This window comes from Micromonospora sp. NPDC050187, from assembly GCF_044459745.1.
Lineage (GTDB): Bacteria > Actinomycetota > Actinomycetes > Mycobacteriales > Micromonosporaceae > Micromonospora.
The window spans coordinates 169,769-400,454 of record NZ_JBITJH010000004.1 but is presented as its reverse complement, the minus strand read 5'-3'; the positions used below and the strand labels follow the sequence as shown (position 1 = coordinate 400,454).

185 protein-coding genes, 4 pseudogenes and 1 riboswitch (2 of these 190 cut by a window edge) are annotated in these 230,686 nt (G+C 72.3%); of the genes and pseudogenes, 81 read left to right on the top strand and 108 right to left on the bottom strand.

The window, feature by feature from the left end; all coding sequences use genetic code 11:
* The 10 genes from araA to chvE form a co-directional block, all read right to left on the bottom strand.
* Positions 1–1,411: the 5' portion of an L-arabinose isomerase gene (gene araA, locus ACIBJE_RS09565; protein ID WP_396745546.1), read on the bottom strand. The gene continues 95 nt to the left of window position 1, outside the view; only the first 1,411 of its 1,506 coding nucleotides appear in the window; it begins with the start codon at positions 1,409–1,411; the stop codon falls past the left edge of the window.
* 28 nt (positions 1,412–1,439) lie between these two features.
* Positions 1,440–2,432, bottom strand: a complete 993-nt coding sequence (gene yjfF, locus ACIBJE_RS09560) for a galactofuranose ABC transporter, permease protein YjfF (protein WP_396745543.1) — start codon at positions 2,430–2,432, stop codon at positions 1,440–1,442.
* Complete coding sequence (locus tag ACIBJE_RS09555; protein ID WP_396745540.1) at positions 2,429–3,502, bottom strand: ABC transporter permease; 1,074 nt, start codon at positions 3,500–3,502, stop codon at positions 2,429–2,431. Before ACIBJE_RS09555 ends, yjfF begins: the two co-directional genes overlap by 4 nt.
* Positions 3,499–5,043 carry a sugar ABC transporter ATP-binding protein gene (locus ACIBJE_RS09550; RefSeq protein ID WP_396745537.1) on the bottom strand — a complete coding sequence of 515 codons (1,545 nt, stop codon included), beginning with the start codon at positions 5,041–5,043 and terminating at the stop codon, positions 3,499–3,501. The genes ACIBJE_RS09555 and ACIBJE_RS09550 overlap by 4 nt, the downstream gene beginning before the upstream one ends.
* A gap of 48 nt (positions 5,044–5,091) precedes the next feature.
* Entirely contained in the window at positions 5,092–6,093 is a 1,002-nt protein-coding gene (locus ACIBJE_RS09545) for an ABC transporter substrate-binding protein (protein ID WP_396745534.1), read from the bottom strand.
* A gap of 131 nt (positions 6,094–6,224) precedes the next feature.
* Positions 6,225–6,905 (bottom strand): L-ribulose-5-phosphate 4-epimerase, encoded by a 681-nt coding sequence (locus tag ACIBJE_RS09540; RefSeq protein ID WP_396745531.1) that lies wholly within the window; start codon positions 6,903–6,905, stop codon positions 6,225–6,227.
* Positions 6,902–8,596, bottom strand: a complete 1,695-nt coding sequence (gene araB, locus ACIBJE_RS09535) for a ribulokinase (protein ID WP_396745528.1) — start codon at positions 8,594–8,596, stop codon at positions 6,902–6,904. The genes ACIBJE_RS09540 and araB overlap by 4 nt, the downstream gene beginning before the upstream one ends.
* A 233-nt stretch (positions 8,597–8,829) precedes the next feature.
* On the bottom strand, positions 8,830–10,080 hold the full coding sequence (gene mmsB / locus ACIBJE_RS09530; protein ID WP_396745525.1) for a multiple monosaccharide ABC transporter permease: 1,251 nt from the start codon (positions 10,078–10,080) through the stop codon (positions 8,830–8,832).
* Positions 10,077–11,615 carry a multiple monosaccharide ABC transporter ATP-binding protein gene (mmsA, locus tag ACIBJE_RS09525; RefSeq protein WP_396745522.1) on the bottom strand — a complete coding sequence of 513 codons (1,539 nt, stop codon included), beginning with the start codon at positions 11,613–11,615 and terminating at the stop codon, positions 10,077–10,079. The genes mmsB and mmsA overlap by 4 nt, the downstream gene beginning before the upstream one ends.
* 96 nt (positions 11,616–11,711) lie before the next feature.
* Positions 11,712–12,854 (bottom strand): multiple monosaccharide ABC transporter substrate-binding protein, encoded by a 1,143-nt coding sequence (chvE, locus tag ACIBJE_RS09520; protein WP_396745519.1) that lies wholly within the window; start codon positions 12,852–12,854, stop codon positions 11,712–11,714.
* A 506-nt stretch (positions 12,855–13,360) separates the two neighbouring features.
* On the opposite strand from chvE, the gene ACIBJE_RS09515 reads away from it, so the two are divergent.
* The 3 genes from ACIBJE_RS09515 (at position 13,361) to ACIBJE_RS09505 (ending at position 17,066) form a co-directional block, all read left to right on the top strand.
* A complete protein-coding gene (locus ACIBJE_RS09515; protein ID WP_396745516.1) occupies positions 13,361–14,128 on the top strand; it encodes a hypothetical protein in 768 nt (255 codons plus the stop codon).
* A 225-nt stretch (positions 14,129–14,353) separates the two neighbouring features.
* Positions 14,354–15,370, top strand: coding sequence for a LacI family DNA-binding transcriptional regulator (locus ACIBJE_RS09510; RefSeq protein WP_396745513.1), 1,017 nt, complete (start codon positions 14,354–14,356; stop codon positions 15,368–15,370).
* 241 nt (positions 15,371–15,611) lie between these two features.
* Complete coding sequence (locus tag ACIBJE_RS09505; RefSeq protein ID WP_396745510.1) at positions 15,612–17,066, top strand: cellulase family glycosylhydrolase; 1,455 nt, start codon at positions 15,612–15,614, stop codon at positions 17,064–17,066.
* A gap of 62 nt (positions 17,067–17,128) precedes the next feature.
* Here the strand turns inward: ACIBJE_RS09505 and ACIBJE_RS09500 are convergent, their stop codons facing one another.
* From ACIBJE_RS09500 to ACIBJE_RS09470, 7 genes are all read right to left on the bottom strand, one after another.
* Positions 17,129–17,497, bottom strand: a complete 369-nt coding sequence (locus ACIBJE_RS09500) for a DUF4180 domain-containing protein (RefSeq protein ID WP_396745507.1) — start codon at positions 17,495–17,497, stop codon at positions 17,129–17,131.
* Positions 17,490–17,939 carry a helix-turn-helix domain-containing protein gene (locus ACIBJE_RS09495; protein WP_396745504.1) on the bottom strand — a complete coding sequence of 150 codons (450 nt, stop codon included), beginning with the start codon at positions 17,937–17,939 and terminating at the stop codon, positions 17,490–17,492. The genes ACIBJE_RS09500 and ACIBJE_RS09495 overlap by 8 nt, the downstream gene beginning before the upstream one ends.
* Positions 17,940–17,997: 58 nt before the next feature.
* The gene (helR, locus tag ACIBJE_RS09490; protein ID WP_396745627.1) at positions 17,998–20,142 is read right to left on the bottom strand and encodes an RNA polymerase recycling motor ATPase HelR; all 2,145 of its coding nucleotides are present in this window, start codon (positions 20,140–20,142) and stop codon (positions 17,998–18,000) included.
* A gap of 780 nt (positions 20,143–20,922) precedes the next feature.
* Entirely contained in the window at positions 20,923–22,185 is a 1,263-nt protein-coding gene (locus ACIBJE_RS09485; protein ID WP_396745501.1) for a family 16 glycosylhydrolase, read from the bottom strand.
* A gap of 307 nt (positions 22,186–22,492) precedes the next feature.
* The gene (locus ACIBJE_RS09480) at positions 22,493–24,028 is read right to left on the bottom strand and encodes a bifunctional 3-(3-hydroxy-phenyl)propionate/3-hydroxycinnamic acid hydroxylase (protein WP_396745498.1); all 1,536 of its coding nucleotides are present in this window, start codon (positions 24,026–24,028) and stop codon (positions 22,493–22,495) included.
* Between the two features lie 255 nt (positions 24,029–24,283).
* Positions 24,284–26,092 carry a LamG-like jellyroll fold domain-containing protein gene (locus ACIBJE_RS09475; RefSeq protein WP_396745495.1) on the bottom strand — a complete coding sequence of 603 codons (1,809 nt, stop codon included), beginning with the start codon at positions 26,090–26,092 and terminating at the stop codon, positions 24,284–24,286.
* Between the two features lie 165 nt (positions 26,093–26,257).
* The gene (locus ACIBJE_RS09470; RefSeq protein WP_396745492.1) at positions 26,258–28,684 is read right to left on the bottom strand and encodes a carbohydrate-binding module family 20 domain-containing protein; all 2,427 of its coding nucleotides are present in this window, start codon (positions 28,682–28,684) and stop codon (positions 26,258–26,260) included.
* A gap of 449 nt (positions 28,685–29,133) precedes the next feature.
* On the opposite strand from ACIBJE_RS09470, the gene ACIBJE_RS09465 reads away from it, so the two are divergent.
* From ACIBJE_RS09465 to ACIBJE_RS09455, 3 genes are all read left to right on the top strand, one after another.
* The gene (locus tag ACIBJE_RS09465) at positions 29,134–30,066 is read left to right on the top strand and encodes an STM4015 family protein (RefSeq protein WP_396745489.1); all 933 of its coding nucleotides are present in this window, start codon (positions 29,134–29,136) and stop codon (positions 30,064–30,066) included.
* A 6-nt stretch (positions 30,067–30,072) separates the two neighbouring features.
* Positions 30,073–31,020, top strand: a complete 948-nt coding sequence (locus tag ACIBJE_RS09460; protein WP_396745486.1) for an STM4015 family protein — start codon at positions 30,073–30,075, stop codon at positions 31,018–31,020.
* Positions 31,021–31,086: 66 nt separating this feature from the next.
* Positions 31,087–31,326: a hypothetical protein gene (locus ACIBJE_RS09455; protein WP_145832906.1), complete on the top strand. Its 240-nt coding sequence runs from the start codon at positions 31,087–31,089 to the stop codon at positions 31,324–31,326.
* A gap of 85 nt (positions 31,327–31,411) precedes the next feature.
* Here the strand turns inward: ACIBJE_RS09455 and rocD are convergent, their stop codons facing one another.
* The 7 genes from rocD to ACIBJE_RS09420 all read right to left on the bottom strand — a co-directional run bounded on the left by rocD (position 31,412) and on the right by ACIBJE_RS09420 (position 39,312).
* Positions 31,412–32,686, bottom strand: coding sequence for an ornithine--oxo-acid transaminase (gene rocD, locus ACIBJE_RS09450; RefSeq protein WP_396745483.1), 1,275 nt, complete (start codon positions 32,684–32,686; stop codon positions 31,412–31,414).
* Positions 32,683–33,492 (bottom strand): dimethylargininase, encoded by an 810-nt coding sequence (ddaH, locus tag ACIBJE_RS09445; protein ID WP_396745480.1) that lies wholly within the window; start codon positions 33,490–33,492, stop codon positions 32,683–32,685. Before ddaH ends, rocD begins: the two co-directional genes overlap by 4 nt.
* Positions 33,489–35,003, bottom strand: coding sequence for an argininosuccinate lyase (gene argH / locus ACIBJE_RS09440; protein WP_396745477.1), 1,515 nt, complete (start codon positions 35,001–35,003; stop codon positions 33,489–33,491). The genes ddaH and argH overlap by 4 nt, the downstream gene beginning before the upstream one ends.
* Complete coding sequence (locus ACIBJE_RS09435) at positions 35,000–35,902, bottom strand: arginase family protein (RefSeq protein ID WP_396745475.1); 903 nt, start codon at positions 35,900–35,902, stop codon at positions 35,000–35,002. The genes argH and ACIBJE_RS09435 overlap by 4 nt, the downstream gene beginning before the upstream one ends.
* 39 nt (positions 35,903–35,941) lie before the next feature.
* A complete protein-coding gene (locus ACIBJE_RS09430; RefSeq protein WP_377660902.1) occupies positions 35,942–36,712 on the bottom strand; it encodes an amino acid ABC transporter ATP-binding protein in 771 nt (256 codons plus the stop codon).
* Complete coding sequence (locus tag ACIBJE_RS09425) at positions 36,709–37,626, bottom strand: amino acid ABC transporter permease (RefSeq protein WP_396745472.1); 918 nt, start codon at positions 37,624–37,626, stop codon at positions 36,709–36,711. Before ACIBJE_RS09425 ends, ACIBJE_RS09430 begins: the two co-directional genes overlap by 4 nt.
* Positions 37,627–37,749: 123 nt before the next feature.
* A complete protein-coding gene (locus ACIBJE_RS09420; RefSeq protein ID WP_396745469.1) occupies positions 37,750–39,312 on the bottom strand; it encodes a PucR family transcriptional regulator in 1,563 nt (520 codons plus the stop codon).
* Positions 39,313–39,515: 203 nt separating this feature from the next.
* Between ACIBJE_RS09420 and ACIBJE_RS09415 the strand changes: the two genes are divergently transcribed.
* Genes ACIBJE_RS09415 through ACIBJE_RS09400 form a run of 4 tightly spaced genes read left to right on the top strand, consistent with a single transcriptional unit; the run spans position 39,516 to position 43,713 of the window.
* A complete protein-coding gene (locus tag ACIBJE_RS09415; protein WP_396745466.1) occupies positions 39,516–40,412 on the top strand; it encodes an ABC transporter substrate-binding protein in 897 nt (298 codons plus the stop codon).
* Between the two features lie 2 nt (positions 40,413–40,414).
* Complete coding sequence (locus ACIBJE_RS09410; RefSeq protein ID WP_396745463.1) at positions 40,415–41,641, top strand: amidohydrolase family protein; 1,227 nt, start codon at positions 40,415–40,417, stop codon at positions 41,639–41,641.
* Positions 41,641–42,633: a zinc-binding dehydrogenase gene (locus ACIBJE_RS09405; protein WP_396745460.1), complete on the top strand. Its 993-nt coding sequence runs from the start codon at positions 41,641–41,643 to the stop codon at positions 42,631–42,633. The genes ACIBJE_RS09410 and ACIBJE_RS09405 overlap by 1 nt, the downstream gene beginning before the upstream one ends.
* 39 nt (positions 42,634–42,672) lie before the next feature.
* Positions 42,673–43,713: an LLM class flavin-dependent oxidoreductase gene (locus ACIBJE_RS09400; protein ID WP_396745457.1), complete on the top strand. Its 1,041-nt coding sequence runs from the start codon at positions 42,673–42,675 to the stop codon at positions 43,711–43,713.
* A gap of 63 nt (positions 43,714–43,776) precedes the next feature.
* Here ACIBJE_RS09400 and ACIBJE_RS09395 read toward each other — a convergent pair whose 3' ends face one another.
* Positions 43,777–44,442 (bottom strand): SMI1/KNR4 family protein, encoded by a 666-nt coding sequence (locus tag ACIBJE_RS09395; RefSeq protein WP_396745454.1) that lies wholly within the window; start codon positions 44,440–44,442, stop codon positions 43,777–43,779.
* A gap of 146 nt (positions 44,443–44,588) precedes the next feature.
* On the opposite strand from ACIBJE_RS09395, the gene ACIBJE_RS09390 reads away from it, so the two are divergent.
* The 4 genes from ACIBJE_RS09390 (at position 44,589) to ACIBJE_RS09375 (ending at position 52,655) form a co-directional block, all read left to right on the top strand.
* Positions 44,589–45,911, top strand: coding sequence for an SWIM zinc finger family protein (locus ACIBJE_RS09390; protein ID WP_396745451.1), 1,323 nt, complete (start codon positions 44,589–44,591; stop codon positions 45,909–45,911).
* Entirely contained in the window at positions 45,908–48,493 is a 2,586-nt protein-coding gene (locus ACIBJE_RS09385; protein WP_396745448.1) for a DUF6493 family protein, read from the top strand. Before ACIBJE_RS09390 ends, ACIBJE_RS09385 begins: the two co-directional genes overlap by 4 nt.
* A 223-nt stretch (positions 48,494–48,716) precedes the next feature.
* Positions 48,717–51,155 carry a M14 family metallopeptidase gene (locus ACIBJE_RS09380; RefSeq protein WP_396745445.1) on the top strand — a complete coding sequence of 813 codons (2,439 nt, stop codon included), beginning with the start codon at positions 48,717–48,719 and terminating at the stop codon, positions 51,153–51,155.
* A 204-nt stretch (positions 51,156–51,359) separates the two neighbouring features.
* The gene (locus tag ACIBJE_RS09375; RefSeq protein WP_396745443.1) at positions 51,360–52,655 is read left to right on the top strand and encodes a PHB depolymerase family esterase; all 1,296 of its coding nucleotides are present in this window, start codon (positions 51,360–51,362) and stop codon (positions 52,653–52,655) included.
* 72 nt (positions 52,656–52,727) lie between these two features.
* Here the strand turns inward: ACIBJE_RS09375 and ACIBJE_RS09370 are convergent, their stop codons facing one another.
* Both ACIBJE_RS09370 and ACIBJE_RS09365 read right to left on the bottom strand, forming a co-directional pair.
* On the bottom strand, positions 52,728–54,149 hold the full coding sequence (locus ACIBJE_RS09370; RefSeq protein ID WP_396745440.1) for an endo-1,4-beta-xylanase: 1,422 nt from the start codon (positions 54,147–54,149) through the stop codon (positions 52,728–52,730).
* A gap of 318 nt (positions 54,150–54,467) precedes the next feature.
* On the bottom strand, positions 54,468–55,505 hold the full coding sequence (locus ACIBJE_RS09365; RefSeq protein ID WP_396745437.1) for an acetylxylan esterase: 1,038 nt from the start codon (positions 55,503–55,505) through the stop codon (positions 54,468–54,470).
* 354 nt (positions 55,506–55,859) lie between these two features.
* On the opposite strand from ACIBJE_RS09365, the gene ACIBJE_RS09360 reads away from it, so the two are divergent.
* The 9 genes from ACIBJE_RS09360 (at position 55,860) to ACIBJE_RS09320 (ending at position 67,752) form a co-directional block, all read left to right on the top strand.
* Positions 55,860–58,319: a glycoside hydrolase family 3 N-terminal domain-containing protein gene (locus ACIBJE_RS09360; RefSeq protein WP_396745434.1), complete on the top strand. Its 2,460-nt coding sequence runs from the start codon at positions 55,860–55,862 to the stop codon at positions 58,317–58,319.
* Positions 58,320–58,329: 10 nt separating this feature from the next.
* Complete coding sequence (locus ACIBJE_RS09355; protein ID WP_396745431.1) at positions 58,330–59,346, top strand: ABC transporter permease; 1,017 nt, start codon at positions 58,330–58,332, stop codon at positions 59,344–59,346.
* The gene (locus ACIBJE_RS09350) at positions 59,343–60,266 is read left to right on the top strand and encodes a carbohydrate ABC transporter permease (protein ID WP_396745428.1); all 924 of its coding nucleotides are present in this window, start codon (positions 59,343–59,345) and stop codon (positions 60,264–60,266) included. Before ACIBJE_RS09355 ends, ACIBJE_RS09350 begins: the two co-directional genes overlap by 4 nt.
* Before the next feature lie 45 nt (positions 60,267–60,311).
* Positions 60,312–61,949: an extracellular solute-binding protein gene (locus ACIBJE_RS09345; protein ID WP_396745425.1), complete on the top strand. Its 1,638-nt coding sequence runs from the start codon at positions 60,312–60,314 to the stop codon at positions 61,947–61,949.
* 105 nt (positions 61,950–62,054) lie between these two features.
* Entirely contained in the window at positions 62,055–63,641 is a 1,587-nt protein-coding gene (locus ACIBJE_RS09340) for a xylan 1,4-beta-xylosidase (protein ID WP_396745422.1), read from the top strand.
* The gene (locus ACIBJE_RS09335; RefSeq protein ID WP_396745419.1) at positions 63,638–64,327 is read left to right on the top strand and encodes a DUF624 domain-containing protein; all 690 of its coding nucleotides are present in this window, start codon (positions 63,638–63,640) and stop codon (positions 64,325–64,327) included. Before ACIBJE_RS09340 ends, ACIBJE_RS09335 begins: the two co-directional genes overlap by 4 nt.
* The gene (locus tag ACIBJE_RS09330) at positions 64,324–65,079 is read left to right on the top strand and encodes a beta-galactosidase (protein WP_396745416.1); all 756 of its coding nucleotides are present in this window, start codon (positions 64,324–64,326) and stop codon (positions 65,077–65,079) included. Before ACIBJE_RS09335 ends, ACIBJE_RS09330 begins: the two co-directional genes overlap by 4 nt.
* A complete protein-coding gene (locus tag ACIBJE_RS09325) occupies positions 65,076–67,256 on the top strand; it encodes an alpha-glucuronidase (protein ID WP_396745413.1) in 2,181 nt (726 codons plus the stop codon). The genes ACIBJE_RS09330 and ACIBJE_RS09325 overlap by 4 nt, the downstream gene beginning before the upstream one ends.
* 22 nt (positions 67,257–67,278) lie before the next feature.
* Positions 67,279–67,752 carry a molybdenum cofactor biosysynthesis protein gene (locus ACIBJE_RS09320; RefSeq protein WP_396745624.1) on the top strand — a complete coding sequence of 158 codons (474 nt, stop codon included), beginning with the start codon at positions 67,279–67,281 and terminating at the stop codon, positions 67,750–67,752.
* A gap of 33 nt (positions 67,753–67,785) precedes the next feature.
* On the opposite strand, the pseudogene kdpB reads toward ACIBJE_RS09320, so the two are convergent.
* The 3 genes and pseudogenes from kdpB to kdpF form a co-directional block, all read right to left on the bottom strand.
* A pseudogene (kdpB, locus tag ACIBJE_RS09315) lies at positions 67,786–69,831 on the bottom strand (potassium-transporting ATPase subunit KdpB); the annotation flags it as partial.
* Between the two features lie 50 nt (positions 69,832–69,881).
* Positions 69,882–71,537, bottom strand: coding sequence for a potassium-transporting ATPase subunit KdpA (kdpA, locus tag ACIBJE_RS09310; RefSeq protein ID WP_396745410.1), 1,656 nt, complete (start codon positions 71,535–71,537; stop codon positions 69,882–69,884).
* A complete protein-coding gene (gene kdpF, locus ACIBJE_RS09305; RefSeq protein WP_396745407.1) occupies positions 71,534–71,626 on the bottom strand; it encodes a K(+)-transporting ATPase subunit F in 93 nt (30 codons plus the stop codon). Before kdpF ends, kdpA begins: the two co-directional genes overlap by 4 nt.
* Before the next feature lie 369 nt (positions 71,627–71,995).
* Between kdpF and ACIBJE_RS09300 the strand changes: the two genes are divergently transcribed.
* On the top strand, positions 71,996–72,547 hold the full coding sequence (locus tag ACIBJE_RS09300) for a dihydrofolate reductase family protein (protein WP_396745404.1): 552 nt from the start codon (positions 71,996–71,998) through the stop codon (positions 72,545–72,547).
* Here ACIBJE_RS09300 and ACIBJE_RS09295 read toward each other — a convergent pair.
* The gene (locus ACIBJE_RS09295; RefSeq protein WP_396745401.1) at positions 72,537–75,629 is read right to left on the bottom strand and encodes a BTAD domain-containing putative transcriptional regulator; all 3,093 of its coding nucleotides are present in this window, start codon (positions 75,627–75,629) and stop codon (positions 72,537–72,539) included. The genes ACIBJE_RS09300 and ACIBJE_RS09295 overlap by 11 nt on opposite strands.
* Positions 75,630–75,698: 69 nt before the next feature.
* Between ACIBJE_RS09295 and ACIBJE_RS09290 the strand changes: the two genes are divergently transcribed.
* Positions 75,699–76,487: an alpha/beta fold hydrolase gene (locus ACIBJE_RS09290; protein WP_396745398.1), complete on the top strand. Its 789-nt coding sequence runs from the start codon at positions 75,699–75,701 to the stop codon at positions 76,485–76,487.
* Positions 76,488–76,541: 54 nt separating this feature from the next.
* Here the strand turns inward: ACIBJE_RS09290 and ACIBJE_RS09285 are convergent, their stop codons facing one another.
* Positions 76,542–77,198: a class I SAM-dependent methyltransferase gene (locus tag ACIBJE_RS09285; RefSeq protein WP_396745395.1), complete on the bottom strand. Its 657-nt coding sequence runs from the start codon at positions 77,196–77,198 to the stop codon at positions 76,542–76,544.
* Between the two features lie 198 nt (positions 77,199–77,396).
* Between ACIBJE_RS09285 and ACIBJE_RS09280 the strand changes: the two genes are divergently transcribed.
* Both ACIBJE_RS09280 and ACIBJE_RS09275 read left to right on the top strand, forming a co-directional pair.
* Positions 77,397–78,497: an L-dopachrome tautomerase-related protein gene (locus tag ACIBJE_RS09280; protein ID WP_396745392.1), complete on the top strand. Its 1,101-nt coding sequence runs from the start codon at positions 77,397–77,399 to the stop codon at positions 78,495–78,497.
* A 149-nt stretch (positions 78,498–78,646) separates the two neighbouring features.
* Positions 78,647–79,492 carry an N-acetylmuramoyl-L-alanine amidase gene (locus ACIBJE_RS09275; RefSeq protein ID WP_396745389.1) on the top strand — a complete coding sequence of 282 codons (846 nt, stop codon included), beginning with the start codon at positions 78,647–78,649 and terminating at the stop codon, positions 79,490–79,492.
* Between the two features lie 50 nt (positions 79,493–79,542).
* Here ACIBJE_RS09275 and ACIBJE_RS09270 read toward each other — a convergent pair whose 3' ends face one another.
* From ACIBJE_RS09270 to ACIBJE_RS09245, 6 genes are all read right to left on the bottom strand, one after another.
* Positions 79,543–80,772 carry an AI-2E family transporter gene (locus ACIBJE_RS09270; protein WP_396745386.1) on the bottom strand — a complete coding sequence of 410 codons (1,230 nt, stop codon included), beginning with the start codon at positions 80,770–80,772 and terminating at the stop codon, positions 79,543–79,545.
* A 208-nt stretch (positions 80,773–80,980) separates the two neighbouring features.
* On the bottom strand, positions 80,981–82,537 hold the full coding sequence (gene betC / locus ACIBJE_RS09265; protein WP_396745383.1) for a choline-sulfatase: 1,557 nt from the start codon (positions 82,535–82,537) through the stop codon (positions 80,981–80,983).
* A gap of 32 nt (positions 82,538–82,569) precedes the next feature.
* On the bottom strand, positions 82,570–83,574 hold the full coding sequence (locus ACIBJE_RS09260) for an ABC transporter substrate-binding protein (protein ID WP_396745380.1): 1,005 nt from the start codon (positions 83,572–83,574) through the stop codon (positions 82,570–82,572).
* Complete coding sequence (locus tag ACIBJE_RS09255) at positions 83,571–84,377, bottom strand: ABC transporter ATP-binding protein (RefSeq protein ID WP_396745377.1); 807 nt, start codon at positions 84,375–84,377, stop codon at positions 83,571–83,573. Before ACIBJE_RS09255 ends, ACIBJE_RS09260 begins: the two co-directional genes overlap by 4 nt.
* Complete coding sequence (locus ACIBJE_RS09250) at positions 84,374–85,243, bottom strand: ABC transporter permease (RefSeq protein ID WP_396745374.1); 870 nt, start codon at positions 85,241–85,243, stop codon at positions 84,374–84,376. Before ACIBJE_RS09250 ends, ACIBJE_RS09255 begins: the two co-directional genes overlap by 4 nt.
* 33 nt (positions 85,244–85,276) lie before the next feature.
* Complete coding sequence (locus ACIBJE_RS09245; RefSeq protein WP_396745371.1) at positions 85,277–86,776, bottom strand: FGGY-family carbohydrate kinase; 1,500 nt, start codon at positions 86,774–86,776, stop codon at positions 85,277–85,279.
* 190 nt (positions 86,777–86,966) lie between these two features.
* Between ACIBJE_RS09245 and ACIBJE_RS09240 the strand changes: the two genes are divergently transcribed.
* From ACIBJE_RS09240 to ACIBJE_RS09225, 4 genes are read left to right on the top strand one after another with little or no spacing between them, the layout of a single operon-like run.
* Positions 86,967–87,800, top strand: coding sequence for a GntR family transcriptional regulator (locus ACIBJE_RS09240; protein WP_396745368.1), 834 nt, complete (start codon positions 86,967–86,969; stop codon positions 87,798–87,800).
* A 1-nt stretch (position 87,801) separates the two neighbouring features.
* The gene (locus ACIBJE_RS09235; RefSeq protein ID WP_396745365.1) at positions 87,802–88,893 is read left to right on the top strand and encodes a formylglycine-generating enzyme family protein; all 1,092 of its coding nucleotides are present in this window, start codon (positions 87,802–87,804) and stop codon (positions 88,891–88,893) included.
* A gap of 9 nt (positions 88,894–88,902) precedes the next feature.
* Positions 88,903–89,256, top strand: a complete 354-nt coding sequence (locus ACIBJE_RS09230; RefSeq protein WP_396745362.1) for a YidH family protein — start codon at positions 88,903–88,905, stop codon at positions 89,254–89,256.
* Positions 89,253–89,555 (top strand): DUF202 domain-containing protein, encoded by a 303-nt coding sequence (locus tag ACIBJE_RS09225; RefSeq protein WP_396745359.1) that lies wholly within the window; start codon positions 89,253–89,255, stop codon positions 89,553–89,555. The genes ACIBJE_RS09230 and ACIBJE_RS09225 overlap by 4 nt, the downstream gene beginning before the upstream one ends.
* A gap of 132 nt (positions 89,556–89,687) precedes the next feature.
* On the opposite strand, the gene ACIBJE_RS09220 is transcribed toward ACIBJE_RS09225, so the two are convergent.
* The 8 genes from ACIBJE_RS09220 to ACIBJE_RS09185 form a co-directional block, all read right to left on the bottom strand.
* Entirely contained in the window at positions 89,688–92,984 is a 3,297-nt protein-coding gene (locus ACIBJE_RS09220; RefSeq protein WP_396745356.1) for a discoidin domain-containing protein, read from the bottom strand.
* Positions 92,985–93,019: 35 nt separating this feature from the next.
* Positions 93,020–94,459 carry a glycoside hydrolase family 43 protein gene (locus tag ACIBJE_RS09215; protein ID WP_396745353.1) on the bottom strand — a complete coding sequence of 480 codons (1,440 nt, stop codon included), beginning with the start codon at positions 94,457–94,459 and terminating at the stop codon, positions 93,020–93,022.
* A gap of 9 nt (positions 94,460–94,468) precedes the next feature.
* On the bottom strand, positions 94,469–97,015 hold the full coding sequence (locus tag ACIBJE_RS09210; protein WP_396745350.1) for a beta-L-arabinofuranosidase domain-containing protein: 2,547 nt from the start codon (positions 97,013–97,015) through the stop codon (positions 94,469–94,471).
* Between the two features lie 71 nt (positions 97,016–97,086).
* The gene (locus ACIBJE_RS09205) at positions 97,087–98,388 is read right to left on the bottom strand and encodes a cellulose-binding protein (protein WP_396745347.1); all 1,302 of its coding nucleotides are present in this window, start codon (positions 98,386–98,388) and stop codon (positions 97,087–97,089) included.
* An 81-nt stretch (positions 98,389–98,469) separates the two neighbouring features.
* Positions 98,470–99,279, bottom strand: a complete 810-nt coding sequence (locus tag ACIBJE_RS09200) for a carbohydrate ABC transporter permease (protein ID WP_396745344.1) — start codon at positions 99,277–99,279, stop codon at positions 98,470–98,472.
* Between the two features lie 13 nt (positions 99,280–99,292).
* The gene (locus tag ACIBJE_RS09195) at positions 99,293–100,258 is read right to left on the bottom strand and encodes a carbohydrate ABC transporter permease (protein ID WP_396745341.1); all 966 of its coding nucleotides are present in this window, start codon (positions 100,256–100,258) and stop codon (positions 99,293–99,295) included.
* A 74-nt stretch (positions 100,259–100,332) separates the two neighbouring features.
* Entirely contained in the window at positions 100,333–101,616 is a 1,284-nt protein-coding gene (locus ACIBJE_RS09190) for an ABC transporter substrate-binding protein (RefSeq protein WP_396745338.1), read from the bottom strand.
* 63 nt (positions 101,617–101,679) lie between these two features.
* A complete protein-coding gene (locus ACIBJE_RS09185) occupies positions 101,680–103,587 on the bottom strand; it encodes a glycoside hydrolase family 127 protein (protein WP_396745335.1) in 1,908 nt (635 codons plus the stop codon).
* A gap of 209 nt (positions 103,588–103,796) precedes the next feature.
* Between ACIBJE_RS09185 and ACIBJE_RS09180 the strand changes: the two genes are divergently transcribed.
* Together ACIBJE_RS09180 and ACIBJE_RS09175 are read left to right on the top strand one after the other, a co-directional pair.
* On the top strand, positions 103,797–104,801 hold the full coding sequence (locus ACIBJE_RS09180; RefSeq protein WP_396745332.1) for a LacI family DNA-binding transcriptional regulator: 1,005 nt from the start codon (positions 103,797–103,799) through the stop codon (positions 104,799–104,801).
* 71 nt (positions 104,802–104,872) lie between these two features.
* On the top strand, positions 104,873–106,018 hold the full coding sequence (locus tag ACIBJE_RS09175) for a glutathione-independent formaldehyde dehydrogenase (protein ID WP_396745329.1): 1,146 nt from the start codon (positions 104,873–104,875) through the stop codon (positions 106,016–106,018).
* A 33-nt stretch (positions 106,019–106,051) separates the two neighbouring features.
* Here the strand turns inward: ACIBJE_RS09175 and ACIBJE_RS09170 are convergent, their stop codons facing one another.
* Positions 106,052–106,735: a DUF2470 domain-containing protein gene (locus ACIBJE_RS09170; protein WP_396745326.1), complete on the bottom strand. Its 684-nt coding sequence runs from the start codon at positions 106,733–106,735 to the stop codon at positions 106,052–106,054.
* Between the two features lie 45 nt (positions 106,736–106,780).
* Here ACIBJE_RS09170 and rpsD point away from each other — a divergent pair, with 45 nt between their 5' ends.
* Positions 106,781–107,389, top strand: coding sequence for a 30S ribosomal protein S4 (gene rpsD, locus ACIBJE_RS09165; RefSeq protein WP_396745621.1), 609 nt, complete (start codon positions 106,781–106,783; stop codon positions 107,387–107,389).
* Here the strand turns inward: rpsD and surE are convergent.
* From surE to ACIBJE_RS09150, 3 genes are all read right to left on the bottom strand, one after another.
* Positions 107,377–108,258 carry a 5'/3'-nucleotidase SurE gene (gene surE, locus ACIBJE_RS09160; protein ID WP_396745323.1) on the bottom strand — a complete coding sequence of 294 codons (882 nt, stop codon included), beginning with the start codon at positions 108,256–108,258 and terminating at the stop codon, positions 107,377–107,379. The two genes, rpsD and surE, sit on opposite strands and share 13 nt — an antisense overlap.
* A gap of 12 nt (positions 108,259–108,270) precedes the next feature.
* Complete coding sequence (locus ACIBJE_RS09155) at positions 108,271–109,200, bottom strand: 1-phosphofructokinase family hexose kinase (protein WP_396745320.1); 930 nt, start codon at positions 109,198–109,200, stop codon at positions 108,271–108,273.
* Between the two features lie 109 nt (positions 109,201–109,309).
* Entirely contained in the window at positions 109,310–110,602 is a 1,293-nt protein-coding gene (locus tag ACIBJE_RS09150; protein ID WP_396745317.1) for an MFS transporter, read from the bottom strand.
* 85 nt (positions 110,603–110,687) lie between these two features.
* Here ACIBJE_RS09150 and ACIBJE_RS09145 point away from each other — a divergent pair, with 85 nt between their 5' ends.
* Positions 110,688–111,437 carry an ABC transporter permease gene (locus ACIBJE_RS09145; RefSeq protein ID WP_396745314.1) on the top strand — a complete coding sequence of 250 codons (750 nt, stop codon included), beginning with the start codon at positions 110,688–110,690 and terminating at the stop codon, positions 111,435–111,437.
* Positions 111,438–111,527: 90 nt separating this feature from the next.
* Here the strand turns inward: ACIBJE_RS09145 and ACIBJE_RS09140 are convergent, their stop codons facing one another.
* From ACIBJE_RS09140 to ACIBJE_RS09110, 7 genes are all read right to left on the bottom strand, one after another.
* Positions 111,528–115,811: a discoidin domain-containing protein gene (locus ACIBJE_RS09140; RefSeq protein WP_396745311.1), complete on the bottom strand. Its 4,284-nt coding sequence runs from the start codon at positions 115,809–115,811 to the stop codon at positions 111,528–111,530.
* A 95-nt stretch (positions 115,812–115,906) separates the two neighbouring features.
* Complete coding sequence (locus ACIBJE_RS09135) at positions 115,907–118,774, bottom strand: discoidin domain-containing protein (RefSeq protein WP_396745308.1); 2,868 nt, start codon at positions 118,772–118,774, stop codon at positions 115,907–115,909.
* Positions 118,775–118,920: 146 nt separating this feature from the next.
* Positions 118,921–120,570: a glycoside hydrolase family 13 protein gene (locus tag ACIBJE_RS09130; RefSeq protein ID WP_396745305.1), complete on the bottom strand. Its 1,650-nt coding sequence runs from the start codon at positions 120,568–120,570 to the stop codon at positions 118,921–118,923.
* A gap of 30 nt (positions 120,571–120,600) precedes the next feature.
* A complete protein-coding gene (locus ACIBJE_RS09125; RefSeq protein ID WP_396745302.1) occupies positions 120,601–121,488 on the bottom strand; it encodes a carbohydrate ABC transporter permease in 888 nt (295 codons plus the stop codon).
* 8 nt (positions 121,489–121,496) lie between these two features.
* On the bottom strand, positions 121,497–122,459 hold the full coding sequence (locus ACIBJE_RS09120; RefSeq protein ID WP_396745299.1) for a carbohydrate ABC transporter permease: 963 nt from the start codon (positions 122,457–122,459) through the stop codon (positions 121,497–121,499).
* Between the two features lie 82 nt (positions 122,460–122,541).
* The gene (locus ACIBJE_RS09115) at positions 122,542–123,921 is read right to left on the bottom strand and encodes an ABC transporter substrate-binding protein (protein WP_396745296.1); all 1,380 of its coding nucleotides are present in this window, start codon (positions 123,919–123,921) and stop codon (positions 122,542–122,544) included.
* 513 nt (positions 123,922–124,434) lie between these two features.
* Positions 124,435–125,436, bottom strand: coding sequence for a LacI family DNA-binding transcriptional regulator (locus ACIBJE_RS09110; RefSeq protein WP_396745293.1), 1,002 nt, complete (start codon positions 125,434–125,436; stop codon positions 124,435–124,437).
* Between the two features lie 325 nt (positions 125,437–125,761).
* Between ACIBJE_RS09110 and ACIBJE_RS09105 the strand changes: the two genes are divergently transcribed.
* From ACIBJE_RS09105 to ACIBJE_RS09095, 3 genes are all read left to right on the top strand, one after another.
* Positions 125,762–127,804, top strand: coding sequence for a glycosyl hydrolase family 28-related protein (locus ACIBJE_RS09105; RefSeq protein ID WP_396745290.1), 2,043 nt, complete (start codon positions 125,762–125,764; stop codon positions 127,802–127,804).
* Positions 127,805–128,132: 328 nt separating this feature from the next.
* Complete coding sequence (locus ACIBJE_RS09100) at positions 128,133–131,498, top strand: CARDB domain-containing protein (RefSeq protein ID WP_396745287.1); 3,366 nt, start codon at positions 128,133–128,135, stop codon at positions 131,496–131,498.
* 139 nt (positions 131,499–131,637) lie between these two features.
* Positions 131,638–133,752: a discoidin domain-containing protein gene (locus ACIBJE_RS09095; RefSeq protein WP_396745284.1), complete on the top strand. Its 2,115-nt coding sequence runs from the start codon at positions 131,638–131,640 to the stop codon at positions 133,750–133,752.
* Between the two features lie 82 nt (positions 133,753–133,834).
* On the opposite strand, the gene ACIBJE_RS09090 is transcribed toward ACIBJE_RS09095, so the two are convergent.
* The 4 genes from ACIBJE_RS09090 to ACIBJE_RS09075 all read right to left on the bottom strand — a co-directional run bounded on the left by ACIBJE_RS09090 (position 133,835) and on the right by ACIBJE_RS09075 (position 137,180).
* Entirely contained in the window at positions 133,835–134,734 is a 900-nt protein-coding gene (locus tag ACIBJE_RS09090; RefSeq protein WP_396745282.1) for a pentapeptide repeat-containing protein, read from the bottom strand.
* A 43-nt stretch (positions 134,735–134,777) separates the two neighbouring features.
* Complete coding sequence (locus ACIBJE_RS09085; RefSeq protein ID WP_396745280.1) at positions 134,778–135,533, bottom strand: nucleotidyltransferase domain-containing protein; 756 nt, start codon at positions 135,531–135,533, stop codon at positions 134,778–134,780.
* Positions 135,530–136,204 (bottom strand): DUF5701 family protein, encoded by a 675-nt coding sequence (locus ACIBJE_RS09080; RefSeq protein WP_396745277.1) that lies wholly within the window; start codon positions 136,202–136,204, stop codon positions 135,530–135,532. The genes ACIBJE_RS09085 and ACIBJE_RS09080 overlap by 4 nt, the downstream gene beginning before the upstream one ends.
* A gap of 82 nt (positions 136,205–136,286) precedes the next feature.
* Positions 136,287–137,180: a virginiamycin B lyase gene (locus ACIBJE_RS09075; protein ID WP_396745274.1), complete on the bottom strand. Its 894-nt coding sequence runs from the start codon at positions 137,178–137,180 to the stop codon at positions 136,287–136,289.
* 113 nt (positions 137,181–137,293) lie between these two features.
* Between ACIBJE_RS09075 and ACIBJE_RS09070 the strand changes: the two genes are divergently transcribed.
* Positions 137,294–137,938: a TetR family transcriptional regulator gene (locus ACIBJE_RS09070; RefSeq protein WP_396745272.1), complete on the top strand. Its 645-nt coding sequence runs from the start codon at positions 137,294–137,296 to the stop codon at positions 137,936–137,938.
* Positions 137,939–137,969: 31 nt separating this feature from the next.
* On the opposite strand, the gene ACIBJE_RS09065 is transcribed toward ACIBJE_RS09070, so the two are convergent.
* The 6 genes from ACIBJE_RS09065 to ACIBJE_RS09040 all read right to left on the bottom strand — a co-directional run bounded on the left by ACIBJE_RS09065 (position 137,970) and on the right by ACIBJE_RS09040 (position 142,894).
* On the bottom strand, positions 137,970–138,320 hold the full coding sequence (locus ACIBJE_RS09065; protein WP_396745618.1) for a hypothetical protein: 351 nt from the start codon (positions 138,318–138,320) through the stop codon (positions 137,970–137,972).
* 20 nt (positions 138,321–138,340) lie between these two features.
* Positions 138,341–139,051 (bottom strand): CbiX/SirB N-terminal domain-containing protein, encoded by a 711-nt coding sequence (locus ACIBJE_RS09060; protein WP_396745269.1) that lies wholly within the window; start codon positions 139,049–139,051, stop codon positions 138,341–138,343.
* On the bottom strand, positions 139,048–139,815 hold the full coding sequence (locus ACIBJE_RS09055; RefSeq protein WP_396745266.1) for an ABC transporter ATP-binding protein: 768 nt from the start codon (positions 139,813–139,815) through the stop codon (positions 139,048–139,050). Before ACIBJE_RS09055 ends, ACIBJE_RS09060 begins: the two co-directional genes overlap by 4 nt.
* A complete protein-coding gene (locus ACIBJE_RS09050) occupies positions 139,815–140,861 on the bottom strand; it encodes a FecCD family ABC transporter permease (RefSeq protein WP_396745263.1) in 1,047 nt (348 codons plus the stop codon). Before ACIBJE_RS09050 ends, ACIBJE_RS09055 begins: the two co-directional genes overlap by 1 nt.
* 20 nt (positions 140,862–140,881) lie before the next feature.
* On the bottom strand, positions 140,882–141,898 hold the full coding sequence (locus ACIBJE_RS09045) for an ABC transporter substrate-binding protein (protein WP_396745260.1): 1,017 nt from the start codon (positions 141,896–141,898) through the stop codon (positions 140,882–140,884).
* A 29-nt stretch (positions 141,899–141,927) separates the two neighbouring features.
* Positions 141,928–142,112, bottom strand: a riboswitch (cobalamin riboswitch).
* A 176-nt stretch (positions 142,113–142,288) separates the two neighbouring features.
* Positions 142,289–142,894: a TetR/AcrR family transcriptional regulator gene (locus ACIBJE_RS09040; RefSeq protein WP_396745257.1), complete on the bottom strand. Its 606-nt coding sequence runs from the start codon at positions 142,892–142,894 to the stop codon at positions 142,289–142,291.
* Between the two features lie 86 nt (positions 142,895–142,980).
* Here ACIBJE_RS09040 and ACIBJE_RS09035 point away from each other — a divergent pair, with 86 nt between their 5' ends.
* Entirely contained in the window at positions 142,981–143,850 is an 870-nt protein-coding gene (locus ACIBJE_RS09035; protein WP_396745254.1) for an FAD-dependent monooxygenase, read from the top strand.
* 50 nt (positions 143,851–143,900) lie between these two features.
* Here the strand turns inward: ACIBJE_RS09035 and ACIBJE_RS09030 are convergent, their stop codons facing one another.
* The 3 genes from ACIBJE_RS09030 to ACIBJE_RS09020 are packed head-to-tail and all read right to left on the bottom strand — an operon-like array spanning position 143,901 to position 147,039.
* Complete coding sequence (locus tag ACIBJE_RS09030; RefSeq protein ID WP_396745615.1) at positions 143,901–144,725, bottom strand: sugar phosphate isomerase/epimerase family protein; 825 nt, start codon at positions 144,723–144,725, stop codon at positions 143,901–143,903.
* A gap of 14 nt (positions 144,726–144,739) precedes the next feature.
* Entirely contained in the window at positions 144,740–145,891 is a 1,152-nt protein-coding gene (locus tag ACIBJE_RS09025; RefSeq protein WP_396745251.1) for a dihydrodipicolinate synthase family protein, read from the bottom strand.
* Positions 145,888–147,039: a Gfo/Idh/MocA family protein gene (locus ACIBJE_RS09020; RefSeq protein WP_396745248.1), complete on the bottom strand. Its 1,152-nt coding sequence runs from the start codon at positions 147,037–147,039 to the stop codon at positions 145,888–145,890. Before ACIBJE_RS09020 ends, ACIBJE_RS09025 begins: the two co-directional genes overlap by 4 nt.
* 194 nt (positions 147,040–147,233) lie before the next feature.
* Here ACIBJE_RS09020 and ACIBJE_RS09015 point away from each other — a divergent pair, with 194 nt between their 5' ends.
* A complete protein-coding gene (locus ACIBJE_RS09015) occupies positions 147,234–148,250 on the top strand; it encodes a LacI family DNA-binding transcriptional regulator (RefSeq protein ID WP_396745246.1) in 1,017 nt (338 codons plus the stop codon).
* An 8-nt stretch (positions 148,251–148,258) separates the two neighbouring features.
* On the opposite strand, the gene ACIBJE_RS09010 is transcribed toward ACIBJE_RS09015, so the two are convergent.
* The 8 genes from ACIBJE_RS09010 to ACIBJE_RS08975 are packed head-to-tail and all read right to left on the bottom strand — an operon-like array spanning position 148,259 to position 155,760.
* Positions 148,259–148,861 carry a bifunctional 4-hydroxy-2-oxoglutarate aldolase/2-dehydro-3-deoxy-phosphogluconate aldolase gene (locus ACIBJE_RS09010; protein ID WP_396745243.1) on the bottom strand — a complete coding sequence of 201 codons (603 nt, stop codon included), beginning with the start codon at positions 148,859–148,861 and terminating at the stop codon, positions 148,259–148,261.
* A 2-nt stretch (positions 148,862–148,863) separates the two neighbouring features.
* Positions 148,864–149,853, bottom strand: a complete 990-nt coding sequence (locus ACIBJE_RS09005) for a sugar kinase (RefSeq protein WP_396745240.1) — start codon at positions 149,851–149,853, stop codon at positions 148,864–148,866.
* Entirely contained in the window at positions 149,850–150,782 is a 933-nt protein-coding gene (locus ACIBJE_RS09000; protein ID WP_396745237.1) for a PmoA family protein, read from the bottom strand. Before ACIBJE_RS09000 ends, ACIBJE_RS09005 begins: the two co-directional genes overlap by 4 nt.
* Positions 150,779–151,390: a hypothetical protein gene (locus ACIBJE_RS08995; protein WP_396745234.1), complete on the bottom strand. Its 612-nt coding sequence runs from the start codon at positions 151,388–151,390 to the stop codon at positions 150,779–150,781. Before ACIBJE_RS08995 ends, ACIBJE_RS09000 begins: the two co-directional genes overlap by 4 nt.
* Positions 151,391–151,394: 4 nt before the next feature.
* On the bottom strand, positions 151,395–152,273 hold the full coding sequence (locus ACIBJE_RS08990; protein WP_396745231.1) for a carbohydrate ABC transporter permease: 879 nt from the start codon (positions 152,271–152,273) through the stop codon (positions 151,395–151,397).
* Positions 152,270–153,253: a carbohydrate ABC transporter permease gene (locus ACIBJE_RS08985; protein WP_396745228.1), complete on the bottom strand. Its 984-nt coding sequence runs from the start codon at positions 153,251–153,253 to the stop codon at positions 152,270–152,272. The genes ACIBJE_RS08990 and ACIBJE_RS08985 overlap by 4 nt, the downstream gene beginning before the upstream one ends.
* Positions 153,254–153,281: 28 nt before the next feature.
* Positions 153,282–154,622, bottom strand: coding sequence for an ABC transporter substrate-binding protein (locus ACIBJE_RS08980; protein WP_396745225.1), 1,341 nt, complete (start codon positions 154,620–154,622; stop codon positions 153,282–153,284).
* 19 nt (positions 154,623–154,641) lie between these two features.
* A complete protein-coding gene (locus ACIBJE_RS08975) occupies positions 154,642–155,760 on the bottom strand; it encodes a LacI family DNA-binding transcriptional regulator (protein ID WP_396745222.1) in 1,119 nt (372 codons plus the stop codon).
* A gap of 242 nt (positions 155,761–156,002) precedes the next feature.
* Between ACIBJE_RS08975 and ACIBJE_RS08970 the strand changes: the two genes are divergently transcribed.
* The 8 genes from ACIBJE_RS08970 to ACIBJE_RS08935 all read left to right on the top strand — a co-directional run bounded on the left by ACIBJE_RS08970 (position 156,003) and on the right by ACIBJE_RS08935 (position 168,804).
* Positions 156,003–157,331 carry a Gfo/Idh/MocA family protein gene (locus ACIBJE_RS08970; RefSeq protein WP_396745612.1) on the top strand — a complete coding sequence of 443 codons (1,329 nt, stop codon included), beginning with the start codon at positions 156,003–156,005 and terminating at the stop codon, positions 157,329–157,331.
* A gap of 32 nt (positions 157,332–157,363) precedes the next feature.
* The gene (gene uxaC, locus ACIBJE_RS08965; protein ID WP_396745219.1) at positions 157,364–158,791 is read left to right on the top strand and encodes a glucuronate isomerase; all 1,428 of its coding nucleotides are present in this window, start codon (positions 157,364–157,366) and stop codon (positions 158,789–158,791) included.
* Positions 158,788–160,092: an enolase C-terminal domain-like protein gene (locus tag ACIBJE_RS08960; protein WP_396745216.1), complete on the top strand. Its 1,305-nt coding sequence runs from the start codon at positions 158,788–158,790 to the stop codon at positions 160,090–160,092. Before uxaC ends, ACIBJE_RS08960 begins: the two co-directional genes overlap by 4 nt.
* Entirely contained in the window at positions 160,089–161,573 is a 1,485-nt protein-coding gene (locus ACIBJE_RS08955) for a mannitol dehydrogenase family protein (RefSeq protein ID WP_396745213.1), read from the top strand. The genes ACIBJE_RS08960 and ACIBJE_RS08955 overlap by 4 nt, the downstream gene beginning before the upstream one ends.
* Complete coding sequence (locus tag ACIBJE_RS08950; RefSeq protein WP_396745210.1) at positions 161,570–162,778, top strand: Gfo/Idh/MocA family protein; 1,209 nt, start codon at positions 161,570–161,572, stop codon at positions 162,776–162,778. Before ACIBJE_RS08955 ends, ACIBJE_RS08950 begins: the two co-directional genes overlap by 4 nt.
* A 253-nt stretch (positions 162,779–163,031) precedes the next feature.
* A complete protein-coding gene (locus ACIBJE_RS08945) occupies positions 163,032–164,384 on the top strand; it encodes a polysaccharide lyase family 1 protein (protein ID WP_396745207.1) in 1,353 nt (450 codons plus the stop codon).
* A 119-nt stretch (positions 164,385–164,503) separates the two neighbouring features.
* A complete protein-coding gene (locus ACIBJE_RS08940) occupies positions 164,504–166,129 on the top strand; it encodes a family 16 glycoside hydrolase (RefSeq protein WP_396745204.1) in 1,626 nt (541 codons plus the stop codon).
* A 146-nt stretch (positions 166,130–166,275) separates the two neighbouring features.
* Positions 166,276–168,804 carry a polysaccharide lyase family 1 protein gene (locus tag ACIBJE_RS08935; RefSeq protein WP_396745201.1) on the top strand — a complete coding sequence of 843 codons (2,529 nt, stop codon included), beginning with the start codon at positions 166,276–166,278 and terminating at the stop codon, positions 168,802–168,804.
* A gap of 439 nt (positions 168,805–169,243) precedes the next feature.
* On the opposite strand, the pseudogene ACIBJE_RS08930 reads toward ACIBJE_RS08935, so the two are convergent.
* From ACIBJE_RS08930 to ACIBJE_RS08920, 3 genes and pseudogenes are all read right to left on the bottom strand, one after another.
* Positions 169,244–169,390: pseudogene (locus ACIBJE_RS08930) on the bottom strand (helix-turn-helix domain-containing protein); the annotation flags it as partial.
* A 219-nt stretch (positions 169,391–169,609) separates the two neighbouring features.
* A complete protein-coding gene (locus tag ACIBJE_RS08925; protein ID WP_396745198.1) occupies positions 169,610–170,284 on the bottom strand; it encodes a cytidylate kinase family protein in 675 nt (224 codons plus the stop codon).
* A gap of 164 nt (positions 170,285–170,448) precedes the next feature.
* Positions 170,449–170,643 carry a hypothetical protein gene (locus ACIBJE_RS08920; RefSeq protein WP_396745195.1) on the bottom strand — a complete coding sequence of 65 codons (195 nt, stop codon included), beginning with the start codon at positions 170,641–170,643 and terminating at the stop codon, positions 170,449–170,451.
* A 277-nt stretch (positions 170,644–170,920) separates the two neighbouring features.
* Here ACIBJE_RS08920 and ACIBJE_RS08915 point away from each other — a divergent pair, with 277 nt between their 5' ends.
* On the top strand, positions 170,921–171,652 hold the full coding sequence (locus tag ACIBJE_RS08915) for an HD domain-containing protein (RefSeq protein ID WP_396745192.1): 732 nt from the start codon (positions 170,921–170,923) through the stop codon (positions 171,650–171,652).
* A gap of 55 nt (positions 171,653–171,707) precedes the next feature.
* Here ACIBJE_RS08915 and ACIBJE_RS08910 read toward each other — a convergent pair whose 3' ends face one another.
* Both ACIBJE_RS08910 and ACIBJE_RS08905 read right to left on the bottom strand, forming a co-directional pair.
* A complete protein-coding gene (locus ACIBJE_RS08910) occupies positions 171,708–173,333 on the bottom strand; it encodes an ABC transporter permease (protein ID WP_396745189.1) in 1,626 nt (541 codons plus the stop codon).
* The gene (locus ACIBJE_RS08905; protein ID WP_396745186.1) at positions 173,330–174,247 is read right to left on the bottom strand and encodes an ATP-binding cassette domain-containing protein; all 918 of its coding nucleotides are present in this window, start codon (positions 174,245–174,247) and stop codon (positions 173,330–173,332) included. Before ACIBJE_RS08905 ends, ACIBJE_RS08910 begins: the two co-directional genes overlap by 4 nt.
* Positions 174,248–174,356: 109 nt before the next feature.
* On the opposite strand from ACIBJE_RS08905, the gene ACIBJE_RS08900 reads away from it, so the two are divergent.
* Positions 174,357–175,076 carry a TetR family transcriptional regulator gene (locus tag ACIBJE_RS08900; RefSeq protein ID WP_396745183.1) on the top strand — a complete coding sequence of 240 codons (720 nt, stop codon included), beginning with the start codon at positions 174,357–174,359 and terminating at the stop codon, positions 175,074–175,076.
* A 31-nt stretch (positions 175,077–175,107) separates the two neighbouring features.
* On the opposite strand, the gene ACIBJE_RS08895 is transcribed toward ACIBJE_RS08900, so the two are convergent.
* The 4 genes from ACIBJE_RS08895 to ACIBJE_RS08880 all read right to left on the bottom strand — a co-directional run bounded on the left by ACIBJE_RS08895 (position 175,108) and on the right by ACIBJE_RS08880 (position 179,063).
* Positions 175,108–175,488 carry a nuclear transport factor 2 family protein gene (locus ACIBJE_RS08895; protein WP_396745180.1) on the bottom strand — a complete coding sequence of 127 codons (381 nt, stop codon included), beginning with the start codon at positions 175,486–175,488 and terminating at the stop codon, positions 175,108–175,110.
* 135 nt (positions 175,489–175,623) lie between these two features.
* Complete coding sequence (locus tag ACIBJE_RS08890; RefSeq protein ID WP_396745177.1) at positions 175,624–175,950, bottom strand: hypothetical protein; 327 nt, start codon at positions 175,948–175,950, stop codon at positions 175,624–175,626.
* A complete protein-coding gene (locus ACIBJE_RS08885; RefSeq protein WP_396745174.1) occupies positions 175,877–178,135 on the bottom strand; it encodes an EAL domain-containing protein in 2,259 nt (752 codons plus the stop codon). The genes ACIBJE_RS08890 and ACIBJE_RS08885 overlap by 74 nt, the downstream gene beginning before the upstream one ends.
* A 364-nt stretch (positions 178,136–178,499) precedes the next feature.
* Positions 178,500–179,063 carry an NADPH-dependent FMN reductase gene (locus ACIBJE_RS08880; protein ID WP_396745171.1) on the bottom strand — a complete coding sequence of 188 codons (564 nt, stop codon included), beginning with the start codon at positions 179,061–179,063 and terminating at the stop codon, positions 178,500–178,502.
* A gap of 108 nt (positions 179,064–179,171) precedes the next feature.
* Between ACIBJE_RS08880 and ACIBJE_RS08875 the strand changes: the two genes are divergently transcribed.
* On the top strand, positions 179,172–179,702 hold the full coding sequence (locus ACIBJE_RS08875) for a MarR family winged helix-turn-helix transcriptional regulator (RefSeq protein WP_396745168.1): 531 nt from the start codon (positions 179,172–179,174) through the stop codon (positions 179,700–179,702).
* Here the strand turns inward: ACIBJE_RS08875 and ACIBJE_RS08870 are convergent.
* The 5 genes from ACIBJE_RS08870 to ACIBJE_RS08850 are packed head-to-tail and all read right to left on the bottom strand — an operon-like array spanning position 179,690 to position 186,650.
* A complete protein-coding gene (locus tag ACIBJE_RS08870) occupies positions 179,690–180,559 on the bottom strand; it encodes a carbohydrate ABC transporter permease (protein WP_396745609.1) in 870 nt (289 codons plus the stop codon). The two genes, ACIBJE_RS08875 and ACIBJE_RS08870, sit on opposite strands and share 13 nt — an antisense overlap.
* Before the next feature lie 35 nt (positions 180,560–180,594).
* Positions 180,595–181,644 (bottom strand): ABC transporter ATP-binding protein, encoded by a 1,050-nt coding sequence (locus tag ACIBJE_RS08865; RefSeq protein ID WP_396745165.1) that lies wholly within the window; start codon positions 181,642–181,644, stop codon positions 180,595–180,597.
* Positions 181,641–182,966: an ABC transporter substrate-binding protein gene (locus tag ACIBJE_RS08860; protein ID WP_396745162.1), complete on the bottom strand. Its 1,326-nt coding sequence runs from the start codon at positions 182,964–182,966 to the stop codon at positions 181,641–181,643. The genes ACIBJE_RS08865 and ACIBJE_RS08860 overlap by 4 nt, the downstream gene beginning before the upstream one ends.
* Positions 182,963–183,814: a carbohydrate ABC transporter permease gene (locus tag ACIBJE_RS08855; RefSeq protein WP_088984622.1), complete on the bottom strand. Its 852-nt coding sequence runs from the start codon at positions 183,812–183,814 to the stop codon at positions 182,963–182,965. The genes ACIBJE_RS08860 and ACIBJE_RS08855 overlap by 4 nt, the downstream gene beginning before the upstream one ends.
* Positions 183,815–183,842: 28 nt before the next feature.
* Positions 183,843–186,650, bottom strand: coding sequence for an exo-alpha-sialidase (locus ACIBJE_RS08850; protein ID WP_396745159.1), 2,808 nt, complete (start codon positions 186,648–186,650; stop codon positions 183,843–183,845).
* 189 nt (positions 186,651–186,839) lie between these two features.
* Here ACIBJE_RS08850 and ACIBJE_RS08845 point away from each other — a divergent pair, with 189 nt between their 5' ends.
* From ACIBJE_RS08845 to ACIBJE_RS08835, 3 genes are all read left to right on the top strand, one after another.
* Entirely contained in the window at positions 186,840–187,649 is an 810-nt protein-coding gene (locus ACIBJE_RS08845; protein WP_396745157.1) for an SDR family oxidoreductase, read from the top strand.
* A 441-nt stretch (positions 187,650–188,090) separates the two neighbouring features.
* Positions 188,091–188,375: a hypothetical protein gene (locus ACIBJE_RS08840; protein ID WP_396745154.1), complete on the top strand. Its 285-nt coding sequence runs from the start codon at positions 188,091–188,093 to the stop codon at positions 188,373–188,375.
* Between the two features lie 125 nt (positions 188,376–188,500).
* Positions 188,501–188,731 carry a hypothetical protein gene (locus ACIBJE_RS08835; protein ID WP_396745152.1) on the top strand — a complete coding sequence of 77 codons (231 nt, stop codon included), beginning with the start codon at positions 188,501–188,503 and terminating at the stop codon, positions 188,729–188,731.
* A gap of 31 nt (positions 188,732–188,762) precedes the next feature.
* Here the strand turns inward: ACIBJE_RS08835 and rnhA are convergent, their stop codons facing one another.
* Positions 188,763–189,260: a ribonuclease HI gene (gene rnhA / locus ACIBJE_RS08830; protein ID WP_396745149.1), complete on the bottom strand. Its 498-nt coding sequence runs from the start codon at positions 189,258–189,260 to the stop codon at positions 188,763–188,765.
* Between the two features lie 170 nt (positions 189,261–189,430).
* Between rnhA and ACIBJE_RS08825 the strand changes: the two genes are divergently transcribed.
* Positions 189,431–189,850 (top strand): YchJ family protein, encoded by a 420-nt coding sequence (locus ACIBJE_RS08825; RefSeq protein WP_396745146.1) that lies wholly within the window; start codon positions 189,431–189,433, stop codon positions 189,848–189,850.
* A 37-nt stretch (positions 189,851–189,887) separates the two neighbouring features.
* Here the strand turns inward: ACIBJE_RS08825 and ACIBJE_RS08820 are convergent.
* Positions 189,888–190,490: pseudogene (locus ACIBJE_RS08820) on the bottom strand (SPFH domain-containing protein); the annotation flags it as partial.
* 164 nt (positions 190,491–190,654) lie between these two features.
* Positions 190,655–190,921, bottom strand: coding sequence for a helix-turn-helix domain-containing protein (locus ACIBJE_RS08815; RefSeq protein WP_396745143.1), 267 nt, complete (start codon positions 190,919–190,921; stop codon positions 190,655–190,657).
* Between the two features lie 74 nt (positions 190,922–190,995).
* Between ACIBJE_RS08815 and map the strand changes: the two genes are divergently transcribed.
* Positions 190,996–191,814 carry a type I methionyl aminopeptidase gene (map, locus tag ACIBJE_RS08810; RefSeq protein WP_396745140.1) on the top strand — a complete coding sequence of 273 codons (819 nt, stop codon included), beginning with the start codon at positions 190,996–190,998 and terminating at the stop codon, positions 191,812–191,814.
* A gap of 319 nt (positions 191,815–192,133) precedes the next feature.
* Positions 192,134–192,445: a hypothetical protein gene (locus ACIBJE_RS08805; protein WP_396745137.1), complete on the top strand. Its 312-nt coding sequence runs from the start codon at positions 192,134–192,136 to the stop codon at positions 192,443–192,445.
* Positions 192,446–192,601: 156 nt separating this feature from the next.
* Here the strand turns inward: ACIBJE_RS08805 and aztD are convergent, their stop codons facing one another.
* The 4 genes from aztD to aztB all read right to left on the bottom strand — a co-directional run bounded on the left by aztD (position 192,602) and on the right by aztB (position 196,838).
* The gene (aztD, locus tag ACIBJE_RS08800) at positions 192,602–193,783 is read right to left on the bottom strand and encodes a zinc metallochaperone AztD (protein WP_396745134.1); all 1,182 of its coding nucleotides are present in this window, start codon (positions 193,781–193,783) and stop codon (positions 192,602–192,604) included.
* A gap of 78 nt (positions 193,784–193,861) precedes the next feature.
* Positions 193,862–194,776 (bottom strand): zinc ABC transporter substrate-binding protein AztC, encoded by a 915-nt coding sequence (gene aztC, locus ACIBJE_RS08795; RefSeq protein ID WP_396745131.1) that lies wholly within the window; start codon positions 194,774–194,776, stop codon positions 193,862–193,864.
* Positions 194,773–195,963 (bottom strand): hypothetical protein, encoded by a 1,191-nt coding sequence (locus ACIBJE_RS08790; RefSeq protein ID WP_396745128.1) that lies wholly within the window; start codon positions 195,961–195,963, stop codon positions 194,773–194,775. The genes aztC and ACIBJE_RS08790 overlap by 4 nt, the downstream gene beginning before the upstream one ends.
* A complete protein-coding gene (gene aztB, locus ACIBJE_RS08785; protein ID WP_396745606.1) occupies positions 195,960–196,838 on the bottom strand; it encodes a zinc ABC transporter permease AztB in 879 nt (292 codons plus the stop codon). Before aztB ends, ACIBJE_RS08790 begins: the two co-directional genes overlap by 4 nt.
* A 51-nt stretch (positions 196,839–196,889) precedes the next feature.
* On the opposite strand from aztB, the gene aztA reads away from it, so the two are divergent.
* The 7 genes from aztA to ACIBJE_RS08750 all read left to right on the top strand — a co-directional run bounded on the left by aztA (position 196,890) and on the right by ACIBJE_RS08750 (position 205,809).
* Entirely contained in the window at positions 196,890–197,606 is a 717-nt protein-coding gene (aztA, locus tag ACIBJE_RS08780; RefSeq protein ID WP_396745125.1) for a zinc ABC transporter ATP-binding protein AztA, read from the top strand.
* Between the two features lie 154 nt (positions 197,607–197,760).
* Positions 197,761–198,894 (top strand): N-acetylmuramoyl-L-alanine amidase, encoded by a 1,134-nt coding sequence (locus tag ACIBJE_RS08775; protein ID WP_396745123.1) that lies wholly within the window; start codon positions 197,761–197,763, stop codon positions 198,892–198,894.
* Between the two features lie 197 nt (positions 198,895–199,091).
* A complete protein-coding gene (locus ACIBJE_RS08770) occupies positions 199,092–200,246 on the top strand; it encodes an endonuclease domain-containing protein (protein WP_396745120.1) in 1,155 nt (384 codons plus the stop codon).
* Positions 200,233–200,988: a hypothetical protein gene (locus ACIBJE_RS08765; protein ID WP_396745117.1), complete on the top strand. Its 756-nt coding sequence runs from the start codon at positions 200,233–200,235 to the stop codon at positions 200,986–200,988. The genes ACIBJE_RS08770 and ACIBJE_RS08765 overlap by 14 nt, the downstream gene beginning before the upstream one ends.
* The gene (locus ACIBJE_RS08760; RefSeq protein WP_396745115.1) at positions 200,985–204,356 is read left to right on the top strand and encodes a helicase HerA domain-containing protein; all 3,372 of its coding nucleotides are present in this window, start codon (positions 200,985–200,987) and stop codon (positions 204,354–204,356) included. The genes ACIBJE_RS08765 and ACIBJE_RS08760 overlap by 4 nt, the downstream gene beginning before the upstream one ends.
* A 131-nt stretch (positions 204,357–204,487) precedes the next feature.
* Positions 204,488–205,378: a helix-turn-helix domain-containing protein gene (locus tag ACIBJE_RS08755; protein ID WP_396745112.1), complete on the top strand. Its 891-nt coding sequence runs from the start codon at positions 204,488–204,490 to the stop codon at positions 205,376–205,378.
* Between the two features lie 86 nt (positions 205,379–205,464).
* Entirely contained in the window at positions 205,465–205,809 is a 345-nt protein-coding gene (locus ACIBJE_RS08750) for a hypothetical protein (protein WP_396745109.1), read from the top strand.
* Between the two features lie 125 nt (positions 205,810–205,934).
* Here the strand turns inward: ACIBJE_RS08750 and ACIBJE_RS08745 are convergent, their stop codons facing one another.
* Positions 205,935–206,798, bottom strand: coding sequence for a GNAT family N-acetyltransferase (locus ACIBJE_RS08745; protein ID WP_396745106.1), 864 nt, complete (start codon positions 206,796–206,798; stop codon positions 205,935–205,937).
* 28 nt (positions 206,799–206,826) lie between these two features.
* Here ACIBJE_RS08745 and ACIBJE_RS08740 point away from each other — a divergent pair.
* Positions 206,827–206,967: pseudogene (locus tag ACIBJE_RS08740) on the top strand (pentapeptide repeat-containing protein); the annotation flags it as partial.
* Positions 206,968–207,180: 213 nt separating this feature from the next.
* On the opposite strand, the gene ACIBJE_RS08735 reads toward ACIBJE_RS08740, so the two are convergent.
* Together ACIBJE_RS08735 and ACIBJE_RS08730 are read right to left on the bottom strand one after the other, a co-directional pair.
* Entirely contained in the window at positions 207,181–207,609 is a 429-nt protein-coding gene (locus ACIBJE_RS08735; RefSeq protein ID WP_396745103.1) for a hypothetical protein, read from the bottom strand.
* The gene (locus tag ACIBJE_RS08730) at positions 207,599–207,790 is read right to left on the bottom strand and encodes a helix-turn-helix transcriptional regulator (protein ID WP_396745100.1); all 192 of its coding nucleotides are present in this window, start codon (positions 207,788–207,790) and stop codon (positions 207,599–207,601) included. The genes ACIBJE_RS08735 and ACIBJE_RS08730 overlap by 11 nt, the downstream gene beginning before the upstream one ends.
* Before the next feature lie 184 nt (positions 207,791–207,974).
* Between ACIBJE_RS08730 and ACIBJE_RS08725 the strand changes: the two genes are divergently transcribed.
* The 3 genes from ACIBJE_RS08725 (at position 207,975) to ACIBJE_RS08715 (ending at position 209,799) form a co-directional block, all read left to right on the top strand.
* Positions 207,975–208,532, top strand: a complete 558-nt coding sequence (locus tag ACIBJE_RS08725) for a hypothetical protein (RefSeq protein WP_396745097.1) — start codon at positions 207,975–207,977, stop codon at positions 208,530–208,532.
* 207 nt (positions 208,533–208,739) lie between these two features.
* Positions 208,740–209,621: a helix-turn-helix domain-containing protein gene (locus ACIBJE_RS08720; RefSeq protein ID WP_396745094.1), complete on the top strand. Its 882-nt coding sequence runs from the start codon at positions 208,740–208,742 to the stop codon at positions 209,619–209,621.
* Positions 209,614–209,799 (top strand): DUF397 domain-containing protein, encoded by a 186-nt coding sequence (locus tag ACIBJE_RS08715; RefSeq protein WP_396745091.1) that lies wholly within the window; start codon positions 209,614–209,616, stop codon positions 209,797–209,799. The genes ACIBJE_RS08720 and ACIBJE_RS08715 overlap by 8 nt, the downstream gene beginning before the upstream one ends.
* Positions 209,800–209,839: 40 nt before the next feature.
* Here the strand turns inward: ACIBJE_RS08715 and ACIBJE_RS08710 are convergent, their stop codons facing one another.
* The 3 genes from ACIBJE_RS08710 to ACIBJE_RS08700 form a co-directional block, all read right to left on the bottom strand.
* Positions 209,840–210,943 carry a winged helix DNA-binding domain-containing protein gene (locus ACIBJE_RS08710; RefSeq protein ID WP_396745088.1) on the bottom strand — a complete coding sequence of 368 codons (1,104 nt, stop codon included), beginning with the start codon at positions 210,941–210,943 and terminating at the stop codon, positions 209,840–209,842.
* Positions 210,944–211,069: 126 nt separating this feature from the next.
* On the bottom strand, positions 211,070–211,687 hold the full coding sequence (locus ACIBJE_RS08705) for an STAS domain-containing protein (RefSeq protein WP_396745085.1): 618 nt from the start codon (positions 211,685–211,687) through the stop codon (positions 211,070–211,072).
* 61 nt (positions 211,688–211,748) lie between these two features.
* Entirely contained in the window at positions 211,749–212,216 is a 468-nt protein-coding gene (locus tag ACIBJE_RS08700) for an STAS domain-containing protein (RefSeq protein ID WP_396745082.1), read from the bottom strand.
* Positions 212,217–212,382: 166 nt separating this feature from the next.
* Between ACIBJE_RS08700 and ACIBJE_RS08695 the strand changes: the two genes are divergently transcribed.
* From ACIBJE_RS08695 to ACIBJE_RS08685, 3 genes are read left to right on the top strand one after another with little or no spacing between them, the layout of a single operon-like run.
* Positions 212,383–213,066, top strand: coding sequence for a response regulator transcription factor (locus tag ACIBJE_RS08695; RefSeq protein ID WP_396745079.1), 684 nt, complete (start codon positions 212,383–212,385; stop codon positions 213,064–213,066).
* Entirely contained in the window at positions 213,063–214,412 is a 1,350-nt protein-coding gene (locus ACIBJE_RS08690; RefSeq protein ID WP_396745076.1) for a sensor histidine kinase, read from the top strand. Before ACIBJE_RS08695 ends, ACIBJE_RS08690 begins: the two co-directional genes overlap by 4 nt.
* Entirely contained in the window at positions 214,406–214,987 is a 582-nt protein-coding gene (locus ACIBJE_RS08685) for a GerMN domain-containing protein (RefSeq protein ID WP_396745073.1), read from the top strand. Before ACIBJE_RS08690 ends, ACIBJE_RS08685 begins: the two co-directional genes overlap by 7 nt.
* 40 nt (positions 214,988–215,027) lie before the next feature.
* On the opposite strand, the gene htpG is transcribed toward ACIBJE_RS08685, so the two are convergent.
* Positions 215,028–216,941, bottom strand: a complete 1,914-nt coding sequence (htpG, locus tag ACIBJE_RS08680; protein ID WP_396745070.1) for a molecular chaperone HtpG — start codon at positions 216,939–216,941, stop codon at positions 215,028–215,030.
* Between the two features lie 185 nt (positions 216,942–217,126).
* Here htpG and ACIBJE_RS08675 point away from each other — a divergent pair, with 185 nt between their 5' ends.
* The 9 genes from ACIBJE_RS08675 to ACIBJE_RS08635 all read left to right on the top strand — a co-directional run bounded on the left by ACIBJE_RS08675 (position 217,127) and on the right by ACIBJE_RS08635 (position 228,272).
* Positions 217,127–218,062, top strand: coding sequence for an STM4015 family protein (locus ACIBJE_RS08675; RefSeq protein ID WP_396745067.1), 936 nt, complete (start codon positions 217,127–217,129; stop codon positions 218,060–218,062).
* Positions 218,063–218,066: 4 nt separating this feature from the next.
* Positions 218,067–219,221, top strand: a complete 1,155-nt coding sequence (locus tag ACIBJE_RS08670; protein WP_396745064.1) for an STM4014 family protein — start codon at positions 218,067–218,069, stop codon at positions 219,219–219,221.
* Positions 219,209–220,012: an STM4013/SEN3800 family hydrolase gene (locus tag ACIBJE_RS08665; RefSeq protein WP_396745061.1), complete on the top strand. Its 804-nt coding sequence runs from the start codon at positions 219,209–219,211 to the stop codon at positions 220,010–220,012. The genes ACIBJE_RS08670 and ACIBJE_RS08665 overlap by 13 nt, the downstream gene beginning before the upstream one ends.
* Positions 220,009–221,316 carry an STM4012 family radical SAM protein gene (locus ACIBJE_RS08660; protein ID WP_396745058.1) on the top strand — a complete coding sequence of 436 codons (1,308 nt, stop codon included), beginning with the start codon at positions 220,009–220,011 and terminating at the stop codon, positions 221,314–221,316. The genes ACIBJE_RS08665 and ACIBJE_RS08660 overlap by 4 nt, the downstream gene beginning before the upstream one ends.
* A complete protein-coding gene (locus tag ACIBJE_RS08655; protein WP_396745055.1) occupies positions 221,313–222,173 on the top strand; it encodes an STM4011 family radical SAM protein in 861 nt (286 codons plus the stop codon). The genes ACIBJE_RS08660 and ACIBJE_RS08655 overlap by 4 nt, the downstream gene beginning before the upstream one ends.
* A gap of 224 nt (positions 222,174–222,397) precedes the next feature.
* Positions 222,398–224,020 carry a serine/threonine-protein kinase gene (locus ACIBJE_RS08650; protein WP_396745052.1) on the top strand — a complete coding sequence of 541 codons (1,623 nt, stop codon included), beginning with the start codon at positions 222,398–222,400 and terminating at the stop codon, positions 224,018–224,020.
* Between the two features lie 71 nt (positions 224,021–224,091).
* Complete coding sequence (locus ACIBJE_RS08645; protein WP_396745049.1) at positions 224,092–225,738, top strand: hypothetical protein; 1,647 nt, start codon at positions 224,092–224,094, stop codon at positions 225,736–225,738.
* Positions 225,739–225,954: 216 nt separating this feature from the next.
* A complete protein-coding gene (locus ACIBJE_RS08640) occupies positions 225,955–227,178 on the top strand; it encodes a multidrug effflux MFS transporter (RefSeq protein ID WP_396745603.1) in 1,224 nt (407 codons plus the stop codon).
* 173 nt (positions 227,179–227,351) lie between these two features.
* Positions 227,352–228,272, top strand: a complete 921-nt coding sequence (locus ACIBJE_RS08635) for a 5'-3' exonuclease H3TH domain-containing protein (protein ID WP_396745046.1) — start codon at positions 227,352–227,354, stop codon at positions 228,270–228,272.
* A 162-nt stretch (positions 228,273–228,434) separates the two neighbouring features.
* Here ACIBJE_RS08635 and ACIBJE_RS08630 read toward each other — a convergent pair whose 3' ends face one another.
* Together ACIBJE_RS08630 and ACIBJE_RS08625 are read right to left on the bottom strand one after the other, a co-directional pair.
* Entirely contained in the window at positions 228,435–229,331 is an 897-nt protein-coding gene (locus ACIBJE_RS08630) for an MHYT domain-containing protein (protein ID WP_396745043.1), read from the bottom strand.
* Positions 229,332–229,496: 165 nt separating this feature from the next.
* A protein-coding gene (locus ACIBJE_RS08625) for a DEAD/DEAH box helicase (protein ID WP_396745040.1) crosses the window boundary here: on the bottom strand, positions 229,497–230,686 show its 3' end. Its footprint extends 1,594 nt past the window's final position; 1,190 of the gene's 2,784 nt are visible here — the last part of the coding sequence; its start codon lies beyond the right edge, outside the window; it ends in the stop codon at positions 229,497–229,499.

The window sequence follows — 230,686 nt, the reverse complement described above, 5'->3', positions numbered from 1 at the left end:
CGGTGCCGGCCATCTCCGCCAGGTCGTGCAGTTCCTCGACCCCGACGGCCTGGGACAGGACCGTGTGGTGCGGCGCGCCGGCAGTGAGCCAGGCCTCCGCCGAGGCGGCCAGGTCCGGCCGGGGTCGCCACACCGCGCGGGCCACCGGCAGCCTCGGCAGTGGCTCCGGCGGCGCGACCACGTCGATCTCGTTGGCGACCAGCCGGAACCGCTCCCCCATGTCTGCCAGGCCGAGCACCACCGCCGGGCCGGGCCGGGCGTCGAAGACCAGCCGGACCGGGTCCTCCCGGCCGCCGATGCCCAGCGGATGGATCTCCACGCTCGGCGTGCCGGCGGCGATGCTCGGGCAGACCTCCAGCATGTGCGCGCCGAGGACGACCTCCCGACCGGGCGTGAGGTCGTAGGTGTAGTCCTCCATGAAGGACGTGCCGCCGTCCGTGCCGACCGACATCGCCTTGAGCGTGTGCACCAGGACGGAGGTCTTCCAGTCCCCCTCGCCGCCGAAGCCGTAGCCGTCGGCCATCAGCCGCTGCACCGCGATGCCGGGCAGTTGGCGCAGGCCGCCGAGATCCTCGAAGTTGGTGGTGAAGGCCCGGAACCCGCCGGTGCCGAGGAAGTCCCGCAGGCCGGCCTCGATCCGGGCCGCGTAGCGCAGCGACTCGTGCCGGTCGCCGCCGGGCCGCAGCCCCGGGACCAGCCGGTAGCGGTCGTCGTACTCCGTGACGAGGGCGTCGACGCGCGCGTCGGGCACCGCGTCGACGGACGCCACCAGGTCGTTGACGCCGTACGTGTTGACCGAGACGCCGAAGCGCAGCTCCGCCTCGACCTTGTCCCCCTCGGTCACCGCCACGTCGCGCATGTTGTCGCCGAAGCGGGCCAGCCGCAGCGAGCGCATCGCCGCGTACCCGATGGCGGCCCGGGTCCACGCGCCGATCCGGGCGCCCACGCGCGGGTCGCTGACGTGCCCGGCGACCGTCTTGCGGGCCACTCCGAGGCGGGTCTGCACGTACCCGAACTCCCGGTCGCCGTGGGCGGCCTGGTTGAGGTTCATGAAGTCCATGTCGATCTCGGACCAGGGCAGCGCCACGTTGGCCTGGGTGTGCAGGTGCAGCAGCGGGGTGCGCAGCGCGTCCAGGCCGGAGATCCACATCTTGGCCGGGGAGAACGTGTGCATCCAGGCGATCACCCCGACCGCGCCCCGCACGGCGGCGTCACGGCAGACCGCCAGGATGTCGGCGCTGGACGTGAGCACCGGTTTCCAGACCACCCGGGCGGGAATGGCCGGGTCGGCGTCGAGCCACGCGGCGATCCGGCGGGACTGGTCGGCGACCTGGCGCAGGGTGTCCGGGCCGTACAGGCCCTGACTGCCGGTGAGGAACCAGACCTCGGCGACGGGGGACGGATCGGTCATCAGGTTGCCCTCCGATGAGCTGGTCGGGTCATTTCTTGCGGATGCCGACGAGGCGTTGGAGCAGGATGAACGCGAACAGCAGGCCACCAATCACGATCTTGGTCCACCAGGAGCTGAGGCTGCCGTCGAAGGTGATCAGGGTCTGGATCACGCCGAGCACCAGGACACCGAGGACGGTGCCGAACACGTAGCCGGAGCCGCCGGTGAGCAGGGTGCCGCCGATGACGACCGCGGCGATGACGTCCAGTTCCATGCCGACGGCGATCAGCGGGGCCCCGGAGAGGGTGTAGAAGGAGAGCAGGATGCCGCCGATCGCCGAGCAGAGCCCGCTGATCGTGTAGACCGCGATCTTCGTACGCCCGACCGGCAGGCCCATCAGCAGCGCCGACTGCGGGTTGCCGCCGACGGCGTACACGTTGCGCCCGAGCCGGGTGTACGCCAGCGTGTACGCCGCCACCAGCACCACGGCGAGGGTGGCCAGGACGCTGTACGTCACGAAGTTCCCGCCGATCCGGATGCGCTCCTGGGCCGCGCCGGTCCAGAAGCCGTCCGTGATCGGGACGGACGTCGCGCTGATCCAGGTGCACATGCCCCGGGCGAAGAACATCCCGGCCAGCGTGACGATGAACGGCTGGATGTCGAAGAAGTGGATGACACAGCCCATCGCGAACCCGAGGGCGGGACCGATCAGCAGGGCGATCAGCAGCACCAGCGCCGCGGGCAGACCGGCCTGGAGCAGGGACGCCGACACCATGGCGGTCATCGCCACCACCGAGCCGACCGACAGGTCGATGCCACCGGTGAGGATCACGAAGGTCATGCCGACCGCGACCACGAGCAGGAAGCCGTTGTCGATGAAGATGTTGAAGACGACCTGGACGCCGGAGAAGGCGCGGTACTGCGAGACGCCGATGCCGTACATGACCAGCAGCAGGGCCAGTGTCGCCAGCACCGGCACGTGCCGCTGCGGCACCCGCCACCGGGACCGGCCGGCACGGGCCGCCAGTTGGTTCGTGCTCATGCCGGCACCTGCTCCCTCTGCGTCTCGGCGGTGACCGCCGGGGGCACCGGTGGGCGGGACGACCGGCGGCGGAACCTCGCCCGGAACGCCGGGGCCTGGATGAGGCAGACCGCGATCACCACCACCGCCTTGAACAGCAGGGCGGTCTGCGGGTCGATGTTCATGGCGTACACGGAGGTGGTCAGGGTCTGGATGATCAGCGCGCCGACGATCGTGCCGCCGAGGTGGAACCGGCCGCCGGTCAAGGCGGTGCCGCCGATGACCACGGCCAGGATCGCGTCGAGTTCGACCCAGAGCCCGGCAGCGTTGCCGTCGGCGCTGGAGACGTTCGCGGTCATCATGAAACCGGCGACGGCCGCGCAGGCTGCGCTCACCACGTACACCAGGAAGGTGATCCGGCGGGACCGGACACCGGCCAGGCGACTGGCCTCGGCGTTGCCGCCCACCGCCTCGATGATCATGCCGAGGGCGCTGCGCCGGGTCAGCGCCGCCACCAGCAGGGCCACCGCGAGGGCGATCACGATGGCGAACGGCAGGCCCAGCAGGTGCCCCACCCCGATCGTCCGGTACGGCTCGCTGTTGACGGTGACGATCTGCCCCTTGGTGATCAGCTGGGCCAGGCCGCGACCGGCGACCATGAGGATCAGCGTTGCGATGATCGGTTGGATGCCGATCACGGCGACCAGCACGCCGTTCCACGCGCCGAGCAGCAGGGCGACGCCGAAGGCCAGTGCCAGCGCGGTGAACACCCCGCCCAGGCTGTTCTGGTCGGGCTGCCGGCTGATGTGGAGGCAGGCCACCGCGCCGCTGACCGCCACCACCGAGCCCACCGACAGGTCGATCCCGCCGGTGGCGACGACCAGGGACATGCCCAGCGCGACCAGGATGAGCGGGGCGCTGAGCCGGACGATGTCGATCAGGCTGCCGTACAGGTGACCGTCCTTGAGTTCGACGGCCAGGAAGCTGGGCCGGTAGGCGGTGTTGGCCGCCAGCAGCACCAGGAGGACCACGATCGGCCAGAACAGCCGGTGACCGGTGACCGGTGCGAGACGGGTCCGTACGGTGCTCATGCCGTCACCGGTCCTTCCTCTGGTGCGCCACTGGCGATGGCCCGCATGACACGGTCGGCGTCGAGGCTGTCGTCGTTGGCGATCTGGACGACCATCTGCCGGTCGCGCATCACCGCCACCCGGTGACTGAGCCGCAGCACCTCCTCCAACTCGGCGGAGATGAACAGCACCGCCATCCCGCCGTCGGACAGCCGGGCCACCAGGCGCTGGATCTCGGTCTTCGCGCCGATGTCGATGCCCCGGGTCGGCTCGTCCAGGATGAGCAGCCGGGGCTCGGTGATCAGCCACCGGGCGAGCAGGACCTTCTGCTGGTTGCCGCCGGAGAGGTTGCGCACCGGCATCTCCGGGTCGGCCGGTCGGATACTCAGCGCCTCGATCCAACGCCGCACCAGCTCGTCCTGCCGGCGGCGCGGGACGGGTCGCAGCCAGCCCCGGGCCGCCTGCATGGCCAGGATGATGTTCTCCCGCACCGACAGCTCGCCGACCAGCCCCTCGGTGCGGCGGTTCTCCGAGCAGAAGGCGATGCCCCGGTCGATCGCGGCGACCGGGTTGCGGATGGTCACCGGGCTGCCGTCGACGGCGAGCCGCCCCCGGTCGGCCCGGTCCGCGCCGAAGAACAGCCGGGCCACCTCGGTACGCCCGGACCCGAGCAGCCCGGCCAGCCCGACCACCTCGCCCCGGTGGATGGCGAGGCTGAACGGCGCGACCGATCCGGACCGGCCCAGATCGGTCGCCGCCACCACCGGGATGCCCTGCCCGGCGGCGGCCGGGTCCCGGCCGGACTGCTCGTCGAGGCGCTCCAGCACGTCGAGTTCCTTGCCGATCATCTTCTCGACCAGGGCGAGCTGGGGCAGGTCGGCGGTGGCGTACTCGCCGACGAGCCGGCCGTTGCGCAGCACCGTGATCCGGTCGGCGATGCCGTACACCTGGTCGAGGAAGTGGGTGACGAACAGGATCGCGATGCCCTCGTCGCGCAGTTGGCGCATGATGCGCAGCAGGTGCGCCACCTCGTCGGCGTCCAGGCTGGAGGTGGGCTCGTCGAGGATCAGCACCCGGGCGTCGACGTCGACCGCCCGGGCGATCGCCACCATCTGCTGCACCGCGAGCGAGTAGCTGCCGAGCAGCGCGGTGACGTCGATGTCCAGGTCGAGGCGGGCGAGCAGGGCCCGCGCCCGGCGGCGCACCTCACGCCAGTTCACCGCCCCGAAGCGGCGGGGTTCCCGGCCGATGAAGATGTTCTCCGCCACCGACAGGTTGGTGCAGAGGTTGACCTCCTGGTAGACGGTGCTCACCCCGGCCGCGGTGGCCTGCATCGGGCCGGTGAAGGACACCGGCCGGCCGCCGAGGGTGACGGTGCCGCCGTCGGTGCCGTACACGCCGGTGAGCACCTTGATCAGGGTCGACTTGCCGGCCCCGTTCTCGCCCATCAGGGCGTGGACCTCACCGGGGAACAGGCGGAAGTCGACATCCTCGAGGGCGCGCACTCCCGGGAAGGACTTGCTGATCGCGGTCATCGTCAGGACCGGATGACTCTCCGCCATCCCACCAGACCTTTCGTGTTCGCTGCCGGTAACGGCCGCCCCGGCCGGTCAGTACTTCCGGTTCGGCAGCGCCGCCTTGGCCTGCTCCTGGGTGAAGGTGGTCTCCTCGGTCTCCACCCGCACCGGCACCTCCTCGCCCGCGTGCACCTTCTTGACCATCTCCATGAGCTGGTCGCCCAGCAGCGGGCTGCACTCGGCGATGAAGTTGAACTTGCCGTCGGCCAGCGCCTGCATGCCGTCCCTGACCGCGTCGATGGTGATGATGGTGATGTCCTTGCCCGGCACCTTGCCGGCCGCCGTGATCGCCTCCAGGGCGCCCAGGCCCATGTCGTCGTTGTGCGCGAACAGCACGTCGATCCTTGGGTTGGCCTTCAGGAACTGCTCCATGACCTGCTTGCCGCCGGCCCGGGTGAAGTCGCCGCTCTGCGAGGCAATGATCTTGAGGTTGGGGTTGGCGGCGATCGCCTCGGCGAAGCCCTTCTTCCGGTCGTTGGCCGGGGCCGAGCCGGTGGTGCCCTGCAACTCGACGATGTGCACCGGGCTGGTGGCGCTCTTCGTCTGCTCCACCAGCCACTCGCCGGAGAGCCGGCCCTCCTTCACGAAGTCCGAGCCGATGAAGGATTTGTAGAGGCTCTTGTCGGCCGAGTCGACGCTGCGGTCGGTGAGGATCACCGGGATGTCGGCGTCCCTGGCCTCCTTGAGCACGGTGTCCCAGCCGGACTCCACCACCGGGGAGAAGGCGATCACGTCGACCTTCTGCTGGATGAAGTTGCGGATCGCCTTGATCTGGTTCTCCTGCTTCTGCTGGGCGTCGTCGAACTTCAGCTCGATCCCGGCCGCCGCGGCGGACTCCTTGATGGAGGTGGTGTTCGCGGTACGCCAGCCGCTCTCCGCGCCGACCTGGGAGAAGCCGAGGACGATCGTGCCGCCGCCACCGGCGTCGTCCCCGGTGTCGCTGTTGGCACAGGCGGCCAGCGAGGTGGCCAGCAGGCCGGCGGCCAGGACGGCGCCGAACCCGCGCCGCGTGATCATCGTGCCGGTCGTCATCATGGATCGACTCCTTCGGGGGTGAGGTGGGGTAGCTGCCAGGAGGCGCCGGGGCGATCCGCTGCCGGGCCCGCGACAAGGTGCGGTGGACCTGCCGACCCGACGGGAGGACCGGCACGGTGGGGACGGGTGCGTCACGGGTTCGGGCGGCTCGTTCCGGGCTGCCCGTACACGTTCTGGTAGCGGTCGTAGAGCGCGTCGATGTCCGCGCGCGCCATCGGCGCCGGCTCGCCGAGCGCCCGGGTCAGGTGCGCGGTGCGCGCCACGTCCTCGCACATCACCGCCGCCTTGACCGCCGCGCGGGCGTCGCGGCCGATGGTGAACACGCCGTGGTTGCGCATCAGCACCGCCGGGGAACGGTGTCCGGAGAGGGTGGCCACGATGCCCTTGCCGATGTCGTCCCCACCGATCAGGGCGAACGGACCGACCGGGATCTCCCCGCCGAACTCGTCGGCCTGCGCGGTGAGGTGGCACGGGATCGCCTCGCCGCGCGCCGCCCAGGCGGTGGCGTAGCCGCTGTGGGTGTGCACGACCCCGCCGACCTCGGACATCGCCCGGTAGACGTAGGCGTGCGCGGCGGTGTCGCTCGACGGCGACAGGTCACCGTCGACCACGACGCCGTCCAGGTCGCACACGATCATGTTGTCCGGCCGGAGGTCGTCGTAGGAGACCCCGCTGGGCTTGATGACCATCAGGTCCCGCCCCGGCACCCGGGCCGAGACGTTGCCGGCCGTCCAGGCCACCAGGCCGTACCGGACCAACTCGCCGTGCAGGGCCGCGACCTGCGCACGCACTCGTGCGACCTCGGCGCTCATGCCACCACCTCCACGGGAGCTGCGGCCACGTCGGCCGAGGGGTCCGCCGCCCGGCGGGCGGCGTTGCGGATGGCGCGCAGGCGCAGCAGCATGTCGTCCGCGCCCCGGCCGAAGTGGTCGTGCAGCCGCCGGTACTCGGCGTACAGGCCGTCGTAGGCGCGGGCCCGCTCCGGGTCGGGCCGGTAGACGTCCCGGTCGACCCGGCCCATCGCCGTCGAGGCGGCCGGCACGTCGGGGTACGCCCCGGCGGCCACCGCCGCGTGGATCGCCGAGCCCAGCGCCGGCCCCTGGGCGGAGCCGATGATGCCCAACGGCCGCTTCGTGACGTCGGCGTAGATCTGCATGAGCAGGCTGTTGGTGGTGAGGCCACCGGCGACGATCAGCTCGTCGACCGGCACCCCCGCCTCGGCGAACGCCTCGATGATCATGCGGGTGCCGTACGCGGTCGACTCCAGCAGCGCGCGGTAGACGTCCGGCGGCCGGGTCGCCAGGGTGAGCCCCACGACCACGCCGCTGAGATCGTGGTTGACCAGCAGGGAACGGTTGCCGTTCCACCAGTCCAGCGCGACCAGGCCGTGCGCGCCGACCGGCTGCGCCGCGGCGGCCTCGGTCAGCGCCTCGTGCGAGGCGAACCCGGCGGGCGCGGCGTGCGCGACGAACCAGCCGAAGATGTCCCCGACCCCGCTCTGCCCGGCCTCGTAACCCCAGGAGCCGGCGCTGATCCCGCCGTTGACGACACCGCACATGCCGGCCACCTCGGCCAACTCGGTCCCGTTCACCACGTGGCAGGTCGAGGTGCCCATGATGGCGACCAGCCGGCCCGGTTCGAGGGCCTGTGCGGCGGCGGCGGTGACGTGCGCGTCGACGTTGCCGACCGCGACGGCGACCCCCTCGGGCAGGCCGGTCCAGGCCGCTGCCCGGGCGGTCAGCCCGCCGGCCCGGGTGCCCAGCGGGGCCAGCGGGCCGTCCAGCTTGGCGACGAAGTCGGCGAAGTCCGGATGCAGTGCGGCCAGGTACTCCCGGGACGGGTACCGGCCGTCCTGGTGGATGCCCTTGTAGCCGGCGGTGCAGACGTTGCGGGTCTCGACGCCGCACAACTGCCAGACGATCCAGTCGGCCGCCTCGATCCACCGCTGTGCCCGGTGGTAGACCTCCGGGTCCTCCTCCAGCAGTTGCAGGCCCTTGGCGTACTGCCACTCGGCGGAGATCCGGCCGCCGTAGCGGCCGATCCACGGCTCGCCGCGTTCGTGGGCCAGGGCGTTGATCCGGTCCGCCTGGGGCTGGGCGGCGTGGTGCTTCCACAGCTTCACCCAGGCGTGCGGCCGGGTCCGCAGCTCGGGCAGCTCGCACAGCGGGGTGCCGTCGGCCAGAGTGGGCAGCACGGTGCAGGCGGTGAAGTCGATGCCGACCCCGACCACCCGGGCCGGGTCGACACCGCTGGCGGCGAGCGCGGCGGGTACCGCGTGCCGCAGCACGTCGCGGTAGTCGTCCGGGTCCTGGAGGGCCCAGTCCGCCGGAAGCGCCCGTCCGTCGACGGCCAGCGCCGTGTCCATGACGCCATGGCGGTACCCGTGCACCGCCGTGCCCAGCTCGGCGCCGTCGCCGACCCGCACCACCAGCGCCCGACCCGAGAGCGTGCCGTAGTCGACGCCGACGACGTACCGGTCACCCGGACCAACCGAAACGGTCATCCCATCCTCCGCTCAAACTTCCGGGAACAGTGTTAGCGCTCACATAGAGGTTCGTCAAGATGGTCGACGGCTGGAACTTCGGTCGACGCGAAGCAGATCCGGAAACTGCGACCACCGGCCCCTCAGGCCACCCCACCCGGCCGGCCGACGGCACGTACGGGTGGTCGCAGCGCCGGTGTGCACGTTCACAGCGATCACGTCACGGTGCCGTCGGCGCGCGGGTGGGGACGGACCTAGCGGGCCGCGCCGGCCCGCCGCTTGTTGTAGACGTCGAAGGCGACCGCGACGAGCAGGACCAGGCCCTTCACCACGGACTGCATCGACTGGTCGACGCCCATGAGCTGCATGCCGTTGCTCATCACCGCCATGATGAGGCCGCCGACCATGGCCCCCACGACGGTGCCGACACCACCGGTGACGGCCGCGCCGCCGATGAACGCGGCGGCGATGGCGTCCAGCTCGAACATGGTGCCGGCGGCGGGCTGCGCGCCGTTGGACCGGGAGGAGTAGATGACTCCGGCCACGGCTGCCAGGAAGCCCATGTTGACGAAGACCCAGAAGTTGACGACCCGCACCTTCACCCCCGACAGTTGCGCCGCGGGGAGGTTGCCGCCGATCGCGTAGACCTGGCGGCCGAAGACGGTACGGCGGGTCAGCAGGCCGTAGGCGAGGACGAGGACCGCGAGGATGATCAGGACGATCGGCAGCCCCCGCGCGTGCGCCAGTTGCCAGGCGAAGGCCATGATGACGGCTCCCACCAGCAGCACCCGGGCGACGAACAACGGGAACGACTCGACCGGTTGCTGGTAGCGGATGCGCGCCACCCGGGTGCGGAATCCGCCCACCGCGAACCCGCCCACCGCGACGACGCCGATGAGCAGGGTGAACGCGTCGTAGCCCTGCCCGCCCATCAGCCCGTTGAGGAAGCCCGCCGCGATGCGCTGGTATTCGGCCGGGAACGGCGACAACGAGACGTTGTCGAGCACCCGGAGGGTGAGCCCACGGAACAGGAGCATGCCGGCCAGGGTCACGATGAAGGCCGGGATACCGGCATAGGCCACCCAGAAGCCGTGCCAGGCGCCGACCGCGGCACCGACGGCCAGCGCGGCCACGGCACCGAGCCACCACGGCAGGCCCTGCTGGATGACGAGCACGGCGGAGACCGCCCCGGTGAGCGCGACCACCGAGCCCACCGACAGGTCGATGTGCCCGCCGATGATCAGGATGACCATGCCGATCGCGAGCACCAGGATGTAGGAGTACTGGAGGACGATGTTCGTGAGGTTGCCCGGACTCAGCGAGACGCCGTCGGTCAGGACCGCGAAGAGCGCGACGATGACGACGAGGGCGACGACGATGCCGCTCTGGCGGAGGTTCCTCATGATCAGCGTCCGGGGGTCGCTGATGCCGGTGTGCAGCGCGAGGGCGGGCGCGCTGCCGGTGGAGGTGCGGTCCGGGGTCGGGGTGGACGTGCTGCCGGTCATCCGATGGGTTCCCTGTCCTCTGCCATGAGCTGCATGAGCTTCTCCTGGGTCGCCTCGGCCACCGGCACCTCGCCGGTGATCCGGCCGGCCGAGAGCGTGTAGATGCGGTCGCACATCCCGAGCAGCTCGGGCAGCTCGGAGGAGATCACGATGACCGCCTTCCCGCCGGCCACGAGCCGGTTGACGATCGTGTAGATCTCGTACTTCGCCCCGACGTCGATGCCGCGCGTCGGTTCGTCGAGGATCAGCACGTCCGGATCGGTGAACAGCCACTTCGACAGGACGACCTTCTGCTGGTTGCCGCCGGAGAGCCCACCGACCACGGCCATCACGCTGGGTGCCCTGATGTTCAGGTCGCGCCGGCTCTCCTCGGCGACCCTGATCTCCTCGTTGTCGTTCATCCAGCCGAGGCGGGAGAGCCTGCCGAGCGCCGCCGCCGAGACGTTGCGGCGCACGTCGTCGATGAGGTTGAGCCCGAACCGCTTGCGGTCCTCCGTGGCGTACGCGATGCCGTTCCCGATCGCCTCCGCCACGGTGCGGGCCCGGATCTCCCGGCCGCGCAGGAACAGCCGGCCGGTGATGTCCCGCCCGTACGACCGACCGAACACGCTCATCGCCAGCTCGGTCCGCCCGGCCCCCATGAGGCCGGCGACCCCGACCACCTCGCCGGCCCGGACGCTCAGGTTGGCGTGGTCGACGACCAGCCGGTCCTGGGTGGGGTGCCGCACCGTCCAGTCCTCGATCCGCAGCACCTCCTCAGCCGGCGACGACACCCGCGTCGGGTAGAAGCTGGTCAGCTCGCGGCCCACCATGGCGCGGATGACGCGGTCCTGGGTCACCGCACCGGAGCGCACGTCGAACCGCTCGACGGTGCGTCCGTCGCGGAGGACGGTGATCGAGTCGGCGATCGCGGTGACCTCGTTGAGCTTGTGCGAGATCAGGATGCAGGTGATGCCCCGCTCGCGGAGCTGCCGCAGCAGGTCGAGCAGGTGCGCCGAGTCGACGTCGTTGAGGGCGGCGGTCGGCTCGTCCAGGATGAGCAGCCGCACCTCCTTGGCCAGCGCCTTGGCGATCTCCACGAGCTGCTGTTTGCCGACACCGAGCTGGACGATCGGCGTGACGGGGTTCTCCGGCAGCCCGACGGACGCCAGCAGGGCCGCCGCCTCGGCGTTGGTCCGGTTCCAGTCGATGAGGCCGCCCCGACCACGGCGCTCGTTGCCGAGGAAGATGTTCTCCGCGATGGACAGGTGCGGCACCAGGGCCAGCTCCTGGTGAATGATGACGATGCCCAGCGCCTCGCTGTCGCGGATGCCGCGCAGGTGCACCGGACGGCCGTCGAAGACGATCTCACCGTCGTAGCTGCCGGCCGGGTGCACGCCCGACAGCACCTTCATCAGGGTGGACTTGCCGGCGCCGTTCTCGCCGCAGACGGCGTGGATCTCGCCGTGCCGCACCGCGAGCGAGACGTCCCGGAGCGCCACCACACCCGGGAACGTCTTCGTGATGTGCCGCATGTCGAGGATGGTGTCGAGCATGGTCATCCTCCTGCTCGGTCGGGATCGACGTCCCGGTGCGCCCGGGACCGGCCGCACGTCGGGCCCGGCCGGCGGCACCGGGCCCGGAGCGCGGGGTCAGCCCTTCGCGCGCCCGGAGGCGACCTCCTCGGCCGTCCAGTAGCCGGAGTCGACGAGGGCCGGCGTGATGTCGTCCTTGTAGACGGTCTGCACCGGCAGGAGGTAAGCCGGCACGACCTTGACCCCGTTGTCGTACGTCGTGGTGTCGTTGGCCTGTGGCTTGCTGTCCTTCAGGAACGCCTCCGCCGCGACCACCGCCTGCTCGGCCAGCAGCCGGGTGTCCTTGAAGATGGTGGAGTCCTGCACCCCGTCGTTGATCAGCTTGACCGAGGCGATCTCCGCGTCCTGGCCGGTGACCACCGGCATCGTCCGGCCCGAGCTGCCGTATCCGGCGTTCTGCAACGCGGTGATGATGCCCCGGGACAGTCCGTCGTACGGCGACAGCACCCCGTCCACCCGCGCCCCGTCGTGGTAACTCGACGTGAGCAGGTCCTCCATGCGCTTCTGCGCGGTCTCCTGCTGCCAGCGCAGGATCGCCACCTGCTCGATCTTCGTCTGACCCGACGCCACCCGCAGCGTGCCCCGGTCCAGGAACGGCTTGAGCGTGTCCATCGCCCCGTCGAAGAAGAAGTGCGCATTGTTGTCGTCGAGCGAACCGGCGAACAGCTCGATGGTGAACGGGCCGGCCGCGGTTCCCTTCCCGCCGTCCTCGCCCTGGAGGCCGAGACCCACCAGCAGCGCGGTGGCCTGGGCGACGCCGACCTTGTAGTTGTCGAAGCTGACATAGAAGTCGACGTTGGGGCTGTCCCGGATCAACCGGTCGTACGCGATGACCGGGATCTTCGCCTCGGCCGCCGCCTGCAACTGCCCGCTGAGCGCCGTGCCGTCGATCGCCGCGACGACCAGTACGTCCGCGCCCTGGGTGATCATCTGGTCGATCTGCTGGGACTGGGTCGGGATGTCGTCCCCCGCGTACTGGAGATCGACCTTGTACCCCTTGGCCGTCAGCTTCTCCTTCACGGCGTTGCCGTCGGCGATCCACCGCTCGGAGGTCTGGGTCGGCATCGAGACCCCGATGGTCAGATCGGTGGGCTGTCTGCCGGCGGTGTCACCGCCGCCGACCGCGCCCTCACCGCTACAGGCCGCCATGCCGAGGGCCAGCACTGCTCCGCCGAGAGCCACCACGAACCTTCTGCGCACCAGCTTCCCTCCCAGGACCTCGGGCCGCCGGCCGAGGCGGCTGCATTCCGATCAGTGTTAGCGCTAACATCGTCGGCGGTCAACACGTCGGCCGAAATACGGTGGTCACGGTCGCGTAACGGAACCGCGCCAAGGGTCAACACCGGGCCAGCGCGACGCCCATGCCGGGATCCCCGCCATCCAGCCACGCGCCGCCGAGGCCAGACAGCCGCAAACCCGCCACCTCCCGTCGCACCCAGGCCCCCACATGGCAAGGGACGGCGCCGGCGCAGGTCGCGATCCGGCAGCAATTTACCCATTTCCGCCATTTCCGTACCGATAACAAGATTCGCATTTATAATGCTTCCTCGTTATTGACCACCAGAAGCGTTTCACCATTGCGATCATCAATGAATCGCACCTAGGATTTGGTCGGCCCACATAAGGAATCCACGCAGCCGTCGACGACGATGTTGATTGCGTTCCCCACGCACCGTAACGGTGCCCGGATCTTCCAGGAGAAACGCATGACGGAAGAAATGTCGGTGAGTCGTCGAAAAGGGCTTGCCGCCCTGGGCCTGACCCTCGGCATGGCCCTGCTGGGCACGGCGGTGGTGCCCTCAGCGCATGCTGCGGGGAGCACGGCATTGGAAAGCCGGGACACCGCCGGTCCCGCCGGAACGCCGTACAGCGTCACGATCGTCAACAAGTCCGCGATCGACGACGAGAACGCCATCGTGTTCCAGCAGCAGCCGAACCAGCCGTCGGACGTCCACTCCCTGGCGTGGCTGTCGAAGATGTGCCACGCGGGCACCAGCGTCACGTTCTCGTGGACCATCGACTACAACTTCGTCTGGGGCCAGACGGGCACACTCAAGCCCGGCGTCAACTACGACGCAGGCCAGGTCATTTCCGCCGACCTCGAGAACGGGAACACGGTTCCCCTCTCGTACGTCGACGGCGGATTCGAATTCGGCAAGCCGACCTCAGGGGCCGGCAGCGGATCACTGGACATCAGCCAGGACGGATCAGTCCCCGGTTCGGGCTCGCCGGACCAGGGCAGTGTGGGCATCGGAATGTCGGGTGCGGGGACGTTCGTGGTCCCGACCCAGTCGGACACCGGCGCCGGATTCGCGATCACCCCGACCTACTATCTGGCCTTCGGCAGTTACAAGCCCGGCACGGTCGTCTCCGAGAGCATTCTGACCAGTCCCACCCCCCTGGTTTTCCCGGACGGCGAAACCGACGCCACCGCCGTCTTCGACGGCAAGAACTGGACGATCACCTTCGACTGACCGCACGACCGGACCGGGCCCTGCCGCAGGGCCGGCGGGACCAGGCGCTTCGCTGATGACGGAACTCCCGGTGGCCCGGGGACCTGAGGTCCCCCACCACCGGGAGTTCCTCTCGTGTGCGCCATCCCTCGTCCGACGCCACCCGCCGCGCCGACCAGCAGGGCACCGGTGAGCGTCGAAAGTTTCGGGATATGCTGCGGCCGGACCGACCGGTGAGGAGATGCCGTGGATCAGCAACGGGCGACGCTGGCCGAGATCGCGCAGGCCGCAGGCGTGTCGATCCCCACCGTCTCCAAGGTCCTCAACGGCCGTCCGGACGTCGCGGCGGCCACCCGGCAGAAGGTGCAGACCCTGATCGACGAACGCGGGTACACCGTCCGTCGCACCAGCCGACCGGCGCGTCGGGCCGGCCTGATCGACCTGGTCCTGCGGGACCTGGGCAACCCGTGGGCCATGCAGATCATCGACGGGGTGGAGGAACTGGCCTACCGGGCCGGGTTCGGGGTGATCGTCTCGGCGGTGCACGGACGCCACCGCAACCGCCCCGACCGCCGGTGGACCGAGCAGCTCGCCGCCCGCCGCTGCGACGGGGTGCTGCTGGTCCTCTCCGACATCTCCCTCAGCCAACGTGACCAACTCGACGAGCTGGGCATCCCGGTGGTCATCATCGACCCGGCCGGGCACCCGCCGGCCGACATCCCCAGCGTCGGCGCGACCAACTGGGCGGGCGGACTCACCGCCACCGAACACCTGGTCGCCCTGGGCCACGAGCGCGTCGCGGTGATCGGGGGTCCGCCGACCGTGCCGTGCAGCCGCGCCCGGGTCGACGGCTACCGGGCGGCCATGAACGCCGCCGGACACCGGGTGCCCGCCGGCTACGTCCGCACCGGCGACTTCACCGCGCCCTCCGGCTACCGGGAGACCAACGCCCTGCTCGACCTGACCCGGCCACCCACCGCCATCTTCGCCTGCGCCGACGAGATGGCCATGGGCGCGTACGAGGCCCTCTACGAGCGGGGGCTGCGGGTGCCGGACGACATGAGCATCGTCGGCTTCGACGACCTCGACGCCGCCCGGTGGGCCGTGCCGCCGCTGACCACCGTCCGCCAGCCGCTGACCGAGATGGCCGCGATGGCCACCCGGATGCTGCTCAGCCTGGTCGACGGCGAGGAGCTGGGCAGCCACCGGCTCGAACTCGCCACGCCGCTGGTGGTCCGGCACAGCACTCGACAGCTGACCTGATCCCCGGACTTCGACACATGCACATGTTGCACGGAGGTTACGGACCCCCGTACGCTGCCGTGGGAGCGCTCCCGCAACCGGGACGGTGCCGTCGTCCACGGTCGTGACGGTGAGCGCCGTCCGGGCCGGCGGGACGGGTGTGGGCAACCCGCGACGCCTCGTCAGCACCGTGTCGCGCGCCGGAGACCCGGACCGGCGACTCGACGCCATCCCCACCCCCGAACAGAATGAGACGGTTCCGATGACAGACATCCCACGTCCGTTCCGGCGACAGTTGGCCGTGGCCGGCGCGATCGGTGCGCTGGCCATGGGCGCGACCGCGGTCCTGCCGACCGAGGACGCCGTCGCCGCCGCCGGCTGCGAGGTCACCTACACGACCACCAACTGGACCGGCGGGTTCACCGCCTCCATCACCATCAGGAACCTCGGGGACGCGATCAACGGCTGGACCCTCGGCTTCAGCTTCCCCGACGCGGGCCAGCGGGTCGGACAGGGCTGGTCGGCGACATACAGCCAGACCGGCCCGGCGGTGACCGCGCGGAACATGAGCTACAACAGCGTGCTGGCCGGCGGGGCCAGCACGAACATCGGCTTCAACGGCACCTGGAGCGGCAGCAACCCGGCACCGACGTCGTTCACCCTCAACGGCACGGTCTGCAACGGCTCCACGCCCCCGACCACACCGCCCCCGACCACACCGCCCCCGACCACCCCACCGCCGACCACGCCCCCGCCCACCACTCCCCCGCCGGGTGGACAGACGCCGGTGGCTGTCAACGGCCAGCTGCGGGTCTGCGGAGCCAACCTCTGCAACCAGTACGGCAAGCCGATCCAGCTGCGCGGGATGAGCACGCACGGCATCCAGTGGTTCCCGCACTGCTACAACGACGCGTCCCTGGACGCGCTCGCCAAGGACTGGCTCGCGGACCTGTTCCGGATCTCCATGTACGTGCAGGAGGACGGCTACGAGACCGACCCGGCCGGGTTCACCAGCCGGGTCAACAACCTGGTCGAGGAGGCCACCGAGCGCGGCATGTACGCGCTGATCGACTTCCACACCCTCACCCCGGGCGACCCGATGTACAACCTGGAGCGGGCCAAGACGTTCTTCGCCGCCGTCTCCGCCCGGCACGCGAACAAGAACAACGTGATCTACGAGATCACCAACGAACCGAACGGCGTGAGCTGGTCGACCATCAAGAACTACGCCGAGCAGGTCATCCCGGTCATCCGGGCGAACGACCCGGACGCGGTGATCGTCGTCGGCACCCGGGCCTGGTCCTCGCTGGGCGTCTCGGAGGGCGGCAACTCCACCGAGATCATCAACAACCCGGTGAACGCGAGCAACGTCATGTACGCGTTCCACTTCTACGCCGCCTCGCACCGGGACGCCTACCGGGCCGAACTGGAGCGGGCCGCCGCCCGACTGCCGATGTTCGTCACCGAGTTCGGCACCGTCGACTACACCGGTGACGGCGGGGTCGACCTGGCCAGCAGCACCGCCTGGCTGGACCTGCTGGACCGGTTGAAGATCAGTTACGCCAACTGGACCTACTCCGACAAGGCCGAGGGCAGCGCTGCGTTCCGGCCGGGCACCTGCTACGGCGACACGTACGCCGGCACGGCGGTGCTGACCGAGTCCGGCACCTTCATGCGCAACCGCATCCGCACCCCGGACAACTTCCCCACCAGCTGATCCCGACCAGCGAGGAGGCGACGGCGTCCCGGCCCTCGGGGTCGGGACGCCGTCGCGGAGGGTCAGACCGTGGCGCGCAACCGGGCGTCGAGCGCCTCGAGGTCGGGCAGGAACCAGACGTGGTCGCCCCGGTTCGACTCGTGGACCAGGGCGCGCAGCGCGGAACTGGCGGCGAGGTGCCGGGAGATGTCGCCGATCACCACCAGCCGCAGCCGGTAGTTGACGAACTTCTGCATGACCTCGCCGGCGAAACGGGTGCCCAGGGAGAAGAATTCCGCGTCGAGCCGGCTGGCCGGGACGGCCACCACCTCAGCACCGAGGAAGGCCGCACCGACCAGGTCCAACGCGTCCTGCGTGGTGGCCACCGGCGGACCGTCCGGGTCGCAGACCAGCACTCCCACGCCGGCCCGGTCCTGCACCACGTCAGGCATCGTCGGCCTCCCCGGCGAGCAGGCCGTTGTCCCCGTCGAGCAACGCCTCGACCAGGTGCAGCACATCGGCGGTGGCAGCGGCACCCCCGAGTATCACGATCTTCATGCGGTTCCGTTCCTCGTCGTGGACGGTCTGGATGCGCAGGGGCCGAGCGGGATCCCGAACGGTGTTCGCTCCGGCCAGGAGAAAGGTGCCGAGCCGGTCGGCGGCCGCCCGGTCCACGCCGTCGACCTGCACGATGCTCGACACCTCCACCGCCCCCGCTCCTGGCGGCTGCGCCGGTCGCCCGGTCAGCGCGGCGAGGTCGGCCCCGGCGATCCGGTACTGCTTGCCGATTCGGACCGCCCGCAGCCGGCCGCTGCGGATGTAGCCGCGCACCGTGCGTACGTGCAGGCCGAGTCGCTCGGCCACCTGCTCGACCGAATACATCTCTACACTCATCACTCCCTAACCTACCCCATGGGGGACCCGATGAGGAAGTTTACGGTCTTGGCAGGCGTCAGGAACTGGTGAGGATGACGAGTTGCCGGGTCGCTCGGGTCATCGCGACATAGCGGTCGACCGCTCCCTCGATGCCGCCACCGAATGCCTCCGGATCGACGAGGACGACCAGGTCGAACTCGAGCCCCTTCGACAGCTCCGGGGTGAGCGACCGGACGCGGGACGTCGCCCGGAAGGTGGGATCGCCGATGACGCAGGCGGTCCCGTCGGCGTGCGCGGCCAGCCAGGCGTCGAGGATCGAGCCCAGATCCGCAACAGATCCGTGCACGACGGGGACGTCGCCGCTGCGGATGGAGGTCGGCACGTTGGCGTCCGGGAGCACGGCCCGGATGACCGGCTCGGCCTCCGCCATGATCTCTTTCGGCGTCCGGTAGTTGATGTCGAGGGAGGCCACGTTGATCTGGTCGAGGCCGATCCGGTCGAGTCGTTCCTGCCACGACTCCGTGAACCCGTGCCGGGCCTGGGCGCGGTCCCCGACGATGGTGAGGCTGCCGGACGGGCACCGCAGCAGCACCATCTGCCACTCCGCGTCGGTCAGTTCCTGAGCCTCGTCCACGACGATGTGCGCGAACGGCCCGGCGAGCAGGTCCGGGTCGGTGCCGGGCAACGCGGTCTCGTCCACCAGGGCGTCCTGGAAATCCTCGCCACGAAGCATCGTCACCAGGCCCACACCGTATTCGTCGTCGACGGCCTCGATCAGGTCGTCCACGACCCTGGTCATGCGCTCGCGTTCGGCGGCGACAGCGGCGTCGTGCCGTCGCTGACGTCGGGATGCCTCCGGGTCCCCGAGCCGCCGCCGTGCTGCGTCGAGGAGCGGCAGGTCGGACACCGTCCAGGCCTGAGCGTCCCCGCGCTGCAGCTTCCGGACGTCGTCGGGGCTGAGCCAGGGAGCGCACCTTCGCAGGTAGGCGGGTACCGTCCACAGGTCTCCGACGACCTCAGCCGCGTCGAGCAGCGGCCATGCGCGGTTGAACGCCGTACGCAGCTCCGTGTTCCGCAGCAGTGACCTGCGGAGCTGGTCAGCCGGTTCGTCGCCGTCGTGCTTGTCGATCAGGATCGTGAGCAGTTCCGCCCAGATCTGCTCGCGCGCCTCGTTGTGCGGGCTGCCGGGGTCCGGTGAGTCGAACGCCTCGGCCCAGTCGTCGGCGCTCAGCCAGACGTCGGACCAGTCGGTCGTGACCGTCATCCCCTTGGCGGGCGGCTCCTCGTAGAACCTGACGGCCGCCTCGATCGCCCTCACCAGGTTCGCGGACGACTTCAGGAGAGCCACGTCCGGGTCGGTCTCGATCGCCGCCGTGGCTCCCTCGGCGACGAGGTCCCGCAGGGTACAGGTCTGCACATCCTCCTCGCCGAGGCTGGGGAGAACGTCGGCGACGTAGGCCAGATAGGGCTGATGCGGACCGACGAACAGCACGCCGCCCCGGCGGTGACCGAGGCGGGGATCGGAGTAGAGAAGGTAGGCCGTGCGGTGCAGGGCGACGACCGTCTTCCCCGTACCCGGACCGCCGTCGACGACGAGAGCGCCACGGGATCCCGCGCGGATGATGGCGTCCTGGTCGGCCTGGATGGTGCCGAGCACGTCCCGCATCCGGGCCGCCCGGTGACCGCCCAGGCTGGCAATGAAGGCGGACTGGTCGTCGAGCGCCGCGTGCCCGTCGAACCCGTCCGGGGTGAACACCTCGTCCCAGTAGTCGCTGATCCGGCCACGGGTCCATCGGTACCTGCGGCGGCTTGCCAGACCCATCGGGTTGGCGTGGGTCGCTCCGAAGAACGGCGCCGCCGCCGGAGAGCGCCAGTCGAGCAGCAGCCGGCGACCCGCGCCGTCGGTGAGACCGAGCCGTCCGACGTACCCGCGCTCGGAGTTGTCCGCGCTGACCATGCGCCCGAGGCACAGGTCAAGACCGAAGCGACGCAGGGCGCGCAGACGAGTGGTCAGCCGGTGGATTTCCATGTCCCGGTCCAACGCCCCCTGGCCTATGCCGCCCGGCGCCCTGCGTTCGGCTTCGAGGCGTCCGGACAGATCGGCGATCAACTGCTCGAGGCTCTCCGCGACGACCGCGAAGAACTGCTCGTCGTCGGCGACCAGTGTCGGGTCGGCCTTGGCGGTGAGATGGTCGGGAAGGTCAAACGCGCTGGTGGTCAGCGGGGTCACGGCATCAGCTCCGATCGTGTTCCGGGCCCTGGCTCGACGTCCCCGCGCGACCCTTACGTCGACGACAACGCGTACTTACCGACTCCCGTTCTTCGCAGGTTCGGGCTCCGGCCGGCGATTCTGCGGCACGACCCGGGTCTTGCCGCAAGCCCCCCGGTGCGTTATACGTTGAGAGTGGCAAGGGAGTGACTCCTCGTTTTCCCCTTGTCGTCCAGGTGGACGGACGCTGTGCGGAACGCAGGCTCTCCGCGCGCCCGTCGCGTGCCGACGAGCCCACACGAGGGCACGTCGGATCGGCTGCGCCGGCGGGCACGGCCCACAGCGAAGCTCATGATCCGCGAGTCGGGCTCGGGGCTGCTGTCCGGTGGATCTCGGATCGGCTGGTCCGGCGGAGGCTCGGGGCGGGGCGCAGCCAGGTGTGAGGACGCCGGTCCCTGGCGATTCGGCGGGTGACCGCCAGTCACTCCTGGTCACGCCGCGTGTCCGGGGTCGGAGTGTTGGTGGATTCTCACGGTGGGTGACCGGGTGCTGGCTGGCCGACACCCCCGCGCGCCCTTTGCTCTGCACCCGAATGCGCGACACCACTGCCGAGCAGGAACCACGGCGCTGCGACGAGCTTCGGGGTGGGGAACTGCTGCTCACCGAGTGTGCCTGGCGCGTTCAGGGGTGGCGAGATGACGTCTCCGAGCGTCACGGCACGGTCCCCTAGCGCGCGGAGGCGCTGGTCCGGCCGGCCGGAACCGTACGTCGGCCGGCCGGAGCCAGGGATCGTCAGTACCGGGTCCACTTCTGGTTGGGCGTGCCCGCGCAGTCCCAGAGCTGGAGCTTGCCGCCGTTGGCGGTCACGTTGTCCCGGACGTCCACGCACCGGTTGGCGCTGAGGTTGACCAGGTCACCGGTGGCGCTGAGGGTGAACCGTTGGGCCGGGTTGCCGTTACAGGTGACCAGGTTGACCTCGGTGCCGTTGGCGGTGCCGGCCCAGGCCGGGTCCATGCACTTGCCCATCGCCCGGACGGTGCCGTCGGTGGCGAACGTCCACTGCTGCGCGGCGGTGGTGTTGCAGTCCCAGATCTGGAGCTTGGCGCCGTCGACCGGGTTGGCGCTGGGGATGTCGATGCAGCGTCCGCTCCCCGCGCCCCGGAGCCGGGTGGTGCCCGGGGGCGGGTTACCCCCGGAGGTGTAGCCGTTGACCCGGACGTAGTCGACCAGCATCTGCTGCGGGAACCGGGTGGTGCCGTCCGGGTAGCCGGGCCAGTTGCCGCCGACCGCCACGTTGAGGATCATGAAGAACGGGTGGTCGAAGACCCAGCGGTTGCCGCCGAGCCGGCTCGGGTCGACCCGGTGGAACTCCACCCCGTCGAGATACCAGATGATCGAGTTGGGTTCCCAGTCCACCCGGTAGGTGTGGAAGCCGTCGGCCAGCGGGGCACCGATGGTCCGGCTACCGGTGATGCCGCCACCGCCGGAGTAGCCCGGCCCGTGGATGGTGCCGTACACGGTGTTCGGCTCCCGGCCGATGTTCTCCATGATGTCGATCTCGCCCGAGTTCGGCCAGCCCACGCTGCCGAAGTCGTTGCCGAGCATCCAGAACGCCGGCCAGATGCCCTGACCCCGGGGGATCTTGATGCGAGCCTCGAAGCGACCGTACGCCTGGGTGAACGTCGCGGCGGTCAACAGCCGGGCCGAGGTGTACTCGCACCGCCCGTAGTGGCACTGGTAGTTGTTCGGGTTCTCCCGGCGGGCGGTGATGACCAGGTTGCCCTGGCCGTCGTGCACCGCGTTGCTGGTGCTGTTGGTGTAGTACTGCAATTCGTTGTTGCCCCACCCGTGGCCACCGATGTCGAATCGCCATTTGCTCTGGTCGACGGGCGTCCCGGCCGAGGCGTTGAACTCGTCCTGCCAGGTGATGCCGCCGATCGCGGCCTGCGCGGGTTCGTCATCGGCGGGCAGGACGGGGGCTGCGGTGAACCCCACCACCGCAGCGAGGACGAGCGCGAGTGGGCGGACCCGCGGGGGAAGTCGGAATCGGGGCACGGGGATCTCCTTCGCGTGGGGGAACGGTCCAGGCGGCGGCGTGCCATCGGCCGCCGCCCGGCGCGGTGTCGGGTCGGGCGACGCCGGGTGCGCCCACGGCTGGCAGCGGACACCGGTGGTGCCGCTCCCACCCGGCGGACGAGAGAGCGCTCTCTAGCGAAGCATGTCGATGGTTTACGTTTTTGTCAACACTGTTGCCAATTAGGCCGAACGGCCGACGAAGCGCAGGTCGCGCCAGGGATCGCGGCCACGGCACACGGTCCTGCCGTCCCCTCCCGCCGACCGGGAGGGACGACAGGGACAGGCGTCAGGAGGTGACCGGCGGCAGGTCGGCGCAACGAACGGAGGGAGCCCGCTCCACCAGGGCGGACACGTCGTTCCCCGAGGTCATCACCGTCCGGTCGGGTCGGACGAGAGCCGCGCCGACCCCGGCCCGCCGCAGCCAGCGCCCGAGGACCGAGGCCGGATCCACCGGCACCGGCACCACGCCGTGACGCCGCGCCGCCCCGGCCGCCTCCGCCGGTAGCGCCCGGACGGTCACCACCGCGAAGCAGGGACCGACCACGTCGTCGAACCGGCGGCCGTCACCGAGGAGCGCGTTCGGGCAGAGCCGGCCGTGCAGGCTGCGCGGCGACGCGCGACGCTGGCGCAGGGCCGACCGTGGCAGTGGCGGCGTCGCGCTGTCGAGGACCTTCGCCCGGAAGCCGGGCAGGTAGGCCAGGCGCGGAGCGACCACCCGGCGGAGCAGGTTGCCGACCTCACCTCCCTCGGTCATCGCACGGCCGATCACCGTGGCCAGCCGGATCAGCGAGGTGACGTGCGGCCGCCGCTCCGCCTCGTAGCTGTCCAGCACGCTCTCCGGCAGGCTGCCGGCGAGGACGGCGGCGAGCTTCCAGGTCAGGTTGGCCGCGTCACGCAGGCCGGCGCCCATGCCCTGGCCGATGAAGGGCGGAGTGAGGTGAGCCGCGTCGCCGAGGATGAGGACGGGCCCGGCCCGCCAGCGGTCGGCGACCTGGGCGCGGAAGGTGTACTCGGCGCAGCGGGTCACGGTCAGCGCGGTGAACGGCACCTCCCCGGTCCAGGGCCGGACGAGCCGGTGCAGGGTCTCCGGCGCGGAGAGGCCGGCCGCCGTCTCACCGGGCAGCAGGCGGAACTCCCACCGGTACCGCCGCCGGCCCACCCGCATGTACGTCGCGGCGCGCTGTGGGTCGCAGACCTGGTGCACGCCCTCCCACGCGTCGAACTCGGCGTCGGTGTCGACGTCGACCACCAGCCACCGCTGGGCGAAGCCGAGGTCGCGCATGGTGGAGCCGATCAGCGGCCGGACGGTGCTGTTGGCACCGTCGCAGCCGAGCACGTACCGCGCGGAGAGCGTCTCCCCCGCCCCCGACGCACGGTCGACGAGACGCACGCGCACCGGTCGGTCGCCGTCGCGGTCGACGCCGGTGACCTCGACGTCACCACGGAGGGTGACCAGCGGCTCCTCGGCCAGCCGGCGGCGCAGCAGTCGTTCCAGCTCCGGCTGGTCGAACATGTTCGCCTGGGGATGGCCGTGGACGCCGGCCGCCGTACCCCGGTGGAACTCGGCGAGGACCCGGTGGTCGGGAGCGAGCAACCGCAGCCCCTCGGCCGGCCGGGAGATGGCGGCGAACTGCTCGTGCGCCCCGACCCGGTGCAGGATCCGGTAGACCTCGTCGTCGAGGTGCACGGCACGGGGCCGGGGATAGACGTCCGCCCACCGGTCGAGGAGCATGGACCGGACGCCGTGCCCGGCGAGCAGCAGCGCGGCGGTCACACCGGTGGGGCCGGCCCCGACGATGACGACGGGCACCGTCGCGCTCACCGTCCCGCACCGTCCGTCGTGGAGGCCCCGGGACGGGTGGGGACGCGTCGGTGGCGGGGGTCGGCCATCGGCTCTCCTCGGCTGAAGAATCAGGCTCCGGCTGACCACCGTAGAGGGCCCGGCCCGTTGTCGGGGGGCACCCCGCGCGGCCCGGCGGCACCCGTACGGCCGGTCCGGCGTCGAGCCGACCGCCCGTACCCGAGGTCGGGGGCGCTGCCGGCGGCGGAGGAGCCGGCAGCGCCGTGCGGGGTGCGGTCAGAGCCGGGCGCCCACGTCCGCGCCGTTGGCCGGATGCAGGAAGGTCGACCTCGGGATGGACCCGTCCGCCGACCGGGGGCCGGTGATGGTGGCGGGATCGGTGCTCACGAAGCTCCAGGTGCCACCGATGTTCCACGAGTTGTTCGACCCGGTGGAGTTGCCCAGCGACACGTTCGTGGTGTTGTCGACCGAGAGGTTCCGGTTGACCGTGGAGGTCGAGCGGGAGACGTCGAAGCCGGCCTTGCCGTTGTCCCACGCGGTGTTCCGCTCGAACACCAGCGAGCCCGGGTTGCCGTTGTCGATGAACCCACCGGCCGAGTTGCCCCAGGCCATGCTGTTGCGGGTGACGTGGTCGACGGCCGGACGGGGGTCGTTGCCGCCGCCGTTCTTGAAGCCGTTGCCGTCACCGGTGTAGTCGGGCAGGTTCCAGTAGTTGTAGCCGTTGTCGTAGGCGACGCTGTTCTCGATCAGGATGGGCGAGAGGAACAGCCACGCGTCGAAGCCGTCGTCGGCGTTGCGCCAGAGCCGGGCGCCCCGGACCACGTTGCCGGTGCCGGAGCCCTCCTTGATCGCCAGCCCGTCCGCGCTCTCGCCGTTCTTGCGCGGGTCGCGGTTGCCGTAGCTGTCCAGGTCGATGATCTGGTTGCCGGACGACGAGCCCTGGATGTGCAGGCCCGACTCGTAGTTGTCCCGGGTGACCAGCCGCTCGTACCGGCCGTTGTTGGTGTCGACGCCGAAGATGCCGTACGGACCGTTGATGATCTCCAGGCCGACGAACCGCCACCAGTCGCCCTCGACGTGCAGCGCCCCCCGGTCGGGGCGGGGGATGGAGGAACCCACGGCACCCGGGGTGTACGGCATGTTCTCGCCGTCGATGATCACGCGCTCGCCGTTGTGGTTGGTGAGGGTGATCGGCTGCGCAGCGGTGCCGTCCTTGAGGATCTTGATGGTGACGCTCGGGGCATAGGTGCCGCCCCGGACCGCGATGGTGCCGCCGGGCTGCACGAGGTCGTGGGCGCGCTGGATGGTGCGCAGCGGCTGGGCCAGGGTGCCCGGGTCGGCGTCGTCGCCGTTCGTCGCGACGAACAGGGTGCCCGACGGCGGCGGTGCCGTGGTCGGCGGCGGCGTGGTCGGTGGAGCGCTGGTGGGCGGGGTGGTCGGCGGCGGGGTGGTCGGCGGGGTGCCGCCGCCGGTGCTGACCACCACGTCGTCGAAGGTCGCCGACGCGTACGCGGTCTGCAGGCCGATCCGGCCGGCGCTGGACAGCGCGCTGGTGCCCTGGCCGATCACCGTCCCGTCCACGCTGCCCCGGACGGTGGTGCCGGCGACCTCGACGGAGAGGGTGTACCAGGTCCCCGGGGCGACCGTACGGGAGGCGTCGGCGAGCACGGTCACCGAGTTGCCGCTGACCGCCTGCAACTGCACCCGGTTGCCGGGCAGCAGGGCGAGCCGGTAGTACACGGTCGATCCGCTCGCGCGGGCCAGCAGGCCGACGTGGCCGTTCGTGCCGAGGCTGAGCGGCTTCACCCGGGCCTGCACGGTGTACCCGGTCCAGCCGGTGCTGCCGGCGAAGAGTCGGGCGTTCTCGCTGCCGGCATTGGACTGCCGGGCGGCCGGGGACCCGTCGGTGACGACGGCCCAGCTGCCGCCGGACTTGGACCAGCCGCCGGTGTCGCCGTCGGAGAAGTCGTCGCTGAACACGGTGGCGGCGGAGGCGGTCGCGGCGAGCCCGACCACGAACGCGGCGGCGGGGGCGAGCACCGCCGACAGGAGGAGGGCCAGCCGACGCTGGCGGGACGGACGCATGTGGACGTACCTCCGGGGGACGGTGACGGAGGATGAAAGCGCTTTCCCCGCAGACGGTACGAACCCGCATTCAATCCTGTCAACCTCTTGCGGGACGCGCTCCCACCGACACCCGGCAGGCCGGCCCCGTCTCGGGGGCCGGCCGTCGTGCGGTGCGGTGGCGCGTCAGCGCCAGGTGTCGGTGCGGGTGACGGTGCCACCGGACGAGGTGCTGAAGCTGCGGTTGCCGCCGCCCTCCCAGGTCACCGTACCGTCGGCGTTCTTCTTGAGGTACTTGTACTCCACCGCGGTGTTCGGCGGGAGGTTCACCGTGGCCCCCCACACCGGGTAGGCGGCCGAGGAGAGCCGGACCGCGTTGGCCGGGTTCCACGCGCCCAGCGCCGCGACGTTGCCCACGACGTAGACGTTCTGGCCCCAGGCGGTGGTGGCGGTGGCCTGGAAGGAGGTGGCGACCGTCGAGGTGCCGGTGTCCCCCCGGAACGTCTCGGTCACCGTGACGCTGCCGGCCGCCGGGGTGACCAGGCTCCGGTTGGCGCCGGATTCCCAGGTCGCCGTGCCGGAGCTGGTCTTCTTGACGAACTTGAACTCCACCGTGCTGGACTTCGGCAGCTGCACCACGCCCCGGAAGACGCCGCCCTCGGCGGTCAGCTCGACCGCCGAGGCCGGGGCCCAGGAGCCGAGTGCGGGGACGCTGCCCACCAGATAGACACCCTGGCCGGCGGTGGTGGACGCGGTGACGGTGAAGGTGGCCTCGACGGTGTCGACGACCGGTCCGGGGACGTACGTGTCGGTCCGGGTCGCGGTGCCGCTGGCCGGGGTGGTGAAGCTACGGTCGGCCGCCTCCTGCCCCACCACCGTGGACCCGTTCCGGACCAGGTACCGGTAGGAGATCGCGGTGCCGGCCGGCAGCGCGACGGTGGTGGTCCAGGTGCTGCCGTCGCCGGTCAGGGCGACGGAGTTGGCCGTGTTGCCACCGCCGAGCGCGGCGGTGTTGCCGACCAGGTGCAGCGTCTGTCCGGCCTCGAGGGAGGCGGTGGCGGTGAACGTGGTGTTGACGGTGACCCCCGGGGTGGGCCGGGCGTTCACGTGGATGGCGACCGCGTTGTTGGCCGGGATGTTCACGGTGGCCCGTCCACCGGAGACGGTGACCCGGGTGCCGGTGCAGCCGGAACCACCGACCCCGCCGGAAATGACGTCGCAGTACTCGCCGTCGGCGAGGCCGGTGACGAACTGCGCGCTGGTGGCGGTGCCGGAGTCGTTGATACCGATCCAGGCGCGGTCACCCCGGTGGAAGCCGATGACGTTGTTGTTGACGGTGGTGAAGTCGGAGACGGTCTTGACCGACCGCGCCGCGTTGGCCCAGCCGACCATGCCCTTGATCCCGGTGGTCTGGCTCAGGCAGTTCCAGGCGCTGCCACAGACGGTGTCGGTGACGTACCCGTTGCCGTTGTGCGGCGGGGACTGGTTGCGGTTGTTCCAGGAGAAGCTGTCGTAGACCGACGGCTTGCCGTGCGGGTAGGCCAGCGCGAAGTAGTTGGCCAGGACGTAGTCGGTGCCGTTCTTGTAGGACAGGACGACCCCGTCACGCTCCAGGTCGTGGTTGGTGACCATGGCGAAGACGTTCGCGCTCGGCGCGTCCAGGTTCCAGTTGGGGATGTTCGCCAGCGCGGACACCGAGCCCTGGAAGGCGGCCCGGATCCCCTTGGCGTACGCGAAGTCCAGGACGTCCCCGTTGCCGATGAACGCCCGCGCCTTGAGCGCGTCGTTGCTGGCGCCGTCGAAGATCTCCTGGGCCACGTACGGACGCCGGTTCTCCGCGACCGTGTTGTCGAGCTTGCCCAGGATGGCCGCGAAGTCGTCCTTCTTGACATGCTTGACCGCGTCCACCCGGAAACCGTCGACGCCGAGGCCGATCAGGTCGTTGAGGTAGGCGGCGATCTTGTTGCGGACGCTCTCCTTCTCGGTGTAGAGGTCGGAGAGGGAGAGCAGCTCGCAGCTGGTGACCTGGGCCTCGTTGTTCCAGTCGTTGATTCCCCCGTTGGTCGGGCAGTTGTCGCCCGGGCGGTGGAAGTCGCCGTTGCCGTAGGGCACGGCGGGGTAGCTGTAGCCGGAGAACTGGGTGCCGGCGTACCCGACGCTGCCCGCCGGGTTGTTCGTGCCGGCCATGTGGTTGACCACCGCATCCACGTACACCCGCACCCCGGCGGCGTGGCAGGCGGTGACCATGGCGGCGAACTGCTGCCGGTTGCCGAACCGGCTCTCCAGCTTGTACGAGACCGGCTGGTAGACCTCGTACCACGGGTGCACGCCGTCGCTGCTGTTCGGCAGGCTGACCGACTCCTGCGGCGGGGCGACCTGGACGGCGCCGTACCCGGCCGGGCCGAGGTGGTTGGTGCAGGCCGCGGCGACCGACGGCCAGTTCCACTCCCAGAGGTTCGCGGTGACCTCACTGTCGTTCAGGGTGACAGCCGCCCGCGCGGGGGTCGCGGGCACGGTCGCCAGGACCACCGGAGTGGCGGCGGAGACGACGAGCGCGGCGGTGAGCAGGACACGGCCGGCGGGGCCGCGCAGGGGTGATCTCAGACGTTCCATGGCACGAGGACCTTCTTCCGGGGTCGAAGAGGTGCTGGCGAGAGTGGACGGCCGTCCGTGTAGCAGAACGATGAAGGATCGATGAAAGCTTTGCAAGACCTTGCGGGCAAGTTTTCGCAACCTGCCCGCAACATGCCCGCCACATTGGAGGCAGCCGGTCCGCAGTTCGTACGGGACTTACGCGAGCGAGCCGCTTTACGCCGGCAGACCACCGTCCCGACGCCTGGGAGAGTGATTGACGTGTGACGAGCCAGCGGCGTAGCGTCCGCGCAAGATGTTCCATCGTCTTGCACCGCTTTGCGAGCCGTACGGGGCCTGGATGCGCTGCCCGCCGGACGCGGCGACGGGACGGGCGGCACCGGCGAGCGGAGGGGGCCACCACTGATCACGTTGTCGGTCGGGGCTGTTAGCGTCGCGCCGCTGGCCTACCCGTCCGACCGGAGGTTGTCGTGATCAGCTCGCATGCGTCGTCGTTCGCCGGGTTACCGGTGCGGCTCTTCACCCCCGGGGAGCCCCTGCCGGAGGATCCGTCGGCGGTGGCCTGGAGGCTGGAGGTCGAGGAGTTCGAGGCCGAGCCCGAGGAGTTCGCCGACCTGGTGGCGACGTTCCGGGCGACGGTGCCCGCCGAGGCCGTCCGGGCGGTGGTGGTCGGTGAGTGGGGCAGCGCGTACGAGCGGGCGCTGCCGGTCGAGCTGCTGGTGGACGCGGCGACCGAGTGGACCGGGCTGCGCGCGATCTTCCTCGCCGACCTGGTCTTCGAACAGTGTGAGATCTCCTGGCTGACGCTGACCGACATCACCCCCCTGCTGACCGCCTACCCGGCCCTGGAGACGCTCTGGGTGCGCGGCGGCAAGGAGCTCATGCTGAGCCCGGTGCGGCACGACGGGCTGCGGGAGCTGCGTTTCGAGTCCGGCGGGCTGCCCGGCCCGCTGGTCCAGGCGGTGGGCGAGTCCCAGCTGCCGGCACTGGAACGGCTGGTGTTCTGGCTCGGCCGCACCGACTACGGCGCGAGCACCGGCCGGGAGGAACTCGCCCCGGTGCTGGCCGGCGCCGGGCTGCCGGCGCTGCGCCACCTGGGGCTGTGCAACAGCGAGATCGCCAACGCGGTCGCCCGGATGGTCGCCGACGCTCCGATCGTCGCCCGGCTGGAGGTGCTCGACCTGTCGATGGGGGTGCTCACCGACGACGGCCTGGACGCGCTGCTGGCCGGCCAGTCGTTGACCCACCTGCGTCGGCTCGACCTGGCGCACCACTTCCTGTCCGACGAGGCGCAGCAGCGCGTGGTGGCCGCGCTTCCCGGTGTCGACGTCGACCTCTCGGACGCCCAGAAGGTCGAGGTCTACAGCGGCCGCGAGTACCGCTTCACCGCCGTCGGGGAGTGACCGGCGATGACCTTCGTCAACCACGCGCAGTCCTTCGCCGGCCGGCCGGTGGTCGACTTTCTCCTGGACGAGCCACTGCCGACCCTGGACACCCCGGTGTCCTGGCGGTTCTCCCACAACGAGTTCGACACCTCCGCCGGGTACACCCCGTCCGAGCCGTTCCGCGGCGCGTTCGACGAGTTCCTCGCGAAGGTCGGGCCGTCGGTGGAGTCGCTGGTCATCGGCCCCTGGGGGTACGCGGCGTTCAATGTCGCCCCGATCTCGCAGCTCTGCGCTGCGGCACCCCGGCTGCCGGCGCTGCGGGCGCTGTTCCTCGGCGACATGACCTCCGAGGAGTGCGAGGTCTCGTGGATGCGGGTCGGTGACGTCAGCCCGCTGCTCGCGGCGTACCCGGAGCTGGAGGTGCTGCGGGTCCGGGGCGGTAAGGATCTCGCCTTTGCGCCGGTGAAGCACGAGCGGCTGCGCGAGCTGGCGGTGGAGACCGGCGGGCTGTCCCCGGCGTTCACCCGGGCGGTGCTCGACTCGGAGCTGCCCGCCCTGACCGACCTGGAGCTGTGGCTCGGCACCCCTGACTACGGCGGTACCACGGACGTGACGGACCTGGCCCCGTTGCTGGCCGGCGAGCGCTTCCCGGCGCTGCGCCGCCTCGGGCTGCGCAACGCCGAGATCGCCGACGACCTGGCCGAGGCGCTGTCGACCGCGACGGTGGTGCCCCGGCTGGAACGCCTCGACCTGTCGCTGGGCACGCTCGGCGAGCGGGGTGCCGCCGCACTGCTGGCCGGTCAGCCGCTGACCCACCTGACCGAACTCGACCTGCACCACCACTACCTGGATGTGGAGACGGCCGCCGCGCTGGTCGCCGCCCTGCCCGGGGTGCGGGTGGACGTGTCCGACCCACGGGAGGACGAGGAGGACGACGGGGAGAGCTACCGGTACACCGCCGTCGGGGAGTGACCCGTGCCGGTTCGGGACGGCCCGGCCTGGGTAGCACCAGGGCAACCGGACGCCGAGGAGGACCTGATGAGCGACCCGAGGTACGCGGCACTACCACTGGCCGCCACCGGCCTGCGGAACGAGGACGACGGCAGCGGTCCTGAGCCGACCGACGCGATCGTCGGCGCGGACGACGCGGCGGCCGACGCCGCCCGGGCCGGCGCCGACGTCGACCTGACCGGGGCGAACCGGGACGGTGATGGGGTTCCGGTCGGCGCGGCCGACGCCGACGCCGACCGGGAGCGCGCCGCCCGGCAGACCGACTGACCACCGTTCGACCGACCGACCGACCACCATTCGGGAACCCGGCCGCCGCCCCGCCCGGGGGGGGGGGGCGGCGGCCGTCGTGCCGTCAGCCTCCGGCGCTCACCGGCCCCGGCCGGGCGGCGGTCGCGCGGCAGGTCGCCAGCACCTCCCGCAGCTGGTCCAGCGCCCACCGGAGGTCGTCGTCGGTGGCGACCAGCGGGGGTGCCATCCGGATGGTGGAACCATGGGTGTCCTTGACCAGCACGCCCCGCCCGGCCAGCGCGGCGCAGATGTGCCGCCCGGTGGCCAGGGCCGGGTCGATGTCGATGCCGGCCCACGCGCCCGCGCTGCGCACGGCGGTGACGCCGTCGCCGATCATGGCGTCGAGCCCCTCCCGCAGGACGGCGCCGAGGCGGCGGGCCCGGGCCTGGTACTCGCCGGTGCCGAGCAGGTCCACCACGGCCTCACCGACCGCCGCCGCCAGCGGGTTGCCGCCGAAGGTGCTGCCGTGTTCACCCGGCTGGAGCAGACCGAGGACGGCCCGGTCGGCGAGCACGGCGGAGAGCGGGACGATGCCACCGCCGAGCGCCTTGCCGAGCAGGTACACGTCCGGGCGGACGCCGGCCCGCTCGCAGGCGAACGTCGTGCCCGTCCGCCCCAGCCCCGACTGGATCTCGTCGGCGACAAACAGCGCCTGCCGCTCGGTGCAGATCCGGCGGACCCCGGCGAGGTAGCCGTCGGCGGGAACGACCACACCGGCCTCGCCCTGCACCGGTTCGATGAGCACGGCGGCGGTGTGCTCGTCGACGACGGCCTCCAGGGCCGGGAGGTCGTCGTACGGCACGACGGTGAAGCCGGGGGTGAACGGGCCGAACCCGGCCCGGGCCTGCGGGTCGGTGGAGAAACTGACGATCGTGGTGGTCCGGCCGTGGAAGTTGCCGGCGGCCACGACGATGGTCGCCCGGTCGGCGGGGACACCCTTGACCTCGTACGCCCAGCGGCGGGCGACCTTGACCCCGGTCTCCACCGCCTCCGCGCCGGTGTTCATCGGCAGGACCAGGTCCATTCCGGCCAGCGCGGCGAGTTTGGCGGCGAACGGGCCGAGCCGGTCGTTGTGGAAGGCGCGGCTGGTCAGGGTCACCTTGGCCAACTGTTCCCGGGCGGCGGCGAGCAGCCTCGGGTGACCGTGGCCGAAGTTCAGCGCCGAGTATCCGGCCAGCAGGTCGAGGTAGCGATGACCGTCGACGTCGGTGACCCAGGCTCCTGCGGCCTCGGCGACGACGACCGGCAGTGGGTGGTAGTTGTGGGCGAGGACCGCCTCCTCCCGGCTGATCGCGGCGCGGGTGCGGGTCCGGTCGGCGGCCTCGGTTCGGATGCTCATCGGCGGATCTCCAGGGTGCAGCACTTGGCCCCGCCGCCGGCCTTGGCCAGCTCGGACAGGTCGACCGGGACGGGCCGGTAGCCCCGGGCGGCGAGTTGGGCGATCAGGTCGGTGGCGGCCTGCGCGACCACCACGTTTGCCCCGTCGCTGACGGAGTTCAGCCCGAGGGCGAGCGCGTCGGCCTCGGTGGCCAGCAGGGCGTCGGGGAACAGGTGCGCCAGGGCCCGTCGGCTGCCCGGGGAGAACGCCGCCGGGTAGTAGGCGACGGTGTCGTCGTCGAGGACGAACAGCGCGGTGTCCAGGTGGTAGAAGCGCGGGTCGGTCAGGCACAGCGACACCACCGGCCGGCCGAGGAACTCCTGCGCCTCGCCGTGCGCGGCCGGTTCGGTGCGGAAGCCGCTGGCGGCGAGCACCAGGTCCCGGGTGACCGCGAAGTCGCCCTCCCCCTCGTTGACGTGCTCGGGCGGTCGGACGCTGGGGAACCCCGCCGCGGTGAACCAGGCCCGGTAGGCGGGGGCCTCGGGCGCCCGTTCGACGTTGCGGTACCGGGCGCCGTAGACCAGGGAGTCGAGCACCAGGCCGCAGTTGGCGGCGAAGACCATGTCGACCAGACCGGGCACCGGGTCGACCAGGTGCACGGTGTGGCCGAGCTGGCGGTACGTCTCGCACAGCCGCGTCCACTGGGCGGTCGCGCGGGCCCGGTCGACCGGCACCGCCGGGTCCATCCAGGGGTTGATCGAGTAGGTGACGTCGAAGTGGGCCGGCGGGCACATGAGGTACTCACGCCGGGTGGCGGTGCGAATCATCGTGGGTCGTCCCGGGTGAGGATGTCGTCGACGGCCGCCTCCAGGGCCGCCTCGGCGCGGGCGACCCGCTGCCGCAGGTCGCCGACGTGCTGCCGGTCGGCGGCGAGCCGCTCGGCGAAACGGGCCGCCTCCCGTCGGACCGCCGCCGGTGCCGGGCCGCCGTAGAGGGTCCGCCGGACCACGAACGCGTGCGGGTCCATCGCCTCGGCGAACTGCTCCGGGGTCAGGCCGCTGTCGCGGCCGAGCACCTGCCGGGCCGCGTCGTCGAGCAGGGCGGGGGTGGCCGCCGGGGCGGTCACCCCGCGCTCGATGCCGAGCCGGACGAACACACCGACGACCTGGTGGGCGTGCCGCCAGTCGAGCCCGGTGTGCCGGACCAGGGCGGTGGCGACGTCGGTCACCTGGGCCCAGTGCGCACCCGCCTGGGCGGCCAACCGGTTCCGGTCGACGCGCAGGTCGGCGAGGATCCCGGCGCAGTCGCGGAGCTTGCCGGAGATCGACCCGCACATCGACCAGAGCGCCTGCTGCGAGTAGCGGCGTTCGAGGATCGGGAAGCCGGTCGGGCCGCGTTCGGCGGTGATCACCCCGACCAGGGCCGCCAGGGCCTGGGTGGCGACCGACTTGACGTCCTCCAGGGCGTCGGGGTTCTTCTTCTGCGGCATGATGCTGCTCGTGCCGCAGTACCGGTCGGGCAGTTCCACGTAGCCGAACTCGGAGGTCGACCACAGGTAGAGGTCGTCGGCGAGCCGGGCCAGGGTGGCACCGGTGGTGGCGAGCAACGCCGCCGTCTCCATCTCCAGGTCGTGACTGAGGATCGCGTCCATGGTGTGCGGCAACGGGGCGTCGAAGCCGAGCAGGTCGGCGACCCGGTGCCGGTCGACCGGCAGGTCGCTGCCGGTGAGGATGGCGGCCCCGGCCGGTGAGAGGTTGAGCCGGCCGTACAGCCCGAACAGCCGTTCGGTGTCCCGGGCGAAGGCCTGCTCGAACATGGTCGCCCAGTGCGCGAACGTGGTCGGTTGGGCGTGCTGGCCGTGGGTGTAGCCGGGCATCACCGTGTCGGTGTGCGCCTCGGCCAGGTCGAGCAGGACGCCCCGCAGGCCGGTCAGGGCGGGCAGGAGCGCGTGCAGGTGCCAGCGGATCGTCATCCGGCGGGCCACCTCGATCAGGTCGCCGGAGCTGCGGCCGAGGTGGATCCGGCCGCCGGTGTCCGGACCGAGGGTGGCGGTGAGGTACTGCTCGCCGGAGTGCATCCCGCCACCGGCGGCGATCCGGGTCTCGGCGACACCCCGGACGTCCATCTCCCGCAGGGCGGCGACGATGGCCCGGCCGGTGGCCGGGTCGAGCAGGCCCTGTTCGGTGAGCATCACCGCGTGGGCCTTGTCGAAGGCGTGGATCGCCGGCAGGGAGTCGCCGAGCAGTTCCGTGCGGTGGCTGCGCAGGTGCGGCAGCTGTTCCTCGGTCAACCGGACGCCGGTGGCCCGGAAACCCTGGTGGTCGTGGTCGGTGGTCATCGACGGGCTCCTCCGGCGCCGAAGACGGCGAAGTGGAACAACAGGTACGCGGTGAGCGTGGCGGTGGTCGACGTGGGGTGGTCGGTGAGCGGGTTGACCTCGGTGACGGCGAACGCGTCGCAGTGCGGGGCGAGCAGCCGGACGGCCTCCAGCGCCTCGCCGGAGGTGAGGCCGCCCGGTTCGTGCGCGCCGGCTCCGGGGGCGAACGCCGGGTCGATCGCGTCGATGTCGAAGGAGAGGAAGAGGTGGTCGGCGCCGGAGACCCGGTCGAGGATCTGCTCGACGGCGGAGACCGGGCCGAGCGCCTGGAACTCCCGGGCGGTGATGTGGGGCAGTCCGGACGTGCGCTTGAAGGTCGCCGAGGACGGGAAGTTGAAGTGTCGGACGGCGACCTGGATGCAGTCGTCGGCGTTGATCCGGTCGAGTTCCAGGCTGCGGCGCATGCCGCTGGACTGGCTGACCCGGCCCTGGTACCGGTTGTGGTCCATCAGGTCGAGGTGGGCGTCGAAGTGGATGACCCCGACCCGTCCGGGCAGGGCCTCGTGCACACCCCGGGCGCAGGGGAAGAGAACCGAGTCGTCGCCGCCGATGACGATCGGCGACCGGCCCTCCCGCAGCGAGGCCGCCACGGCGGCGGAACAGGCGTCGAGGGTGGCGTGGATGTCGTGGCCGACGACGTCCACGTCGCCCCGGTCGCGCAGCAGGTCGTCGCCGACCTCGTGCACCGAGTCGCTGTCCAGGGAGTAGATGGCACCGTTCTCGATGCGCTGGGTGATCCAGCCCAGTGCCTCGCGGACCCGGGCGGGCGCATAGCGCGAACCCGGCCAACCCAGGGTGGAGCCCCCGTCGAAGGGGACCCCCCACAGGTCGAACGTCCGCGGCTGGTGACGACGTGGCATTCCTGACCTCTCGCTGTGCGACGACGGTGGTTGGTGGGTTCAGCCGAGGACACGGGAGACGAACTCCCGGGTCCGGGGGTGCTGGGGGGCGCCGAGCACGTCGGCCGGGGAGCCGCTCTCCACGACGACACCGTCGTCCATGAAGACGAGCGTGTCGCCGACCTCGCGGGCGAAGCCGATCTCGTGGGTGACGACGACCATGGTCATGCCGTCGGCGGCGAGGGTCTTCATCACGTCGAGCACCTCGCCGACCAGTTCCGGGTCGAGGGCGGAGGTGGGCTCGTCGAAGAGCATGAGGTACGGCTGCATGGCCAGCGCCCGGGCGATCGCGACCCGCTGCTGCTGTCCGCCGCTGAGCTGTGCCGGGTACGCGTCGTACTTGTCGCTGAGACCCACCCGGTCGAGCAGCCGACGGGCGGCGGCGGTGGCGTCGGCGCGGTTGTGCCGCAGGGCGCGCAGCGGCCCCTCCACCACGTTGCCGAGCGCCGTCATGTGCGGGAAGAGGTTGAACCGCTGGAAGACCATGCCGATCCCGCGCCGCTGTCGGGCGATCTCCCGCTCGTTCAGCTCGTACAGCCGGCCCTGGCGCACCCGGTGGCCGACCAGCTCGTCGCGGACCCACAGCTCGCCGTCGTCGATGCGTTCGAGTTGGTTGACGCAGCGCAGGAAGGTGCTCTTGCCCGACCCGGACGGCCCCATCACGCAGAGCACCTCCCCGGCGTGCACGGTCAGGGACACCCCCCGCAGCACGTGGACCGGTCCGAACGACTTGTGGATCCCGATGGCCTGGACGACGGGTGTGCCGGTCACGCCGGGTTCTCCTTCTCTCGGCGCGCGAGGGCGCGAACGGCCCGGCGGGTGGTGTGCTGGAAGCCCCGGCCGAACCGTCGTTCGACGAAGTGTTGGATCACGCTGAGCACCGAAACGACCACCAGGTACCAGATCGCCGCCACGATGAGCAGTTCGATGACCCGGTTGTTGGCGTAGTAGATGAACTCGGCGCTCTCCAGGATCTCGCCGTAGGTGATCACCGCAGCGAGCGAGGACATCTTCAGGGTGCTGATGAACTCGTTGCCCAGCGGCGGCACGATCACCCGCATCGCCTGGGGCAGGACCACCCGGCGGCGGATCTGCCCCGGGGTGAGACTGAGCGCCTGGGCGGCCTCGATCTGGCCCCGGTCGACCGCCAGGATGCCGGCGCGGACGAGTTCGGCGGTATAGGCGCTCATGTTGATGCCCAGCCCGAGCAGGGCCGCCACGAACGGCGTCATCACGTCGATGGTGCGGGCCTGGAAGCTGCCGAAGCCGATGGTCGGGAAGACCAGCGCCAGGTTGTACCAGATCAGCAGTTGCAGCAGCACCGGCACGCCCCGGAACAGCCAGACGTAGCCGAAGGCGACGGTCCGGGTCACCGGGTTGGCCGACATCCGCATCACCGCGACCACGACGCCGAGGACGATGGCCACCGCCATCGAGCAGAGCGTGATCACGATGGTGTTGCCCAGTCCGTGCAGGATCGCCCCGGCGGTCAGGTACCGGCCGACCACCGGCCACTCGATGCTGCCCTGGGCGAAGGCCCGGGCGAGCAGCGCGAGCAGGGCGAGCACCAGCGCCGCCGAGACCCAGCGGCCGTGATGCCGTAGCGGCACCCGGGGCAGGCCGGCGAGTTGTCCCGGTCCCGGTGCCGGCGAGGTGGCGGTTCCACCCCGGTCCGTGCTGGTCATGGTGCCTCCCGTCGGTGCTTTCGCCGAGTCTCACCGGCGACGACGGGGGTGCGGTACCTGACAGGAGGTCCAATGAGACCGCCCTGACCAGGACTTTCTGTCCTACCGAGTGCCGGGTCGGCGCTACGTCCGGTCGGGTGTCGGGCGGGTGTCGTCCGGGTCGGCGGCGCCGTCGGCGAGTAGGGCGAGCCACAGCTCCATGCGTTCGTAGGCGGAGGCGAGGTCACGGCCGGTGATCCGCTCGATGCGCTCGACCCGGGCCCGCAGGGTGTGCCGGTGGATGCCGAGTTCGGCGGCGGTCTCGTTCCAGTGCCCGTTGTGCGCGAGGAACGCGCGCAGGGTGGCCAGCAGGGTCCCGTCCCGACCACCGTCGTGCTGCTGGAGCGGGCCGAGCACCCGGCGGACGAAGCCCGCGAGCGCCTGGGGTGACTGGGCGTGGAACAGCATCTGGAGGGCTTCCAGATCGTCGAAGCGGGTCACCGCCCGCCGTTCGGCCTGGCCGACCTCGGCGGCGTGACTGGCCGCGCGGTGCGAGTGCGTGACGCGTTCGACGGGCACCACGTCGCCCAGGCCGAGCGCGACGGTGGGCCGGACCGAGGCCAGTCGGGCGAGGGCGCGGGCGGTGCGGTCCGAGCCGTCGGTGAGCACGGTGACCCGGGCCTGCCGGCCGGTGGTCTGGACCACCACCGCGCCGGGCAGGTTGGCCTCGCTCATCAGCTCGTTCACCCGGTCGCCCAGCGGGTCGCCCCGGCTCGCGTCGCAGAGGTACGTGGCGACCCGCAGGGCGGTGGCGTCGAGGTCCCAGCCGGTGACGTGCTGGTGGGCCACCGTCGGCGCGATCGCGCCACGGAGCAGTTGGAGCAGGGTGTCGGCGCGCAACCGGCGCAGTTGCCGGCTGGCCGCCTGCGAACGTTCCATCTCCAGCGACAGCAGGGCCACCCCGCCGGCCAGCACCATCCGGCTGTAGTCGCTGGCCCGACCCGGCACGCCGGCGACCAGGAAGCCGCGCATCCGGCCCCGGGCGCCGAGGGTGTGGATCGCGATGGACTCGCGCGGGGTGACCACCGCGCTGCTCGCCCGGATGCCCCGTTCCCGGGTGCGCATGAGGTCCGGGAGCAGGGCGGGCAGCCGCTCGCCGGCCTCCGGCGGCCAGGCCCGGACGACGGTGGCCGCCGTGTCGGTGAGCACCGCCCAGCCGTCGACCGCCCGGGAGATCGCGGTGACGATGCCGCCCCGTCCGGACTCCAACGCGGCGGCGGTCAGCGTCTGCTGGGCGTCGAAGGCGCGGGCGATGGTGTCGTAGCGCTCGGCGGCGAGCAGGTTGGACACGCCCTCGGAGATCGCCACGTAGGGCGCGTCGACCGGGATCTCCAGCACGGGCAGGCCGCGTTCCTCGGCGGCGGCCCGCAGGGGTCCGGGGACGTCGGGGTGGTCGAGGCCGACCCCGAAGCCGAGTCCGGCCAGCCCGGCGTCGGCGAGCCGGTGCAGGTACGGCCCGAACTCCTCCGGGTCGGTGATCCGCATACCGGTGGTGAGCAGGAGTTCCCCACCGCGCAGCCACGGCGTCGGGTCCACCGTCTCGCTGACGTGCACCCAGCGCACCTCGTTGCCCACACCGGTGCCGCCGGCCACCATCCGCAGCCGCAGTTCCGGCAGTGCGAGAACCTGCGCGACGGTCACCGCCATCGGACCCCACCCCCTGTCGTCGATCATGTATGGACGGCCTGTCTTCGACATGAAGTACAGTCCGACCTGCGGCGACGTGACAATAGGTCGCCTTCCGACAGCCGCGCGGTCGCTTGAAGACTGGGGCAACGCCAGCCGATCACCGGCGGCGGTCAGGCGGGGTGTGGGGTGCGCCATCACCCGCGAACCCGGAGGAGACAGGTGTGAAGAAGTCAGCCACATGGGTGAGCGTGGCGGTCGCGGCGGCGCTCCTCGCCGGTTGCGGCGGCACGGACGAGCCGGCGGCCAGCAGGGCGTCGGACAACCCGCTCAACGCGATGCTCCCCGAGTCGGTCCGCAGCGCCGGTCGGCTCAACGTCGGCAACAGCCCGGTCTATCCCCCGATGTCCTACCTGCCGGAGGGCACCGAGGACCGCGAGAAGCGGCAGGGCTTCGACGTCGACCTGGCCCGGGCCATCGGCGAGAAGCTCGGCGTCACCGTCACGTTCGTCACCCAGGAGTACGAGCAGTACATCCCGTCCCTGGCCACCGGCCGGGTCGACCTGGTGCAGTCCGCCATGCAGGACCTGGAGTCCCGCCGCGACACGGTCGACTTCGTCGACTACTACACCACCGGCCCTCAACTGTTCACGCGTGCCGACCGGGCCGGCCAGTTCCCGACCGAGGCCGACGTCTGCGGGCACAAGGTGGCGGTGGACAGCGGCGACACCGGATACCGGGCGGCGCTCACCGACTTCAACACCCGGGTCTGCGCCGCCGCCGGCAAGCCGCCGGTCCAGGAGCTGACCACCAACGGCACGGCCGACGCGCTGTTGCAGTTGCAGCAGGGTCGCGCCGACGTGAGCATCCGGGGCGCGGAGTCCATCCGGTACGTCACGAAGGAGCAGGAACCGGGCAAGTACACGCTGATCGGCAAGCCAATCGCGGAGATCCCGGTCGGCATCGGCGTCAGCAAGAAGCAGACGCAGCTGCGCGACGCGGTGGTGGCGGCGCTCAAGGCGCTGATCGAGGACGGCACCTACGCCACGATCGGCGAGAAGTGGGGCCTGTCGGACATCCTGCGTCCGGCGGTGACCGTCAACGGCCAGCCGGCGGCCTGACCATGACCGTCACCGTCCTGCGCGGCGGCACCGTGTTCACCCCGCAGCGGGCCGGCACCGCCGACGTGGTCGTCGGTGGACGGGACGTCCTCGCCGTGACGGCGGCGGGTGATCCCCCGTCCGGCGGCCCACCGACCGGGTCGCCGGACGCGGTGGTCCACGACTGCACCGGCCTGCTGGTGGTGCCCGGGCTGGTCGACGGGCACCTGCACATCGTCGGCGGGGGCGGCGGCTCGGGATACCACTCCCGGATCCCGGAACTGCCGGCCGACGTGATCGTCGAGGCCGGCACCACCACCTGCGTCGGGATGCCCGGCGTCGACCCGGTCAGCAAGGGCCCGGAGGCGCTGCTCGCCCGGGCGTACGCCCTGCCGGTCGCCGGCCCACGCGCCTGGGTGATGGCCGGCGGGTTCCACTGGCCGCCGCCCACCCTGACCGGGTCCCTGCTGCGGGACCTCTACCTGCTGCCGCACCTGGTCGGCGTCAAGGTGGCCCTGTACGAGCACAAGGCCACCTGCCCGGACCTCGCCGAGCTCACCCGGCTGCTGCGGGAGCTGGAGTGGGCGGCCGGGGCCACCGGCCGGGCGGCCCTGCTGCACGTGCACCTCGGCACCGCGGGCGGCGACCCGGACCTGCTCCCCCGCGCTCTGGACGCCTCCGGAGCGGACCCGCGCCGGCTCCAGGTCACCCATGCCAACTACGGTCCCCGGACACTCGACCTGGCCGCCCGGATCGGTGCCGCCGGCTCCTGGGTCGACGTCAACCCGCTGATCAACCCGGATCGCATCGCCGGTGCGGTGGCTCCGGTCGACGCGGTCGCCGAACTGCTCGACCGGGGGGTGCCGGCCGACCGGCTCACTCTCAGCAGTGACGGGAACGCCTCGGTGCCCCGGACGCGGCCCGACGGCACCCGGGAGGACTTCGCCTACCGGGTGGAGCTGCTGCCCACCGTCCGCGCGCTGGTCGACACCGGCACCCTCGACCTGCCCGACGCCCTGGCCCTGGTGACCCGCAACCCCGCCGCCGCGCTCCACCTGGCCGGTGCCGGCACGCTGCGGCCCGGCGTACCGGCCGACATCGTCGTGCTCGACCCGGAGCTGCGGGTCCGCCGGGTGTTCCGGGACGGCACCGAACTGGTCCGGGACGGCCGGGCGGTCACCCCTGCCCCGTTCCGGCCGTCGCCGGGCGGGGTCGCCGCCGGCGCGGGCCCGGACACCGGGAGCCGCTGATGCGACACGTGCTCTTCCAGGACCCGGGACCGGCGACGCCCGCCGGGCCGCCGGTGCCGGTCTGGGTCGACGCCGCCACCCCGACGCCCGGCCCCGGCCAGGTGCTGATCGAGGTGCACGCGGCCGGGCTCAACCGCGCCGACCTGCTGCAACGCGACGCCGACTACCGGCCGCCGGCGGGCGAGTCGGCGGTACCCGGGCTGGAGTGCGCCGGTCGGATCGTCGCACTGGGCAGCGGGGTCACCGACCTGCGGGTCGGTGACCGGGTCTGCGCTCTGCTCGGCAGCGGCGGGTACGCCACCCACGTCGTCGCGCCGCGGGCCCAGGTGTTGCCGGTGCCCGACGGGTGGAGCATGACGGAGGCCGCCGCGCTGCCGGAGGCCCTGGCCACCGCCTGGTGGAACCTGCGGATGCTCGGCGGTCTGCGCCCGGGCGACCGGGTGCTGGTGCACGCGGCCAACTCCGGCGTGGGCACCATGGCCGTCCGCCTGGCCCGGGTGCTCGGAGCGAGCGTCGCCGGCACGGTCCGCACCGCCGAGCTGGCCGAACGGGTACGGGCCCTCGGTGCCGATCCGGTCGTCGTGTCCACGAGGGCCGACGCGGAGCGGACCCTGCGCGAGCGGGCCCCGGAGGGTTTCGACATCGTGCTCGACCTGGTCGGCGCGGCGGTCGCCGAACTCACCCTGGCCGGGTTGCGCACCGGAGGCCGGTGGCTCTGTGTCGGCGTACTCAGCGGCGACGAGGTCAGCCTCAGCCTGCGCACCGTGATCCGGCGTCGGCTCGTACTGACCGGCGGGTCACTGCGTAGCCTGCCCGCCGCCGAGAAGGCCGCCATCCTCGCCGACCTACGGCGGTCCCGGCCATGGGCGGCACCGGACGGGGTCCGCCCGGTGCTCGCCGCCGCGTACCCGGCGGCCGGGGTCACCGCCGCCCTGGAACACCTGGAACGCGGTGGCCTGCTCGGCAAGATCGTGCTCGACCTCACCCGCTGACCCCGCTCCCCGATCCGCCCCAGCCTTTCTGGAGTTGCCGTGACCCCGACCGCACCCACCCCGAGTCCCGCCACCGAACGCGTCGGACTGGCGCTCGGCTACGACCCGGCGGTGTCCGTCCGGCAGATGGCCGGCTCGGCCGCCGCCGCCGAGCGGGCCGGTTTCGACACCGCCTTCTTCTCCGAGACGCTGTTCACCAACCGCGACTCGGTCAGCGCCCTCGCCGCTTTCGGGCTGGCCACCGAGCGGGTCACCCTCGGCACCACCCAGGTGGTCCGGCTGCGCAGCCCGCTGGTGATGGCGCAGACGGCGGCCACCCTCGACGAGCTGAGCGGCGGACGACTCGTCCTGGTGGTCGGGGCGTTCACCGCCAAGCACGCCGCCCGCAACGGCCGGCCGTTGACCGACCCGGTCACCACCCTCCGGGAGTACGTCGAGTCGATCCGGGCGCTGCTCACCGGGGAACGGGTCACCTACCGGGGCGAGGTGGTGCAGCTCGACGACGTGGCCCTGAACTTCACCCCGCTCCGGCCGGACATCCCGATCTGGATCGCCGCCGCCAGCCGCCGGGGGCTGGTCAACGCGGCGGCGCTCGGCGACGGCGTGCTGCTGGATGCCGGGACGTCCCCGGAGTACTCGGCCAACGCGGTCGAGCTGCTCCGGCGCAGCTGCGAGAAGATCGACCGGGACCCGACCGAGCTGACCGTGGCGCAGCTGGTCAACACCTCCATCGAGGACGACCGGGAGACCGCCGTCGCCGCGATCCGCTGGGAGGTGGCGACCAAGTTCACCTATGCGTCCACGCCGAAGGCCAAGATGTCGGTGGGCGAGCCGACCATCGACCCGGACGACCTGCCCCGGTTCGCCGACGCCTTCGCCCGGGGCGGCAAGGCCGCGCTCCAGGAGATCCTGCCCGAGCGGTACGTCACCTCGCTGACCGCCACCGGCACCGCCGACGACGTGCGGGCCCGGATCGCCGCGTACCGGCAGGCCGGAGTCACCCTGCCACTGGTCCGCCCGGCCGCGCCGCACCAGCTCGACCGGCTGCTGCGCACCTTCGGCCGACCCGAGGCGGGGTGACCGGCGCGGAGCCGACCGGTCCCGGTGCGGGACACGTCGCCGAGCAGCACCGGCCGGGCCGGCTCAGCCGGCGACCGGCGTGCGGCAGGAGTCCAGCCAGCGCCGGTACCAGCGGGCGAAGTCCAGCGGCACGCCGTCCTCGTCGCGCAGCGGCCGGAACCCACCCCCGTCGGCGCTGTCGTCGGCCCACATCTGCCCACGTGCCGGTCCGCTGACCACCAGCGCCTCCCGCAGGGCGCACCCGAGGTGGCACAGGTAGAGCAGGCCGACGGAGTGGGCGTCGTCGTAGACCACCGAGTCGTACAACTCCTGGTAGGCGTCCTCGGCGGACTCCAACGCCTCGGGCGAGTCGAAGTCGTCCTCGTCCGGCTGCGGCGGGAGGTCGTCGGCCGGGTTGAACGCCTCGGTGTGCGCGAAGGGCTGGTCGAGGGTGTCCAGGTCGGTCAGGTCGGCGCCGTCGCCCTCCCACTGCCACCGTCGGTCGACCCGGCGCGGCGGGAAGAGCCCGTACGCCGGGCCGGCTCCACCCCGGCCCGCCGTCACCAGGAACGACCGGTACTCGGCCGGCAGTTCCAGCCGCAGTTGTCCCTCCAACTCGGCCAGTTCCGCGCCGGACAGCGGGGGTTCGAGGACGAAACCGTGGCTGCCGGCGCCGAAGACCTCCCCGGCCCGCGGGTCGGCGGCCAGTTGGGCGAGGCGGGGCGGTACGTCGGACCAGTCGACAGTCATGGCGCGCACCGTACCGGCGACCACCGACAGCGACCGTCGGCCCACCCGTACGCCGGCACGGGCCCGCCGACGGGCCGCGGTGACCTGCGGCCCGGTCCGACCCGGCCGTGCGGACGTGTCGGTGGTCACCCGTACGGTGTGCGACCGTGAACGCGCTTCAGACGTACCGCTACCTCCGACCGTCCGCCCTGAGCGACGGTGACCTGGCACTGCAGACCAGCGGCGGCCCCTCGGCCAACCCCCGGTTCTTCGTCGGCTTCCTCACCGCGCCCCGGGCCGCCGCGTCCGGGCTGCTGGCGGTCGCCGAGGTCGCCCGGACCCGCTACCACCAGCCGGTCAACCCGGCGAGCCTGGACCCGGTGGTCACCGGCAGCCGGGACCGGCTGCGGTTCGAGTCCTTCTCCGGCTGCTGCGGGGTGTACGCGCGCCTCGACGTCTCCCCCATCGGCTTCGACGGCGACGTCGTCGAGCACGGCACCACCAACGTGGACGTGAACGCACCGCTGCGGGAGGCGCTGGCCCGGGTCGGTGGCCTCGACCCGCTGCACCTGTCGGTCGGCCCGGACGACCTCACCGTGTCGACGATGGACGGTCCGGTGGTGGAGAAGAAGGTGCCGCTGCCGTCCCGCTGGCTGCGCGGCTTCGCCGAGGTGCACGTGCTGGCCGCCGAGATGACCCTGCGCGCCGAGGTCCCGGCGACCGAGGCGGCGGCGTTCCTGCGTCGGCTGCCGTCCGCCGGCGACCGGTCGGTGCTCTGGGCGGTGCCGGCCGGCCGGACGCTGCGGCTGACCTCCCGCCCCGGTCCGGGAGCGGTCTGCCTGGCCGGGGCCGGTCGGTTGGCCGCGCTGCGCGGGCTGCTGCGCTTCGCCACGACGCTGCGGGTGTACGGGCCGGCGGTGGGTGCCGGGTCACCGGCGGCGGCGAGCGTCTGGGAGTTGGACACCGGCGGAATGCGGTTGTCGCTGACCCTGTCGCCGGAGCCGTACCGGGGGTTCTCCGGCGAGGGCGGCGTCCTGGCGTCCCTGGCCTCCGACGACGTCACCGACGACGCCGCGCTGGTCAGCGCGCTGCTGTCCTGGGATCCGACGATCGACGTGCCGACGATGGCCGCCCAGGCGGGCCTGACCGACGAGCGGGTCCGGGCGGCCCTGGTGCAGTTGGGCACCGCCGGCCGGGTCGGGTACGACGTGGCCGAGCAGGCGTACTTCCACCGGGTGCTGCCGTACGACGCCGGCCGGGCCGAGCGGGACAATCCCCGTCTGGTCGGGGCGCGGGCGCTGGTGGAGGCCGGGGCGGTCGGCCGGGACGGGGACGTCGCCACGGTCAGCCACGGCACCGAGGTCTACCGGGTCCGCCGCCTCCCCGACGGCGGGTACACCTGCACCTGCCGCTGGTGGAGCCGGCACCGGGGCGAACGGGGACCGTGCAAGCACGCGCTCGCCGTGTCCATGGTGGAGGTGCCGGCGTGACCGACGGGCGCTTCGACTACCTGAACACCGGCGGCGTCCGGGCCGCGAAGGTGGCCGTCACCGGACTCACCGACGAGCAGCGCCGCGACATGGCGAAGGCCCTGCTGGTCCACATCCGCAAACAGGAGAACCCCTGGTTCTGGGACGCGCGGGCCACCGCGCTGGCGGTCGTGGCGGTGGGCTGCCTGCCCAGCGCCGCCCAGACCGCCCAACTGCTCGGCCGGCGGTCGGTCTCGCTGCGCGCGGTGCAGGCCAAGCTGGTGGTCGAGGTGGCGCGGGAGCGGGGCGTGACCTGGCTGGCCGACCTGGCGTACCGCCTGGCGGACAAGTTGCCGCGCACCGACCCGGACGACGGGTGGGAGTTCATCGCCGCCCTGCTCGCCGCCGAGCAGGCCCCGCCGCCGACCGGGGATCTCTTCGTCACCGGATGGGTTCGGCACCTGAGCTGGCCGCAGGAGCAGCGGCAGCGGGGCGTCCCGCTGCCGGAACGGCTGGCCGCCGACCCGTTCCTCGACGCCCTGCTGCCCCGGCTCTTCGAGGTCGACGGCATCGGCGTGAACATGTCGTTCGACGCCCTCTGGACACGGGAGAAGGACGACCCGGAGACCCGGGAGAAGATGGCCCTGCCCCGGGCGCTGGCAGCGCTCGCCGGCACCGGCCGGCTGGACCGGGCGGTCCTGCTCGACGGGTGCCTCAGCCGACTGCTGCGCGACGACCGGCCGGCGGCGCTGCGCGCCTTCACCGCCCTGCTCGACCTGCTCGCCCCGACCGGGACGGAGGTCGCCGACCGGGCCGCCGGCTATCTGCGGCTGCTCGCGGACGCCCCGGCGCCGGTCGCGACGATGGCCCAGAAGGCGCTGCGGCAGTGGGACGGCGCCGAGATCGCCGACGTGCTCGACGCGTCCCGGGCGGTGCTGGCCCGGCCGGACAAGGCCCTGGTGAAGGCCCAGCTGAGCTGGCTCGACCGGCTCGCCCGCCGGCTGCCGGACCGGGCCGCCGAGATCGCCGAGGTGCTCGCGGAGGCGCTCGACCACCCCGCCGCCGACATCCGGGACCGGGTCGCCACGCTGACCGCCCGGCACGGCCACGCGCCCGCACCGGCGGTGGCCACCGTCGCCGGGGACGAGCTGCCGCCGCCGGCCGGACCGCCGGCCGCACCACCGCCGATCACCGACCCGGACGAACTGGCCGAGGAGGTCGGGGTCCTGCTGGACGGCAGGACGGAGGCGCTGGCACTGGACCGGGTGCTCGACGGGGTGGTCCGCCTGGCCGGCGTCGACCGGCCCGCCCTGCGCCGGGCGCTGGTCCCGGTGCTGGACCGGCACCGGCACAGCATGTACGAACACCGGTGGGACCCGTGCTGCCTCTGCGAGCTGGTCGGCGGCGTGCTGTACACAGCGGTCGAGCCGGCGCGGGCCGCCGACCGGCGTGGCCGGTGGCAGGCGCTGACGGCCGCGGTCGGTCGGACGCCCGAGCCGGACCTGCAGAACCCCGCACCGGCCCGGGTGCCCGCCCCGCACCGGCTGTGGCGGGCCCGGATCGCCGAGGTCGGCATGCGGATCGGCGAGTCCGCCTACCCGGGGCTGCTCGCCATGCCGACCTCGGCCACCGGGGCGGTGGACCCGATGGCCCTCTACGAGCGGATCGCCCGCCTCGGCTCGGCCGGCCCGTGGCGGTGGGACCTCACCCAGGCGTTGCTGCGGCTGCCCCCCGGGTCCGACGAGCCGCTCGCCGCGAAGGCGCGGGCGCTGCGCAGCCCGGCCGGTGACCGGCTCGCCACCTGGCTGCGCGACGGTGGACTGCCCGATCCGGTCGCCGAGGTCCTCACCGTGCCCCGCCGGGAACGCCGCAAGCCCGCCAACCGCTGGGCGACCGACTGGGAGTACGACCAGTTGCCCGAGCGGCGCCGGCAGGTGCGGCTCACCCCGCCCGAGGGGTACGCCGACCGGTTCGGGCTGCTCACCGTGCCGCCCGCGCCCCTCGGCGGCAACCAGGGCGACCGGGCGGCGTTCTGGGCGTCGGTGCTGCCCTGGCATCCGAATGTGGTGGCGGCGCACGCGCTGCCCGAGGTCGCCAGCGCCGCCGACCAGGACGTCCGGGGAGCCACGGCGGTCCTGCCGGTGCTCGCCGAGAGCGGCGGCGCGGGTGGTCCCGCCCTCGACCTGGCCCTGGCGTACGGCCTGGGGGCCCGGCACGAGGCCGACCGGATCGCCGCTCTCGACGCCCTCCTGCTGCTCGCCGCCGCCGGCACCCTGGACGCCCCGGCTGTCGGCGGGCACCTCGGCACGCTGGTCACCGACGGCAACGTGCTGCCCACCCGGGCGGTGTCCCCGCTGCGGGACGCGGCCACCGCCGGTGCCCCGCTGAGCACCTGGCGGCTGCTCGCCGCCGCCCTGCCGGCGCTGCTCGCCGCGCCGACCGCGCCCCGGGGCACCCCGGACCTGCTGAGCCTGGCGGCCGAGACGGCCGCCCGCACCGGTGTGCGGATCGAGGTGCCGGGGCTGGCCGAGGTCGCCGGCCGGGGCGGGTCGAGCCGACTGGTCCGCGAGGCGCGACGGCTGGCCGAGGCGCTCGACCGGTAACCGGCGACGACGGGCCGCCCGGCGCACGGGCGGCCCTCCCTCGGCCGACGCCCCTTCCATTGACATGAGTCACCGCGTTGACCAGGATGGGCGCACCGATCGTCCACCCCCGACCGGTTCCGGGACCGGCGGCGTGCCGCCTCTCCCGCTGTCCACCGCCGGGTCCGCCCGTACCGGCTGCGCCGGCTCGCCCGCTCCCGTCCAACGCGAAAGGCGGCGACAGATGCCCCGACCCGTTTCCTCCTCCCGGCGACGACGGCTCTCCGTGGCGACCGCCGCCGGTGCCGCCCTGCTGATGCTGGCCAGCCCGGCCACGGCGGTCACCGGTGCCCCGACCGACGGCTCGCGTGCCGCCGCACCCGTCCCCCTCGACCGCCCCGCCGACGAGCAGGCGTCCGTGGTGGAGGTGTTCCTCGCCGACCAGGCCGCGCTGGACGAACTGGTCGCCACCGGCGTCGACCTCGACCACCACGTCACCCGCACCGGGACCGGGATCGTGGTGCACGCCGTGGTGACCCCGACCGAGACCGCGGCGCTACGGCGGATGGGGTACCGGATCGGCGCGACCCTGCACGACCCGGCCGACTCCGCGCAGCGGATCGCCGAACGGGAGGCGACGATCGCCGGGCACCGGGCCGACAACCGCCGGTTCTCGGCGACCCTCGCCCCGTCGGCGACCGCGTCGGACGTCCGGATCATCCGCGCCGACTACTACACCTCCGGCACCGACCAGGTCCTGTCGGTCGAGGCGAAGTGGGGCCAGGGGCAGACGGCCACCGGCGCGCTGACCGTGGCCCGGGACAGCGGCCCCGGGACGGAGATCGGCTCCGGCGGCACCCAGACCATCTCCCGGTTCGTCGACGCCGGGGTGTACCTGTACCACCGGGGCGCGGCCCCGGTCACCGCCCGACCGCACCGGATCCAGGTGACCAGTCCGACCGGGGACGTGGCGGTAGCCGAGGTCACCGAGTGGCTGCCGATCCCGGACGACGACCCGGAGGGGCCGGGCTACCAGAAGGACTTCGTCACCAGCTACCTGACTCCGACAGAGCTGTACGCGCGGATCCGGCAGCTCGCCGCCGACCACCCGAGGCTGGCCGAGGTGGTCGAGCTGCCGTACAAGACGAACGGGTACCGCCGCAAGGCGCAGGTGGTGCTGGGCGGCACCGCCGCCGACCGGGTCGCGGTCGACTCGCTCGCCTGGGGCCACCAGGGCGGCAACGACATCTCCGTGGAGCTGGCCGACCCGGGTGCCGCCGACCGGCCGCTCACCGTGACCGTCACCGGCCCGGCGGTCCGGGTCGAGCTGGCCACCGACGCCGCCGGGGCGGTCACCAGCACCGCCGCCGAGGTGGTCGCGGCGCTCAACGCGCGGGCCGGCACGCTGGTCCGGGCCTACACCTACCGGGGTGACGCCGGGGCCGGAGTCGTCGCCCCGGTCGCCCGGACGCCGCTGACCGACAACCTGAAGGCGCCGGCGAGCGTGTCCCGCGACCCGCACCCGGTGTACGCGATCCGGATCGGCAAGCACCGGGACGGCTCCCGCACCGGCGTCCTCGCGTACGCCCAGGAACACGCCCGCGAGTGGGTGCCCCCGTTGGTGACCATCGAGACCGCCGAACGGCTGCTGCGCAACTACGCGCACGACCGGCAGACCCGGCAGTTGCTGGACACCCTGGACATCTGGATCGCCCCGTCGATCAACCCGGACGGCGGGCACTACTCGTTCTACGACTTCGCCTCGCAGCGCAAGAGCATGACCAACCACTGCCCGGCCGGGGACGCGGCCGACGCCCTGGCCCGCAACTCCTGGGGCGTGGACAACAACCGCAACTACACCGAGTACAGCCTCTTCGACGGGTACGCGGGCGCGTCGTCGAGCTGCACCAGCGGCAGCTACGCCGGGCCGTCCGAGCTGTCCGAGCCGGAGAACCGGAACCTGGACTGGCTGGCCCGGCGCGGGAACATCAGGTTCTCGATGAACCTGCACTCCTCCGGCAACTACTTCATGTGGCCGCCCGGGGCGTACTCGCTGCCGGACCGGGTCTCCGCGCCGCGTCCGACGCTGGCCGAGGAGTCGTTCTTCTGGGGCGCCTCGTCGCGGATCCTCACCGCCATCAAGCGGCACCGGAACCTGGCGGTCACCCCGGCGCGGACCGGCCCGATCTCCGACGTGCTCTACTCGGCGGCCGGCAACTCCGGCGACATGCTCTGGTACCGGTACGGCATCTACGCCTGGAACTTCGAGGTCGGCAGCAGCTTCCAGCCGGCCTGGGACGAGGCGCACGAGCAGACCCTGGAGTACGCCAACGGCCTGGTCGAGCTGATGCGGGTGGCCCGCGACTTCGACAAGGACCGCAGCCGGCCGGAGAGCACGATGACGGTGACGCCGAACGACACCCCGGGCATGGTGAGCGTGCGGTTCGAGGTCAGCGAGCCGGCGGCGGTGTTCTACACCCTCGACGGCGGGCGACCGACCTACGCGTCCACCCTGTACGCCTCGGCGGGCATCCGGGAGGGGGCGGAGACGCTGACCGTACCGGCCGGCGCTCGGGTCCACTGGTTCTCGGTGGACGCGGCCGGCAACGTGGAGGGCAACTACCGGCCGGACGGCCACGGTCGTAACTTCAACAAGGACCGGGCGGTGCTGCCCCCGGGCTGACCCGGGTGACCGGGCGAGGGTGCGGGGCGGCGGCCGACCTGGCCGTCGCCCCGCACCCGTCTCGGGATCAGGGTCGCCGGCTTGCCCGCCACACCGACAGCCATCCATACTGACAAATGTTCCTGAGCCGGACGTGATCGGGCACCGGGCAGTTCCCGATCGGAACCTCCCCGCCATCCCTGATGCTCAGGAGGAACCTGTCCCATGACAGCCAGACTCAAGCTGCTGGGGGCTGCCCTGGTGGCCGTCGCGATCACCGTGTTGGCCGCCGCGACGGTCCCCGCGCCCGCGTCCGCCGCGGCACTGACCGAGGTGACCGGCTTCGGCCCCAACCCCAGCAACCTGCGCATGTACCTGTACGTCCCGGACCGCGTCGCGCCCCGGCCCGCCCTGGTGGTCGCGGTCCACTACTGCACCGGCAGCGGACCGGCGATGCACTCCGGCACCCAGTACGCCGCGCTCGCCGACCGGTACGGCTACATCGTGGTGTACCCGTCGGTGACCCGCAGCAGCAAGTGCTTCGACGTGTCGTCCCCCCAGGCGCTGCGGCGCGGCGGCGGCAGCGACCCGGTGGGCATCATGTCCATGGTCGACCACGTCCGGCAGCGGTACGACGTCGACCCGGCCCGGATTTTCGCCACCGGCATCTCCTCCGGGGCGATGATGACCAACGTCCTGCTCGGCCTCTACCCCGACGTGTTCAGCGCCGGTGCGGCCTTCTCCGGCGTACCGTTCGGCTGCTTCGCCACCACGGACGGGTCGGAGTGGAACAGCCAGTGCGCCAACGGCCAGGTCATCCGGACGCCCCAGCAGTGGGGGGACCTGGTCCGCGACGCCCACCCCGGATACACCGGTCCGCGTCCGAGGATGCAGACCTGGCACGGCACCAACGACGAGACCCTGCGGTACCCCAACTTCGGTGAACAGATCAAGCAGTGGACCAACCTGCACGGGTTGAGCCAGACGCCCACGTACACCGACAGCCCGCAGCCCGGCTACACCCGCACCCGCTACGGCGGGTCCGGTCCGACCGCCCCGGTCGAGGCGATCAGCATGCAGGGCGTGTCGCACAACCTGCCGGTCGACGCCGCGCAGGCGATCCGCTTCTTCGGCATCGACACCACGCCACCGACCAGCGCACCGCCGACCACGCCGCCACCGAGCACGCCCCCGCCCGGTCCGGGGACCTGCCGGATCGGCTACACGGTCAGCGCCTGGAACACCGGCCTGACCGCGTCGGTCACCATCACCAACACCGGCGGCACCGCGGTCGACGGCTGGAACCTGACCTTCCCGCTGCCCGCCGGGCAGACCCTGACCAGCGGGTGGAACGCCACGTACGCGCCGTCGAGCGGGACGGTCACCGCCCGCAACGTCGCCTACAACGCCACGATCGCCCCGAACGCCTCGGTCAGCATCGGTTTCCAGGCCACCCACACCGGCGGCACCGGAGCACCCACCTCGTTCGCCCTCAACGGCTCCACCTGCTCCACCGGCTGAGCCGACACGACAGCGGCGGGACACCATCCGGTGTCCCGCCGCCGAGTGGCCGGACGGGCAGACCGCGCCGGGTCAGCCCGCCGTGCAGGTGGGAGTGCCGGTCGGACCGGTACCGGTGCCCTGGAACCCGAACTCGGTGCTGGCACCGGGGCCCAGCCGACCGTTGAAGTCGACGTTGCGGAAGGTCAGCGCGCCGGTGCTGCCGCTGCCCCGCGCGTTCCAGGTGTTGGTGACCGCGCTGCCGGACGGCAGGGTGAGGCCGACGGTCCAGCCGTTGAGGCCGGCGGCCCCGGCGGTGACCCGGACCGTGGCCACGAAACCGCCGGTCCACGAGTTGAGCGACACCGTGGCGGCGCACGCCCCGACGGGCGGCGGGGTGGTCGGCGGAGGCGTGGTCGGGGGCGGGGTGGTCGGCGGGGGCGTGGTCGGCGGCGGGGTGGTGCCGCCGCCGTTCAGGGCGTTCAGGGTCGAGGTGTACGCCGCCTTCTTGTTGCCGTTGCCGTCGAACAGCAACGGGGTGCCGCTGGCCCGCCAGGAGTCGGTGTCCCGGATGCCCCAGACGGTGATGCCGGTGCACCGCGCCACGGCCAGGCAGGCCCGGACCACCCGGTCGTAGTTGTCGGCCTGGGCCTGCCCCGAGCCCTCGATGTCCAACTCGGTGATCTGCACGTCGACACCGAGCGCGGCGAAGCTCGACAGCGTCGTCTGGTAGTTGGCCGGCACCGGTGACTGGGGGTTGAAGTGGGACTGGAGGCCGACGCAGTCGATCGGTACGCCCCGGGCCTTGAAGTCCCGGACCATGGTGTAGACCGCCTGCGTCTTGGCGTGCGTCCAGTCGTCGGTGTTGTAGTCGTTGTAGCAGAGCTTGGCGGTCGGGTCGGCGGCCCGCGCGGTCCGGAACGCCACCTCGATCCAGTCGTTGCCGGTGCGCTGGAGGTTGGAGTCGCGGCGCGCTCCGCTGCCGCCGTCGGCGAACGCCTCGTTCACCACGTCCCAGGAGTGGATCTTGCCCCGGTAGTAGCTGGCCACCTGGGTGATGTGGTTGACCATCGCCGACCGCAACGCGGTCCCGCTCATGTTCTGCGCCCAGCCGGGCTGCTGCGAGTGCCAGGCCAGGGCGTGCCCGCGCACCATCATCCCGTTGGCCCGCGCGTGGTTGACGATCCGGTCGGCGTTGGCGAAGGCGAACTGGCCCTGCGACGGTTCGGTCGCGTCCCACTTCATCTCGTTCTCCGCGGTGACGGAGTTGAACTCGCGGTTGAGGATGCCGACGTAGACGGAGTCGGAGAGCTTGTTCGCGGCCACCGCGGTGCCGAAGTAGCGGCCCGACTCGCCGGCCGCCGTGGCGAGGGTGGTCCCGGCACTGGCGCTGGAGGACGCCACGACCACCGTGGTGGCGACGAGGGCGACTCCCAGCGCGGCCGACAACCACGCCACGCGGCTTCGTGGTCCGGCCGCCGGACGCCCGCTGTCGCGGGCGAACAGGTCGTTCATGACAGCTGCCTTTCGCTGAGCTGCACGGATGGGGAAGGTCGCCTCGACCACTGCCCCACCACGGCGGCCGGCTCGGCGTCGGCGTGGTCGCCCGGAAGCCACGTCGACCGGTTCGGCTGCTCGACCACCATGGGTTGATCGAAGCTCCTGCATCCGCAGAGTATCGAAACAATCCCGAAACCTCAACGGTCAAGCAGACGCCTGCCACCGCCGCCAACGCCCGCCAGACGACGCGCCGGAATGGCGACGCCCCGCACGAGCAGGGCATCTGGCGAGTACGCGCATGGCGCGAGGATGAGCACCAGCCGCCGGCATCGATCAGAATTTTTCCGATAGTTTCGGTTGTCGTGGGGGTGTCTCGCCAGCGGTGGCGAACTGCGCGGCGAGCCAGCTGAGCTGGTGACGCTGCTGCACGGCCTCGCCCCCCTCGTGCTGGTTGAACGGGTAGACGTGAATCTCGCGGGCCGGCGGGGTGGGCCGGCCGTTGCCGGCACCGTACTGGTTGTAGGCGGCGAAGCCGGTGCTCGGCGGGCAGACGGTGTCCCGCAGCCCGATTCCGAACTGCGCGGGTGCGACCGCCCGGCGGGCGAAGGCCACCCCGTCGACGTAGGACAGGGTCCGCCGGACCGCATCCTCGGCTCCCCGGTTCGCGGCCAGGTAGCCGACGATCTCCCCGTACGGCGAGGCGTCGGTCAGCTCGACGGCCCGTTGGACGTGACAGAGGAAGGGTGCCGTGGTGAGCACGGCGGCCAAGTCGCCGACGAGCCCGGCCACCGCGAGGGCGAGCCCACCGCCCTGGCTGTTCCCGGCGACGACGACCCGGCTGGGGTCCACCCCGGGCAGCGCCCGGACGGCTTGGACCGCGCGGACCGCGTCGGTGATCAGCCGACGGTAGTAGTAGTCCCCGGGCGCCAGGATGCCCCAGGTCACCGGCCACGGGCCGCCGGGTGCTCCGGCGCGGGGGTCCGGAGTGTCGCCGGCACCGTAGCGGCCGGACTGACCCCGGGAGTCCATCAGCAGGTGGGCGTAGCCGGCGACCGGCCACATCAGCCGTTCGTGCGGCAGGCTCCGGCCGCGGCCGTAGCCGAGGTACTCCACCACGGCGGGCAGCGGATGGTCGACGCCGGCCGGGCGGGTGTACCAGGCCCGGACCGGGTCGCCCCCGAACCCGGCGAAGGTGACGTCCCAGGTGTCGACCAGGCGCAGGTCCGTCGGTTCGGCACGGACGTCGACGAGCACCGGGACGGCCGCCGCCTCCCGCAGGGTGCTCTGCCAGAACGTGTCGAAGTCGTCCGGCTCGGCCACCACCGGCGTATAACTCCGCAACTCGTCGAGGGGAAGGTCGAACAGGGGCATGGCGCCCTCCCGGGGGCCGGGGCTGGACGGGTGGGCCGGAGTCGGAATCCAGCCGACAAACCGCCGATCAGCATCCGAAAATTTCGGCCCACCTTACCAGTCGAGCAGCGCTATGCGGAGACCGTCATCTATTCTCTGAGCAGCCCGTTCGAGCGGCAGAGCGGGCGTCACGGGCGCTTATCGTCGCTCCTGAACAGCCCGTTCCGAGCCTTGACAGGCCCGGCCGGCGCCCTTAGGTTGCCCGACACGAGCACCGAATCGGTTTCCGAAACTTTTCGAAGTCTGGCGCGGCGGCCACGTGCGGCGATCGACCCCACCGGGGCGATCCGTCGGCACCGACCGGAGGGATGTGGCATGGAGAGTCTGTTGCCCGTCGACGAAAGCCCGGTGTCCCCCGACGCCGGTCGGTGGCGGGACCGGACCCTGTCCCCCGCCGAACGGGCCGACGCGCTCATCCCGTTGATGACCCTGGAGGAGAAGATCGCCCAGCTCGTCGGCGTCTGGGTGGGCGCGGACGCCTCCGGGGAGGGGGTCGCCCCGCACCAGGCCGACCTGGTCGACGGCGGGTTGTCGTGGGACACCGTCATCCGTCACGGACTCGGTCAGCTCACCCGGCCGTTCGGCACCGCGCCGGTCGACCCGGTCCAGGGGGCACGCTCCCTGGCCACGGCCCAGGCGCGCATCGCGGCAGCCAGCCGGTTCGGGATCCCGGCCCAGGTGCACGAGGAATGCCTGACCGGCTTCGCCGCCTGGCGTGCGACCGTCTACCCCGCGCCGCTGAGCTGGGGCGCGTCCTTCGACCCGGAACTGGTCGAGGAGATGGCACACCGGATCGGCCGGTCCATGCGCGCCGCCGGGGTCCACCAGGGTCTCGCCCCGGTGCTGGACGTGACCCGCGACTACCGGTGGGGCCGCACCGAGGAGACCATTGGCGAGGACCCGTACCTGGTCGGGACCGCCGGCGCGGCGTACGTCCGGGGCCTGGAGTCCGCCGGGGTGGTCGCCACCTGCAAGCACTTCGCCGGCTACTCGGCGTCCCGGGGCGGACGCAACCTGGCCCCGGTGTCGATGGGCCGCCGGGAACTGGCCGACGTCATCCTGCCGCCGTTCGAGATGGCGCTGCGGCTGGGCGGCGCCCGCTCGGTGATGCACTCCTACACCGAGATCGACGGGGTGCCCGTCGCCGCCGACGAACACCTGTTGACCCGGGTACTCCGCGACGAGTGGGGGTTCACCGGCACGGTCGTGGCGGACTACTTCGCCGTCCGTTTCCTGGAGACCCTGCACGGCGTGGCCGCCGGACCGGCGGACGCCGCCCGGCTCGCCCTGCGCGCCGGCATCGACGTCGAACTGCCCACCGTGGACGCCTTCGGCGCTCCGCTGGTGACGGCGGTCCGCTCCGGTGCGGTCGAGGAGGCACTCGTCGACCGCGCGCTGCGCCGGGTGCTCGTGCAGAAGATCGAACTCGGCCTGCTGGACGAGGAGTGGCAGCCGTCCCCGGACGGCCTCGACGGCCTCGTGTTCGACGACGAGGCCGACCGGGACGTCGCCCTGCGCCTGGCCCGCGAGTCGGTCGTCCTGCTGCGCAACGACGACGGGCTGCTGCCGCTGGCCCCCGGGCGACGCGTCGCGCTCGTCGGTCCGGTCGCCGACGACCCGATGGCCCTGCTCGGCTGCTACTCGTTCCCGCTGCACGTGGGGGTGCGGCATCCCGGGCACGACGTGGGCGTGGACATCCCCTCGCTGCGCGACGCCCTCGCCCGGCTGCACCCGAACCTCACCCACGTGCCCGGCTGCGCGGTCACCGGCGAGGACGCCTCGGGCATTGCCGCCGCGGTCGCCGCCGCCACCGAGGCGGACGTGTGCGTGCTGGCCGTCGGGGACCGTGCCGGCATGTTCGGCCGGGGCACCTCTGGCGAGGGCTGCGACGCGGTCGACCTGCGGCTGCCCGGCGTGCAGGGCGACCTGGTCCGCGCCGTGCTCGCCACCGGCACCCCGGTGGTCCTGGTGCTGCTCACCGGACGGCCGTACGCCCTCGGCCCCGAATTCGACCGGGCCGCCGCCGTCGTGCAGGCGTTCTTCCCCGGCCAGCGGGGGGCGCAGGCGGTGGCCGAGGTGCTCACCGGCGCGGTGAACCCGTCCGGGCGGCTGCCGGTCAGTGTGCCCCGGGACGCGGGCGGACTGCCGGGCACCTACCTCTCCCCCGTCCTGGGCCGACGCTCCGAGGTGTCCTCGGTCGATCCCACCCCGGCCTTCCCGTTCGGCCACGGCCTCGGCTACACCAGCTTCGACTGGAGCGACCCGACCGTCCGGGACTCCGCCAGCGGGCCGGAGACCGGCGGTACCGGTCCGGGGACCGGAGACGGCCGGCCGGGGACCAAAGACGGCCGGCCGGAGACCGGGATCCTCCGGCCGGTCGACTGGGCGGTCGACGGCGAGGTCCGCGTCGGGGTCACCGTCCGCAACACCGGTACGCGCCCCGGCACCGAGGTCGTCCAGCTCTACCTGCACGACCCGGTCGCGCAGACCACCCGGCCGGTGGTCCGCCTGGTCGGCTACGTCCGGGTGCCGCTGGAACCGGGCGCGGCGGCACGGGTCGTCTTCGAGGTGCCCGCGGACGTCACGTCCTTCACCGGCGTGCACGGGCGACGCGTCGTCGAGCCCGGCGACGTGGAGCTTCGGCTCGCCCGGTCCAGCGCCGAGGTGGTCGCCGCCCTGCCACTGCGTCTGGTGGGTGCCGAACGCGAGGTCGGCCACCGGCGTCGACTGGTGTCGACACCGTACGTCGAACCCGTCCTCCCGCAGCACGCCTAGGGGGTCGACGATGCCCACCCCCGGCACGCTGCGCCCGCCACCGGACCGGGGTCGCACCGTGCCGCCCGGCGTCCTTGACCGAGCCGTCCGCGACCGAGGCGGTGCCGTCCGCCGTCGCCGGACCCGCCACGGTTGGCGGCGGGCACTGCGCCGGGACTGGCAGCTCTACTCCCTGGCCGTTCTGCCGCTGCTGTTCTTCCTGGTCTTCCGGTATCTGCCGATGGCCGGGAACGTGATCGCCTTCCGGCGCTTCGAGCCCGGCGGCAGCATCTTCGGCGAACGGTGGGTCGGCCTGCGGTACGTCCGGATGTTCCTCGGCGACCCCACGTTCTGGGAGGTGTTCACCAACACCCTGGTCCTGGGCACGCTGACCCTGCTGTTCTGCTTTCCGCTGCCGATCGTGCTGGCCCTGCTGCTCAACGAGGTCCGGACCCGTCGGCTCAAGCGGTTCGTCCAGTCGGTGTCCTACCTGCCGCACTTCCTGTCCATCGTGATCGTGGCGGCGATGGTGATGCAGCTGCTCTCGGTGGACGGCACGGTGAACCAGGTCGTCGGCGCGTTCGGCGGCGAGGAGGTGCCGTTCCTGCAACGGCCGGAGTGGTTCTGGACCATCTACGTCTCCTCCGAGGTCTGGCAGACCGTCGGCTGGGGCACGATCCTCTACCTCGCCGCGCTGACCACGATCGACGACGACCTCTACGAGGCGGCCCGGATCGACGGCGCGAACCGGTGGCGGCAGACCTGGCACGTCACCCTGCCCGGCATCCGGCCGACCATGGTGACCCTGCTGATCCTCAACATCGGCACGTTCATGGCGGTCGGGTTCGAGAAGATCCTGCTGCTGTACAACCCGTTGACCTACCCGACGGCCGACGTCATCTCCACGTACCTGTACCGGATGGGCTTCGAGTCCAGCAACTTCAGCTACGCCGCCGCGATCGGGCTGTTCGAGGCCCTGATCGGGCTGGTCCTGGTCCTGACGGCGAACACGATCTCCCGCCGCACGGTCGGGACGAGCCTGTGGTGACCGTGGACGCCGGGACGGACCGGCAGCGGGCCCGCCGGCCGCGGGGACCCCGGCCGACCCGGGGGTACCGGGTGTTCCAGGCGGTCAACGCGATCGTCCTGACCGGCGTCGTGATCGTGACGCTGTACCCGTTCGTCACCATCGTCGCCCGGTCGCTCAGCGACGAGGCGTACATCATCGCGGGAAAGGTGAACCTCATCCCGCGCGGGTTCGACCTGACCTCGTACAAGCTGGTGACCTCCGATCCGCTGTTCTGGACGAACTACCGCAACACCGTGGTCTACACGGTCGTCGCCACGGCCATCTCGATCGTGCTGACCACCTGCTACGCGTACGTGCTGTCGAAGAGGGACCTCCGGGGCCGGGGCGCGCTGGTCGGCGTCGCGGTGTTCACCATGTTCTTCTCCGGCGGGCTGATCCCCAACTACGTGCTGATCACCAGCCTGGGCCTGAAGAACACCATCTGGGCGGTGGTGGTGCCCAACGCGATCAACGTGTTCAACCTGCTGGTGATGAAGGCGTTCTTCGAGAGCCTGCCGACCGAGTTGGAGGAGGCCGCCGCCGTCGACGGACTGGACACGTACGGCATCCTGCTGCGGATCGTGCTGCCGCTGTCGAAGGCGATCATCGCCACCATGGTGCTGTTCTACGCGGTGTCCTTCTGGAACTCGTGGTTCACCGCGTTTCTCTACCTGGACCAGCAGGAGATGTTCCCGGTCACGGTGTACCTGCGCAACCTGATCGTCGGGGCCACCGGCGCGGGGTCGGCCGGCGGGGTCGCCGACGCCGACGCGGTCCAGGCCGCCGCCACCCTCCAGTCCGTCACCATCGTGCTCACCACGCTGCCGATCCTGCTGGTCTACCCCTTCGTCCAGCGGTACTTCGTGTCCGGGGTCATGCTCGGCGCGGTCAAGGGCTGACCGGCTCCACCCACCCCACCACCACCCGAACCGAAAGGACGAGCCATGGTCCACAGAACATGGCGCCGCGCGGCGATGGTCGCGGCCGGTCTGCTCACGCTCAGCCTCGCCGCCTGCTCCGAGGACTCTCCCGAGGCGAAGGACCTCACCGGGAACCGGGCCGGCGCGATGGCCGAATACGGCGTCGGCGACCAGTTCAAGGCCACCGCGCCGGTCTCCTTCTCCGTCCTCTACAACAACCACCCGAACTACCCGCTCAAGAAGGAGTGGCTGTTCTGGTCGGAGCTGGTCAAGCGGACCAACGTCACGCTCGAACCGGTCGCCGTGCCGCTGAGCGACTACGAGCAGAAGCGCAGCCTGCTGATCGGCGCGGGGGACGCGCCGATGATCATCCCGAAGACGTACCACCCGCAGGAGAACGCCTTCGTTTCCTCCGGCGCGATCCTCCCGGTCAGTGACTACCTGGACCTGATGCCCCACTTCAAGGACCGGGTCGCCACGTGGAACCTGCAACCGGAGATCGACTCGCTACGGCAGTCGGACGGCAAGTTCTACCTGCTGCCCGGCCTGCGCGAGAAGCCCATCCAGGACTACTCGCTGGCGGTGCGGGCCGACATCCTCGACCAACTCGGCCTGGCCGTGCCGAAGACCTGGGACGAGCTGCACGGCGTGCTCAAGGCGATGAAGTCGCGCTACCCGGACACGTACCCGTTCTCCGACCGGTGGAGCAAGCCGACCCCGGGCGGCGCCCTGCTGAACATTCTCGGCAGTTCCTACGGCACCCAGGCCGGCTGGAACTATCAGCACGCCACCTGGGACCCGGTGACGAGGACGTTCGCCTACACCGGCGGCAGCGAGCAGTACAAACAGATGCTCCAGTACCTCAACAAGCTGGTCACCGAGGGGCTGCTCGACCCGGAGAGCTTCACCCAGAGCGACGACGCCGCCCGGCAGAAGCTCGCCAACGGCAAGTCGTTCGTCATCAGCGCGAACGCGCAGACCCTGGTCAACGACAACCGGCCGGACCTGGCGAAGACCCAGCCGAACGCCCGGCTGGTGAAGATTCCACTGCCGGTCGGCCCGGCCGGGGAGATCAACCCGGAGACCCGCATGGAGAGCGGCATCATGATCTCCAAGAAGGCCCGGGAGAGCGAGCACTTCGTGGCGATGATGCAGTTCGTCGACTGGCTCTGGTACTCCGACGCCGGCCAGGAATTCGCCCGGTGGGGCGTCGAGGGGACGACGTACACGAAGGACGCCGCCGGCAAGCCGACGCTCACGCCGGACGTGAACGTCGTCGGACTCAATCCGACGGCCGCCAAGCACCTCCAGAAGGACTTCGGCTTCTACAACGGCGTGTTCGCCGCCTACGGCGGTAGCACCGACCTGATGCGGTCCTTCTTCTCGCCCGAGGAGCAGGAGTTCCAGAAGGTGATGGACACCCGGCAGCCGAAGGCGGTGGCACCGCCGTACCCGTTCACCGACGAGGAACGGGAGCAGGTGTCGCTCTGGGAGACGCCGTTGAAGGACCACGTCACCCAGAACACGCTCAAGTTCGTCCTCGGGCAGCGGCCCCTCACCGAGTGGGACGCGTACGTCGCCGAACTGCGGGCGAAGAACGCCGAGCAGTACATCGACCTGGTCAACAAGGCCCACGACCGCTATCAGAAGGACAACGGCTGATTCCCGGTCGGGCCCGGGACAGCGGGCCCGACCGTGCCGCCGGCCCGGCGCGGTGCCGCTCCGCACCGGGCGGGCCGGCGGCACGGTACGCAGGAGAGGACGACGATGCGGATCCGGATCCCCGACCAGCCCACCGGCCGGCTCGGCGACGCGTGGCGTGCCTGCGTGGGCACCGGCCGGTTCGAACTGGCCTTGCGGCGCGACTACCAGGACTCGCTCGCCCTCATCCAGCGGGAGATCGGCTTCCGGCACATCCGGGGGCACGGCCTGCTCAGCGACGGCGTCGGCGTGCACCGCCGGTACGCGTACCAGGGCGGGCGGGGTGTCCGGTACGCCTTCACCTACGTCGACCAGGTCGTCGACGCGTACCTGGAGCTGGGGATCCGGCCCTTCGTGGAGCTGGGGTTCATGCCGTCGGAGCTGGCCTCCGGCGACCAGACGGTGTTCTGGTGGCGCGGCAACGTCACCCCGCCGGGGTCCTGGACCGAGTGGGCCGACCTGGTCCGGACCACCGTCGCGCACCTGGTCGACCGGTACGGCGTCGAGGAGGTGCGCCGCTGGCCGATCGAGGTGTGGAACGAGCCCAACCTGACCGCGTTCTGGGCCGGCGCCGACCGGAACGCCTACCACCGGCTGTACGAGGTGACCGCGCACGCGGTCAAGGAGGTGGACGCCGACCTCCAGGTCGGCGGACCGGCCATATCACCCGGCGCGGACGAGTGGCTGCTGCCGTTCGCCGAGTTCGTGACCGCCCGCTCGGTGCCGGTCGACTTCGTCAGCCGGCACGCCTACACCTCCGGCCCGGCGCAGCACGTGCCGTTCGGCACCCACCAGACCCTCGCCCCGGCGGCCAGCCTGCTCGAGCAGTTCGCCGCGCCCCGGCAGCACCTGGCGGGCACCCCGCTGGCCCACCTGCCGGTGCACATCACCGAGTTCAACTCCTCCTACCGGCCGGACAACCCGATCCACGACACCGCCTTCCACGCCGCGTACCTCGCACCGGTGGTGGCTGCCGGCGGCGACCTGGTCGACTCGTTCTCCTACTGGACGTTCAGCGACGTGTTCGAGGAAGAGGGGGTGCCGACCGCGCTGTTCCACGGCGGTTTCGGCCTGCTCACCCACCGGCAGGTCAGGAAACCGACCTACCACCTGTACGCGTTCATGGCGCGCCTCGGCGACCAGGTCCTGGCCCGTGGCACCGACCACCTGGTCACCCGGGACGCCACCGGGCGGGTCGCCGTGCTCGCCTGGGCACCGGTGGACGTCACCGGACGGGAGCCGGTCGACCGGCACGGCCTGGCGCTGTCGGTGCCGCTCGCCGCGCCCGGCGTGACGTCGGCGTTCGTGCTGCGCTCGTCGGTGAGCGAGGAGAGCGGCAACGCCCGGCGGGCCTGGTGCGAGCTGGGCCGGCCCCGGTCACCGCGGCCCCGCCAGCTCGACGTGCTGAGGGAGGCCGCCGAGCCGGCCCGTACCCACCGGAGTCTGCCGGTCGTCGACGGCCGGGTCGCGCTCGACCTCACCCTCGCCCGGCACGAGGTGACCCTGGTCGAGGTGTCTCCGGTCCGCGACGAGACCCCACCCTGGTGGGACGAGGGCCGCCTGCTCGGCCTGCCCGGCCGCGCCGGGGGCGGCGCCGACCCGCACCCGGGCGACCCGGGTGGCGGCCGGACCGACCGGGGGGATCGGCCGTGAACGACACCGCGGCCACCCGGCGACAGTTCGGCGACGGTCCCCTCTCCCGGGTCGCGGCGCTGGTCTACACCCTGCTGGTGGTCGAGGCGCTGCTGGTGCTCACCACCCTGCCGGGGCTGGTCGGGCTGGTGCTGCTCGCCCGGGACGTCAGCAACCTGCCGCTGGCGGCGATCTGCGCGATCCCGCTCGGCCCGGCCGTCGCCGCCGCGCTGTACGCGCTGCGACACCAGCGCCCGGACCTGACCGACCTGCGGCCCGCCGCCGTGTTCTGGCGGGGCTGGCGGGCCAACCTCGGGCCGGTGCTGCGGGTCTGGCTCCCGCTGCTGCTGTGGCTGACCGTCGTCGCGGTCAACCTCGCCCACCTCACCGCCGTCGGCCTTCCCGGCTGGTGGGCGGTGCTGCTGGTCGCCGTCGCCGTGGCGGCGCTCCTGGTCGGGACCAACGCGCTGGTGATCACCTCGGTGTTCACGTTCCGGACCCGGGACGTCGTCCGCCTCGCGGTGCACTTCCTCGTCCGGACCCCGGGCGTCACGCTCGGCCACGCCTGCCTGCTGGCGCTGGCGGCCGGGATCACCGCGGTCGCCTCGGAGGCGGTGCTCGCGCTGCTGGGCGCGGTGTTCGTCGGCGCGCTCGGCTGGACCAGCGGCCCGATGATCGACACGATCGGGAAGGAGTTCACGGCATGACCCTGCCCCGCACCGCGAAGGTGCCCTTCGGAGGGGACTACAACCCGGAGCAGTGGCCGGAGGACGTGTGGAAGCAGGACTACCAGCTCTTCGACCTGGCCCGGATCGACACCGTCACGCTCGGCGTCTTCGACTGGGCGCTGACCCAGCCCGCGCCGGACGTCTACGACTTCACGGTGCTGGACCGGATCGTCGGGCGGGCCGTCACCGAGGGACGGATGATCTGTCTGGCCACCGGCACCGGCGCGCACCCGGCGTGGCTGGCCCGCGCCCACCCGGAGGTGTGCCGTACCGACTTCGAGGGCCGCCGGCACCGGTACGGGCAGCGGCACAACTCCTGCCCCAGCTCTCCGGTGTTCCGTCGGCTCTCCGCCGAACTGGCCCGTCGGGTGGCCCGGCGCTACGCCGGCAACCCGGCGGTGGTGGCCTGGCACGTCGGCAACGAGTACGGCGGGGCCTGCTACTGCGACCTGTGCGCGGCGGCGTTCCGGCGGTGGCTGCGCCACCGGTACGGCAGTCTGGACACGCTCAACGCCGCCTGCCCGTACGCGGACGTGCCGGATCTGGAGTCGACGGTCCGCGTCACGCCGGACGGCACACGGCTGCGGTTCCTGCTCAACCACGCCGCCGGGCCCGTCGAGGTGACCGCCCGCGCCGGTGGCGTGGACCTGCTGACCGGAGACCGGGTTCCCGGTAACGGGGCGGTGCGGCTGCCGGCGTACGGCATCGTGGTGCTGAAGGAGGAGCGGTGAGCGACGTCGCGCCGACAGTCCACCCCGCCTGGCTGCCGGCGGAGGCGTTCGGGCCGCTCGGTCGCCGGCACACGATGGCGCACGGCACGGGGTTGCTGGTCGACACCGTGGTCGGCGAGGTCGCGCGGGCCTGCGCGCGCTACGGCGGCACGGTCCGACACACCCCAGCGGGCGACCCGGCCGCTCCGGCCCCCCACCCGACCACCGTGCCGTCGCCTCCCGACAGGACGCCCGCACCGCCGGTGGCCGAACCGGACGGGGACGTCGACCTGCTGCTGGCACTGCGGGACGCCCCCACCCTGCCGGCCTGGGCACGCCGGCTGGCCGCCGGGGCCGCCACCCCTCTCGGCGACGAGGGCTTTCTGCTGGCCGGCGCGGGCGAGCGCACGCTGCTGCTCGCCGACGCGCCGGCCGGTCTGCTGTACGGGCTGTTCCACCTGGTCCGCCTCGGCCGGGCCGCGTTCGACGCCCGCCCGGTCGAGTGCCACCGTCCGGCGCTGGCGCTGCGCATGCTCGACCATTGGGACAACGTCGACGTGCACCCGGTGACGGGGCAGGTGGAGCGCGGCTACGCGGGCGGTTCGATCTTCTGGCGGGACGGCGCCGCCCGGGGCGACCTGGCCCGGGTACGGGAGTACGGGCGACTGCTGGCCGCCTGCGGGGTCAACGCGGTCGCGGTGAACAACGTCAACGTGCACGCCACCGAGGCTCGGTTGCTCACCGAGCGGCTCGGGGACGTGGCCGCCATCGCCGACGTGCTGCGCCCGTACGGGGTGCGGGTGCACCTGTCGGTCACCTTCGCCGCCCCGGTCGTCCTCGGCGGCCTGCCCAACGCCGACCCGCTGGACGCGGCGGTCCGCGCCTGGTGGGCCGACGCCACCCGGCGGGTGTACGACCGCATCCCGGACTTCGGCGGCTACCTGGTGAAGGCCGACTCGGAGGGGCAGCCCGGCCCGTTCACCTACGGACGTGACCATGCCGACGGGGCGAACCTGCTGGCCGCGACGTTGGCCCCGTTCGGCGGGGTGGTGCACTGGCGGGCGTTCGTCTACGACCACCGGCAGGACTGGCGGGACCGGTCCACCGACCGGGCCCGCGCCGCCTTCGACCACTTCGCCCCGCTGGACGGACGGTTCCGGGAGAACGTCGTTCTCCAGGTGAAGCACGGCCCGATCGACTTCCAGGTCCGCGAGCCGGTCTCCCCGGTGCTCGCCGCCATGCCGGCCACCCGGCTGGCGGTGGAGGTGCAGGTGACCCAGGAGTACACCGGCCAGCAGCGGCACGTCTGCTACCTCGGCCCGTGGTGGAGCGAGATCCTGGGCTTCGCGCCGTGGGGGCCGGACGGGCCGACCGTGGCCGACGTGGCCGCCGGCACCGCACGCACCCGCGACGGCCGGACCGGCGAGGCGGGCGGGAGCCGGGGCCAGACGCCGGGCGGGGGCCTGGTGGGCGTCTCCAACGTCGGTGCCGACCCGTTCTGGACCGGACATCCGCTGGCCCAGGCCAACCTGTACGCCTTCGGCCGGCTCGCCTGGGACCCCGGCCTCGACCCGGTCGCCGTCCTGGACGAGTGGATCGGGCTCACCTTCCCGCCGTCCACGACCGGTGAGCCGGGGTTGGTGCGACGGACCCTGCACGCCGTGCTGGACGGTTCCTGGTGGACCTACGAGCGGTACACCGCGCCGCTGGGTGTGGGCTTCATGGTCCGCCCGGGGCACCACTACGGCCCGGACGTCGACGGGTACGAGTACACCCCGTGGGGCACGTACCACTTCGCCGACCGGGACGGCGTCGGCGTGGACCGGACCCGCGCCACCGGCACCGGCTTCACCGGCCAGTTCCCACGGCCCTGGTCGGAGCGGTACGAGGACCTCGACCGCTGCCCGGACGAGCTGCTGCTCTTCTTCCACCACGTGCCGTACGGACACAGGCTGCGCAGCGGTCGCACCGTCATCCAGCACATCTACGACACGCACTTCGCCGGGGTGGAGCAGGTGGAGGCGATGCGCGGGCAGTGGCGGCGGCTGGCCGGGCTGGTCGACCCGGCGCTGTACGCCCGGGTGAGTGAACGTCTCGACGAGCAGCGGCGCTGCGCGGCGGAGTGGCGGGACCAGATCAACAGCTACTTCTTCCGCAAGTCCGGGGTGCCGGACGAGCACGGCCGGCGGATCTGGTGACCCGCTCCGTAGAATCCCCGCCGTGCCCGAGATCGTCCAACTGCTGGCCTCGCCGGTACACCGTTACGTGGGTCGGCCGGCTGACGGCCCGGCACCGGCCACCCCCGACGAGATCGTCGAGGAGGTCCGGCTCCGGGCCGGGCTCGGCATCGTCGGCGACCGTTACTTCGGCCGGCCCGCCCACCGCGACGCGAGCGTCACCCTGATCGCGCGGGAGTCCCTGCCGCCCGGTGCCGATCTGGTGCAGGTCCGGCGCAACATCCTGACCGCCGGCCTCGCCGTGGACGAGCTGGTCGGGTCCGTGCTGGTCCTCGACTCGGGCCAGGGGCCGGTCAGCCTGCGGGTCAACCGCGCCGCCCACCCGTGCGCCTGGATGGACGCCACCATCGGCCCCGGGGCCTGGAAGGCGTTGCGCCGCCGGGGCGGCGTCCGCTGCACCCCGCTGACCGACGGCACATTGCGCGTGGGTCCGGTCGAGGTCACCGTCGTCGGCTGAACTCCGCCCCGTGCGGGCCGCACCCCCGGCCGGCGCGCTGGCCGGGCGGTAGCGGACGCCGCGCAGGGCGAGCGGGATCAGCGCGACGATGACCACCGCGTTGAACACCACCGCGGACAGGATCGCCGAGGACGGGCTGGACAGCCGCATGACGTTGAGCGTGTCCAGACCGGGGTAGATGCCGGCGAACATGGCTGGGACGATCGCGAAGTACTTCGCCACGTCGTTGGCGACGGAGAAGGTCGTCAACGCGCCCCGGGTGATCAACAACTGCTTGCCGATCTCCACGATCTCGATGAGTTTGGTCGGGTCGGAGTCGAGGTCGACCATGTTGCCGGCCTCCTTGGCCGCCGAGGTGCCGGTGTTCATCGCCACCCCGACGTCGGCCTGGGCCAGGGCCGGCGCGTCGTTGGTGCCGTCGCCGGTCATCGCGACCAGCCGGCCGCCGGCCTGCTCCCGCCGGATCAGGGCGAGCTTGTCCTCCGGGGTGGCCTCGGCGAGAACGTCGTCCACGCCGGCCTCGTCGGCGATGGCCTTCGCCGTCCGGGGGTTGTCCCCGGTGACCATCACGGTGCGGATGCCCATCCGGCGCATCTCGTCGAACCGTTCCCGCATGCCGGCCTTGACCACGTCCCTGAGGTGGATGACGCCGAGCGCCCGAGCCGGTCGCCCGTCGACGTGCTCGGCCACCACCAGCGGGGTGCCGCCGATCGCGCTGATCTCGTCGACGATCCGCGAGACCTGCTCGGTGGAGCGACCGCCGTGCTCACCCACCCACGCCAGCACGGCCGTGGCGGCGCCCTTGCGGATCCGGCGCGCCCCGCCGTCACTCGTCGCGGCCAGGTCGACGCCGCTCATCCGGGTCCGCGCGGTGAACGGCACGAAGGTGGCGTGCGGGATCGGGCCGGACTCGCGCTCGCCGAACCCGAAGTCGTTGCTGGCGAGCACGACGACCGAGCGACCCTCCGGGGTCTCGTCGGCGAGGCTGGACAGTCGCGCGGCGTCGGCGACGGTTCCCGCGTCCACCCCCTCCACCGGCCGGAACCCGGCGGCCTGCCGGTTGCCGAGGGTGATGGTGCCGGTCTTGTCCAGCAGCAGGGTGTTCACGTCGCCGGCCGCCTCGACCGCCCGGCCGCTCATCGCGAGCACGTTGCGCTGCACGAGCCGGTCCATGCCGGCGATGCCGATCGCCGACAGCAGCGCGCCGATGGTGGTCGGGATCAGGCAGACCAGCAGGGACACCAGCACGATCCCGCTGATCCCGGCGTCGGTGACCGCCGGGGTGTCCGGGGCGGCGCCCTGGTAGCCCTTGGCGAAGACCGCCATCGGCTGGAGGGTGACCACGGCCAGCAGGAAGACGACGGTGAGCGCGGCCAGCAGGATGTTCAGCGCGATCTCGTTCGGCGTCTTCTGCCGGTCGGCCCCCTCGACCAGGGCGATCATCCGGTCGACGAAGCTCTCCCCCGGCCGCTGGGTGATCCGTACGACGATCCGGTCGGAGAGCACCCGGGTGCCGCCGGTGACCGCGCTACGGTCCCCACCGGACTCCCGGATCACCGGCGCGGACTCACCGGTGATGGCGGACTCGTCGACGCTGGCGATCCCCTCGACCACGTCGCCGTCGCCGGGGACGACACCACCGGCCTCGACCAGCACGACGTCACCCTGACGCAGCTCGGACGCGGGGACGGTCTCCTCGCCGTACCGGTCCGCCGCCCCCGGCGTCCAGCCGACCAGACGGACGGCGACGGTGTCCCGCCGGGCCCGGCGCAGGGTGGCGGCCTGGGCCCTGCCCCGGCCCTCGGCGACCGCCTCGGCGAGGGTGGCGAAGAGCACGGTCAGCCACAGCCAGCCGGTGATGGCGACGGCGAACACCGAGGGGTCGGCCACCGCGAGGACGGTGGTGGACCCCGCGCCGATCTCGACGATCAGCATCACCGGGTTGCGCCACAGGGTGCGCGGGTCGAGCTTGCGCGGCGCGTCGGGCAGCGACCGGAGCAGTTGCCGGGGATCGAGCAGGCCACCGCCGACCCGGTCGCCCCGGGTCGTCGGGGAGACGGCGGTCGCCGGCTCGGGCATGCCGGGCGCGGCCGGCGGCAGGGTGGTCATCTCTGCGCCTCCCATGGTGGTCACAGCCCCTCCGCGAGCGGGCCGAGCGCGAGCGCGGGCAGGAAGGTCAGCGCGACCAGGAGCACCGTGACGCCGACCACCATCCCGACGAAGAGGGGCCGGTGGGTGGGCAGGGTGCCCACGGAGGCCGGCGTGGGTTGCTGGCGGGCCAGCGAGCCGGCCAGGGCGAGCACGAGGACGGTCGGCAGGAACCGGCCGAGCAGCATGCACAGGCCCAGCGCGGTGTTCCACCAGGGCGTGTTCACGGTGAGGCCGGCGAACGCCGACCCGTTGTTGTTGCCGGCCGAGGTGAACGCGTAGAGCACCTCGGACAGCCCGTGCGGGCCGACGTTGAGGGCCGTGACGTGGTTGCCGGTGGCGAAGGCCGCCGCTGTGCCTGTCAGCACCAGCGCGGGGGTGACCAGGAAGTACAGCGACGCGAGAGTGATCTCCCGCGCGCCGATCCGCTTGCCCACGTACTCCGGGGTGCGGCCGACCATCAGACCGGCCACGAACACGGTGGTCACCGCCAGGACGAGCATGCCGTACAGGCCGGCGCCGACCCGGCCGGGGGCGACCTCGCCGAGCATCATGTTGACCAGCGGCATCATCCCGCCGAGCGCGGTGTACGAGTCGTGGAACGAGTTCACCGCGCCGGTCGAGGTGACCGTGGTCGCCGCGGCGAAGGGCGCCGAGTCCGACACCCCGAACCGGACCTCCTTGCCCTCCAGCGCCGCGCCGACCGCCTGCGGGACGGTGCCGTCGCCGGTCAGCTCGAAGACGTTGGTCAGAACGACGCTCGCCACCGCCAGGACCGCCATCACCGCGGTGATCGCGTACCCCTGCCGGAGCTGGCCGACCATCCGGCCGAAGACCCGGGGCAGGCTGAACGGGATCAGCAGGACCAGGAGGACCTGGAGCCAGTTCGTCCAGGTGGTCGGGTTCTCGAACGGGTGGGCGCTGTTGACGTTGTAGAAGCCGCCGCCGTTGGTGCCGAGCTGTTTGATCGCCTCCTGGCCGGCCACCGGACCGCCGGGAACGGTCTGTCCGCCGCCGGTCAGGGTGGTGACCTCGGTGCCGGCGGAGAGGTTCTGCACCACTCCCCCGGCCATCAGGGCGAGCGCCCCGAGCACCGAGATCGGCAGCAGGATCCGCAACGTGATTCGGATCAGGTCGACCCAGAAGTTGCCCAGCTCGCCGCTGCGACTGCGGGCGAAGCCCCGGGCCAGGGCGACCGCGACCGCGATGCCGACCGCCGCCGAGACGAAGTTCTGCACCGCCAGCCCGGCCATCTGCACCAGGTGACCCATGGTCGACTCGCCCGCGTACCACTGCCAGTTGGTGTTGGTCACGAAGGACACCGCCGTGTTCCAGGCACCGTGCGGGACCACCGGGTCGAAGCCCAGCGACAGCCACAGGTGCTGCTGGAGGCGCTGGAACCCGTACAGGAAGAGCACGGAGACGGCGGAGAAGGCGAGCACGCTGCGGGCGTACACGCCCCAGGACTGCTCCGCCGCCGGGTCCACCCCGACGAGCCGGAAGACGCCCCGCTCGACACGGGACGAACGGCGGCCGGAGACGACCGCGTACAGGTGGTCGCCGAGCGGTCGGTGCACGGCGACCAGCGCCGCCACCAGCGATCCGACGAACAGTGCACCGGCTGTCGTCGCGGTCATCGGAAACGCTCCGGGAACAGCAGGGCGACCACCAGGAACACGGCCAGGCCGGTCGCCAGGACCAGACCGACGGCGTCGACCGCGCTCACCGCTTCTCCACGCCTCGGACCACGAGGGTGAGCGCCGCGAACAGCGCCACCGTCACCACCACGAACACCAGGTCGGACACGGCTGGCTCCTCACCAGGGACGGCACCGGCGACCGCCGGTGCGGTCGCGCCGAGCCATCACAACGCCCCACGCGCCGCATGGACAGGGTCCATAACGCGACCATGACGGCAGCCCCGCGTTTCTTGACGCGTCCTTCACGCCGCCGGGCGATGGAGGTGAGCCCGGTCACCGGGACGGGTGCCCGGTCGCAAGGCCGACGAAGGCACACCTGAAGCGAACCGTAAGCGGGCCCTGGCAGTGTTCCGGGTGTCAGCGAGACACCGGACGCGAAACCAGGAGAGACACCCGATGCGCAGGATCATCACCTCGACCTACATCACCCTCGACGGCGTCATCGACAACCCGGCGTGGACCATGCCGTACTTCGACGACGAGGCCGCCGCCTTCGCCGGGGCGCAGACCGACGCCGCGGACGCGCTGCTGATGGGTCGCCACACCTACGACGGCTTCGCCGCCGCCTGGCCGAACATGGACGAGAGCGACCCGACCACCGGCGCCGCCTACTTCAACAACGTCAAGAAGTACGTCGCCTCGACCACCCTCACCGACCCGGAGTGGAAGAACACCGAGGTCCTGAAGGGCGACCTGGTGGAGGAGGTCACCAAGCTCAAGGCCGCCGAGGGCCGGGACATCCTGATGTACGGCTACGGCGTGGTCACCCACGCCCTGCTCAAGGCGGGGCTGGTCGACGAGGTCCGGTTCTGGATCCACCCCGTGTTCCAGGGCGGCCCCTCGGTCAGCTCCCCGCTGGCCGACGCGCAGACCACCCTCACCCTGGTCGACACGTTGGTCACCAAGAGCGGCGTGGTCATCGCCTCGTACCAGCCGGTCACCCGGTAGCGACGGACGTCCCGACCAGGGCCCGGGCCTGCCCCGGGCCCAGGTCGTGTCCGGCCCGGTACACCGCCGTGAACCCCTCCTCGCCCAGCGCCGCGACGCACCGAGCGGTGACCCGGTCGACCTCGGCCCGCTCCGCCGGGGACGCCGCGACCGCCACCGCCGCCCGGGCGGCCGCCGCCGCCCCGAGGATCCGTGCCGCCACCTCCGGCTCCGGCGCGGCCGACGCCAGCCCCTCCAGCGCGCCGGCCGCGTCGAGCGGCGCACCGATCAGCGTGGCGACGTCGAACGCCCGCGCGTGCAGCGCGAGCGCCCGCGCCGGGTCCTCGTCCGCGACGGCGTACCCCAGTTCGCCGAGGACCAGGGGCAGGAACAGGGCGTCGTCACCGCCCGCCTCGACCAGCCGCTCCAGGTGCCTGACGGCGACGTCCCGCCGGCCGTCGCGGCGGGCGGCGACCCCGAGACCCAGCTCGGCGAAGACCTCCGCGGCGGGGGAAGCCTGCCCGACGGCCAGCCGGTAGGCGCGGTCGGCCAGCTCCCACGCCTGCCCGTGGTCGCCGTTCTGCACCGCGATCCAGGCCAGCCAGGACAGCTTGCCGCCGACCTCGGGCCACAACGCCAGTTCCTCGGCCCACCCCAGGCCCGCCCGGTGCAGCGCGACGGCCCGCTCGTAGTCGCCGGTCAGCTCGGCCAGGCCACCCAGCCAGTCGGTGGCCTGCGACCGGCCCCACGCGTCGCCCAGCTCCGCGAAGAGCTCCCCGGCGCGGGTGGCCTCCCGGTCCAGTGCGACCAGGTCGCTGGCGACGTGGGCGAGCTTGGCGCGGGTCACCCGGACGGCCGCCTCGACCCACGGTTCGTCGCCGGCCGACCACGCCCGGTCGAGGAGGGAGGACGCCGTGGCCAGGTCGCTGCAATCGACCAGCGCGGCGGCCACGAACCAGGTCGCCCGCCCGTCGGCGTGTCCGGCCAGGGCCGCCTCGATCTCCGCCGGCATGACCGGCTCGCCCTGCAACAGGGCGAACCCCACCCGCCACACCGCAGCCGCCGCGGCCACCTCGCCGTCGGCGTGAGGGCCGTGGCCGTGGCCGTCGGCACCTCCGGCACCGTCGACGGTCAGCGCGCGGCGCGCCTCGGTGAACCGTCCGCGCAGGAACCAGTACCAGGTGAGCGCGGTAGCCAGGCGCAGGCCGCCGCCGTGGTCGAGCGCGGCCCGCAGGTTGGCGGCCTCGGCGTCGAGCCGGGCCAACCACTCCCGTTGCCCGGTGCCGCGCAGCAGCGGGTCGGCGTGCTCGGCCAGCCGGGTGTAGTAGGCCGCGTGGCGGGCCCGGACGGCGTCGGCGTCGGCGAGCCGGTCCAGGCAGAAGGCGGCCACCGACTCCAGCAGCCGGTAACGCGGCCGGCCGCCGGAGGCGTCGCGCACCACCAACGACCGGTCCACCAGCTGGGTCAGCACGTCGATGTCGGCGCCGCAGACCTCCTCGGCGGCGTCCAGGGTGCAGCCGTCCCGGTGCACCGCGAGCCGGGCGAGCACCGCGCGCTCCTGTTCGGCGAGCAGGTCCCAGCTCCACTCGATCACCGCGGTCAGCGTGCGCTGCCGGGCCGGCAGGTCTCGCTGCCCGCCGCGCAGCAGCCCGAAGCGGTCGTCCAGGCGTGCCACCACCTCGTCCACGCCGAGCGCCCGCACCCGGGTGGCGGCCAGTTCCAGGGCCAACGGCAGCCCGTCGAGCCGGCGGCACAGCCGCGCGACGGCCGGCCCGGTCCGCTCGTCGAGCCGGAACCCGCGCTGCTGCGCGGCGACCCGGGCCGCGAACAGCCGCGCCGCGGCCGACCGCCGGACCGCGTCGAGGTCCCGCTCGTCGGCGGGTACCGGCAGCGGAGGCACCTCCCACAGCAGCTCCCCGGCCAGCCGGAGCGGCTCCCGGCTGGTGGCCAGCACGTGCACGTCGGTCGCCTCGCGCAGCAGACGGGCGACGAGCGCGGCGGCCGGTTCGACCACGTGCTCGCAGTTGTCCAGCACGAGCAGCGCCCGCCGGTGTCGCAGGACGGTGACCAACCGGTCCTCGGGGGCCGCCCCGGCGCCCGTGACCTCCCGGACGTCGAGGACGGCCAGCACCAGTCCGGCCACGGCGGTGTCGCCGGGTCGCAGGGCGGCCAGCTCGACCAGGTGTACGCCGTCGGGGAACGACTGCCCGGCGGCGACCTCGGTCGCCAGCCGGGTCTTGCCGACCCCGCCCGGTCCGACCAGCGTGACCAGCCGCCGCGCGGGCACCAGCTCGCGCAGTTCGGTCAGCGCCTCGGCCCGACCGACCAGCTCGTCGAGGCGGGCCGGCAGGCTGTTGCGGACCAGCGCGGTCGGCGGCGGTGCGCTGAGCCCGGCGTCCTGCTCCAGGATCCGCCGGTGCAGGGCGACCAGCTCCGGTCCCGGATCGAGGCCCAGCTCGTCGGCGAGACGCCGGCGCAGGTCGGCGTAGCTGGCCAGCGCCTCGGACTGCCGGCCGGCCGCGTACAGGGCGCGCAGGTGCAGCGCGCGCAGCCCCTCCCGCAGCGGGTGCGTGGCCACCATCTCGGCCAGGTCGGCCGCGACGAGGGCGTGTTCGCCCCGGGCCAGTCGGGCCGCTGCCAGTTTCTCCCGTACCACCAGGTGGGCCTCGGTGAGGCGGGCGGCCTCGGCCCGGACCCACTCCTCGTCGGCGACGTCGGCATACGGTTCGCCGCGCCACAACCGGAGGGCCTCGGTCAGGCTCGCCACGTCGTCGGCCGTGGCGAGCGCGGTGAACCGGTCGACGTCGACGGCGTCGGTGCGCAGCAGGTATCCCGGGGGCCGGGACTCGATCAGATCCCGCGCGCCGGGTTCGGCGTCGTCGAGCGCCCGGCGCAGCTGCGAGACACGCACCTGGAGGGCTCCGGCGGGTTTGGCGGGCGGGGCGCCGCCCCACAGGTCGTCGACCAGCCGGTCGGCCGAGACGACCTGGTTGCGGTTGGCGACGAGATCGGCGAGGAGGACACGGACCTTCGCGCCCGGGATGGTGACGGGCTCGCCGGTGTCGGTGCTGACGGCGAGCGGTCCGAGGACCCCGAATCGCATGCGCGCCACCCTACAAGGCGGTAAGCGGGTCGGAAGAAAGCCGTAAGGGACGTCGCGCACGGTGGTGTCATGAGCCACGCGCCCGTCAACGGCCTGTCCCTGTACTACGAGTCGCACGGCACCGGCGACGGGCGGCCGGTCGTGCTGCTGCACGGCGCCCTGTCCGGCATCGACACCTCGTTCGGGTCGATCCTGCCGCTGCTGGCACGGACCCGCCGGGTGGTGGCCGTCGAACTGCAGGCCCACGGCCGCACCTCCGACGCGGACCGGCCGCTGACCGTCGAGGGTCTGGCGGGGGACGTCGTGGCTCTCCTGGACCATCTGGGCGTCGGGACCGCCGACGTGGTCGGGTGGGGCATGGGAGCGGCGGTGGCGTTGCGGATCGGCACCCACCACGCGTCCCGGGTCGGCCGGCTCGTGCTGGCGTCGGTGAGTTTCGACCGCGAGGGCGTGCATCCGGGCCTGCTCGACGGCATCGGGGACCTGCGGCCCGAGCACCTGCACGGATCCGAGTTCCACGAGGAGTACCTGCGTACCGCCGCCGACCCGGACGGCTGGCCCGTGCTGGTCGCGAAGGTGCAGCGTCTCGACGCCGAACCGCCGCGATGGCCGGCGTCGGCGATCCGGGCGTTGACCGCCCCGACGATGATCGTGCTCGGCGACGCCGACATCGTCCGGCCGGAGCACGCGGTGGAGATGTTCCGGCTGCTCGGCGGCGGCGTGGCCGGTGACCTCACCGGACTTCCGCCGTGCCGGCTGGCGGTCCTGCCCGGCACCACCCACACCGCGATCCCGCACCGGGCGGAGTGGCTGGTCCCCATGGTCGAGGAGTTCCTCGACGACGAGGGCGGACGCTAGCACCACCGTGTCCCGCCGCCGACCGGAACACCGGCCGGCGGCGGGACGTACGGGTCAAGGCCGGCGGCGGGCCCGGAGGACCGCGTCGCGGGAGGTGCCCCCGTGCCCGTGCGGGCCACCGGCGGCCGACCGGGTGCGGGTGCCGGCGACGAGGACGTCCCAGTCGGGGCCGAGACCCGCCGCCATCTCCTCGGCGGTGACCTGCGCCTCCGCCGCCCTCGGGGGCTGACCGGGGTGGTGCGGGTCCGACGGGTGGTGGCCGACGACCAGCAGGGTGCCGTTCGGCGCGACCGACGCCGCCAGCCGGCGCACCAGCGTCCCGGTCGACGCGGTCGAGTGCACGTAGTGCGAGCAGACCAGGTCGAACCCGTCCCCCGGTGGGGTCCAGGTGGTCAGGTCGGCCCGCACCCAGTCGATCCGGTCCGCGACGTCGGCACCGAGGTTCTCGGCGTGTTCCCGCCCGCGCCGCAGCGCGGTGGCGGCGAGGTCCACGGCCGTCACCCGCCAGCCGCGCGAGGCGAGCCAGACGGCGTCGGCACCCTCGCCGCAACCGGCGTCCAGTGCCGTGCCGGGCGCGAGGTCCCCCACCTCGGCCACCAGGTGCGCGGTGGGCTGCCGGACGCCGTGCGCGGCGCGACCGTCGTAGTGCTCCTCCCAGTAATCCCCGTCGAAGTCCACGTGCATGACGCTCCCTCCATCGTTCACCGGCATCGACCGCACCGCTGCGGCAACCATGCGCGAGACCCCTCGATGCCGCAAACTTCGTTGCCGATCCGGCAAACTCCGGGCCATGGCCGGGCGACCGGGCCGCCGGCCGGGTCGCAGCCACCACGACGTTTGCCAACCGGACCAGCGGGAAGAACGCCGCACACACGGGACGCCCCGTACCGCACAGGCAGGAGTAGTCGGATGAACGGCCCGACGGGCGGCGAAGCGGTCGGCAGGCTCGAACTCGTGCACACCTTCACCGGGCCGATGCCGACCGGCGTCGGCGTGTCGGCCGGCGGTCGGATCTTCGTCAACTTCCCGAAGTGGGGTGACGAGGTACCCGCCACGGTGGTGGAACTGCGGGACGGGCGAGAGGTGCCCTTCCCCGACCAGGAGTGGAACGACCCGGCGGGCGACGACGACACCGGCGCGTTCGTCTCGGTACAGAGCGTCGTGGTCGACCCGGCCGACCGCCTCTGGGTGCTCGACACCGGCAGCCCGATGTTCCGACCCACCCGACCCGGTGGCCCGAAACTCGTCCGCGTCGACCTGGACACCGACACCGTCGCCCAGGTGGTCAGCCTCCCCGCCGACGTGGCGCTGCCCTCGACGTACCTCAACGACGTCCGGTTCGACCTGCGGCGCGGAGAAGCCGGGCTCGCCTACGTGACCGACTCCGCCGACTCCGGCCCGAACGGGATCATCGTGGTCGACCTGGCCTCCGGGACGTCCTGGCGGCGGCTGCACGACCACCCCTCCACCCGCGCCGAGCCGCTGGCCACGTTCCGGCCGGTGGTGGAGGGACGGCCGTTCCTGGAGCGGCCGGCGGACGGGCCGCCGAAGCCGGTGGCGATGGGCTCCGACGGCATCGCGATCTCCGCCGACGGGTCCCGGCTGTACTACTGCCCGCTCGCCTCGCGCCGCTGGTACAGCGTCGCCACCGATGCCCTCGCCGACCGGTCGCGCAGCGACGACCGGGTCGCCGCCACGGTCATGGACGAGGGCGACAAGGGCGGCGGCTCCGACGGCCTGGAGACCGACGACGCCGGCCGGTTCTACCTCACCTCGTACGAGCACAACGCCGTGCTGCGCCGGCTGCCGGACGGCGGGTTCGAGACCCTGGTGCACGACCCCCGCCTGCTCTGGCCGGACACCCTGTCCGTCGCCGCCGACGGGCACCTCTACGTCACCGCGAACCAGCTGCACCGACAGGCGCGGTACCAGGGTGGCGAGGACCGGCGTCGCCGGCCGTACGCCCTGTTCCGGGTCCCCATCGACGCCGGACCGGTCCGGCTGCGCTGAGCCGGCCACGGGGGAATCCTTCACTCCGGACGAACAGCTTGTAGACAAGCTTCGTTGCCTGGCCCTATCGTCACCCCATCGAGATTCATTGAACTATGTCGATGGGAGACCCGATGCGACTCCGGCGATGGGCGAGCTTATCCCTGGCCTTGGTCGTCCTGCAGGGCGCCGTCCTCGGCGCCGCCCCGGCCGCGCACGCGGCCGTGCCCGCGCCGTCCCCGGACGCCGCGACGGACCACGTCATCCTGAGCACCGACTACGGACCGGCGGCCTGGGTGCCGGCCAGCACGAGCAACTACACGGTGGCCACCCGGCCCACCGGCCAGCCCATCACCCACGTCGTCATCCACGTGACCCAGGGCTCGTACACCAGCGCGATCAACTGGTTCCAGAACCCGGCGTCCAAGGTCAGCGCGCACTACACGTTCCGCTCCTCCGACGGCGCGGTCACCCAGTCCGTGCGGGAGAAGGACATCGCCTGGCACGCCGGCAACTGGACCTACAACACCCAGTCGATCGGCATCGAACACGAGGGCTGGGTCGACAACCCGGCCTGGTTCACCGACGCGATGTACCGCGCGTCCGCCGCGCTCACCCGGAACCTCGCGAACAAGTACGGCATCCCCAAGACCCGCAGCAACATCATCGCGCACAAGGAGGTGCCCGGGGCCACCCACACCGACCCCGGCCCGCACTGGAACTGGACCTACTACATGCAGTTGGTGAACGGCGTCACCGGCATCGGCTCCGGCACCGTGCACAGCGGCACCGCCGTGCTCAACGTGCGCTCCGGGCCCGGCACCGGTCACGCCGTCGTCGGCTCGCTGAGCGGGGGCGCGGCGGTGAGCGTCTACTGCCAGGCCACCGGCACCGCCGTCACCGGCCCCTACGGCACCTCCAGCATCTGGCACCGGATCGGCACCAACCGCTACGTCTCCGACGCCTACCTGTACACCGGGCACGACGGCTACATCCCGAACGTGCCGCGCTGCTAGTCACGACCCCGTCCGGCCCGCCGCGTCACGCGTGCGGGCCGGACGTCCGCCTACCCGTGGTCGTCCACCCCGCGCGCCGGACCCGGCTCCACCGGTGGCGCACCCGCCGGGTCGGCGGCGGCCGGGCGATGGTTGTCGAGGTGGTCGCGGGCGTACCGGTAGGCCACCGCCACGATCGCGGCGACCGGCACCGCCAGGAAGGCACCGGTGATCCCGGCCAGGCTGCTGCCGGCGGCCACGGCGAGGATGACCACCGCCGGATGCAGGCTCAGCCCGCGCCCCTGGAGCAGCGGTTGCAGGACGTTGCCCTCCACCTGCTGCACCGCCACCACGATGCCGAGGATGATCAACGCGGTGGTCGGGCCCTGGTCGACCAGCGCGATCAGGACGGCGAACGCCCCGGCGACGAACGCCCCGATGATGGGAATGAAGGCGGCGAAGAAGGTCAGCACCGCCAGCGGCAGGACCAGCGGCACCCCGAAGGCCCACAGGCCGATGCCGATGAAGAAGGCGTCGATGAAACCGACCAGCGCCTGCTGCCGGATGAACTCCGACAGCGTCCGCCAGCTCCGCTCCGACAACTGCGCGACGTGCACCGCCGCGCGCGGGCCGGTCTGCGCCGCCAGCCACGGCACCCAGCGGGGGCCGTCCTTGAGGAAGAAGAAGCACAGCACCAGGGCCAGCACGGCGTTGACCACGCCGGACCCCACGGAGGTGGCCCAGGTCAGCACGTAGCCGGCGATGTTCTGGGCGTTGGACTGCAGGGCGCTGAAGACGTTGTCGATCGTCTCGCCGATCTGGTCCTCGCCGAGGTTGAGCGGCGGGCCGGTGAGCCACTGGCGTACCTGCTCGAGTCCGGCCGTCGCCTGGTCGGTGAGATCGCCGATCTGACCCACCACCGGCGGCACCACGAGGATGCCGAGCGCCGTCAGCAGGGCGAGGAAGGCCAGCAGGACCGTCGCCGCGGCCAGGGCGGGCGGCCACCGGTGCGCGCGCAGGAACCGCACGGTCGGCCAGAGCACCGTGGTGAGGAGCAGGCCGAGCACCACCGGGAAGAGAACGACCCAGAGCCGGCCCAGCACGTAACCGAGTCCGACCAGCGCGGCGGCGATGACGAGCAGTTGCGCCGCGACGATCGCCACCCGGCGGACCGCGGCCCGCACCCGGGGGCCACGCCGGGGTGACGGTGCCGGTACGGGTGACACCGCCGCAGGGGCGCCCGTACCGCTCGTCGGGGTGTCGGCCGCAGGCTCGCGCGGGCCGTCTTCTTCCTGGCTCAACTCTGCCTCCACCATGTGTCGCCCTGCCGAACCCTAGTCGTGGCGGGCAATCACGGCGACGGCAAGGCCCCTGCCCGGGCCGCCGCTGCGGCACGGCACCCGGCGCGCAGGAGAGCCCGGGGTCCACGTCCGCGAACCCCGGCGGCTGCGGGACCGGGGCGCGTGGGGCGCGGTCGGGGGCCGGCACCGGCCACCCGCCGCACCACGGTCAGAACCCGCAGAGCGGATCCCACGGGTCGTCGTCGGTGCCCCGGATCCACCGGTGCCCCGCGTCGACCGGCGGTTCGTACGCCCACGAGGTGTGCGCGCCGTGCGCCAGCGCCTCGGTGAGGAAGGCGCGGACGCGCTGGCTGGTCACGATGTCCCGTTCGGCGGCGACCGGGTCCCAGTCGTTCAGGACCGACTGCCGCAGACCGGCCCGCACCTCGGCGTACCCGGGGTCGGCCGCCCGGTTGTCGAGTTCCCGTGGGTCCTTCTCCAGGTCGTAGAGCTGATCCGGCAGCCCGTGGGCGTAGACCAGCTTGTGCCGGCCGCTGACCACCGCCCGGACCGGGAGCAGCGTGCCCTCCGCCGAGTTCTCGACGACGACGTCGCGGTGGGGGTGCTCCGTCCCGTCGTCACCGGCGAGCATGCCGGTGAGGCTGTCGCCCGCGAACCGCCCGGTCACCCACTCCGGCAGCGTGGCCCCGGCCAGGTCGGCGAAGGTGGGATGGAGGTCGACCAGGGAGGCGGGCGTGCCGATCCGGCGGCCGGACGCCACCTGCGGCCCGGCGAACAGCAGCGGGACACGCACCGACCACTCCCGCAGGGTGCGCTTGAAGTACATGCCGTGCTCGCCGAGCTGGTCGCCGTGGTCGCTGGTGAAGACGACGACGGTGTCGTCGAGGAGGCCGAACCGCTCCAGTTCCGCGACGAACGAGCCGACCACGTCGTCGATGTAGCTCGTCATCGCGTAGTAGCCCCGCCGGGCGAGACGCACCGCCTCGTCGTCGATCTCCGCCCGGTCCACGCCGTGGAACGCGTTGACCCAGCGGTCCAGCGGGTGCGGCTCGACGCCGTCCGGCACCGGCTCGGGCAGGGTGATCCGCCGGCCCTCGTACCGGTTCCAGTACTCCGGCGGGGCCACGTACGGGTCGTGCGGCTGGGTGAAGGAGGCCACCATCAGCCAGGGCTCGCCCGCCCGCTCGCCGGTGTCGAGCGCCAGTTCCCGGATGCGGCGCAGGGCGGTGAACCGCACCTCCTCGTCGTAGTGCATCTGGTAGGTCCACGGCAGCGGGCCGGAGGAACGCAGGATGTCGACGTACTCCCGGCCACCGTTCTGTTGCTCGCCGGAGAGCCGGGGCGGGTCGCCCTGCTCCTCCCACGGCCGGGTCCAGGTGAGGTCGGGCGGGAAGATGTCGGTGGTCAACCGCTCCTCGAAGCCGTGCAACTGGTCGGGGCCGACGAAGTGCATCTTGCCGGAGAGGATCGTCCGGTACCCGGCCCGCCGCAGCGAGTGCGCGAACGTCGGCACCGAGGCGGGGAACTCCTCGGCGTTGTCGTTCGAGGGCACCCCGCTGGGCAGCCGACCGGTCATCATGGCGGCTCGGGACGGCACGCACAACGGCGCGTTGCAGTAGGCGTTCTCGAAGACGGTGCCCCGTTCCGCGAGCGCGTCCAGGTTCGGGGTGAGGACGTCCTCGTTGCCGTACGGGCCGGTGGCGAACGCGCTGAGCTGGTCGGCCATGAGCAGCAGGATGTTCGGGCGGCTGCCTGCGGTGGTCACGCTTGCTCCCTGTGCGGGGTCGGGTGGTCGGGTCACTTGGTGGCGTCGGTGAACACCGAGGTGTCGAGGAAGGTGTCGGGCTCGACGTAGGTCGGCAGCGCGCCGATGTCCACGAAGACCCGTTCCATCCGGCCGATCCAGTCGGCGGCGGTGCCGTCGGCGTAGTAACCGGTCCACTCGGCGTTGGGGAAGCTCCTGGCCTGCTGGTAGATCTGCGTGCAGACCTCCGCCGTCATGACGTCGGAGAGTCGTGGACAGGCGGCCTTCAGCGCCCCGGCCTGGTCGGTGACGATGTCGTCGTTGGCCTTCAGCCAGGCTTTCGTGACCTTGACGAGAGCGTCCCGGTGCTCGGCGTGGAAGCGGTTGTTGGCGACCCAGCCGCCCGCGATCGCGGCGTCCGGGTGGAACTGGTCCGAGGTGGCGATCTGCCGGGCCTCGGGGAGGCGCTGCCTGACCTGGCCGTCGAACGGGGCCCAGAGGGCCGCGGCGGGCACGCCACCGGTCACGAACGTGTTGGCGACGGCCGGCATCTCCAGGTTGACCAGTTGGACGTCGTCCAGGGAGAGGCCGTTGCGGGTCAGCGCCACGTGCAGGAGCAGATGGGCGGCGGTGCCGGTGGTGGTGGCCACCTTCTTGCCGCGCAGGTCCGCCACCGAGGTGATCCCGGAGTCCGGTGCGGCCCAGATCTGCTGGATGTTCGCCTCGAGGTTGTTGAGCAGGAACACCTTGCCTTGGCCCCGGGCCGGGAAGTTCGCGATCACGGCGCCCATCACCCCGACGTCGACGCTGCCGCCGGTGAGCGCGTTGGACAGCGAGATGCCGGTCTGGAAGGGCACCGCCTCGACGTCGAGCCCCTGCTCGGCGAAGTAGCCGCGTTCCTGGGCGAGCAGGAGGTGCATGCCCGGCGCGGGGCCGGCGATGTAGCCGACCTTGATCTTCTGCGCGGACCCGGCGTCGCCGTCGTCGTCCGATCCGCACGCGGTGCCCACCATGACCAGCGCGAGGCTGGCCAGCACCGCCACCATCCGGCGTCTCATCGATCGTCTCCCTGGGGTGAGGTGTGCGCTTCGCGCAGCATCGTCTCGATGCGGCGGCGCAGCGCGATGAAGTCGGGACTGGTCTTGAGCTCGTGGGTCCGGTCGCCGTGCCAGGGCACGTCGACGATGTCCCGCACCCGGGCGGGACGGGCGGACATCACCACCACCCGGTCGGCGAGGAAGATCGCTTCCTCCACCTGGTGGGTGACGAAGAGGACGGTGCGGCGTTCCTTCTGGTTGATCTCCAGGAGGGCCTCCTGCATCGTCTCCCGGGTCTGCGCGTCGAGCGCGGCGAACGGCTCGTCCATGAGCAGGATCTCCGGGTCCACCGCGTAGGCACGGGCCAGCGCGACCCGTTGCCGCATGCCACCGGAGAGCGTCTTGGGCAGGGCGTCCGCGAAGGCGGTCAACCCCATCAGCTCCAGGTACCGGTCGCCGATCTCCCGCCGCTGCGCCGCCGTCCGGCGGCGGGCGCGCAGTCGCATGCCGAACTCGATGTTGCGACGGACGGTGAGCCACGGGAAGATCGCGTACTCCTGGAACACCACGCAGCGCGACGGCCCCGGGCCGGTGACCGGGGCCCCGTTCACCCGGATCACGCCGGTGTCCGTGTCGACGAATCCGGCCACGGTGTTCAGCAGGGTGGTCTTGCCGGAGCCGCTCGGGCCGACCACCGCCACGAACTCCCCCTCGGCGACGTCGAACCGCACGTCGTCGAGGACGGTGACCGCCGCCGTACCCCGCCCGAACCGCTTGCTGATCCCGGCGACGGAGAGACCGCCGCCACTTCCCGGTCCGCTCATCGGTTCCCCCTGTCCTGCCACCGCACCAGGCGGGCGGACGCCAGCCGGAGGGCGGCGTCCATCAGCAACGCGCACAGACCGATCAGGATGATCCCGGCGTACACCCGCGGAATGTCGAGGAAGTTGCCCGCGTTCTGGATGACCGCTCCCAGCCCGTCCTGCGCGGCCACCAGCTCGGCGGCGACCAGCGAGGCCCAGCCGATGCCCAGCGAGACCCGGGCGGCGGTGAGGATGTGCGGAACGGAGAACGGCAGCACGACCCGGGTCAGCACCTCGATCCGGTTCGCGCCGAGGGTCTGGGCGGCCCGGACGTACTTGTCCTCGATCCCGGCGATGCCCTCGAAGACGATCACGACGGTCGCGAAGAAGGCGGCGTACATCAGGATGATGCCCCGGGCGAGTTCGCCGATCCCGAAGTAGACGATCACCAGGGGGACGAGGGCGATCGGGGGCAACGCCCGGAAGAAGTTGACCAGCGGGTTGAGCACCGCCCGGGCGATCGGGAACCAGCCCAGCAGGAAGCCGACCGGCACGCCGGCGGCGATGCCGACCGACACCCAGACGACGACCCGGCGGCTGCTGATCAGGATGTCGTCGGCGAGGCCGTTGCCCAGACCGGTCCAGATGACCTCGAAGACCTGACCGGGAGTCGGCAGCAGGTCGCCGCCCACCACACCGGTCACGGCCATCACCTGCCAGAGCAGGACCACGCCGAGGAAACCCGTCAGGCCCAGCGCCGCGTTCCGCAGGGCCGCCAGCCACCGTCGGGGTACCCGGCGGGACGGTGCGCCGGGCGGCGCGCCCGGTTCCTTCGCTCCGACGCCGGCGGCTGCCGCTCGCCGGTCGGAGGCCAACACTTCCGGCATCTGATCTCCTGTCGTGGGGGTGGGTGGGGGCGTTCAGGCCGGTGGCGCCGGGACGGCGCGCTGGGCCCCGGCCAGCCGGTGCATCAGCTCCCGGTTGGCGGGGTAGGCCGCCCGGTAGACGGCGTGGGCATCGTCGTACAGCGGCCGGAGGGCGGGCCGGGGCGAGACGACGTGGCCGGTTCGCGCCCACGTGTCGTCCGGGTCGACCAGGCCGACCGCCTGGGCCGCGAGCAGGGCGTCGCCGTAGCACGCGCCGATGCTGGTGGTGGTCACCTCCTGCGGCTGACCGGTGATGTCGGAGACCACCTGCGCCCACAGGCCGCCCCGGGTGCCGCCACCGACCGCCACCAGGCGGCCCGGCGGCGCACCGGCCGCCGCGAAGGTCTCCAGGTGGTGGCGGACGGCGTGACCGGTCGCCTCGAGCGCGGCCCGGTAGAGGTGCGCGCGGGTGTGCCGCAAGGTCAGGCCGAGGAGGACGCCCCGGGCGTCGGGGTCGAACAGCGGGGTGCGTTCCCCCGCGAGGTACGGCAGCATCACGAGGCCGTCGGCACCGGGTGCGGCCTGCGCCGCCTCCGCGACGAGGACCTCATACCGGTCCTCCCCGACGATCCGCCGCAGCCAGTCGGTCACCGCGCCCGCCGCGGCCGTGCCACCGGCCAGGCACGCGCTGCCGGGGGTGATCCCCCGGGTCGCCCAGAGCCGTCCGTGCGTCACGATGCGGTCGGTGACCTGGAGGATGAACATGGTGGTGCCGTACATCAGCATGGTGTCGCCCGGCCGGCGGACCCCGACGCTGTGCGCCTCGGCCCACGCGTCGACGGTGCCCGCCACCACCGGTGTGCCGGCCGGGAGCCCGGTCTCGGCCGCCGCGGCGGCGGTGCTCCGGCCGACCACCTCACCGGGCCACACCAGCCGGGGCAGGTCGAGGCCGGGCGCGACCAGGTCCGCCCACTCGCCGTGCCAGCGCTGGGCGCGCAGGTCGTACAGGGGTTGGCACTGGCTCGCGGAGTGGTGGTCGAGCACGTACTCACCGGTGAGCCGGGCGACGGCGAACGAGCTGGCCATCAGGAACCGCCGGGTGGCGGCCCAGGTGCGCGGTTCGTGGTGGCGGAGCCAGTACAGTTTCGGGCCCGCCGCCTGGCTGGTCAGCGGTGCGCCACCCACCGCGACGACCCGGTCCTCGCCGAGGAGGGCGGTCAGCTCGGCGGCCTCGGCGGTGGCCCGGGTGTCGACGCCGTACAGGATGGCCGGCCGCAACGGGCGATAGCGGTCGTCGGTGACCAGCACGCACGGCCCGATCCCGCTGACACAGACCGCAGCCACCCGGCCCGGTGAGTCCGCGAGGAGCCGCCGGGACAGCTCGGCGACCGCGCCCCACCAGTCCCGTTCCGGATCGTGTTCGACCCAGCCGGGCCGGGGCATGGCCGGCTGGTGCGCACGGACCGCGGTGGCCAGGACCTCACCGTCGGGGCGGGTCAGCACGGCCTTCGCGCTGGAGGTACCGATGTCGATACCCAGCAGTACGTCGCCCATCGTTCGACCTCCCGCGCCGCCCGGACCTGCGGAAACCGTGTTTCCGGCTCGTTAAGTCCGATCAAGTTGTCGGTAAGGTATGACCATCCATCAGACCTGTCAAGCCTTGACGTGCGACAGAAAGCCAGGCCAGGCTTGCGGCAGCGCAACAGCCCTCTATAAGGTATGACCAATTGACGAGAGGGGTGCCATGGGAATCCAGTCGGCGGGCACGGACCCGACGGTCCGGCCGAGTCGGGTCGACGAGGCAGAGCGGGTCCTCCGCGCGTTGATCGCGGAGTACCAGCGCACCGGCGTGACCCGGCTTCCTACCGAGAACCGGCTGTGCGAGCTGGTCGGCGCGTCCCGGACGACGTTGCGCGACGCGTTGAGCCGGCTCGAGGCGGCCGGCGAGGTCGTCCGGCGGCGACGGGTGGGCACCCTGATCACCTCGCCGGCCCGGGCGGTCCACTCGGGATCGCTCGCCTACCCCGTCGACCTGATCCTGTCCCTCTCGGACTTCCTCGCCGAGGCCGGCGCCAACTTCGCGGTACGCGCGGTCAACATCCTGCGGGAGACCGCCGACCCCGACGACGTGGCCCTGCTCGGCCTGGCGCCCGGTGAGGCCGTCTACCGCGCGATCCGGCTCTACGAGGTCGAGGGGCAGGCCGCCGCCCGGCTGGAGCACCGGCTTCCCGCGACGGTCGGCGGCCAGCAGATCCGGATCAACGCGCTGACCGACGGGATCACGACCTTCCTCCAGGAGACCGAGAACATCCGGTTGACCCGGAGCGATCACACGATCACCGCCGAGGCGGCCACGCCCGCCCTGGCGAGCGAACTGGACACCGTGGTCGGGGCGCCGCTGCTCGTCATCGACTGCCAGCTCTACGCGTCCGGGCCGCACGCCGTGGCCACCGGGCGGCTGGTCTTCCGTCCCGACGTCCTCTGCCTGACCGCGTCCGCCGACCCGGCCACGTCGGCCTCCCGCCAGGCCGGCACGTTCGGCGTGACGGCCGTCGCCCGGTCCGGCGACGAGAGCTGACATGCGATCCACCCACCCCGACCACGGGTCGCCGGCAGCCCGGCGGCCGGCGGGCGACCACGCCCCGGCCGGTCGGCCCGCCCCGACCGCGCCGCCGGAGGTGTCCGCGTGCTGCGGGCCGAGCCGCCCGCCCGCCGACGGTGACACGGGCACCGTCCCCGCCGCGTCGCACGGCCGGCCGTCGGCGCGAGGCCCGGCACGCGACCGGCGGGCGGCCGTCCGGGGCATGGTGCACGTCCCGGGTGGTCCCTTCCGGATGGGCAGCGAGGATCCGGACACGTTCGCCACGGACGGCGAGGGCCCGGTCCGCGAGGTGCACGTGAGCGGCTTCCACATCGACCCGAAGGCGGTCAGCAACGCCCAGTACGCCGCCTTCGTCCGGGCGACCGGGTACGTCACCGAGGCGGAGCGGTTCGGCTGGTCGTACGTCTTCCACCTGCTCGTCGCGGACGCCGCCGGCCCCGCCGTCATGCCCGGACGCATCCCCGGGGCGCCCTGGTGGCTGCCGGTGCGCGGGGCGTCCTGGCGGTGCCCGGAGGGGCCGGGTTCACGGATCGGCGACCGGCAGAACCATCCCGTCGTGCACGTGTCCTGGAACGACGCGACCGCCTACGCGCACTGGGCCGGGAAACGACTGCCCACCGAGGCCGAGTGGGAGAAGGCCGCCCGTGGCGGCCTGGACCAGGCCCGGTACCCGTGGGGCGACGAGCTCACGCCCCGGGGCGCGCACCGCTGCAACATCTGGCAGGGCGAGTTCCCCTCGGTCAACACCGGGGCTGACGGTTACCTCGCCACGGCGCCGACGGACGCCTTCCGGCCGAACGCCTTCGGGCTCCACAACACCTCGGGCAACGTCTGGGAGTGGTGCGCGGACCGGTTCAGCGTCGACTGGCACCGCCCCGACCGCCCGGAGACCCGATGCGACCCGCAGGGTCCGCCGGCCGGCCCGGGGCGGGTCCTGCGCGGTGGTTCGTACCTGTGCCACGACTCGTACTGCAACCGGTACCGGGTCGCCGGCCGGACGGTGAACACGCCGGACAGCACCACCGGCCACGCCGGCTTCCGCTGCGCCGCCGACGGGACCGACCGGTGACGGACCGCCGTGCGGCGTGAACCGGCCTGGTACCGGGAGGGCAGCGAACCGGACTACCGGTTCACGCTCGCCAACGAACGCACGTTCCTGGCCTGGGTGCGCACCGCATTGGCGCTGCTCGCCGGAGCGGTCGCGGTGGTCCACGTCCTTCCCGCCGCCGTGCCCGGCGTCCGCACCGCCGTGGCGGTGCTCCTCGCCGCCACGGCCACCGTCCTGCCGTGGGCGGCCTACCAGCGGTGGACGCGCGTCCAACGGGCCATGCGCCTGGGCCGGGACCTGCCCTTCACCCGGTCGCTCGCCCTGATGGCCGTTCTCCTCGGCGCGCTGGGTGCCGGTGTCGTCGTCCTGGTGCTCAGCGCGTGACCGGCCGCGACCACGGGCTCCAGCGGGAACGCACCGCCCTGGCCTGGCGACGCACCTGCGCGGTCGCCCTGGTCGACGCCGTCCTCCTGGGACGCCTCGCCCCGAACCTGCCACTTCCCCAGATCGTCGTCGGATCGGGGTCGATGTTGGCCCTGGCCGTCACCGCCGCCTGGTGGTACCGACGGCGGGCCCACCGGTCCCCCGACATGCCGCCGCCGGCGTTGATGGGGCTGGTCGCCATCCTCGTCACGGTGGCCGCCCTCACCGTCGTCGTCGGGCTGGCCCCGGTCGGCTCGTAGCGTCCGGCCGCCCGCGCCCCACTCACTCAGCCCAGGCCGCCGGGACGGCCCGGAGCGGCGGTCCGCTCCGGGCCTCCCTCCGGCCGGGTCGCCCCCACCCCCGCAGGGCCGACCCGGGCGTACCGGGGCGGGTCAGCCGAAGACCTGCGCCTCCAGCAGGCCGACGGAGGCCGCGCCGCTGGAGAGCAGGACGCGCAGCCGGGTCGTGGTGACCGGGGTGAACCCGACCTCGTTGTACCGGTCGGCGGCAACCGGGTGGCCGCCGGCGGCGGTCACGTCGGCCCAGGCGGCGCCGGTCCAGTACTGCACCTTCCACGACGCGGGCAGCCGCACGCCGCCACCGTCGTCGAAGAAGTAGACCCGGGCCGACCGGACGGTCTGCGCGGACGCCCATGCCAGTTCGGCCCACTGCTCCCCCGTCTCGGGCCAGGTCCCCCACCGGGGGTTGCCGGTGTCGTTCGACGAGGGCGGGTCGACGCCGTCGTTGATCGCGGTCACGCTCTCCCAGGGCGAGGTGTACGACGCCGACGCGGTCGCCGTCCGGGCCAGGTTCGTCCCCGGATCCGGGACGCCACCGCCGCCCCGCTGGTAGACCTGCACCTCCGTCAGCCCGGTGCGGAAGCCGGCGGCGTGGGTCAGCTGCACCCGCAGCCGCGACGTGGTCACCGGGGTGAAGCGGACCCGGTTGTAGTTGGACCGGACGGTGCCGGGGTTCCGCACCTGGCCCGGCGCGGTGACCCAGGTGCCGCCGTCGAGGTACTGCACGGTGTACGAGCTGGGCGGACGGTACCGGTTGGTGGCCCGGTCGTTGCGGAAGTAGAGCCACACGTCGTCCACGGTGCGGCTCTGCCCGAGGTTCACCTCGTACCAGTCGGTGGCGTTCGGTGAGCCGTGGCTGCCCCAGATCGGCTCGTTGATCGGGAAGCCGTCCACCGCCGCCTGCGTCGACGTGCCCGACGCGGTGTACGACGCGGAGGTGGCCGCGCCCCGGGCCAGGTTGGGCAGGGTGGCGGTCAGGTCGGCGCCGGCCTTGGCGAAGATGTCCACCATCCGGTCACCGGTGTGGGCCACCGCCTGCGGCGCGCGCAGCCCGGGAACCGTCGTGCGGTGGGTGGCGGTGCCGCCCTCGGGCAGCTCGACCGTGCCGGTGGCCGGGTCGTAGACCACCCGGGTCAGCCGGTCGACGGTGACCGCCCGGACGCCGTCGAGGTAGATCGAGTAGCCCTGCGGCACGCCCGGGTAGCGGGTGACGCCGTCGGCCGGGTCGTCCCAGACGATGCTCAGGTCCATGTTGCGGTACCGCAGGTTGTTCACCGCGACGTGCGACCAGCCGATGTCGATGGGGTCGAGTTCCACCCGCGCGTCGGTGCGCGGGCGCAGCCCGGCCACGTCCTCGATCACCGTCCAGTTGCTGCTGCCGAGGATGTTGTGGTGGATCCAGGACCGGTAGGCGATGGTCTTCGTGGTCGCGTTCCAGTCGGCCCAGAACTCGTTGGCGTCCGGCCACTGGGTGTTCCCGCCGACGTACTGCGCCCAGGCGTTCCAGTAGAGCAGCTTCTTGTAGTGCTCGGCGGTCATCCACTGGTTGGGGTAGTTGCGCAGCACCGAGGAGTAGAGGCGGAACTGCACGGTGGAGTTGATGGTGGAGAAGTTGTTGCTGCCCGGCTTGCCGGCCGCCGCGGCGGCGGCCTTGTCCCGCTGGTTGGCGGTGAAGAACGGGAAGACCGGGTACTCGGCCGGGTCGTCGAAGAGCCGCAGCGCCTGCCGGTACTGCTCGGTGTTCGGCATCAGCCCCACCGCGTACGGGTAGTAGTTGTTGATCTCCTTCCAGGGCACATGGGTGTTGGTCGCGACGTGCTTGTGCTCCAGCAACTGCCGGGACGGGTTCCACAGCGTGGTGAGCACGCCGGAGCGGATCCGCTCGGCCAACGCCTGCATCTCGGCCGCCTTGGCGGTGTTCCCGACCACCGCGTACGCCTGCTGCGCGGCGACCGCTCCGCTGTAGACATACGCGGTCTCGGCCCGGTCGAGGTTGCCGTCGCGCCAGTGGAACGAGACCGCGTCGGCGTCGTTGCCGGTCATCGCGCCCCAGTCGTACTCGATGACGCCGTTGCCGTTGGTGTCGTAGGTGGCGAGCTGCCCCTTGACGTCGCCCTCGGCGTAGCGGGCCAGGTGACCGGCGATGACCGGCTGCCCACCGTGGATCTGGTAGCTGCGCCAGGCTGCCTCGGCGATGTACTGGGTGTACGAGTTCGACCAGTTCTCCGGGTCACCGGGGTTGTCCATGAACCGGCCGCCCTTGGAAGTCTGCCCCACCGACAGCCACGGCCCGTATGAGTAGACCGGGTTGCGCAGGTACTTCAGGTCGTCGATGTGCATGGGTTGGGTGAGCGCGATGGCGTTGTTGTAGCCGGTGACGCCCTCGATGGAGACCGGAAACTGGAAGTCCTGCCCCGGGATGTCGACGTCGAGGTAGTTGTAGCGCATCAGCCACCAGCGGTAGTAGACGTTCTTCTTGATGGCCGGGTCGGGCACGTCGACGTACGGGACGTTCTCCGCCCACCAGCGGTTGTAGTCGCGCACGTGGGTGGCGAAGGCGGTCGCCGGGGTGTACGCCCGGTACGTCTGATACTCGGTCAGCGACTCGGGGATCTCGGTGGTGACGAAGCCCATCACCACCTTGGTGGTGACGCTCTGCCCGGGGGCGAGGGTCACCGACCGGTTGAGCCCGCCGCTGCTGACCGTGAAGCCGTCCCCGGCCAGCCGGGGGTGGATCGTGGTGAGGTTGTTCTTCACCTGCCGGCTGCCGGTGAGTTCGCCGCCGGTGCCGCTGGTCGCGTACGGCGAGGTGGCCCGGAGCTGGAGCGTGGTGGCGGCGCCGCCGGTGTTGGTCAAGGTCAGGTTGGTGACCGCGACGTTCTGGTGGGTGATGAACTTGCTCAGGTCGACCCGGACCCCGCCGCTGGTGTAGACGCCCTTCCAGTGGCTCGGCGACTGCCACCGGCTGCCCACCTGTTCGGTGAAGGTCCCCGGGGTGATCGCCACGGCGTAGGCGTTCTGGCTGCTGATGTTGTCCCAGTAGGCGGCGTTGCCGCCGAAGCCGATCACGGCCGGGTTGTGGGTGTTCATGTAGAACCCCCGGCCCCGGGTCATCAGCCAGGGGCCGGCCGGGTCGTTGCCGGGGCGGGCGAGCAGCCGGTCCATCCAGAAGTCGGTGCCGCCGGCCTCGGCGTCGTAGATGGCCTTCATCATGTTGCCGTTGCTGTAGCCGACCGGCGGCGCGGGCACCGCCGGGCCGGAGAAGGTGGGGTAGCCGATGGTCTGGGCGGCGCGGGCGGGGGCGACGGGGACGGTCAGCGCGCCGACGGTGAGCACGGCGGCCAGCGCCAGTGCGGTCGGCGCCCGACCTCGGGTGACGGTGCGGAACACGGGGACACCTCCAGGGACGGGGTGGAGGGGGACGGTCAGGGCTGGTAGGCGAGCCACTCCAGCAGGCCGGTGGAGAGACCGGACCGGGCGGTGACGGTCAGCCGCAGCCGGGTGGTGCTGACGGTGCCGAAGGTGGTGACGTTGTAGGTGTTCCCGGCGACCGGGCAGGACGACTGTCCCGGCACCGGCACGTAGCCGCTGCCGTTCCAGTACTGGACCTGACAGGAGGCGGGCAGGTCGATGCCCTGGTCGTCGTCGAACCAGTAGGTGGCGATCCGGTTGACCTGACGGGCCGAGGGCCAGGTGTACTCGACCCACTGGGTGCCCTGCTGCGGCCAGTTGCCGTACGCCAGGTTGCTGCGGTCGGCCGAGTTGGCCGGTACGCCGCCGTTGTTGAGCGCGGCGACGCTCTCCCACGGGGAGACGTACGAGGTGGTGGCGGTGGCCGAGGGGGCCAGGTTGGTGCCGGCCGGCGGTCCCGGCGTGCCGCCGCCGGGGTTGGGCGGCGGGCCGGTGGTGGTCTGGACGACCTTGCGCATGGTGCCGTCGGCGTTGAAGTGCAGCAGGTCCACCGCGACCGAGCGGCGGAAGTTGCCGCCGCCGGGGGCGTCGGCGTTGTGGTAGACGATGTACCACTGGCCGTTGAACTGGACCACCCCGGCGTGGTTGGTGGTCGAGGAGACCCGGTCGAGCACGACGCCCCGGTGGGTCCACGGGCCGAGCGGGCTGGTCGCGGTGGCGTAGCGCTGGCAGGCGTAGGCCGAGTCGGTGACGCAGCCGTTCGTGTCGTTGGCGGCGTACATCAGGTAGTAGAGCCCGTTGCGCTTGAACATCCAGGGGGCTTCCCAGAAGTTCGTCAGCCCCTGCGGGGTGACCACCGGCCCGTCCAGCTCGATCATGTTCGGCTTGAGCTTCGCCGCGCGGACCCCCCAGTAGCCGCCCCAGTAGAGGTACGCCTGACCGTCGTCGTCGGTGAACACGGTGGGGTCGATGTTCAGGCCGGAGGAGTTGGGGGTGCTGTCGCTGACCAGCGGGCCGCCCTTGGCGTCGGTGAACGGGCCGAGTGGGCTGTCGCCCACCGCCACGCCGATGTCCATCCAGCCGGGGCCGCGCCCGTTGACCGAGGTGTACCAGTAGTACCGGCCGTTGCGGGGTTCGACCTCGCTGGCCCAGGCGTCCGCGCCGGCCCAGGGAAACGTGCCGACGCCGGCCCGCGCCCCGTGGTCGGTCCAGGTCGCCGCGTCGGTGGAGGAGAGCACCCGCCACTCGCGCATGACGAAGTTGTTGGTGCCGGTGGGCGCCTCGTCGCGGCCGGCGTAGACGTACATCGTGTTCCCGACCACCAGTGGGGCCGGGTCGGCGGTGTAGACGTGGGTGACGATCGGGTTGGCGGCGGGCGCGGGCGGGGCGGGCACGGTCACGGCGAGCGCCACGAGGGCGGCGGCGGTGACGGCGGAACGCCATCGTCCGGACACGGGTTCCTCCTACTGGCCGGTGGAGTGCAGGTCGGCCACCTCGGCGGCGGTCAGCGCGCGGCCGTACACGCGGAAGCTGTCGACCGCCGCGTCGAGGTGGGGGTCGGTGCCGTACTGCGACCGGCCGATCCAGTTCTGGGCGGTCGCGCCGAGCCCGGCGGGGCGGAGCGTCAGCGCCGGGTTGCGGGCCACCTCGACGCCGTTGACGTAGAGCACGCCCAGGTCGCCGGTCTGGGTGACCGCGACGTGGGTCCACGCGCCCACCGGCAGCGCGGCCGGCGCGTCGATGCGCTGTTCCGCGCCGGCCCCGCCGGTGGTGATCGCGAACCGCGCGGTCCCGGTGCCGCTGCGCGGGGTGAGGAAGAGGTACGTGCCGGTGCCGGAGCCGAAGTCGAAGATCCGCGTCCAGGTGCCGGCGGTGTCGATCCGGACCCAGGTGGCGACGGAGAACGCGGTCGCTCCGGCGAGAAGCCCGCCGGGCAGGACGACGTGCCCGGCGAGACCGTCGAGGTTGGCCCCGCCGCCCGTCCGGCCGCTGGTCCAGCCGGCCCCACCGGCGAGCGTGGCGGTCCGGCCGTTGCCGGTGGCGTCGGCGACGCTGGTGCCGCCGCCCTCGTCGAAGCGGTAGTGCGCCACGAACGGGGGCGGCGGCGGGACGTCGTCGACCCGCCAGTACACGGTGTAGCGCTGCCCGTGGATCTGGTGGAACGGCAGCAGGGTCACTGGTCCGGTGCTGGCGGTGGCCGTGTAGCGCAGCAGGCCGGCGGGACGGAGGCTGGCCGGGTCGAGGGTGGGCAGCGCGGTGAGGTTGGTCGTGCCGTACTGCCCGGCCAGCACGATCGGGCCGACCCGGACGGCCTGGACGGCGGCGTTGTCCGGGGTGGGTTCGCGGGTCAGCGCCATCGGCAGGGTGACGTCGACGGTGTCGCCGGAGGCCCAGGTACGGGTGATCCGGGCGTAGCCGCCCGCCGCCACCGGCGGCTGCGGCACGCCGTTGAGGCGTACCTGTGCGCCGGTGGCCCAGGCGGGTATCCGGATCCGCAGGTCGATCGCCCCGGACCCGGTGACGGTCAGCCGGGTGCTGCCCGCCTCCGGGAAGGTGGTCTCCTGCCGGACGGTGAGGCCCCGGCCGGGCCAGGTGAGCGTGGCGGCGACGAAGAGGTTGACCCAGAGCGTGTCGCCGGAGTGGAAGTAGATGCTGTCCTGGAGCTTGGTGTTGGTCTCCATGCCGGTGCCGTGGCAGCAGGTGAAGTTGTCGTAGTCGTTGCTGTAGGTCTTCAGGCCACCGGCCCGCAGCGGCACGAAGTAGCAGTGGAACCCGTGCGCGGAGTTCGGGTTCTGCGCGCCCAGCAGGTGGTTGTAGAGGGCACGTTCGTGGTAGTCCACCAGCTCGACCCGGGTCGGGTCGGTGCGGAAGAGCTGCCGGGTGAGCTTGAGCATGTTGTACGTGTTGCAGCACTCGCAGGTGGAGTCGGAGAGTTCGCTGGCGATCCGGTTCGGGGCCTTGAAGTACTCGCCGTTGGAGTTGCCGCCGATGACGTAGCTGTGCCGGCCGACGACGATGTCCCAGAAGTTGCGGGCGATGTCCCGGTACCGGGTGACGCCGGTGGCGTGGTATTCGCGGATCGCGCCGAGCACCTTCGGGATCTGGGTGTTGGCGTGGTAGTTGACCAGCGCGTCGGTGTTGGCCGCCAGCGGGTCGAAGATCTCCGCGTGGTCGAAGTACTGGGCGGTGGTGAGGTGCTCGGGGTCCCCGGTCAGCTGGTAGAGGTTGGTCAGTACCTCGTTCATGCCACCGAACTCGGTGTCCAGCATGTTCTGCCGTTGGGCGTGGGTCAGCCGGCTGTTGCGCAGCCGCACCCACGCGGCCTTGCGGATCAGCACGGCCAGCGCCTGGGCGTTGCCGGCGAGCAGGTGCATGTCGAGCAGGCCAGCCATGATCTTGTGCAGGGTGTAGTAGGGCGCCCAGACCTGCTGGCGGGCCTCGACCCGGTCGATGAAGCTCTCCGGGTACGCCGACAGGTAGCCGGCGTTGAACCCGGCCGTGGTGGCCCGGTCCTGGCAGGCGGCGAGGGCCGCGACCAGGTAGTCGCCCTTGTCCTTGAAGGCGGTCTCCCCGGTGCTGGCGTACGCCTGGGCCAGCGCGGTGAGCAGGTGGCCGGTGGAGTGGCCGCGCAGTTCGGTGCCCGGTGACTCCCACCCGCCGCAGGGGGTGGCGGTCGAGGGCAGACCGACCGTGCGGCGGAACATGTGCAGCAGCCGGTCGGGGTCGAGGAACCGCAGGTAGGCGTGGGTACGGGCGGTGTTGGCCTGGAACGGCCCGGGGTGGAGGGTCACGGCCCCCAGCGGGAAGGGGTGGGCCGCGACGCCGGTGTCCGGCCGGGCGGTGGGAGCCGGTGCGGAACCGGCGGCAGGGGTCGGAGCCGGTGCGGAGCCGGCGGCGGGGGCGGCGGGTCGGGCGGTCGCCGGGCCGGCGGCGGACGCCGTCACGGCGGTCGCCGCCGTGGCCGCGCCGGCCGCCAGGACGGCACGCCGGGACAGGGGTGGACGGGACATGCGCGTCACCTCTTCAGCGGTACGGGTGGTGGGCCGGCCCGTCGGGCGCAAACGCCCGGCGGGCCGGTGGTTCAGAGGCCGTAGCGGCTCTTCAGGTGCCGCCACCAGTCGCGGAACATCCACGCGTCGAACTCGGTGATGGCACTGGCGGAGCCGGCCTTCATCAGGAACCCGCCGACACCGCTCGGCGACCAGTCGTAGAAGTCGTCGAGGCCGAAGGTGTGGCCGATCTCGTGCAGCAGGATCGTCATGTTCTCGGCGTTGATGTTGTTGACGAAGTACTCGCTGCCCATCCGCTGGCCCCAGTCACCGCCCGCGCCGCCGCCCATCCCGGCGGTCAGCCAGAGCGACTGGTCGTAGTGGCGGGCCGCGCCGCCGGGACAGTTGGGGTACTGGCCGTTCTGGTTGAAGAAGCGCCCGCACCCCTCGGCGCACTGCGGGGCGTTCTCCCGGATGTCGTTCACGTAGATGTCGACGGAGGTGTCCGACCACTGCAACTGGGCCCGGTCGCGCACCGCCCAGCCGACCACCTTGATCGGCACGCTGGCGTACGGCCAGTTGTTGTGGCCGACCATCACGTCCATCCACTTCTTGTACTGGCGGGCCAGGGTGGCGTGGATCTGGTCGCGCAGCGCGGCGGAGACGCTGGCCGGGGAGTCCCAGCGGACGCAGAAGTTCAGGCTGCCCCGGTTGGCGAAGACCTGGTCCCAGCCGTAGTTGCGGAAGCCGTACAGGTTGGGATAGGTCGCCTCCTGGTGGGCCCAGACCTCGCCCAGCGGGGTGACCAGGTTGCCCGGCGGGTTCCAGCCGGTCGGCGGGTTACCACCGGGCGGGTTGGCGTGCGCCTTGATCTCCAGCAGCCCGACCGAGCCGGCGCCGCTGTCGAGCAGCACCCGCAGCCGGCTGGTGCTGACCGCGGTGAAGGTCACCAGGTTGTAGCGGTTAGCCGCCACCGGATACCCGGAGGCACCCGCCACGTCCTGGTAGGAACTGCCGTTCCAGGACTGCACCCGCCACGCGGCAGGCAGCCGGACCCCGCCGTTGTCGTCGAAGAAGTAGACCTCGACCGCGCGGATCGTCTGGTCCGCGGTCCAGGTGAGCTGCGCCCACTGCTGGCCCTGGTTGGGCCAGGTTCCCCAGCGCGGGTTGGCCGCGTCGTTGGACGATGTCGGGTCGATCCCGTCCCGGATCGCCGCGACGCTCTCCCACGGCGAGGTGTACGACGCGCTCGGCGTCGCCGTCCAGGCCAGGTTGTCCCCGGGGGCCGCCTGGGCGGCCCCACCTCCGGTCGTCCCGACGGCGACGAGGCTGAGGCCGGCGGCCATCAGCCCGGCCGCCACGGGTGCGACGAATCGTCTCCAGAACTGTCCCATCTGGTCTCCTTGATCGAAGTTTGTCGATTTATTTGTCCCGGACCCGCCCAGGTCCCGCGGCCCATCGCGGGTGGTCCGGGATCAGCCCTTCACCGCACCGGAGGCGAACCCCCGGACATAGCTGCGCTGGAGGAACGCGAAGAGGAGCAGGCACGGCACGGCCATGAAGACCACGCCGGCCTCCAGCGCCGCGTAGTCGATCGAGCCGTGGCTCGCCGTGCGCATGTTGACCACCGCCAGCGTGGCGGTGAACCGGTCGGTGGAGTTGAGCAGGATCAACGGCGCGAAGAACTCGCTCCACGAGGTGAGGAACGCGAACAGCGCCACCGTGACCAGCCCCGGACGGACCGCCGGGAGCAGGACCCGGAGCAGCACGCCCACGCTGCCCGCCCCGTCGACCTGGGCGGACTCCTCCAGCTCCCGGGGCACGGCCTCGAACGAGTTGCGCATCATGAAGACGGAGAACGGCAGCTGGAACATGATCAGCACCAGGCTCAGCCCGACCAGCGAGTCCTCCAGGCCGATCCAGCCGAGCAGCACGTAGAGCGCGATCAGGATGGTCGCGTACGGCACCATCAGGATCGCCAGGGTGAGCAGGAAGAGCAGGTCCCGCCCGGGGAACCGGAAACGCCCGAACGCGTAGCCGCCAAGCGTCGCGACCAGCAGCGTGCCGCCGACCGTCAACGCGCTGACCGTCACGCTGTTGACCAGGTGGTACGGGCGGATGCCGTGGTCCGAGGTGAACAACCGGTCGTAGTTCTCCAGACCGAACCCGGTGCCGGTGCGCACCGACGCCCACCCGCTCCACAACAGCGGGAACAGGAACAGGATCGCCAGCGCCGCGCCGGTGACGGGGAATCCCCACCGCGAGGCCGTCCGGGAACCGGTCATGGTCGTGCGCCCCTCACTGGGAACGTCGGCGCAGCGCGCCGAGCTGGACGACATTGACGACGAGGAGGACGGCGAGCAGCACCACCGAGATGCCCGCCGCCGAACCGAGGTCGAGGCGGACGAACGCCTCGCGGTAGATCACCATCACCAGCGAGGTGGTGCTGTTGTCCGGCCCGCCCCGGGTGAGGATCCAGAACTGGTCGAACGCGAGCAGCGAGCCGGTCACCATCAGGGTGAGCACCAGCGCGACGGACGGCCGCAGCAGCGGCAGCGTGATCCGCCGGAAGGTCTGCCAGCGGGACGCGCCGTCGAGCCGGGCCGCCTCGTAGACCTCCAGCGGGATCGCCTGCAACCCGGTCAGCAGGATCAGCATGTTGAACCCCGCGAACCGCCACAGCACCAGCAGCACCGTCGAGCCGAGCGCCGAGCCGGCGCTGCCGCTGGTCAGGGAGACGTGCCCGTCGACCACCCCGAGCCACCGGAGCAGGTCGGTGACCGGGCCGATCTCGTCGCTGAGCAGACCCAGGAACAGCAGGGAGGCACTGGCGAAGCCGACCGCCATCGGCAGGACCACCGCGGCGCGGAGGAAGCCCACCCCGCGTCGGCGCTGTTGCAGCAGCAGGGCCAGTCCGAGCGCGACCGCGAACAGCAGCACCGTCATGATCAGCGTGTACCGCAGGGTGAACCAGGCCGCCGACCGGATCAGCTCGTCGTCGGCGACTTCGGTGTAGTTGTCCGGGGCGTTGCGGATCGGCGTGCCGAGCAGCGGCCACCGGTGCAGCGACATCCAGCCGACCAGGACCAGCGGGACGAGGAAGAACATCCCGACCACGAGTGCCGTCGGCGTGGCGTAGGCGATGCCGGTCAGGGCCTGCCGCCGCGAGCGCGACCACCCACGGCGCGACCGGCCACCGGGGCGGGACGTGGTGGCCCCCGGCCGGTCGGCGGCGGTCGACGGGGGCAGCACCGTGGTGGGCATCTGTTCCTCCGGTCCGGGGAGGGCGGACCCGCGACGCCGGACGAGCACGCCGACGGTCGGGACCGCGGGGCGGGTCAGCCCTGCTGGAGTGATCTGGTGATGGCCGTGTTGCCCTCGGCGAGCGCGCGGGGGGCGTCCCCGAACAACGCGCCACGGACGGTACGGAGCCAGGGGCTCTGCGGGTCGTTGAACGAGGCGTTGAAGTTCTCCGCGTACGGCGTGCGCCCCCTGGCAACCAGCCCGTTGATCAGCGTGAGCCGCGGGTCGGTCGCGGAGTACCGGTTCACCGCCAGGTCGGTGCGGGTGGGCACCCCCTTGTTCTTCGCGACCACCTCGACCTGCGCCTCCTCGGACATGGTCCAGGCCAGGAAGTCCCAGGCCTGGGCGGCCCGGTCACTGGTGGCGCCGATGCCGATCGCGTCCCCGCCGACGAAGGTCGACTCACCGCCGGTCAGGCCGGGGATCGGCGCGACCCCCATCGACACCCCCTTGGACTCGATCATGCCGAGCCACACCGAGGGACCGGGGGCGATGCCGACCCGGCCGGCCTGGAGCGCGCCGAGCCACGTCGGGCCGGCCTCGTCCCGGGAGGCGGGCGCGGCGACCCCCTCCTCGTAGAGGGAGCGGTAGAGCGCGAACACGTCGGCCATCTCCGGGGAGTCGATCCGGGCCGTCCGCCCCTCGGCGTCCAGGACCTCGCCGCCGGCCGCCCAGACCGACGGCCAGAACGTGAACTCCACACAGCCGCCGCAGTTGCCGCCGAAGTAGGTGCCGTGCACGTCACCACCGAGCCGGTCGATGGCCCGGGCGTGTTCGGCGAACTCCCGCAGCGAGGTCGGCGGTCGCTCCGGGTCGAGTCCGGCCCGCCGGTAGAGGTCCTTGTTGTAGAGCATCACCGACATGTCGATGGTGTGCGGGACCGCGTAGTTGCGGTCCTTCCAGGTGCCGGCGCGCACGTGGGCCGGAGCCACCCGGTCCCGTACGTCGAGCCCGGCGAACCGGTCGGTGAGATCGGTCCAGAGCCCCTGCGCGGCGTACTGCGCGGCGAACACCACGTCGGCGGCGAACAGGTCGGGCAGCGCCCGGGCACCGGCCGCCGAGGCCAGCTTCGCCGGGTACTCCTCGTTGGGGTACGCGGTCACCCGCACCTTGTTCCGGTGCGTGGCGTTGTACGCCTCGGCGTACGCCCGGGAGACCGACTCGGTGGCCGCCCTGGTCCAGAGGGTCAACGTGGCACCGTCGTCGACCCCGGCCGGGCCGGTGGCCGACGGTGGGTCGTCGCCGCCGCAGGCCGCCACGGCCGTCGCCACGATCGCCGCCGTCAGCACGGCGACAACTCGAAGACCTCGCGGTCCCATCGGTCTCTCCTTCCGCCGGAAGCGGGATAGCCGAACACGTCCGAGGGCGGCCGGGCCGCCGGTTCAGGTCACCGGCAACCAGACCCGCATGGTCGCCGGGCCGCGCCGGGCCCACCGGTGGTACGGCAGCAGTCGAAGCTCAGCCAGCGGCTCGTCCCGCCTCGGCGGGGACTCCGGCCCGTACGGCCAGGTCCCCTCCCCCACGGTGGTGAACCGGGCCCGGACGCGTACCCCGCCGTCGGCGTCGACCGGGACGCTCCCCGGATCGACCCGCAGGGTGTCGAGGTCCTCGTCGGCGAGCGCCTCGGCGCAGAACACCACCGGCCCGCGTTCCACGGCCAGACAGCCGCGTACCGCGTCGATGCGGGGGTCGGGGTGGGTGAACCGGGGTCGGACCGGCAGTTCCAGCCGGACCTCGTCGCCGACGGCGAAGACGTGCCGCACCGTGACCGGGCCGGGCGGGGCCGGGCGGCGGCCGGTCGGGGTGACCAGCACCGCCCCGGTGGCCCACTCCGGCACCCGCAGGGTGAGCGGGAAGCCGCCGCCGTCGGTCGCGGTCACCCGCACGGTCACCACCCCGTCGTCGGGGTAGCCGGTACGCATCCGCAGCGCCACCCGCCGGCCGTCCGGCAGCCGGGTGTCGACGTCGGCGTCGGCGTACTGGTGGATCCGAAGCCCCTCGTCGTCGGCGGTGACCAGGTAGGTCGCGAGGCTAGCGAGCAGCCTGGCGACGTTGGGCAGGCAGCAGGACACCTCGAACCAGGGGGCGCGCGGGCCGCCGCCGAAGCCGAGCTGCTGCTCGTCGGTCGGCACGTCCACCGTCCGGGTGCGCTGGTGCAGGGTGTTGGCGTAGAAGAAGGCCCGCCCGTCGTCGCCGACCGCCGTGGCGACCACGTTGTAGAGGATGCGTTCGATCACGTCGGCGTACCGGCTGGCACCGGTGGCCAGCAACAGTCGCCAGGCGAGCATGATCGCGGCGACCCCGGCGCAGGTCTCCGAGTAGGACCGGTCGGGTGGGAGGACGAAGTCGTCGCCGAACGCCTCGTCCATGTGCCGCGAGCCCATCCCGCCGGTGAGGTGGGTCCGCCGGGCCAGCGTCCGGTCGAACTGGGCGGCGACCGCCGCGAGCAGTTCCCGGTCGCCGGTCTCGACCGCCACGTCCACCGCCCCGGACGCCAGGTAGAGAGCGCGGACCGCGTGCCCGCGCAACACGGTGGCCTGCCGCACCGGGACGTCGTCGCTGTAGTACGACCAGCCGAAGTGGTGCTGGGGCAGGCTCTGGTGCCCGCGTCGCCGCACGAACAGGCCGGCCTGGTCGAGATAGCGCTGCTCGCCGGTGAGCCGGGCCAGCTCGACCAGGGCCGGCTCGATGTTCGGATGGCCGCAGATGCCCCACGTCCCGTCCGGGCCGAACGTGTCGCAGACATGGTCGGCGGCGCGGCGGGCGATGTCGAGCAGTGGCCCGTCGCTCCCGGTCCGGGTCCGCGCGACGGCGGCCTGGAGCAGGTGGCCGGTGCAGTACAGCTCGTGGCCGGAGGCGAGGTCGCTGTAGCGGGGCCGCTGGCCCGGACCGCCGAAGGCGGTGCCCAGGTACCCGTCGGGGGCCTGGGCGGCGGCGATCAGCTCGGTCAGCTCGGTGACCTCCCGGTCGCGCTCGGTCGAGGCGGTGCGACCCACCTCCCAGGACATCGCCTCGACGAGCTTGTAGACCTCCGAGTCGGAGAACTCCCGCCCCCGCCGGTCGACCTCGCCGGCACCGGCCCGGGCGGCGGTGAAGTTGCCGGTCCAGCCGAGCTTGTCCATCCAGGACCGTCCGTGGTCGAGGGTCGCCCCACCGTTGACCCGCTGCCGGGTAGCCCAGAAGCCGTCCACCACACGCGCCTCGCCGAGGCCGAGGGGCCGCAGCGCACCGCGCGACGGCACCACGGGACGGCCGCCGGTGGGATCGGTACCGGGCGAAGCCTTCGTCATTTGCCCCTCCGCCAGCTCGTGAGTGACCGGGGTCACCGGGGGTGTTGAGGCTACGATGGACTACGAAAAGCTTTTCGGCAATACATCTTTGTCTATGGATCACTATCTCGACTGCTGGTGTTTCCGGATGTCGGGCACTACTGTCCTCTGACCGGGCTGGTCGAAATGCAGTCGAAAGGATTTCGGTGGGCAGACAGCGATCCCGATCGGTGACCCTCAGCGACGTGGCCCGACTCGCCGGCGTCTCGGTCGCCACCGCCTCCAAGGCGCTCAACGCGCGCGCCGAGGTCGCGCCGGCCACCCGGCAACGGGTGCTCCAGGCCGCCGACGAGTTGTCGTTCCAGCCGAACGTGCTGGCCCGCGGTCTGATCTCGGGCCGCACCCGCACCATCGGGCTGCTCACCGACGAACTCGGCGGCCGGTTCTCCATCCCGATCCTGCTCGGCGCGGAGAACGCCCTCGGCAACGAGCAGATGTCGGTGCTGCTCTGCGACGCCCGGGGAGACGCGATCCGGCGTCGGCACTACATCCGCGCGCTGCTGGCCCGGCAGGTCGACGGGTTCATCATCCTCGGCGACAGCAACGACGTGCGCCCGTCCCTCACCCGGGACATCCCGGTCCCGGTGGTCTACGTGTACGGCGAGTCGAGCGATCCCGGGGACCTGTCGGTGCTCGCCGACGACGAGGGCGGCGCACGACTCGCCGCCGAGCACCTGGTCGCGCTGCGCCGCCGCCGGATCGCGCATATCACCGGGCCGGAGAGCTACCGGGCCGCCCGGGACCGGTTCACCGGGCTGTGCGCGGTGCTGGCCGAGCACGGCCTCCCGCTGGCCGGGGGCCGGCCGTGGTACGGCGAGTGGACCCAGCGCTGGGGACGGCACGCCGCCCGGACACTGCTCGCCACCCATCCCGAGGTGGACGCGATCTTCTGCGGCAGCGACCAGATCGCCGCCGGGGTGACCCACTCCGTCCTCGCACTCGGCCGGTCCGTCCCCGACGACGTCGCGATCGTCGGCTACGACAACTGGGAGGTGTTCGCCGCCGACTGCCACCCCCCGCTGACCACCGTCGACCTCAACCTCGAACAGCTCGGTGCCACGGCGGTGACGCACCTGTTCGCCGCCCTCGACGGGCGGCTGGAGCCGGGGGTGATCCGGCAACCGTGCCGGCTGGTGGTCCGCGAGTCCACCGGCCCCCTCCCGGTCCGGGGCTGACCACCGGCGGGACGTTTGCCCCGGCCGACGACGGGAAGGCCGACCCGAGCCGTCGGAGGGAGATGACGTCGATGAAGGCCGTGGTCTACCAGGGTCCCCGCACCGTCCGGGTCGAGGAGGTGCCGGACCCGAGGATCGAGGCACCCACCGACGCGATCGTCCGGATCACCACCACCAACATCTGCGGTTCGGACCTGCACATGTACGAGGGCCGCACGTCCGTGGCGGAGGGCACGATCCTCGGCCACGAGAACATGGGCGTGGTGCAGGAGGTCGGCAACGCCGTCGACCGGATCCGGGTCGGCGACCGGGTCTCCGTGCCGTTCAACATCGCCTGCGGCACCTGCCGCAACTGCCTGCACGGCTGGACCAGCTTCTGCCTGCGCACCAACCCGATCGAGGGAATCGACGGCGCGGCCTACGGCTATGCGAACATGGGCCCGTACCACGGGGGTCAGGCCGACTACCTGCGGGTGCCGTACGCCGACGTCAACCTGCTGCACCTGCCGCCCGGCACCGAGCACGAGAACGACTTCACCATGCTGTCGGACATCTTCCCCACCGGCTGGCACGGCACCGAACTCGCCGGCCAGCGTCCCGGCGACACGGTGGCCGTCTTCGGTGCCGGTCCGATCGGTCTGATGGCCGCCCACAGCGCGCTGATCCGGGGTGCCGCCCGGGTGTTCGTGGTCGACAAGGAACCCGACCGGCTCGCCCTGGCCGAGAAGATCGGCGGCATCCCGGTGAACTTCGCCGAGGGTGACCCGGTGGCGCAGATCATGGACGCCACCGACGGAGCCGGCGCGGACTGCGGGGTCGAGGCCGTCGGCTACCAGGCCCACGACCCGTCCGGCGAGGAACACCCGGAACTGGTGCTGGACAACCTGGTCAACTGCGTCCGCTCCACCGGGGGCATCGGCGTGGTCGGGGTGTACGTGCCGCAGGATCCGCGCAGCCCCGACCAGCGCGGACGGGAGGGGCGCATCGGCTGGCAGTACGGCACGTTCTTCAGCAAGGGCCAGCACATGGGCACCGGCCAGTGCCCGGTCATGCGGTACAACCGCCAGCTCCGGGACCTGATCATCAACGGTCGGGCGAACCCGTCCTTCCTGGTCTCCCACGAACTGCCGCTGGACGAGGCCGCCGACGGGTACGAACGGTTCGACCGGCGGGAGGCGGGCTGGACCAAGGTGCTGCTGCACCCCGACGGTTCCTGAGCCCCCGCCCGGCCGGCGCGAGACCAGCCGGGGTCAGCGGGATCCGCAGCGGGCCAGCAGCCGGGCGATCTCCGCCGGCACCTGGTCCGGGCCGCGCAGCGACCTGCTGAAGGGCAACCGGACGTCGCGGTGGCCGGTCGCGGACTCCAGGCGGAGGACGAGCCCGCACCGGTCCAGCCGGAGCGGGTGGATGCGTCGGGCCTCCCGTCGCAGGGCGGCCGGAACCAGCCGGGCCAGGGTCCACACGGTCTGCTGGTGCTGGTCGCCCAGCCGCCGCAGCAGGTCCGCCTCGTCGGCGGCGAGTGGATCGGGCCGCGCGGCGGCGAGGTCCTCCGGGGCGACCGGAGCGTCGCCGTCGGCGTCGACCAACTCGGCGGTGACCAGGTCGAGGCGGGCGACCACGTCGACGGCACCGGCATCCACCACGGTCAGCCAGCCGGCCAGTGTCGCCCGGGACCGGACCCGGTCGCGCATCGGGACCGGGGCGAGGCCGGTGACCTCGACCTGCGCGGCGACCTCGCCGGCGGCGAGGAGGTGCCGGGCGATGCGACTGTCGGCGGGCAGCGCCAGGCGGAGCCGGCCGTCCTGGTCGACGGTGTGCCGGCCGGCCAGGTCGGCGCGGTGGTCGGGGGTCCGCAGGGTCAGCGACTCCGTGCCGGCCAGCAGGGTGCGCAGCCGTTCGGCGGCCCGGTCGGCCACCACCGTCTTGCCCGCCACGTCGCCTCCAAGTTAGGTTAGGCTTACCTTACACGAGAGGTGACGATGAACCAGTCCCGTCCCAAGATCAAGCGGTCCCGGCGTCTCGGCATTCCCCTGACCCCCAAGTGCGTCCGGTACTTCGAGCGCCGGCCGTTCCCGCCCGGCGTCCACGGCCGGGCCCGGAGCAAGGATTCCGACTACAAGGTCCGGCTCCTGGAGAAGCAGCGGCTCAAGGCGCAGTACGACGTCGCCGAGGGCCAGCTGCGCCGGGCGTTCGAACGCGCCCTGCGCCAGCCGGGCAAGACCGGTGAGGAGTTGGTGGTCGACCTGGAGACCCGGCTCGACGCGCTCGTCCTGCGCGCCGGCTTCGCCCGCACCATCTACCAGGCCCGCCAGGCCGTCACCCATCGACACGTGACCGTGAACGGCCGCCGGGTGGACCGGCCGTCGGCACGCCTGCGCCCCGGCGACCGGTTCGCCGTCGAGGAGAGAAGCCGCGCCAAGACCCCGTTCGTCGTCGCCGCCTCGGGCGCGCACGCCCCGCAGCGGCCGGCTCCGTACCTCGACGTCGACCTGTCCGGCCTGACCGCGCGGCTGACCCGCCTGCCCGCCCGCGCCGAGGTGCCGGTGATCTGCGACGAACAACTCGTGGTCGAGCACTACTCCCGCTGACCGCACGGCTGTCCCGGCCGGCCCGCACCGCTCGGTGCGGGCCGCCAGCCGGTCGGCACCGTCACCTCGGGGGCGTACCCCGGAGGCCCGACGGCGGTGACGGCGGCGTATCCCTCCGCCAGCCAGGCGAGGTCGGAGCCGGGAACCGGGTCGGCACGGTTCTCCTCGATGGTCGTCCGGACGTGGTCCCGGCCGCTCTCGACGATCGTCATCTGGACCTGCCCGAACGGGGCGAGGGTGGCCTGCCGCAGCCCGGCGACCCCCGCCACCGGCACGTCCGGCACGTTCAGGTTGAGCACCGTGCCCGGATCGGCTCCGACCAGCCAGGGCAGCAGCCACCCGGTCAGCTCCGCGGCCGTGGCCCAGTTGCGGGCCTCGTCGTCGACCGTGTCCAGCACGGCGATCGCGGCACCGCCGCTGCCGGCGCTCGCCACGGCCGGGTAGAGCACGTCGAGGGAGACCGCCATGGCCCGGGCACCGTGGTTGGCGGCGGTGAGCGCCGCGCCGACCGTGCCGGAGTGCAGGAGCGCGTGGCCGGCGTTGGCACCCCGGTTGATCCCGGACAGCACCACGTCCGGCGGCGGACCGAACGCACCCAGCCCGGCCAGTACGGCGATGTAGGCCGGCGAGGCGGCGACGGCGTACGCCGGGACACCGGCCAGACCGGCCAGACCGGTCCCGGTGAGCACCACCCGTCCGTCGTCGGTCACCGCCGACAGGGCGGCACCCATCCCGCTCGCCTCCTCGCTCGGGGCCGCCACGACCACGTCCAGGCCTCGTTCGTACGCCGCCCGGGCGAGCCAGCGCAGCCCCGGCGCACGGATGCCGTCGTCGTTGGTCACCAGGACCCGCGTCCGGCGGTCGTCCACGGCCGCCCTCCCCTACCTGTCGTCCAGCGGCACGAGCCGCACCCGGCCGACGAGTTCGTGGACCGCCTCGGCCCGGCCGGTGCCGAGCCCGTGCCGGGTGACGTTGAGCGCCCCGGCGGCGGCACCGGTCCGCACCGCCTCCTCGAGGTTCCCGCCCCGGGCGAGCACCGCCGCGATGCCGGCGGTCATCGAGTCACCGGCGCCCCGGTGGTCGGCCAGTTGCAGCCGGGGGACGTGCACCTCCACCGCGCCGTGGCCGTCGAGCAGCCCCAGGCTGGGCTCGCCGGCCCGGCTGATCAGCACCGACGCCGCGCCCTGCTCCTGGAGGCGACGCCCGGCGGCCAGCAGCGACTCCACGCCGTCGTCCTCGGCCAGACCGTCGTCCAGCAGCTCCTCGTGGCTGACCTTCAGCAGCGCCACGCCGCCCTCGACGACAGCGGTGAGGTACGCCCCGGACAGGTCGGCGACCACCACCGCGTCGTTCGCGGTGAGGTCGGCGGCGAGCCGCCGGTAGATGTCCGGGTCGACCACCGACGGGTCGGCCGGACCGCTGAGCACGCTGACCGGGGCGCGCAGCCCCTCGGTGAGGGTGACGGTGTACAACTCGTCGATGTCGTGGCGGACCATCGGCGCACCGGCGAACTCGGCGATCTCGGCCCGCGAGCCGTCGCGCCGGTCGTGGACGTACCAGCCGCTGCCGGACTGCCGGAACACCGACCGGACCGTCACGTCCTCGTCGGTGAGCAGCTTGTGCAGCGCGTCGCCGACCTCGCCGCCGAGCGCCACGCAGAGGGTGACCGGAACGCCCAGGGAGGCGATCATCCGCGCCTGCCACACGCCCTGCCCGCCGGGGTGCAGGTGCAGCTCGACCGCGTCGGCCTGCTGTTCGATGGTCACGGTCAACAACGGCGCCGGCGCGAACACCATCACACGCTCATCCATGGGGCCCCTGTACCCCGACCCTGGCGCGCTGACGCGTGTCGCGGCCCGGCCCGCCCCGGCGTGTCGCACCGGGACGTCCGGCCCGCCGGACCGACGAGGGCGGCCGGGCTCACGCCACGACCGTCCGGCCCTTCTCCGGGACCGCCACCGCCGGAGCGTCGTCGGGGACGGTGTCCGGCCGGATCCGGCCGTGGAACCGCCGCTGGTGCCGCAGCCCGGCGACGACCCCGGCGGCGACCAGCACCACGGAGGCCACCGCGACCGCCGGGTAGCCCACCCGGTCAGCTCCGGCCAGGCCGATCGAGGCGGCGAGGAACGAGCAGATCAACCCGAACGACGACAGCACGGTGAAGTCGGTGCCACCGGTGCCCGGCCGGGAGTAGTCCATGTTCACCGTGTAGAGCACCACGTTGAGAACGGTGTACGCGGCCATGAAGCAGCCCAGCGCGGCGACCGTGCCGGCGAGCGGCGCGTGGCCGTTGAGCAGCGGCAGCAGCAGGACGGTGGAGACGGCCAGGGCCACGCCCCCGACGACGAGCACACCGCTGCGGCCGAACCGGCCGATCCCGGCTCCGGCCAGCAGGCCAGCCAGGATCGCCGGCACGCTGATCACCACACCGGTCACCAGGCCGACCCGCTCCAGGCTCCAGCCCGCGTCGACCAGCGCCGGCGTGACCAGCGCGTACGCCGCACCGGCGCCCACGTAGACCAGCGGCACCACGACGAAGGTCCACCACCGGCAGCCGGGTTGGCCGAACGTCGACAGCAGCGCCCGGTACGCCTGGCCGGTGCGGGCCACCCGGTCGGTGCGGGGCGGCTCGCGGAACCGCCACACCACCACCAGGCCGACGGCGGTCAGCACGGCCAGCAGCAGGATCGCCGGGACCCAGCCGAATCGGTCGTAGACGATCACGCAGGCCCCGCCGCCGAGCAGGTTGCCGAGGTAGCTCGCGGCGACCTGGATCCCGTTGCCGGTGCCCCGGGTGCGTGCGGAGAGCAGCCGGACGGCGACGGCGTCGGCCGCGACGTCCTGGGTGGCGGAGAGCAGCACGTACGCCGCGCAGATCGCGACGACCGGGCCGAGCTGCTGGGCGGGACGGGTGAACGGCAGCAGGGCCAGCAGCGACAGCACCAGACCGCCCTGGAGCACCAGCAGCCAGGACCGGTAGTGGCCGTGGCGGCGGGAGCCGTACCGGTCCAGGATTGGGGCCCAGAGGAACTTGACCGGCCAGATCAGACCGACGATGTTCAACAGCGCCAGGGTCTCCAGCGAGGTGCCGCCGTCGCGGAGGATCGCGGTCAGGCCGATGGTGATGAAACCGATGCCCAGGTACTGGGTGACGTAGAGCGCCGTGAGCGTGCCCAGCCGGCCCGACGCGGATCGGTCCCGTACGTGTTCCACTCGTCCTCCCGGTCAAATTAGTTAGGCGAGGGTAACCTAACTCGACCGACCTGGGTATCCACGCCGGGCCCGGTGTCGGGTAGGCATGGACCGCATGACGTCGACGATGCTGGTGACCGGGCCGAGGCTGGCGGTCGCGCTGGTGGTGCTGACCGCAGTCGCGGCGGTGGTGGTGACGCTCGGCCGGCTCGGACACGGTCGGCAGATCGTGGTGGCCGCCGTCCGCGCCACGCTCCAACTGACGGCCGTGTCCCTGCTCATCGTCGTCATCGTCGGGTCGGCCGCCGCCACGGCCGGTTTCGTCCTGCTCATGTGGACGGTGGCGGCGGCGACCTCCGGCCGGCGGATCACCGGCGGACGCACCTGGTGGGCCGCCGTGCCCATCGGGGCCGGGAGCCTGCCGGTCGTGGCGGCGTTGCTGGCCACCGGCCTGCTCCCGCCACGCGGCATCGCGGTCGTCCCGGTGGCCGGCATCCTGATCGGCGGGGCGATGACCGCCACCTCCCTGGCCGGCCGTCGGGCCCTCGACGAACTCACCACCCGCCGGGGCGAGGTGGAGGCCGGGCTCGCGCTGGGCCTGCCTCCCCGGGACGCGGTGCTGCTGGTGTGCCGCCCGGCGGCCGGGCAGGCGCTGGTCCCGGCACTGGACCAGACCCGCACGGTGGGGCTGGTGACCCTGCCGGGGGCGTTCGTCGGTGTCCTGCTCGGCGGTGCCGACCCGCTCACCGCCGGTGTCACGCAACTGTTCGTCCTGGTCGGCCTGCTGGCGGTGGAGGCGGTCGCCGTGGTCGCCACCGTCGAACTGGTCGCCCACGGCCGCCTCCGGCCGGCGTGACCACGGCCCGGCTCGGGGTCAACACGGTTCACCGACCCTGCACGACACCGCCCCGGAGCCACGGCCCCGGGGCGGTGTCGTGTCGGTGCGTCAGCTCCGGTTGATGGTGAAGGTGGAGGTGGTGTTCCGGATGTCCTGGTGGTTGTCGCTCAGCCGCAGGTTGACGAAGGTGGCCGAGCCGACCGCCGGGCCCTGCCCCGGCTCGGGCATCTCGTTGACCCAGATACCGAAACCGGACTTGGCGTCGAAGGCGTCGCCGCTCTTGCGGGCCCCGGAGATCGACACGTTGGTGAAGACCGTGTCGGTGACCGGGTACTCCGGCTGATCCGGGGCGCGGTACTTGGTCTGGAACATGATCCCGGAGTACGTCGGGTCGACGATGTCGACGTCCGAGACCCGGATGCCCCGGAACTCCTTCGAGGCGGAGAAGACCCAGATCGCCGGGAAGGTCTGCGAGCCCCAGAAGTGGCCGCCGGCCCGGATCAACGAGATGTTCTCGAACCGGGTCGGCGGGCTGGCCCCGAACCCGATGAACGGGTACCCGAAGTCCAGGGAGCTGATGGTGATCCCGGAGTACGTCAGCATGTCCGCGATGTAGAGGTTGCGGAACACGTTGTCGTAGCCGCCGTACACGGCGATCCCAGCGGCCCGCCAGGTCAGCGTCGCGGAGAGGTTCTCGAACACGTTGCCGTGGTTGCCGGTGCTGGCCCCCTGGTCGGTGGCGGAGAACAGCGCGAACGCGTCGTCACCGTTGGACCGGCCCTCGGAGTTGGCGACCCGGTTGTCGGTGCTGCCGTTGGTCATGTTGACCGCGTCGGCGAAGGTGTTCCGGAAGCGGCTGTTGGTGATGCTGAGGCCGCTGACGCTCACCCCCCAGTACGCGCAGACGGTGTGCTCGACCCAGACGTTGTCCAGGGTGAGGTTGTCGACGTCCCTCAGCTCACCCCACACCTTGCCCGGCCCGTCCTGCCGGACGGTGTAGTTGCCGAAGAACGCCAGGTGGGCAAAGGTGGAGCCGCTCGCCGACGACTCGACCCGGAAGCCCGCGTCGGTGTTCTGCTGGTTGGTCGGCGTCTGGAAGCGGGTGTACCACATCCCCGCGCCGACCACCTGCACGGCCTTGCCGTACACCTGGAACTTCTGGGCCGTGGTGTAGGTGCCGGCGGGCAGGTAGACCCCGACCAGGGTGCCGGTGGTGTCCATCCGCACCGCGTCCAGGGCGTTCTGCACGTCGGCGTGGCCGAACCCGGTGGGCACCCGGTAGCGGGCCGGGTCCGGGTTGGCCCGGGGCGCCACCAGCTCGGTGTTGACGAAGTCGATGGCGTACGTGGTGGTGTTCGCCGGGTCCTTCTGGAGCCGGATCGTGCTGCCCGCCGGGATGGTGCCGTTGAGCATCACGTTCGCCTCGTCGTAGAGGTGCCGGGGCGGGCCGGCGCTCGGCGAGTCGCTCGGGCTGGCCTCGGCGCCGTAGAGCCAGATGTGCTTCGAGGTGAGGTTGATCGGCTTGTGCAGCACCCCGTTGACGTAGACGTTCAGGGTCGCGTCGATCCCGCCGCCGTTCGGGGCGTCCGGGATGGAGAAGCGGGTGACCAGGGTGTTGGTGGCCGCCCGGGTGGTCCACTCGACGTACGCGCCGGTGCCGTTCAGGGTCACCGCCCGCCGGCCGGACGCCTCGCCGGCCAGGTCGCCGATGGTCCGGTTCGGCCCGACCACCTGCGCGCCGCCGCCGGTCCGGCCGTCCTCGGCCTCGTACATGTCGTACGGCAGGTTCGCGCCCCGGCCGACGAAGAGCGGACGCTCGCTGGTGTTGTTCTCCCGCTTGACCGGCAGCTCGTTGGCGTCGGCGGCGAGTGCCACCCGCACCGTGTACCGGCCGTTGGCCGCCGTCCAGCTGCCCAGGTTCACCGCCGGGCTGGTCGCGCCGGCCGCGATGGTGCCGCTGTACGAGCCGGTCAGGGTGCGGACCACTCCCTGGGTGTCGTTGAGCACGGTGAGGGTGATGCCGTGCGCCCCGCCGGCCGAGGCGATGCTGCCCTGGTTGCGGACGGACACCGAGAAGGTCACGTTCTGGCCGGCGGTGGGGGTGCCCGGCGACCAGGTGACCGCGCCGGCCACCAGGTCGGAACTGGCGACCGGGGAGACGGTCAGCGCGGTCGTCCGACTGTTGTTGGACTCGTTCTGCTCGATGACCGCGTTCGCGTCGTCGGCGACGGCGGTGACCTCGTAGCTGCCCGCGTTGCGGACCCCGATGTTCGCGGTGACCGTGGTCTGCGCCCCGGCGGCCAACGCGCCGACCGCGGCGGTGCCGACCGTCGTGTCGCCCAGCTTGAAGGCGACCCGGGACGCTCCGGCGGCGGCCGGACCGGCGTTGCGCACGGTCGCCGACAGGGTGACCGGGTCGGTCTCCACCGGCGCGGACGGGCTGACCGTCAACGCGGTGACGGTGAGGTCCGGGTTCGGCGCCGGGGTGCCGATCACCTGGAACTCAGCGACCTGCCCGTTGGACGAGCCGGAGTTGGCGGTGAACTGCAACCGCACGTCGGCGGCGGTGGCGGTGACCGGGATGGTCACCGTGTTGCTGCTGCTCGGGTTGAACGAATACGTGGCCGAGCCGACCAGGTTGCCGAACGACGACGCGGACTGGTCCCGGCCGAGCACCTGGAAGGTCTGGGTGCGCGCGCCCCAGGCCGGGTCCGGGTTGAGCTTGACCACGACCGCGCTGATGCTGGCGTTCGCGCCGAGCGCGACGGTCAGCGTGCTCGGGTACGCCCCCGGCGCGCCCTCCCAGTAGGTGGCGACGTCGTTGTCGTTGGCGTTCGTGGCCTGGAAGACGTGCACGGTCGAGGAGGCGGTGATCGGCTTACCGACGGCCAGGTTGCTGCCGCCGGGCGTGCTGCCGGTCCGGGTGACCGTGTTGCTGTTCGCGGAAACGTTGCCGGCCGCGTCCCGGGCCCGGACGAAGTAGGAGACCGTGGCGCTGTCCGGCTGGCTGTCGGTGTACGTCAGGGTGGACCCGCCGACGCTGGCCCGCAGGGCGTTGTTGGCGTAGACGTCGTAGCCGGCGACCCCGACGTTGTCGGTGGACGCCGTCCAGGTCAGCCGGATCTGCCCGGCGGCGGGCCGGGTGTACGCGAGGTTCCCCGGGGCGGTCGGCGCGGTGGTGTCACCGGTGCTGCCGGTCCGGGTGACCGTGTTGCTGTTGGCGGACGCGTTGCCGGCCGCGTCCCGGGCCCGGACGTGGTAGGCGACGGTCGCGCTCGCCGGCTGGGTGTCGGTGTACGTCAGGGTGGACCCGCTGACACTGGTGCGCAGCACCCCGTTGGCGTAGACGTCGTAGCCGGTCACGCCGACGTTGTCGGTGGACGCGGTCCAGGTCAGCCGGACCTGGTCCGGGGCCGGCTGGGTGAAGGCGAGGTTGCCGGGGGCGCTGGGCGGCTGGGTGTCCCCGGTGGCGGGGCCGTAGACCTCCAGCTCGGAGAGCTGCCCGGCCGACCAGGCGGTGTTGGCGGTGAACATCAGCCGCAGGTGGCGGGTGCTGGCGGTGGGGAAGGTGAGGGTGACCGTGTTGCCGGTGGCCGGGTTGAAGGCATGGTTGGCGGCGGCCAGGATGTCGGTGAAGCTCGACCCGGTGGTGCTGCCCTGCACGGCCACCGTCTGGGTACGCGCGCCCCAGCCGGTGGGCAGCTTGAGCACCAGCCGGTTCACCCCGACCGTGGCGCCGAGGTCGACCCGGAGCCACTGCGGGAAGACGTTGTTCGCGCTCTCCCAGTAACTGGCCGGGTTGCCGTCGTTGGCGTTGCCCGCGCCGTAGACGTCGGCGTGGCTGCTGGCGCTCATCGTCCGGCCGGCGGCCAGGTTGGTCGACGAGGCCGTCGCCCCGTGCACGGCCAGCTCGCCGAGCTGGGCGGCCGGCCACCCGGTGTTGGCGGTGACCGCCACGCGGACGTACCGGACGGGGGTGGCCGGGAAGCTGACGGTGACGGTGTTGCCGCCCGCCGGGCTGAAGACGCGTCCGGCCGCGCCGGCCAGGGTGGCGAAGCCGCTGCCGTCGGTGCTGCCCTGCACGGACAGGGTCTGGGTGCGCGTCTCCCAGCTGACCGGCAGCCGCAGCACCACCTGGTCGACCGACTGCACGCTGCCCAGGTCGACCTGGGCCCACTGGGGCAGCGCGCCGCTGCTCTCCCAGTAGGTGTTCGGGTCGCCGTCGGTGAGGTTCGCGGCGGCGTACGGGGCGTTGGTGCTGCTGGCCGTGGCGGTGCGGCCGAGGGCGAGGTTGGGCCCGCCGGCCGCGGCGGCCGGGGTCGGGGCCGGCCCGGTGAGGACCAGCCCGATCGCGGCGAGCGCCGCGACGACTCTGGTACGCAGTCTGGACATGGTGAGGCGACACCTTCTTCCAGGGGGTGGAGAGGTGGACGGGGGTGGGGGGTGCGCGACCGGCCCCCGCTTCCGATGGGCGGGGGCCGACCGGGTCAGGAGCGGTGGACCTCGAACTCGCCGATCTGGCCGGCCGGCCAGCCGGTGTTGCCGGTGACGGTCAGCCGCAGGTACCGCTGGCCGGTGGCGGGGAAGGTGATGGTCACGGTGTTGCCGGTGGCCGGGTCGAAGGTGTACCCCGCCGACGCCTTCAGCGTCGTGTAGGTCGACCCGCTGGTGGAGCCCAGCACGGCGAGCGTCTGGGTGCGGGTCTGCCAGGACGCCGACGGGGGCAGCCGCAGCACCACCCGGGACACCTGCTGCGTCGTGCCCAGGTCGACGGTGAGCGACTGCGGGAAGGCGTTGTTCGTGCTCTCCCAGTAGGTGTTCGCGTTGCCGTCCACCGCGTTCGCGGCCACGTACACGTCGGCGTGGCTGGTGGCGGTGGCCGGACGGCCGGCGGCCAGGTTCCCCGACGGCGGCGCGGTGGTGGGTGGCGGGGTGGTCGGCGGGGCCGTGGTGGGCGGCGGCGTGGTCGTGCCGTCGCCGTACACCTCGAACTCGGCGAGCTGGGCGGCGGGCCAGCCGGTGTTGCCGGTGACGCTGACCCGGACGAACCGGCGGTCCCCGGCGGGCAGCGGGATCGACACGGTGTTGCCGCCGGCCGGGTCGAAGACGCGGCTGCCCGACGCGGCCAGCGTAGTGTACGCCGACCCGTCGGTGGAGCCGAGCACGGCGAGGGTCTGGGTGCGGCGTTCCCAGCCGGCGGGCAGGCGGAGCACCACCCGGTCCACCCGGCGGGCGGTCCCGAGGTCGACGGTGACCGTCTGCGGGAAGGCGTTGTTGACGCTCTCCCAGTAGGTACCGGCGTTGCCGTCCACCGCGTTGCCGGCCGTGTAGGTCTGGTTGTGGCTGGAGGCGGTGGCCGGTCGGCCGAGGGCCAGGTTGCCACCGGTGGGCGGTGGGGTGGTCGAGGTCGGCGTCGGGGTGGTCGGCGTCGGGCCGGGCGGGCTGGTCGGGGCGTTGCTCCACTGCGGCTCCGGCCACGGCCCGCAGTACGGGGTGGACGTGTACCAACCGGAGTTGCCGGCCCCCTGGGTGATCTGGAAACCGCTGCCGACGCAGTTGTGCATCGGGTTGGCCTGGGCGATCCGGGTGGCCCGCACGTTGGTGAACGAGACCCGGCTGGCGGCCTGCACCTGGAGGGCGTACGTCCCCGCCCCGTCGATGCGGACGTTGGTGAGGTTGATCCCGTTGGTCTCCCCCTCGATCCAGTGCAGCGCCGCGTACGAGCTGTCCAGGATGTCGGTGTCGGTGATGTTGACGGTCGGGTTCTGGAACGGCTCGTTGAGCGCCGAGAACCAGATCGCGCCGACCCCGAAGCGCCAGTTGTAGTCGGAGTTGCCGTTACGGATCAGGGTGTTCCGGGCGATCGTCCAGGTGCCCAGGACGGCGGTGGGCCCCTGCACCCCGGGGTACCGGTTGGCGACGTGGATGCCACCGCCGTTGGTGACCGAGTCCGCGGTCACGTTGTCGGTGATCTTGATGTCGCGGCCACCGTAGCTGACCAGGTGGTTGGCGAGGATGGTCACGCCGATGGTGTTGAAGGTGAAGGAGTTGTTGACGTTCGGCACGTTCTGCGCCCACATGGCGAGGGCGTCGTCGCCGGTGTTGCGGACGAACGTGTTGGTCACGGTGGAGTTGGTGACACCGGTGTGGAAGTTCACGCCGTCGGCGGTCTGGTCCAGGATGCGGCTGTTACGGATGGTGAAGTTGTCCATCGGGCCGTCCATCCACGCCCCGACCTTGGTGTGCTGCATCCAGACGTTGTCCACCACCGAGTTGCTCATCGCCCCGCCGATGGCGTTGACCTGGTGCTCGTCGACCCGCTCACGGATGTCGCCGATGATGGCGAAGTCGCGCAGGGTCACGTTGCGGCTCGGCCCGTTCGCCTCGTGCGGCCGGATCTCGCCGGAGTACCCGCCGCCCGGGACGTACTTGCCGTAGATGCCGGCGGCCCGCTTGCGGTCGGTGGGGTGCCGGCCGCCGAGCACCGAGTACCACGGCCCCGCGCCGCGCAGGGTGACCCCGTCGACCACCACGTGGTCCCAGAGCGTGAAGGTGCCAGTGGGGATCCAGACCGCCTTGCCCTGCGCCTTCCCGGCGTCGACGGCGGCCTGGAACTTCGCGGTGGAGTCGGTCGCGCCAGTCGGGTCGGCGCCGAAGTCGGTCACCACGTCCAGCACGCCGGCCGGCTTGGCGATCGCCGCCCCGACCCGCTCGAAGTCGGCCAGGTCGATGGTGAAGGTCGGCGACTGGGCGGTCGAGGAGACCTGGAGGCGGATCTTCGTGCCGGCCGGGTAGGTGGCGCCGAGGAAGGTGCGGGCCTCGTCGTAGAAGTGGTGCGGGTTGGTGTCGCCCGGGTTGTTGTTGAACGGGTATCCGCCGTAGTACCAGCCGTACCGGGAGGTGACCGGCACGCTCTTGACCAGGGCACCGTTGGCCCGCAGGTCGATGCTGGCGTCCCGGCCGGTGCCGGCGGCGTTGTCCGGCAGGCTGTACCGGAAGGTCACCGCGTCGGCCGGCTGGGTGAGCGTGAACTCGACGTACTCGCCGACCGCGTCGAGGGTGACCGCCTCCCGGCCGGACGCCTCCGAGGGCAGCGTGCCGTACCGCCGGTCCGGACCGATCCGGGTGCCGGTGTGGACGGCCTCCTCCGCCTCGTGCTCGACGAACGGGACGGTCGCGCCCCGGCCGGGGATGTCGAACGGCGACAGCCCGGCGGCCCGGGCCGGGGTCGCGGTGGAGGTCACCGCGACGACGGTGATCGAGGCCGCGGCGAGGGCGGTGGCGGCGAGGGCCGCCAGGCCGGCATGGAGACGGTGACGTGGTGGGCGGTGGTGCGGGGTGGTGTGGTCGGCCATGAGCGGTGCTCTCCCTTTCGTCAGGTGGCCAGGTCCCCCGTGCGGTGCGGCGGTGCTCCCCCGTTCCGGTCCCGTGCGACGCCCCGGGCGGGGCGGGTGGATCGTGGTGCCGGCGGCAGGGACGGACGCCGCCGGCAGCCGGGCGGTCAGGTCGGGTCGGATTCCTCCGGCGCGTGCGCGGCGCGCAGCCAGACGGCGGTGTCCGGGGGCAGCAAACCGTCGTCGAGCGGCCCGCTGGCCAGCACCAGTTCCCCGTCGGCGGGGAGCGGGACCGGCGCGTCGGAGAGGTTGACCAGGCAGCGGAAGCCCCCGCCCCGGCTGAAGGCGAGCACCCCGTCCGGGGCGGGCAGCCAGCTCAACCCGCCGTCGCCGAGCGCCGGTTCGGCCCGCCGGGCCCGGATCGCCGCCCGGTACAGCTCCAGCATCGAGTTCGGGTCGCCGGTCTGCGCCTGGACCGTCCGGTCCTTCCAGTCGGCCGGTTGCGGCAGCCAGGGCGCCGCCGCGCCGTCGGGGCTGAACCCGAACGGCGGCTCGTCACCGGACCACGGCAGCGGCACCCGGCAACCGTCCCGACCGGGGTCGACCCGGCCGGAGCGTTCCCACATCGGGTCCTGGCGCTGCGCGTACGGGATGTCCTCGACCTCGTAGAGGCCCAGTTCCTCGCCCTGGTAGACGTAGGCGGCGCCGGGCAGCGACAGCGAGAGCAGCGCGGCGGCCCGGGCCCGGCGGGTGCCCAGTTCCAGGTCGGTCGGGGTCCCCTCGCGCTTGGTGGCGAAGCTGAACGTGGTGTCCGCCCGACCGTACCGGGTGACGTGCCGGGTGACGTCGTGGTTGGAGAGCACCCAGGTGGCCGGCGCGCCGACCAGCGCGTGCGCGCTCAGCGTGCCGTCGATGCTCTCCCGCAGCGCCGAGGCGTCCCAGGCGCAGCCGAGGAAGTCGAAGTTGAACGCCGCGTGCAGCTCGTCCGGGCGCAGGTAGTTGGCGAACCGCTGCCGGTCCGGCATCCACACCTCACCGATCAGGGCCCGGTCGCCGGGGTACGAGTCGGCTACCCGCCGCCAGGCACGGTAGATCTCGTGCACCCCGTCGAGGTCGCGGAACGGGTGCGGCCGGTCCGGCCGGGTCTCCGGCAGCGTCCCGTCCTTGACCAGCAGCCCGGCCGAGTCGATCCGGATGCCGTCCACGCCCCGGTCGAACCAGAACCGCAGGACGTCCTCGAACTCCGTTCGCACCCGGGGGTGGTCCCAGTTGAAGTCCGGCTGCTCGGCGGTGAACAGGTGCAGGTACCAGTCGCCGGGGGTGCCGTCCGGGTTGGTGGTCCGGGTCCAGGTCTCGCCGCCGAACTCGCCGACCCAGTCGGTGGGCCGCTGGTCGCCGTTCGGGCCCCGGCCGGGGCGGAACCAGAACAGGTCCCGCTCGGGCGCGCCCGGGCCACCGGCGAGGGCCGCCTGGAACCAGGGGTGCGCGTCGGAGCAGTGGTTCGGCACCACGTCGACGATGCTCCGGATGCCGAGCGCGTGGGCCTCCGCGATCAGTGCCTCCACCTCGGCCAGGGTGCCGAACACCGGATCGATGTCGCGGTAGTCGGCCACGTCGTAGCCGGCGTCGGCCATCGGCGAGGGGTACCAGGGGCTGAACCAGATCGCGTCGACGCCGAGCGCGGCGAGGTGGTCCAGCCGGGAGCGGATACCGGCGACGTCGCCGATGCCGTCACCGTCACCGTCGGCGAAGCTCCGTGGGTACACCTGGTAGATCACCGCTCCACGCCACCACGGACTACCGTCTGCTGTGGTCACGAGCACCCTGCTTTCTGCGTCGGAGTGGGGTCAGCCCTTGAGGCTGCCCGTGGTCAGACCGGACATGATGTTTCGCTGGAAGATCAGGAAGACCACGACGGTCGGGATCGCGGCGATCACCGAGGCGGCGATCACCACGTTCATGGGCGTGCCGCCCGAGAAGGCGTAGATGCCGACACTGACCGTCCGGGTCTCCGGCGACGGCATGACCAGCTTCGGCCACAGGAAGTCCTTCCAGACCGCCGTCACGGCGAAGATCGAAACCACCCCGAGGATGGGGCGCGACATCGGCAGGATGATCGACCACAGCGTGCGCAGCGGCGACGCGCCGTCCACCAGGGCCGCCGCCATCAGCTCCTCCGGGATGGAGTCGAAGAACCGCTTCAGCAGGAAGATGTTGAACGCGTTCGCGACCGCCGGCAGCCAGATGGCGAACGGCGAGTCGAGCAGGTTGACGTGCAGGATCGGCAGGTCGATCACGGTCACGTACTGCGGAACGATGAGAACCATCGCCGGGATCATCAGCGTGGCCAGCATCAGGCCGAGGATCAGGTTGCCGAGGACCGGACGGAGCTTCGACAGCGCGTACGCCGCAGCGGTGTCCAGGACGACCTGGAAGACCAGCGCGCCGCTCGCGTAGTAGAACGTGTTGAACAACAGCTTGGCGAGGTCCAGGTTGTGCCACGCATCGGCGTAGTTCTGGAGCTGGGGATCCTTCGGGAACAGCGAGGGCGGGGTCTGCGCGATCTCCTGGCCGGACTTGAGCGCGCCGGTGACCATCCAGTAGAGCGGCCCGAGGAAGACGAGCGTGAATCCCACGACGACGACGGTGAGCAGCGTCCAGTAGACGATCCGGCCGCGCCCCCGCGTGAGCTGGGCATGGGAGATGAGGGTCCGGGTTCCGGTGTCGTGTGCCATCGTTCGCCTCAGTCCTCGTCCTGCTTCGCGTTCAGCCGCACGTAGGCGGCGGAGAAGCCGGCCAGCACCACGAGCATGATCACGCCGAGCGCGGCGGCGCCGTTGAGGTCGTTCTGGAAGAATCCGTGCTGGTAGATGAGGTACGCCACCGAGGTCGCGGAGTCCTGGGTGCCCGTACCGTTCGCGAGGATCAGCGGCTCGACGAAGAACTGCATCGTGGCGACGATCTGCAACATCGCCAGGAGCGCGAGGATCAGCCGGGTCTGCGGGATCGTCACGTGGCGGATCCGCCGCCAGATCCCGGCGCCGTCGAGTTCGGCCGCCTCGTAGAGTTCACCGGGGATGTTCTGCAACGCGGCCAGGTAGATGAGCACCGCGCCACCCATGTTCATCCAGGTCGACGCGATGACCATCGCCGGCATCGTCATCTCGGCGCTCTGCATCCACTGCGACGTGGGCAGGTGCAGCACCCTGAGGATCGAGTTGAACAGTCCCGCGTCACTGGGGTCGTAGGCGTAGAACTTGAAGAGGAAGAGCGCCGAGGCGGGCGGCAGCATCACCGGCAGGTAGACCAGGATCCGCAGGTAACCCTTGGCGTGGCGGAACTCGTTGAGCAGGATCGCCACGAAGAACGGCACCGCGTACCCGAGGACCAGGGCGAGGAAGGTGAAGAAGAACGTGTTCTTCCAGGCCGTCCAGAAGCTCGGGTCGGCGAGGATGCGTTCGTAGTTGTCCCAGCCGACCCAGGTGGTGACGCCGCGCCGGGTGCGCTGGAAGCTCATCACGACGCCACGGATCATCGGGTACCAGGAGAAGAACGCGAAGCAGATCACCGCGCCGATCAGGAACGCGTGTCCGGTGAGGTTGTCTCGTACCCTCCGGCCGAGGCTGGCCCGTCGTGGCCCGGGCGGGTACGGCGGCGCGGGGCGACCCGGTTCTCTCCTGGTTCCCGGGACGGTGGTGATCGCCAAGGCAACTCCTGCCTGAGTCAGTGACGGCGATGGTGTGGCGCGGCGGGGTGTGGGGCCGGGCGACCGGCCCCACACCGTCGGATCAGCCCTCGGCGGCGAGGAGCTTGTTGACCTTGTCCTCGGCGGTCGTGAGCAGCTCGTCGATGTTCGCCTTCGGGTTCGTCAGCACGCCGGACATCGCGGCGTCGAGGACCGCGTAGATCGCCTGTGCGTTACGCGGCTCACCCTTGATCGGGACCGGGTTCGCCTCGAAGACCGCGAAGTTCGTGGTGTCCACGTTCGCGTTCGCCCTGCGCAGCTCGAGTTCCTGCTTCTGCGCCTCGCTGCCGTTGGCGAACAGCAGCGGCTGGGGCAGGCCCACCGGGTAGTTCTGCGGCTTGGCCCGGACGTAGTCGAACTGGCCCTTGCCCGGCGTGAGCTTCTGGTACGCGATCCACTTCAGACCGGCGCGCACCTGCTCGGGGGTGAGGCCCTTCTTGAAGAAGTAGCCCTCGCCGCCACCGAGCGTCCCCTTTGCCGCGCCGTCCTGACCGGGCAGCGGACCCATCGCCCAGTCCTGGAACTTGCCCTGGAACTGGCTGACGATCGCCTGGGTGGCGTCGGGCGCGCCGACGAACATGCCGACCTTGCCCGCGCCGGCGTTGGTCAACAGGTCGCCCCACTGCAACAGCTGACGGGCTCCCATGCTGTCGTCGCCGTACCGCATGTCCTTGAGGTTCTGCAGGACCTGCTTGCCCATCGCGTTGTTGAAGTCGGCCTTCTTGCCGTCCTCGGTCAGCACCTGGCCGCCCTGGGAGTAGAGCAGCGAGGTGAAGTGCCAGCCGCCGGTGTTGCCGGCGCTGTACTCGGCGTAGCCGGCGATGCCGTTGCCGAGCGCGGAGATCTTCTTGGCCGCGTCCCGCACCTCGCGCCACGTCCTGGGCGGGTTGTTCACGTCGAGCCCGGCCTGCTGGAACAGGACCTTGTTGTAGACCAGACCCATCGAGTAGTTCTTCACCGGGACGGCGTAGAGCTTGCCGCCGTCGGTGAACGCCTCCTTCAGCGCCGGGTCGACGCTGTCCCAGGTCGGGATCGTGTCCTTGGTGGCGAACTCGGTGATGTCCATCGCCTGACCGGAGTCGAGCACCTGCTGGAGGTCGGTCATGTACCCGTAGAACACGTCGGTCACGGTGCCGCCGGCGAGGCGGGCGGTGAAGTCCGGCGGGTTGTTGCACTGCTCGCCGACGCTGACGCTCTTGACGACGATGTCCGGGTTCTGGCGCTGGAACTCGACGACGTCGTCGTTCCAGTTCTGCAACAGCTCCTTCTGCGAGCCGACCGGCTGGCAGTCGACCGTGATGGTGACCTTGCCGCCGGCGGTCGCGTCCGAGTCGTCGCTCTTGGTGGAGCACGCCGTGAGGCCGAGCCCCAGGCCGGTCACGAGCGCCAACGCCGCGACCTTCCGGTACTGCGGTACGGACATCTGTCCATCCCTTCGGGGAACGTGAGGCTCCGTGACCGTCGCCGGTTCGCCGGATCGCCATCGTGGCGGGGATCTGCTGCCTCCCCGTCCGCGGTGACGGGCCCTGGAGCTGTGTGGTGTCAGGTGTGAGTGGGGCCACTGTAGCGAGGTGGACTGATCTCGGCAAGGTCGCGACTGTGATCTGAAAAGACACGACTTTCCGACAACAGACACCGACATGATCTTGAAAATCGTCCGGAATGACACACTCCGGCACCCGGCGACCCGCCCCCGGGCCACAACGGGGCGCGCTGCCTGACGGGCAGCGGAGGCTGCCGGACGACCGACGGACCGGAAACCCACCGCTGACGGCGAACTCAAACTCCAGCGACGCCGACCATCCGTCGATCATGGAGTCATGGCGCCCGATTGGTGCTGATTACGACGTTTGCGTAGTACCCGAAGTCCATGGTCGACCGACAGCTAAGCGACCCGTGCGCAGGTCGACGGCGGGAAGGTCGGTCGTCCGGGAGGTCAGCGGCCCGGGGCCGGCGCGGTGGAGCCCCGCACCACCAGCTCGGGCTCGAACAGCAACTCGTCGTGCAGCACGCCGGCCCCCTCGATCTGGGTGACCAGCAGGTCCACCGCAGCCTGCCCCATCGTCTCGATCGGCTGCCGGACCGTGGTCAACGGCGGATCGGTGCAGGTCATGAACGCGGAGTCGTCGAAGCCCACCACCGACACCTCGGTCGGCACCGTCCGACCCAACCGGCGGGCGGCCCGGATGGCCCCCAGCGCCAGCACGTCGCTGGCGCAGATGATGCCGGTCACGCCCCGCACGATCAGCCTGGCTGCGGCGACGCGCGCCCCCTCCAGGGAGAAGCTGGACCGTTCCACGCATTCCCGGTCCTCGGCCCAGTTCGCAGCCTGGACCATCGCGTCCAGCTTGCGCCGCGACGGCACGTGCCCCTCCGGGCCCAGCACCATGCCGATCCGGCTGTGCCCGAGCGACCGCAGGTGCCCGTACGCCTGCTCCACCGCGACCGCGTCGTCGGTGGAGACCCGGGGGAAGCTCAGCTCGTCCACCCCCGCGTTGACCAGCACCACCGGCAGCCCCCGGTCGGTCAGCCGCCGGTAGTGCTCGTGCGGGGCGTCGGCCAGCGCGTACGACCCACCGGCGAAGATGACGCCGGAGACCTGGTGGTCCAGCAACATCTCGACGTAGTCGGCCTCGGAGACGCCACCGATCGTCCGGGCGCACAGCGCCGGGGTGTAGCCGCGCTGGGCCAGCGACCCGGTCACCACCTCGGCGAGCGCCGGGAAGATCGGGTTCTGCAGCTCCGGGAGCACCAGCCCGACCAGTCGGGCCCGCTCCCCCCGCAGCTTGGTCGGCCGCTCGTAGCCCAGCACGTCCAGGGCGGTCAGCACCGCCGTACGGGTCGCCTCGGAGACGCCACCACGACCGTTGAGCACCCGGCTGACGGTGGCCTCGCTGACGCCGGCCTTCCTCGCCACCTCGGTCAGTCGCTTCGTCACGCCGCGATGGTACTGCACCCGTTCTGCAAGAAATGACCTGCCGGGTGACGTGTCACGTCACCGGCGACGCAGCGGGCAACACCGCCACACCGAGGACCTGCCGCCGAGCGGACCGCGCGCCCCGGCGACGGGCACCCTCCGTTGACCGGCCACCCTGCAACCTTCCCTGCAATTGCCGCACAAGTGGATGCTTGAAGATTGGCAGACCGTAGAAATAACATCGCCGCAACCATCCCGCCTCGCTTCTGACATCCACCGCGGCACGACGGGGACCGCCTGCGGCGTCGATGACGGTCGTCGGGTCCTCAGCAGAACGGATAACGCGATGTCTCGAACCACCACAGGACGGCCGGGCGGACCGGCACGCTGGCGACCGGTCGGGGCGATGGCCCTGGCGGCGATCACGGCCGCCACGGTGACCGGTGGGGCCGGAGCCGCCCAGGCGGCGGGGCGGTCGTCCGCGCGTCCCGCCCCGGTGATCACCCGGGCCGCTCTCGACCCGGCGCTCGTCGCGGGCCGGGGCGCCGGCGTCCGCTTCGTCGAACAGGAGGCGGAGCACGCCCGGACGAACGGCACGCCGATCGGCCCGGACCGCACGGCGTACACCCTGGCCTCGGAGGCCTCCGGCCGCCGGGCGGTCAGCCTGGCACCGGGCCAGTTCGTCGAGTTCACCCTGCCGGCCGCCACCAACGCCATCACGGTGCGGTACAGCATTCCCGACGCGCCCACCGGCGGCGGCATCACCGCGCCGCTGGACGTCTCGGTCGGTCAGCGGCCGGTCCGGACCATGACCCTCACCTCGGAATACGCCTGGCTGTACAACCAGTACCCGTTCTCCAACGACCCCACCGCCGACCTGCTGCACCCCGACTGGTGGATCACCGAGTGCTCCTGCGTCCCGGCGGCCACCACCCCCGCCCCGACGATCACCAAACCGTTCCGCCCGCACCACTTCTACGACGAGCAGCGGCTCCGGCTGGACCGGACCTACCCGGCGGGGAGCGTGCTGCGGCTCTCGGTGCCGGCGCGCAGCATCGCCGCGTGGACGGTCATCGACCTGCTCGACTCGGAACTGGTCGGCCCGCCCCGCGTCCTGCCGATCGCGGCGAACGTCCTGCTCTTCGGGGCCGACCCCACCGGCCGGCGTGACTCCGCCGACGCCATCGACCGGGCGATCGCCGTCGCCCGCCGGACGAAGCTCCCGGTCTACCTGCCCCCGGGGACGTACCAGGTCAACCGACACATCGTCGTCGACGACGTCACGATCGCCGGCGCGGGCAACTGGTACACCGTCGTCAAGGGACGCGAGATCACGCTCGACACCCCGGCCCCCGACGGCTCGGTGCACACCGGGGTCGGCTTCTACGGCAGGCCCGCGTCGACGGGCGGCAGTCGCAACGTCCACCTCTCCGGCTTCGCGATCGAGGGCGACGTCCGCGAGCGGATCGACACCGACCAGGTCAACGGCGTCGGCGGCGCGATGAGCCACTCCAGCATCGACGGCCTGCACCTGCGCCACACGAAGGTGGGGCTGTGGTTCGACGGACCGATGACCGACCTGCGGGTCACCAACAACGTCATCGTCGACCAGATCGCCGATGGTCTGAACTTCCACACCGGCGTCACGAACTCCGTGGTCCGGAACAACTTCGTCCGCAACACCGGTGACGACGCGATCGCCATGTGGTCCGAGAAGGTCGGCAACGCCGGCAACACGATCGCCCGCAACACCGTCCAGTCACCGGTCCTGGCCAACGGCATCGCCGTCTACGGTGGCACGGACAACACCGTCTCGGGCAACCTGATCGCCGACCCGGTCCGGGAGGGCAGCGCCATCCAGATCGGTGCCCGGTTCGGCGCGGAGCCCTTCACCGGCCACCTCCGGATCAGGGACAACACCACCGTCCGGGCCGGCACCTACGAGCTGAACTGGAAGATCGGCCTCGGTGCGATCTGGCTCTACGCGCTGGACCGCAGCATCGACGCCGACGTCCAGGTGGTCGGCGACCACTACCTGGACAGCACCTACAACGCGGTGATGCTGGTCAGCGAGTGGGCGGTGAAGGACCAGTACTCCATCACGAACGTGCGCTTCTCGGACATCCGGGTCGACGGCACCGGGACCTCGGTGGTGAGCGCCCGGACGGCGGGCTCGGCGTCGTTCCGCAACGTCGACGCCCGGAACGTGGGCGCCGTCGGCGTCAACAACTGCGGTTCCTTCCACTTCAGCCCCGCCGGCTCGGAGTTCGGCCTGGCCGACCTCGGTGGCAACGACGGCGGATGGCTCGCCCCGTGGCAGCTGCCCAACACGATCACCTGCGACGACCGACCGCCGGTCGTGGTGCCGCCACCGCCCGCCGCCTGGTGACCGCCGGGCGGCCTCCGGCGGCGGGACCGGTCCACCATCCCGTCGCCGGGGGCCGCCCACGTGCGGTCGGTGTCCGCCGGACCCGTTGACGAACCGGTAGCACATCTGAAACATTGAGGGCCATCACGCTGAAAGAAGTCGACAGGCTTACGAAATCTCCATGTCGACCAGCGAAATAAGCGTGGGTTACGCCGTCCCGGCCCGTGCTGGCACACACCGCGACTCCTTCCCCCGCATCCGAACCCATCCGCACCGCACCCGCACCGCCCCGGTCCGGGGGCACGGCCTCGGCACCACGCTCCCTGTCGTACTCCTCAGGAAGGGCGTCATGAAACGGAAGAAGCACAGCCGACGGCTGGTCGGCGGGCTCCTCGCCGCCGGGCTGGTCGGTGCCCTGGCGATCTCGCCCACCCCGGCGCTCGCCGCCGGCGGCCCCAACCTCTCCGCCGGCAAGGCGACCTCGGCGAGCGGCTCCAACGGTCCCTACGTCGCGTCCAACGTCACCGACGGCAACCCGCACACGTACTGGGAGAGCCCGCCCCACGCCTTCCCCCAGTGGGTGCAGGTCGACCTCGGCGGGACCGTCGCCGTCGACCAGGTGAGGCTGAAGCTGCCGCCGATGGCCGAGTGGGGCGCCCGAACACAGACCCTCGCCGTGCAGGGCAGCACCAACGGCAGCACCTTCAGCACGCTCTCCGCGTCGGCCGGGCGGGTGTTCAACCCCGCCTCGGGCAACACCGTCACCATCGACTTCACCGCGGCGGGCGTCCGGTACGTACGGCTGCACGTCACCGCCAACACCGGCTGGCCCGCCGCCCAGATCTCCGAGTTGGAGGTCTACGGCGTGGACGGCGGCGGTGGTCCCGTCGACCCGCCCGTCGGCACGAACCTGGCCGGTGGCAGGCCGATCGAGGCGTCCTCGTCGACCTTCACCTTCGTCCCGACCAACGCCAACGACACCAGCCCCACCTCGTACTGGGAGTCCGCCGGATTCCCGGCCACGCTGACAGTGAAGCTGGGCGCCGACGCCGACGTCACGGCGATCGTGGTGAAGCTGAACCCGGACCCGATCTGGGGACCCCGTACCCAGAACGTCCAGGTTCTCGGCCGGGCCACGGCGAGCACCGGCTTCACCTCGCTGAAGGCCGCGGCCGACTACGCCTTCAGCCCGTCCGGCAACCAGAACTCGGTGACGATCCCGGTCACCGGTCGGGTCGCCGACGTGCAGCTGAGGTTCACCGGCAACACCGGCGCGCCCGGCGGCCAGGTCGCCGACCTCCAGGTGCTGGGGGCGTGGGCACCGAACCCGGACCTGGTGGTCACCACGACGAGTTGGAGCCCGGCCTCGGTGAACGAGGCCACCCCGGTCACCCTGTCGGCCACGGTCCGGAACGCGGGAACCGCCCCCGCAGGCGCTACCCGGGTGGACTTCAAGCTCGGTGGCACGGTGGTGGGTGGCGCCCCGGTCGGCGCGCTCGCCGCCGGTGCCTCCACCACCGTCTCGGCGAACGTCGGGACGCAGCCGATGGGCAGCCACAGCGTCTCGTCGGTGGTCGACCCGGCCAACACGGTTCCCGAGCAGAACAACGACAACAACACCTTCACCTCGGCCACGCCGCTGGTGGTCGCCCAGGCGCCCGGCCCCGACCTCCAGGTCGTCGGCATCGCCACCAACCCCTCGAACCCGGCGGTCGGCGCGGCGGTCACCTTCACCGTGTCGGTACGCAACCGTGGGATCAGTGGAACGACCGCCGCCACGGTCACCCGGCTCGCGGTCGGCGGCACCACGCTGAACACCACCACCCCCACGGTGGCCGCCGGAGCGACGGTGAACGTGGCGATGAGCGGCCAGTGGACCGCCACCGCTGGCGGGGCCACCGTCACCGCCACCGCCGACGCCACCGACGTCGTCGCCGAGACCAACGAGTCCAACAACGCGTTCTCCCGGGCGATCGTGGTCGGGCGGGGTGCGGCGACGCCGTGGGTCGAGTACGAGGCCGAAGCCGCCCGCTACCAGGGCATCCTGGTTGAGGCCGACCCGCTGCGCACCTTCGGCCACACCAACTTCGGCACCGAGTCCTCGGGACGCAGGTCGGTGCGACTGAACAGCACCGGGCAGTTCGTCGAGTTCACCTCGACCAACCAGGCCAACTCGATCGTGGTGCGCAACTCCATCCCCGACGCGCCCAACGGCGGCGGCATCAACGCCAGCATCAGCCTCTACGTCAACGACACGTTCGTGCAGAAGTTGACCCTCTCGTCACGTAACAGCTGGCTCTACGGCACCACCGACGACACCGAGTCGCTGACGAACACCCCGCAGGCCGACGCCCGCCGGCTGTTCGACGAGTCGCACGCGCTGCTGTCGCGGTCCTACCCGGCCGGCACCAGGTTCAAGCTCCAGCGGGACGCGACGGACACGGCGTCGTTCTACATCATCGACCTCGTCAATCTGGAGCAGGTGGCGCCCGCCGCCGCCAAACCGGCCGAGTGCACCTCGATCACGAACTACGGCGCGGTGCCCGACGACGGCATCGACGACTCGGCCGCCATCCAGCGCGCCGTGACCGACGACCAGAACGGGGTCATCAGCTGCGTCTGGATCCCGGCCGGGCAGTGGCGGCAGGAGCAGAAGATCCTCTCGCCGGACCCGACCCGGGGACAGTACAACCAGCAGGGAATCCGCAACGTCACCATCCGTGGCGCGGGCATGTGGCACGCGCAGCTGTACACCCAGACCGAGCCGCAGAACGTGGTGGGCAACATCAACCACCCGCACGAGGGCAATGTCGGCTTCGACATCGACGACAACACCCAGATCTCCGACCTCGCCATCTTCGGGATGACCACCAACCGCGCCCATCGCGGGCACGGCCTGAACGGACGGTTCGGCAAGAACACGAAGATCAGCAACGTGTGGATCGAGCACGTCAACGTCGGAGCCTGGGTCGGACGGGACTACTCGGACACCCCCGCGTACTGGAACCCCGGGGACGGACTCGAATTCACCGGCATGCGGATCCGCAACACCTACGCCGACGGCATCAACTTCTCCAACGGCACCCGCAATTCGCGGGTGTTCAACTCGACGTTCCGCACCACCGGCGACGACGCCCTGGCGGTCTGGGCCAACCCCCGTGTCAAGGACCCCACGGTCGACGTCGGCCGCGACAACCACTTCGTCAACAACACCGTCCAGCTCCCCTGGCGGGCGAACGGCATCGCGATCTACGGCGGCTCCGGCAACACGATCGAGAACAACCTGATCTCCGACACGATGAACTACCCGGGCATCATGCTGGCGACCGACCACAGTCCCCTGCCCTTCTCGGGCACGACGCTGATCGCCAACAACGGGCTGTACCGGTGCGGCGGTGTGTTCTGGAACGAGGACCAGGAATTCGGGGCGATCACGCTCTTCCCGGCGGGTAGCGACATCCCCGGCGTCACCATCCGGGACACCGAGATCCACGACTCCACCTACGACGGCATCCAGTTCAAGACCGGCGGCGGCAACATGCCGAACGTCGCCATCACCAACGTGCGGATCGACAGGTCGAACAACGGGGCCGGCATCCTGGCGATGAGCGGCGCCCGTGGCAACGCCACGCTGACCAACGTCACCATCACCAACTCGGCCGACGGCGACATCGTCCGGCAGCCGGGCTCGACCTTCTCCATCACGGGCGGCTGAGTCCCCCGGCCCGCTGGGACGTCGCCGATCCGCGAGTGGCGGTGACATCCCAGCGGGCCCCACCAGGGACCGCGCTCGCGCCACCCACCGGCCGCACCGCGACCGTCAGCTCTCGTCATTCCCACGAGGAGGGATCACCATGGGACTTTCCCGCCGTACGCTCATCGGATCCGTGGCGGCCGGCACCGCGCTCGCCGCCGTCTCGCCCGATGGCCTGGTGCCGGGCGGCACCCCGTCGGCCGATGCGGCGAGCCCGCCAGGCGACGTGGTCGGCAAGATCACCGTCGGCTACCAGGGCTGGTTCAGCTGCCCGGGCGACGGCGCGCCGATCGGCGGCTGGTGGCACTGGAGCCGGGACCGCTTCCAGCCACCGTCACCGGCCAACACGACCATCGTGTCCTGGCCCGACATGCGGGAGTACACACACGGCTACACCACCGCCTACCCCGCGCTCGGCAACGGCCAGCCGGCGCGGCTCTTCTCCTCCTACGACCAGCAGACCGTCGACACCCACTTCCGCTGGATGCGGGACCACGGCTGCGACACCGCCGCGTTGCAGCGGTTCAACCCGTTCGGCGACGAGGGACCCACCCGGGACGCGATGGCGGTCAAGGTCCGCGACGCAGCCGAGCGGCACGGGCGCAAGTTCTACATCATGTACGACGTCACGAGCTGGACGGCGATGCAGTCGCAGATCAAGGAGGACTGGACCAACCGGATGTCGGCGCACACCGCCTCCCCGGCGTACGCCCGGCAGAACGGCAAGCCGGTCGTCTGCATCTGGGGCTTCGGGTTCAACGACGACGGCCGTCCGTTCGCCCCGGCGGCGTGCCTCGACGTCGTGCAGTGGTTCAAGGCGCGGGGCTGCTACGTCATCGGCGGGGTGCCCACCTACTGGCGGCAGGGCATCAACGACTCGCGGCCGGGTTTCTCCGAGGTCTACCACGCGTTCCACATGCTCTCCCCGTGGATGGTGGGACGCACCGGCACCCTGGACGGGCTCGACTGGTTCCACACCAACGTCAACGTGCCCGACCTGGCCGACTGCGCCGCGCACGGCATCGACTACCAGCCCTGCGTGATGCCCGGCGACCTGTCGGCCGGACACCGGCGGCACGGCGACTTCTACTGGCGGCATCTCTACAACATGATCCGGCTCGGCGCGCAGGGCCTCTACGTATCGATGTTCGACGAGTACAACGAGGGCAACCAGATCGCCAAGACCACCGAGACGCAGGCGACCACGCCGGCCGGGGTGGGCATCCGCTCGCTCGACGAGGACGGCACGTTCTGCTCCGCCGACTACTACCTGCGCATCACCGCCGACGGGGGCCGGATGCTCAAGGGCCAGCTCGCCCTCACCCCGGTCCGGCCCACCCCACCCGTGGTCGGCGGCGGTCCACCGCCCGGCGGAAACCTGGCCGCCGGACGCCCGACCAGCGCCAGCAGCCAGAACGGCCCGTTCGCCGCCGGCAACGCGGTCGACGGCGACCGGGGCAGCTACTGGGAGGCCACCAACGGCGTCTTCCCCCAGTGGTGGCAGGTCGACCTCGGCACCGCCCACCCGGTGTCCCGGATCGTCCTCGCCCTACCGCCCGGCTGGGAGGCCCGCACCCAGGCCCTGTCGATACAGGGCAGCACCGACGGCACCACCTTCACCACGCTCGCCGCGCCGGCCGGGGTCCGGTTCGATCCGGCGACCGGCAACACCGCGACCGTATCCGTGCCGACGACCACCGTCCGGCACCTGCGGGTGACGGTCACCGGCAACACCGCGTGGCCGGCGGCGCAGCTCGCCCAGGTCGAGGTGTACGCGGCCACCACCGCCCCGCCGACGACCGACCTGGCCCGGGGCAGGACGACCGCGGCGAGCAGCCACACCGGGGAGCACGTCGGCGGACGCGTCGTCGACGGCGACGCCCACAGCTACTGGGAAAGCGCCGGGGGCACGTTCCCGCAGTGGGTGCAGGTCGACCTCGGCGTCGCCACGTCGATCGGACGGCTGGTGCTCGGCCTGCCACCCTCGGCCACCTGGTCGACGCGGACCCAGACCCTGTCCGTGCAGGCCAGCAACGACGGCAGCAGCTGGCGCACGATCGCCGCGCCGGCCGGTCGGGTCTTCGACCCCGCCGCCGGCAACCAGGTGGGCGTCACCGTCGCCGCGACCACGGCGCGGTACGTCCGGATCCAGGTGACCGGCAACACCGGGTGGCCGGCCGGACAGCTCTCCCGACTGGAGGTGTACGCCGCCTGACCGCCGCACCGCCCCACGGCCGCCCGCTGAGGTGGTAGCAGGGGTCCCCTGCAGTCGTTTCTTGATGAGCAGGGGACCCCTGCTACCACGCGGCGGGGCCGCGCCGGCCGCCGGCGGGCCCCCGGGCGATGGTGACCGGGGTCGGCGACCAGTGCGTCGGACGGCCGAGCGACACCGGCACCGCCGTTCGGGCGTCCCCCCGGGCGGCGTCGAGCTGGGCCCGGGTGAGGAAGATGCTGCCGGCCAGGTCCGCGCCGCGCAGGTCGGCCCCGCGCAGGTCGGCCCCGGTCAGGTCGGCCAGGTGCAGGTCCACGCCCCGCAGGTCCGCGCCGATGAGGTACGCCCCGCGCAGGTTCGCCGCCCGCAGGTCGGCCCGGCGCAGGTCCGCCCCGACCAGGTCCGCGCCCCGGTGGTCGCGGCCCGGCCGGCCGCCCCGGGAACGGACCCGGGTGCTGACCCGGGTGAGCACCGGATTGGCCTCGCCGCGCAGGGCGTCCACCTCCACCGCACGCAGCTCGTCCGGGCCGAGTCGGGTGTGGGCGGTGAGCCGCTCCCCCACCTGCCGCAGCTCACCGTCGAGTGGCTCGCCGGGACGCAGCGCCACCGCCTCGGTGACGTACCAGAGCAGCTCGTGCAGGGCGCGCAGCACCGGAAAGACAGCGCGTACCGGGCCGGCCAGCTCGGGGTGGGCACGCCAGTCCCGACCGCCGAAGGTGACCTGGGCGAGGTGCTGCCCCGCCCCGAAGCAGTCGAAGACGGTGCAGCCGGGGAAGCCCCGGTCCCGCAGCCGGTCGTGGATTCCGCAGCGGAAGTCGTCCCCCAGGTTCGGGCAGGGGGTGCCGGCGGGCTTGTCGACGGCGAAGTCGGCGGACGCGGCGAACGCCGGCACGTAGCAGCAGAGGCCGAAGCACCGCGCGCAGTCCGCCCGCAGGTCCGCCGCGCGGGGCAGGGCGGTGGGCGTGGGGTTGCGGTCGGTGCGCACGACAGGCAAGCCTATCCGGTCCGGACGGCAGCGCCGCCGACGGTCACCGGGGCGGGGCGGTCTCCCGCAGCACGGTGTCGAACAGCCGGAGCATGCCCTCCTCGCCGACCGGGGCGGCCGGGTCGACCTCGTCCCGGTGCAACGCCTCACGGAGCACGGTCAGGGACGGGTCCCGGGCCAGCGCCCAGTGGGCCGCGCGCGTCTTCCCGCAGTGCGTGCCCTCGACCGCGAACCGCCAGATCCGGGCGGCGGTGAACACCATGAACGCGGCGTTCTCCTCGTCGTCGGTGAGCGACCGCCAGGTGGTCAGCCAGTGCCGCCCGCGCTCGTGCAGCCAGCCGGGCGGCACCGGCCCGAGAACCTCGCCGGCCCCGGCACCGTACAACGACCGCCCGTGCGCGCGGGCGGTGGACAACTCGGCCGGCAGGTCCGGGTCGGCGGTCACCCGGCGGGCCACCTCGACGCCGACCGAGGTGTGGTCGTAGCGGCCGACGTGCAGTTCCAGCGGCGGGGTCCGGGTCGGCGTGGCCGCGACGTCGGCGGTCACCACGTGCAGGTCCACGCCGGTCGCGTCGCCGAGCCGGGCGCGGCGCACCGTCTCCTCCAGGCTGTCGGCCTGCCGGTCGGTCAGCCCGTCCGGCACGACGGCGAGGACGTCGATGTCGCTGCGGCCCGGACGGAAGTCGCCGGCAACCAGGGACCCGTGCAGGATCACCGATCGGAGTCCGGTACCGAGCACGGTGACGATCGACGCGGTCAACTCGTCCACCGCGACGCGGGTGGCAGCGTCGTGAGTCATTCTTCGTTCGTACCAGCGGCCCGGCGCGCGCCGGCGGAGGCCATGCCCAGCCAGGTGTGCGGGTTGCCGGCCCAGCACCAGCCGAGTTTGGGGGACCTCTGACTGATCCAGATCGCCGGTACCCGGCGGTCACCCGAGCGGGAGCCGCCGAGCGAGAAGCACTTGTTCTTGACCAGCACCTGCGGGAAGTGGGTGATCAGGGCGATCCCCTCCTCGATGGTGAGCAGGGTCCGGCCCCGCCCGGCGATGGTGTCCATCGCGTCGTTGGGCACGACGCCGCAGAACTCCTCGCCGCGCTCCACGTCGAGCAGGAGGTAGGCGTCCCGGTCGGGCAGGACCGTGGTGGCGGTGGCGACGAAGCGTTCCAGGGAACCCGGTTCGAAGGACCCGTCGACGAATCCCGGCTTACGTCCGCCGGGCAGCGTGGTGCGGGGCATGGTCTGGTCGATCGGCGCGAGCTGACGGGTGACCACGAGCAGGAACGGCACCCGACCGGCCACCGCGTCCGGCGGGGTGTCGCCGTGGCCGACGGCGACCTCCCGCAGCGGGGCGAGCGAGTCCGCGAACCGCTGCGGGTCGAGGCCGGCCAGGGCCGGGTAGTCGAGGTCGAGGAGGGTGCGGACCTGCCGGTCGAACTCGGTGCCCGCGTCGTGGGAGGGCTGCTGGGTCATGGGGTCCTCTCGGAAGAGCCGGTCGGGACGGGGCGTCCGACCGTGGACCGGGCCCACGGGCGGTCGGGACGGGGCGGGACGGTCAGGCGTGGACGGGGGCGACCCGGGCCAGCGCGCCGCTCTCCAGCGCCACCCACAACGCCCCGTCCGGGCCGCAGGTGATGCCGTGCGGTTCGGAGCCCGGCGTGGGCAGGTCGTGGACGACGATGGTGCCGTCGTGGGTGACGGTGCCGACGCGGTTGGCACCCCACTCGGTGAACCAGGGGGCACCGGTGCGGTCGGTGGTGACGGCGTGCGGGCGGGCGGTCCGGTCGGGTAACGGGAACTCCTCGACCTCGCCGCCGGGCACGATCCGGCCGATCTGGCCGGCGCCGATCTCGACGAACCAGAGGACGCCGTCCGGGGCGGCGGTGATCCCGACCGGCGCGGCGGCGGCGGTCGGCAGGGGCCGCAGGGTGACCGCCCCGTCCATGCCGATGCGTCCGACGGCGTTGGCCTGGTTGAGGGTAAACCACATGCCGCCGTCGCCGCCGGCGACGATCGCGGAGGGGAAGGCGCCGGTGGCCGGGAGCGGGAACTCGGTGATCCGGCCGTCGGTGGTGACCCGGCCGATCCGGTCGGCGGCGGTCGCGGTGAACCAGAGCGCGCCGTCGGGTCCGGCGGCGATGCCGTACGGCCCGCCACCCGGGGTGGCGAGCGGGAACTCGGTGACCCGGCCGTCGGTGGTGATCCGCCCGATCCGGTCGGCCCGGTACTCGGTGAACCACAGGGCGCCGTCCGGTCCCGAGGCGATCATCGTCGGGCCGCAGTCCGGGTCGAGTGGATGGACGGCCGGCATCTCCCCGGGGACGAGTCGGCCGATCCCACCCTGGTGGACCAGGGTGAACCAGAGCGCGCCGTCCGGCCCGGTGACGAGCGCGTACGGCCCGGCGTCCGGCTCGGCCACCGGGAACTCGTCGATGGTCACGCTGCGCACAGCGGCTCCTCCCGTTCGTGGACGGCCCGTCGCTACGGACAGGGGACGAACTTAGATCCAACCCAACAATATGTCAACTATAAATTTGGTATAGACCTAAGTACGATGACGCCATGAGCGGAGAGCCGACCGGGCTGCGAGCCCTAAAGAAGCGCATTACCAGGGAGAACATCTCGCACCACGCCACCCGGCTCTTCCTGGAGCGGGGCTTCGACAACGTCACGATCGCCGAGGTGGCCGCAGCCGCCCAGGTGGCCAAGATGACCGTCACCAACTACTTCCCCCGCAAGGAGGACCTCGCCCTCGACCTGCGGGACATGTTCGTCGACGGGCCGGCCACCACCGTCCGCGAGCGGGCGCCCGGTGAGTCGGCCCTGGCCGCGCTGCGCCGGTCCTACCTGTCCGCCGTCGCCGCGCACGACCCGGTCATCGGCTTCTCCGGGCCGGAGTTCGCCCGGATGGTCACCGGCAGTCCCGCGCTGGTCGCCCGGCTGCGCGAGTTCCACGACGACCGCGAACGGGCCCTGGCCCACGCGCTCGCCGAGCAGACCGGCGCGGCGCCCGACGACATCCGACCCCGGGTCGTGGCCGGACAGTTGGGCGGCGTCCTGCGGCTGCTGTTCGAGGAGACGCTGCGCCTGACGCTCGACGGACGCGCCGACGACGAGATCGCGCGGCGCGTCACCGACGACACCCACACCGCCTTCGCCCTGCTGGAGCCCGCGCTCGGCGACTACGCCGTCCGCCCCGCCGCCTGATGAGGCAGAGGTGCCGGTCGACACCGGTGCCTCAGCGGCGGCGGCCCGGTTCCGGCAGTCCGGGTGCGACCACCGACAGTTCGAGCGCGGCGGAGAGCGGTGCCACGCCCGGCCCGCCGGCCCGGATCCACCTGGTGATGTCGTCGACCACGACGTCGTCGAGGACCAGACCGAACCAGACCGGTCGCGCGCCGGCCCGCCGGGCTTTCGGCGCGGGGTGGACGACCACCAGGTTAGACTGCGCGCACAGGTCGAGGCAGGCACTGATCCGCAGCCGGTGTGGTGCGGGCAGGCCGGCCCGCAGGCGGCGCAGTTGCGCGTCGTGGTCGACCGACGGGTGCTTGCGGGCGCTGCCACAGCAGCAGTCCCGGCACACGGTCACCAGGCAACCGGACGGATCGGTCATGGTCGGCTCCTCGGGCGCTGGTCGTCGACGGGCCGTCCCCGTCCCAGGTGTTCCTCGGCGATCCGCCCGGCGAGATCCGGGTCCACCCGCTCGTACCAGACGTCGTCGGGGTGGACCACCACGAGCGGGCCGAGGTTGCAGGGAAAGAGACAGCCGGTCGCGGTGACGAGGGCGTCCTCGTCGCCCAGGCCGTGCGCGGCCAGCCCTCGGGTGAGCCGCTCGGCCACCTCGTTGGCGCCGTACGCCGTGCAGCGCGGACCCCGGCAGACCAGGACGTGGTGCCGGTGCGGGGTGATGTGCGACCACGCCGGGCTGCGGAACGGACCGGGCGTGCCGCCGAGCGGCTGACGTGGGCCGGTCACCGCCTCGGTGAGCGCGCCGACCAGGCCGGGCTGGTCGGCCAGGGGCGCGCTGACCGAGACGCGGGGCGGATCGTCGTGCCCGGCGGCCCAGTGCGCGTGGGCGCGGCGGATCCACGTCTCCAGGTACCGGTCGGGTGGCAGGTGGGTCGGGACCAGCAGCACCTCGTCGACGCCGGCGGCGACGGCCGCGTCCAGCGCGGCGTGCAGGGACGGGGCCGCGCCGTCCAGGAAGCACGCGGCCACCGGCACGCCGAGCGCCACCGCCACCTCGTCGGCGAGCCGGTGCACGGTGTCCTGACCACCGACGTGGACGACCGCGCGGGCCACCAGCAGCACGTGGGTCATGACAGCGGCGGGTGGTAGGTGATGGTGGGACGCCCGGTGACCGGGTGCGCCGCGACGTCGGCCCGGACGCCGTACACCTCGGCGAGCAGCCCGGGGGTGAGCACCTCGGCGGGTGCGCCGGTGGCGACCACCCGCCCGCCGGCCAGGACGACCACGCTGTCGCAGAACATCGCGGCGAGGTTCAGGTCGTGCAGGGCGGCGAGCGTGGTGACCCCGGAACGGCGGACCAGATGCAGCAGGTGCAACTGGTGGCCGATGTCGAGGTGGTTGGTGGGTTCGTCGAGCAGCAGCAACCGGGGCTGCTGGGCCAGCGCCCGGGCCAGTTGCACCCGCTGCCGCTCGCCGCCGGAGAGGGTGTGCCACCGACGGTCGGCGTACCCGGTCAGGTCGACCCGGGCCAGCGCCTCGGCCGCCGCCTCCCGGTCGGCGGTGGTGTCGGACCAGAGCGACCGGCGGTGCGGGATGCGACCGAGCAGCACCACCTGGGCGACGGTGAGGTCGAGGTCGGTGTCGGCGTGCTGGGCGAGCAGCGCGGCCCGACGGGCCAGCGTGGACCGGGAGAGGGTGGTGAGGTCGTCGCCGTCGACGACGACCCGCCCGCGGTCAGCGGCGGTGAGCCGGGCGACGATCCGCAACAGGGTGGTCTTGCCGCAGCCGTTCGGTCCGAGTAGCCCGACCAGGCTGCCCGACGGGACCGCGCAGGTGACGTCGTCGAGGATCCGTCGGGCCGCGACGGTCCAGGACACCCCGGTGACGTCCAGCATCAGCCGCGCGTCCTCTGCCGGTGCAGCAGCACCACGAAGGCGGGCACGCCGAGCAGCGCGGTCAGCACACCGACCGGCAGTTCCCGGGGCTCGAAGAGGGTCCGCGCGGCGGTGTCCACCCAGACCAGGAAGATCGCGCCGGCCAGCACCACGACGGGCAGCAGCCGCCGGTGGTCCGCCCCGGTGAAGAACCGGGCGGCGTGCGGCAGGATCAGCCCGACGAAGCCGATTGCGCCGCTGATCGCGACCAGCACGGCGGTGAGCAGCGCGGTCGCCACCAGCAGCAGCCAGCGGACCCGGCCGACCGGGACGCCGAGGGCGGCGGCGGCGTCCTCGCCGAAGGCGAACGCGTTGAGCAGCCGGGCGTACGCCGCCACCAGGGCGAGCACGGCCACCAGGATCGGGGTGGCCCAGGCCAGTGCGGACCAGTCGACCCGGGCCAGCGAGCCGGAGAGCCAGAAGGTGATGCTCTGGGTGGCGTGCGGTTCGGCGACCCAGATGATGACGAACGAGGTCGCGGCGGCACAGAGCTGGGCGACGGCCACCCCGGCGAGCACCACCCGGGTGGGCTCCAGTGCCCCGCGCAGGCCGGCCACCGTGATCACCACCACGAACGCGGCGAGCGCGCCGACCAGCGCACCGCCGGTCAGCGAGGCGATCCCGCCGCCGAGCCCGACGACGAGGACCGCGACCGCGCCGAGCGACGCCCCGGAGGAGATCCCGAGCAGGTAGGGGTCGGCCAGCGGGTTGCGGGTGACGGTCTGCATCACCGCGCCGACCGCCGCCAGCCCCGCCCCGACCACCGCCGCGCCGAGCACCCGGGGCAGTCGCAGCCGCCAGACGATGTGCTCGCGCAGCAGCGGCACGTCGGAGTGGACCAGGCCCAGCCGGTCGCCGACCACCGTCCACACGGTACGGATCGAGATGTCGGCCGGACCGAGGGTGACCGCCGCGCCGACCGAGGCCACCAGAGCCACCACCAGCCCGGCCACCAGCAGGGCCGGGCCGGTCGGGTGGCGGGCCCGGACCCCCGCCGGGGCGGGCACGGTCGGGGCGGTGGCGGTGGTCAGCGTCCGGTCCCGTCGGGGAGCCCGGCGACGCCCTCGGCGAGCGCCTCGACACCGAGCACGATCCGCACCCCGGCCGAGGTGGACGAGAACGGGATGACCACGAACCGCTGGCCCGCCACCGCCCCGAGGTGCCGCAGGGTGGCGTGGCCGGTCAGGAAGGCCCGCTTCGCGGCGGCGGTGTCCCAGGTCGCGTCGACCAGCACGATCACGTCGGGGTCGCGGTCGGCGACGGTCTCCCAGCCGCTGTCCGCCCACGCCCCGGTCAGGTCGGCGAAGGCGTTGGTGACGCCGACCGCCGACATGATCATCCCGGGGCCGCCACAGCATGCTCCCACGCTCGGCGCGTCGGTGCCCGCGTCCCACCAGAGCACGGAGAGCTCCGCGGCGTCGTCGATCCGGCCCGCGGCGGCGGTGAGCCGGGTCCGGTGGTCGGCGATGAGCTTCTCGGCCCGCTCCGGCACCCCGAAGACGGCCGCGATGTCGCGGATCTCGGTGAACACGTGGTCGATGGTGAGCTTCGCCGGCCGGTGCGGCGCCGGGCAGCCGGCCGGGGAGAGGTACGAGCCGACGCCGAGTTTCGCCAGTTCGGCCCGGTCACCGGCCCCCTCGTCGCCGAAGGCGCTCTGGAAGGAGCCGTAGACGAAGTCCGGCTCCGCCTCCAGCAGCTTCTCCCGGGCCGGGTACTCCTTGGCCAGCACCGGCACCCTTGCGTACGCGTCGGCGTACTCGGGCAGGATCGCGTCGTCCAGGTACGCCGTGCCGGCCATCCGGTCGGCCAGACCCAGGGCCAGCATGATCTCGGTGGCCGGCTGGTTCATGGTCACCGCCCGCTTCGGCGGGCCGGCCACGGTGACCGGCGTGCCGCAGTTGGTCACGCTCACCGGGGCGGCCGACGTCGGGGCGGTCGCGGGGTCGTCGTCCGCGCCGGCGCACCCGCCGATCAGGAGGACCAGGGCGGTCAGGGGCGCGGCAGCGCGCCGGGACAGGGTGGACCAGACAGCACGTTCGCGCATCGGGAATCGCCTTCCAGCACCTCGTGGACGGTTCGTCACAGTGCCGTGGCCGGTCTCCTGGCTGACGGGTGGTGCGTCCGTGGCCGGCCTTCCCAGGCGTACCTACGCCCAGTGGCCTCTTTGACGACGAGGGTCGCGGACTTCCCGATCACAGTGGCGAGGGCCGCGCCGGCATCTCACCGGCTTCCCGAGCACCACGGCAGCGTCACCCTAGCCGCCGGTCATCGAGGGTGTCACGGTGACGAACACCACGCCGATGATCGACATATGGGTCCACAGCCGACGACCGGCGCGCCGGATGCCACAGCGGACGCCGGCCACGTGGCGGCAGGGCGTACCGGCGGGCAGCGGGCACCGAGCGGCCGGACCGGGCTGGACGCCCGGTCCGGATCAGCGGCCGGTCAGCGCGCGGAGCAGGCTGCGGATGGCGTCGCGCAGGTCGACGCGGCTCTCCTCGGTGCCGGGGGTGGGGGCGCTCAGCCCGCCGGTGCCGACCAGCCGGTCGAAGAGCAGACCGTCGACGAAGGCGAGGAACTGGTCGCCCTGCCGGTCGGGGTGCGCCGCACCGGCCCGGGCGAGGATGTCGCGGGCCTGTTCCCGCATGACGGTGCCGTGCTCGAGGATCTGCCGCAGCTCGTGGTGGTGGGTGGCCTCCAGTTGGCAGGAGTACCGGGCCAGGACCCGGTCGCGGCCGGTGCTGAGCCAGGTGTCGAACAGCGCGGCGATGCCGGCGGCGAGGCGGTCGAGGTCGGCCGGGGTGAGCGGCGGCCGTTCTCCGGCGGGTGCGTCGACCGGTAGCCGGCGGGCGGCGAAGTCGACGCGGTTCAGGTCGACCAGACGCTGCACCACCGCCTCCACCAGGGCGCGGCGGGTCCTCAGGTACGCCGATGTGGTGCCGGCCGGCACCTCGGCCCGGGCGTCGACCGCGCGGTGGGTGAGCCCACGCATCCCCCGCTCGGCGATCAGCGCGATGGCGGCGTCCGCCAGCAGTTCCACCCGTTTTGCCCGACCCGTCACTGCGTCCCCTCACTGGCCGTATGGTCGCCGTAGTATGAACTTCTACACCTGTAGAAAGGCGGAGGATGAGGGGACACCGGGCGGTGGTGGTCGGTGGTGAGGCGCTGCCGGCGGACACGCTGCACGGCGGCGCGGAGGTGCACACCGTCCGCACGGACGACGAGGGCGCAGAGGTCGACGTGCGCCGTACCGGTGGATCACAGACCCTCCGCGCCGACCTGGTCGTCGGCGCGGACGGGCTGCGCAGCGTCGTGCGGACCCGCCTCTGGCCGGAAACCCCGCCACCGGTGTACGCCGGCACCACCGCCTGGCGGGCGGTGGTCGAGTGGCCGGTGCCGGTGGCGGCGTCGGTCACCTGGGGGCCGGGGACGGAGTTCGGCATGGCGCCGGTCGGCGACGGCCGGGTCTTCTGGTTCGGCGGGCTCACCTGTCCGCCCGGGGAGCGGGCCGGCGACGAGATGGCCGAGGTACGCCGGATCTTCGGGTCCTGGCACGCCCCGATTCCGGAGCTGCTCGCCGCGACCGCGCCCGAGCGGGTGCTCCGCCACGACGTGTACCACGTCGCCACGCCGTTGCCCGGCTACGTCCGGGGTCGGGTGGTGCTGCTCGGTGATGCCGCCCACGCGATGACCCCGCATCTGGGCCAGGGCGCCGCCATGGCGCTCGAGGACGCCGCCGTCCTCGGCTACCACTGCGCGGTGACACCGGATCCGGCCACCGCCCTGGCCGCGTACGACCGGGACCGCCGCCCGCGCACCCAGCAGATGGCCCGCGCGTCGTACCGGCTCGGACGCTTCGGTCAGTACCTGCGTAGTCCGGCGGCGATCGCGGTGCGGGACACGCTGACCCGGCTGGTGCCGCCGGGCGTGGCGCTACGCCCGATGGTCGGCTATGCCCGCTGGCGTCCCCCGGTCGACACCCGTACCCCGGTGTGACCCGCCACCGCCGCCGCCCGGTGGAGGGGACCGGGCGGCGGCGGTCGGCGTCAGAGCACGTGTTCCCGGTAGCCCCGGACGGAGGCGTCCAGCACCTCCCGGCCGGGGCGGGCCCACACGTCGGCGTGGAAGACCTCCACCTCGATCGGGCCGGCGTAGCCGGCGGCGTCCACCGCCTCGCGGAGCCGGCGCAGGTCGATGCAGCCCTCGCCGGGCAATGCCCGACCGAGCAGCACCCCCTCCGGTAACGGGGTGATCCAGTCGCACACCTGGAACGCCGCGATCCGGTCCCTGGCCCGCGCGATCTGGTGGTAGACGGTGTCGTCCCACCAGACGTGGTACGCGTCCACCACCACCCCGACCGTGCCGGGCTCGAACCGCTCGGCGATGTCGAGGGCCTGGCCGAGGGTGGCGATCACGCACCGGTCCGCGCAGAACATCGGGTGCAGTGGTTCGATGGCCAGGGTCACCCCGGCCGCGGCGGCGTGCGGGGCCAGTTCGGCGATGGCGTCGGCGACCCGCTGGCGGGCCCCGTCGAGGTCACGGCTGCCCGGGGGCAGCCCGCCGGAGACCAGCACCAGCACCGGACAGTCCAGGGTGGCCGCCTCCTCGATGGCCCGCAGGTTCTCCGTCCGCCAGTCGTCGGCGGTGAAGAACCCGCTGCGGCACAGCGAGGTGACGGTGAGGCCGGCGGCCCGGACCAGGCGCGCGGCCCGTTCCGCGCCGTACTCACCGATCGGTTCGCGCCACAGCCCGATGCCGGGTACGCCCGCGTCGGCACATCCGGCGACCACCTCTTCGAGAGGCCAGTGCTTGGCGGTCGCCTGGTTGAAGGAGAACCGGGCCAGCCCCGCCGCGTGGCCGACGTCCGGCATGACCTGTGGGGCGGTCACTGGGCCACCCCGGCGACGGTGAAGAAGGCCCGGGCCCGCGCGGCGGCCCGGTCGGCGTCGGGCAGCAGTCCGGCCCGGTCGGCGAGGACGAGCAGCCGGGCCAGGTGCGCCGGGGACCGGCCGGCCTGCTGACCGGCGACCATGGTGAAGTGCTCCTGGTGGCCGGTCAGCCAGGCCAGGAACACGATTCCGGTCTTGTAGTGCCAGGTGGGGGCACCGAACAGGTGCCGGGCCAGCGGCACGGTGGGCGCCATGATCCGCTCGTACGTGTCGGAATCCCCGGCGTCCAGGGCGGCCAGCGCCGCTGCGGCGGCCGGGGCGATGGCGGCGAAGATGCCCAGCAGGGCGTCGGAGTATCCCTGCTCGTCGCCCCGGATCAGTTCCGGGTAGTGGAAGTCGTCGCCGGTGTAGAGGCGCACCCCGGCGGGCAGCCGGCGACGCAGGGCGATCTCGCGGTCGGCGTCGAGCAGGGAGATCTTGATGCCGTCGACCTTGTCGGCGTGGTCCTTGACGAGTTGGACCACCGTGTCGGCGGCCAGGTCCAGGTCGGTGGCGCCCCAGTAGCCGGCCAGCGCCGGGTCGAACATGTCGCCGAGCCAGTGCAGCACCACCGGCTCGTCGCTGGCGGCCAGCAGTTCGGAGTAGACGGTGAGGTAGTCGTCGGCGCTGGTCGCCGCCGCCGCGAGGTGCCGGCTGCACATCAGCACCGGGCGGGCCCCGGCGGTCAGCACCTCCTCCAACTGGGTGCGGTACGCGGCGGTCAGCTCGGCCACCGGGTAGCTGCCCGGGGGCAGGTGGTCGGTGTTGACCCCGGCGACGATGCGCCCGCCGACGGAGCGGGCCTCGGCGGCGCTGCGCCGGATCAGCTCGCGGGTGGCCGCGTGGTCGAGCCCCATGCCGCGCTGGGCGGTGTCCATCGCCTCGGCGACCCCGAAGCCGTGCGACCAGAGGTGGTGCCGGAAGGCGAGGGTGGTCTCCCAGTCCAGGACGGCCGGGGCCCCGGGGACGTTCTCGGCGGTGGGGTCGGCGACCACGTGCGCGGCAGCGTACGCGATCCGGGAGGTCGGTGGACCGGCCGGCCGCACGAAAGCGGTGCCACCGGTCAGGCGGTAGGTCTCTCCACCGGGCAGGCGGACCTCGGCGGTCATCGGTCCAGCTCCGGCACCTCGACGCGGCAGCCCTCCCGCGCGGAGAGCAGACCGAGTTCGGCGAGCTGCACGCCCCGGGCACCGGCGAGGAAGTCCCATCCGAACGGCTCACCGGCGACGACGTGTCGCAGGAACGCCTCCCACTGCACCTTGAAGCCGTTGTCGAACTCCTCGTTGTCCGGCACCTCGGTCCACTGGGACCGGAAGCTCTCGGTCACCGGCAGGTCCGGGTTCCAGACCGGCTTGGGGGTGACCGCGCGGTGCTGGATCCGGCAGCCGCGCAGGCCGGCCACGGCGCTGCCCTCGGTGCCGTCGACCTGGAACTCGACGAGCTCGTCCCGGTTGACCCGGACGCACCAGGAGGAGTTGAGCTGGGCGATGATCCCGTCGGCCAGCTCGAAGATGCCGTAGGCGGCGTCGTCGGCGGTGGCCGGGTAGGAGTTGCCGGACTCGTCGACCCGGCGGGGAATGTGCGTGGCGATGACCGCGGTGACCGCCTTGACCTGACCGAACAGCTCCTCGAGCACGTACTGCCAGTGCGGGAACATGTCGACGACGATGCCGCCGCCGTCCTCGGCCCGGTAGTTCCAGGAGGGACGTTGGGCGGGCTGCCAGTCGCCCTCGAAGACCCAGTAGCCGAACTCGCCCCGGACGGAGAGGATCCGCCCGAAGAAGCCGCCGTCGATGAGGCGCTTGAGCTTGCGCAGGCCCGGGAGGAAGAGCTTGTCCTGCACCACCCCGGTCCGCAGGCCGGCGGCGGTGGCGGCGCGGGCCAGGTCGAGCGCGGCGGCGCTCGTCTCGGCCAGCGGCTTCTCGGTGTAGACGTGCTTGCCGGCCTCGATGGCCTGGCGGATCGCCTTCTCCCGCTGCTGGGTCACCTGCGCGTCGAAGTAGATCCGGACGTCGTCGCGGGCCAGGGCGGCGCTCAGGTCCGTGGTCCAGTCGGCGAGGCCGTGCCGCTCCGCGATGTCCCGGAGCCGGGTCTCGCTGCGGCCGACGAGCACGGGCTCCGGCCAGATGGTGGTGCCGTCGTCCAGCGGGACGCCGCCCTGCTCACGGATGGCGAGCAGGGAGCGGACGAGATGCTGCCGGTACCCCATCCGGCCGGTGACGCCGTTGAGAATGATACCGATCGGCCTGCGGGTCATGATCTTCCTTCCACCTCAGGCAAGCGCTTTCCCAAGCAGGGTATGGCCCCCTACTCCGCCGGGCAAGGCCTTTCCCCCGCCCGTTCACCCGGCGTGCCGGACCTCACGGCGGCTGGGACCGTCCTGCCGGCTGCGGTAGCCTGGGGCCGCGCCCCAGGGCGCGACCACATCAACAGAGCAACTCGGGGGTGGCCATGGCGACGCTGGCCGACGTCGCCCGGCGGGCCGGGGTCTCCCCCGCGACCGCGTCGCGGGTTATCAACGGCAGCAGCAAGACCGTCACCGAGGAGCTGCGCGACCGGGTGCTGCGGGCGGTGGCCGACCTGCGGTACGTCCCGAACGCCCACGCCCAACTCCTGGCCCGTCCCCAGCGCAGCGTGGTCGGCGTCATCGTGCACGACGTCTCCGACCCGTACTTCGCCGAGATCACCCGGGGGCTGCAACGGGTGGCGACCGCCTGCGGCAAACTACTCATCATCTGCAACAGCTACCGCGACCCGGAGCGGGAACTGGAGTACGTCGACCTGCTGCGCGGCCAGCAGGTCGCGGCGATGATCCTGGCCGGCTCCGGCTACCACGACGACAGCTTCACCACCCGGCTCAACGAACAGCTCGCCGCGTACGAGGCGACCGGCGGCCGGGTCGCGGTGATCGGGCGGCACGAGCATGCCGGCGACGCGGTGATGCCGGCGAACGAGAACGGCGCCTACCTGCTGGCCCGGGAACTGCTCGCACTCGGTCACCGACGGATCGGGGTGGTGGCCGGTCCCCGGCTGCTCACCACGACCACCGACCGGCTGGTCGGGCTGCGCCGTGCCCTCGCCGAGCGGGGGCTGTCCCTGCCCGAGGAGCAGGTCCGCTACGCCGAGTTCGACCGGGACAGCGGGGCCGAGGCGACGGCCGGCCTCCTCGACGCGGTGCCCGGCCTGACGGCGATCGTGGCGCTCAACGACTCCATGGCGGTCGGCGCGCTGTCCCTGCTGCGGGCCCGGGGAGTGGACGTGCCCGACCAGGTCTCGGTCACCGGCTTCGACGACATGCCGATCGCCCGCGACGTCACGCCGACCCTGACCACCGTCCGGCTGCCACTGGTCGAGATGGGCGCACGCGCGATGACCCTGGCGCTGGAGCCGGGGATCGTCGGGGACCGGATCGAGGTGCTCGACGCCGGGGTGGTCCTGCGCGACAGCACCGCCCCGGCGCCCGCCTGACCGACCGCTCAGCCCCGGGCCAGTTCGGCGAGCCGGTCGATCTGCGCCGGGTCGGCCAACGCGGAGCCGACCGCCACCACCCGCACCCCGGCGGCGAGGAAGTCACCGGCGTTACCGGCGTCGATCCCGCCGGTGGCGACGAACCGCAGTTCGGGCAGGGGGCCGGCGACCGCGCGGAACCACTGCGGACCGAGGCTGGCGGCGGGGAACGCCTTGAGCCACCGCAGCCCGTGATCCCGGGCCCGCTGCGCCTCGGTGGGGGTGGCCACCCCCGGCAGGTGCGGCAGGCCGCACCCGGTGGCGGCGTCCACCACCGCAGGGTCGAAGCCCGGCGCGACGGTGAACGCCGCCCCGGCGTCCGCGGCCTCGCGTACCTGCTCGACGGTGTAGACGGTGCCTGCCCCCACCCGGCGGTCCCGCTCCTGGCCGGCCTTCACCGCGGCCCGCAGCGCGGGCAGCGCGTCCGGAGTGCGTACCGGCACCTCCACCACCTCGATGCCCAGGTCCCAGGCCCGACCGGCGAGCCGGACGGTCTCCTCCGCCGGCAGGTCGCGCAGGATCACCATCACCCGGGCGTGGCCGAAGACCGGGGCGAAGTCGTGCGGAGACATGGTCAGGTCCCTTCGGGGCGGAGTTCGGGCAGGCGCACCGTCGGCCAGCGGTCGGCCGGCACACCCGCCAGGTCGTCGAGGTCCGCCCGCGCGGTCAGCGGGGCGTGGTCACCGGGCACCCGCAGGGCGTGCGCGGCGACCAGGTGGCCCCAGCGCAGGGCGGCCACCGGGTCGAGGTCACGCAGCAGCGCGGACAGGTAGCCGGCGGCGAACGCGTCGCCCGCGCCGACCGGCTCGACCACCGGGACGCGCAGTGCCGGCACGAAGCTCACCCGGCCCTCGCGGGCCAGCACGGTCGCGCCCACCGCCCCGTCCTTGACCACCACCACGGACGGTCCGGGCAGCAGCCGGCGCACCGCCGCCGGGTCGGGGGTGCGCCACAACGTCCACGCCTCGTCCAGGCCCACGAAGACCACGTCGGCGTGGCCGGCGAGATCCCGCAGGACCGGCGCGGCCCGCTCGACGGGCCACAGGCGGGGCCGGTAGTTGACGTCGAAGCTGACCGTGACGCCCGGCAGTGCCCGGGCGACGAGCGCCGCCTCGACCAGCGCCCGGCACGACTCGGAGAGCACCGGGGTGATGCCGCTGAGGTGCAGCAGCCGGGCACCGGCGGCACCGGGGTCATCGAGCAGCGTCGGGTCGATCCGGGACGCCGCCGAGCCGGCCCGGTAGTAGTGGACGCGGGTCCCGTCAGGGGTCGGGTCCTTGACGTAGACGCCGGTCGGCGCGTCCGGGTCGACGGTGACGCCGGTGACGTCGACCCCGGCGTCGGCGACGTGCCGCAGCACCATCCGGCCGAACGGATCGTCCCCGACCCGGCTGGCCCAGGCCACCCGGTGGCCGAGCGCGGCGAGGTACATCGCGACGTTGGACTCCGCGCCGCCGACGTGCACCGTCATCCGCTCGGCCCGTTCCAGCGGGACCGACCCGTCGGGGCTGAACACCACCATGGTCTCCCCGACGGTGACCACCTCGGGAGGGCTGCCGGTCATGGCCGGTCCAGCCGGGCGGCCAACGCGGTCGCGGCGTCCCGGTCGAGGTGACCGTCGAGCACCGCGATCCGGTGCCGGCCCGACCGGGACTCACCGGCCGGGATCACCCGGGGGGTGTCGAAGGCGAACGCCGCGCACACCCCCGGATACATGCTGCCGCGCACGAACCACCGGTCACCGTCGGCGAGGCCGGCGAAGAGCAGGGTGTACGCCGCGCCCTCCGCCGTGGTGCCGGCGAGCACGACCCAGGGCTCGGCGCTGCCGTTGACCCGCTCCTCCCCCTCGGCGAGCGCGGTGAAGACCCGGGGCGGGGTGGCGGCGACGGCCCGCCAGAAGAACCCGCCGTAGCCGGCCCCGCCGGGACGGCCGTTGGTCGCCGGGCTGCCGAGGGTGACGTCGGTGTCGTCCGGAGCGGTCAGGGTGTAGTCGAGGTCCAGCACCCAGCCGTCGTCGAGGGCCCGCGCCGCCAGCCGGCGTCCCTCGGTGAGCAGGATCCCGCCGTCGCGGTCGCACCAGTGCAGGCGGTGCTCCAGCCGGTCGGGTTCGCGCCGCTCCCAGTCGACGTGGCGGATCCGGCCGTGGTCCTCCCGCCAGGTGTAGCCGGTGTCCCGGACGTAGGTGCGCCCGCCCCACAGGTTGGTGCCGTTGACGTCCTGCACGGTCAGGGAGGCCCCGAGGTGCCAGACGTGGTCGGCGGGAAGCGCGTCGGTGACCGTCGTGCCGGCCAGGGTCCGCACCGGGTGCAGAAAGGGACGGGGCCCGTGCGTGGCGTCCAGGGCCGGGTCGAGGACGTACCGGGCCACCTCCCGCTCCCCCACCCGCAGGCGGGGGTCGTCCGGACTCCCCGGGTCCACGCCGGAGGGGGCGGACACGGTCGGCCGCGTGCCGGACAGGTGGTTGGTCACCGGCGTGGTGGTCGGTTCGGTCACGGGTGCTCCCATCGGGTGGCCGGGAGACGACGGTTCACGGCGTGCAGGGCGGCCACGGCGTACCCGGCGAGAATCGGCACCGCGACCGGGTGGACCAGGGCGGTGAGCAGCACGACGATCGCGGCCACCGCTCCGGTGCCGGCCCACAGCGCCGGCCGGTCGAGGCAGGACCGGGCGGCGGTCCGGGCCGCCGCCCGCCAGCCCCGACCGCCGGTCCGGCCGATCTCGACCAGGGCCACCGCGGCGTACCCGAGGGCCGAGGCCACCACCACGACGGTCACCAGCACCATCGGCGTGCCTCCGGGCACCGCGCCCCGGGCCAGGGCGGTGAGGTCCAGCACCACCAGCGCGGCGACCGCCAGGGCCAGCAGGGTCACCGGTACGCCGGGCAGGAGCGCCCGGCCGTACCGGCGCAGGTTGTCGCGCGCCGACGGCCACGTCCCCGTGGTCAGCCAGTCGTGCACCGCCGCGCTGGCGGTGGCGACGGCCGCCCCGGCGGTCAGCACCGGCAGCGCGGCCAGGACCAGGGCGAAGCCAAGCACCGCCAGGTCACTGGCGTCGCGGGCGGTGTCCCGCCAGTCCCGCCGGGCGGGCGCGTCGACGCTCATCACCTCACCCCTTCAGACCGCTGGTGTTGATGCCCTCGACCAGCATCCGCTGGAAGGCGACGAAGAACAGGAACACCGGCAGCAGGGACAGCACCGACATGGCGAACATCGGTCCGACCGCGCTCTGGCTGGTGGAGTCGATGAACAGGGTCAGCGCCACCGGGACGGTGTAGTCCTGGAGTTCGGAGAGGAACACCAACTGGCGGAAGAAGTCGTTCCAGGTCCAGATGAACGAGAAGATCGCCGTGGTGACCAGCGCCGGTCGGCTCAGCGGCAGGATCACGTGCCGGAAGATGCCGAACGAACTGGCCCCGTCGATCTTGGCAGCCTCGTCCAGTTCGCGGGGGATGCCGCGCATGAACTGCACCATGAGGAAGACGAAGAACGCCTCGGTGGCCAGGAACTGCGGCACCAGCAGCGGCAGGTACGGCCAGTCGCCACCGACCATGCCCATGCTCCGGAAGAGGATGTACTGCGGGACGATCAGCACGTGACCGGGGAGCAGCAGCGTCCCGATCATCACGGCGAACCAGACGCCCCGCAGCTTGAACCGCAACCGCGCGAAGGCGTACGCGGCCAGCAGGCAGGAGACCGCGTTGCCGACCACCGACAGCAGGCTGACCATGGCGCTGTTCAGGAAGAACCGGCCGAAGCTGATGTCGAAGTTGGTCCACCCGTCCCGGTAGTTGCCCGGGGTGAAGACCTCCGGCAGCAGGCCGATGTTGTTGACGATCTCCTGCTGGGACTTGACCGACGTGCCGAGCATCCAGAACAGCGGGTAGAGCACCACGCCCAGGATCGCGACCAGCACGAGCAGGCGTACCGTCTGCCGGCCGGCGCCACCGCGCCGCCGGACGGCCGCCGGGGTTGCGAGTGCCGTCACCGGTCCTCCCCGTCCGAATAGTGCACCCAGAACCGACCGGTGCTGAAGAAGACCACGGTGATGATGGCGATGGCGAGGAGGAAGACCCAGGCCATCGCCGAGGCATAGCCCATGCTCAGGTCGGTGAAACCGGCGATGTACAGGTTGAGCGTGTACATCAGGGTCGAGTCGACCGGGCCTCCGGTGCCGTTGCTGAGCACGAACGCGGCGGTGAAGCCCTGGAAGCCGTTGATGGTCTCCAGCACCAGGTTGAAGAAGATCACCGGGGAGAGCATGGGCAGGGTCACGGCGCGGAACTGCCGCCACTTGTTGGCCCCGTCGACCGAGGCGGCCTCGTACAGTTCGGTCGGGACCTGCTTCAGCCCGGCCAGGAAGATCACCATGGGCGCGCCGAACTGCCAGATCGCCAGCACCATCAGGGTCTCCAGCGCCCAGTCCGGGTCGTTGACCCAGGGCTTGCCCTCGATGCCGAAGAACGCGAGCAGCGAGTTGAACGCACCGTCCCGGTTGAACATGTTCACCCAGACGATGGCGAGCGCGACGCTGCCACCGAGCAGCGACGGCAGGTAGAACAGGCCCCGGAACAGCCCGACCCCGCGCCAGGCGTGGTTGAGCAGCAGGGCCACCCCGAGCGCGGCGGCCAGCTTGAGCGGGACCGCGATCAGGGCGAACTTCAGGGTCACCTGGACCGCGTGCCAGTAGGACGGGTCGCTGGTGAACATGCGCTCGTAGTTGGCGAACCCCACCCACTCGACCTCTGACCAGGGGGTCAGGATGTCGTAGTTGGTGAAGCTCAGGTAGAGCGACAGGAGCATGGGGATCGCCGTGACGGCCATCAGGCCGATGAGCCAGGGCGACAGGAAGACGTAACCCGCCAGACCTTCGCTGTTCCGGAATCCGCCGGCCCCGCGCCGGTTGGCGCTGGGCCGGACGGATCCGGTGCCGCGGCGGGTCGGGTCGGGCGCGGTGGTCAGGGCCACGGGCCGACTCCTTCCGAGCGTTGGCGGGTCAGGCGATGGCGGACTTGCAGGCGTCGACGAACTGCTTCGCCGCCTCGGCCGGGGTGGCCCGCCCGTACTGGGCGTTCTCCGCGGCCTTGGTCAGCTCGGACCGCACCTTGCTGTGCCCCTTGATCGGCACCTGCGGCGCCGCGCCGAACTTCTGCGCGAGGTCCGACTCGACCTGGATGGACTGCTTCATGGCCGGGTCGGTGACCGCGTCGCTGACCTGCTTGCGCAGATCGAGGTTGGAGGGCAGACCCCGGTCGGTGCCGAGGATCTTGACCGCCTCCGGATCGTTGGCGAGGAAGTTGAGCACGTCGACGGCGACGTCCTTGTGCTTGCTGCCCCGGAACACCGACCAGTACATCGAGGCACGGGCCCACTGGGCGCTCGGGTCACCCGGGTAGGCGATCACGCCGAGCTCGTCCTTGGTGTTCTTCTTCAGCTCCGGCATCTGGTTGACCCAGACCCAGGAGGTCGCCGCCTTGCCGGTCACCACGAGCTGCTTGGTGATGTCGGTGGCGTTGCCCTCGTGGATGACGTCCGAGGTGGGGGTCGCCTTGCGGTCCCGGGCGCCCTTCCACAGCTCGAACCACTTGGTCACGTCCTCGACGGTGAAGCCGAGGTCGGAGCCGTTGTACAGGTCCTTGCCCTGCTGACGCAGCCACACCCAGAACGCCTTGTAGTCGGCGCTCGGGTCCTGGGTGCCGAGCTTGGTCTTCCTCGCCACCTGCTCGGCCCAGGCGATGTGCTCCTCCCAGCTCATCCCGGTGGTCGGCTCGGGGAGGCCGTTCTTCTGCAGGAGGGTCTTGTTGTAGACCAGGCCCTGGGTGTTCTCCCCGGAGGCCATGCCGGCCAGCTTGCCGTCGACCACGCCGTACTGCCACAGGCTCTCCGGGAACTTCGACACGTCGAGGTCCCCGTCGTCCTTGTACTTCGTCAGGTCGAGCGTGGTGTTGCGGGAGGCGTACTCGGAGAGGTAGTTGTCGTCGATCTGGAAGATGTCCGGCGGGTTGCCGCCCGCGGTGAGGGTGGCCAGCTTGTCGAAGTAGCCCTGGTTGGCCTGCCAGGTCTTCTCGAACGTGACGTTCGGGTGCTTCTTGGTGTAGAGGGCCAGCGCCTCCTCGGTCAGCTTCGCCCGGGCCTCACCGCCCCACCAGAAGATGGAGAGCTTGACCGGGGCGTTCGGGTCGGAGCTGGCCGCGTCGTCGTCGCCGCAGGCCGCGGCACCGAGCACCAGCGGCACGGCGACGACCGCCGCGAGCAGGCCGCGAAGCAGCCGACGGCGGGGAGTACGGTGGGAAGGCCCGGGGGGCGGGCCGGCGGTGGGGGTGGTTGCGGGGTGCATGTGCGCTCACTCCTTGGCGTTAGGAGGCGACGGCGCCACCGGTGGCCGTCACCGGGTGACCCGGGCCCGCAGGACAGTGCGGGTCCGGGTCGGCGACGGCACCGGAACGGCTTCGACCGTCCGGAGTTGCGGGTGCGGTCGAGTCGCGGATGACCAGTTCGGTCTGGAGCAGTACCTGTGCGGTGGTGCGACGGTCGTCGGACGTGCCGCTGCGGACACCGCGCGTGCGAACGCCGGTGTCGTGTTGCAGGAGCATGTCCACGGCCGTCCGGCCGGCGGCCGAGGTAGGCGTGGCCACCGTCGTCAACTTGGGTCGGGTGAGCCGGCTGAGCGTGATGTCGTCGATCCCGACGACGCTGACGTCCTGCGGCACCCGGATCCCGTACGCGTCGAGCCCCTCGATGAGCCCGATCGCCATCAGGTCGTTGTAGGCGAGCACCGCCGAGGCCCCGCTGCGGCGGACCTGGTCGGCCAGTCCGGCGCCGCCGGTCTCGGTGGGCGGGTTGGGGCCGAGCACGGTCAGCTCCGCGCCCCCGCTGCGGGCCGCCGCGACGGCGGCCCGGCGGATCTCCCGGCTGGTCCACGAGCCACGGGGGCCACTGAGCAGGGCCAGTTTCCGGTGGCCGAGGTCGAGCAGGTGCTCGATCGCCGCCCGGGCGCCCTGGCCCACGTCCATCATCACGCAGGGCAAGCCGGCGACCTGGCGGTTTATCACCACCAACGGCACCTCCCGGCTGAGCTGTTCGATCAGGCTGTTGCTCATCCGGGGGCTGCAGAGCAGGACCCCGTCCACCTGCTTGGCCAGCGCGTGGACCAGTTCCTCCTCGGCGACCGGGTCCTCGTTGGTGTCGGCGACGAAGACGTGGTAGTCGCGGTGCCGGGCCTGGCTCTCCGCCGCCTTGATCAGGGGTGGGAAGAACGGGTTGGCGATGTCGGCGATGATCAGGCCGATGTTGTGCGTCCGCCCGGTGATCAGGGCCCGGGCGGCCCGGTTCGGCCGGTAGCCGAGTTCCTCCGCGCAGGCGAGGACCCGGACCCGGGTCTCCGGGTTGACCAGGTGCGGGGCCGAGAACGTGCGGGAGACCGTGGAGATGTGCACGCCGGAGGCCCGCGCGACGTCTCGGATGGTTGCTGGCACGGCGACCCCTTGGTTGCGGGTGTGTGGCTGCGGTCACGTGGGTGCCGCCAATTAATGCAAACGGTTGTGTTGCTGTCAACGGGTTCTTCGATGTCGATTCCGTTTCGGCCGCGCTCCCACCGCTAGGAACTACTGGGGCAAACCGGGATTTACACCGCCGCTTTGACATCGACCGTTGACGCAGGTGTAACCGGCATGGTTACTTCGCTGCAAACCTTTGCAGCCGCCGGGAGGCGATCGTGATGTCATCCGGAACCGGACCACGGGTCCGGCACGCCCTGGTGGGTGCCGGTGCCCGGGCCGAGATGTTCGTCCGGGCCCTGGTGCTCGACCACGCCGACACCGCCGAACTGGTCGCCTTCGCCGACGTCAACCAGGCCAGGATGGACGCGCACAACCGCTGGCTGGCCGAACTCGGCCACCCCGCCCTGCCGACCTACCGCGCCGACGAGTTCACCGCGATGCTCGCCGAGGAGCGGGTCGACGTGGTGCTGGTGACCAGCGTCGACGTCACCCACGACGAGTACATCGTGGCCGCCCTGCACGCCGGCTGCGACGTGGTGACCGAGAAGCCGATGACCGTCGACGCGCCCCGCTGCCAGCGGATCCTCGACGCGGTGGCGCGGACCGGCCGGCAGGTGCGGGTCGCGTTCAACTATCGCTACAACCCTTTGCACGAGAAGGTCCGGCAGCTGCTCGCGGACGGGGCGGTCGGCGAGATCGGTTCGGTGCACTTCGAGTGGCTGCTCGACGTCCGGCACGGGGCCGACTACTTCCGCCGCTGGCATCGCGACCGGGCCAACTCGGGCGGGCTGATGGTGCACAAGGCCAGCCACCACTTCGACCTGGTCAACTGGTGGCTGGACGCCACACCGGTCGAGGTCTACGCCGCCGGCCGGCTCTTCTTCTACGGCGAGCACGGCCGTCGGCACGGCTACGCCCGCGCCTACGACCGGGTGCACGGCTCCCCCGCCGCCGCCGACGACCCGTTCGCCCTGCACCTGGCCGCACACCCCCGGTTGCGCGAGTTGTACCTCGACGCCGAGGGCGAGGACGGCTACCACCGCGACCGCAACGTCTTCGCCCCCGGGGTGACGATCGAGGACGACATGGCGGTGCTGGCCCGCTACTCCACCGGCGCGACCATGACCTACCACCTCACCGCGTACGCCCCCTGGGAGGGCTACCGGGTGATGGTCAACGGCAGCCGGGGCCGGCTGGAGCTGGAGGTCGTGGAGAGCGACTTCGTCAGCCCGCAGGCCGCCGGCGCGCTCAAGGGCGCCGCGCTGCACGGCAACGAGGCCGCAGCCGAGGCCGGCTCGGCGACCATCACCCTGCGGCCGTTCTGGTCCCCGCCGGAGACGGTGCCGGTCGAGGGGTACACCCGGGCGGGGCACGGCGGCGCGGACGCCCGGATGACCCGGGTGCTGTTCGGCGGCGAGCCCGACCCGATGGGCCGCGCGGCGACCGCCCAGGACGGCGCGTTGGCGCTGCTCACCGGTCTGGCCGCCAACCGATCCTTCGACACGGGGCAGCCGGTCCGGGTCGCCGACCTGCTGACCCTGTCCTGACCCGCCCGCCGAACGCCCGAGGAGCGACACCCGTGCCGACGAACCGCACCGACCTGCTCTTCCCCGCCGAGCCGGGGCAACGCGCCCTGGCCCGGGAGCTGTACGCCCTGGCGGCGCGACAGCCGATCATCTCGCCGCACGGGCACGTCGACCCGGCGCTGCTCGCCGACGACCAGCCGTTCCCCGACCCGGCGCGACTGCTGATCGTCCCGGACCACTACCTCACCCGGATGCTGCTCAGCCAGGGGGTCCGCCCGGCCGAGCTGGGCGTTCCGACGGTCGACGGCAGCCCGGTGGAGAGCGACGGCCGGTCGATCTGGCGGCGCTTCGTCGACCACTGGCACCTGTTCCGGGGCACCCCGTCCCGGCTCTGGCTGGAGCAGACCCTCCGCGAGGTCTTCGACGTGCACACGACCCTCTCCCCGGCCACCGCCGACGAGGTCTACGACGCGGTCGCCGCCAAGCTGACCCGGCCGGAGTTCCGCCCCCGCGCCCTGTTCGAGCGGTTCGGCATCGAGGTGCTCGCCACCACCGAGTCGCCCCTGGACGACCTGGGCCGCCACGCCAAGCTCGCCGCCGACGGCTGGGGCGGGCCGGGCGGCCGGGTGATCACCACGTTCCGCCCGGACAACGTGGTGGACATGGAGTTCGACAACTGGTCGGCCAACGTCGACCAGCTCGCCGAGGTCTCCGGGGAGGACACCGGCACGTACGCCGGGTTCCTGCGCGCCCTGCGGCAGCGGCGGGCGGCCTTCATCGCCGCCGGGGCCACCTCCTCGGACCACGGCCACCCCACCGCCCTGACGCTCGACCTCAGCGAGTCGGAGGCGGCGGCACTGTACGACCGGGGCCGGCGCGGGCAGGCCGACGCGGCCGACGCGGAGGCGTTCCGGGCCCACATGCTGGTGGAGTTCGCCCGGATGTCGCTGGACGACGGCCTGGTCATGCAGCTGCACCCGGGCTCGGTGCGCAACCACAACAAGTGGCTGTACGCCACCCACGGGCGGGACGTCGGCGGTGACATCCCGCAGGCCACCGAGTACCTGCACGCGCTGACCCCGCTGCTGGACGCGTACGGCAACGACCCCCGGCTGACCGTGGTGGTCTACACCCTGGACGAGTACACCTTCAGCCGGGAACTGGCCCCGCTCGCCGGCGGGTACGCCGCCCTCTACCTCGGCGCGCCCTGGTGGTTCCTGGACTCCCCCGAGGTGCTGCGTCGGTTCCGCGAGTCGGTGACCGAGTCGGCCGGCTTCTACAACACCGCCGGGTTCGTCGACGACACCCGCGCGTTCTGTTCCATCCCGGTACGCCACGACGTGGCCCGTCGGGTCGACGCGGCCTTCCTGGCCCGGTTGGTCGCCGAGCACCGGCTGGCCGAGGACGAGGCGGCCGAGACCATCGTCGACCTGGCGTACCGGCTGCCGAAGAAGGTCTTCAAGATCGGGGTTCAGGCATGACCGTCACCATCACCGGCGTCGACGTGCACGACGTGCGGTTCCCCACCGCGCGCACCGGCGACGGCTCGGACGCGATCAACAAGGGCGACTACTCGGCCACCTACGTGGAGCTGCGCACCGACGCCGGGGTCACCGGGGCCGGTTTCACCTTCACCAACGGCCGGGGCAACGAGATCACCTGCGCGGCGGTACGCGCGCTGGCGCACCACGTCGAGGGCAGGACCGTCGAGGAGATCGCCGCCGACCAGGTGACGTTCTGGCGGTCGCTCAGCGCCGACGTGCAGCTGCGCTGGCTCGGCCCGGAGAAGGGCGTGATCCACATGGCCACCGGCGCGGTGGTCAACGCGGTGTGGGACCTGCGGGCCAAACTCGCCGGCAAGCCGATGTGGCGGTTCCTCGCCGAGATGTCGACCGAGGAACTGGTCGCGAGCGTCGACTTCCACCACATCACCGACGCGCTCACCCCGGACGAGGCGGCCACCATCCTGGACAAGGGCCGCGACGGGATGGCCGACCGGGTCGCCCTGCTGGAGCGGGACGGCTTCCCGTCGTACACCACCTCGGTCGGCTGGCTGGGCTACCCGGACGACAAGGTGCGGGCGCTGACCCGCGAGGCGTACGCGGCCGGCTGGCGGGCGATGAAGATGAAGGTCGGCGGCCCGCCCGCCGACGACCTGCGCCGGGCCCGGATCATCCGCGCGGAGATCGGTCCGGACGCGCTGCTGATGATGGACGCCAACCAGGTCTGGGACGTCGACGAGGCGATCACCAACATGACCGCCCTGGCCGAGGTCGACCCGTACTGGATCGAGGAGCCGACGCACGCCGACGACATCCTCGGCCACGCCCGGATCGCCCGCGCGGTGACCGAGCTGACCGGCGGCCGGTGCCGGGTCGCCACCGGCGAGGTGGCCGCCAACCGGGTGATCTTCAAGCAGCTGCTCCAGGCCGAGGCGATCGGCGTGATGCAGATCGACTCCTGCCGGGTGGGCGGGGTCAACGAGGTGCTCGCCGAGATCCTGATGGCCGCGAAGTTCGGCGTGCCGATCTGCCCGCACTCCGGCGGGGTCGGGCTCTGCGAGTACGTCCAGCACCTGGCGATCTTCGACTACCTGCGGGTCGGCACCAGCCTCGACGGCCGGATGGTCGAGTACGTCGACCACCTGCACGAGCACTTCGTCGACCCGGTCCGCACCCGCGAGGGGCGCTACCTGCTGCCCACCGAACCCGGCTACAGCGCCACGATGAAGCCGGCGTCGATCGCCGAGTTCCGCTTCCCGGACGGCCCGGTGTGGCGATGACCCCGGGCACGGCCCAGCTCGGCCTGGGCACCCTGCGCCGGCTGCCCGAGGCGAGCCGGCCGCTGGTGCGGCCCGGCACGGTCGGGGTCGGCATCGTCCACCTGGGGCTCGGCGCGTTCCACCGCGCCCATCAGGCGGTCTACACCGAGGCGGCGGTGGCCCGGTCCGGCGGCGACTGGGGCATCGTCGGCGTCGCCCCGCGCAGCACCGGACTGGTCAGCACCCTCGCCGCGCAGGACGGGCTGTTCAGCGTGACCACCACCTCCGCCGAGGGCAGCCACACCCAGGTGGTCGGCGCGCTCGCCGGGGTACGACACGCGGCGGGCGACCCGGCGGCGGTGGTCGCCCTGCTGGCCGACCCGCGCGTCCGGGTGGTCACGCTCACCGTGACGGAGAAGGCGTACCAGCTCGACCCGGTGAGCGGGCGGCTGCGCCCGGACCCGGAGGTGGTCGCCGACCTGACGACCGACCGGCCACCGGGGACCGTGCCGGGGCTGCTGGTGCGTGGACTGCTCGCCCGCGCCGCCGCCGACGCCGGGCCGATCGCCCTGGTCAGCTGCGACAACCTGCCCGCCAACGGGCACCGGTTGCGCGGCCTGGTCGAGCAGTCGCTGGCGTACGCCCGGGTGCCGGACCGGGTGACCGCCTGGGTGACGACCTGCGTCACGTTCCCGGGCACGATGGTGGACCGGATCGTGCCGGCCAGCACCGAGCAGACCCTCGCCGATGCGCGCCGGGCACTGGGCGTGGCCGACCTCGCGGCGGTCGCGGCCGAGCCGTACCGGCAGTGGGTGATCGAGGACGTCTTCCCGGGCGGCCGGCCGGACTGGGGCGCGGCCGGGGCGGTGCTCACCGACGACGCCGGATCGTGGGAGCGGCTGAAGCTGCGCGCGCTCAACGGGGTGCACTCGGCCGCCGCGTACCTCGGCGCGCTGGCCGGGCGGGAGACGATCGCCGACGCGCTGGCCCTGCCGCACCTGGAGACCGTGCTGCGGCGGCTGGTCGCCGAGGACGTCGCGGCGAGCTTCACCCCGCCGGACGGGGTCTCCGTGGTCGACTACGGCGACCAGGTGCTCGCCCGGTTCGCCAACCCGGCGATCCGGCACCGCACCATCCAGGTGGCGATGGACGGGTCGCAGAAGCTGCCGCAACGCGTCCTGCACACCATCGCCGACCTGCGCGCGGCCGGCCGGGACGCCCGCTGGGCGACACTCGTGGTGGCCGCCTGGATGCGGTTCGTCCGGGGCCGGGCCGACGACGGTACGGTGCTGCCGCTGGACGACCCCCTGGCCGACCGGATCCGGGCCGCCCTCGCCGCGCACCCGGACACCCCCGCCGGGGTGGCCGAGGCGCTGTTCGGGCTGACCGAGGTGTTCCCGGCCGAGCTGGGCGGCGACGAGGAGGTCCGGACCGCGGTCACCGGTTGGCTGACCGACCTGGACCGGCACGGGGTGGGGGCGACGCTGGCGGGTGCGGCGTGACCGCTGCGGACCGCCCGGTGTCCACGGTGGGCGGCCAGGTTCCCCGGGTCGCGGTGGTCGGCGCGAACGGGCACGGCCGGTGGCACCGACGGGTGATCGCGCCGCTGCACGCGGCGGGCCGGCTGCGGCTGGTCGCCCTGGTCGACGTCCGCCCGGTGGAGCCGGACCCGGACGCGCCGGTACCCGACGGCACGGACGTGTTCACCGACCACCGGGAGATGCTGCGTGCGACCCGGCCGGACGCGGTGGTGATCTGCACGCCCCCGCACACCCACCTGCCGATCGCCCGGGACGTGCTGACCGCCGGGGCGGACGTCCTGTTGGAGAAGCCACCGGTGCTCTCCCTGGCCGAGCACGACGCGTTGGGCGCGGTGCTCGACGAGACCGGCCGGGCCTGCCAGGTCGGGTTCCAGGCGCTCGGGTCGGCCGCGCTGGGCGAGCTGGTCACGGCGGTGACCGAGGGGCGGCTGGGCACCGTCCTCGGCATCTCCACCGTGGCGGCCTGGCAGCGCCCGGACGGCTACTACACCCGCGCGCCGTGGGCCGGCCGGCGGACGCTCGACGGCCGGCCGGTGCTGGACGGGGTGCTGGCCAACCCGATCGCGCACGCGTGGATGCAGTGCCTGGCGGTGGCCGAGGCGATCGCCGGGCGGCCGGTGACGCCGACCGTGGTGGAACTGGAGCGGTACCGGGTGCGCCCGATCGAGGTGGACGACACGGCCGCGATGCGGGTGGAGTTCCGGGGCGCGCCGCCCGTCGTGGCGGCGGTGACCCTGGCCGGGGAGGAGTTCGTCCGGGGCGAGGTGCTGGTGGAGGGCACCGCCGGCCGGGCGGTGCTGGAGTACCCGACGGACCGGCTGCTGCTGCCCGGTGACCCCGAACCGCGTACGGTGCCCGGCCGGGTCGGGTTGTTGGAGAACCTGCTCGACCACCGGGCGACCGGCACGCCGCTGATCGCGCCACTGGCCCGGACCGCGCCCTTCACCGCCGTGCTGGAGGTGATCCAACACGCGCCCGAGCCGACGTTGCTCGACGGCGACCTGGTCACCACCACCGGGGCGGGACCGGACCGGGTGGTCACCATCCGTGGGGTGAACGGGGTGCTCCGCAAGGCGGCCGAGACGGGTGCGCTCCTGTCGGAGCTGGCGGTGCCGTGGGCGGTTCCGCCGGCGCGGACCACGCTGGCGGAGAGGGAGGTCGGTTGACGCGGACGGCCCGGAGCGGGGCCACCGGAGAACCACTGCAAACGAGGGGTGACAGCGTTCCCCGAAAAGTGGGCGTGACCTCCACGTTCCCGACGACGAACGGTCGGGCGAATACCGCCTGCCACAATTAACTGCAAAATAGCTGCATATTGTATTCATTGACTCTCTTTAGTGATTTTCCTTACTGTCGACTCATCGGTATTCCGCTTCGGATGCGGAGTCCGCCGCACGACAGACCACTTCGGAGAGTCCCATGCGTCTTCGCATAACCGGGGCGGCCCTGGTCGCCCTTTCCCTGCTCCTCGTCCCCGGTGCGGCGGTCACCGCCGCACCGGGGAGCGACGACGGATCCGTCCCCCGGCACGTGGAGCGGTTCGCGCGCCAGACCCTGTCGGCCGGTGACGGTTGGGCCGCCGCCGGCCCCGGCACCACCGGCGGCTCGGCCGCCACCGCCGACCAGGTGCACCTGGTCCGCAGCCGCGCCGACCTGATCCACGCGCTCGGCGGGGACAACGCCACCAACCGGGCCAACGCCACCCCCAAGGTGATCGTCGTCGACGGTGTCGTCGACGGCTTCGAGGGACCCGACGGCAGCCTGCTCGACTGCACCGACCTGGCCGACCCGGAGTACTCGTTCCCGGCCTACCTGGCCGCGTACGACCCGGCGGTGTGGGGCATGGTGCCGCCGACCGGGCCCCTGGAGGCCGCCCGGGTGCGCTCGGTGACCAACCAGACCCGGTACACGCAGATCAACGTCGGCCCGAACACCACCATCGTCGGGATGCGCGGGGCACGGCTGACCGGGCTGACCCTGATGATCGACACGGCCAGCAACGTCATCGTCCGGAACCTGACCTTCGACGACGCCCGGGACTGCTTCCCGGCCTGGTCGCCGACGGACGGCTCGGCCGGCAACTGGAACTCCCAGTACGACCAGATCTCGGTACGCCGCAGCGAGAACGTGTGGATCGACCACAACACGTTCACCGACGGCGACAACCCGGACAGCGCCCAGCCGGTCCACTTCGGCCGGCCGTACCAGGTGCACGACGGGTCGCTGGACGTCACCCACACCGCCAGCCTGGTCACCGCCTCGTACAACCGGTTCACCGGCCGGGACAAGCTGATGCTGATCGGCTCGTCGAACACGGTCGGCCCGGACGTCGGCCGACTCAAGGTGACCCTGCACCACAACCTCTTCGACCAGGTGGTCCAGCGGCTGCCCCGGGTCCGCTTCGGCCAGGTAGACATCTACAACAACTGGTACCGCCTCGGCGCAGGCTTCGACTACGCGATCGGCGTCGGCGTGCAGTCCGCGGTGTACGCGGAGAACAACCACTTCACCCTCGGCGCGGGGATCGCCGCCGAGGACCTGCTCTACGACTGGGGCGGCACCGCGATCACCGCACGCGGCAACTGGGTGCACGCCCACCGGTCGCTGCCCCGCCCGGTCGACCTGGTGGCGGCGTACAACGCCACCCACGATCCCGACCTGGGCACCGAGGCGGGCTGGACGCCGACGCTGCGCACCGCTGGCCCGCTGCCGGCCCCGGTGGTCCCGATCGTGGTCGGCGCGCTGGCCGGCGCGGACCGGCTGCCGCTGTAGAAGCCACGGGCGGTGCGTGTCCCGTCCCCACGCACCGCCCGGGGAGGGTGGGCCGCCACGTCCGCGCTCACGCGGCGGCCCACCGCAACCCCGCACCCCTACCACCACAGGAGGTTCCGATGAACCGACTCCCGATCCGGGGCCGCCCGGCCGGACGTCTCGCCACGGCGTTGGCGGCCGGCGCCCTGGTCGCCGGCACGGTGCTGGTCACCACCTCGTCGGCGTGGGCGGACACACTGCTCACCGACACCTTCGAGGACGGTGACGCCAACGGCTGGTCGCGCTCGGGCGGCAGCTGGTCGGTGGTCACCGACGGCTCGCTGGCGTTCCGGCAGTCCGGTACCAGCAGCGACGCCCGTGTCCTGACCGGCCAGACCAGCTGGACCGACTACGGGGTGCAGGCCCGGGTCAAGCCGACCGCGTTCGCCACCTCCGCCCGGCACGTCGGGGTGGTCGCGCGGGCGCAGAGCAGCAGCAGCTACTACGCCCTGGTGGCCACCGCCAGCGGCGGGGTGCAGCTGGTGAAGCGCGCCGGCGGCGACCCGGTGGTGCTCGGCTCGGCCACCGCCGGGGTGACCGTCGGCTCCTGGGCCACGCTGCGCCTGGAGGCGGTCGGCAGCTCGCTGCGCGGCTACGTCAACGGCGCGCTGCTGGTGCAGGCCACCGACGCCGCGTTCGCCGCCGGCCGGGCCGGGCTGGCCACCTCGTACGCCAGCGCGACCTTCGACGACGTCGAGGTGGCGACCGCCACCGGGGCCCCGCCGACCGGTAACCCGACCGGCGGGCCGACGCCGACCCTGCCACCCACCGAGCCGCCGATCGACCCGGGGGCGCCACCGGTCGGCTTCGCCTCGGTCAACGCCCTCGGGCAGAACGGCACCACCGGTGGGGCGGGTGGGCCGACCGTCACCGTCGACACCGCCAGCGAACTGCTCACCGCGATCGCCACGCCCGGACCGTTGACCGTCAAGGTGAGCGGGATGATCGCCCTGCCCGGCCCGATGCACGACGTCACCTCGGACAAGACCATCATCGGGGTCGGCGCGAACTCGGGGATCACCGGCGGCGGCCTCAACATCGGTCTGCCGGTCAGCAACGTCACCACCCCACCGGCGAACGCCGTGCACAACGTGATCATCCGGAACCTGAACTTCCGGAACACCGTCGACGACGCGATCAACGTGCAGATGTTCTCCCACCACATCTGGATCGACCACAACGACCTGTCGAACGGCTACGACGGGCTGATCGACATCAAGCGCGGGTCGTCGTACGTGACGGTGTCGTGGAACCACACGCACCACCACACGAAGAACATGCTGCTCGGCCACGACGACAACAACGGCGCGCAGGACACCGGTCACCTCCGGGTCACCTACCACCACAACTGGTACGACCGGACCCCGCAGCGCAACCCCCGGGTGCGCTTCGGTGACCCGGTGCACGTGTTCAACAACTACTTCGTCTACAACACCGACGTCGGAGTGGCCTGCCAGCTCAACTCGGGCTGCGTGGTCGAGGGCAACCACTTCGAGGACGTCGAGGTGCCCTGGTCGATCAGCTACTCCGGCTCCCGGGGTCGCCTGGTGGCCCGGGACAACGTCCTGTCCGGCACCAGCGAGCCGGGTGACTCCGGAGGCACGGTCACCGAGCCGCGCACCTTCTACCCGTACCAGCTCACCGACCCGGCCAGCGTGAAGTCGGTGGTCATGGCCGGTGCCGGCACCGGAAAGATCAACTTCTAGGCTCCGGGGCGCGCCCGTCCCGGCGCAACCGTCCCCACCGCACCGCCCCGGCGATCCACCGAACCGGGGCCGACCCGCCCCCAAGACATCGATCTTGATCGATGAATAGCCCGTTTCGGGCGACCACACCACCACTGGGAGGTTCCGTGAACCGGACCGACACGCGGCGCAGACGACGCCGCGGTCTCCTGCTCGCGATCGGGTCCGCGCTCGGCGCGGTCACGCTCGCCCTCGGCATGGGTGCCACCGCCTACGCCGACACGCTCTTCTCCGACGACTTCGCCGACGGCAACTCCTCCGGCTGGACCCCCTCCGGCGGGAGCTGGTCGGTGGCCTCGCAGACCTACCGGCAGACCGGCACCAGCAGCGACGCCCGGTCGCTGGCCGGCACGTCGAGCTGGACCGACTACTCGGTGCAGGCCACGGTGAAGCCCACCGCGTTCAACGGCAGCAACCGCTTCGTCGCGCTGCTGGCCCGGGCGCAGAGCAGCACCAGCTACTACTACCTGGCGCTGCGCAGCAACAACACCGTCGAGCTGAAGAGCCTGGCCGGTGGCTCGTCCACCACCCTGGACACCGCCAGCGTCCCGGTCTCCGCCGGCACCACCTACACCCTGCGGCTCGACGTGGCCGGCAGCTCCCTCAAGGGGTACGTCAACGGCAACCTGCTCACCGAGGCGTCGGACAGCCGGTACGCCAGCGGCCGGATCGGCCTGGCGACCTTCTACTCCAGCGCCGAGTTCGACACCGTGCAGGTCACCTCGGGCGGGGGCACCCCGAGCCCGACGCCCACCACGCCGACCCCCGGCCCGACCGGCAACCCGGGCACGAACGTCGCCGACGGCTGGGCGTCGGTGGACGCCTGGGGCCAGAACGGCACCACCGGTGGGGCCGGCGGCCCGACCGTCACGGTGACCAGCGCCAGCCAGTTCATCACCGAGGCGGCCTCGGCCGGACCGAAGATCATCCAGGTCAACGGGATGATCGCCCTCCCCGGCCCGATGCACGAGGTCACCTCGGACAAGACCATCGTCGGCGTCGGGGCGAACTCCGGCTTCACCGGCGGCGGTCTCAACATCGGCCTGCCGATCGACAACGCGATCACCTCGCCGCCGGCCAACGCCGTGCACAACGTGATCGTCCGGAACCTGAACTTCCGGAACTGGGCGGACGACGCGATCAACGTGCAGATGTTCTCCCACCACATCTGGATCGACCACAACACCTGGACCACCGGGGCCGACGGCGGCGTCGACGTCAAGCGGGGCTCGTCGTACGTGACGATCTCCTACAACCACGCCGACGGCACCGACAAGAACATGCTGCTCGGCCACGACGACGGCAACGCCGCCCAGGACGTCGGCCGGCTCAAGGTCACCTACCACCACAATTTCTTCGACAACACCAACCAGCGCAACCCCCGGGTCCGCTTCGGCGACCAGGTGCACATCTACAACAACTACTACCTGAACACCGGCAACTACGGCGTCGCCTCCACCGAGGACGCCGGGGTCATCGTCGAGGGCAACCACTTCGAGAACGTCGACGACCCGTACCACCTGGGCGAGGGCTCCTCCGGCGACGGGCGACTGGTCGCCCGGAACAACTGCCTGGTCAACTCCGGCTCCGGCCAGACCGGTGGCAGCGTCGGCAACCCGCCGTACCAGTACACCGTCGGCACGGCCTGCGACCAGAAGGCCGTGGTCACCGCCCAGGCCGGCGTGGGCAGGGTCGGGCTGCCCGGCACCCCGCCCACCACCACCCCGCCGACCACTCCCCCGGCGACCACTCCTCCGGCCACCACGCCGCCGCCGACCAACCCGCCCACCGGTGACCTGGTCGGCTGGGCCACCCAGAACGGCGGGACCACCGGCGGGGCCGGCGGCCAGACGGTGACGGTCACCAGCGGCCAGGCCCTGGCCGACGCGCTGGAGTCGTCGTCCCCGCTGATCATCCGGGTGCAGGGCTCGCTCACCATGCCGGACACGATGAACGACGTCCGGTCGAACAAGACCGTGCTCGGGGTCGGCAACGCCGTCGTCGACAACGGTTTCAACGTCAGCGGAGCCCGCAACGTCATCATCCGCAACCTCACCTTCCGGGGCTGGGACGACGACGCGATCAACGTCCAGGGCTCGACGAACGTCTGGGTCGACCACAACACCTTCGACGGCGGCTACGACGGCGCGGTCGACGTGAAGCGGGAGTCCGACTTCGTCACCGTCTCGTGGAACCGGGTCATGAACCACACCAAGAGCATGCTGCTCGGCCACGACGACGGGCACACCGCCGACCGGGGCCACCTGCGGGTGACCTACCACCACAACTGGTTCGACGGGAGCAAGGAGCGCCACCCCCGGGTGCGCTTCGGCGACCCGGTGCACGTGTTCAACAACTACTACAACGGCGCGGACTACGGCGTCGCCTCCACCATGGGGGCCGGCGTGCTGGTCGAGGGGAACTACTTCGAGAACGTGACCCGGCCGACCGCCGTGGGCTACGCCGACTCGGGCCCGGGTGACCTGGTCCAGCGCAACAACCACTTCGTCAACTCCGGCACGCCGGAGAGCGCCGGAGACGTCGCGGCCATCCCGTACCCGTACGCCGTGGAGAACGCCACCGGGGTCAAGGCGTCGGTCACGGCCGGCGCGGGCGCCGGACGGATCACCGTCTGAGGTGACGGTGGGGTGGTGTCTCCCGTCCCCCACCCCACCACCGGGGTCACCGGCGAGTCGCTCGCCGGTGACCCCGGTCGTCGCGCGCCTGGGTCCCGGAGACGGAGAACGCGCACGACCCCCGGGCAGTCTGCGGTTCGGCAGATCGGGCACCGTCCGTCAGGTTCGGGTCGGTGGTCGCGGAGGATCGCTCGGGCGGTGAGGACCAGCCGGTGGCGGATCCGGGCCAGAGACAGGAACGGCGCGGTCGTCCCCGTCCCGGGCAGCCCCCAGGGCGGCCTGCACCAGCAGGGCCCCGCACAGGGACAGGTCGGCCGGGTCGCCGAACTCGCTCACCAGCGGGGCGATGCGGTACGCGGCGGCCAGTGCCACCGACTTCGCCACCCGCGCCCGCCCCGGGCGGCCATGTCATCGACGGCTGCCTCGATGCGGGCCAGGCGACAGTGGCCCCCTTCGCCCCGGTCTCCAGATCGTGAAGGTGGCTCTTGCCTCGGTGGGCGAGCTGACCCAGCGCACGCAGGGACAGACCATGAGCGGTACGGAGAGCTCGCAGGTGCGCGCCGAAGCGCGGATCGACGTGCGACATGACGCTGCTCCCAGGTAGCGGACTGGGCGGCGGCTCCGCCGGCCTCTACCCCGACGGGTCGCCACATCGGACGCCACACCCGCACCACCTGACACGTAACGCCACGCGCTGCCCTCGCACTGGGTCACACGGGCCTTGAGCATGCCGGATGCGGACCGTGACGCCGGCTGTCACCACGGCTGGTGTGCCAGTCATCCACTTTTGCCGAATTGGGCGCGGTCAGCGTGTTCGGATCTCCCAGACCGGCTGCTGGGGCTCGTCGTTGTGCACGATGATATCGACGTGATCGGTCGGGCGAACCGTAGAGAAGTAGAACTGTTGGGAGGGGATGTAACGCTCGCGCCAGCGCCGTTCGACTTCGGCCCGAGCTAACACCTCTCGCTCTCGGATGACAGCACGATCCACGGTCTTCTCAAGTGCGGTCGACACGAAGATACGCAGATCCCACCGATCAATCAGTTCCGGGCGCATGAGGAAAACGCCGTCGAAGACCAGCACGGCATCGGCAGGGGCAGTCGTGACCCGCGGGGACAGCGCAGTATCCGTTGTCCGGTCGTAGACCGCGTGTTGAAAGCGTCGATCTCCGCCTGGGCCGAGCGGATCGAGCAGAACCCGGTTCAGCGCGCCGTAGTCGTGGGTGTCGAAGTAGCAGCCTTCGGCCGAGTACTCGCCGCGCGGATAGCGCTGTGCCCGTGGAAAGAGGAAATCGTCGATCGTCGCGCGGATGACGTCGCGGCCCTGTGTGCGCAAGACGACGGCCAGCTCGTCGGCGAGCGTGGTCTTGCCTGTGGCGGGCGGTCCGTCGATGGCAACCCGCGTCGGGTGTGCGACTGTGACGGACCCGACTGCCTCAGCCAGACGGCCGAGCACCTCGTCGCGGGTGCCTTGGTCCATGTCCTACCCCGTCCTAGTCTCGCGAAGGTCGCCGTGCCGACCTTATGCGCGCCAGCCTTACGTCTCGGACGGAAGCGCGCCGTCAGGGAGTCACGTCCGCTCCGCCCCGGGACCCTTCCGCCGGGGCCCTGGCGTCGTGCCCGGGGAGAGACTCGCCCGGTGTACTACTTGCCGAGTGGCTCGACGTACCGTCCGTCGGAGTGCAGGGCGCTGCGGGCCGCGAACCCGCCGTAGGCGTACTCGACGGTCACCCGGGCGGTGTGCGCACCGACGGGGAACTCCATCTGTTCCTTGGTGAACCAGCGCCGTTCCTCGTCCATCACCTGACCGTCGAGCCGCACCACGATCCTGCCCGTCATGGTGCTGTGCTCGACCTCGATGTCCCGTTGCTGACCGTCGACGTCGACCCGCCAGACGTTGTGGGCTTCACTGATGGCTTCTCCCGTGCCGTTCCGTGATCGTCTGCTCCTCCCGGCCGGTGCCGGCCACACGTCACGCCGGACCCGTCGCGGCCGCGCCGTCACCGCCCCCGTGGATGACGTCGGGTCGACAGCTCCCGGCACGACACCGCCGACACGGGCTCGCCACGCACGGTCAGGGCGATGCGCATGGTGGGTGATCGGCTATAAGTGACCCATGGATTTCCCTTCGTACCTGGGCACGATGCCGATGCACGCGATCACGGAGATCCACGGCGAGCCCGGTCTGCTGGAGCGGTTCCGGCTGGAGATCGCCACCTTCGACGACGAGGCGCGGCGACGCCTGACCGAGGCGCTCGACCTCGCCGCCGACCTGCACCGCGACGACCGGCGGGTGCGCGAACCGTACCTGAACCACCTGCTGCGGGTGGCGATCCGGATGATGCACCACTACCAGGTCCGCGACGTCGACGTGATCGTGGCGGGCCTGCTGCACGACGCCGTGGAGGACCACCCCGTCGACCTGGCCGGTGCCGTCCCCGAGGACACGGACCCGGTACCGGCCGCGCTCGCCGTGCTCGCCGAGCGGTTCGGCCACCGGGTCGCCGGGCTGGTCGCGGCGGTCACCAACCCGACCTGGGACCCGGACCGCGACCGCCACGTGCAGTACCGGGAGCACGTGGCGGCCAGCCTCGACCGCAACCCGTGGGCGCGGGTCATCAAGATCTCCGACTTCACCGACAACGGCGTCGGCGTGATCCACACGACCGGGCCGAAGGTGCTCTCGTCGGCCCGCAAGTACCGCCCGCTGGTCCCGATCCTGCGGGAACTGGTCGCCCGGCCGGACACGCCACTCACGCCCGAGGTCAAGGAGCACATCTTCGCCCAGCTCGACCTGGCCGAGGAGCGCTTCCGGGCGATCCTCGACGACCCCGCCCACACCCACTGACCGACACGTGGGTGGGGACGGCGGATCGCCCCGCCCGGCACGGATGCGGGTCCGTTCAGCTCGGGACGTCACGGCGGCGGAAACCGGCCGCCCCGGCGGCCAGCAGCAGCACCGCCACCCCGGTCAGCACGGCCAGCGGCAGCACGGCCAGGTCGGCCGCCGGCAGGGCCGGCACATGGGTGTACGGGGAGAGGTCGAGCATCGCCTGCGGCAGGTCCAGCACCGCGCCGAGCTGCCCGAGCAGCAGGAACACGGTCAACGTGGCCCAGGACAGCGGCACCGCCGCACGGGGCAGCAGCCCGAAGAACAGCACCACCACCCCGGCCAGCACCAGCAACGCCGGCGTCCGGACCAGCGCCGCACCGGTCAACTCGGTGACCCGACCGGCCGGGTCACCGGCGACCGTGGCGTACCCGAGCCCGGTGGTGATCCCGGCCAGGAGCATCAGGCCGACCGCGCCGAGCAGCGCGGTGGCCAGGTGACCGACCAGCCAGCGGGGTCGGCTGACGGCGGTCGCCAGCAGCGCCTCCAGCGTCCCGTCGGTCTCCTCGGTGCGGGTGCGCAACACTGCCTGGACCACGTACGCGCCGATCGTCAACGCGAAGATGCCGATCATCGCGGTCAGGTACGCGTCGACGAGGTTCGCCCCGCCGCCGAGTTGGCTGATCGCCTCGGCCGCCGCCGCGTTCTCGCCGATCATGTTCTCGACCTCGTCGGCGGCGAGCCCCATGCCGAAGCCGAGCACCGCGACCCCGACCGCCCAGCCGAGCAGGGCCGCGCGCTGCAACCGCCACGCCAGGCCGACCGTGCTGAGCAGCCCCCGGGGCGCCCGGGCCGGGCCACGCCGGGTGGCGAGCAGGCCGGCCCCGAGGTCCCGCCGGTTCGTCAGCAGGTACGCGGCCACGGCCGCCGCGACCAGCAGGGCGGCGGGCAGAAGGAGCACCCACCACCGCTCTCCGCCGTACGGGCGGACCTGGGTGGCCCAGCCGAGCGGGGAGAGCCAGGCGGGCCAGGCGCTGACCACGCGCAGCCCGTCCGGGGTGGCGTCGCCGAACACGTCACCGGCGGCGCGGAGCACGAACGCCACCCCGACGGCTGCCGCAGCCAGGGCATTCGCGCCCCGGGATGTGCCGGAGAGCTGGGCGGTCACCGCGGCGACCGCTGCGAAGGAGATCCCGACGGTGGCGATCGCGCCGCCGGTGGCGACCGACCCGCCGAGCGGCAGGTCCGCGCCGACCAGGGCGAGGGCGACCAGCGCGGCGGTGAGCAGGTTGGCGGCGACGGTGACCAGCAGGGCGGCGGTGAGCGGGGCGTACCGGCCGAGCACGGACGCGCCGAGCAGCTCGGACCGCCCGGTCTCCTCGTTCTGCCGGGTGTGCCGGACCACGGTGAAGGTGCTCAGCAACGCGGTGAGCACGGCGAGGGTCAGATACGACTCGGCGAAGACCACCGAGCCCATGGAGGGTCCGGCGACCGGCCCGTTGAACGCACGGGCGACCAGGCTGGCCGCCGCCGTCGTGGCGTACGTGATCCGGTCCCGTTCCCCGGCGTAGATGCCGGCGACGCTGGCAGCCAGCGCGGCGGTCAGCAGTGGCGTGCCGAGCACCCAGAAGGCCAGCCGGACCCGGTCGCGGCGCAGCACGAGCCGGACCAGGCGGCCGGTGCCGGTGAGGGTGCTCACCGCTGCCCCGCCGGCACGGTCGCGGCGGGGATGACCCGGTCGCCGTAGTGGGCCAGGAACAGTTCCTCCAGGGTGGGCGGCACGCTGGTCAGCGACCGCACGCCGAACCGGACCAGGTGGCCGAGCAGGTCGTCCAGGTGGGCGGGATCGACCTCCAGGTGGAGCCGGTTGTCGGCCTCGCCGACGAGCTGGGTCCCGGCGAGGCGGTCCAGCCCGGTCACCGGCCGCGCGGTCTCGACGGTGACCGACAGGCGGGTGAGGTGGCGCAGTTCGGCGAGGGTGCCGGACTCGACGGTGCGGCCCTCGCGGATGATGCTGACCCGGTCGCAGAGCGCCTCGACCTCGGCGAGCACGTGGCTGGAGAGCAGCACGGTGCCGCCGTCACGCCGGATCCGCCGGACCTCGTCCTGGAACACCGCCTCCATCAGCGGATCCAGGCCGGAGGTCGGCTCGTCGAGCACGTACAGCTCGACGTCGGCGGAGAACGCCGCGACGATCGCCACCTTCTGCCGGTTGCCCTTGGAGTAGGTGCGGCACCTCTTCGTCGGATCGAGGTCGAACCGCTGGAGCAGTTCGTCGCGCCGTCGCCGGTCGAGCCCGCCGCGCAGGGCCCCGAGCAGGTCGATCGCCTCGCCGCCGGAGAGGTTCGGCCAGAGGTTGACATCACCGGGGACGTAGGCGAGGCGGCGGTGCAGCGCCACCGCGTCGCGCCAGGGGTCGCCGTCGAGCAGCCGCACCTCCCCGGAGTCCCACCGCAGCAGGCCGAGCAGGACGCGGATGGTGGTGGACTTGCCGGAGCCGTTCGGACCGAGGAACCCGTGCACCTCCCCCGCCTCGACGCGCAGGTCGAGCCCGTCCAGGGCCCGCGTGCTGCCGAAGGTCTTGACCAGGTCGTTGACCGAGATGACGGCCATGACGCCTCCTGTCGCTCATGAGCCGAACAGTGCACACTGTACTGACCGATGGTCAGCGTATCCACCCGCCGCCACCATGCATCGGTCAGCCGCCGCTACGCTGACGGCCGTGGAACACGAGGAGTCGGTCGACACCCGGGGCAGGATCCTGCGCACCGCGCTGGACCTGTTCTCCGCACGCGGCTACCAGCGGACCTCGCTGCGCGAGATCGCCGAGCGGCTCGGGCTGACCAAGGCGGCCATCCTCTACCACTTCCCCACCAAGCAGGACCTGCTCGCGGCCCTGGTCGAACCCCTCATGACCGACCTGGAGGCACTTCTGGCGACCGCCGGCGGGCTGCCGCCGGAACGGGATCGCTGGGCCCTGATCGAGGGGTTCGTGGACACCATGCTCGCGCACCGCCGACCGCTGGGCATGCTCTTCCACGACATGGCGCTGGTCGCCTCCGGGCCGACGTACCAGCGACTGGTGCAGTTCGCGCTGCGGGCGAACGAGATCATCGCCGGACCGACCGGCGACCGACGCGACCGGATCCGGGCCAGCCAGGTGATCGCGATGTGCTCCGACCCGGTGGTCTTCTTCCTGGACGTCCCCCCGGCCGTGCTGCGCGCCGACATGCTCGACGGGGTGCACCGGCTGCTGGACGGCCCGCCCGCCCCCGAGGTGCCGGCCGCGCCCCGCCGACCCGGCCGGCCCCGGGCGATGAGCAGCGGTCAGATCGCCACCGCCCGTCGGATGCACACGACCGGCAGGCACTCGGTCGAGGAGATCGCCGCCACCCTGGGGGTCTCCCGGGCCACCGTCTACCGGCACCTGGGCGGCGAATAGTGATCCACTTTGTGCGACAGTTCTGAGACAGTTATGAGATGCCGGCGAACGGCATCGGCTCCACCGTGTAGTGGATGGTCTGCGCGACGATCCAGCCGTCCTCGACGAGGAAGGAGTCGGCGCCGTCGAGAACCTGGAAGCCGGTGGCCTCGGCCGTCCACTCAAGGAAGCCGACCCGCCCCTCGACCAGCACGTTCGTGTAGGTGTAGCGGGCGTCCGGCAGCTCCTCGGCCAGCCACCGGGCCAGGGTGCGGGCACCGTCGCGCCCCCGGAACACGCCCCGCCGCTCCAGCACCACACAGTGCGGCGCGACGTTGCGCTCGATGTCCTCGGCGAACCGCCCCTCGGCGGCGAGGCGCAGGTGCTCGTCGAGCACCTCGTGCGCGGTGCGCGCCCGGAGATCCACGGTCATGGCACCATCATCGCGGCTCGCTCCGGCCGGCACGGCGGTTTCCGGCGCTTCGGCCACCCCGACCGGAAACCGGTGCGGCCGACGGTCGGCTGACCCGTCGGCAGCCGGATACGGCCCGCCGGCCGGGCCGAACCGTCAGGTGTCGTCGTGGTCGAGGAGGGGCCGCAACTGGTCGAGCAGCTGCGCCCGGCTGACGTTGCGCGGCAGGTCGAGCTTCAGGTCGATCCCCGGGCCCCGGACCGTCAGCAGCACCGAGGGGCTCGGGTCGCGCAGGCGCCAGTTACAAATCGCCGCGACGAGGTCGCTCCAGTGCGGTTGCAGCGTGGCCAGCGTGGCGAGGTTCGCGACCACACTGACGCCCTCGATCGCGAACGTCAGGGCGGAGACGTCACGGACGCCCTCGTACGGCAGGTCCACCTCCTCGAAGACCTCCGCCGGCAGCAACAGCCTGACGCTCGTCATGCATCTCACCTTTCACCAACGCGGCTATCCTGGCCTGTAGTTCGGGATCCAGCGGACGCAGCGACGTCGACGTGATGTCGCCGAAGAAGTGCCCCTGCACGTGATGGATGCCGAGATCGTAAAGCTGCTTGAGCGTCACCGGGGCCTCGTCGTCGAAGCCCTCGACGATGACGGGGCGGGCGCTCGGCGCGTGCCCCAGGTCGCACGCGTAACGGGCCACCTGGACCACCAGTTCCAGCTCCCGCACCGCCAGGGGATGGTGCAGGACGGCCCGGTCCACCTTGATCTGGGTCAACGGCAGTTCCGCCATCCGCGCCAGCGACGAGTAACCGACGCCGAAGTCGTCCACCGCGAAGTTGATGCGCAGTTCGCGGGCGAGGCTGGTCAGCCGGCGGTGGAAGTACGCCAGGGGTTTCTGCGGCCACCGCTCGCCCGGTCCGGGCTGGATCGCGTCCTGTTCGGAGATCTCCAGGGTGACGATCCGGGGCGTCAGGTTGGCCTCGGTGAGGGCGCTGTCCACCTGGGTGATGTAGGAGTCGCTCAACAGCGAGCGCACGGCGACGTTGATGGAGAGCGGCCTCGTGCCCTGCACGGCCGATGCCGCGTCCGCCTCGGCGTACGACCGGATCGCGTTCGCCAGCAGGAGCGCGTCCCGCTCGATGATGAAGCGGTCACCCCACTCGTGGGCCATCTGCAACGCGGCGACCGGCGCGCGGGCCTCGTCCGCCCGGCGTCGGGCGAGCGCCTCGTAGCTGTGGATGCTGACCCCGGACGGTCGCAGGTCGAGTTCCACGACCGGCTGGAACACCATGGTCATCGCGCCGATCAGCTTCTGGTAGAGGCTGAAGGCGTGCTGGTAGAGCGTCATCGGCAGCCGGCCGAAGGTGCTGCGCAGCGCGGTCATCACCTGCATCTCGGCCTGGAGCGGATCGTCGAGCGGGTCGGACTCCCAGATGGAGCGCAACATGACCGCCAGGGGCTCGCCCATGTCCAGCAGGGCGAGCGCCGGGTCCACCACGATCAGCCGGACGGTCCGGTCGTCCTCGTGGGGCAGGGGCACGCAGAGCAGCCGACGTCCCGTGTCGTTGGTGACGATCTGCCCGGGGATGGCGTTCGGCGAGTGCGCGGCGTCGGCGGCGGTGAGTTCCAGCAGGGGCCGCAGCTCCTCCTTGTTGAACCGGTCCGTCGAGCTGACCACGCGGATCACCTCGCCGGACAGGTCGACCACCGCGACCGATCCCGCGTCCAGGGCGTACCGGATGATCTCGACACGCTCGGCGGAGTCGGTCTGGTGCGACCGGCGCCCGAGCCGGGCGTCGGTGCGGAAGACCCGACCGAGCATCTGGGTGATCGAGCTGGCGTGGTCGTCGAGTGGGTTCTTGCACGGCCGGGTGGCCCCCGGGTTGGCCGGGGCGCCCAGGGACCGACGGTCGTGTCGGGAGACCGGCGGCTGGACCAACGCCGTGGTCGGCCCCCAGGTGCCCAGCAGCGGAACGGGCTCCGGCTGGAGCGCCTGCTCCATGACGAAGTTGACCATCTGCATGAAGGACACCCGGCCGCTGTCACCCGCCTCACCCCGCAGGGCGCGCAGCAGGTGGTGAGTCAGGAGTCCGTGCCGGTGCTCCTCGCTCTCCCGGGCGGGCGCGCCCGTCGGGCAGGCGAGCAGGGCGCTGTGCCGGTCGACCGGCCGGCGGTACGCCTGCATCGCCTCGACGTGCCGCAGGTGCGAGTCCTTGTAGAGACCGGCGTGGCAACAGTCCAGGATGAGGAAGGAACTGCCCTCGAACACGTCGAAGACGTCCCGCTTGAGGAACGTCATGCGCAGCCCGTTGTCCGGCTCGTGGCGCAACGCCTCCGCGTCGAGGTCCGCGGTGACGAGGTACGCGTCCAGCTGACTGCTCCACTCCGGCACGAGCGTGTGCCCGGCGAAGTAGACGAGCAGCACGTCGGAGGGGGTCGAGTCGAGCGCCAGTTCCCGCAGCCGGGCCTTGATGTCGCGCCACCTGGCGTCCCCGCCGGTGTAGAGGGTGACGTCACCGTCGTCGAAGGTGCCGATCTGCCCGTCGAGCAGCACGCCACAGACCGCTTCGGCGTCGCTCTCCGCATACCGCAGGGCGGGCAGTTGGACGTCGTATCCGCACTGGTTGACCCCGATCACGACAGCCCAACGCCTGCTCGGCGCCATCCAGCACCCCCACGGCTCCACCGTTACGAGAAGGAATCAGAACAGGGCAGGCGGTCACGGTATCGGATCGTCGAGGGACCGCCCCCTGTTCGACGAGTCGGATACCCGTCAGGTGGAGGAGAGCGCAGGTGGAGGAGAGCGCATGGAAGCAAAGCGCGGGGGAGATCCTGCCGTCAGCAGACGCGATGGAAGGCGAACGGCCGGCGGGGCGTCGACGGTCCGCGTCGGGGAGCGCCGGCCGACAACCGGTCACCGGCGGCCGGTGACCGCGTCCGTCCCGCGGCCGGCACTCCCCCTCCCCCGCGACCTGGTGCGGATCGCCGGGGCTTCCCTTCGGTTCGGCCCCGTGTCCGAACGGAAGGGGTCAGGCGGTGGCGCGCAGCGGAGCGAGCGCCTTGCTCCAGGCGACGACCTCGTCGAGGAGGGTGTTCACCGCAGGGAGGTTGTAGTCGCCCGGCTTGAAGACGCTGAAGTTCTCGAACTCGGTCATCAGCGAGAGCACGACCTGCTGGCGGACGTCGGCCATCTTGAGCTCACCGGCGATCAGCCGCAGGTGCTCCACGGCGCGGGCACCGCCGGCCGAGCCGTACGAGACGAAGCCGACGGCCTTGTTGTTCCACTCGGCGAAGAGGTAGTCGATGGCGTTCTTCAGCACGCCGGAGGTGCTGTGGTTGTACTCCGGCGTCACGATCACGAAGCCGTCGAACGAGGCGATCTTCGCAGCCCACCGCTTGGTGTGCTCCTGCTGGTACTGGCCGAACGACGCCGGGATCGCCTCGTCCAGGTGCGGCAGCGGGTAGTCGGCCAGGTCGACCAGCTCGAACTCGGCGTCGTCCCGGCGCGAGGCGATGTCGAACACCCACTTGGCGACCTGCTCCCCGTTACGGCCGGGGCGGGTGCTGCCGATGATGATCCCGATGCGGGTCATGAGGAAGTCTCCTGCACACTCGTGGCGGCCGGCCGGAACCGACCTCGTATTTGCCGCGTCAAGCAAACAGGGTGGTACTTGCTTTGTCAAGCAAGTAGGATGGGGCACGTGACGACCGAGGAGCCGCCCCGGGAGGGCCCGCTGACCGCCGACGAGGAGGCCTTCCTTCGCGCCTTCGCGCGGACGATCATCACGGTCCCCCGGGCCCTCGACGCGGACCTGCTGCGGGAACAGGGCATGTCGATGAGCGAGTACACCGCGCTCCGGCTGCTCTCCGAGGCACCCGACCGACGGCTGCGGATGAACGACCTGGCCGTCGCCGGTGCCCTGTCGCTCAGCGGGATGAGCCGGATCGTCGACCGCCTCGAGGGTCAGGGCCTGGTCCGCCGGCAACGCTGCCCGAACGACCGGCGCGGCTACCACGCGGTCCTCACCGACGCCGGCCTCGACCGGCTGCGTCAGGCCTGGCCGGCCCATCTGACGAGCGTACGGCGGCACGTCTTCGACCATCTGCGCACCGCGGACCTGTCCGCGTTCACCGCCGCCCTCCAGCGCTTCGCGGAGGACGTCCCGTGCCCTGAGACAGGGTGCCCGGACGGCGGGGCCGACCGCGCCGGCGGGACGGGTCAGACCCGGTAGAGGCCCCGGTACCGGCGGATCAGCCGCCACTGGAGCACCACGGCGGCCACGGTCAACAGGACCATCACCAGGGTCGCCGCCGCCGCGTAGCCGTACCGGAGGTACTCGAAGGCGTTGCGGTAGACGAAGAGCGACAGGTAGGTGGTGGCGTACGGGGGCGGGCCGCCGTCGGTCACCACGAACGCGGGGACGAAGGAGAACTGGAGACTGCCGATCGCGTCCCGGATCAGCAGCAGCGCCAGCACCGGAGCCATCAGCGGCAGCGTGATCCGGCGGAACACGTCCCAGCCGGTGGCGTCCTCGATGGCCGCCATCTCGTACACGTCGGCGGGGAGCGCCCGACGGGCGGCGAGCAGCACCACGAAGGTCTCCCCGATGGTGAACAGACTCATCAGGATGATCGCCGCCCGCGCGTCGGTCGGGTCGGTGAGCCACTGGGGCGGGGTCCGGCCGAAGACGGTCAGCCCGTTCTCGCCACCGAGCCGGAGCACCTGGTTGATCGGGCCGTAGAGCGGATTGAGCAGCCAGAGCCAGAGCAGCCCGTACGCGATCTCCGGCACCGCCGTGGGCAGCACGGCCGCGGTGCGGGCCGAGCCGACGGCCGGGCCGCGCCGGTGCAGCAGCAGCGCCAGGCCCAGCGCCAGCAGCAGCCGCAACGGCACCGCCACCAGGGCGAAGACCAGCGAGTTGGTCAGCGAGACCCGGAACACCGGGTCGTCGAGCAGCTCGGTGAAGTTGTCCCACCCGACGAAGCGCGGCGCGCGCAGCAGGTCGTACTCGGTGAACGCGAGGACCAGGGTGACCGCCGCGGGCAGCAGCACCAGGCCGACCAGACCGACCAGGTACGGCGCCAGCATCAGCCGCAACTGCCGACGGGAGCGGGTGTCGGGGGTCACGCCGGGTCGACCCGTCTGCCGGAGGTGGCGTCGAAGATGTGCACGTCCGGCCACGACACGGTGACCCGGACGGCGGCGCCGGACGCGGGCCGGCGGGCCGCCGGGACGCGGGCCACCACCGGGTGTCCGCCCGGCACGGTCAGGTACGCGTAGGCGTCCTCACCGATCACCTCCACCCGGTCGACCACCGCCGCGCCACCGTCGCCGGTCGACGTCGGATCGGCCAGGCCGACCGCTTCGGGACGGAAGCCGAGCCGGGTGTCGCCGCCCGCTCCCGGCGGCGGGTCGCCGACCGGGGTGAGCGCGTCGGCGGGCAGCAGGTTCATCGCCGGGGAGCCGACGAACCGGGCCACGAACACGCTCGCCGGGCGACGCCAGATCTCGTCCGGGGTGCCCACCTGCTCGACCCGGCCGTCGCGGAGCACCGCGATCCGGTCGGCGAGCACCAGCGCCTCGGTCTGGTCGTGGGTGACGTGCACCATGGTCGCGCCGAGCCGGTCGTGCAGGGCCCGCAGCTCGGCCCGCATCTCCACCCGCAGCGCCTGGTCGAGATTGGACAGCGGCTCGTCGAGCAGGAACACGTCCGGTTCCCGGACCAGGGCGCGGGCCAGCGCCACCCGCTGCCGTTCCCCGCCGGAGAGCTGCCCGGGGCGGCGACCGAGCAGGTCGGCACAGCCCACCGTCTCGGCCGCCGCCCGCGCCCGTTCCCGCGCGCGGGCCCGGGGCACGTCGCGCACCTCGAGACCGAAGGCGATGTTCTCCGCGACCGTCAGGTGCGGGAAGAGGGCGTACGACTGGAACACCATGGAGACGTTGCGCCGCCCCGGTCGCAGGGCGGTGACGTCCCGGCCGGCGATCGACACCCGCCCGCCGGTCACCGGTTCCAGTCCGGCCACCACCCGCAGCACCGTGGACTTGCCCGCGCCGGAGGGGCCGAGCACCACCAGCAGTTCCCCGCGCGCCACCGCCAGGTCGACGGCGTGCAGCACCTCCGTGCCCCGGTACGCGGCCGAGACGCCGGCCAGGGCGACACCCGCCGCGCTCACCCGTGCTCGCCCCGGGCGAAGATCGGCCGGGTGTCGGCGTCGAGCTGGCGGATCACGTCGTCGAGGCGGTCGCCCCGGAACATGGCGTTCTCCAGGATGCCGTAGCTGACGTCCTCGATCTCCGGCCAGGTGGAGACGGTGGGCAGGGCCCGGACGGTGGGGATGGCGTCCAGGAAGACCTTCGCGTTGCGCGGCGGCTGCGTCGGGTCGAGGAACGCCGGCGAGTTGGCCACCTCGACGTGCGAGGGGACGGTACGCCCGGTCGCCGCGATGATCCGCTGTCCCTCCTCGGCGATGGCGAACTCCAGGAAGCGCCACGCGGCGGCCTTGTTCTTCGCGCCGGTCGGCATGCAGTACGCGTCGGAGTGCAGCACGCCGACCGACTTTCCGTATACCGGCAGCGGGGCGACATCCCACTCGAAGCCGGTGACGGTGCGGAAGTTCGTGGTGGCCCGTCGGGAGGTCATCAGCATGGCGAGCCGCCCGTTGGCGAAGCGGGACTCGTCGTCCTCGGCCTCCACCTCCTCGTCGGTGGGCGTCACGCCGTACGCCTGGCGCAGGTCGACCAGGTTCTTCAGCGCCTCCCGGGCGGCCGGGCCCTCCAGGGTCAGCCGGGTCGGCTTCGCCGGGTCGTCGACGATCTCGCCGCCGGCCGACCACACGAACGGGGCGAGCCGGATGATCGACGGTTCGACGCCGAGCCCGTGCACCGCCGGCCGCAGGGCCGCTCCCTCGCTCTCGGTGCCCTTGATCACCGCGCCGTTGGCGGCGCGGGTCATCATGGTGGCGGTCTGCACCATGTCGTTCCAGGTCCAGCCCGCCTTCGGTTCGGGCACGCCGTACTTCGTGAACAGCGTCCGGTTGTAGTAGACGGCCAGGCTGGAGACGTTCTGCGGCAGGCAGAGCTGCTTGCCGTCCCACGTGAAGGCGTCCATCGCCACCGGGTAGTAGTCGGCCGGGTCGAGCTCTTGCGAAGCGGCGATCCGCTCGTCGAGCGGTTCGATCACGCCCTTGGCGGCGAACTGGCCGTAGAAGCGGTAGTTCATCAGGAACAGGTCCGGCGGCGCACCACCGGCGACCGAGGTCGACAGCCGGGCCAGCAGGTCCTTCCGGTCGCTGGCCTCGATGAGCTGCACCCGCGAGCCCGGCCGCGCCTTCTCGTACGCCCCGATCAGGGTGCGGTAGGCGGCGAGTTCCTCCGGCGCGCCGAAGACCAGCAGTCGCACCGGCCCGCCGTCGGACGAGTCGGAGCCGGAGCCACACCCGGTGGCGAGCAGCAGGGTGGACAGCAGCAGCGCGAGCAGCGCCTTCGGTCGCATCATCGTCCGTTCCGGTCGGGGGTGTGCAGGAAACGCCGCTGGGCGAGGACGAACACCACCAGCGCCGGCACCGTGGCGACGACCGCGCCGGCCAGGAAGACCGGGAAGTTCGTCGGGTCCAGCACCGACAGCGAGCGCAGCGCCAGCGGCAGGGTGAACAGGTCGCGGTCGTAGACGTAGACCAGCGGATCCAGGAAGTTGGACCAGGTGAGCACGAAGGTCAGCGCGGTCAGGCCGGCGGTCACCGGGCGGACCAGCGGCAACGCGACCCGCCACCAGGTCCGTACCGGGCTCAGGTCCTCCACCAGGCAGGCGTCGTACAACTCCGCCGGCAGCGCCCGGAACGCCAGGTAGTAGACCAGGACGTAGAGCGGCGAGGTGCCCACGAGCGCCGGGGCGACCAGCGGGACCAGGGTGTCGGTGAGCCCGAGCACCCGGAAGATCGCGAAGCGGGGCACCAGCAGCGCGGTCGCCGGCACCATCAGCGCCACCAGGGACGCGACGACCACGGCACCGGTGGTACGCGGGGCGAGCCGGGCCATCGCGAACCCGGCCAGCGAGGCCACCAGCACGCTCAGCGGCACGGCGACCACCGCGACCAGGACGGAGTTGAGCGAGGCCCGCAGTAACCCGCCCAGCTCGACGGCCTGCTCGTAGCCGACCGTGGCGAGCGGGTCCGGCACCAGCTGGGGCGTGGGCGACGGGGGCAGGCCGGGCTGGGTCAGCGAGCCCGAGACCAGCAGCACCAGCGGCGGCACGAAGACCAGGAGAACGAAGGCCGCGCCGAGGGTGCGCCAGACGCGCAGCGCACCCTCGGGCAACGGTGAGGGGCCGCGTCCGCGGCCCCTCACCCGGTTGTCACCGATGATCGTCCACCGCCTAGCGGAGGGTGAGCTGCCAGGCGCCGAGCCCGTGCGAGGCGGCGTAGAGGATCCGCTTGCCGGGCACGACGGTCAGCCCGGCGACCTCCACGTTCGGCATGCCGGCGGCGGCGGGGGTCCAGCTCGTGCCGCCCCGGGCCAGCCGCAGCACACCGAAGTCGGTGGACGCGTACAGGTCGCCGGTCACGTCGTCGCGGACCAGGTCGGTGGCCGGCTGGTCGCCGAAGTCGTACGACCGGTCCGCCCAGGTGGCCCCGGAACCGGCCACGGTCACCTCGAACAGGTGCCCCGGGGTGCCCGGGGTGTTCGAACCGAAGCCGCTGTAGGAGATCCACATCCGGTTCGGGTTCGCCGGGTCGACGTGGATGCTGGTGACGAAGCGGTTCGGGGTGTTGGTCGTGTCGATCCTGGTCCAGGTCACCGCCGACGCCGGCTCGGCGTCCACGTTGTGGCTGACGAACACCCGGCCGGTGCTGGTGGCCGCGTACGCGGTCGACGAGTTGCCGGCGACCCGCTCGACCACCGAGACCGCGCCGCCGGCCCGGTCGCCCCAGGCGGCGTCGGTGAGCCGGGTGGCGCCCAGCTCCGCCCAGTCACCGCACTGCGCCTCGTACGTGCCGGTCCAGGTGTTGCAGATCCGGTTCGCCTCCTCGACGGTCCGGTCGCCCAGGCCGAAGGTCTTGGTGCGGTAGACCGTGCGCCCGGTGCCGGCGAACATGGTGCCGCTGACCTTCGGGTCGCTGATCACCGGGGCGTAGAAGAGCGTGCCCGGGTGGCCGAAGATCGGGTCGGAGACCGAGATCCAGCTACCGGTGTCCCCGCCCGCGAAATTCACCTCGGGGGTGGCGTCGTAGAAGGTGTGGAACCGGAACTCGGGCTTGCCGACGTCGAAGCCGGAGGCGCCACCGTCACCGATCATCGTGTTGACCCACTGCTTGCGCTGGCCCTTGTTCTCCCAGGTGCCGTTGTCCTGGGTGCCGCCCTGCAACAGGGTGTGGTCGTGCGGGCTCACCGAGAGGCTGATGTACTGCAACGTCGTCATGCCCTTGTTGATCCCCTCGATCTTCGTGGGAATCCGGGAGAGCATCTGCTGGCAGCGGCCCTTCTGCGCGTCGGTGACCAGGCCACGGTCCGGGTTGTCGCACCACGCCGAGCGGTCCACGAACTGGCCGCTGGAACGCACCAGGCCGCCGTCGCCGGCCTCGAAGAACTGGTACGGGTTGCGCGGATTGGTGACGAGCGCGTGCTGGTCGGGGTGCATGCCGTTGGGGTGCAGCTCGTCGGTGCCGTCGTAGGTCATGTCGGTGCCGCTGACCCCGGCGTCGGTGGAGAGGACCACCGCCCGCTTGTTCGCCACGGTCTCGCCGTAGACGTACGACCCGCCGGTGTAGACGATGTCCGGGTGCCCCTTGGGGGTGTGCACGAACACGTCGTACCAGCACTGGCCGGTGCACTGGTTGTAGGTGGCGTAGCCCGGGTCGGCCGGGTTGGAGCTGGTCAGGTCGGTGAAGGTCGGCGTCGCGCCGGCCACGTCGTCGCTGCGGAACAGCCGCGAGTACGGGTTGCCGATGTTGCCCTCGTAGACGTACATCCGGGTCTTGCCGTTCGGCAGCGCGGTGACGTCGATCGCGGCGCGCGTCTGGAAGACGGCCCGGTTCAGCGACTCCTTGATCTGCGTCCAGGTGGTGCCGCCGTCCGGCGAGCGCCAGACGCCCCGGGCGTACGAGGAGGCGTAGACGACCTGCGGGTCACGCGGGTCGAGCTTGACGTAGCGGACCCCGCGCGGCGAGCAGGCGGTGGTGTTGTTGTACTCGGCGGCGTTGCCGGTGCACTCGGTGGCGTTGGCCGAGCCGTTGTGCAGGAACGTCCACCGCTTGCCGCCGTCGGTGGACTTGTAGAGGCCCCACTTGGCGGCGTCCGGCACCGGACGGGTCACCCCGGTGCAGCAGGAGCTGGACATGCCGCGCAGCGCGGTGGTGGTGGCGACGTAGAGGGTCTTCGGGTCGCCCGGCTTGATGGTGATCTCGCCGATGCCCTTGCCGGCGAGGGAGTCCTTGCCGAGCGGGCCCTGCCAGGTGAGACCCCCGTTGGTGGACTTGTACAGGCCGACGCCCGCGACGCAGCCGGAGGCGCAGGTGTTCGCCTCGCCGGTACCGACGTAGACGGTCAGACCGGTCGGGTCGTTGCGGTCGATGACGACCGCGCCGGCGGCGTTGATGCCGAGCGGGCCGCCGAGGTAGATCCAGTTGGGTTGGGGGGCGAGGATGTTCAGCGTGCCCCACACGCCGCCGCCGGCCGGGGTGGCGTACGCCCGGCACAGCAGCGGCTTGCAGTCCGGGGCGATGTCGATGGAGGTGACCCGGCCACCGGCGACGTACTCGTTCGGCACGTAGTTCCACGCGTTGCGGAACTCGGTGAACGGGTAGAGCGCCTCGCTGGGGCCGATGTTGGTCCACCGGCTGGTCGGACCGCCCCGCGCCGCGCCGCCGCGCCGCTCGGCCCGGGCGTACGCGTCCCGCGAGCGGTCCATCTGGGCGACGGTGATCCCGGCGGCCGGGTAGGCCCGCTCCAGGAACTCCTGCTGGGCGGCGTACCCGGGGCCTTCGGGCGCCATGCCGGTGTTGCCCGGCACGGACTGGTGCAGTCGCTGGAGGTGGGCGCCCAACCGGCCGGGCATCTCCCCACCGACCGGAGCGGCCGCCGGTGCGACCTCGGCGCCGGCGAGGTGGATGCCCGCGGCGCCGGTCGTGGCTACCAGGGCCGCGACCGCGAGTCCTACGAAGAGGTGGCGACGTCTGCGCTTCACGAGGGGTCCCTCCTGCCGCCCGGGTCCGGCGCCGGATTGGCGACCGCCACTGGCAGCGTCCGGTGTGGAGGATCTCAGAGCGGATCTCGGCAGACAATCCCCCGGCCGGTGGCCCTGCCCCGGCGGTCCGTCGACGATCCGTCCCGCGCAGGTGGGAGTAGGTGCGGTGGCCGGGGGTACGGGTAGCGCATGCCAAACCGTTATGAAAACTATCCCCGGATCGCGGTCGTCACCGGCGGCGACTCCGGCATCGGCCGGGCCTGCGCCGCCGCCCTGGCCGGGGCCGGCTTCGACGTCGGCGTCACCTGGCACTCCGACGCCGAGGGGGCGGAACGCACCGCCGAGGAGGTACGCGCGGCCGGCCGCCGGGCCGAGACCGCCCACCTGGACCTCACCCGGTTACCGGAGGCGGCGTCGGTCGTCGACGAGTTGGCCGACCGGCTCGGTGGGATCGGGGTGCTGGTCAACAACGCCGGGACCGGCGCGTCCACCCCCTTCGTGGACACCGCGTGGGAACAGTGGCGGGAGGTGCTCGCGGTCGACCTGGACGGGCCGTTCCTCTGTGGTCAACGGGCGGCGCGGCGGATGCAGGCCGCCGGACGCGGTGGGCGGATCGTCAACATCACCAGCGTGCACGAGCACGCGCCCCGGGTCGGCTCGGCGGCGTACTGCGCGGCCAAGGGCGGGCTCGGGTTGCTGACGAAGGTGATGGCGCAGGAACTGGCGGCGGACGGGATCACCGTCAACGCGGTCGCCCCGGGCGAGATCGCCACCCCGATGACCGGGCAAAAGGACGTCGACCCGTTCACTGAGGACCGTCCCGGCGTGCCGGTGGGGCGGCCGGGGGACGCCCGGGAGGTCGCGGCGGTGGTGGCGCTGCTCGCCTCGCCGGCCGCCGCGTACGTCACCGGAGCGTCCTGGCCGGTGGACGGCGGGATGCTGATGATGGGGCCGCAGGCCGGGTCCCATCTGCCCTCGGACGAGTGGCGGTCGGGGTGACCGGTGACCCGGGGCAGGCCGACGCCTCCTCTGTCGGCCTGCCCCGGGGGCTCGGGATGCCCCGGTCGCACGGAGGGGTGGCCCAACCTCCGGCGTTCCTCCCCCGCCACATACATGTGCCGTGGAAACCGGATATGTCACCGGTTCCCACGGTCGACCATAATGCTCTCTCCGGCCCGCGAACGAATCGTTCCGGTAACGGCGGGATTGGTTGTCATGCATCGGCAACGATTCGGTATCGCCCCCGACAACCGCAGAATGACCGACACGATTCCGTTGTCAGCCGAATGGTCAATCGTCGCGGAACGATCGGCGTACGGCACGATTCGGCGGGCTCGTCCGGTGGTTTCCCGGCCGGCCCGACGGGAATGCGCGCACAAGGCCGTCACGGGTGGCGTCGCGGCACGGTCGACGCACCCGTCGGAGGGACGGAGGAATGAGATGAGCGACGACGTACGGCGGGTGGCCCGGTCCCGCGCCGATCACCTGCCCGGCGAGACCGCCGGCGGGCGGGTCGACGCGACCGGGGTACGGCCGGGCCGGACCGGCGACTCCCGCGAGTCCGGTCCCCGGCGCGGCACCGGCACGGTGACCGGTGTCGAGGACATGCCCCGCAGCGACCTCGACCTGGGCGACACGGCGACCGACGGTCAGGCTGCCGAGGAGGCGATCGGCGCCCGGCCCGGCGAGGACCACACCGAGATCGACGACCGGCGGCGACGCTGACGGCGACCGGCCGGCGTGCCGGTCGGTCGGTCGACGTGCCGGTCGGTCGGTCGACATGCCGGTCGGTCGACATGCCGGTCGGTCGGTCGACGTTTGCGCCGCGACGGCGCGGGCAGGAGTGCGGCATGGGAACCGATGAGCGCAGGGATCGCGCGGCCACCGACGAACCGGACGGCACCACCGCGTTCGAGGCGTCACTCCGACCGCCGGGAGAATCGTTGCGGAGCACCGACGACACCGGCGACGACCTCGGCGGGCCGGCACCCGACGAGGGACGGCCGGCGACCACGACCAGCCGGGCCGGCTACGACGTCGACGACGTCTCCGGCAGTTCGGATCCGGCCCGGTACGAGTAGCCGGTCACGGCCGGACCGGTTCCGGACCGGCTCAGCGTGAACCGCCGCGCACCGCCCGGGCCTCGGTCATGCCCCGGTTGGCCAGCGCGTCGGCCCGTTCGTTCTCCGGGTGCCCGCTGTGCCCCTTCACCCAGTGCCAGGTCACCTCGTGCCGGTCGCAGGCGGCCTCCAGCCGCTGCCACAGGTCGGCGTTCTTCACCGGCTGGCGGGCGGCGGTGAGCCACCCGTTGCGCTTCCAGGAGGCGAGCCAGCCGGTGATGCCGTTGCGCACGTAGGTGCTGTCGGTGTGGATCCGTACGGTGACCGGGCGGGTTAGGCTCTCCAGGGCCCGGATGGCGGCCATCAGCTCCATCCGGTTGTTGGTCGTCGCGGTCGACTCACCCCCGCTGATCTCCCGCTCGTGGGCACCGTAGCGCAGCACCGCTCCCCAGCCGCCCGGTCCCGGGTTCCCGCTGCACGCCCCGTCGGTCCAGATCTCCACGACCCTGCCGGTCGTCGCCCCGCCCGGGTCGACCGTCGTCTCCACCATGCCCGGCAACCTACCGCCAGCGTCCCGGTCCCCCGCGCGCGGCGATCCCGGCGGGCGGGTCGACGCCCGGTGCCCGACGCGGCGGACCGCTCGGACAGTGCGCGGCGATCCCGGCGGGCGGGTCGACGCCCGGTGTCCGAGGCGGCGGACCGCTCGGACAGAATGGCCCGGTGGGTGGGCGCGGCACGGGACGCAGGACGACGGACACCTCGGCGTGCCCGTGCGGCACGGGGCGCGGCTACGGCGAGTGCTGCGCACCGCTGCACCGCGCCGAGACCAGCGCGGCGACGGCCGAGGCGCTGATGCGGTCCCGGTTCTCCGCCTTCGCCGTCGGCGACGTCGACCACCTGCTGCGTAGCTGGCATCCCCGTACCCGGCCGGCCGAACTGAGCCTCGACCCCGGGATGCGGTGGACCCGGCTCGAGGTGCTCGCGACGGACGGTGGCGGCCTCTTCGACACCACCGGCACGGTGGAGTTCCGGGCCCACTACCGGGACCGGGGCCGTCCCGGCACGCTGCACGAACGCAGCCGATTCCGCCGCGAGGGCGGGGAGTGGGCCTACCTCGACGGGCTGACCGACGGCGCTTGACCCCGCCCGGCACCGGCGATCAGCCGGCCGTGCCGCCCCGGTGGGGGGCCTGGGCCTCGCCGTCGGCGGCGGTCACCCGGGCCCGCCGCTCCCGCTCCGCCTCGGCCTGGCGGCACAGGGCCCGGGTCAGCGACTCGGGCAGGACCACGTCCCGCACCTCGGCCCGCTCGACCAGCACGCCCCAGGGTCGCCCGCACGGCCCGTCCACGGCCGCGCTCAGCGCGGCGTTGATCCGTTCCCGGTCGCCGATGACGGTGTCGAGATCCGCCCCGCCGATCACCGACCGCAGGGCGGTCCGCGCCACCTGGAGCAGAGCCGACGGGTAGTCGCGCACGTCGACCAGCGCCTTCACCGGGTCGACCACCCGGTGCCGGACGACCATGTCGACGGTGAGGGGCACGTTGTCCCGGGTGATCGCGCTCTGCGCCGGGATCTGGCTCACCACGGTCTGCACGCTCACCCGGACCATCCGGTCGGCGGCCGGCACGATCAGGTGCAGGCCTGGCTGACGGATCCGGTGGTGTACCCGCCCGAAGCGGAAGACGACTCCGCGCTGGTGCTGCTGCACCACCCGGACGCTCGCCACCAGCAGGACCGTCACCAGGACGACGACGGCCAGACCGATGATGGCGGCTACCATGTCCCCTCCGGTTCCGGCAGGCCCCACTTCCCCGAGCCGGCGGTTACCCGTTGCGCCGCCGGCCACTCCCGAAGTCCCGCTCCCGGGCCGGGCCACCGGCTGTCGGCTCCGACCGCTCCGGCGGCCACGACGTCGGGTCGCCCTGGCTCCGGGGCGGCTGATCGCTAGGACGCCTGGCGGACGGGCATGTCGGCCAGCCACACATCGGCCAGGTCGCTGAGGGGGACGTCGAGGGCCTGGCTGAGGCAGACCACGGTGCCGAACGCCGGTGCGGGAAGGCGGCCCGCCTCGATCTTGCGCAGCGTCTCGGGGGAGATGCCGGCTGCCAGAGCCACCTCGACGAGGCTGCGGCCGGTCCGCGCGGCCCGGAGGGCGGCTCCGAGGCGCTGGCCTGCTGCGATCTGTTCGGCGGTGAGTGGTTGGCGAACCATGCCAGCAGGATACCCCCGGAGCATTCCCGGCCTGACGTGGTATAAAAATACCGCAAACGGAGAGGGAGGCTGTCGTGATCGAGCTCAAGTCCGCCGAGGAGATCGGCCGGATGGCGGTGACCGGCCAGTTCGTCGGCGAGTTGCTCGCCGAGCTGAGCGGTGTCGCCGCAGTCGGCGTCAACCTGATGGACCTCGAACACCATGCCCGCCGCCGGATCTCCGAACGCGGCGCCGAATCCTGCTACTGGGACTACGCCCCTTCGTTCGGCCGTGGCCCGTTCCGCAACGTGCTGTGCCTGTCGGTCAACGACGCGGTGCTGCACGGCCTGCCGCACGACTATGTCCTGCGGGACGGTGACCTGCTCAGCATCGACATGGCGGTCGGCATCGACGGCTGGGTCGCCGACTCCGCGCTCTCCGTCGTCGTCGGCACGCCCGACCCGGCCGACCTGAAGCTCATCGAGGCCACCGAGGTCGCGCTGGAGGCCGCCATCACCGCCGCCCAGCCCGGCGGCCGCCTCGGCGACATCTCCGCCGCGATCGGCGACGTCGCCCGCTCCTACGGCTACCGCGTCAACGCCGAGTTCGGGGGCCACGGCATCGGCCGCACCATGCACGAGGCCCCGCACGTCTCCAACGACGGCCGCGCCCGGCGCGGCATGAAACTCGTACCGGGCCTCACCATCGCCATCGAGCCCTGGTTCTGCCGCTCCACCGACAAGATCACGTTCGACAAGGACGGCTGGACGATCCGCTCCGCCGACGGCTCCCGCACCGCCCACTCCGAACACACGGTCGCCATCACGGCTTCCGGCCCCCAGGTCCTGACCCGCCGCCCCACGCACGGCGTCACCTCGGCCGATCCCACCAGGAAGCCCGCCACAGCCTCCTGACCCACTGCCCGCCACGAGCCGTGACCCAGGGCGTTCCCGGGGCTGGGCCTGCCGCAACTTCCCGAAGCGCGGCGAGTCTCCGACGCATGGCCGGGGCCTCCTTTGGGCTCGTTCGGGACGCTGGGAGAGACAGCGATCCGGGTGCCCTGGTGGCTCCGGTGGTGGCGGAGGGTAGATGGGGGACCACGACAACCGTGAGTTCGTCGGAGGACAGCCGGGGCAGACCGGTGATCCAGCTCGCAGAACCCATGGTGCGCGTGGGGTTTAGCGTTGGTGGAGGTGGTGAACCATCAGGTCGACGTCGACGAGAGGGGTACCCGTGCCCAGCGCCTCCCAGAACTATCCCAGTCAGCAGGTCGGCCTTCCCGACGATGTGACCGACCCGCTGCTGTGGCGGCTCGGCTTCGACGTGGCACGCGCCCACCAGCTCGACGCGTCCGGCCGGTGCGGAAACCTCGGCTGCCCCGACGAGCCCGGACCGTGCCCGGCCCTGCGTCAGGCAGAACGGGCGATGCGGCTGTCCCGGCAGGACGCCGGGAAGTCCTCCACGGTCTCCCCGGCCGACGGCTCCTCCTCCGACGGGGTGCGGATGCCTCGGCGGGTGCCCGGGTCGGGACTGCGGGCGGCCTGACCGGCCGGGAAGCCCCCGTCCCGCCCCGGGTGCGGTTCGACGGGCACCCGGGGAGCGACTCTGCGATTGTGGGGCACTCTTGGCCAGATACAGGTCGCTTCGGGCCGGTCCCCCGGCGGTAGGGCGAGGACGCCTCTGCCGCCGGGATCCTGGAACTCAGTGGGCCGACAGCGTTCCGCTGATCTCGTTGGGAGTCGCGGCCAGCTCCACCGAGCCGACGATCTTGCCGGTGGTGAGGTCGAGCCGGTGCACCTTCTTGGCGGCGGGCTCGGTGACGTAGGCGGTGTCGCCGCGGACGAACAGGGCCGGGCGAGGTTCCTGCCAGTCCATCGGCTCCTTCCAGGCAGCGACCACGGGCCATGCGCTGGTGAACGTGCCGGCACCGGGATCGATCACGTGCAACTTGCCGTCGGTGCCGAGGATCAGGCCCTCGCCCTTCGGGCCGCGGGCCAGTGAGCGGAAGCTGTAGCTGACGCCCTCGGGCATCGGCACCACCTTCAGCGAGTTCGCGGCGGTGTCGATCAGCGCGAACTGCCCGGGGAACTCACGCTCCGCGTCCGGTTCGATCTTGTAGTCGCCGAGCAGGACGGGCGAGGCGTCGCTGCCGACCTGGGTGCCGACCGCGCCGTACGCCCGGTCGCTCTTGACCTTGACGAAGGCACCGTTCTTGAACAGCAGGACCCCGTCCTTGCAGCCGAATCCGACGACCTCGCCCTGGGCGACGGCTTCGCCGTGGACGCCGGGGCATTCCTCGCTGCGGGCGATCTCCTTGCCGTCCTTGTCGAGCGCGATCGCGCCGGGCCGGGACTCCTCGGTGCCAAGAGTGACCACGAGGGTGCCGTCGCCCAGTTCGACCGCTACGCCGTGGTGCGGCTGGGCGGTCTTGTACTGGCGTCCGGTGGGCTTGCCGTCGACGAGGTCCTTCGGGTCGAAGCTGTGCACCTCTCCGGTTCCGTCGGTGAACAGGATGGTGCGGTCGCCGTGCAGCACGACGTGGCCGGGCTTAGCGCCGGGGTAGGTGATGTCGGTCATCTTGCCGGCGACGGCGTCGAGCACCTGGAAGCCGCGCTCGGTCGAGACGAAGACACCGGTGTCGTTGCCGGCCGGGTTCAACCGGTTGAACCCGTCGAGGGCGACGGTGTGCGCCACCTTCAGGGTCTCGCCGTCGAGCACGTAGATGCCGCCCTCGTAGGTGACCGCCACCGGCTCCTGCACCGAGGCGGTGGTGGACGAGGCGGAGGGGGATGCACTCTCGCTCCTCGTTTCGGACGCGCAGGCGGTGAGTGCCAGTGAGGCGACCATCAGCGCGGCCAGACCATGACTTCTGCGTCGGATCACTACTGCTTCCTTCCAACGGGAATGGCAATCATTTTCAACAAATGTACGGGAGGGTGCCCGCACGGGCGCCACCGGGGGTCAGCCGCTCAGACCGCCGATGATCGCCTCGGAGTTGAAGCGCATCATGTCCAGGTAGCTGGCGGCGTCGCCGTCCACGTCGCTCAGTGATTCCGAGTACAGCCCGACGACACGTACCTTGATGCCGGCCTCGGCGGCGAGGACCTCGGCGATGCGCGCGGGTTGGGCGGTGTCGGCGAAGATGGCCGGCACGTGGTGGGTTTCGATGGCAGTGACCAGCGAGGCGAGGTCGGAGGCGCTCGGCGACGCCAGGGTCGTCCCGCTCGGGATGATCGCGCCGACGACCGTGAGGTCGTAGCGTTGGGCGAGGTAGCCGAAGACATGGTGGTTGGTGACCAGGACCCGGCGCTTCGCCGGAATCCCGGCGAAGCGCTCGGCCAGCTTGACGTCGAACTCGCTCACTTCGCCCGTGTACGAGTCGGCACGCTGCCGGACGACATCGGCGTCCACGCCGTCGACATGCGTGATGATCTCGTCGGTCAGCAGCCGCACCGCGGTGACGACGCGCGCCGGGTCGGTCCAGAAGTGCGGATCGGGAAGCCCGGCGGCGTCGCCGTCCTGGTACTTCAACGGATCGATCCGCGCACCCACCTCGACGGTGGGGGTGCCCTCGGATCTCGCGGCCGTCACATGGTGCAGCACGCCCTCCTCGAGCCCGAGGCCGTTGTAGACGAGCAGGTCGGCCGTCTGCATGGCGTGCGCCTCCCGTGCCGAGATGGCGAACGAGTGCGGGTCGGCGTTCGGCTTCATGAGCACGCTGACCTCGGCCTGGTCGCCGACGATCTCCGCGACGACGTCGCCGAGGATGTTCGTGGTCACGACGATGCGCGCCCGGTCCGGCGAGGTGCAGGCGGTTCCGCCGGCCAGCAGGACAGCCGCGGCGGCGAGCGCCGTCAGGAGTTTGGATGCCCTCACCGGCCGACCTCCACGACGAGATCCGGCCGCTCGGCGACCCGTATGGTGCGGGCCGTGCGCAGGCCGTCGCGGTAGTCGATCTCATGGATGATCCGGGCAGCCGGCTCGGCCAGGTAGGCGCGGTTGACATCGAGCGTGAGGTTCGCGGCCGACACGGACTTCTGCGCGAGGAGCTTTCCGGTCGCGAGGTCGTAGCTGATCAGAGTGCCGGACGTGTCGATGGCGAGCACCGTGCTGCCGTCCGCCGGTGACACCGCCGCTACCAGCTCACGTCCGGTGGCCGGGAGGTACCGCAGGGTGGCCTTGGCGGCGTTCACCGACCAGATTCCGGCGCGATCAGCGACCGCGGCCTCGTTGCTACGCGGGCGGTACCCGAACGTGTCCGCTGAAACCGGGGAGCGTGGGCTGTCCAGCACCTTGGCGGTGAGTTTCTCGCCCTCGAGCTTGACGCGTACGAGACTGTCCTCGCAGGCGACGACCGCGCCGCCGCGCAGGACCGCCCAGCCGCGCGGCGCCGCGCACGGAACATCCAGGGCGCCGGTCGGCTCGCCGCGCTCGTTCATGGCGGTGATGCGGCTCGCCGGCCGGGCCGGATCGTCGCCGACGGCGACGAGGAGCTGGTCCGCGTACGGCACCGCCAGCGCCGTCGAGCTGCGGGAGTCGATCGTGGCCAGTGTGGCGACCTTGCCGGCTTCGAGTTCGCGGCGGTCGAGCACGGTGACCTTCCCGTCGGCCGTACCGATGGTGGTGTGGGCCCCGGAGCCGGCGATCGTCCGGACCGGGGCGTCGAGCGTCAGGACGCCGACCGAGCGGGCCGGCGCCCGGTAGTAGTGGACGTGGTCCGTGTGATCCACCGTCCACACCCCGGCGTCGACGATCTCGAGTTTGCGCTCACCGTCGCCGACGTAGACGAAACGGCCGTCCTCGGTGACCCGCTCGGCGCCGTGCGACAGGCTGACCTCCTTCTCCGACGCGGTGGCCAGGTCGAGCAGGTGCAGCCGCCGGGCGCCGCGGGTCGCGTACGCGATGGCCGACTGTGCCTCGGACAACTCCTCGGCGCCGGCGACGTAGCCGTGTGGTTTCTCTTCGGCGGTCTGTTGTTCGTTCGTCGAGCCGCACGCGGACATCGCGAGCGTGATGCTCAGGGCTGCGGTGCAGGCGAGGCGCCTGGCGCTGGTGATGATCACGAACTTCCTTCCAGCGAGGGGACAGCGGTGGGCGAGGGGGTCGCCGACCGGCGACGCAGCACTGCGGTCGTGACCCGGCGTGCCCCGAGGATCGTGAAGAAGATCAGTACGGCGACGGCGGCGATCGTGGCGCCGGCGGCGGTCGCGGCGTACCAGGAGATCCACAGGCCGATCACGGTGGCGGCCGAGCCGATCACGAAGCTGGTCAGCATCAGGGCGGGCAGCCGTCGCGCCACGAGCATGGCCGCCGCCGACGGTGCGATCAGCATGCCGAAGGCGAGCAGGGTACCCACGACGCTGAAGGCGACCGCCATCGTGATGGTGAGCAGCGCCAGCATCACCGCGTTGGCGAGACCCGGGCGCAGGCCGAGCGTCCGGGCCTTACGCGCGTCGAAGGTCAGGGCGAGGAACGGCCGGTAGTACGCGGCGGAGACCGCCGCGACCAGGGCGACGGCGACGCCCAGCATCAGCAGGTCAGGCCATCGGATCGCCAGCACGTCGCCGAACAGGAAGGCCGTCAGGTCGGTCGCGAACGACCGCGAGTGCGACACGACGATGACCCCGACCGACAGCATCCCGACGAACAGCAGCCCGATGCTGGTGTCGCGCCCGAACTCGCGGCTGTGCCGCAGGGCGTTGACCCCGACCGCCATGGCGAAGGCGCTGGCAGCGGCCCCGACAACGAGGTTGCCGCCGAGGATCGACGCGATCGCGACCCCCGGCAGCATGCCGTGGCTCATCGCCTCCCCGAGGAAGGTCATTCCGCGCGCGATCACCCACACGCCGACCAGCGCGCACACCGCGGCCAACAGCACGCCGCCGACGAGCGCGCGGACGACGAAGGACACGGTGAACGGCTCGACCAGGGACGACATCACCCGGCCGACTATACTGACACTGAAAACGACTACCATTAAGGGGGCGGGTTGAGCCTCGACGTCCTGACCGCCGAGCATGTCGGCTTCCGATACGCCGGCGTCCCCGTACTGCACGACGTGAACCTGCGCGTCGAATCCGGGTCCACGCTGGCCCTGACCGGCGCGAACGGCTCGGGCAAGAGCACGCTGCTGCACCTGCTGGCCGGCGTCGAGGAGCCGACCGAAGGCAGCGTCCGCCGCCGGCCGGGGACCCGCCTCGCCCTGCTGCCACAGCGCACCAGCGACATCGACGCTCTTCCGCTGACGGTCGCCGAATGCGTGCAGATCGGACGGTTCACGCTGCGCCGCCGCCTCAGCCGCGACGATCGCGCCTCGGTGGCGATGATCATGCAACGGCTGGACATCGCCCATCTGGCCCGCCGGCGGCTCCGCGAACTGTCCGGCGGCCAGCGCCAGCGCACTCTCGTCGCGCAGGCGCTCGTCCAGGACGCCGACGTCTACGTCCTGGACGAGCCGACAGCCGCCCTCGACACCCGCAACCGGCAGCGTGTCCACGAACTGCTCGCCGAACGCGTCCTTGCCGGCGCGGCAGTGGTCATCGCCAGCCACGACCCCGCCGAGGCCGCGCTCGCCGAGCGCACCGTACACCTCGAGGCCGCCATGCCGAATGCCGTCGCCACGCTGTCGGTCGACGCGGACGAGCCCCGAGCCGTGTCCTTGACCGCCTCGTCCGCAGATGTGAGGGTCCAGGACCCCAGGGCGTGATCGCCTGGTCCGTCGTCGACACCGGACCAGGCGATTTCCACTTCGCAACAGGTACTAGCGCTGCCGGCGGGTCGGCAATATTCTCCATCTCGCGCGAGGGTTGTGGAGTTCCTTTACACGCCTCGTGCCGTCACCGGCTGCGAGGGAGATGCCCATGTTCTTCGACAACCCCGAACTGGACCGCCGGACACTGTTCCGGGCCGGCCTCGGCGCGGCAGCGGTCGCCGTGGTCGGGAGCGAACTCGCGCTGCCAACGGCCGCGCAGGCCGCTCCCGGCGACGACCTGGACTGGATCCTCGGCTGCGACGAGTGGGGCGCCCGCCCGCCCAAGGACCCGCTGGCGGTCAGCACCATCCCCACCAACAAGATCATCGTCCACCACATGGCCTACCCGAACACACCGGACTTCTCGCAGGAGCAGGCCGTCCGGCTGGCCAAGAGCTGCCAGGACCTGCACATGGACGGCAACGGCTGGTCCGACACCGGCCAGCACTTCACCGTCAGCCGGGGCGGGTACGTCCTGGAGGGACGGCGCGGCAGCCTGGACACCCTGCGGGCCGGCGAGCGCCAGATGGTCTCCGCGCACTGCCCCGGCGAGAACGGCCGGTCCATCGGCATCGAGAACGAGGGCACCTACGTCTCCGAGACGCCCCCGCAGGCGCTGCTGGACTCCCTCGTGAAGCTCTGCACCGCGATCTGCCAGCGGTACGGGCTGCACGCCCACGACATCTTCGGCCACTGGGACTTCCGCGCCACCCTCTGCCCCGGCGCGATGTTCTACCGGGAGTTCCCCGCCCTCCGCCGGCGGGTCTTCACCGCGCTCGGCACCGACCTGGCCGACGTGCCGGCCCGGCGGTGGCCGGACATCTGGCGGTTCGTCGGTGGACCGGTGGTCCGGGTGGCCCAGTACCTGCTCGGCCACCACGGCTACCCGGTCGCGGTCAGCGGCACCTTCGACGCCGCCACGGTGGCCGCGGTGCAGGACTGGCAGGCCCGCAACGGCATCCCGGTCGACGTCGACGCCACCCTCACCGGCCCGACCTGGGAGACCCTCGCCCCCGAACTGGGTCGGGACGCGACCGGCCTGCCGATCAGCGCGGTGCAGTACATCCTCAACGTCAAGGGGTACGCCGACGTCACCATCACCGGCGAGTACGACTGGGTGACCAAGAAGGCGCTCCAGGACCTCCAACGGCTGCACGGCCTGCCCAGCCACGGCAAGGTCGACACCAGCACCTGGTGCGCGGTGGTCGGCGGCGTCGTCCGCCAGTCGTTCCGGCGCGGCTGACCCGCCGTCTCGTTCGACCGATCCGGGCCGGGCACCACCGGTGCGGGTCGGTCCCGGTCCTGCCAGACGGACCTGGAGCGCACGTCTGGCGGTGGGGGAACGCCCGGCGGTGGACGGGGCAGGACGTCCACCGCCGGGCGCGCCCCAACGGCCGGGGTGCCACCGCACGCACCCGGACGCGGACGTATCGTCACGACATGACGTACACGGCGGACGGTCCATGGTGGACCCTGCTGCCGGCGTACCGGGTCAGCCAGGTGACCGGGGCGGACCCGCAGCTGGTCGAGCTCGCCCTGGACCCGCTGCCCGACGACGCCCCGGCGGTCGTGCGGTTCCGTCCGGTGACCGGGGTGTCCGCCGCCACGCAGGTGGCGACGCTGCTCGACGCGGCCGACCGGGCCGCCGTCGCGCTGTTTCCCCGCTGGCTGCCCGGAGCCGACCGGCTCGACGGCCCCGGCGCGCTCGGCACCGGGGCGGTCCGCGCCCTGGCCGCCCGGGTGGCCGCCGGGTCCCGCGGGTTCGGCCCGTTCCTGACCGAGCTGGCCGAGCGCGCCCTCAGCGGCGCGACGACCGACCGGCGACCCGACGCCGGCACCCGCTTCCCGGCGGAGGTGCGAGCCGCCGGGCTGGTGCGGGTCCTCGCCGACGCCTACCACCGCCGGTCGGTCGTCCTGCTGGTCCGGATGCCCGACGGACTCACTCCCGCCGACGAGCGGGCCCTCACCGCCGCCGCCGAGTGGTTCGTCGAGCACGGCCGGTGCGCGGTCTGGCTGACCGGGGCGGAACTGCGGACGGTGGACCGGGTCCGCCCGGTACGGATCACCCTGCCCGGCGTGCTGACCCGGCTCGCCGCCGAGCCCGCCGACTCGCCGGCGAACCCGACGGGTGGGTGGTCCCACCCACCGGATCCGCCCGCGTCGACCGACACCGGCCCGCCGTCGACGCCCACGCTCCGGGTGCCGCCGACGTCCGGCCTGCCCCGCGCCGACAGCGCCGCCGAGCAGGCGCTGGAGCGTGCCCTCACCCGGCACCACTGGGCGTACGGGCGCCGCTGGAACCACACCCTGACCTGGCACACCCTGGCCCGGCCGTACCGGCTCGACCTGTTCTGGCCGGTGGAGGGCCTGGTGGTGGAGGTGGACGGTCCGGAGCACCGGGAACGGCTGCGTTACGCCGACGACCGCCACCGGGACGCCCAGCTGCAACTGCTCGGGCACGACGTGCTCCGGTTCACCAACGACCAGGTGCTCTCCGACGTGGACGCCGTCGTGGGCACCATCCGGGACCTGCTGGCCGGACGACGCCCGGCCGGAGTGCGAGACGAGGAGACGAGACACCATGTCGACCGCTGACGCCCTGCCCCACCTGACGCCGAACCAGATCAACGCCCTGGTCGTGCTCATGGTCGAGGCGCGCGAGCTGACCAACACCGAGCTGCGCGAGCTGGCCGGCTTCGCGCTCACCGGCGCGGACAACGCCAAGCTGGTGAAGCTCGGCCTGGTCAGCACCGACCGGTCGCAGCGGCCCTTCTCGCACGAGCTGACCGAGCACGGCTGGCACGTCGCCCGGAAGTTGCACACCGCACGCCCGCCCCGCCAGAGCGGGTCGGCCACCCGGTCGCTGCTCACCGTCCTGACCAACGTCGACCGTGGACTGGACCGGTTGCGGATCAGCCAGGCCGACTTCTTCCGTCAGGACGCCCCCGGCGCGGGCGCCGACGCCCCGACGCGCGACGACGACACCACGACCCTGGCGGCCGACACCGCTCTGGCCGCCGACACCGCCGACCCGGCCACGACCGCCGGGCCCGCCACGACCGGATCGCCCGACGGCGACGCGCAGACCCTGGTCCGGGCGGCCTACCGGGAGCTGGCGGTCACCCCGGGGGCCTGGGTCGGCCTGGCCGACCTGCGCGAACTGCTCGACGAGTACGACCGGGATGTGGTGGACGCCGCGCTGCGCGCCCTGGTGCGCCAGAACGACGTGCGGATCATCCCGGTGGCCAACTCCAAGTCGCTGACCGCCCGGGACCGGGCCGCGGCCGTGCTCATCGGGAACGAGGCGAACCACGCGCTGTCGATCGGACCGGCATGATCGACGCGGCGGAACGGGCCGCCCTGGAGGCGTTGAGTTTCAACCCGGCGGCCACCCCCGACGACGTCTGGCGGCCCTCCCCGCACGACGTGCCGGAGCTGCACGAACGGGTGGTCCAGGAGATCCTGCACGGAGTGGGACGGGCACGCACCGCCGACGTCGGCCAGCCCCTCGGCGTGGCGATGCAGGGACGCGCCGGCTCGGGCAAGACCCATCTGCTCGGTGCGGTACGCGACCAGATCCAGCGCCGGGGCGGCTACTTCTTCCTGGTCAGCATGATCAACGGAAGGACGTTCTGGGAGAGCGTCGCGCTCGCCCTGGTGGAGGGGATGGGACGCGATGCCTTCGGCTGGGGCACCCAGCTCACCACCCTGCTGCGCCGGCTCACCGCCCAGCTCGGCATCCCCACCGAGGTGCGGGACGCGGTCGCCGGGCGGCGTCCGGTCACCCGCGCCGACCTGGACACCTTCGTCCGCGCCCTGCGCGACTACGACCGGGAGGTGGGCCGGGACACCCAGGACACCGCCCGGGCGCTGGTGCTGCACGGCTCCCTCGACTACGAGGCCCAGGACGTCGGGTACGCCCATCTGATCTCCGAACCCGGGGACCCGGCTGCGCGGGCGTTCTGGGGGCTCGGCGGAGCGGTCCGCTCGCCCCAGCAGATCGTGCAGGACATCTCCCGGCTGACCGCGCTGACCCTGGAGCCGACGGTCATCGCCGTCGACCAACTCGACACGCTCTTCGCGCAGACCAGCACCTCGCTGTTCGCCCGGCACGAAGGGCTGGAGGACGCACACGCGCGGACGGTCGGGCCGGTCGCCGACGGGCTGCTGACCCTGCGCGACGTCACCCGCCGCACCCTGACCGTACTCTCCTGCCTGCCCGACACGTGGGAACTGCTGACCCGCAGCGCACCGACACCGGTCGCCGACCGGTTCCGCACCGCCGTCCTGCCCGACCGGATTCCCAGCCCCGAGATCGGGCGGGCGCTGGTCGAGAAGCGGTTCACCGCCGCGTACCGGGAGCTGCGCTTCACCCCGCCCCACCCGACCTGGCCGATCGCGCCGGAGGCGTTCGCGGACGCGTCGAACCTCACCCCACGGGCCCTGCTGCGTCGGGTCGACCGACACGTCACCGCCTGCCGGGACCGTGACGAGGTCACCGAGCTGGCCCGGCTGATCGACGTGCCGGCGGCCGGGTTCACGCCGCAGCCGGCCCCCGCACGGGTCGCCCGCGCCGGGCTGGACCGGCTCGACGAGCGCTTCGCCGAGCTGGTGCGGACGGCCCGCGTCGACGACGCGCTGGACCCGACCACCGAGGACACCCGGATGCCGGAGCTGCTGGGACCCGGACTCGCCGCCTGGATCGGCGAGCAGGCGACAACCGGTGCGACGTACCGGCACGACCCGCCGCCGGGACGGAAGCCGGCGCTGCACGGGCGGCTGGTCGAGGTGCTCGACGAGGCCACCGAGAACGAGGCGCACTGGTGTTTCCGGGCGATCGGCAGCGGCAACGCGATCGCCGTGCTCAGCCGGATCCGGGCCGCCTGCACGTTGGCCGGACTGGACCGGGCGGTGCCGCAGCGGCGACTGGTGCTGCTGCGCAACGGCCCCTGGCCGAGCGGCCGGCGCACCAGCGAGGTGCTCGACGCGTTCCACGCGGCCGGTGGCGTCACACACCCGGTCGCCGAGACCGACCTGCGGGTCCTGGCCGCACTGCGGGCGCTGGCCGCCGAGGGCGACCCGGCGTACCCGGACTGGCTGCTCGCCCGACGACCGGCCAGCGGCACGGCGCTGTTCGGCGCGGTGCTGGGCGACCCGGGTGGCGGCCGGCCGGACCGCCCGGCGGGACCGTCCGCCGCCGACGTGGCGGGGGACGCAGGCCGTCCGGCCGAGCCCCGCTCCCCCACGTCGGCCGCCCCACCGGCGGACGCCCCGCATCCGTCCGCACACGCCCCGAACTCGTCAGTGGACACCGCCGGACCGACAGACACGGACGGGTTGACGCCGGACACCGCCGGACCGACAGGCACGGACGGGCCGACGTCGGACCCTGCCGGGCCGCCGGACACCGCCGGGCCGGTGACCGGCGGGGGTGGACCGGAGTCGGCCGACAGCGGCCGGGCGGACACCGGCGTCCGGGCTGTCCGCGCCATCCAGCTCGGACATACGACGGACGGTGCACGGCCGTTCGAGGTGGACCTCGCGTCACTGCGCCGGCACAGTGTGGTCTTCGCCGGCTCCGGATCCGGCAAGACGGTGCTGATCCGCCGCCTGGTCGAGGAGTGTGCCCGGCAGGGGGTCTCGGCGATCGTGCTGGACCCGAACAACGACCTGGCCCGGCTGGGTGACCCCTGGCCGCACCCGCCGGCCGGCTGGCTCCCCGGTGACGGGGAGCGTGCCCGGGACTACCTGGAGCAGACGGAGGTGGTGGTCTGGACGCCCCGGGTCACCGCCGGGCGTCCGCTGAGCTTCCAGCCGCTGCCCGACTTCACCCCGTTGCGGGACTCCCCCGACGAGTTCGACCAGGCGATCCGCTCGACGGTCGAGGCGCTCGCGCCCCGGGCCGGGGTGGCCGGCACGACGAAGCTCGCCCAGCAGGGCAGGGCGGTGCTGACCGAGGCGTTGCAGGCGTACGCGCGCAGCGGTCTGGTGGGACTGCCCGGCTTCACCGAGTTCCTCGCCGCACTGCCCGACGGGGTGAGCCGGATGGCCCGGGCCGACAAGCTGGCCCACGAGGTGGCCGAGACGCTGAAGGCGGCCATGGTGACCGACCCGCTGTTCGGGGGTGCCGGCACCCCGGCCGATCCGGGCACGCTGCTCACCCCGTCGGCGGGTCGGCGGGCCCGGGTGTCGGTGATCAGCTTCGTCGGGCTCGTCTCGGACGCGCAGCGGCAGAGCTTCGTCAACCAGCTCCAGATGGCGCTGTTCGCGTGGATCCGCCGGCATCCGGCCGGGGACCGACCGCTGGGTGGGTTGTTCGTGATGGACGAGGCGCAGACGCTCGCCCCGTCGACCGGACACACACCGTGCACGGCCAGCTCGATCGCGCTCGCCTCGCAGGCCCGCAAGTACGGGCTGGGGCTAGTCTTCGCCACCCAGGCGCCGAAGGGGCTGCACAACCAGATCTCCGGCAACGCGACCACCCAGTTCTTCGGACTGTTGAACTCGCCCGCGCAGATCGAGGCGGCCCGGGGACTGGCCCAGGCCAAGGGCGGGCGGTTGCCGGACATCGGGTTGCTGGGCAGCGGGGAGTTCTACGCCGCCGGGGAGGGCTTCTCGTTCGTGAAGGTGCGGACGCCGATGTGCCTGACTTACCACCCGCCGGCTCCACTCACACCGGAGGAGGTGGTCGCCCGCGCGCAATGACAGCTCGGCGCAGCAGCACGACACTCCGTCGCTGCGTCGTGGCAGCGCGTCTTGACTTACCTTTCCCGAGCCTATACACGTTGCAGGGCAACGTCACGCAGTGTCGCCAGACAGAATCAAGGAGTATCCGGATGCCGGAAGACATCGGGTCGACCGTGCCGCGTCGACAGCTCGGTCGACTGCTGCGCCAGTTCCGTACCGAGGCGGGCGTGACACTCGACGCCGCCGCCGAGGCGCTGGAATACAGCCGGCAGAAGATCTGGCGTATCGAGTCCGGCATGGGGTCGGTCCGGGTTCTCGACGTCAGGGCGATGTGCGAACTGTACGGAGTGTCGCCGGAGATGACCGAGACCATGCGCGAGCTGGCCGTCGAGACCCGGTCCAAGGGTTGGTGGCACACGTACGGCGACGTGGTGCCGAGCTGGTTCGAGCTGTACGTCGGCCTGGAGTCCGCCGCCGCCCACCTGCGCTGCCATGAGGAGTCGCTGATTCCCGACCTGCTCCAGACCCGCGAGTACGCGCAGGAGATCCATCGGCTCGACCGACCACAGGCGAGCGAGGAGCAACGGGGACGCGCGGTCGAGTTCCGCCTGCACCGGCAGTCACTGGTGACCCGGCGCACCCCTGCCGCACCCCGGGTGTGCCAGATCCTCTCCGAGGCCGCGCTACGGCGCGTCGTCGGCGGGGCAGCGCTGATGACGTCCCAGCTCCAGCGGCTCATCGACGTCAGCGCCCTGCCGAACGTGACGATCCGCGTCCTCCCGCTGGCCGCCGGGCCGCCACCGGGCGCGGCGGCCGGCTCGTTCGCGATCCTGGACTTTCCGGCGGCCCGGGGCGGTCGGACCGCGGCGGAACCGTCGGTGGTTTACAGCGAGTCCCTCACCGGCGCGTTCTACCTCGACAAGCCCGACGACCTGGCGGCCTACGAGCAGACATGGCAGGGCATCGACCGGCTCGCGCTGGACGAGGGCGAGTCCGTCGACCTGATGAAGAAGTTCATCGGAGAGTTGCGGCACGACTGAGCGCCGGCGCGGACGGCGACAGTCCGGGCAGCCCCCGGGAGCGAACTCCGGTTCGTCTCCTCCTATCGATTGGAACGTCCATGAACATGCTGTCGAAAGTCGCTGTCGGCGCGGCCGTGGCCGTGCTGGGCGCCACGCTGGGCGCCGTCCCCGCAACCGCGTCCTCCCTGGTCGTCGACGGCCACTGCGACACCCCGTACGGCGGCATCGGGCACCATTGGGAATTCGAGTGTTCCGCGTCGGCGTCCGGCGGCACCGGCAGCTACCGCTACTCGTGGCAGCAGCTCATACCGTTCGTCTATTTCGACGTCGACCAGGGCCCCGTGGCCACCGGATACTGCTCGGCGTACAACACCGTCGGAGTGCGCGTGACGGTGACCAGCGGCGCGGAGACCACCACCCGGGACATCCGGTTCGACTGCCACTACTGAGAGGCCGCCGGCCGCCGACGGGTCAGCGAGGCCGTCCCGGAGACGACAGCTCCACACGGCGGCCGGCCAGGACGGGATCGGGCGTGCCGCGGCGGAGGACCACCGGCCCGTCGCGGCCACGCCGGTCACAGGTCCTTCTCGAAGCAGAGCTGGTTGTACGGCGAGGGGCTGTAGGAGGTGATCTCCCGGTATCCGCTGCTGCGGTACAGGGCGATCGCCTCGCGGAGCGAACCGTGGGTGCCCAGCCGGACCACGCCCATGCCGTGCGCGGCGGCGTCGGCTTCCAGGTGTTCCAGGAGACGTCGGCCCAGGCCGAGGCCACGGCTCGTGGTGTCGGTCCACAGGTGACGGATCTCCGCGACGCCGGGGGCCAGCCGGACCCAGGCGCCACACCCGACTGCTCTGCCGTGCTCGCAGGCGAGCAGGAGATTGCCGTCCAGGTCCTCGGGCGGGGTCAACGTCGCTTCGTTGTAGCCTTCCGGGAAGCGTTCGGCCAGTTCGGCGGCGTACCGGCGCAGGCACCACCGGGCCCGTGGGTCGTCCGTCGCAACCGGGGTGACGGTGACCGCCGCCAGCCGCAGCAGCCGCCGGACCTGGTGCTGGGCAGCCACCAGTTCCTCCTGCTGGCGTGGGCTGAGCCCGCCGAGCAGGGCGACGACACCGGCACGAGACCGATCGTCGAGGACCCGGCGTTCCCGGCGGCCGGCGTCGGTGAGTTCGGCGACCCTGGCGCGACCGTCGGAGGGGTGCGGGACGACGCGGACCAGGCCCTGCTCTTCGAGGATCCGCAGCAGCCGGCTCAGATACCCGGAATCGAGGCCGAGGCGATCGCGCAGCTCGCGAACGGCGGCGCGGTCACCGATCTCCCAGAGCAGCCGGGACGGCCCGAGCGGGCGGTCGAGGCCGAGGTAGTGATCGGTCAGCAGGCCCAGACGCTCGGTGTAGAAGCGGTTGAAGTCGCGTACCCGCTCGATCAGGTCAGTCTCCACCCCGTCGAGATTATCTGACCCGAGTCAGATGAATCACCGGCGCGCGGGACCCGGCCTCCGCCGGGGCACGGTCGATGCCTACAACATCTCCCCGACGACGCTCGCCGACGCGGATCTGCGCGGTGCCGGTCTGCGGGGCAGTCTCCTGCGCGGGGCGGACCTCCGTGGTGCCCACCTGCGCGGCCGGGCACCGACCGGGGCCGATCAGACCGGCCGGTGTCAGCAGGGTGTCTGTCCGCGCGCCGCCGAGCTGCGGGACACGGACCTACGGGACGCGGACCTGAGGTGTGTGCCCATGGACAGCAGGACCAGCCTGCCCGACGGAATCCAACCCCCAAGGCCGGGCGAGTGCGACCGACCCTCTCGGCCCGGGCCACGCCGCTCAACTTCGGCGGTTGACCACCGCGAACGCGACCGCCCCGACCAGGATCTCGGCGAAGAGCAGCAGCCCCAGCACCATCGCCGCCTCGGCACCGAGCGCGATGACGATGGCCGCCACGCCGGTGAGCGGAAACGCGACCAGGCCCAGCACGGCCAGGGCCCGGGTGAGGACGGCGTCGTCGCGTTCGTCACCGGTCTGCGTCCACGCCCGTTCGAACACCGTCGCACCTTCCGGGCGCCTACTCAGCCGCCACGTCATCACCAGGACGGCGAGCAGCCCGACCACCGCTCCCAGGAGGAAGCCGACGCCCATGTTGCCGGGAGCGTGCTCCCGCAGCAGCAGACCCACGGCGACCAGCAGCGCCAGAATCGCCAGGAAGACGCCGACGACGACCGCCTTCCGCATGGCTGTGCGTCCCTCAGTCGACATGGAAGATCTCCTCGACGGTGCGGTGGAAGTGACGGGCGATGGCGATGGCCAACGGCAGGGAGGGGTCGTAGCGGGCGGTCTCGATCGAGTTGATCGTCTGCCGGGAGACACCCAACGCCTGGGCCAACTCACGCTGGGACAGCCCGGCGGCGAGCCGTAACTCACGGAGGTCGTTCCTCATCAACACCCCCGGCGTCAAGTGACCTTGTCACGACAAGGGTGCTTGACACCCTCCACGCATGTCAAGGACACTTGTCCTCGTTGTGACCGGAGCCACGGCACCCGAGGCCGACCCCAACCAGACAGACCCTGACGACGCCGCTGTTCCCCGTGCCAACCGTCATCGCAGCGACTTGAATAGCGATGTGCAGGCGAGCAGGGACGGGCGGAGTTGGCGGATCGGCACCGCCACCGACGTGGCGTGGATCGCCGGTCACACCACTGCCGGCATCTCGGTCACCACCGCCATCCCGCCCATCTTCGACGCCTACGCCACCACGTACCAGGCCGCCGATGTCACCGTCGACGCCTACGAGAACGCCCTGGTCGAGGAGCTCATCGCACACACGCCCGACCAGCCCTGGTGGCTGGCTTACCTCGACACCGGCGCCCACGACATCGTCTTTCCCCACGCCCCCAGGGTGTCGCTCTACTGGGACTGGTCGTACGTGCTGGTCGAGGCCGGGCCCGAGCAGGCCCTCACCTGGCGAACGGGGCATATGCGCCACGGACACGGATCGCTACCCGACCTGTTCTTCCCCGCGGCCCGATCATGGCTGGTCTCCGCGCTCTGGGACGACACCTGGACCTGCGTCGGCGGCCCGGAACCGCTGATCGCCACCCTGCAACGGAACCCGCTGGCCACCGCGCGCCGGGTCCAGCCCGACGAAGACGCGCTGCCACCGGGCCTGACCCGCGAATGAGAGTTCTGCGCCCAACCCGGCCGACCGCATTGTCACACCCCATGGGAATTCCACGGAAATAGCAATTTCCGTTTCCATTCAGTAGGGTCGGATTGCGACTGCAACACCTGGTCTTCCGCTATCCCCTCTCCTGTCCAGGCGGCAGTTCCACGTTTCGCCGACGGCGTCCGCATGTAACAAAAATTGACACGAGAGGAGCCTGTTCCCATGACCGAGGACACCGGATCGACCGTCCCCCGGCGACAGCTCGGACGAGCCCTCAAGGAGCTACGCGTCGAGGCGCAGATGACCCTGGACGGCGCGGCCGAGGCCCTCCATTGCAGCCGTCAGAAGATGTGGCGCATCGAAGCCGGACTCGGCCCGGTCCGCCCCCTCGACGTCCGCTTCATGTGCGAGCTGTACGGGACGAGCCGCGACCTCTCCGACGCCCTCACCAACCTCGCCGCCGAAACCAAGGCCAAGGGCTGGTGGCACTCGTACGGCAACGCCGTCCCCGACTGGTTCGAGTTGTACGTCGGCCTCGAACAGACCGCCTCCCACCTACGCGGCTACGACGAGTCCCTGATCAACGGGCTGCTACAGACACCTGCCTACATACGGGGCGTGTTTCAACACCGCGACGACGTGACCGAGGAGAAGTTGGAGCGGTACGTTCAGGTCCGGCTGCAAAGGCAGGGCGTCCTGAGGAGACGCCTCCCCCAGGCACCAGCAGTAACGATCTTCCTCGCCGAGTCCGTCCTACTCAAGAGGATCGGCGACGCAGCCACGATGGTCGAGCAGTTGACACACCTCCTGGAGATCACAGAGCTTCCAAACCTCTCGATCCGTGTGCTGCCTCTGACAGCAGGAGCACACTACGGGGCACTGGCCGGAACATTCATGATGCTGAGCTTCCCCCCGGGCAACCGATCCAAGCCGGATCCGCCAGTGATCTACTGCGAGTCCCTGACCGGGGCCCTGTATCTTGACCGCCCCGAGGAGGTCACCGCCTATGAGAAGGTGTGGACGAGCCTCGACGCGCTGACGCTTGCCACGGGAGAATCAAAGCAGCTCATCAACAGGATTCTTGGGGAGGTTCACGGTGCTTGACCTGACGAAGGCACGCTGGCGCAAGAGCACTTACAGCGGCGATAACGGTGGTGCGTGTGTGGAGATAGCTACCAACGTTTCCGGAATCGTTGCCGTGCGGGACAGCAAGGACCGGGCCGGTGGGGTGCTCGCGTTCCCCGCCATGACGTGGGCAGCCTTCACCCGCACCCTTCGGTAGCGCTTCGGCGCGCGGCCACCGGCGGCGGCGAACACCGAGGTCAGGGCCAGTCGATCCGTAGCGGCTGCCCGACGAAGTGTCCGTACGGCCCGAACGCCTCCTCGATTTGGGCCCGCTCCGCCGCGTCGAGGGTGACCAACGGGGCCATCCGTACCACCGTCTGCTTGCGCCCGACGGTGCGCTTCCAGGTGGCCACCACGCGGCCGGAGCGGACCACCGTCGACTGGAACACCCCGTTGCCACCGGGGATGATCGCCGACAGGTGCTCCCGGTCGACCATCAACGACCGGTCCTTGAAGCCGAGCAGGTACTCGTCGAAGCCGGGCAGGGTCCACAGGTCGTCGACGGGTGGCGGGGGCCCGGCGTCCCGCAGTTCGGGCGTCATGACCATCTCGATGCCGTCGACCCGGACGGTGGTCAGGGCGTCGCCGGCCGCCGCGATGCCCCGTCGGGCGTCGACGGCGGTCAGCCCGGTCCAGCCGGCGAAGTCCTGCCGGGTGGTGGGGCCATGGCTGCGGAAGTAGCGCAGCGCGATGGTGGCCAGCGCCTCGTCGCGCTCCGGGCGGTGCGGGTCGGGCACCCACTCGTCGAGCAGCACGAAGGTCTGCTCGTTGCCGACGTGCGGGGCGATGCAGAGCACGCCGCGCTGGCTGGCGTACCACAGCAGGTGGTAGAGGAGCTGCCCGGCGCAGTCGACGCCGGCCTCGGTGAGCGCCTGGCGGCACTCGTCCCGGGTGAACCGGCCGCCACCGGCCAGCGCCGCGCCGAGCACCTCCACGGCCCGGTCTGCGGTCTGCTCGCCCAGCCCGAGGATCTCCCGGCGGCGCGCCGCGCCAACCAGGGCCCGTTCGCCCAGCACCGCGAGCATCCAGTGCGCGTCGCGGGGCGGCACCAGGTGCACCGTTCCCCGCATCGGCCAGGTGCGCAGCGCCTCCCGCCGCTCCAGTGCCTCCTGCACGTCGGCGACGGTGGAACCGGGCAGCCGCACGCCGAGCGACCAGAGGCCGCTGGCCATGTCCTGTGCCTGCATCGCGCCGAACCACTCGACCACTCCGGCGACGTCACGCGGCGGGGACATGTGCCCAGGGCGGAGCAACAGGCTGGCCATCCGCCAGCCGAGCGCGTCCCGCGTGCTGAACTCCACCGTCGTGTCTCCCCACCCGTGTCCGCCGCCCCTGCCCCCACATGTCTAGCGCAAGGGTCCGACACGCGTCCCGACGCCGGCCGTGGTCGCCGCCGGCTCGACCACGCGGAACCCGGCGGGCGGTGCTTAGCGGCCCGGTGTGGAGAGGTCCGGACGGTCGGCGGCCAGGCAGGCCAGCGCCTGCGACCGGTGGTCGAAGACGAGGAAGACCGACTCCAGCCGCATCGTGTGCAGCACGGTGAGGACGAACCGGGAGGGTGCCACCAGGCAGAACGACCGGCCCTGCTGCCGGGCCTCACGGTGGGCGCGGACCAGCAGGCCGAGGCCGGTGGAGTCGAGCATCCCGACCCGGCACAGGTCGAGCACGACGTCCCGTTCCCCGCAGAGCGCGGCGGCGAGCGCCTCCCGCAGGACATCCGCCACCAGCACCTCGATGTCGCCGCTGGGAGTGAGCACGACCGCCTCGGGCAGTTCCTCGACGTCCACCCGCCAGGCGCGCGGCCCGGTCGTCGGGCCCGCCGGTCCGTCGGCGTCCGGAGGCGGCGCGACCAGGGACGCGACGGTGCAGCCGGCGCAGCGGTGCGGCCCGACCGCGAAGGGCGACCCCTCCCAACCGTGGTCGTTGAGCACGGTCCAGACCACCTCGGGCTCCGGGAGGACGGCGGGAACCGCCTCGACGGAGTTGCCGCACCGGTCGCAGATCAGGTTGACGGTGCCGGAGCGCAGTCCGGGTACGACCGTCATGCCCGCCCCCCGGGGTGGGGGGTCCGGCCACGGTGCCGGCGGCCGGACGTCGTGGCGGCCCTCACCGCGCGCGGACCGGGGCGGTGGCGCGGGCCCGGACCGGCGGGACCGGGACGCCCGTGGCGGACGGCGGGACGCCGACGGGGGCGGCACTAGCCACGGGCAGGGTGCCGGTGCCGGGAGTGCCGGGGGCGTCGGCCGGGCCCGACTCGACGACGACGTGGAAGACCTGGTCGACCCGGGCGACCTGGAGCAGCCGCCGGATCCGGGGCGACGGGTCGCGCAGGGTGAGCGCTCCGCCGAGTCGCCACATCCGCCGGTGCGTGTCGAGCAGCAGGCCGATGCCGGCCGCGTCGACGTGCGCGCACGCCGACATGTCTATCACCAGTCGGGCCGGCCGCCGGGCGACGACGGCGTCGACCACCGGGCCCAGCTTCCGCACCCCGGTCAGGTCCAGCGGTTCGGTGACGGTGATCTCCATGTGATCCGTGCCGTGGTCGCCCTCTGCGCCCCGCCCGTTCCCGTTCACCGCACCTCCCGATGCTCGCCGCGGGTCAGCCACGGCCCAGCCTTCTCCGAAGGTGTGGCGGTCGTCTCCCGAATATGTGACGGATCGATGACAAACACCGCCGCGGCCGGTCCCTGCCCCCGCCCGGTTTGCGGTGGACCGGGTCGGGCGGGTGATGATGGGCCGCATGGCGGGAGTGCTGGTGATCGAGGACGACGACCGGATCCGGCTGTCCCTGGTGCTGGCGCTGGAGGACGAGGGGTACGCCACACGTGGGGCTGCCACCGCGGAGGAAGGACTGCGCGCGCAGCGCGCCGAGCCCGCCGACACGGTCCTGGTGGACCTGATGCTGCCCGGCGTGGACGGCTTCGAGTGCATCCGGGAGATCCGCCGCTCCGACGACGTGCCCATCGTCGTGGTCAGCGCCCGGGACGACACCCACGACATCGTCGCCGCCCTGGAGGCCGGCGCCGACGACTACCTGGTCAAGCCGGTCGCGATCAAGGAGCTGACCGCCCGGCTGCGGGCGCTGCGCCGACGCGCCCGGGCCGCCGCCGGGGTGACCACGACCGTGCCGACGCTCGTCTTCGGCGACCTGGAGATCCGGCCCGACGGTGGTGAGGTCCGGCTCGGCAGCGAGCCGGTGGCGGTCACCCGCACCGAGTTCCGGCTGCTCTGCGAGCTGGCCCAGCATCCCGGTCGGGTGCTGTCCCGGCAGCAGTTGCTCGAACGGGTGTGGGGCTACACGGTCGGCGACGAACGTCTGGTCGACGTGCACGTGGGCCGGCTCCGGCAGAAGATCGAGCAGGACACCACCGCACCCCGGCACCTGGTCACCGTCCGTGGGCTCGGCTACAAGTTGCAGCGATGAGACGGGCCGGGCTACGGACCCGGGTGGCCGCCGGCTTCGCCGCCGGCGCACTGGCCCTGTCCACCTCGATCGCCCTGGCGTCGTACCAGTTCACCCGGAGTTCGCTGCTGGCCGAGCGGGAACGCACCGCGGTGCGGGCCGCCTACTTCGACGCCACGATCGTGCAGGCCGGACTGACCGGCGAGCGGCCGGACATCATCGAGGTGCTGCGGTCGCTGGACACCGGGGGCGACCGGCGGGCCGTGCTGCGCCGCGACGGGATCTGGTACGCCCGCAACGTCGACGCCGGGGTCACCACCGGCATCCCCGAGCGGATGCAGCAACTGGTCGCCGACGGCACCCCGGCGGTGCAGCGGATCCGCGCCGACGGGCAGCCGGCCGTGGTGGTCGGAGTGCCGCTCTCCCCCACCACCGCCTACTACGAGGTCGACTCCTTGCAGGAGCTGGAGGAGACGCTGCGCACGGTGGCCCTGGTGCTGACCGCGGTCGCGGTCACCACCGCCGTGGCCGGCGCGGGGATCGGCTGGCACATGACCCGGTACGTGCTGCGCCCGCTGCGCCGGGTCGGCGACGCGGCCGAGGAGATCACCGCCGGGGACCTGAGCGCCCGGCTGGACCCGGCGACCGAGCCGGACCTGGCCCGGCTCACCACGTCCTTCAACCACATGGTCGACCAGTTGTCCCGGCGGCTGGAACGGGACCGTCGGTTCGCCGCCGACGTCAGCCACGAACTCCGGTCGCCGTTGCAGACGCTCTCCGCCGCGGCGAGCGTCCTGCACCGGCGGCGGGACCACCTCGACGACCGGACCCGCACCGCCACGGACCTGGTCACCGACGAGATCGCCCGGTTCCAGACCCTCGTCAACGACCTGATCGAACTCGCCCGCAGCGACCAGCCGGCCGAGCGGACCCGGGTGGCGGTCGGTGACCTCGCGCGGCAGGTGTGCCGGGGGCGGGGGCTGCCCGAGACGCTGGTCGGGGTCACCGGGCCGGGCACCTGGCTGGTCGACCGGCGGCGGGTCGAGCAGCTGCTGGGCAACCTGCTGGACAACGCGGTCCGCCACGGCGGTGGCCCCTGCGCCGTCCGGCTCACCGCCGAGGACGGGACGTACCGGGTGGAGGTCGACGACGAGGGGCCGGGCGTCGACCCGCAGGACCGGACGCTGGTCTTCGACCGGTTCGTACGCGGGCGCGGGGCCCACGCCCGGGGCGGCGGCGACGGCACCGGCCTGGGGTTGGCGCTGGTGGCGCAGCACGCCGCCGCGCACGGCGGGCGGGCGTACGTGGTGGACCGGCCGGGCGGGGGCGCCCGTTTCCGGGTCGACCTGAGGGAGCCCCGGTGCTGAGCGACGACACGCGACGGGCCGCCCTGGTCGCGGCGGCCGGGTTGCTCGCCCTGGCCGGCTGCGGGGTCTCCGCCGAGGGGGTGCCCCGCGAGGTGACCCCGCCGCAGGGGCCGTTCCCGGCGGTCGGGTCCCCGGCCCCGGCGGCCACCGAGAGCGGCACCGTGCTCCAGCGGCTCTGCTACGTCCGGGACGACCGGCTGGTGGTGGTCAACCGCCGGGTCCGCACGTTGCCGACCGCCCGGGAGCAGATCGAACTGCTGTTGGACGGTCCGGTCGCCGTCGAGCAGGACGATCGGCTGACCAGCGCCCTGACCGGGGTCAACGTGGTCACCGACGTACGGGTGACCGGCGGCGAGGCGACGGTGGCCGTCGGCGAGCGGCTGGCCGGCACCGGACGCAACGACGAGGTGCTCGCCTTCGGGCAGATCGTCTGCACCCTGACCAGTCGCGCCGACGTGGACCGGGTCACCTTCGTGCAGGGCGGTCAGCGGCTCGGGGTGCCCCGGGCCGACGGCTCGCTCTCCACCGGTCCGCTCACCGCCGCCGACTACGCGGCCATGGTCTCCCCGCGCTGACCGGGGGCGGGGTGGGTCGCGCCCACCCCGCCCGTAGTCGCTACAGCGTCCGGGCGAGCCGGTCGGCGAGGATCCGGGTGAACCGGGACGGGTCGGCGAGCTCCCCGCCCTCGGCGAGCAGTGCCATGCCGTGCAGCAGCTCGGCCGTCTCGGTCAGCACCTCCTTGTCGCCGTCCTGCTCGTGCGCCGCGCGCAGCCCGGTGACGAGCGGGTGGGTCGGGTTCAGCTCCAGGATCCGCTTGACCGGCGGAACGTCCTGCCCCATCGCCCGGTACATCTTCTCCAGGGTCGGGGTCATGTCGTGCGCGTCGCCCACGATGCACGCCGGGGAGGTGGTCAGCCGGGACGATAGGCGGACCTCCCGCACCTGGTCGGAGAGCTGCTCGCCCAGCCAGGTCAGCAGCGCCTCGAAGTCCTTGCGCTGCTGCTCCCGCTCCGGTTCGGCGTTCTTCTTCTCCTCCTCGGTGTCCAGGTCGACCTGGCCCTTGGCGATCGAACGCAGCGGCCGGCCGTCGAACTCGCCGACCCGCTCGACCCAGACCTCGTCCACCGGGTCGGTGAGGATCAGCACCTCGTAGCCCCGGGCGCGGAACGCCTCCATGTGCGGCGAGTTCTCGATCATCGACCGGGACTCACCGGTCATGTAGTAGATGTCGGTCTGGCCGTCCTTCATCCGCTCGACGTACTGGGCGAGGGTGGTCGGCTCGGTCTCGTCCCGGGTCGAGGCGAGCGAGGTGATCTCGAGCAGGGTGTCCCGGTTCTCGGTGTCGTCGATCAGCCCCTCCTTGACCGCACGACCGAACTCGGTCCAGAAGGTGCGGTACCGGTCGGGGTGCTCGGTCATCATGGTCCGGACCGTGGACAGCACCTTCTTGACCAGGCGGCGGCGGACCGCCCGGATCTGCCGGTCCTGCTGGAGGATCTCCCGGGAGATGTTCAGCGACAGGTCGTGGGCGTCCACCACGCCCTTGACGAAGCGCAGGTAGTCCGGCATCAGCGCCTCGCAGTCGTCCATGATGAAGACGCGCTTGACGTAGAGCTGGACGCCGCGCCGCCCCTCCCGGGCGAACAGGTCGAACGGCGCGTGGGACGGGAGGAACAGCAGCGCCTCGTACTCGAAGGTGCCCTCGCCCCGCATGTGGACGATCTCCAGCGGGTCGACCCAGTCGTGGCTGAGGTGCTTGTAGAACTCCTTGTACTCGGCCTCGTCGACCTCGCTGCGCGGGCGGGCCCAGAGCGCCTTCATCGAGTTGAGGGTCTGGACGTCGGTGGTCGTCTTCCCCTCGTCGTCGGTGCGCTCCACCGTCATCCGGATCGGCCAGGCGATGAAGTCGGAGTACCGCTTGACGATCTCGCGGATCTTCCAGTCGGCGGTGTAGTCGAAGAGGTTGTCCTCGCTGTCCTCCGGCTTGAGGTGCACGGTGACCGAGGTGCCCTGCGGGGCGTCGTCGACCTCCTCGATGGTGTAGGTGCCCTCGCCGGTGGACTCCCACCGGGTGCCCCCGGCCTGCCCGGCCCGCCGTGAGACCAGCTCCACCCGGTCGGCGACCATGAACGTGGCGTAGAAACCCACCCCGAACTGGCCGATGAGGTCCTGCGAGGCGGAGGCGTCCTTGGACTCCCTCAGCTTCCGCAGCAGCTCGGCCGTACCGGACTTGGCGATCGTGCCGATCAGCGTGACCACGTCGTCGCGGGACATGCCGATGCCGTTGTCCCGGACGGTCAGGGTCCGCTTCTCCCGGTCGACCTCGATGGCGATGTGCAGGTCGGAGGTGTCGACGTCGAGCTCCTTGTCGACCATCGACTCCAGCCGCAGCTTGTCCAGCGCGTCGGACGCGTTCGAGACGAGCTCCCGCAGGAAGACGTCCTTGTTCGAGTAGATCGAGTGGACCATCAGCTGGAGCAGCTGGCGTGCCTCGGCCTGGAACTCGCGCGTCTCGACCCCGTTGCTCACGGGAGACTCCTTTCCGCGTGACAGATGGTGTCGCCGGACAGGATACGAGCCGGCGGGCCGGAACCCCGGCAGGGGCGACCGCTGACGCGCGGCTCAGCAGGTGGGGGGCGGTGCGGACCCGGCGGAGCTGTCGGCGGCGACTGTTACGGTGCGGTCGCCGTGGATGTGCCGAGCCGGAGGTTGGCGTGACCATCAGTACCCATGTGACGATGTTCGACGGTCTGCCGATCGTCCGCTTCAAGCGGGAGGTGGAGCTGCCGGCCGACCCGTCGGCGGTGGCCTGGCGGGTCGAGGCCCCCGACTACGACTCGTCGCCGGAGGAACTGGCGGCCGAGCTGGACGCGCTGCTGTCGCGGGTGCCGGCCGACGCTATCCGGGCCCTGGTCGTCGGACGGTGGGGCAGCGCCTACGACACGCCGGCCCCGGTCGAGCTGCTGGTCTCCCTCGCCCCCCGGCTGACCGGCCTGCGAGCCCTCTTCCTCGGCGAGATGACCTTCGAGGAGTGCGAGATCTCCTGGATCCGGCACCGGGACGTCACCGGACTGCTGGAGGCGTACCCGGCGCTGGAGGTGCTGCGGGTGCGCGGCGCGGAGGGGCTGACGTTGGAGCCGGTGCGGCACGAGGCCCTGCGCGAGCTGGCGTTCGAGTCCGGTGGCCTGCCGGCCGAGCTGGTCCGGGCGGTCGGCGAGTGCGACCTGCCGGCCCTGGGCCACCTGGAGCTGTGGCTCGGCGTGGACGACTACGGCGGCGACGCGACCGTGGCCGACCTCGCCCCGGTGCTGGCCGGCGAACGTCTGCCCGCCCTGCGACACCTGGCGCTCTGCAACGCCGAGATCGCCGACCAGGTCGCCGCCGCCGTGGCCACCGCACCGGTCGTGGCCAGGCTGGAGGTGCTCGACCTGTCCCGGGGCACCATGACCGACGCCGGGGTCGACGCGCTGCTCGCCGGTCAGCCGCTGACCCACCTGCGCCAACTCGACCTCTACCACCACTACCTCTCCGACGAGGCCGCGCAGCGGGTCGTCGCGCGGCTTCCCGGGGTGCGGGTCGACGTCTCCGACCCGCAGGAGGCCGACGAGGACGACGACGAGGTGTACCGCTACACCGCCGTCGGGGAGTAGCACCGTGCCCGTTTCCGGCGAGGTGCGCGTGACCGTGGTCGGCAATCCCGACAACCGCCGGGTCCGGCTCTTCGTCGAGGCGGCGGTCGGGGCGGGGCTGCCCCGGCCGGCCGTGCTGCCCTGGCGCGGCCTGCTCACCGGTGCCGCCCCGCCTCCGGCGGGCACGCTGGTGCGGGTCGACTCCCCCGGCGAGGACGCCGAGGTCGACCGGCTGCTGCGGGGGGCAACCGAGCCCGCCCGGCACGGCGAGATCGTCGGCATGGCCGCCGCGCACGCCGGACTGCGTCGGGCCCTGGACCGGCTCGCCTCCGGCGGGGCCACCCTGCTCAACCAGCCCGCCGACATCGTCGCCATGTGCGACAAGCGGCGCTGCCACGGGGTGCTCGACGCCGCCGGGGTGCCGGTGCCGGCGGCGCTGGGCGAGGTCACCGGCTACGCCGGCCTGCGGGCGGCGATGCGCCGGGCCGGCTGGACGCGGGTGTTCGTCAAGCCGGCGCACGGCTCGTCGGCGTCCGGGGTGCTCGCCCTCGCGGCCGACGGGTCCCGGGTGCTCGCCACCACTTCCGTCGAGCGGGACGGGGGGCGGCTGTTCAACTCGCTGCGGGTCCGCCGGTACACCGACGAGACCGAGGTGGCGGAGATCGTCGACCGGCTCGCCCCGGACGGCCTGCACGTCGAGCGGTGGTTGCCCAAGGCGGGGCTGGCCGACCGGGTGGTGGACCTGCGGGTCGTGGTGGTGGCCGGTCGCCCCACCCATGCCGTGGTCCGGGCCGGGCGGGGCCCGATCACCAACCTGCACCTGGGCAACGCCCGGGGCGACCTGGCGGCCGTGCGGGCGGCGGCCGGCCCGGCCAACTGGGCGGCGGCGATGGCGACCTGCGCGCGGGCCGCCGCCTGCTTCCCGGACACCCTGCACGTCGGCGTCGACCTGATGTTCCTGGTCGGCTGGAACCGGCACGCCGTCGCCGAGGTCAACGCCTTCGGTGACCTGCTGCCCGGGGTGCTGGCCGACGGCCGGGACACCTACGCCACCCAGGTGCACACGCTGCTCGCCGGCTGGCTTCCGGCCGGCGGGCGACCCGCGTCGGGGACGGCCGGCCGGTCACCGGTGGCCGGACCGGGTGGCGGGGCGGAGCGGGAGGCGGCGTGCGCGACCTGATCGGCTCCCACGACCTGCTGCTGGTCACCCTGGACACACTCCGCTTCGACGTGGCCGACGAGTTGGTCCGCGCCGGGCGTACCCCGACGCTGGCCCGGGTGCTGCCGGGTGGACGGTGGGAGCGGCGGCACAGCCCGGCCAGCTTCACCTACGCCGCCCACCACGCATTCTTCGCCGGCTTCCTGCCCACCCCCACCGGTCCGGGACCGCACGAACGGCTCTTCGCCGCCCGTTTTCCCGGCAGCGAGTCGGCCGGGACGGGCACCTGGGTCTTCGACGCCCCCGACCTGCCCACCGCGCTGCGCGCCGAGGGCTACCACACGGTCTGCCTCGGCGGGGTGGGTTTCTTCAACCTGCGCAGCCCGCTCGGGGCGGTGCTGCCCGGCCTCTTCACCGAGGCGTACTGGGAGCCGGGGTTCGGGGTGACCGCACCCGACTGCCTCGACGCGCAACTGGACCGGCTGGCCGAGATCGTCGCCCGGGTGCCCGCCGGCCGTCCGCTCTTCAGCTTCCTCAACGTGGCCGCGCTGCACCAGCCGAACCGGCACTACCTGCCCGGAGCCGACACGGACGACCGGGCCAGCCACGCCGCCGCGCTGGAGTACGTGGACAGCCGCCTGGACCGGCTCTTCACGCTGGTCGCCGGGCGCGGGCGGCCCACCTTCGTGATCGTGTGCTCGGACCACGGCACCGCCTACGGCGAGGACGGCCACACCGGCCACCGGATCGGCCACGAGGTGGTCTGGACCGTGCCGTACGCCCACTTCACCCTTGACCCGGGAGACACGTGACCCTCGACGGCTCGCCCTACCAGGGCTATCTCTACGCGTACCCGCACAAGACCGCGTACCGGCCGCTGCGGCCCCGCCCGCCGCTGCGGGAGGTCTGGGCGGCCCAGCCCCGCGACGCGCTCTTCCTCTACCTGCACCTGCCGTTCTGCGAGATGCGCTGCGGCTTCTGCAACCTGTTCACCCGGGCCAACCCGCCGGCCGAGCAGGTCAGCGCCTACCTCCGCCAGCTGCGCCGGCAGGCCCGGCGGGTCCGGGACGCCCTCGGCGACGCCCGGTTCGTGCGGGCCGCGTTCGGTGGTGGCACCCCCACCTACCTCGACGCCGGTGAGCTGACCGAGCTGTTCGACATCGCCGAGGAGACCGCCGGTGGGCCGCTGGCCGGGCTGCCGATCTCGGTGGAGACCTCCCCGGCGACCGCCACCGGCGACCGGCTCGCCGTGCTCGCCGAGCGGGGCGTCACCCGGGTCAGCATCGGGGTGCAGAGCTTCCTCGACGCCGAGTCCCGCGCCGCCGGCCGGCCGCAGCGCCGCGCCGAGGTCGACCGGGCCCTCGACGCGATCCGGGCCTCCGGCGCGCCGGTGCTCAACCTCGACCTGATCTACGGCATCGACGGACAGACCGCCGAGACCTGGCGGACCAGCCTGGAGACGGCCCTGACCTGGCGGCCGGAGGAGCTGTACCTCTACCCGCTCTACGTCCGGCCGCTGACCGGGCTGGGCCGGCGGGCACACACCCGCGCCGACTGGGACGCCGAGCGCCTGGCCCGCTACACCGAGGCGGTGGAACTGCTCGGCGCGGCCGGCTACCGGCAGGAGTCGATGCGGCAGTTCCGCCGCGCGGACGTGCCGACCTCGGCGGGTCCCGACTACTGCTGCCAGGACGACGGCATGGTCGGGCTGGGTTGCGGCGCCCGGTCGTACACCAGCGCGCTGCACTACTCCTTCGACTACGCGGTCAGCGTCTCCGAGGTCCGGGCGGTGCTCGACGACTACCTCGCCCGCCCGGAGGACGACTTCGACCACGCCGAGGTGGGCTACCACCTCGACGTCGCCGAGCAGCGGCGACGCTGGCTGATCCAGTCGCTGCTGCGCGCCGAGGGGGTCGACCCGGTGGCGTACCGGAAACGGTTCGGCAGCGGGCACGCCGACGACTTCCCCGAGCTGACCGAGCTGTCCCGGCGCGGCTGGGCCACCGACGACGGCACCCGGCTCACCGCCGCCGGGCTGGCCCGCTCCGACGCGATCGGGTCGTGGCTGGTCTCCGCGCCGGTGCGGCGGGCCATGACGGGGTACGCGCTCCGGTGAACCTCTCGATCCTCTACCGGGGCCCGCTGGCCAGCTGCAACTACGACTGCCCGTACTGTCCGTTCGCGAAGCGGCACGACCCGCCGGAGCTGCTGCGCGCCGACCGGGCCGACCTGGCCCGGTTCACCGACTGGGTGACGGCGACCGACGACGTCCGACTGTCGGTCCTGTTCACCCCGTGGGGCGAGGGCCTGACCCGGAGCTGGTACCGCGACGCCATGGTCCGCCTGTCCCACCTGGCACACGTCGACCGGGTGGCGATCCAGACCAACCTGGCCGCCCGGCTGGACTGGCTGGCCGAGGCCGATCCGGCGAGCGTGGCCCTGTGGACCACCTACCACCCGGGCCAGGTGACCCGGGAACGCTTCCTGGCCCGCTGCGAGCGACTGCGCGAACTGGGGGTGCGTTTCTCCGTCGGGGTGGTCGGGCTGCCCGAGCACCTGGCCGAGGCGCGGGCGCTGCGCGCCGCCCTGCCCGACGAGGTCTACCTCTGGGTCAACGCCGCCGACGGGCACCGGTACGACACCGAACAGGAGGCGGCCTGGACGGCACTGGACCCGCTCTTCGGGTACAGCGTCCGCCCGCACCTGTCGCTGGACCGGCCCTGCCACGCCGGGGAGACGGCGGTGTCGGTGAACGGTGACGGGACGGTCCGGCGCTGCCACTTCGTCGCCGCGCCGATCGGCAACCTCTACGACGGCTCGTGGCGGGCCGCCCTGATGCCCCGGGTCTGCACCAACGCCGTCTGCGACTGCCACATCGGGTACGTCCACCTCAAGCCCCTCGGCCTGCGGGAGGTCTTCGCCGGCGGGGTGCTGGAACGGATCCCGGCCGGCTGGCCGGACCGGCACCGGTGACCGGGACGGCACCCCGTGTTGCCCCGCTCTGCTACCTCTGTCGTCGTGTCGTCACCCGAACCGCTCGCCCGCACTGACGGACCGGCCGTACCCCGGCCGGTCCGCCGCCGCGTACCCTCGTCGCCGGTGTCGCCGCCCGTGCCCCGGCGGATGCCCGGCCTGACCAGCGTCGCCGGTCGTCCGTACCGCCGTCCCGGGCACGGCGCTCCCCTGGAGGCAGCCCGGTGAACGCCCACGACTGGCAGGTCTCCGGCTACACGCACCGCCGCGAACTCGGCTCGGGAGCGTCGGGTCGGGTGGTGCTCGCCGTGCACGACGCCACCGGCACGCCGACCGCGATCAAGTACCTGGTCGGGAAGGTCGGCGACGACCCGTCGTTCCGGGCCGCGTTCCGGGCCGAGGCCGAACTCCTCGCCGCGATCGACGACCCGCACGTCGCCCGCCTCTACGAGTACGTGGAGACGGCACACGGCGCGGCGATCGTGATGGAACTCGTCGACGGGGTCTCGCTCCGCCAGATGCTGCGCGCCAACGGCCCGACCGAGCCGGAGTCCGCGCTGTACGTGCTCAAGGGTTCCCTGCTCGGGCTGCACGCCGCGCACGTCCGCGGTGTCGTGCACCGCGACTACAAGCCGGAGAACGTGCTGGTCACCGCAGCCGGTCAGAGCAAGCTCGCGGACTTCGGCATCGCCATGCCGATCGGGCGCGAGGCGGGCGCATCGGTCACCGGCACGCCCCGCTACATGGCCCCGGAACAGTGGCGCGGGGCGGCGGCCACCCCGGCGTCGGACATCTACGCCGCCACGGCGGTCTTCTACGAGTGCCTGACCGGGCACGCCCCGTACGTCGGGCCGGGACTGATCGACCTGCGGGACCAGCACGCCCACGCGCCGATCCCGACCGACACGGCCCCGGCGTCCGTGCACGACCTGCTCCGGCAGGGCCTGGCCAAAACGCCGGAGGAACGCCCGCAGCCGGCCGCCACGTTCCTGGGCTGGCTGGAGACCGTGGCGGTCGGCGCGTACGGACCACAGTGGGAGGAACGCGGTCGCAGCCGCCTGGCCGAGCGGGCGGCCCTGCTGGCCCTGCTCTTCCCGTCCCACCACCCGAGCGACGGCAGCACCGCCGTCGCCGCCACCGCTCTCGCCGACGACCGGGGACGCGCCTGGGGCTGGGGCCGCAAGGTTCTGGTCGCCGGGGGCGTCACGGCGCTGCTCGTGACCGGGGGCATGAGCTACAGCTACGCCTCCCGTGAGGAGCCGGCGGTCGAACTCGCGGTGGAGCCGGGCCCGTCGGCCCCGGTCGCGACGCCGGCCGACGACCCCAAGGACCCCACGCCCGACCCGGCGACGCCCACGCCCACGCCGACGCCCACCGCCACCCCGTCGGCCACCGTCGTGCCGACGCCGACCGTGAGCCGGACGCCGACCGCCACCCCGAGCCGGACCCCCTCGGCGACGCCGAGTCCGCTGGTGAGCACCACCCCACCCCCGCCGCCGGACGTGACCGCCCCCACCCTGGGCCGGGTCGCCGCCAGCCCGCAGACGATCGAGCCGGCCGGCTGCCCGTACGGCCCGACGTCGAGCACGGTCACCGCGACCGTCGACGACGACCGCACCCCGCCCGGGTCGCTGCGGGTGAGCTTCCGGTACACGGTGGGCGGAAAGACCTCGACCGTGGCGATGTCGTACGGCCGCGGCGGCCACCGGGGCACGCTCGGCGGTGTGCCGATGGACCGGTCGACCCCCCGCATCCCGGTCGACGTCACCGCCACCGACGCCGCCGGCAACACCGCCGGACCGGTCCGGGTGCACGTCACCTTCCAGCCGTACTGCACCCCGGGCTGACCGGCGGTGTCCCCTCCGCACCGCGCCATGTCGCCCGGCCGGAACCCGACGACCACGGGAGGTCGTACCTGATGACCCAACCGACCCTGCCCACCGGGACGCGCGTGGTGGGGCCGGCGCACGCCGGCGTCTGCGGGACGTGGTGGCGGGCGCTGGCGCCGGACGGCACGGAGCAGCTCGTGCTGCGGATCGCCACCCCCGACCCGGCGCTGGCGGACCGGGTGACCACGGCGACCCGAGCGGTGGCCGCCCTGCGCCACGGCGGCCTGCTCGGCTCCGGGGAGCCGATCCGGCACAACGGCGCGCTGTGGCTGGTCGCCACCGATGCGGCCGGGTCGACGCTGTCGGAGCTGGCGGAGACCGAGGGCCCCGGCCTCGACCTGCCGGCGGTCGCCACGATCGCGGCGGAGACCGCCCGGACCCTCGTCGCGCTGCACGCCGCCGGGCTCGGCCACGGCGCGGTGCACGGCCGCACGGTGGTGGTCACCGCCCTCGGTGCGGTGACGCTCACCGAGGCGGCCCTGCTGCCGGCCCTGCACGGCGGACCCGCCGACCCGGCCACGGACCGGCGGGCGTGGGCGGAGCTGGTCCGCTGGCTGGTCGCCCGGTGGTGCGGCGCGCAGTCCGGTGCCGACCTGCTGCTGCGGTGCGCCGCGCGCGGCGAGCAGGACCTGGCCCAGGCGGTACGGGAACTGCGCGACACCCCGCTGCCGGTGGGATCCGACGGCCGGACGGGACTGCTCGCCGCCGTCGCCGCCCACCGGCGCCGGGCCGCACCGGAGGACCCGACCGTGGCCACCCCGGCGGTCACCTGGCCGACCCCGCCGCCCGAGAACGCCTGGTACGGCAGCGCGCCGACCGAGGCGGTCCCCACGATGGCGACCTCCACCGGGGCCCACCCCGCCGATGTGGTCCCGCACGGAAGCCCACCCACCGAGGCGCTCACGTTCGGCGCGCCGACCACGGTGCTGCCGGACGACGCCCCCACCACCGCGCTGTCGATGTCACCGCCGGTGGACCCGTTCGTGTCGGCACGGGTACCGACGCTCCTCCCCGAGCAGCCGGCACAGCCCGGCCGGACGTACCGGGCGGCGGAACCGACGGCCGCCCCGCACCCGACGACCGCCGACGTCACCGCCCGGGGCCCCGCGACCGAGGGATACGCGCCGACCGACCGGTACGAGCCCGACGGCGGCTCTGCCGCTCTCCCCGGCACCGAGGTGCGCTTCGGGCCGGGCGTACCCGCCGGGCCGCCGGCGGCGCCGAGCTGGCAGCGCCCGCCGGCACCACCGGCCCGACCGCGCCGCTCCCGCTGGAAGCTGATCGGCTCGGTCCTCTCGACGCTGCTCACCCTCGCCCTGCTGGTCGCGGTGGGCCTGCACCTCTGGCAACGGCTGAGCCCGCTGGAGGTCCGCTCGGTGCGGGTGACCGTGGCCGAGCCGCCCGGTGAGCGCTGTGACGTGACCGTGGACGTGGTGGCGACCGTGGAGACCAACGGCCGGGCCGGCACCATCCGCTACCAGTGGCTGCGCGGCGGGGCCGAGCCGGACGGCATGATGACCCAGCGAGTGGCCCGGGGCCAGCGGACGGTGACGCTGCACCTGAAGTGGGCGTTCAGCGGCACAGGCTCGACGACGGAGAGCGCCGTCATCAACATCACCGAGCCCACCCCGATCCAGGGGCGGACCATCTTCCGCTACGAGTGCCGGACCGGGTGACCGGCCGGGCTGACCAGCGGGTCGACCCCGTCCGGAGGCAGTCCCGACCGGTAGCGTGCCGGGTGTGACCCTGCGCACCTCTGGCATCGGTTCGGGAATGCCAGGCCGCCGTCGACATTTGGTCGCAGACATGAGCGCACACGATCAGACAGGCGGTGTCCGGTGAGCATCACCAGGGAGGCCGTGGCACCACCGGCGCCGACCCCGGGCGAGCTGATGAGCCCGGGGCAGCGGCTCCGGCTCGTCCTGGTCCTCGGTTCCCTCATCGCGATCGGGCCGCTGACCATCGACATGTACCTGCCGGCACTGCCGGCGATCGTGGACGACCTGCAGACCACCTCGGCGGCGGTGCAGCTCACCCTCACCGGCACGCTCGCCGGGCTCGCGGTCGGTCAGCTGGTGATCGGGCCGCTCTCCGACTCGCTGGGCCGCCGGACGCCGTTGCTGGCCGGAACGGCGTTGCACGTACTGGCGTCACTGCTCTGTGTGATCGCGCCCTCCGTGGAGGTGCTCGGCGCGCTGCGGGTGTTGCAGGGTCTCGGTACGGCCGCGACGGCGGTCGTCGCCATGGCCGTGGTCCGGGACCTGTTCAGCGGGGCCGCGTTCGCCACCCTGTTCTCCCGGCTGATGCTGGTGATGGGCGTCGCCCCGATCCTGGCCCCCACGCTGGGCAGTGAGGTGCTGCGCTGGACCAGCTGGCGGGGCATCTTCGTGGTGCTCGCGATCTTCGGGGTGGCCCTGCTCGCCGTCGCGGCCTTCGGTCTGCGGGAGACCCTGCCGGTGGCGCTGCGACGTTCCGGCCGGGTGATCGACACCGTGCGGACGTACGGCACGCTGCTGCGGGACCGGGTCTTCGTCGGGCTCGTGCTGGTCGCCGGGCTCGCGATGGCGGCGCTGTTCGCGTACGTCGCCGGGTCGTCGTTCGTGCTCCAGAACCAGTACGGCCTCGACGAGCAGGAGTTCGGCCTGGCCTTCGGCGCGGGCGCGGTGGGTCTGATCCTGGCCACGCAGCTCAACGTCCGGCTGCTGCGGCGGTACACCCCGCAGCGGATCCTGCTGGTCTCCCTCGTCGCCGGCACCGTGGCCGCGCTGGGGCTGCTCGTCTTCGCGGCCACCGGCCTCGGCGGGCTGCCCGCCCTGTTGGCCACCCTCTGGGTGGTGCTGGCGGCGGCCGGGCTGGCGATGCCCAACGCCCCCGCGCTGGCACTGTCCCGGCACGGTGAGGCGGCGGGCACCGCGTCGGCACTGCTCGGCGCGGTGCAGTTCGGCGTGGGCGCGGTCGCGGCGCCGATGGTCGGTGTGCTCGGCACCGGGGCCGTGGCGATGGCGCTGGTGGTCGCGGGCGGCATGGCGTGCGCGCTGATCGTCCTGCTGGCCGTGGTCCGGCCGGCCCGGCTCGGCGCGCTCGACGCGGTGCCGGTGACCGGCCCCGCACACTGAACCAGCCGCACCACGCACTCCTGTCGACCGGCACCGCACATCGGACCGGCCGGCGACCAGCGCCGATCGGTGGGCGGTGCCGGTCGCCGTCCGGTCCCGGTCGGTGGGCGGTACCGCTCGGTGCGCGGTGCGCCGCCCGCCACCACCCGGCACGGTTGTGCCAGGCTGTCCGCGTGGCTCAGCGACCTCTCCTCCTCATCGACGCCCCCAGCCTCTACTTCCGCGCCTACTTCGGCGTCCCGGAGTCCAGCGCGCGGGCCGTCGACGGCAGCCCGGTCAACGCGGTGCGCGGCTTCCTCGACATGCTCGCCACGCTGGTCCGCACCCGCAGGCCCGACCGGATGGTCTGCGCACTCGACTACGACTGGCGGCCGCAGTGGCGGGTGGCGCTGCTGCCGTCGTACAAGACGCACCGCCTCGCCCCCGAGGGCGACGGCGAGGTGGTGCCCGACACGCTCGGCCCGCAGGTGCCGGTGATCCTCGACGTGCTCGCCGCGATCGGCATCCCGGCGATGGGCGCCGACGGCTACGAGGCCGACGACGTGCTCGGCACCCTCGCCACCACCGAACCCGCACCGGTCGAGGTGGTCTCCGGGGACCGGGACCTGTTCCAGCTCGTCGACGACGCCCGGCCGGTGCGGCTGCTGTACGTCGGCCGGGGCGTGGCGAAGCTCGAGGACTGCGACGACGCGGCGGTGCGCACCCGGTACGGCGTCCCCGCCGACCGCTACGCCGACTTCGCCGCGCTGCGCGGCGACCCCAGCGACGGCCTGCCCGGAGTCCCCGGTGTCGGGGAGAAGACCGCCGCCCGCCTCGTCGAGCGGTACGGCAGCGTCAGCGGCATCCTCGCCGCGCTGGACGAGCCCGGCTCCGGTTTCGCCCCCGGTCTGCGGGCCAAGCTCGACGGGGCGCGGGACTACCTGGCCGTGGCACCGACGGTGGTGCGGGTGGCCCGGGACGTGCCCCTCGACCCGATCACCACGACGCTGCCGGCGGCTCCGGTCGATCCGGAACGGCTGCTGGAGCTGGCCGAACGATGGAACCTGGCCAGCCCGGTCCGACGGCTGGTCGACGCCCTCGCCGGCCAGCCCTGATCCGGCCAGCCGGCGGCACCTCCTCCCCTGCCAACCCGCATAGCCGGCCTGTGTGCCTGCAGGGGCCCCTTGTTCGTCATTTCTGCCCTGTAGGGGACCCCTCCTACCACCCCACCACGGCACCACCACCACGCCACCGCGCCCGGCGGGTTGCGCCGGAGGTCAGCGGGGGGAGTCGTCGCGGCGGCGTGGGAAGGGGGTGCCGCCGGGCTGGCCGAGGGTCGTGCGGGCGGAGTGGGCACGCAGCCCGGCCGGGTCCGGCGGGGTGGCCGGTTCGGCGGTGGCGGGGAGCGGTTCCCGGCGGGCGTCCAGGTACGCCGCGCCCGCCCGGTCCTCCTCGGTCGGAGCGGCCAGCAACGCGTATACCAGTCCGACCACCACGAAGATCACGGCGAGCACGATCGGCACCAGCAGGGTGCTCACGCCCGCGCCGGGAAGCTGGCCCTGCCGGTCGTGCAGGTGCACGGTGAGGGCGCTCATGCCGGTGAAGTGCATTCCGTTCACCGCGACGCCCATCACCAGCGCCGAGCCGACGAGGGCGAGCAGCCGGCGGACGGTCACCGCCAGCCAGAGCGCCACGGTGGCCGCCACCACGGCGATCGCGACGGAGAGGGCGACCCGGGTGGGGTCGTACCCGACGTTTCCGTTGAGCCGCATCGCCGCCATGCCGGTGTAGTGCATGGCGACGACCCCGGCCCCGGCGAGGACGCCGCCGACGGCGATCCGCAGGGCGGAGACCCGTCCGGTGCCGGCGATGGCCAGCCCGATGCCGACCGCCACCACGGCGATGACCGCGCTGGCCACGGTGAGCGGGACGTCGTACCGGATGCGGGTGCCCTCGACCGCGAACCCGAGCATCGCCATGAAGTGCATGGTCCAGATGGCGGTTCCGCCGATCGCCCAGGCGGCCAGGATCCCCCACCAGGCCCGCTGGCCGCCGGTACGGGCGGTGCGGATCCGGCCGGCACAGATCAGCCCGAGGAACGAGCCGAGCACGGACAGGGCGTAGCTGAGCGCGGGCGTGATCCATCCGTACTCAAAGTGATTGATCGTAGCCATGACGGCCTCTTCCCCGGAAGCTCCACCGGCGCGCAGCCCGCGCCGGAGCAATGATCGGGGACGTCTCTAACAGGCACAACGGCACCCCCCGGGCAATCCGGGCGGTGCCGTAGCGGTGACCGTGCGATGCGTCGATTGCCGCACGGCAGTCACGGGAAGTTACGATCAGGCGGGGGTGTGGTACGCCAGGACACCCCGTTTGACCGCGGCGATCGCCTGCCGGGCGGTGGCGCGCAGCTCGGTGGAGGCCCCACCGGAGTCGGCGAGCTGTCCGAGCAGGTCGACCACCTGCCGGGCCCACCGGACGAAGTCCCCGGCCGGCATCTCGCCGTCGAGCTGGTGGCCGCTGGCCAGCACCTTGGCCAGCACCTCGCCCCGCGCCCAGCGGTAGATCGGCCAGACGAAGCCCAGGTCGGGTTCCCGGGTGACGCTGAGTCCCCGGGACGCCTCGTCCGTCTCGATCTCGCTCCACAGCTTCAGCGTCGCGTCGACCGCGTCGACGATCGCGCCGCGCGGCACCGAGGCCCGCTCGTCGACGTCCCGCCGGGCCTCGAAGACCACCACCGACACCGCGGCGGCCAGTTCGGCCGGGGAGAGCCCGTCCCAGACACCCCGGCGCAGGCACTCGGCGACCAGCAGATCCGCCTCGGTCCAGATCCGGGCCAGCATCCGACCGGCGTCGGTGACCGACCCGTCGGCGGTGAGGTAACCCCGGGTGGTGAGCAGCGCCACGATGCGGTCGAAGGTACGGGCCAGCGAGCCGGTCCGGCCGGACACCCGCTCGCGCAGTTCCTCGGTGTCGCGTTCCAGCCGGCGGCGGCGCTCCGCCCAGCGGGCGTGCTCCTCCCGCTCCGGGCAGGCGTGACACGGGTGGCGGCGCAGTTCGGACCGGAGTTGGGTGAGCCGGTGGTCCTCCCCCACCGCCTGCCGGGACCGGCCGCCGCGCCGCCCGCCGTGCCGGTCCAGGCCGGTGGCGCTGACCTCGGCGGCGAGGTCCCGGCGGGCCGCCGGGGACCGGTGGTTGAAGTGCTTGGGCACCCGGATCCGGGCGAGCACCTCGGCCGGGGTGGTGAAGTCGCCCGCGCTGATCCGCCCCGCCCAGCGGTCCTGGGTGAGCACCAGCGGCCGGGGCTCGCCGAACCCGCCGGTGGCCGGGTCGATGACGACCGCCAGGCCGGCCCGTCGCCCCGACGGCACCCGGATCACGTCGCCGACCCGCAGCCGCTCCAGCGAGGCGATCGCCGCCGCCTTCCGCTGGGTCTGCCCCTGTCGGGCCAGGGACCGCTCGCGGTCGCCGATGGCCACCCGCAGGGCGAAGTACTCGTCGAAGTCGCCCTGGTGGCAGACCGCCTCCG

Coding starts and splice junctions, on each gene's coding strand:
- yjfF (WP_396745543.1), bottom strand. CDS start 2,432: ATGAGCACGAACCAACTGGCGGCCCGTGCCGGCCGGTCCCGGTGGCGG.
- ACIBJE_RS09555 (WP_396745540.1), bottom strand. CDS start 3,502: ATGAGCACCGTACGGACCCGTCTCGCACCGGTCACCGGTCACCGGCTG.
- ACIBJE_RS09550 (WP_396745537.1), bottom strand. CDS start 5,043: ATGGCGGAGAGTCATCCGGTCCTGACGATGACCGCGATCAGCAAGTCC.
- ACIBJE_RS09545 (WP_396745534.1), bottom strand. CDS start 6,093: ATGATGACGACCGGCACGATGATCACGCGGCGCGGGTTCGGCGCCGTC.
- ACIBJE_RS09540 (WP_396745531.1), bottom strand. CDS start 6,905: ATGAGCGCCGAGGTCGCACGAGTGCGTGCGCAGGTCGCGGCCCTGCAC.
- araB (WP_396745528.1), bottom strand. CDS start 8,596: ATGACCGTTTCGGTTGGTCCGGGTGACCGGTACGTCGTCGGCGTCGAC.
- mmsB (WP_396745525.1), bottom strand. CDS start 10,080: ATGACCGGCAGCACGTCCACCCCGACCCCGGACCGCACCTCCACCGGC.
- mmsA (WP_396745522.1), bottom strand. CDS start 11,615: ATGCTCGACACCATCCTCGACATGCGGCACATCACGAAGACGTTCCCG.
- ACIBJE_RS09515 (WP_396745516.1), top strand. CDS start 13,361: ATGACGGAAGAAATGTCGGTGAGTCGTCGAAAAGGGCTTGCCGCCCTG.
- ACIBJE_RS09505 (WP_396745510.1), top strand. CDS start 15,612: ATGACAGACATCCCACGTCCGTTCCGGCGACAGTTGGCCGTGGCCGGC.
- ACIBJE_RS09500 (WP_396745507.1), bottom strand. CDS start 17,497: ATGCCTGACGTGGTGCAGGACCGGGCCGGCGTGGGAGTGCTGGTCTGC.
- ACIBJE_RS09495 (WP_396745504.1), bottom strand. CDS start 17,939: ATGAGTGTAGAGATGTATTCGGTCGAGCAGGTGGCCGAGCGACTCGGC.
- ACIBJE_RS09475 (WP_396745495.1), bottom strand. CDS start 26,092: ATGCGTCCGTCCCGCCAGCGTCGGCTGGCCCTCCTCCTGTCGGCGGTG.
- ACIBJE_RS09470 (WP_396745492.1), bottom strand. CDS start 28,684: ATGGAACGTCTGAGATCACCCCTGCGCGGCCCCGCCGGCCGTGTCCTG.
- ACIBJE_RS09460 (WP_396745486.1), top strand. CDS start 30,073: ATGACCTTCGTCAACCACGCGCAGTCCTTCGCCGGCCGGCCGGTGGTC.
- ACIBJE_RS09455 (WP_145832906.1), top strand. CDS start 31,087: ATGAGCGACCCGAGGTACGCGGCACTACCACTGGCCGCCACCGGCCTG.
- rocD (WP_396745483.1), bottom strand. CDS start 32,686: ATGAGCATCCGAACCGAGGCCGCCGACCGGACCCGCACCCGCGCCGCG.
- ddaH (WP_396745480.1), bottom strand. CDS start 33,492: ATGATTCGCACCGCCACCCGGCGTGAGTACCTCATGTGCCCGCCGGCC.
- argH (WP_396745477.1), bottom strand. CDS start 35,003: ATGACCACCGACCACGACCACCAGGGTTTCCGGGCCACCGGCGTCCGG.
- ACIBJE_RS09435 (WP_396745475.1), bottom strand. CDS start 35,902: ATGCCACGTCGTCACCAGCCGCGGACGTTCGACCTGTGGGGGGTCCCC.
- ACIBJE_RS09425 (WP_396745472.1), bottom strand. CDS start 37,626: ATGACCAGCACGGACCGGGGTGGAACCGCCACCTCGCCGGCACCGGGA.
- ACIBJE_RS09420 (WP_396745469.1), bottom strand. CDS start 39,312: ATGGCGGTGACCGTCGCGCAGGTTCTCGCACTGCCGGAACTGCGGCTG.
- ACIBJE_RS09410 (WP_396745463.1), top strand. CDS start 40,415: ATGACCGTCACCGTCCTGCGCGGCGGCACCGTGTTCACCCCGCAGCGG.
- ACIBJE_RS09405 (WP_396745460.1), top strand. CDS start 41,641: ATGCGACACGTGCTCTTCCAGGACCCGGGACCGGCGACGCCCGCCGGG.
- ACIBJE_RS09395 (WP_396745454.1), bottom strand. CDS start 44,442: ATGACTGTCGACTGGTCCGACGTACCGCCCCGCCTCGCCCAACTGGCC.
- ACIBJE_RS09380 (WP_396745445.1), top strand. CDS start 48,717: ATGCCCCGACCCGTTTCCTCCTCCCGGCGACGACGGCTCTCCGTGGCG.
- ACIBJE_RS09375 (WP_396745443.1), top strand. CDS start 51,360: ATGACAGCCAGACTCAAGCTGCTGGGGGCTGCCCTGGTGGCCGTCGCG.
- ACIBJE_RS09370 (WP_396745440.1), bottom strand. CDS start 54,149: ATGAACGACCTGTTCGCCCGCGACAGCGGGCGTCCGGCGGCCGGACCA.
- ACIBJE_RS09365 (WP_396745437.1), bottom strand. CDS start 55,505: ATGCCCCTGTTCGACCTTCCCCTCGACGAGTTGCGGAGTTATACGCCG.
- ACIBJE_RS09360 (WP_396745434.1), top strand. CDS start 55,860: ATGGAGAGTCTGTTGCCCGTCGACGAAAGCCCGGTGTCCCCCGACGCC.
- ACIBJE_RS09355 (WP_396745431.1), top strand. CDS start 58,330: ATGCCCACCCCCGGCACGCTGCGCCCGCCACCGGACCGGGGTCGCACC.
- ACIBJE_RS09345 (WP_396745425.1), top strand. CDS start 60,312: ATGGTCCACAGAACATGGCGCCGCGCGGCGATGGTCGCGGCCGGTCTG.
- ACIBJE_RS09340 (WP_396745422.1), top strand. CDS start 62,055: ATGCGGATCCGGATCCCCGACCAGCCCACCGGCCGGCTCGGCGACGCG.
- ACIBJE_RS09330 (WP_396745416.1), top strand. CDS start 64,324: ATGACCCTGCCCCGCACCGCGAAGGTGCCCTTCGGAGGGGACTACAAC.
- kdpA (WP_396745410.1), bottom strand. CDS start 71,537: ATGACCGCGACGACAGCCGGTGCACTGTTCGTCGGATCGCTGGTGGCG.
- ACIBJE_RS09300 (WP_396745404.1), top strand. CDS start 71,996: ATGCGCAGGATCATCACCTCGACCTACATCACCCTCGACGGCGTCATC.
- ACIBJE_RS09295 (WP_396745401.1), bottom strand. CDS start 75,629: ATGCGATTCGGGGTCCTCGGACCGCTCGCCGTCAGCACCGACACCGGC.
- ACIBJE_RS09290 (WP_396745398.1), top strand. CDS start 75,699: ATGAGCCACGCGCCCGTCAACGGCCTGTCCCTGTACTACGAGTCGCAC.
- ACIBJE_RS09285 (WP_396745395.1), bottom strand. CDS start 77,198: ATGCCGGTGAACGATGGAGGGAGCGTCATGCACGTGGACTTCGACGGG.
- ACIBJE_RS09280 (WP_396745392.1), top strand. CDS start 77,397: ATGAACGGCCCGACGGGCGGCGAAGCGGTCGGCAGGCTCGAACTCGTG.
- ACIBJE_RS09260 (WP_396745380.1), bottom strand. CDS start 83,574: ATGAGACGCCGGATGGTGGCGGTGCTGGCCAGCCTCGCGCTGGTCATG.
- ACIBJE_RS09255 (WP_396745377.1), bottom strand. CDS start 84,377: ATGAGCGGACCGGGAAGTGGCGGCGGTCTCTCCGTCGCCGGGATCAGC.
- ACIBJE_RS09250 (WP_396745374.1), bottom strand. CDS start 85,243: ATGCCGGAAGTGTTGGCCTCCGACCGGCGAGCGGCAGCCGCCGGCGTC.
- ACIBJE_RS09245 (WP_396745371.1), bottom strand. CDS start 86,776: ATGGGCGACGTACTGCTGGGTATCGACATCGGTACCTCCAGCGCGAAG.
- ACIBJE_RS09240 (WP_396745368.1), top strand. CDS start 86,967: ATGGGAATCCAGTCGGCGGGCACGGACCCGACGGTCCGGCCGAGTCGG.
- ACIBJE_RS09235 (WP_396745365.1), top strand. CDS start 87,802: ATGCGATCCACCCACCCCGACCACGGGTCGCCGGCAGCCCGGCGGCCG.
- ACIBJE_RS09210 (WP_396745350.1), bottom strand. CDS start 97,015: ATGTCCCGTCCACCCCTGTCCCGGCGTGCCGTCCTGGCGGCCGGCGCG.
- ACIBJE_RS09205 (WP_396745347.1), bottom strand. CDS start 98,388: ATGGGACAGTTCTGGAGACGATTCGTCGCACCCGTGGCGGCCGGGCTG.
- ACIBJE_RS09200 (WP_396745344.1), bottom strand. CDS start 99,279: ATGACCGGTTCCCGGACGGCCTCGCGGTGGGGATTCCCCGTCACCGGC.
- ACIBJE_RS09195 (WP_396745341.1), bottom strand. CDS start 100,258: ATGCCCACCACGGTGCTGCCCCCGTCGACCGCCGCCGACCGGCCGGGG.
- ACIBJE_RS09190 (WP_396745338.1), bottom strand. CDS start 101,616: ATGGGACCGCGAGGTCTTCGAGTTGTCGCCGTGCTGACGGCGGCGATC.
- ACIBJE_RS09185 (WP_396745335.1), bottom strand. CDS start 103,587: ATGACGAAGGCTTCGCCCGGTACCGATCCCACCGGCGGCCGTCCCGTG.
- ACIBJE_RS09175 (WP_396745329.1), top strand. CDS start 104,873: ATGAAGGCCGTGGTCTACCAGGGTCCCCGCACCGTCCGGGTCGAGGAG.
- rpsD (WP_396745621.1), top strand. CDS start 106,781: ATGAACCAGTCCCGTCCCAAGATCAAGCGGTCCCGGCGTCTCGGCATT.
- ACIBJE_RS09155 (WP_396745320.1), bottom strand. CDS start 109,200: ATGGATGAGCGTGTGATGGTGTTCGCGCCGGCGCCGTTGTTGACCGTG.
- ACIBJE_RS09145 (WP_396745314.1), top strand. CDS start 110,688: ATGGACCGCATGACGTCGACGATGCTGGTGACCGGGCCGAGGCTGGCG.
- ACIBJE_RS09140 (WP_396745311.1), bottom strand. CDS start 115,811: ATGTCCAGACTGCGTACCAGAGTCGTCGCGGCGCTCGCCGCGATCGGG.
- ACIBJE_RS09135 (WP_396745308.1), bottom strand. CDS start 118,774: ATGGCCGACCACACCACCCCGCACCACCGCCCACCACGTCACCGTCTC.
- ACIBJE_RS09125 (WP_396745302.1), bottom strand. CDS start 121,488: ATGGCACACGACACCGGAACCCGGACCCTCATCTCCCATGCCCAGCTC.
- ACIBJE_RS09115 (WP_396745296.1), bottom strand. CDS start 123,921: ATGTCCGTACCGCAGTACCGGAAGGTCGCGGCGTTGGCGCTCGTGACC.
- ACIBJE_RS09105 (WP_396745290.1), top strand. CDS start 125,762: ATGTCTCGAACCACCACAGGACGGCCGGGCGGACCGGCACGCTGGCGA.
- ACIBJE_RS09100 (WP_396745287.1), top strand. CDS start 128,133: ATGAAACGGAAGAAGCACAGCCGACGGCTGGTCGGCGGGCTCCTCGCC.
- ACIBJE_RS09095 (WP_396745284.1), top strand. CDS start 131,638: ATGGGACTTTCCCGCCGTACGCTCATCGGATCCGTGGCGGCCGGCACC.
- ACIBJE_RS09085 (WP_396745280.1), bottom strand. CDS start 135,533: ATGACTCACGACGCTGCCACCCGCGTCGCGGTGGACGAGTTGACCGCG.
- ACIBJE_RS09080 (WP_396745277.1), bottom strand. CDS start 136,204: ATGACCCAGCAGCCCTCCCACGACGCGGGCACCGAGTTCGACCGGCAG.
- ACIBJE_RS09070 (WP_396745272.1), top strand. CDS start 137,294: ATGAGCGGAGAGCCGACCGGGCTGCGAGCCCTAAAGAAGCGCATTACC.
- ACIBJE_RS09060 (WP_396745269.1), bottom strand. CDS start 139,051: ATGACCCACGTGCTGCTGGTGGCCCGCGCGGTCGTCCACGTCGGTGGT.
- ACIBJE_RS09055 (WP_396745266.1), bottom strand. CDS start 139,815: ATGCTGGACGTCACCGGGGTGTCCTGGACCGTCGCGGCCCGACGGATC.
- ACIBJE_RS09045 (WP_396745260.1), bottom strand. CDS start 141,898: ATGCGCGAACGTGCTGTCTGGTCCACCCTGTCCCGGCGCGCTGCCGCG.
- ACIBJE_RS09035 (WP_396745254.1), top strand. CDS start 142,981: ATGAGGGGACACCGGGCGGTGGTGGTCGGTGGTGAGGCGCTGCCGGCG.
- ACIBJE_RS09030 (WP_396745615.1), bottom strand. CDS start 144,725: ATGCCGGACGTCGGCCACGCGGCGGGGCTGGCCCGGTTCTCCTTCAAC.
- ACIBJE_RS09025 (WP_396745251.1), bottom strand. CDS start 145,891: ATGACCGCCGAGGTCCGCCTGCCCGGTGGAGAGACCTACCGCCTGACC.
- ACIBJE_RS09020 (WP_396745248.1), bottom strand. CDS start 147,039: ATGACCCGCAGGCCGATCGGTATCATTCTCAACGGCGTCACCGGCCGG.
- ACIBJE_RS09015 (WP_396745246.1), top strand. CDS start 147,234: ATGGCGACGCTGGCCGACGTCGCCCGGCGGGCCGGGGTCTCCCCCGCG.
- ACIBJE_RS09010 (WP_396745243.1), bottom strand. CDS start 148,861: ATGTCTCCGCACGACTTCGCCCCGGTCTTCGGCCACGCCCGGGTGATG.
- ACIBJE_RS09005 (WP_396745240.1), bottom strand. CDS start 149,853: ATGACCGGCAGCCCTCCCGAGGTGGTCACCGTCGGGGAGACCATGGTG.
- ACIBJE_RS08995 (WP_396745234.1), bottom strand. CDS start 151,390: ATGAGCGTCGACGCGCCCGCCCGGCGGGACTGGCGGGACACCGCCCGC.
- ACIBJE_RS08980 (WP_396745225.1), bottom strand. CDS start 154,622: ATGCACCCCGCAACCACCCCCACCGCCGGCCCGCCCCCCGGGCCTTCC.
- ACIBJE_RS08970 (WP_396745612.1), top strand. CDS start 156,003: ATGTCATCCGGAACCGGACCACGGGTCCGGCACGCCCTGGTGGGTGCC.
- ACIBJE_RS08960 (WP_396745216.1), top strand. CDS start 158,788: ATGACCGTCACCATCACCGGCGTCGACGTGCACGACGTGCGGTTCCCC.
- ACIBJE_RS08955 (WP_396745213.1), top strand. CDS start 160,089: ATGACCCCGGGCACGGCCCAGCTCGGCCTGGGCACCCTGCGCCGGCTG.
- ACIBJE_RS08945 (WP_396745207.1), top strand. CDS start 163,032: ATGCGTCTTCGCATAACCGGGGCGGCCCTGGTCGCCCTTTCCCTGCTC.
- ACIBJE_RS08940 (WP_396745204.1), top strand. CDS start 164,504: ATGAACCGACTCCCGATCCGGGGCCGCCCGGCCGGACGTCTCGCCACG.
- ACIBJE_RS08925 (WP_396745198.1), bottom strand. CDS start 170,284: ATGGACCAAGGCACCCGCGACGAGGTGCTCGGCCGTCTGGCTGAGGCA.
- ACIBJE_RS08920 (WP_396745195.1), bottom strand. CDS start 170,643: ATGACGGGCAGGATCGTGGTGCGGCTCGACGGTCAGGTGATGGACGAG.
- ACIBJE_RS08915 (WP_396745192.1), top strand. CDS start 170,921: ATGGATTTCCCTTCGTACCTGGGCACGATGCCGATGCACGCGATCACG.
- ACIBJE_RS08905 (WP_396745186.1), bottom strand. CDS start 174,247: ATGGCCGTCATCTCGGTCAACGACCTGGTCAAGACCTTCGGCAGCACG.
- ACIBJE_RS08895 (WP_396745180.1), bottom strand. CDS start 175,488: ATGACCGTGGATCTCCGGGCGCGCACCGCGCACGAGGTGCTCGACGAG.
- ACIBJE_RS08890 (WP_396745177.1), bottom strand. CDS start 175,950: ATGACGAGCGTCAGGCTGTTGCTGCCGGCGGAGGTCTTCGAGGAGGTG.
- ACIBJE_RS08885 (WP_396745174.1), bottom strand. CDS start 178,135: ATGGCGCCGAGCAGGCGTTGGGCTGTCGTGATCGGGGTCAACCAGTGC.
- ACIBJE_RS08880 (WP_396745171.1), bottom strand. CDS start 179,063: ATGACCCGCATCGGGATCATCATCGGCAGCACCCGCCCCGGCCGTAAC.
- ACIBJE_RS08870 (WP_396745609.1), bottom strand. CDS start 180,559: ATGCTGGCGCCGTACCTGGTCGGTCTGGTCGGCCTGGTGCTGCTGCCC.
- ACIBJE_RS08860 (WP_396745162.1), bottom strand. CDS start 182,966: ATGATGCGACCGAAGGCGCTGCTCGCGCTGCTGCTGTCCACCCTGCTG.
- ACIBJE_RS08845 (WP_396745157.1), top strand. CDS start 186,840: ATGCCAAACCGTTATGAAAACTATCCCCGGATCGCGGTCGTCACCGGC.
- ACIBJE_RS08840 (WP_396745154.1), top strand. CDS start 188,091: ATGAGCGACGACGTACGGCGGGTGGCCCGGTCCCGCGCCGATCACCTG.
- ACIBJE_RS08835 (WP_396745152.1), top strand. CDS start 188,501: ATGGGAACCGATGAGCGCAGGGATCGCGCGGCCACCGACGAACCGGAC.
- rnhA (WP_396745149.1), bottom strand. CDS start 189,260: ATGGTGGAGACGACGGTCGACCCGGGCGGGGCGACGACCGGCAGGGTC.
- ACIBJE_RS08815 (WP_396745143.1), bottom strand. CDS start 190,921: ATGGTTCGCCAACCACTCACCGCCGAACAGATCGCAGCAGGCCAGCGC.
- aztB (WP_396745606.1), bottom strand. CDS start 196,838: ATGTCGTCCCTGGTCGAGCCGTTCACCGTGTCCTTCGTCGTCCGCGCG.
- ACIBJE_RS08775 (WP_396745123.1), top strand. CDS start 197,761: ATGTTCTTCGACAACCCCGAACTGGACCGCCGGACACTGTTCCGGGCC.
- ACIBJE_RS08770 (WP_396745120.1), top strand. CDS start 199,092: ATGACGTACACGGCGGACGGTCCATGGTGGACCCTGCTGCCGGCGTAC.
- ACIBJE_RS08765 (WP_396745117.1), top strand. CDS start 200,233: ATGTCGACCGCTGACGCCCTGCCCCACCTGACGCCGAACCAGATCAAC.
- ACIBJE_RS08760 (WP_396745115.1), top strand. CDS start 200,985: ATGATCGACGCGGCGGAACGGGCCGCCCTGGAGGCGTTGAGTTTCAAC.
- ACIBJE_RS08755 (WP_396745112.1), top strand. CDS start 204,488: ATGCCGGAAGACATCGGGTCGACCGTGCCGCGTCGACAGCTCGGTCGA.
- ACIBJE_RS08750 (WP_396745109.1), top strand. CDS start 205,465: ATGCTGTCGAAAGTCGCTGTCGGCGCGGCCGTGGCCGTGCTGGGCGCC.
- ACIBJE_RS08735 (WP_396745103.1), bottom strand. CDS start 207,609: ATGTCGACTGAGGGACGCACAGCCATGCGGAAGGCGGTCGTCGTCGGC.
- ACIBJE_RS08730 (WP_396745100.1), bottom strand. CDS start 207,790: ATGAGGAACGACCTCCGTGAGTTACGGCTCGCCGCCGGGCTGTCCCAG.
- ACIBJE_RS08720 (WP_396745094.1), top strand. CDS start 208,740: ATGACCGAGGACACCGGATCGACCGTCCCCCGGCGACAGCTCGGACGA.
- ACIBJE_RS08705 (WP_396745085.1), bottom strand. CDS start 211,687: ATGACGGTCGTACCCGGACTGCGCTCCGGCACCGTCAACCTGATCTGC.
- ACIBJE_RS08695 (WP_396745079.1), top strand. CDS start 212,383: ATGGCGGGAGTGCTGGTGATCGAGGACGACGACCGGATCCGGCTGTCC.
- ACIBJE_RS08690 (WP_396745076.1), top strand. CDS start 213,063: ATGAGACGGGCCGGGCTACGGACCCGGGTGGCCGCCGGCTTCGCCGCC.
- ACIBJE_RS08645 (WP_396745049.1), top strand. CDS start 224,092: ATGACCCAACCGACCCTGCCCACCGGGACGCGCGTGGTGGGGCCGGCG.
- ACIBJE_RS08640 (WP_396745603.1), top strand. CDS start 225,955: ATGAGCCCGGGGCAGCGGCTCCGGCTCGTCCTGGTCCTCGGTTCCCTC.
- ACIBJE_RS08630 (WP_396745043.1), bottom strand. CDS start 229,331: ATGGCTACGATCAATCACTTTGAGTACGGATGGATCACGCCCGCGCTC.